This is a genomic window from Pseudoruegeria sp. HB172150 (genome assembly GCF_013184805.1).
Taxonomy (GTDB): Bacteria; Pseudomonadota; Alphaproteobacteria; order Rhodobacterales; family Rhodobacteraceae; genus Psychromarinibacter.
In genome coordinates this window covers 112,716-339,741 of sequence record NZ_JAATNG010000001.1, presented here as the reverse complement: position 1 = coordinate 339,741, position 227,026 = coordinate 112,716, and the positions used below count along the sequence as shown (strand labels likewise).

The following is a 227,026-nucleotide window of genomic DNA, read 5'->3' as shown; positions in this document are numbered from 1 at the left end:
AAGGTGCCGTATTACACCACCCTGGCCGGCTCCCACGCCGCTGCGCTGGCGATGAAGGCCCGCGAAGAGGGCGAGATCGGGGTCAGAGAGCTGCAGGGCTGATGGACACGCCGCGCGCCAGTTCGGATTTCGACGGGCTGGAACTCGGCTTCGACATTCCCGCACGCCCCGGCATGGCCGCCGCCGACATCCTTACCCCGGCGCTCGTCCTCGACCTCGACGCGCTGGAGCGTAACATCCGCAAGCTGGGCGATTTCATCCGAGCCCGCGGGTTACGCCACCTCGCGCATGCCAAGATGCATCGGTCCGTCGACGTTGCGCGCCTGCAGATGACATTGGGCGGCGCTTCCGGTGTCTGTTGCCAGAAGCTGGCCGAGGCAGAGGTCTTCGCCCGCGCCGGTATCCCCGAGATCGTGATCACCAATCAGGTTGTCGATCCCTTCAAGATCGACCGCCTCGCCCGCCTGCCCCAGACCGGCGCGCGGATCACTGTCTGCGTCGATGACGCCGCCAACGTTGATGTGCTGGCTGAGGCTGCCCAGCGCCATGGCACGCAGCTCAACTGCTACGTCGAACTCGACATCGGCATGCACCGCTGCGGCGTCGCCACCCCCGCCGAGGCTGTTGCTCTTGCCGCTGCCATCGACACGGCGCCGGGTCTGACATTCGGCGGTCTGCAGGCTTACCAGGGAGTCATGCAGCACTACCGCACGGCAAGCGAACGGCAGGCGGCGTTCGACACGGGGCTGGAACTGGTGAAGGACACACTAGCTGCTCTGACCAGAGCCGGCCTTCCGGCCGCGCAGGTTTCCGGCGGCGGCACCGGGAGTTACGAGCTGGAGGGGAACTCGGGCGTCTTCACGGAACTGCAATGCGGCTCCTACGCCTTCATGGACGCCGATTATGGGGCGGTGCTGGATGCGGACGGCAACCGATATGACGCCGGCAAGTGGGAGAACGCGCTGTTCCTCCTGACGCAGTCCGTCAGCACGCACGGCGATGGTCGCGCGGTCTGCGATGCCGGGCTGAAATCCCTGACCACAGATTCCGGCCTGCCGCTTGTGCACGACAGCCAAGGTGTCACCTATACCGGCGCGTCGGACGAACACGGCAAGCTCACCGACCCGGAGAACAGCCTGCGGACGGGAGATAAGCTCCGCCTGATCCCCGGCCACTGCGACCCGACGTGTAACCTGCATGACTGGTATGTGGGGGTCCGCGGCGGAGTGGTCGAAACGGTTTGGCCGGTGTCGGCGCGGGGACGGAGTTACTGACTCGCCTTCTGTGTGACGGTCGACGCTTCGGTCGAATGCACCGCCACGTACCCGCTTTAGACTCGGGCGATCACCCGCGCTACGACCTGCTTTAGCCAGTCATTTACCAGCGCCGTCTCGTCCGCCGACAGCTCCTGCGCCCGGCGATAGACTGGCGCGGCGCGGTCGTCGAGGATCGGGGCGTCCCAGCCGCCGGTTGTCTCGAAGAACCGGGTCACCCCGGCCTCTCCGAACTCGGCCAGGTAGCCTTGCACCACCACATCGAGATAGCTGAGCAGCACCGGATGGGTCTCGTCCGGCACGCCGTGCTTGCCATGCGGGATCGAGTACACCTGCACGTGGATGTCGCGGGTCACCGGATGGCCCACGTCGCCGGTTACATGCGACCGGTCATAGGCCCCTTCGCGCTCGTCCAGCGCGGCCCAGTCATCGTTCGGGACGTGGGCGATAAGCCCTTCTATCTCCACGCCTTCCGCCGGTTCAGCCGTCAGGAAGGCCACCGGCCGAAGCTGCGTGTGCCGCCACACCCGACGCCAGCCGCGCAGGATCGCGGGATGGGCGTCGGTGAAGTCGTGGGTGGCGCGGTTTACGAGGCTGCCGTAGCCGAAAAAGAATGGGTCTGACATGGCCCGCATCTGGCCCCCAACCGAACCGGGATACAACCCCTTGCCGCGTTGCGGCGCATCTACTACCGTATGCGACATCGGTTCAGGGAGAATCCGGCGAAAGCCGGTGCCGAAGGAGCAACCGCCCCGGTAAACTCTCAGGCGCAAGGGACCTGGCCGATAACGGACTCTGGAGAGACCCCGATTGGGGCGCCGAAGGGATAACGATCTCAGGCGAAAGGACAGAGGGGGCATCGCAAGGGCGGAATACCGTCCGGAACGGTGCCGGGCGCTTTTCCGGCTGGACACGAAAGGGGCGGCATGGCCGAGCTGAAGCGGACCTGTCTGTACGATTTCCACGTCTCGCACGGGGCCAAGATGGTGCCCTTCGCCGGTTACGAGATGCCGGTGCAATACCCGATGGGCGTGCTGAAGGAACACCTCCACTGCCGCGCGGAAGCCGGGCTGTTCGACGTCAGCCATATGGGTCAGGTGCTGCTGCGCCCGAAATCCGGTGACGGCGCCGATGCGGCCAAAGCACTGGAATCATTGGTTCCCGTCGCGCTGATGGAGCTGAAGGAGGGCCGCCAGCGCTATGCGCTGTTCACAAATGACGACGGCGGCATCCTCGACGACCTGATGGTGGCCAATCGCGGCGACCACCTGTTCCTCGTCGTCAATGCGGCCTGCAAGGCCGACGACATCGCGCACCTGAAGGCGCATCTTTCGGACACCTGCGAGATCGAGGAAATCAACGACCGCGCCCTGCTTGCCCTGCAGGGACCGGCGGCGGAGGAAGCCCTCGCCACGATCGTCCCGGGTGTAACCGAGATGAGCTTCATGGATGTCGAGGTGCTGGAAAGCGACTACGGCGATCTCTGGATTTCGCGCTCTGGCTATACCGGCGAGGACGGGTTCGAGATTTCCGTCGTCGAGGCCGAAGCGCTCGCGCTGGCCGCCGCGCTTGTGGATCAGGGTCCGGTGGAACTGATCGGCCTTGGCGCCCGCGATTCCCTGCGGCTGGAGGCCGGGCTCTGCCTTTACGGCAACGATATAGACACCACGACCACCCCCGTCGAAGGCGCGCTGGAATGGGCGATGCAGAAGGCCCGCCGTACTGGCGGCGCGCGCGAGGGCAGCTTCCCCGGCGCAGGGATCATCCTGAAACAGCTGGACTCCGGCGCATCGCGCCGCCGCGTCGGCCTTCTGCCGGAAGGTCGCGCGCCGATGCGGGCAGGGACGGAGCTCTACGCCGCCGAAACCGGCGGCGAGCCTATCGGACACGTCACTTCCGGCGCATACGGCCCGTCGATCGAGCGCCCGATGTCGATGGGCTACGTCGCTATTGAAAACGCCGAGGAAGGCGGCACGATCTATGGCGAGGTCCGGGGAAAACGGCTGCCCGCGATTGTCGCCCCGATGCCGTTCCGGCCCGCCACCTACAAAAGATAGACCAACAGGAGCACCGCATGAAATTCACCGAGGAACATGAATGGCTTCGCGTCGAGGATGACGTCGTCGTCGTCGGCATCACCGACCACGCCAGCGAGCAGCTGGGCGATGTCGTCTTTGTCGAGCTGCCAGAGGCCGGCACGACCGTGTCGAAGGACGACGAAGTGGCGGTGATCGAATCCGTCAAGGCCGCCTCCGACATCCTCGCGCCCATCGACGGCGAGGTGGTCGAGGTGAACGACGCCATCGTGGCCACGCCCAGCCTCGTGAACGAGGATCCGATGGGCGACGGCTGGTTCTTCAAGCTGAAGGTCGAGGACCTGTCCACGCTCGACGATTTCATGGACGAAGCCGAGTACAAGGACTTCATCGGTTGATCTCCGCCCTGCCGGACAGTTCCGCGGCCCCGCGGCGGGTCGACCGCGCCGCGCGCCTTGTCGCGGCGCAGCCGCCTGAGGTCTATGCCGCCTTCACCGATCCGAAGGCTCTGGTGCAATGGCTGCCGCCCGCCGGCGCGACGATGCAGGTCGACGCGTTCGAGCCGCGCCCGGGCGGCGCGCTGCGGCTGATCCTGACCTTTGCCGAAACCACGTCGGGACAGGGGAAGAGTTCGGACCGCACCGATGTAGTCAATGCGAAGTTCGTCGCCCTAGATCCGCCGTCGCAGATCGTCTGGGACATCGACTTTGACAGCGACCGCCCCGAATTCGCTGGAACCATGCGGATGACCTGGGACCTGCTGCCGGCGAATACCGGCACCGAGGTCCGGATCACTGCCGCCGATGTTCCGCCCGGCATCACCGCCGAGGCCCACCAGCAGGGCCTGACCTCTTCGCTCGCCAACCTCGCCCGCTTCGTCGAACGGCGCTGACCATTACCCGAGAGTACCGCACATGCCTTTCACGCCCACCGATTACAATCCGCACGATTTCGCCAACCGTCGCCATATCGGCCCTTCGCCGCAGGAAATGGCCGAGATGCTGAAGGTCGTCGGCGCCGACAGCCTCGACGCGCTGATCAATGAAACCGTGCCCGCTTCGATCCGGCAGAAGGCGCCGCTGGATTTCGGCGCGCCGAAGTCGGAACGCGAACTGATCTGGTTCATGCGTCAATGCGCCACGAAGAACCGTGTGTTCACCACGATGATCGGCCAAGGCTATCACGGCACCGTCACGCCGCCCGCGATCCAGCGCTACATTCTTGAAAACCCGGCCTGGTACACGGCATACACCCCCTATCAGCCCGAGATCTCGCAGGGGCGTCTGGAGGCGCTGCTGAACTTTCAGACCATGGTCTGCGACCTGACGGGACTGGATATCGCCAATGCCTCGCTGCTCGATGAATCCACCGCCGCCGCCGAGGCGATGGCGATGGCGCAGCGGGTGTCGAAATCCAAGGTCACCGGCTTCTTCGTCGACGAGAACTGCCACCCGCAGAACATCGCGGTGATGAAAACCCGCGCGCATCCGCTCGGCATCGAGGTGATCACCGGCGCACCCGAGGATATGCCGTCCGAAGGTATTTTCGGCGCGATCTTCCAGTATCCGGGCACCTACGGCCACCTGCGCGACTTCACCTCTCAGATGGAAACGCTTCACGCGCAGAAGGCGCTTGGCATTGTGATCGCCGATCCGCTGGCGCTGACCCTGCTCAAGGAACCGGGCGCGATGGGCGCCGACATCGCCGTCGGCTCCACCCAGCGGTTCGGCGTGCCGATGGGATATGGCGGCCCGCATGCCGCCTACATGGCCTGCCGCGACGACCACAAGCGCGCGATGCCCGGCCGTATTGTCGGCGTCTCCGTCGATGCGCGCGGCAACAAGGCCTACCGGCTGTCGCTGCAGACCCGCGAACAGCATATCCGCCGAGAGAAGGCCACGTCCAACGTCTGCACCGCGCAAGCGCTGCTGGCCGTCATGGCCTCGTTCTACGCGGTGTTTCATGGACCCATCGGCCTCAAGGCCATCGCCCAGCAGATCCACCGCAAGGCGCTGCGCGTGGCCCGCGGGCTGGAAGCGGCGGGATACACTGTCGAGCCCAAGGAGTTCTTCGACACGCTGACCGTCGAGGTCGGTGCGCTGCAGGGCGTGATCCTGCAATCCGCCCGGCACCAGCGCATCAACTTGCGCAAGGTCGGTACCACGAAGATCGGTATCGCGCTGGACGAGACTACACGGTTCGAGGATATCGACCGGCTGTGGGTCGCCTTCGGCATCGAACAGGGCGCGCCGCGCACCGGCGACTATCGCCTGCCGCAGAACCTCGTTCGCACGACCGAATACCTCACGCATCCGATCTTCCACCTGAACCGCGCCGAGACCGAGATGATGCGCTACATGCGCCGCCTCGCGGACCGCGACCTTGCGCTGGACCGCGCGATGATCCCACTCGGCTCCTGCACCATGAAGCTGAACGCGGCAGCCGAAATGATGCCGGTCACCTGGCCCGAATTCTCGAACATCCATCCCTACGCACCGCGCGAGCAGGCGGAGGGCTACCACCAGCTGCTGGACGATCTCTGCGAGAAGCTCTGCACGATCACCGGCTACGACTCGATGTCGATGCAGCCGAATTCCGGCGCGCAGGGCGAATATGCCGGCCTGATGACCATCGCGGCCTATCACCGCGCGAATGGCGAGGAACACCGCAACATCTGCCTGATCCCGACCTCGGCCCACGGCACCAACCCGGCCTCTGCCCAGATGGCGGGGATGAAGGTGGTGGTGGTGAAATCCGCCGAGAATGGCGATATCGACCTCGACGATTTCCGCGCCAAGGCCGAGGCCGCGGGCGAGAACCTGGCCGCCTGCATGATCACCTACCCGTCGACCCACGGGGTGTTCGAAGAGACGGTGCGCGAGGTCTGCGATATCACCCACAAGTTTGGCGGTCAGGTCTATCTCGACGGCGCCAACCTGAACGCGCTGGTTGGCCTGGCCAAGCCCGGCGAACTGGGCAGCGACGTCAGTCACCTGAACCTGCACAAGACCTTCTGCATTCCGCATGGCGGTGGCGGACCCGGCATGGGCCCGATCGGGGTGAAGGCGCATCTGGCGCCTTACCTGCCGGGCCACCCGTTCACAGGCGGGGAGGAAGGCCCCGTCTCTGCCGCGCCGTTCGGTTCTGCGATGATCCTGCCGATCAGCTGGGCCTATATCCTGATGATGGGCGGCGAGGGGCTGACGCAGGCCACCAAAGTCGCAATCCTGAATGCCAACTACATCGCCAAGCGGCTGGAAGGCGCCTATGACGTGCTGTTTAAGGGCCGCAACGCCCGCGTGGCGCATGAATGCATTCTAGACACCCGCGCCTTCGACAAATCCGCCGGGATCACCGTGGACGACATCGCCAAGCGGCTGGTCGACAACGGCTTTCACGCGCCCACGATGAGCTGGCCGGTGGCCGGCACCTTGATGGTGGAACCCACGGAATCCGAGACCAAGGCCGAGCTGGACCGTTTCTGCGATGCGATGCTTTCAATTCGGGACGAGATTGCTGCGGTGGAAAAGGGCGAGATCGACGCGAACAACAACCCGCTGAAACACGCCCCCCACACGGTCGAGGATCTGGTCGGCGACTGGGACCGACCCTACAGCCGGGAACAGGGCTGCTATCCGGCGGGCGCGTTCCGGGTCGACAAATACTGGCCGCCGGTCAACCGGGTCGACAACGTCTATGGCGACCGGCACTTGATCTGCACCTGCCCGCCGCTGGAGGCCTACGCCGAAGCAGCGGAGTAAATGCGGCTGGGGGCATTACGTCCCCTGCTCCACTGTCAGGCTGGCGTCGTCGAGATGCTCCTCCAGGATTTGCTCGATCCGGGCCCGCTTTTGCCCGCCACGCACCTGTTCCGTCTCTATCCGGTCCGCATGCAGCGTCCAGCGGCCGCCGCGCTGTTCTACGTTAAATTTGCGACGGACAAATACCATGCGCCGCTCGGCGGTGTATTCCGAGATCACCCAGACCTCAAAACTGTCGAAATCCGGCGCGGCCCCCTTTGCGTCCTCCTCGCGCACCGAACCGAACGCGCGCTGCAGGAGGTCGTCAAACCGGCCGATATCCAGATAGTCCCCGGCCGCAAGCGGCCCTTCGTTACGCTTCCAGCCCTGTTCGCCATTTGCCCCCAGCCCCTCGGAATGGGTGATCACCGTGCTCCAGCTTTCCTCACCTCGCCGCAGCAGCAGGATAACGCCCTCGATGAAGACGTACTCGGCGCTCATGTTCGAGATCAGACAGCGCGCGCCCATGCCGGCGCCAGCGCCCCGGCTTATCAGGATGTTCGCACTCAGCTGCCGGCGATAGCTGCGCCAGAACAGCTGCAGGTAGACGATCCAAATACCCACCATCGCAAAATTGACGGCGAGGTTGAGCACCTGGCCGTTCTGCTGGAACCACTGTAGCATCGGGACCCTTTCATCCGCACGGTGAACCACTTTCCCCGACGCATAACAGGCGGGTCAGGTTCCAATGTCCGGACGGGTCGTGACGTCAGCCCTTCCGGCGCAGGCTGTCAGCGGAAAAGGCGACGCCTCTCTCCGCCAGATACGCCGCAAACCGGTCGACTTTCAGCGTCATGTCACAGGTGCCCGGCTCGCTGTCCTGCGCGGGCGCATAAGCTTCGCGTAATGCAAGCTGCTCCTCGCCGCCAAGTTCTTCCCAGCGTCTCAGCGCCATCGCCGTACCTCCCATACCGCCTACCCTCGACCTATTCATCGCCGCGGCGCACGACAAGCGGTGCGGGTTCCCTCTCGGCATCGAACCCGCCCCACCCTTCGACAGACGCGTGTAGCCGCAGCAGATCGTGTTCGCGATCCAGCGCCGTTTCCGCCGCCGCCAGAGCGTATTGCGCCAGCACCCGTGCCGCATCGGCCAGTTCCGGGTCGCGCGACCGCGCCATCCGGCGCAGCGTCGACAGCAGCCGCGATGCGACCTCGACCATTCCGGCGCCGTCGCGCGCTATCATGGAAAACGCCTCTTCGATCAGTTCGCCTTCGGGCAGGCGCCGGACGCGGACGTTGTCGTATTCCGGGTCTTCGGCGACGATCTGGTCCGACGACGTTTCCGTCAGCAGCCGTTCCAGCCGCCCGATGACCTCGATTGCCGTGCCCGGATCGTTGACGCCGGGAGACAGCGCCCGCACGGCGATCTCCGCCAGGACAAACACACCGAACCGCGGGTCCTGGTCGAAGCTTCGCAGCGGCGAGAAGGTGAAGGCGGCCACGATCTTCTTCGCCGTCTCCTCTCCCGCGTGGTCGGTATAGGCGACCGGATCGCCTTCGCCCGCCCAGTCGCCCGGGATCGCCGACAGGTAGACCCGGCAATCGCGCGCCTCCGCAGCCTTCTGCACCGCGCCGACATCGATGTGACGCACGAAGCCCGCCAGCGGGGTCAGAACCGGTACCGCGCCTTTCGGTATCGTTTCTTTGTTCTCGTAGGTCTTCGCGCCCAGTCCCGGCCAGCGCCTGTGGTTTGTCAGGTTATCGCGAACGCGGTTCTCCAGCTGCCGCATTGTCTCGTCGATACTGCCCAGCCGCGACAGGTGCGAGATCCAGCGCAGCATCGCGACGACCACCAGCACGATCACCAGCGCCGTGACGGCAAACACGATGACGGAATCGCGGCCGCCGTAGAAGCCCGACCGGAACAGCACCAGCGCCACCAGCGCGAAGATGAATGCGCCCAGGAAGGTGGACAGGACCGACTGCGTAGTCGTGTCCTCCAGCAGCAGCCGGTGCGCGCGGGGCGTGACCTGCGAGGCGACCGACGTATGCGCGGTGACCATCACCGACAGCGAGAACGTTGTGACCGCCAGCATCGACGAGGCGAGGATGTTCAATACGGGCAGTACTGCCTCCGCCCCGAACCGTTCGGCCCACTCCTCGGGGATCAGGCCGTGAAACGCCCACGACGCGAAAGCCGCGATCACCGCAAGCGCGGCGATCAGCGACGTGCGGACCCATATCTTCCGCGACAATTGCAGCAGCCGCCACAGGCGTTGGGATAGCATGCACCGTCCTTCTTGTTACCTGCCGCAACATAGCGCGGTGACCCGCCGGACAAACAGCCATCGCAGCTCTTGTGCGATGCAGGCATGCGCCCCATGTATTCGGAAACGAGAATGTGAAAGGCGCACGCGATGCCCGGCTCCCTGAAGCTTACCTGCCATGACTGCGGTTCGGTGAACCGCGTGCCCGCCGAAAAACTTGGCGCCGGCCCCAAATGCGGCGTCTGCGGCGCGAAGCTGGCGGAAGGCAAGGTGCACGAAATGGATCTCGCCACGCTGGAGAAAAGCGTGAAGGCCGACGACCTGCCCTTGCTCGTCGATTTCTGGGCTCCTTGGTGCGGCCCCTGCCGGATGATGGCGCCGGAATTCGCCAAGGCGGCGCAGGCGCTGGCGCCCGACGTCCGGCTGGCCAAAATCGACACGCATTCGCATCCCGACGCCGCGATCCGCTACAACATTCAGGGCATTCCCGCACTGATCCTGTTCCGTAACGGGCGCGAGGTGGCGCGGCTGGCCGGCGCCCGCCCGGCGGCACAGATCGAGGCCTTTGCCCGGCAGAAATCACCTGCCTGACGAAGCGTCACGCGACCGGGTTTGACCCGCGTCAAGGCGGTGTCACTCGTGCGGTTGTAGGATTGCGACCGGAGATAAATCCGGATCGGAACTGCGGGAGGAACCGATGCTTGACCGTAACAAAGACCACAGCAAAGACGTCATCTTCTTCGAGAACCTGCGGCGCGGCGATGTCGCGCTGGTGGGCGGCAAGAACTCCAGCCTGGGCGAGATGGTCCAGACGCTGGGCGAACTGGGCGTCGACGTACCCCCGGGCTTCGCCACCACTGCTGAGGCGTTCCGCGGCTACATCACCCATAACAGTTTGAACGACTTGATCCGCGACAAGACCAACGCGCTGGCCGAGGGGCGTATCACGCTGCACGAAACAGGCGACACGATCCGCAAGGCGATCCGCGCCGGCGAATGGCCGGACCACCTGCGCGAGGCCATCGTCGCCGCCTACGAGGAGCTTTCCTCGCGCGCCGGGCAAAAGAACCTTTCGGTCGCCGTCCGATCCTCCGCCACCGCCGAGGACCTGCCGGATGCCAGTTTCGCCGGCCAGCAGGAAACCTACCTCAACGTCTCTGGCGAGGCGCAGCTGCTCGAGGCTTGCCGAAAGTGCTATGCCTCGCTCTTCACCGACCGGGCGATTTCCTACCGCAACGTGCAAGGCTTCGACCACATGGACGTGGCGCTGTCGATCGGTGTGCAGCAGATGGTGCGGTCCGACATCGGCGGATCGGGCGTGATGTTCTCGATCGACACCGAGTCTGGCTTTGACAAGGTGGTGCTGATCAACGCGGCCTGGGGTCTGGGCGAGAATGTCGTGCAGGGCGCGGTGACGCCCGACGAATTCCAGATTTACAAACCTTTCCTCGGCCGCGACGGCGTGAAACCGATCCTTGAGCGCAAGCTCGGCGCCAAGGAAAAGAAAATGATCTATTCCGGCGATCCGGCCAACCCGGTGCGCAACGTCCCGACCTCGAAGGCTGAACGCCAGTCCTTCGTGCTGACCGATGACGAGGCCATAGAACTGGCCCGTCAGGCCAACGAGATCGAAAAGCACTATGGCCTGCCGATGGATATGGAATGGGCCAAGGACGGTAAGACCGGCAAGCTTTACATCGTGCAGGCCCGGCCGGAGACGGTGCAGAGCCGCGTCGATGCCGGTGCGCTGAAGTCGTACAGGATCAAGTCGCATGGCGAGAAGCTGATTGCCGGCATCGCCGTTGGCGATGCAGTGGCGACGGGCATGATCTGCCTGATCGAGGACGTGAAGGACATCGACCGCTTCGTCGATGGCGCGATCCTCGTGACCTCGACGACCGACCCCGACTGGGTGCCGATCATGAAACGCGCCTCTGCCATCGTTACCGACCACGGCGGCCGCACCAGCCACGCCGCCATCGTCAGCCGGGAGCTTGGTGTGCCGGCAATCGTCGGCTGCGGCGACGCCACCCACGTCCTGCACGACCAGCAGGAGGTGACGGTCAGCTGCGCCGAGGGCGACGAGGGTTTCGTCTATGCCGGGACATCGGATTACGAGGTCGAGGATCTTGACCTGTCTCACGTGCCCGAGACGAAAACCAAGGTGATGCTGAACCTCGCCAACCCGGCCACTGCCGCCCGCTGGTGGCGCCTGCCGACCGATGGCGTGGGCCTTGCCCGGATGGAATTCGTGATCAACAACGCGATCAAGGTCCACCCGCTGGCGCTCTTGCACTACGACCAGCTGAAGGATGAGGAGGCGAAAGCGGAAATCGCCGTTCTGACCCGCGGCTACGAGGACAAGGCCGAATACTTCATCGACCACCTCGCCATGGGCCTTGGCCGTATCGCCGCCTTCTGCCATCCGAAGCCGGTGATCGTGCGGATGTCGGACTTCAAGACCAACGAGTACGCCGACCTGCTGGGCGGCAGGCAGTTCGAGCCGCACGAGGAAAACCCGATGATCGGCTGGCGCGGCGCGTCACGCTACTACGATCCGGGCTACCGCGACGGCTTTGCGCTGGAATGCCAGGCGATCCACCGCGTGCGCGAGGATATGGGGTTCGACAACGTCATCGTCATGATCCCGTTCTGCCGCACGCCCGAGGAAGCCGACCGCGTGCTGGAAGTGATGAAGGAGAACGGCCTCGAACGCGGAAAGAACGGCATGCAGGTCTACGTCATGTGCGAGATCCCCGCGAACGTGATCCTGGCAGAGGAATTCGCCAAGCGTTTCGACGGCTTCTCGATCGGATCGAACGACCTGACGCAGCTGACCCTCGGGATCGACCGAGACAGCGACCGGCTGGCACCGCTCTTCGACGAGCGTAGCCCGGCGGTGGTCTGGATGATCCAGAGCGTGATCGAGCGGGCCCACAAGGCCGGCTGCAAGGTCGGTCTCTGCGGTCAGGCGCCGTCGAACTACCCCGACTTCGCGAAGGTTTTGGTCGACGCCGGCATAGACTCGATGTCGGTCACGCCGGACAGCTACTTCGAAGTGAAACGCAACGTCGCCGAGGCTGAAAGCTGACGCATCCGGGGAGGGGCGGCACAAGCCGCCCCGCCGCGCGCGGGTCGCTTGACACTGCGCCTAAAAATACGCACATAGCGCGCCAGTGGGGCCGTAGCTCAGTTGGGAGAGCGCGTCGTTCGCAATGACGAGGTCGTCGGTTCGATCCCGATCGGCTCCACCATCAGATCATGTAACGTTATCGGCCTATTGAGGAGATCTCGTGTCGTCGCGCTCCCTTCATTGCGGTGCGCAGCCGCTGCAATCGAAGCACTGTTACGCACAGCGATCCAGAAGGCACAAACAACACCGTGCGGCGGGCATTGGTCCGGCCAGGCACATCGCACTGTTCGATTTGGCGTAGAAGTCCGAAGATGCAGGGTTCGCGGCTGGTCGTTGCATGCGCGGCGACACCGATGTGAGATGCCGGTGTGGTCGAGTGGCGGAGTACGTTAGGATCGACGCTTCAGACAGCAAGAAGCAATCCGGCGCGGAAGCCAGAAGACGCAGGTATTGCTCGTGCGTCAATTTTCCTTTGTCGGAAAGGACAGATACGCCTTTCGCGTAAGAAAACGTGCAATATCAATCGAGAACCGAGTTGCAATCGCTCTGAAAATTCAAGGCTGAATCACGCGGCTCGGACCATGTCCCAGGTTCTCCCGAATCAGGATCTCGATCCGGATCTGTTCCTGCGACGCAATCGGTTCCCGCCCGTCGCAGCGAGCACGCAGTACGCGGATGGCACTCCGCACGAGGTGCCCCGGATTCTGCGCGATGACGGCGTCCAGTCCCCCATTGCGCAGCATCTCTTCGTTGAAGCTGGTCCGCTCGTGCGCGATCACCTGTTGCGTCGACAGGTCGCTCGCCTCGGATATCGCCTGCAACGCGACGCGCGTTTCCGAACTCAGCACATAGACGCCGGAGATATCGGAAAAATTCGAGTAAAGGTTGCGAACGATCCGGTGCGTGCGCTCCAGGTCGCCATGCGTTTCCACAGAAGGCAGCGCTTCCAGCTCCGGATAGTCCCTGGTCAGGACGAGGTCGAACCCCTGCCTGCGCTCGACATTGTCGCGGGCTGTCATCGTATCGGCGATGACGAGTATGCGCCCTGGATGCCCCGTACAGAACTTGCCCATCAGCCGGCCCGCCGTCGCGCCAGCCGCGTTGTTGTCTACCCCGACAAAATCGACTGGCCTCGTTCCCGGCTGACCTGACACGAACTGCACCACCTTCACGCCGCGCTCCATTAGACGCTGCGTGGCGTCGCGGACCTGCGGAGCCTCGGGCGCCATGATCGCTATTCCGTCCGCCGTGTCTGGCCTAATGCTTGTCAGCTCTGATGCGATCTGGTGCGGATCGTCACTCAGCACGCGCCGGAAACGCACTTCGGTCAATTCACCGACGAAGGCAGTCCGGGCCTCCTCGATACGGGCGACAAGGGATTCCAGGAACTGGTCGCCCGCCGTCGGCAGCAGGAATTCGAACCTGTAGCGGCGCCCGCGGGCAAGGTTGGCGGCCGAAATGTTGCGCTCGAATCCTATTTCCACGATCGCGGCATTGACCGCTTCCACGGTTTCCTTCCGTACGCCCGCACGACGGTTCAACACCCGGTCGACCGTCGCAAGGCTGACGCCGGCTGCTTTGGCCAAGTCTTTGGTAGTAGGGCGCATTTCAGCTCCTTGGGGCGCGCAAATCGTGTCGGCGTGGTCTCTTTTCTCGGTTGTTTCGAGCTGGATTGCAACCAAATTGAGGTACGTACCTCAGAAAATAATTGCCATGAGGCACGTACCTCAGGTAGCTTTATTGCCACCAGCGAGTCGCGGCAGGGAGGCGGCGACCGAACATGGGGAGGAAATTCACATGAAGACGCGCATTGCACTTATGGCCGCGGCGGTTAGCGCCGTGATCTGCGGCGCACAGTCCGCCAGCGCCGACGACCTGACGCTGTGCTGGGCCGCCTGGGATCCGGCCAACGCCCTGGTCGAACTGTCCAAGGATTTCGAGGCCGAGTCGGGGCACACAATGTCCTTCGAATTCGTGCCATGGCCCAATTTCGCCGACCGGATGCTGAACGAACTCAATTCCGGCGGCCAGCTCTGCGACCTGATGATCGGTGACAGCCAGTGGATCGGCGGCTCCGCCGAAAGCGGTCATTACATCAAGCTGAATGACTTCTTCGAAGCCGAAGGCATCACGATGGACGATTTCATTCCGGCGACCGTCACCGGTTACTCGGAATGGCCCAAGGGAACGCCGAATTACTGGGCCCTGCCCGCCTTCGGCGACGTGGTCGGCTGGACCTACCGCAAGGACTGGTTCGAGATGCCGGAGCTGCAGGCCGAGTTCAAGGACACCTACGGCCGTGACCTCGCCGTGCCCGAGACTCTCGACGAATTGAAAGACATCGCCGAGTTCTTCCAGGGCCGCGAGATCGACGGCAAGACCGTCTACGGCGCCGCCATCTATACCGAGCGTGGATCCGAAGGGATCACCATGGGTGTGACCAACGCGCTTTACAACTACGGCCTGACCTACGGCACGCCCGACGAGCCCTACAAGCTGGAAGGTATCGTGAACGCGCCGGAGGTGGCCAAGGGCCTGGAGTTCTACAAGGCCCTTTACGACTGCTGCGTGCCCCCGGGTTCATCGGACTGGTACATGTCCGAGAACATCGACGCCTACAAATCCGGACAGGTCGCGCTGCAGATGAACTTTGCCTTCATCTGGCCGGGTGTCGAGGCCGATCCCAACGTGGGTGGCGGCAAATCTGGCTACTTCCCCAACCCGGCCGGTCCGGACGGGCATTTCGCCCAGCTCGGCGGACAGGGGATCTCCGTCGTCTCCTATTCCGACAGCCAGGACGCCGCGCTGGAATACATCAAGTGGTTCGCCCAGCCCGAGATTCAGGCTAAGTGGTGGGAGCTTGGCGGATACTCGGCGCTCAAGGCCGTGGTCGAGGACCCGGATTTCGCGACCAGCCAGCCCTATGCGCAGACCTTCCTCGACTCGATGGCAATCGTGAAGGATTTCTGGGCCGAGCCATCCTATGCCTCGCTGCTTCTGGCGATGCAGGACCGTGTGCATGACTACGTGATTGCCGGCAACGGCACCGCGCAGGAAGCGCTCGACGGCCTGGTCGAGGACTGGACCGAAGTCTTCGAGGACGATGGCAAGATGTAGAACGGGCGCGCCGGCAGTAGGCCGGCGCCCCTGATGCCGCGCGGAGCGGTCGCTCTCCCTGCCGCTCCGTGCCCACGAAAAACGATCCCAGGCGAGGCAACATGTCCAACAGTGCGATCGAGCGTGCCGCCGCGGCGACGCCGCCCAATATCGCCCGCAGGGTGAGAGGGCTGTCGGACCGGGCCATCGCCTGGATCTTCGTGGCGCCGTCCATCTTCCTGCTCCTGGCGGTTAACATCTTCCCGCTGATCTGGACGATCCGGCTGAGTTTCACAAACTACCGCGTCAATCGCCCGAATGCCGAAGTCGAGTGGGTTGGCCTGCGCAATTACCAGCGCATCCTGACCGACGAAGACATCTGGGAGACAATGCAGGCGACGGCGCATTTCCTGTTCTGGACCATTGCCCTGCAGGTCGTCATCGGTTTCGCGCTGGCCTGGCTGATCAACAAGAAATTCCGTGGCGACAATTTCTGGACCACGATCATCGTGCTGCCGATGATGTTGTCGCCCGCAGTGGTGGGGAATTTCTGGACGTTTCTCTACCAGCCGCAGATTGGCCTGTTCAATTACGTCGTCGGCTTCTTCTCCGGCACCGATCCGTCGAGTTTTTCGATGATCGGAGAGGTGTCGCTTGCACCCTGGGCCATCGTCATCGTCGATACCTGGATGTGGACGCCTTTCGTCATGCTGATCTGCCTGGCGGGACTTCGATCCATTCCCACCTCGATCTACGAGGCTGCGGAATGCGACCGCGCCTCGCCCTGGCGGCAGTTCTGGACGATTACCGTGCCGATGGTGTTGCCCTTCCTGATGCTGGCTGTGCTGTTCCGCGGCATCGAAAACTTCAAGATGTTCGACCTCGTGGTGCAGCTGACCGGCGGAGGGCCGGGATCGACCACCGAACTCACTTCGATCAACCTCAAGCGCGAAGCGTTCGAGAAGTGGCGGACGGGCTACGCCTCTGCTTACGCGATCATCCTGTTTGTCACGGTCTTCGGGCTCGCCTCGATCTACGTGAAGGCGCTGAACAAGGTGAAAGAGAGATGAGCGACTTCTCCGTCATCGCCGCGTCGAAGACGCAGAAATGGGTCGCCGGGATCCTGGTCGTCGCCTACGCGGTCATCACGCTGCTGCCGCTGCTATGGATCATTGCCACCGGCTTCAAGTCGCCCTCCGACGCTATAGCCTACCCTCCAAAGGTTCTGTTCGAGCCGACGCTGGAAGGCTACGTCAACCTGTTCACCACGCGCACGCGGCAGACGGCGGAATACCTCGCCGCGCACCCGCCGCAGACGTGGTACGAGGAAATCGTGCGAAAGTACGACATGGTGATTGCCGGGCCTTCGCGTTTCGGCGGGCGGTTCATGAACTCAGTGATCATCGGTTTCGTCTCGACATTCCTGTCGGTCTTTCTCGGCACGCTGGCGGCCTACGCCTTCTCACGCTTCCGCATCCCGCTGAAGGACGACCTGATGTTCTTCATCCTGTCGACGCGGATGATGCCGCCCATCGCGGTCGCGATCCCGATCTTCCTCATGTTCCGCGCCCTTGGCCTCAGCGATACTCATGCCGGGATGATCCTGCTTTATACCGCGGTGAACCTGTCACTGGCGGTTTGGCTGCTGAAAGGTTTCATCGACGAGATCCCGCGCGAATACGAAGAAGCGGCGCTGATCGACGGCTACACGCGGTTCCAGGCTTTCTACAAGGTGGTGCTTCCGCAGGCCGCGACCGGCATCGCCTCTACTGCGATCTTCTGCCTAATCTTCGCCTGGAACGAATATGCCTTTGCGGTGCTGCTGACCTCTGGCACCGCCCAGACCGCGCCCCCGTTCATCCCGACGATCATAGGCGTCGGCGGCCAGGACTGGCCGGCGGTTGCTGCCGGCGCCACGATCTTCCTGCTGCCGGTTGTCGTCTTCACCATCTTGCTGCGCAAGCACCTGCTGCGGGGCATCACCTTCGGAGCGGTCCGCAAATGAGCAACCCTGCCACAGATCCCGAAGAGACCCTCGCCGGCCGGTCTGCGCCGAGCGCCGACACCACTGGCGACCGGCCCGCCCGCCGCATTTTCGTGCGGAGGCCGTGGGAGATGGCGGCCTCGATCCTGATCGGCCTCGGCGTCTTCATGATGATGCAGCCGTTCTGGATGGCCGCTTTCACCTATTCCTTCATCGTCACGCTGACTGGGACCGTCATGTTCCTGATCGTCAGCCATTTTCCGGAGTAGGCCGTGGCTCAGATCCGGATTGACAATCTGCGCAAGGATTTCGGGGACTTCACTGCCGTGAAATCGTCGAGCTTCACCATCGAGGATGGTGAGTTCTTCATGCTCCTTGGCCCCTCTGGCTGCGGCAAGACCACGACGCTGAGGATGATGGCGGGGCTGGAGCTGCCGACCAGCGGCGAGATCTACATAGACGGAGAAGAGGTCGGCGGCCGGCGCGCCAGCCAGCGTGATATCGCCTTCGTGTTCCAGATGTTCGCGCTCTATCCGCACATGAATGTGCGCCGCAACATTGGCTACCCGCTTCGCAGCCAGGGCGCCTCCCGCGCGGACACCAGGCGCAAGGTCGAGGAAATCGCGCGCCTCCTCGGCATCACCGATATCCTCGACAGCCCCGTCGGCGGGCTTTCCGGGGGCGACCGCCAGCGCGTCGCGCTTGGCCGCGCAATCGTGCGCGAACCGAAGGCGTTCTTCATGGACGAACCCCTCGGCGCGCTCGACGCCGAGTTCCGTGAGCACATGGCGGAGGAACTGCGCGCGCTCCATGACCGGATGGGCGCGACCACCATCTATGTCACCCACGACCAGCTCGAAGCAATGCAGATGGGCGACAAGATCGTGGTGATGAACCACGGCATGGTTGAGCAGTTCGGCGTCCCTCAGGACCTGTACGATTGGCCCGCAACACTCTTTGTCGCTGGCTTTCTGGGCTCGCCGCCGATGAACGTCCTGTTCTTCAACGGCACCGTCGCCGAAGGAGCGGAAACGCTGACACTGGGCGGCCAGGAAATCGCCGTACCGGTCACGCGCGAAGGCGCGAAAGGTAACGTCGCTTTAGGTATTCGGCCGGAGCATGTCCATCTCGACACGGAAGCCGGCTATCGCGCCAAGGTCATCGCGACGGAATACCTGGGCACCACGCAGATCGTCACATTGCGCACCGAGCACGGCGACATCAAGGCGCGGATCCCTTCGCACCAGAAGGTAACTGAGGGCGAAACCACCGGCCTAAGGTTCGACGCGCGGAAGATCACCCTGTTCAACGCGGACACGTCTCAGGCTCTCCGTTCCGCCGGCAATGAGGGGGTGCTGAGCCTTGGCTGAGATCACGCTCCACAACATCACCAAGCGCTTCGGCGCGACAACCGCGCTGGACGATGTGTCGATGACTGTACCTGACGGCGCCTTCGTCGTCCTGCTCGGTCCAACCGGCGCGGGAAAGACAACCACACTCCGCCTGATCTCCGGCCTCGACCTGCCTGACAGTGGCGAGATCGCAATCGGAGGTCGCTCGGTAACCAACCTGTCCCCAGCGCAGCGCAATGTGGCGATGGTCTTCCAGCAATACTCGCTCTACCCGCACATGACGGTGCGCGAGAACCTTGCTTTCCCGCTGAAATCGCCACTGCTGAATACCGAGCCCGCCGAGATCGAACGCCGCGTCGGCAAGATCGCCGAGATGCTGCAGATCTCCCACAAGCTCGACAACAAGGCGACGGCCCTATCCGGTGGCGAGATGCAGCGCGTATCGATCGGCCGCGCGCTGGTGCGCGATCCGCAGGTCTTCCTGATGGACGAACCTTTAAGTTCGCTCGACGCAAAGCTGCGCGCGGACCTCCGCGTCGAACTGAAGGCAATCCAGTCCGACGCCCGGGCGACGTTTCTCTATGTCACCCACGATCAGATCGAGGCCATGACCATGGCGACCCATGTCGGTGTGCTCGAGAACGGACGTCTCGTCCAGTTTGGCACCCCGCGCGAAGTCTACGAAAAACCGGTCAGCATTTACGCCGCCGGCCGGCTGGGCCTGCCCCGCATCAACATCCTGCCCGCCGACATCTTCGGCGCTGCGCCGCCGGGCACCAAATGGATCGGCCTGCGGCCCGAACAGATCCGTCAGGGCGAGGGCTTTGAAAGCCAGGTAATCCGGGTCGAGCACCTGGGCGACCAGACCCGTCTTCATCTGCATTTTCGCAACCACGACTTGGTGACGGTGACCGATGCGCATACCGAACTGCGCGCCGGTCAGACACTCAAGATCCGCCCCGACAACCCGTATTACTTCGACGCCACGGGCGCCCGCGCCTTCTGAAGGAGATAACGATGACCCTATTCATGAACAGCAAGGAAGACATCGTTAACGAGGCCGTCGACGGGCTGATCGCATGTTCCGGCGGCCGCCTCGCCCGGCTGGACGGATACCCGCATATCCGCGCCGTGGTGCGCACCGACTGGGACCGCTCCAAGGTCGCGCTGGTCTCCGGTGGCGGGTCGGGCCACGAGCCGTCCCATGCGGGTTTCCTCGGACCCGGCATGCTGACCGCCGCGATCTGCGGTGATGTCTTCGCGTCGCCATCGGTCGACGCCGTCCTCGCCGGCATCCTCGCCGTGACCGGACCCGCCGGCTGCCTGCTGATCGTCAAGAACTACACCGGCGACCGCCTGAACTTCGGGCTGGCCGCGGAACGCGCTCGCGCCTTTGGCCTGAACGTCAACATGGTCATCGTCGACGACGACGTCGCGCTTCCCGACCTGCCGCAGGCGCGCGGCGTTGCCGGAACGCTCTTCGTCCATAAGATCGCCGGCGCTACCGCCGAAAGCGGTGCCGATCTCGCCACCGTCACCGCTGCCGCCGAAAAGGTCATCCGGCGCATCAAGTCTATTGGCATGTCGCTCGATACCTGCATGGTTCCCGGCGTGCCGAAAGAAGACCGCATCCCCCCCGGCAAGGCCGAGTTGGGCCTCGGCATCCATGGCGAGGCCGGCGTCGAACAGGTCGACTACATCAACGCGCGCGCCGCTGTGGCGATGGTCGCCGACAAGCTGTCGCGGCACATGCCTGTTGGCACGCCGCATGTCGCGCTTCTGAACAACCTCGGCGGCGCGTCGGTGCTGGAAATGCAGGTCCTCGCTTTCGAACTCGCTAATTCCGCCATCGCCGACCGGTTGAAATTCGTCGTCGGTCCCGCCGCGATGATGACCTCGCTTGAAATGCGCGGTTTTTCTGTCTCTGTCTTCCCCGCCGACAACGTGGAACTTAAGGCGCTGCAGGCTGACACTCCCGTCGCGGCCTGGCCGGGCGTGAACACGCTAACGCCGGTCGAAATCCGTGACCTTCCGGACGGCCTGCGCCCGATCAAGCCGTTGCCCTCGGACCATCCCGCCACGCGCGAGTTCCTGGTCCGCTGCTGCGAAACCCTGATTAAGGCCGAGGCCGACCTGAATGCGCTCGATGCCCGCACCGGCGACGGCGACACCGGCACAACACTCGCGACCGCTGCGCGGGCTCTCGTCCATGCAATGGACGAATTGCCCCTCGCCGACCACACCCAGCTCTACCGCGCCATCGGCCAGGAACTCAGCCAGACGATGGGCGGATCTTCCGGCGTGCTCCTCGCGATTTTCTTCGCGGCGGCGGGCGATGCCGCCTCCAGCGGGATGCCTCTGCGCGAGGCTCTGAGAGCCGGACTCGACAGGATGCAGGAAGTCGGCGGCGCCCAACTAGGCGACCGCACCATGGTTGATGCGCTACACCCCGCGCTCCAACAACTGGCAGACGGCGAAGTCGATGCCGCCGCGTCCGCTGCCCGCGAGGGCGCGAACCGCACCGCCGAGATGCTGCGCGCCAAGGCCGGACGTGCGGCCTATGTCAATCCGAACCAGCTTCGCGGCTACGTTGACCCCGGCGCAGAGGCCGTTGCGCGACTCTTCGAGGAAGTCTCACGATCCACGGCGCTAGCGGCGAACCAAGGGTAACGCGCGCGCCGCTGCTACCCCCGTTGTTGCCCGAACGCTGAATGCAACCGGTCGCTCCATCAACACGGAGCCAACGGTCCTTGCGAAGCAGTCAAGTGTGCGATCACGTGAGATATCACGAACAGAGGATGCTTCGAACGGTTACGGGAAATTTTGCCAAAGCGTTACTGTATCTGGAAGGAAGTGCTGAGCGCAGGAATGCGTCTCTGACGCTCATCGGGGCCAACGCAACGGAATGTGAATTCTTATGAGAACTGCAGTCTGCGCATTTTGCGGGCTTGTCAGGATCGAAAGTGTCTTGGAAAGACGCGCGCGCGTTCGCGCCGAGATCCAGAAATAGGCAAAGAGCACCTCACTCTTTCCGTTGAACTCAGCTGTAGAGTCGCCAGCAGTGCATTGCAGGTGGCGGGCCCCAATCACCAGCTTTCGTACCACGTGCTGATACGGTCGAGATTGCAGCAGATGAAATTTTGGGTGAAGTTTTTAAGATGAACAATAAGGAAGACAATGGAGTCTGTACCCGCTTCTCCTTAGAATGTGGACGAAAGATGCGAGGTGCATTGGATAGACTTAAATAGAGCATTAGCCAGCAAAAGCGCAGATCGTGGTGCCAGTTTCAATATCCGCCGGATGGCAGTTTGTATGCGCATTTTTGGTTCTCCGGATGGCCGGCGATTTGCTCGGGGCGGCGAACAGACTAGGTTTCTTGGAGGCGAAAAAATCAGCTAAACCCGGGGCGCTTTGGTTGATTCACTCGCTGCGTCGTAGCAGTAATACCGAGCGCTGATGCCTAGTATGACGAACATGGTGGTATGAATGAACGTGCGCTCTCCACGACAACGGGATATCCACTCGCGGTACACCACATTGTTAGGTCGGGGGGACACTAAGGCGGCCAAGGACAATCGCGAGGAGGTCCTCGCACGACGGTTTAATACCCATCGGATCGGCTTCGCGCGCAAGAACCTCGAACACGGGTTCTCGGCGAATCTGACCAGGCTTTTTCCGAACCTGATTGCAGTTGATGAACCCGAGATTGACGGGGATGCGCCGGTGCTCATGTATGGCGCGATTATGGACGATCTGTCTAAGTCCCACGACAGCACGAAAAACCTGATTCGGCATCTGCGACCGGACGACACTGTCCTGTTCTTCGAGATGGGTTTTCTGGCATCCACGACAAGCTGGTCCGAAGCTCTGGGATCGCGAAACAGGGACCAGGCATGTCTGGGCTACATCTTTGATGATCGCGCCCAATATTACATGTCGGACTACGAAACACGGCTGGATGAAAGGCTGAATGGCGACTTTGTCCTGACCGAAACCGAGCGTGCGCGTGCGGTTCGGCTGATGGAACGGATCGTCCAGACGCGCATTTCGAAGTACAACTCCCAGCCGATTTTCCGGCCGGGCATTGAACCGGGATACAAGCGTCGAGTCCTGGTGGTCGACCAGAACTACTCGGATGCGTCGACTTTCTACGGCAGGGCTTCGCCTCGCGAGTTCAGTGCCATGCTAGACGCGGCGATTGATGAGAACCCCGACGCTCTGATCATTGTAAAGACCCACCCGGATCTGAACTGGGTCAAGTCCACTCAACGGCGTGGCTACTTCGATGACATGAGTTCGCAGGGGCGAATCCAGATCCTGCGCGAAGGTGTCAATCCGTTCGAACTGTTCGACATGGTCGACAAAGTCTATGTCGGAACGAGCGGCATGGGGTTCGAGGCTCTGATGGCCGGAAAGGAGGTCGTGTGCTTCGGCGCGCCGTGGTATGCCGGTTGGGGACTGACCGATGATCGGGTGACAGTGCCCCATCGTTCGCGCAAGCGCGACCTTTCGGAGCTGTTTCACTCCTTTTTCATTTGGTACACAATCTATCATCTGCCCGAGGGCGAGGTGCCAGCTGAGATTGAGGATGTCCTCGATTTCATCGAGGCGAACCGACCGGTTCGCAACATCCCTGCTGCCGCTTCGACCGATCCGACGGTCTCGATCATAATTCCGGTTCACGGCGTCGAGCGTTACGTCGCCGAATGCCTCGGGTCGATCCAGCGGCAGCATTTCCAGGACTTCGAGGTCATCCTGATCGACGATGTGAGCCCGGACCGCTCGGCCGAAATCATCGAAGGGTTCTGCGAACGCGACCCGCGCATCCGCCTGGTGCGACGGACAGAGAATGCTGGACCCGGCTTCGTCCGCAATCAGGGGATCGAACAGGCACGGGGGCGCTACGTGCTGTTCATTGACCCTGACGATTACATGCCCGACCCGGGGCACCTGGAACGGGTCGTTGCGATGGCCGAGGCGGATGGCGCCGATATGGTTCGTTACCGCAAGGTGCACGAACAGGTCGAAGACGAGTCCGGTGTAGTCCGCGAAATGCGCCCCGACCGTACCGAACAGTTCTTTCCCAAGGAAATCCGTGCAACCTCGGTGGCGGCCTATCCGGAGATTGCCCATTCCCGGCATTTCTGGAACTGGATTTATCGTCGCGACTTCCTGAACCGCCACAATATCCGCTTTCTGACGACCTACCGCGAGGAGCGGGCGTTTCTGCTGCAGGCCTACATGGCCGATCCGGTGATTTCGGTCTGCGATAGCGACGGCGTCGTTTACCGGATACGAACGGATTCCGCCGTGCGCCGCGCCCAGACCATGTCGGATGTCGAGGATCAGCTTGAGAACTTCGACCAGGTGATCCGACAGCTGGCGCAAAGCGGCGCGCTGGAGGTGAGATCGCCGCACCGTTGGCTGGCGCAGTTCCAGGTCTCGCAGTTCTTACATTTCCTCTACTTCGGATTTGCGTGGCAAACCGCAGAGGCGGAAGGTGCCAGCAAGGCCTTCGTTGAGCAACTGGGAGCGACACTGGACCGCGCAGGCTTGGGTCCGCAGGACCTGATCCCCGATCCGTTCCAGCTGTCCAATGAGCATCTTCGCGCCGGGGCCTACGGGCTCTTGTTGGCTGCCACCCGGTCGCAGCGTATCGATCTGGTGCGGATCGCCCTGAAACTTGCACCGATTGCAGCCGAGGATCTGTACCGGGAGTACCTGACCGAGCCAGGCAATGATAAACGACGTTCCCTGCAGCAGGCACTGAACTTCTACGCGCGAAAGGATCGTGTGACCTCACCGCCGGATACGAAGGAGGTCGGTGGCAAACCGGACGGCCGTATCCGGCTTATAATTCACCTGGGCGCAACGAAGACCGGTAGTACCGTGCTGCAGCACCTGCTGGAAGACAATCGCCCGGCTCTGCTGCGAAAAGGAATCTGGTATCCCGAAGTCGGTGTGTACTGGCAGCCGGACCGGCCGCACAAACAGGCGGGCCATGCCGGCTTCATCAACGAAGTTGCGGAAGGCGAGACGAAACTCCATCGACACGTGCTGCACGGGTTGTCCTTGATGAAGGGCAAGGTCCACACGGTCATCCTGTCGTCGGAAGCGTTCTTCCTCCGGTCAGAGTCGGTCGGGCTGGTCCGGCATTTCAAGGGGTTCGATACCGAGGCTGTTGTCTACCTGCGACGGCAGGATGAATGGGCCAATTCGCAGTATGCGGAACTTGCCGCCGGCGGCGCTATCAGTTCGACCAACCTCTGCTTCTCCGAATGGCTGGAAACCTCCGAGACGCAGGGCTGGCTGGATTACAACTCGTTGATACGAACCTGGGAGAATGCGCTTCCGCCCAAGTCGTTCCATGTTCGGCGCTATGATCGAGCGCGCGATCGCACATGGGACATCATCGAAGATTTTTCGGAAACGACTGGCCTGCCTGAACTTGCGGAGTTTCCCGCTCCGTCGAAGGATAGAGTAAATGAATCCCGCCTTTCGGCCGCTCATGTCTCGCTGGTCCGGCAGTACAATTCAAGACGCTACAAGAACAAAAACTCATACTTGGCATTTGTCGAGGAAGTCACCGTCCGGCTGAACAAGTGGCGGCAAAAAAACGGCTTGCCGATGCCAGCGCCCTGGTTTTTGTCTGAGCAGACGGCCGAAGAGATCATGGCCACGGCGGCGAAGGGTAATGATCGAATTGCCCGGCAGTATTTCGGCTGTTCCGGCGCCGACCTCTTTCCGCCGCTCGGCGACCCGCCGGATGATTGCCCGATCCATCTCGCGGAATTCGACATCGCCGACGATGCCTACCGAAATCATCGCAATCAGGGCGCGGAACGCCAGACATTCGCAGAGAAGTACGAAATCGTGAATTATGGGCTGTTCGGTTGGCGCCGCTGGATACTGACGCCATTCGTGAGACCGCACGTTTTGAAACACGGAACGCGCAAGGATGTTGATGCATTCGACCGCGATCCAGCAGGCTTCATGCAGGCCCTGCGAAATCCTGACTACAAACGTTGGAGCGACCGCCTCTATCCAAAACGGTCGGTCCTGGGGCCGGGGAACGTCTTTGCACTCTGGATAAGACCGCTAAGCTGGTTCGCGGTGCAGTTGGGCGGACAGAAATATGCCAATGGCCTGAAAAACAATCCGGTGCTGTTTTTCCGTTTGCTTCGCAATCCCCTGTACCGGGCTGCCGGCAGGATCTTCTTTCCCATCGGCGAGGTTGTTGAACGCAAAAGTAAGTAGGTGTGTCGAATCGACTAGGTCAGTTCAAGGTGCTTGACCATGGCCTGCTTCGGACCTGCTGCGAAAGGACCAGGTACGGTAGCGCACCGAGGATCTGCTTTCCGGGGATGGCCCAAACTCTAAGAAATCTTCAATAGCTGAAACGATGACCGCAAATTTTGGTCGCGTTGTGTGCCTCCGGGTAGACCGCTGGCCGGGACCAACCGATTCACCGACATGCTGTCGGACCAGGTGATCCTCCGTGGTGTCCCGGGCCACCTCAGATGCGACAGCGGCACAGGGTTTGTGGCCATGGTAATGCGAGAATGGGTTAAGGTTGCCGGTAGAAACTTCGCTCACACCGAGCCGGGCAACCCTTCAGAGAACTGTAACTGCAGGGGCTTCAACGCGACATTCAGCGCCTCAATCTTAATTTACACGATTTTCTATCTTCTCGCCGAGGCGACGGTCAGATTCGAGCTTTGGCGTCGGCGCTGCAAAACAAGATGTCCGTACTCATTACTGTATTTGCGGCAGGCAGCTTCAGAGGTCTTGCAGTGGCCCGTTACGTCATTTGTACCCAATACGCCCCCAAAAAAGTTGTCAGTGGACCGCATGCGTATCGCTTTCATCTCGGCTCTGGAAACTACAGACACGAATTCTGGCCAAACTGCTCGCAGCAGTTGGCGAAGAGTGCTTCCTGACTTTGTGCAGTTCTGGAATGCTCTGAAAACCACTGCCCGTGGAATGATCGCAAACCGAGAAACCGCTGCCCCATCCACCCCGTCCTCCGCGGAATCTGATCGAATTTTTCGCCCAGCACACCGCTGCCCGGTTGATCGCCGCCCGCGATTGTACTTTGCTGTTTGTGCGGGTGCAGCATTCGCTGGTCCGTCCCGGTCCAACTCCCCGCTTCCCGACAGGAGACCTTTTGTATGACCGACAATGAATGGTGGCGCGGCTCGGTAACCTATCAGATCTATCCGCGCTCTTTCATGGACGGAAACGGCGATGGGGTCGGCGACATTCCCGGTATCATCGAGCGGCTCGACCACGTGGCGAGCCTCGGGGTTGACGCGATCTGGCTCAGCCCGATCTTCACCTCGCCTATGAAGGACATGGGCTATGACGTCGAGGACTACCGCGGAATCGACCCGGTCTTCGGCACTCTCGCCGATTTCGATGCGATGGTGGAAAAGGCGCATGACCTCGGCCTGAAGGTCATCATCGATCAGGTTCTGTCACATGCCTCAGACAAGCACCCGTTCTTCGAAGAATCGCGACAGTCGCGCAGCAACCCCAAGGCCGACTGGTTTGTCTGGGCCGATCCCAAACCAGACGGCTCTGTCCCCAACAACTGGCAGGCGATCTTCGGCGGCGTCGCCTGGGAATGGGACTCGCGCCGGCGCCAGTACTATTTCCACAACTTCCTGAAAGAGCAGCCGGATTTCAACTTTCACAATCCTGATGTGCAGGACTGGCACCTCGACAACATGCGCTTCTGGCTGGAGCGTGGGGTCGACGGCTTCCGCCTCGACACGGTGAACTACTATTTTCACGACGCCCGCCTGCCCGACGACGCCGCCGATCCGGTCAAGAAGGACGAACCGGCGCGCCGGCCCTATGACATGCAGTATCACCTGTTTTCAAAGAACCAGCCGGAGAACCTGGAATTCCTCGCCCGAATGCGCGCGCTGCTTGACGAATTCGACGCCCGCACAATGGTCGGCGAAGTCGGCGACGGCCACCACTCGATCGACCTGATGGGCGAGTATACCAGCGGCAAGCGCCTGCACATGGCTTATTCCTTCGAGTTCCTCGGCCCGAAATTCACGCCGGAATTCTTCCGCTCCCGTATCACTGATTTCTGGGAAGGCGCGCCGGAAGGCTGGCCCTGCTGGGCCTTCTCCAACCACGACGTACCGCGCCACGTCACGAGGTGGAAGAAACACGGCAAGGACAGCGCCAGCATCGCAAAGCTGGCGGCGGGCCTGCTACTCAGCTTCGAGGGCTCGGTCTGCATCTATCAGGGCGAGGAGCTGGGCCAGCTCGAATCCGAGCTGGAGTATAGCGAACTGACCGATCCCGAAGGCCTGACCTTCTGGCCGGAACTTAAGGGCCGAGACGGCTGCCGTACCCCGATGGTGTGGGAGAAATCGGCCTCCAACGCCGGCTTCTCCAAAGCCAACAAGACCTGGCTACCGGTGAAGCAGCCACAGCAGGCCCGCGCGGTGGACACACAAGGCGGCGACGACAGCGTGCTGGCCTTTTACCGTGGGATGCTGGCCCTGCGCCGCGAGACGCCGGAATTGCGCAGCGGCAGGATGGCCTTCCTAGACAGCACCGATCCGGTGCTCGCCTACACCCGGGGCGGCAATATCTGCTGCGTGTTCAACATGTCGAAGGAAGCAGTGGATTACGACCTGCCCGGCCCTTCTGAACTGCTACTGGCCGAGAATGCGAAGGTCAAAGGCAAGACCGTATCCCTCGGCCCGAACGGGTTGTGTTTCGCGCGGGTCTCTTAAGGCAGGTAAGCAGCGGGCATCGGAGAGTCCGCGCCGTGTCGCCGCGCGGCAATTTCCTGTACACTCAAGACGATTCCCTCCCGTCGCGCATAGTACTGGAGTCGGCCATGCATTTTCTGAAGAGATTTGTTCTGACGCTGAGCCTTGCCATCGCCGCCCCCGGCTTAGCAAAGGCACAATTCACCGGTCCCACGGCCACCGGCGCGCAGATGACTGTTCAGGCGGCGCAGTCCGCCCGCATCAGCTCTTATGTCACGCTCGAAGGCAACATCGTCTCGCACCTGCGCAGCGACTATTACCTGTTTCGCGACGCCAGCGGAGAAATACAGGTCGAGATCCCGCAGCGTACCTTCGGCGGGCAGGAAGTGTCGCCAGACACTCCCATCCGGATCGTCGGTGAAGTCGACCGCCGCATCGGCGGCCAGCGCTACATCTGGGTCAAATCCCTGCAGGTTTTATAGCGGGCTCGTTCAGTTCAGCTTTGGCGCCACCTGCAAAAGTGGCAGCACGTCGGCCATCTCCGGCCCCCGCGCCCGGCCGGTTACCGCCAGCCGCAGCGGCATGAACAGCTGCTTGCCTTTGCGCCCGGTTTTCTCCTTTACCGCTGCCGTCCATTCGCCCCAGGTCTCGGGCCCATAGGGCAGCGGCGGCAGCATCGCGAACGCTTCTGCGACAAACTCCCGGTCGCCCTCGTCCAGTTCCACCGACTGCGGCCCCTTGCGGAACAGTTCCCACCAGCCGGCCATATCCGACTTCACGGTGATGTTCTCACGGACCACGGCCCAGAACTGGGGCGCGATCTCGTCCGGCACACCCAGCCCGCGCACATCCTCGGCGACTGCCTCGTAAGGCAAAGCACTCAGATAGCGCGCCGTCAGCGGGAACAGGTCATTCTCGTCGAACTTCGTCGGGGCCGCGCCGAAGCGTGAGATGTCGAAGCCCTCGACCAGTTCACCGATGGACGAGCGCAACTCCACCGGGTCCGCCGACCCCAGCCGGGCCATCAGCGACAGCAATGCCATCGGTTCGACGCCCTGCGCGCGCAGATCGCGCAGCGACAGGGTGCCCAGCCGCTTCGAGAGTGCCTCGCCCTGCGGACCGGTCAGCAGCGAATGATGCGCGAATTCCGGGGGCGTCCCACCCAGAGCCTCGATGATCTGTATCTGTGTCGCGGTATTAGTCACGTGATCCGATCCGCGCACGATGTTGGTGACGCCCATGTCCATGTCGTCCACCACGGAGGCGAAAGTGTACAGCACCTGCCCGTCGCCACGGATCAGCACCGGGTCCGACACAGAGGCCGCGTCAATGGAGAGTTCTCCCAGAATAGCGTCGGTCCACTCGATCCGTTCCAGATCCAGCAGGAACCGCCAGTGCCCCGACCGCTCCGCGCGGAGCTTGGCCTTTTCCTCGTCCGACAGGGCCAGTGCTGCCCGGTCATAGACGGGCGGCTTGCCCATGTTGAGCTGCTTTTTCCGCTTCAGGTCCAATTCGGTTGGCGTCTCGAACGCCTCGTAAAGGCGCCCGTCGCCGCGCAGCTTGTCCGCCGCCTCGGAATATCGATCCAGCCGGTCGGATTGCTTCTCGATCCGGTCCCAGTTCAGACCCAACCATTCCATGTCTTCCAGGATCGCATCCGCATACTCCTGCTTCGACCGCTCCGGATCGGTGTCGTCGAGGCGCAGGATAAAGGTGCCGCCTGCCTTCCGCGCGATCAGGAAGTTGAACAGCGCGGCCCGCAGGTTGCCGACATGCAAATAACCGGTGGGCGAAGGGGCGAAACGGGTCGTGGTCATGACATGGGTCTCCTTCCGCGCTGCTCTGTCACAAGGGTCTGCGCTTGTCCACCGGCACCGTGCGGGCGCGGTTGACCCACCGGTGATCGCTGAGCCGCTTTCCTGCGGATGGAAAGCCTTCGCCTGCGGTAACGTTTCACAAACAGCGCCATGAAACAGCTTTTCGCCCCCGCTGCCGTGATGGCCTTACTCGCCACGGCGCCGATCGCCTGACCGGTCAGGCCCGGTGGATCTGATACCGCCTGCCCAGATCCGCCAGCCCCGCCTTGATCAGCTCCTTCAGCACATCCTCGTTGATGTCGACGAGCTTGTTCACATAAAGGCAGGATTTGCCGATCTTGTGCTTTCCCAGCCGCCCGAGGATCTCCCCGAAATCGGCATACCCCGGCATGATGTAGATAGAATGCGCCGCCTTGCGCGGCGAAAAGCCGGTCGCCAGGAACTCCCCGGAATGCCCGCTGTCGTAGGTATAAGCGTAGCGCCCGTAGCCCACCATCGTCGGCCCCCACATGACCGGTTCGAACCCGGTCACCTCGCGGAAGATCGCGTCCAGCCGGTGCGCGTCTTCGCGCTTGCGCGCCGGCTCCACCGCGTCGAGGAACGCGGCGACATCGGCGCCGGTCGGTTTCGTCTTGTTCTCTGCCATGGCCACCTCCCGTCGCTATCCTACCCGATTGCCACATATCGGTCTTCCCCTGCACCGCGCGCCGAGGCATACCGCCGCCATGACGCAGGATCCCTCCGACTGGACGGCCCCCGATCTCGAGGCCATCGAGACGCTCGCCCGCGCCGCGCTCGAGGCGCTGCCAGCACCCTTCGACAAGGCCGCGCGCGAGGTGGTGCTTCAGGTAGAGGATTTCGCCTCCGATGAGTTACTGGCGGATCTGGATCTTGACGACCCGTTCGAGCTGACCGGCCTTTACGACGGCATCCCGATGACCGAGAAATCCACCTTCGACCAGCCGCTTCAGCCGGACACCGTCTGGCTGTTCCGCCGTCCGATCCTCGACGAATGGGCGACCCGCGGCGACCAGCCGCTTGGCGCGCTGGTGGCGCATGTGGTGGTGCACGAGATGGCCCACCATTTCGGTTGGTCCGACGATGATATCGCCAGCATTGATCGCTGGTGGGAATGACGGGCCGCTGACGCTGGAAACCCTTGCGATTGCAAGCTAGGCAAGGGGAAAGCCAGGACAGGGACACCGCATGCGCACCGACATCGTGACCATCACCTTGAACCCGACGGTGGATTTCGCCACCTCCGCGCCGTCGGTCTATCCCGAGCACAAGCTGCGCTGCACCGAGCCGCATATCGATCCCGGCGGGGGCGGCATCAACGTGGCGCGGGCGGTGCGCAATCTCGGCGGCCAGGCGACTGCTTTGATCGCCATCGGCGGCGGCGCCGGCGCGCAGCTGCTGCAGCTCCTGGCGCTGGAAGGGGTGCCCACCGTCGCGTTCCAGGGCCCGGGCGAGTCCCGCCTCAGCTTCTCGGTCACCGACCAGGAGGAAAACGTCCAGTACCGGTTCGTCATGCCCGGCCCGATCTGGACCGAGGCGGACGTGCAGCGCGGGCTCAATTCCATCGACCAGTCGGCGGGCGAGGGGACGATGGTGGTGCTCTCCGGCAGTCAGCCGCCGGGCGTCGCCAAGGAATTCCCTTCGATCCTGTCGCAGCACGTGGCCGGGCGGGGCGCGCGGCTGATCGTCGATACCTCCGGCCCGGCGCTGTTCAACCTCGTCCAGCAGAGGAACGATGCCGTCCATGTCCTGCGGATGGACGATGCGGAGGCGGAGGAGCTGGCGGGCCGGGCGCTGACCAAGCGGGCCGATACGGCGGCCTTCGCGAAGGACCTGATCGACCGGGGCGTGGCGGCGAACGTGATCGTGGCGCGGGGGGCGGACGGGTCGGTCCTGTGCACCGCCGAGGGGGCGTGGCACGCGGCGCCGGGATCGCCGGTGGAGGTGGTCTCGAAGGTGGGGGCCGGGGACAGTTTCGTTGGGGCCTTCACCCTGGCTCTGGCACGGGAGGAAACGCTGCCGGAGTGCCTGAAATTCGGGGTCGCGGCGGCGGCGGCGGCGTGCATGACGCTGGGCACCCGGCTTTGTGAAATGCCGACGGTGGAGCGGATCCTGGAGGGGTGCCTGCTGGAGGAAATCTGAGGCGTCCCCATGGGGACGGGGGGTCAAGTCATTGATTTCAGGCATGTTAGCGCAAACGTCTGTGTGGGGACGGTGCGGCTTTAACGGCTTTGGGGGGGGCGGGCCTTGTCTGACTGGCTCGCGAATGTACCCGGCCTCAGGGCATGAAGCACGTCGGGCAATGCCGGCCCGACGGGGTGCGTTTGTGTGGCACGGCTGCGGCCCGAAAGCCCCGCTGCCCCGCCTAGTCCCTTCATCGCCAGCAGCGCCGCCCCGAACCGGGCAGAACATGCGCGCAGAGATCGCAACGGGCTCGCGCAGTGCCCTCGGAGCCTGGCGGGCGGTGCGTGCAGGCACGCCCCCCTAGGCCGCTACTTTACCGGCGCCGGTATCTCCTGCCCGGCCGTGCGGTTGAACGCATCCATCCCGACATGCAGCGTCCGGGCGCTTACAATCATCACCATCACACCCACGATGCAGGAACGCAGCCCTGCGAGTGCGAGGAGCGGATCGGTGAACAGCAGGGCCCAGATCGTCGGAAGCGCCTCTATGCAAGCCGCATCACCGGCACAATGAATCTCGCGCGAGACCTGGATCGCCCAGCCCTGGGCGATGGCGGAGGTTGCGAACATCGACACACCGACCAGAATGGTCACACCGTAACGCCAGCTTGACCCCGCCCCTGCGCGCCAGCCGTCGAACAGGGCGATCAGCCCGATCACCAGGATCGACGCAAGGAACCCGCGCGGCCCCTCGACCAGCAGCGCAAAGAAAGCCGCCTGCCAGAACTTTGCGACTACGGCAGCCAATCCATGTTCGATCGCCATCGCATACAGGTTGAACGCGACCAGCCCGATCGCGGCAAAGGCCGCGCAGGCCAGCCCGATCCACATCACCGGAACCATCCAGTTCGTCCAGTCTTCCCGGTAGAGGCTGGGCCACGTGTTCGACTTGACCCTCTGGTCGTGCAGAAGCAGCGCGAAGAGGATCGAGGGCACGTAGATCAGCAGCGCCGACAGCGCCGTCTGAACCGCGTTGGTGACGGTCCGCAGCATCCCCGAACCCGCCGACGGATCGAAGGCCGAATAGGCGATGCTCACGACAAAGGCGCTGACCACGGCCGTTATGGTCGCCCGGACCCAGACACTGTTGGTGATCCGGTGATCGGCCTCGCTGAACTCGATGTTGTGGAAGAACGCCGCCTGCACGGTCAGGGCTTCTTCTGCTTCGGTCTCCAGGTCGGTACGCACGCCCAGCACGCCATGCTCGACATAGAGCATCAGCAGCGCGCAGAGGTCCGAGGCAAGCTCGTCCGCATCCTTGGCATAGCGTTCCCACTCGGTCCGGTCGCGGGAGGGCGTTGCCGGGTCGTTCTCGTCCTGGGGCATGAAGGCGGACAGGCTGTCGAGGCTGTGTACCAGCCGCTCGATGGAATCCCCCAGCGATACCTCGTTCCTTGAAATCCGCGCCGGAGGCGGCGACTTGTGCGAGAACAGGTTCTGCCGGATGACCCAGGCGCGGAACGCGAAGATCTTGGTGATATCGCGGTCGAAATCGTCGGGGTCGTCCAGGATGCCATGCGCGCAGTCGGAGTAGTGGCGCATCCGTTCCCAGTCCCGATCCGAAATCAGGCAGCCCTGCTGCGCCTCGCCGAAGTCCAGCTTGCGGGCGTTCAGGATCTGCGCCCCGGCGATCAGCCGTGCCGGAATGCCGGAGACACGGTGCGACGCGACGCGCAGCAGTTCCTCGAATTTCTGAAGCGGGCGCACGGCGGGCGCCAGGCCGACCATCGCGAAGCTGACCGCGATGGGCGCCAGCATCACCTCGTTGACCAGGTTGGACTGGAATCCGAAGGCCTGCCCGATGGGCCCGATCATGAAGAAACTGCAGGCCACGTAGATCAGCAGCAGCATCGCCGTGTAAAAGGCCCGCGCCGACAGCGCGATGCGCCGGTTCCGCAGGTCCGACGGCTGCAGGAATTCCGCGATCCGTTTCAGTTCCTTGGATGGCTGGTAGGAAGGCCGTTCAAACTGATCCCGGGAAAATACCCAGATCGTGAAACCACCAAAAAACAACGCAATATAAAAATCACTCGCCATGAACTCATCCCCCATGAGTCCCTCCAGAAGTGCTACCGATCAACGTGGTTTACCCGCACTCGTCAAACACCGGGTTGCAGGGAACATGCTGCGCATCGGCAGCGAACTGACCCAGCCCCAGGAAAAGCAGCGAGAGCATCAGAATGGCAAAATAACGCATCGCGCGATCCTTCATGGAAAGCATTACAATTAAACAATTCGAAGATGATAACATACTTACCGGGAAATTCATAGCTCTAGCTCAACCTATGCGAACATGAGGGTATGCCGATCGGATAGGTCAGACGGGATGCCGGGCGGCGGCGGACCGACGAGGCGCGATGAAGTGGCGCGTTTTGGTACCAGAAAGCCCCCCCGACACCGTGCCTCTTGCGCCGTCATCTCCGGAAGTTTTGCCCAGGTGGGGGCGGGCCGGCGCTGCCCGGCGTGCCGCCGGGCGGGGCGCTTGGGGACGGCATACGCCGAACGGACGCATTAGGGTTCGCAGAGAGTTGGCGCCGCGTAGGCGCCACGCCTGACAGCAACCGTCAGCTGGGATCCCGCCAGCGGTTCACGATCGGGTAGCGCCGGTCCAGCCAGAAGGCCCGCTTGCTCAGACGCGCGCCGGGCGCGGACTGGAAGCGTTTGTATTCCGAGATGTAGATCAGGTTCTCGACCTTCTTGACCACCGCGTGGTCGTAGCCCATCGCCACCACCTCGGCGACGGAGGCTTCGTGGTCGATCAGCTGTTCGAGGATCACGTCCAGATCCTCGTAGGGCGGCAGCGAGTCCTCGTCCTTCTGGTCTGCGCGCAGTTCGGCAGAGGGCGGCTTGTCGATGACGCGGGGCGGAATGACCTCTTTTGCCGGGCCCATCATCCAGTCGCGGTGATTGGCGTTGCGCCAGCGGCAGGTCTCGAAGACCCGGGTTTTGTAGAGATCCTTCAGCGGATTGTACCCGCCGGCCATGTCGCCGTAGATCGTGGCGTAGCCCACCGCCACCTCGGACTTGTTGCCGGTGGTCAGGAGCATCTCGCCGAACTTGTTCGACAGCGCCATCAGCATCAGGCCCCGGAGGCGCGACTGGATGTTTTCTTCCGTCACGTCCGGTTTCAGCCCTTCGAAGAGCGGCGCGAGCGCCTCGGTCACCGCCGCGCGCGGCCCGGAGATCGGAACGTAGTCGTAGCGGCAGCCCAGAGCCTTTGCCACGGCTTCCGCATCCTCGAGCGAATGGTCGGAGGTGTACTCGGAAGGCAGCATCACGCAGCGCACGTTTTCCGGCCCGAGGGCGTCGGCGGCGATCACGGCGACGAGCGCGGAGTCGACGCCGCCCGACAGGCCCAGCAGCGCCTTCGAGAAGCCGGTCTTGCGGAAATAGTCGCGCACCGCCTCGACCATGGCGCGATAGTCCTGTTCCCAGACGTCGGGCTGCGGCGTCTCGCCCCCTGACAGGATGCGCCAGCCTTCGGGGGTGCGCTCCAGCTCGATGGTGCGGATCTCTTCGTCGAAGGCGGGCATGATGAAGGCAAGCTCGCCATGCGGGTTCAGGCCGAAGGTGGCGCCGTCGAAGATCTGGTCGTCCTGCCCGCCCACCATGTTCAGGTAGATCAGCGGCAGACCGGTTTCGACCACGCGCGAAACCATGTGGTTCAGGCGCGTTTCCAGCTTGCCGCGGTAATAGGGCGAGCCGTTCGGGACCAGCAGGAATTCGGCCCCGGTTTCGGCCAGGGTTTCGGCCACGTCCTCGTACCAGGCATCCTCGCAGATCGGGGTGCCGACACGGGTGTTGCCCACGGAATAGGGGCCGCCGAGGGGACCGGAATCGTAGATCCGCACCTCGTCGAACACGGTTTCGTTGGGCAGGTGGTGCTTCAGGACACGGCTGACGATGTTGCCGCCGGTGAGGACGTAATAGGCGTTGAAAAGCTCGCCATCCTCGTGATGCGGCCCGCCGATGCCGAGCGTCGGACCGTCGGCGCAGAGCGCGGCCAGCGAGTGGATCGCGTCGACTGCGTGGCGGCGGAAGGCGGGCTTCGCGACCAGATCCTGGGTGTTGTAACCGGTCACGAACATCTCGGGCAGCGCGACCATGTCTGCGCCCGCGGCCTTGCCGGCCTCCCACGCGGCGAATGCCGCGTCGGCATTGGCCTCGATCGCGCCGACCGTGGGGTTCAGTTGTGCCAGGGTCAGGCGAAACCTGTCGGCCATGTCTCTCTCCGTAACGTGACTTGCGTCTTAGCAGACTGCACGGCCATGGAAAGCCGAATGGGGCAAAAACCGTTGCCCGTCCCGGACCTTGGCTTTAGGTTTCCGCAAAAGCGATACAGGATTAACAGGGTCCGACCAGAGAGGGGGCGACGTGCAGACATCCCGGAGAATTGCGGCTTTGTCGGGCGTGGTTCTCGCCTGCCTTTCGGGCGCGGCACACGCGCAGGAAGACGGCGAGGTCCAGGTCAAGCAGTACGAGGATGGCGGCGTTTACGAGGGCACGTTCAAGGACGGCAAGCAGGACGGCACCGGCACCTACCGCCTGCCGAACGGCTACGAATACACCGGCGCCTGGGTCGAGGGCGAGATCCGCGGCCAGGGTGTCGCGCGCTTCCCCAACGGTTCGGTCTACGAAGGCAATTTCGAACAGGGCAAGCCCTCGGGCTTCGGCAAGATCACCTTCGCCGATGGCGGCACGTATGAGGGCGACTGGGTCGACGGCAAGATCAATGGCGAGGGCACCGCGGTCTACGCCAATGGCGTGAACTATACCGGCGGTTTCCAGGATGCGATGCATCACGGCCAGGGCAGGATGGAAAGCCCGAACGGCTATATCTACGAAGGTGCCTGGGTCAACGGCGTGAAGGAAGGGGAAGGCAAGATCACATATCCCGACGGCGCCGTCTATGAAGGCACGCTGGTGAACGGCCAGCGCTCGGGCACGGGCACGCTGACGATGCCGTCGGGGCTGGTCTATAACGGCGAATGGGCCGAGGGCCAGATCAACGGCACCGGCACCCTGACCCAGCCCAATGGCGACGTCTACGAGGGCGCATTCGTCAACGGCGAACGTCAGGGCCAGGGCAAGGTCACTTATGCGAATGGCGACGTCTACGAGGGTGCGTTCGAGAATGACCGCCGCCACGGCCAGGGATCTTTCTACGGCACGGACGGTTACGCCTATCTGGGCGAATGGGTCGCGGGCCGGATCGAGGGCGAGGGACAGGTCACCTATCCCGACGGGTCTATCTATGTCGGCGAGTTCCGCGACGATCTGGCCGAGGGTCAGGGCCGCATCATCTATCCCGACGGATCGTCTTATGAAGGCGAGTGGCGCGGCGGCGTGATCGACGGCCAGGGCAAGGCGGAATACGCCAACGGCCTGGTCTACGAGGGCGAGTTCAAGGATGCCAAGAACCACGGCCAGGGAACGATGACCTATGCCGACGGCTATACCTATACCGGCCAGTGGCAGGACGGCCAGCGCCACGGCGAGGGCACCGCGACCTATGCCGACGGCACCGTTTACGAAGGCGGGTTCGTCGAGGGCCAGCGCGACGGCACCGGCAAGATCGTGATCCCCGACAACCCCGAGACCGAGGAAGACGAGAGCTTTACTTACGAAGGCGAATGGGCGGACGGCGAGATCAACGGCGAGGGTATCGCCACTTATTTCAATGGCGACATCTACGAAGGCATGTTCGAGAATGGCCGCCGCCAGGGCGAGGGCACGATCCGCTACGCCTCGGGCCAGGTCGCCTCTGGCATGTGGTCCGAGGGGGTGCTGGACGAGACCACCGCCGAGATTTCCGGTGAAGGTGAGAGCACCTCGACCGAGTAGGCATTTCCCGCCCGGTCATCTACCACATTCCGGTCTGCCAGTTCTCGCAGCGCCGCGTGTCGAGCTTCACCTTCGACCCCGACTGGCCCGCACGCCCGATGCCGCCGCGGTACAAGTACGTCCGGATCGCGGGGGATGCGGAACTGGGGCGGGTTTAGGGATCACCGCTGTTTGAAAAAAATGAACAAGAGCATTTGAGCGGTCAGCAAACAGGTTAGCTTCGCCGTGCTCTCAACAAGATTAGAACTTGTGGCGGTCATTTTATTCAGAAATTCTTAGGCGGTGAAAACCTGTATTTAATTGCAATTCAATAAATCCTTCGAGGCCCTGAGCTTCAATCAGACCATGTTTCCCGTAGGCCCATCGACACAGCTGTTTCTCGTTGCCCTTGGATCCGGACTCTTTACTGGATTGGCGTTTCTGATGGGCCGTTGGTGGCGGCTCCCGTTGATCGTTCTGGCCGCTGCACTCCCAGTCGGGCTTTTGTGGTCGGATCCGCCGACCGGTCAATATGCCGGATTGGGCATCGTACTGGTCCTTGCCATATCCCTCGCCGTTTCCATTGCCGCGGCGATGTTGGCCAGCATCCCGAAATATCTCGGCGTTCCTCCGATGCTGCTTGCAGGACTCTTCGTCGCGACTGCCGGTGGTCTCTCGAGTGTCGCACTTTGGAAGCAGTACATCCCCGCCGATTGCATTGGAAAATCGATTCAGGTTCGTGTCGCCGGAGAAATCCTCGACTTGCCGCCAGAAATGGAACCCCTCCTTGCGAAAGAGACGATGGCGAAGTTCTTCGGCCGAGCTGAGAAAAAGGCAGACCACGCTCTGTTCTGCAGGATGAGCCAAAACGGCACGCGTCCCGTCGACGTGAATGTCGTCTCGATCACACCATCAAGCAACGAAGAGGCCATGACTTCCGCTTGCGCAACCAATGACGCGCCTACCTGGTGTGAGATGTACGCCGTGGAACCGTATCGGCACATAAGCAACGTCTTGATTGCGCCCGCGACCCGCTATCCCGTGCCTGAGTCGTACTGGAGAGGTGGCGGTTCGCTTGACATTGTCCGCCATGGAACCTTGGAACAGGGCTGGCTTTGTCTGATCGAAACCAATGGCCGCAAGACTGACTGCCGTGAATGGAGACCCTTTGGATCCGGTTCTCTCTTGACAGTCAGCACCGGGAACAGTGATCCGATCTTGAATGACATGCCGGTCGAGGAAGCTCTGGAAATGGTTCGCAAGGCTCGCAACACGTTCCTCGCTATGGTTCAGCAATAGCCTGTCAAGGAAGACTGTGTTGCGATCCAGGCGTTGAGGCCCGGGCATCGCAACCGAAGCTATCAGCGGCGCGCATCTGAAAGGTATTGCTAAACCCGCTCCCCCTTCGACAGCTTCGCCAGGACCGTCTCCGCCCCGTCCAGCACCGCCGCCTTCCGGTCCGCGTCCATTCTATCCCACGTGCGGTACATGTTCGCCATGCGGCCGTTGCCTTCGAACCGGGCGCGGTGGCGGTCAAGGAAATGCCAGTAGAGCAGGTTGAACGGGCATGCGCCGTCGCCGGTCTTCTGTTTCACATCGTAAGCACAGGATTTGCAGTAATCCGACATCCGGTCGATGTAAGCGCCTGAGGAGACGTACGGCTTGGACCCAAGGATGCCACCATCCGCGTATTGGCTCATCCCTACCGTGTTCGGCGCCTCGACCCATTCATAGGCGTCGGCGTAGACCTCGAGGTACCACTCGTGCACCTGCGTCGGGTTCACCCCGGAGAGCAGCGCGAAGTTGCCGGTGACCATCAGCCGCTGGATGTGATGAGCGTAGGCCTCGTCGCGGGTCTGCTCCACCGCTTTCGCCACACAATGCATGTCGGTCTCGGCGCTCCAGTAGAAATCCGGCAGGTTGCGCTGGTGGTTCAGGGCGTTGCGGCGCGGGTAATCGGGGCCCTCGCGGAAGTAGATGCCGCGCACGTATTCGCGCCAGCCGATGATCTGGCGGATGAAGCCCTCGGCGGCGTTGATCGGGACGTCGCCGGCACGCCACGCGTCTTCGGCGGCGCGGCAGATTTCCATCGGGTCGAGCAGTCCGGCGTTGAGGTAGACCGACAGGACCGAGTGGTAGAGGAACCGTTCGCCGATGAGCATCGCGTCCTGGTAGTCGCCGAAGCGCGGGAGCGCGTGTTGCACGAAATGTGCAAGTGCGCGGCGGACCTGTCCGCGGTCTGTGGCGAAGCGGAATGGGTACAACTTTCCGAAATTGTTGGGAAAGTGAATCTCAACCATAGATAGAACATCCTCCACCGTCCCGTCCGGTTGGAATTGCATCGGTCCGCCGTAATCCACGCCGTCGGGCGGCGGTTTGCGGTTTTCGGGGTCGAAGTTCCATTTGCCCCCTGCCGGATCGCCGCCGTCCATCAGCAGGCCGGTCTTCCGCCGCATCTCGCGATAGAAGTATTCCATGCGCAGCGCCTTGCGCCCGTCGGCCCAGCGGTCGAATTCCGCGTGGCTGCAGAGGAACCGGTCATCCTCGAACCGGCGGCATTTCACCGGGGCGGCGTCGGCGAAATCCTCCAGCAGGCGGATCAGCCGCCATTCGCCGGGCTCGGTGTAAATGATCTCGTCCGCCCCGGTCTCCGACAGACGCCGCATCAGTTCCCTGTCGATGGCCTGTGTGTTGTCTTCGTCGTCCAGCGTCGTGTAGGCGACGCGCCAGCCGTCGGCCTCCAGCGAGGCCGCGAATTTGCGCATGGCGGCGAAGCAGAAGGCGATCTTCTTGGGGTGGTGGCGAACATAGGTCGCTTCGCCCATGACTTCGGCCATGACGACGGTGTCCTGCGCCTTGTCGGCGTCCCTCAGCGCGGCGATGTCGGGGGAAAGCTGGTCGCCCAGTACCAGAACCAGCCGCGTCATCCGCCCTGCCCCGCAAAAGAAACGGGCATCCCGCACGTCAACCTGACCATCCGGCTCCCCTTACACTCGCACCGCTTGACCCAGCGGGACCTAGTGCCATCCTAACAACCGACGAGTCGCCCGGAGGCGCCGCCATGCGGATTTGCCTGTTCCTCGCCCTGATCGCCTGGCCTGCTTCGGCGCTGGACCTGAAGCTGTCCGGCTTCTACCACCTGAACCGGCCTGCCAGTCTGGAATACGACCCCGCCTTCTGCGGCCTCTGGATCGCCAACGAGGGGCCGGAGACGATCCTTGTCACGCTGGATGGCGTGGAACTGCGGCGCTGGCGCAGCGGGCTTTACCGGATCAAGGCGATCGCGCTTCATGGCGACGGGCTGATCGTGGCGGACGGCATGGGCCGGTATCAGCAGATGTCGAAGGACGGCGCCCCGAGGGGAGAGCCGTTCCGCCTGGGCGACCTGAATGCGGCGACCGAGGGGATGATCGTGCTGCCGAACGGGACGCTGGTGGTGGTGGAGGACGATCCGGCGCGGATCATCTGGGTGCGGATGGACGGTACCGTGGAAAAGATCATCCACGCCGATCTGCTCGAACCGCCGCTGACCGAACCGCAGGGCATCGCGCGCGATCCGCGCACCGGGCATCTGCTGATCGTGGACGACTGGGAGGGGACGAATTCGCTGTTCGAGTTCGACGCCTCCGGCACCTTGATCGGGACAGAACCGCTGATCGCCTATGGCTCCGACCCTGAAGGCATCGCGATCCGTGCGGGCGCGAACCTTCTTTTCCTGGCTTTCGACGGCGGCGCGCGGATTGCCGCGCTGGACTACACGCCCACCGTCGGGCTGGGGATGGAGCTTCCCGAGCCCGGCGCGGACTGCATGATTTCCTGAAGAGGCCGGGCGCTGTCTCCGGATCCCGGTTGACCGTTTGCGAGATTTTATATATCGCGTTATATAACAGTGAATAGGAATTCTAGTATGGTCGAGGATATCGTCCGTCAGAAGGGTTATCTGACCCTCGGCAGCCGCCTGCGCCGGATTGGCGAGCGGCTGCAGGCAGAAACCCAGAAAGTCATGGCAGACCATGACGTACCGGTGCAGGCGGGCCATTATCCGCTTCTCGCGGCGCTGGACGAGCAGGGGCCGCTTTCCGTCAACGAACTGGTCGAGGCGCTGGGCGTCAGCCAGCCGGGTGTGACCCGCAGCGTCGGGCAGCTGGCGAAGCAGGGCATCGTCAGTGTGCAGCGCGGCAAGACGGATCAGCGGACGCGTCTGGTCGGCCTGACGGACCGGGGCCGGGATATCGTCGCGCAGGGCCGGGAGTACATCTGGCCGCGGATCGAGTCCGGCGTCGCGGGTCTGATGGCCGGTCAGGACGGCCCGCTTCTGGAGCAGCTCGATCACCTAGAGGCCGCGCTGGACGAGGCATCGCTGCTGCAGCGCATCACGCGGACGGGCGGAAGTGGCGGCAATGGATGAGCATATCCTCGACCGGCCGGTCTGGAGCGCGCTGACGACCGTGCATGGCCGTTTCGCCACCGGCACCGGCAACGCGCGCCGATTCCGGAGTGACATCAGCCCGTTCGGTGCCGCCGGCGATGACAGCGAGCAGAGCCTTGCCGACCTCGGTGCGCTCGTGACCGCCGGCGGCCGCATGGTGACTCCGCAGGCCGAGGACATCGTCTGTCCGCCCGGCGCACGCATGGCGGCGAATATGCCCGCACAGCAGATGATCTATGAACGGCCGGAAGTGTCGGAAGTAGCGGCCCCGGCCGCCCGCAAGCTGAGCGCGGCGGACGCGCCGGCGATGCTGGAACTGGCCACGCTGACCAATCCCGGCCCCTTCGCGCTGCATGTCCACCTGCTTGGCGAATACTGGGGGATCGAGCAGGATGGACGCCTTGTCGCGATGGCGGGCGAGCGGCTGAAACAGCCCGGATTCACCGAACTCAGCGGGGTCTGCACCCACCCGGATTACCTGGGGCGCGGATATGCGCGGGAACTGTGCCTGACTGTCCTGAACCGGATCATGGGCCGGGGAGAACTCCCCTATCTTCACGTCTTCAGCAGCAATACGGGCGCGATCGCGCTATACGAAAAGCTGGGATTCCGTGTGCGCCGGACGATCCATGTCGGGATACTGGAACCGGCCTGACGGCGGTGTCACAGGCCGCGCTGGCCTGCAAGCGCACCGTCGGGCTCGGGATGGAGCTTCCCGAGCCCGGGGCGCGGACTGCAAGATTACCTGAGCCCGAAGGCTCAGGCGAAAGTGACCAGCTGCAGTCCTTTGCACTTGAGCAGCGGCGTCTTGTAGTCGGAGCCTTCCTCCGCTGCCTTTGAGCCGAGTTCGTCGGCAACGACGATGGTGATGGCCAGCTCGTCTGTATCGTCCAGCGCGCGTCGCAGACCCTCTGTCACTTCGACCCGCTTGAAAGCGGGTGTCAGCGGGCTCGACCGGCGAGTATCGAACCGCTGCGGCGCGCGCATGTGGCAGTGTCCGTCATCGCCGGTGCATTCGAGGTGACCAAAGATGGCGAACTGCCCGGCGCAGGCCGGATCGTCCGGGTTCAGGTTCTTGGGGTCCGGCCGTGGCGTGTTGAAATAGATCAGCCCGCTATAGCTTTGCCGGAACGTGTCGATCCCGTAGATTTCCAGATCCGCCCGCACGTAGCCGGGGCGGAGTTTGGGCTTGAATGCCTTGTATTCGTAAATCTCGATCATCGTTACTCTCCCTTAGCCCACGGGCACCGGGTCGACCGGCGGTATCTGTTCTGCCGTGTCGGCATATTCGTAGCCCAGCGCGCGCGTGTCGAGCACGTCGCGCACCGTCATCGCGAAGGGGTCGAGGACGATGTCGAGCAGGCTTCCGGTGATTGTGTTGATCCCGTTCCGGATCTGCCAGAGGTACCAGATCCGGTCGACCATCGCGTGGTGCGCGTAGAAAACGGGATCGTAGGCGGCGGTGGTCGTGTCGCCCATGTCGCCGCCGACCCAGCCGTGAACGTGATCGTGCATGTTCTGCACCCGGTCCGAGAAGGAGGACCAGTCGTTGTCGTTCAGCGCCGTCGCCACTTCGGTCTCGGTGGGCAGCCGCGCGGCCGGGTTCTGCCCTGGCCGCCGGCGGGTGAACCGGCGGATGTCGCCGGTCGGCAGGTCGATGTTCATCCGGTAGCGACGCAGCGGGCTTTCCTCGCCGCCGATATCGGTCGCCTCGTAGCCCTCTGGCACCTCGCGGATCGCAGTCCAGTCCCACCAGGGCTGCGCGACGCCGCCCTCCTCGACAAAATCGTTCAGGGCAAGGTCCAGATAATAAAGGTAGGCGCGGTGCCACGGCAGGAACAGCTGCGCGCGGTTGTCGGACCGGCGGCTGAACTGGTGGTGCCAGCAATACCAGAACGGCGCGCCATGGACGCCGGCGATGATGTTGTAGCCCCGGTTGTCGGAAATTCCCTGGATACGTCGCATCGCCACGGCGAAATCGATCATCTCCTGGCTGTCCGGCAAGTCGACCCGCAAGCGGTATCGCATGGATCCGGCCATGAGCCCTCCTCCCAAAATGCATTCATCAATAAGACGCGAGAGTATCACGAAAAATGCTATCGGGATAGTTGTGTAGCCGGGCGTCCGATTTTTTGGGTTTTCTTTTACCGCGATCCGCCTATAGTCCCGCGCCATGACGAGCCTGCGGCATATCCACGTTCCGACTGCGCCCCGCGCAGCGCTGCCGCTCGGCCTTCTCCTGCTCCTTAGCCGCCTCTGAGCGTGCCGTCCCGGCGCGACCGCTCAGAGGAACGCCACCGCGCCAAAAGACTTTCGGCTTAAGGACAACAGAAGAGACATCACAATGATTAGTACCGATTCCGACCGCGTGTTGATTTTCGACACGACGCTGCGCGACGGCGAGCAATCCCCCGGCGCGACCATGACCCATGAAGAGAAGCTGGAGATCGCCCAGCTTCTGGACGAGATGGGCGTCGACATCATCGAGGCGGGATTTCCCATCGCCTCGGAAGGCGATTTCGCCGCCGTATCCGAGATCGCCAAGCAGGCACAGAACGCCACGATCTGCGGGCTGGCGCGGGCGAATTTCAAGGATATCGACCGATGCTGGGAGGCGGTGAAACACGCCAGATCCCCGCGCATTCACACCTTCATCGGCACCTCGCCGCTGCACCGCGCCATCCCGAACCTGAACAAGGAGCAGATGGAAGAGCGGATCCACGAGACGGTGACCCATGCCCGCAACCTCTGCGACAACGTGCAGTGGTCGCCGATGGATGCGACGCGCACCGAGTGGGACTACCTCAAGCGCGTGGTCGAGATCGCGATCAAGGCGGGCGCCTCGACGATCAACATCCCCGACACGGTGGGCTACACCGCGCCGGTGGAATCCGCCGACCTGATCCGCCGCCTGATCGCAGAGGTGCCGGGCACGGAAGACGTGATCTTCGCCACCCACTGCCACAATGACCTGGGCATGGCGACGGCCAACTCGCTGGCCGCCGTGGCGGGCGGCGCGCGGCAGGTGGAATGCACCATCAACGGCCTCGGCGAGCGCGCCGGCAACACCGCGCTGGAAGAGATCGTGATGGCGCTGAAGGTGCGCCACGACATCATGCCGTGGTCGACCGGCGTCGATACGACGAAGATCATGAACATCTCGCGCCGGGTGGCGACGGTCTCGGGCTTTTCGGTCCAATACAACAAGGCCATCGTCGGCAAGAACGCCTTTGCCCATGAAAGCGGCATCCATCAGGACGGCATGCTGAAGAATGCCGAGACCTTCGAGATCATGCGCCCCTCCGATGTCGGCCTCTCCGAGACCAACATCGTCATGGGCAAGCATTCCGGCCGCGCCGCGCTGCGGTCGAAGCTGAAGAACCTGGGCTTCGACCTGGCGGATAACCAGCTGAACGACGTGTTCGTGCGGTTCAAGGCGCTCGCCGACCGCAAGAAGGAGGTGTTCGACGACGACCTGATCGCGCTGATGCGCGATACCGAGGTCGAGCATTCGAACGAGCGCATCCAGGTGAGGTTCCTCCGGGTGATCTGCGGCACCGAGGCTCCGCAGTCGGCCGACCTGACGCTGACCATCGACGGCGAGGACAAGCAGGTAACTGCCACCGGCGACGGCCCGGTCGACGCGACGTTCAACGCGGTGAAGAAGCTGTTCCCGCACGATGCGCATTTGCAGCTTTACCAGATCAACGCGGTGACCGAGGGTACCGACGCGCAGGCCACGGTGCATGTGCGGCTGGAACAGGATGGCCGTATCGCCACCGGTCAGGCCTCTGACACCGACACCGTGGTGGCCTCGGCCAAGGCCTATGTCACCGCGCTGAACCGCCTTCTGGTCCGGCTGGGCAAGACCGCCCCGGATGCCGACGTGAAAGCGGTCAGCTACAAGGACGCGGGCTGACCGACACTTGGGTTTCGGGCCGCTGAGGCGGCCCGACCCGTCGGGGGGCTTTGCCCCCCGCCCCCCCCAAAGTACTTGTGACCAGAAGATGTACGTGTTCATTCGGTTTGTACTCCCTGTTCCAACGGATTTGAAACCGGAAGAGGGCGGAAGTCTACGGACTATCCGGGATGGGCTGGCGAAGTCAGCAATTCAGATAGAATTTGGTGTGCGGATCATAGCCGAACTGTTATCTTTTTCCGCTCCGGACACCGAAGGCAGCTGTGCGACACAAAGCCAACACACGGCCGAAGTATCCGAAGTGCTAAAAACGGCCCAGAGCGGTCATTTGTTAGAATTCGGGATGTTACCCCGCAGCCCGTTGATGCGAACATTCGGGGCAACTGCGCAACCAAAGATCTCGGCGAGGTCGTTCGATTGGGCCCAAGTCGACCTATGTGTTTTGCAGGATGCTCTATCTTCGCGCTACTTGGCGGTTTAGCCAAAGTTTCGGGTGACAAACAAAGAAGGCGGATTCAAAACTCCCCTCATGCCTTTTTCAGAACAGCAACTCCTGGAGCTGCAAACCGCCATCACCGAGGTACTGAATGGGACCGCAGCCAATAACTGGGAGCGTGGATTCCTTGGCGACATGCAGACGAAGCTTGACCGATACGGCCGAAGAGCCAGGCTGAGTGAGAAGCAGTACCGCCTGCTGATGAAACTTACTGCTCCGTACCGGAGCGCGGACCGCCCTTCTCAAGCTAAGTCGGTTGGGAGCGAACGAAGACACGGCAGCCCGCGCAACAGGCGTCGCGCCCAAGGCGCGTGGCCCTGGTGGTCGGCCCTGCAGGTTGTGTTGTTCTCCGGCCTCGTGGTCGGCTACCTGGGGTTTCAGGCGGTGGAGCGCTTTCCGGAGTATCTCGGGCCTCTCGTCCCGATGACAGCGGCCAATGGCATTGCCGGCACGGTGACACATGTCCGGGACGGCGACACGATTGAGGTCTCCGGTGTCCCCATCCGGTTCGGCTCGCTGGATTGTGCGGAGCGTGGCACCGTCAGGGGCGATCGTGCGACAGCGAGGATGCGGGAGTTGGTCTCCGGGCTCCGCCTCGAGTGCTTCCTGAATGGCCGGTCGAGTTATGACCGCAAGATCGGAAGCTGCCGTCTTCCCGACGGGCGGGACCTGGCTGCAGTGATGATACGAGAAGGACATTGCGGCCGATACTGGTGACGTCTGTCTTCAGCTACCTGTTCACAGTGGACCTTTGCAGCACGTGGAACAAATGGCAGCCGAACCGGACGTTTTCGCTTGCTGCAGCTACAATCCGGACCCCACGCGTTTCGCCGTACGGCGCCAGTTCCCGTTCATACTGCCCATGTCGGGCAGGTTTGTCGTGTCCACTACCGGTGGCACGCCTATTTCGGATCGGATGTTACAGTATTTCGTGCGCTGCGACAGGGTGACGGCCAGTATTTCGCGCTGGAACGCGATCCCGTTGTGGCAATCATGTCTCCGGCCTGGGTTCAGGACGCTGCCACGTGTTCGGCGATGACCTTGGGCGCGCCGATGGCTTCGGTTGCCGCCCTCGTTGATCTTCACAGGGTTCTCGGAACGCTGAGGTTCCGGCGATGTTTTGTCGATGAGGAATCGACAAAGGAGGCCGAGCATGACCTTTCAACACCCCGCCAAGGCACAGCGACTTCCGCTGCCCTTTCAACCGTGTCCGATTGCCCGATTGACGGAGGAGGACCGGACGGTCGTTCTGTCGGCCCTGGTGCAACTCCTGCTGGCGGCCGCCGGGGCCGACCTGAAGGAGGCGGGCAATGAGTGTTGAGCACGGCGCCATTCTACCGCCCGCCCTTCTGCAGCGACGCGCGGTTGTTTATGTCCGCCAGTCGACCCAGACCCAGGTCATGGTCAATTTAGAGAGCCAGCGCAGGCAGTATAATCTGGTTGAGGCAGCACGTGGCTATGGCTTCGCATCCGTCGACGTCATCGATGACGATCTCGGCATTTCCGCCAGCGGATGCGCTGAGCGGCCTGGCTTTGAGCGGTTGGTGGCGTTGCTTTGTTCTGGGGCGGTCGGCGCGATTTTCTGTCTTGAGGTCTCGCGCTTGGCCCGCAATGGGCGCGATTGGCATCACGTGCTGGAGCTTTGCGGTCTCGTCGAGGCACGCGTCTGAAGGCAACCAAGCCCAGCTTGCGCGCAATGCCTATGGTCGATCGGGCGGGGTCAAATCCGGTCGGGGTGGAGGGGCCCTTTTGGCAGGCTTGGTGTCCTGCGCTAGGTGCAGTAGGCGTCTTCACGTCGTCTATACCGGACGAACACCGCGCCCCGTCTACCGATGCGACACACCCAATCTTCTTCTCGGCCAGAAGCGGTGCATGACCTTCGGGGGCGCCCGCGCCGAACGGTTGGTCACCGAAGCCTTGCTCGATGCGGTCGCGCCGCTCGCCATTGAAGCCGCAGTCGCGGCACAGGCGGCAATGAGCAAAGCAGCGCAAGAAAGGCGGAGGGTTCTTGAGATGGAACCCCAGCAGGCCAGATACGACGCTTCGCTGGCCGAACGACGTTACGCCTCCTGCGATCTGGAGAACCGGCTGATCACGTCAGAACTCGAGAAACGCTGGGAAGAGGCGCTCGGGCGCGTGCGGACGTTCGAACAGCGGCTGGAAGGAGATACCAGCTCCGAGGTCCCGGTCGTGGAACCAGACCGCTTGGAAGGCCTTGCGCGGGATCTAAAGGCGGCATGGGAGGCCCCGGAGACAACCATGCGCAGCCGCCAGCGTTTGGTTAGGACCCTGATTGAGGACATCATCGCCGATATCGATGAGGCGACCGGCGAGATCGTCCTTGTTATCCATTGGAAGGGGGGACGGCACACAGAACTCAGGACGAAGAAGCCCAAGACAGGCGAGCATGGCGCGAGGACGAGCGACGAAGCCCTCGGCGTCATTCGGGAGATGGCGGGCCGATGGTCGGATGAGGCAATCGCCGCCGGCCTGAACCGGATGGGCATGCGAACCGGGCAGGGGAAGACTTGGAACGCAAAACGCGTGTCCTCGATCCGCCGTGTCAACGGCATCCACGGCTATCTTTCCGCCGACAAGGATGGCCCGTATCGCACCATGACCGAGGCGGCAAAGGAACTCGGTGTGACCAACCACGTCATCCGAAGGCTGATCAAGGACGGGATCCTGCCCGCAAACCAGGTCGTCGAAGGCGCACCCTATCAAATTCGCGCCAAGGACCTGTACTCAGAGCCAATCTTCTCAGCGATCGAGCGGAAAGGTCGCCCGTGTCACGCTGACACCACACATCAGCTTTCAATGTTTCCAAGCACTTAAAGATGAGGTGCACAATGACCACCCGCTCGTCAGCGGTCGGATTGAGCGCTCGCAGATGTTGTTGTCCAGCTCGAGCTGGCTGTCTTCGAGATAGGCCTGCGCCTTTGGCATGCGATCGAGGGCGTAGCGAATGGCCTCGGCCAGTTTGGTTTTCCCCGAGATTTTGGGCAGTTGGATCTTCAGCCAGTCTTCCAGGTCGTCGAAGATCGGTTTGGCCTTGGCCTGTTGCAACGCGACGCGTTCCGCGGATGACCTGTAGCGCGCTTCCTTTTCGACGGCATAGAGCCTGGCGATGCGTTCGATCGTCTCCTTGGCGATGGTGGACCAGCATTTCGAGCCGAATCGCGCCTTGCGATGACCTGCAAGCTGATGCTCGAGCCTCTCGATCTTCAGCGCCCGCGTCTGCGCGCAGATCGACCGCTTCTCTTCATCCGACCAGAACCGCTTCTTCTGAACGTTCTTGCTCGCCATAGAGTGCCTCAGAATGTCCATCATCAAGAATGGACACTATCAGCCGCGGATTCCCAACATCAGAGTGGTCAGACCGGACGCATACTTACGAGATGCGATCGCTTCCTGTTGAAGTTGCCTCCAGGCGACACCACCACTTGAGCATCATTCATAGAATGAAGACACTTCGGCCATAATGCGTTCGATCACTGGAACCTCGTCCTCAAGCTGCCCCTCGAAACTTCCGGGGAAGCTGTCCGAGATGACGAGTTCGTCCTCGGACGCATGCTGCCCATAATGAAGAGTGACGTGCCATATCAAGGGTCCTTCAAACCGATCACCGTCGATCCGAACCTCGTCGTCGAAGGTCTCGATCGTGTCGACGTATGTGTTCGAAGAGAGCGCAGAAAGGTCCTGCCAGGCTTCGGTTTCCCTAAGTTCTGTGGCCTTCATGGCTGCAATGATCTTCTCTCGAAGAGCTTTCAATTGGTCCATCCCGTCACCCAATTATTGGGTCGCCGATGCCAATGCCGGCTACAAACCGCCATTTCAGGGTCTCGCACAGGCCTCCCAAGTCGGGATAGATGTGACTGTGGTCAATGCCCATTTTGAACAACCCCCGCCGGAATCGCGCCCGCATTGACGCGGGTATAACGAATTCATTCATTTTCGGCGGGTCCCAAGGCACGTTGGGTTGATTGTGCACCGAGAACAATCCGCGTTGGTTAATGATGCGGCTGGCAGATTTCGACGGCAACAGGTACATCACACGGTCGATGGAGAATGGATCTTCGTTCTTCTTCGGGTCGATGATGTCATCGTCGGGAATGCTATAGGCATGTACAACGGCATCCTCTCCCGTGGGAAAGCTCGCAACGGCAAAGAAGCAAGCGACCAAGGGATTGGTCGACCAATCCAGCAATCGAGTTGGCAAACCATGGTGCTGCGCAATGGCCAGCCAATCCCAATCCGATAGGGGACGTACAGCGACCATCGTGTCCGCCGATCGCTGGAACGCACGGAAAAGCCGTTCTTCATTCAATGGCGAATAGGTTTCGGCCTTACGTCCTACGCTCGGTACGAACAGGTGACTGGGTGATGCGCAACCGCGAAAAACCCATCGCGTGTGAGCCCGCGCATCAATGAATTCGATGAACTCGATCCATTTATCATGGGCCTCGCGAATAAGATCTTCCGCCAACTTACCGGTCTTGGTCGGAGGGTTGATGCGCGAAGTCACTTCTTCGGGCCAGCCTCTGAACTGCGGTGGTCTCATCGTTCCGGGCTTCTCATGACGAGATAGAGTGCTGTCGCGTAGTCGCGGGCCACCACTGCACCCGGGAAACAGTCTCGTGAAGAATCTGCCATGGCAGAAGGCCAGAAAACCACTTTTGGCTGAAGACCGGCTTTTGCTGCGGCTTCGAGTTCGAACTTCGAGCACCGTGATCCAATCAACAGTAGGTCGACGCATTCGTGGGCTCGGCAGTCGAGATCATCCAATCCAAATGTCACATGCCTGACGCTTCCGCCGAGATAGCTCAGCCATGAACGTGTCGTAAGGACAAGAGCTTGCAGTTCAAAGTCGCCTAGTCCCACGATGCGGATCTCTTCGCGACGAGCCGTGTTGGGCATTCGGCCGCTCACCTCAGTTACACTTGGGAGCGGGAGGCGAGGCCCCTCCACGAAATGGGCCGCGCAGCGAGCGGCATAGTGCGCCGCATCGACAGGGTCTCGTCCAAGTTCGCCCCAAGCATACGCGAATGCCGCTGCGGTGACGTCGCCAGAGCCGATCCTGAAGAAGCTCTCAGCCGCATAACTTGGGATGCGGACCGGCTGATCCCCCTGGAATACCATCAGACCGCCTAGGCCATCTTTTACCAAAACGATCTGCGGCGGTTGCGGCAGATCGCGGAGCGCAACGATTGCTGAAAGGAGAACATCCTCGTCGGGCATGTGGCGCCCTGGGTTGTCGCCCGAACTACCCTCGGCATAAGTCAAGCTTAAGAGTTCGCGGCCGGTCACAATCATCGCCAGGGAACCAGCCGTCGATCCATTATCATAGAACGACGCGGTCGGCGACTGTGGATCATAGACCACCCTGTCACCTTTGACGCAAGCGTCACATTCAAGCATGCCGAACCGCAACACCACCTTGTCTTCCACCATTAGGTCGGGATAGCGGGGCGACAGTTCCTCAGGCAGTGTATTCGGTTGAAAAGTATTCAGATACTCAAATGTCATTGGATGCTCGGACGCATGCAGTTGCGGGGCCACGCCGAAACTCGCTAAGCTCGTTTCGACATCTTCCATCCATTCGTCAGGGACGTATGCATGCAAGTGCACTGCATCAGACACGGAGCTCACGGCGATCGCGGCCCTCAGCCCGGAGCCGTAGATCTGGTCCCAAACCGGATACTTGCACCGTTCGGCATAAACACCGCCTGCAATTGAAATCATCGACGGAACACCTTGACCGAGCATCGGGAGAAGGACGCCGTCTCAACGATAGCAACATACGCTACGTCTTGTTCCAAGCAACGGATCAGCCGGGACAACCCCCTGAATGCGGCCAATGTACCAACGACGGCACCAGCAGTGGTTTCGCAAACCACACTTCTGATCCTGCCTTGGATGCGAAGGCTGATTACGAGTTTGTCTTCCTTGTTAAGCGCGGCGCTGACGCTGGATTGCACACCCACAAGATCAGTATGGAATGCGAGATCGCACCCATCTCCAACGACGGCAGGTGGTGCGGCGCCGCCCTTCGCCTTCTTGATCTGATCTGGTGCATACCCTCCCATCAGGTTACCTGCTCATTCGTTCTGTGATAGACGGTGTCGACGCATTCACGATGCTTGAGGCACCCACCACATTGACCGCATGCGAACTCGTGGACGTGGCAAGAGAACGTTAGCCCTATGAGATCGTACGGGAAAGCTGACTTGCGCAACAACGACGGCGTCGAAAGATTACATGCCGGTGCAGTGACGCGTACGCCGCCCTCCTGAAGAGACAGCACGCGATCCATGGCACGGAAGAAGGTTGCTTTGCCGTCAGCATGGCGATCGGTGGAGACAGATCCGACCATGATCTCCGTAATACCTTGGGGCATCAGCATCATGGCGGCAAGCGTGACGAGCATCTGGTTCCTGTATGGCCAGAACTCCATCGCCGCCGCACCCAGTGCCGCCGGGCGATCTACCATGGAACCTGAGCCAAGGGAGGACAGATCGACAGTAATGCGGCGATGCTCAAGTCCAATGGCGGTGCAAAGGGCTGATGATGCAGCGATCTCGCCCTTGGCGGCTATCTGACCGTAGTCAATTGTGACGCAGACCTCTGGACGCAGCCAGTGCGCCAGTGCCGCGGAATCCAGTCCACCGGACATCAGGAGGGCCTTCATCGGGCAGTCCCCCAGATCGCCTCGTAAATGGCGGTCGAGAAGTCCGATACGATCATGCAACCAGTGCCCTGGAGCATGGTGAGGCTTTCAGGACGCGGCGATTCCGCGAGCACCACGACGGGAATGCCGTGCCGATGCGCATGCCCGACCTCGAACAAAGTCCCGGCGTCTTCACCATCCAGCAACGCAAGCACGACTGAGCATTGCTCCAATCCATCAAGGTCGCGCTTAGCAATGTACTCTGCATCACCGTGGGGCCCCACGTCGTGGATAGGCGAAAAGACATTCGCACCAAGGGACATGAGGCACCTGCGAGCTTCTTCCACCATCCAGCGTTGGGCAAGGTTGAAGAATGGCGCTGCTAGATAGATCTTGCTTGCTGGATCAGGCGCTGGCATCGGCAGGCTAGATGTCAGTTGCGAAAGATCCACTTCCGTGTTTCTTGTCTCCACATAGCGTGAGACTGCACGGGATGCCGTGTCAGCCGCTGTCACTGGGTCGTCGTCCAACTCGCCCCAGCGCTGCGCGAAAACCGCGCTAAACACATCACCCGAGCCGATCTTGAAAACCGTATTTGCCGCATAGGCAGGAACGTTTGCGGTCAGACCATCGGCAACCACCATTGCTCCCCGCGGTCCTCGTTTAACCACGACGACGAAAGCTCCGGAGTGCTGCATCAGTCCTCGAGCACCTTCCTCTCCAGCGTCGCCCATCGCCAGATTCAACTCCACCTCATTGAGGACGATTGCCAGCGCTTCGGCCGTGGATCCGTTTTCCCGGAAGCGATGAACCTCGTTGGCGTTCTGGGGATCGAAGACTGCGCGCCCTGCGTTGACCAATGCATCTCCCTCTATGTAACCGAACCGAAGCACCGTGTTTCCGGCGACCCTCAAGGGCTCATAGCATGCTTCGGGTGCGCCGATGAGCTCTGCATGGGAAAGCGGGTGGAGATAGTGAAACGCAATGTCCTCTCTGATGGGCCGGAAATCGGCGGTGACGCCAAAGGCCGCCATCGAGTGCTTGGCGTCATCGACCCAGTCTTGACAGGCATAAGCGACGAGCCGTGTGCCAGGTGATAGCCGGGACACGGCGGCGGCGGCTCTACCTCCCGACCCGAAAATTCGCGACCATGTCGGCCGTACGCATTCCTCGCGGTAGACCCCACCCGCCACGATCATCAGTGCACACGTGTCCCGACCACATGGCATCCACCTGGTCGGATCTGCGTAACCCCCACTTGGTAATTCACGCCGTCCCTAAGGCATCTTATTAATTGCGCCAGATTTAGGAACGCTGACAAGGCGCCGACGATTTCCCCTTCAGAATCCACGCAGACGACAGTGGGGAACTGCCCCTCAGCCCTGAGTTCCACCACCAGCGAATCGCCTACCTTAATTCGCTCCAAGCGGGGCAGGCGAACGCCTTCGAGATCCACGTCGATATGCAGATCGCATGCGTCGTTGTTCGCCCCCCCAGAGGCTCGAGCTCCCTTATTGCCAGCCATAGACGACGAACTTTTCAGTGTTTTCTTGCTAGACATAGAATCACTCCCCCAATAATCATAAGCAAAGGGGCGCGCGAGGAAATGCTCAGCCGTATAAAATGCGCATTTCTCGCCAAATAATGGCGTCGAGGACTGACGCGCGGATCTGTAAGGCTTGGGCGAAGCAAAGGAACTTGCGCTCCAGCGCCTCGTAGTCGCGGGGTAGCCTGTATGTATCGGGAAAGAGGCCGATCATAGCCCCCGCGCGCAGAACGTGAACGTCGAGAATAGCCACTTCGTCGCTGCCGACATGGTTCCGGACGATCCACGACGCTGTCTTGGGACCGATGCCGGGTAACTCCATCATACGGTTTCGAAACGAGATCGGATCGTCGGTATTTGGCGGAGTATCACGAATAGACTTCAACGCGATGTGCAAACGCCCAGCCCGCTGCCTTGGATAGCGATACTTTTGTAGCCTGCCGTTCACTAGTAGCGGTTCGCTAAGCAACGCTTCGAATTCGACCACGCTCGGGACATCATCTGCCCGCAGAACTCCAGCTTCGTCCAGCTGATTCCAAGCAGCGCGATTTAGCTCCATCTTCACCCCGTAGCCGCCAAGCAAGCAGAATGCTAGATCCTCTGCCAAGGGCGTTCCCTTCGGGCTGACGTAGTCATCCACATTGTCGCCTTCGAGGTCAGCTATGGCCGCCAGGAATGCCGGCGTCGGAACCCATTCCCGACGACCATACTGCACGCCTGGGACCACCTCATCCTCGGGTCCGAAACGACGATGACACATGGCATTGTCCTCCATAATGCAAAGCATATATGCAATGCATATGTCGAACAAGGACGGCTCAATCATCGCGGCTCTGAAAGCGTGTCAGCGGAAGGACAAGTTGACGCAGGCCGAGTTGGCGACGGCCTTGGGAATCCACCAAGCCCATCTTTCTAAGGTTATGGCTGGCAAAGCGCCACTGTCGAGCAAGCTGAGGGCGCGGGCGGAGCGGCTACTCCAAAGCGGCGAGGCATCCAATGCTTTGATTGAAGATTTGGAGGTAGAACTGATTCAAGCCCTGCGATCATCCAAGGATTTCCGGGCCCTGATACGTGCTGCCATGCAATTGCACAGAACGCGGATTAGTGACACTGCTGGCAGTGATTAGCAAACACCCAGAACTCCTTTGTGTATCTGAACGACGCTTCGAATGACCGACATGATGACGCGAAACCGACGTCGCTCACAGTATGCGCAAACGATCGCTTTGGGCCGAGTATGTCAGAACGGACTAGAATTGTTGAGAGGATTAAGAACGTGGTAGAAATTGACCATGGCGTAGTCCATTGCTTTGACCTGGCCATCTTCTGCTAAGCCAAATGCACTTGGCTTTCGGTCATTCAGCCAACTCGGAAAGTTCCGGAGTTGGGTTTGATCGAGATAATTAACAGGTTGCAGCCTTTCCATAACCAAGAATTTTGCTGAATTCGAAATCGCCACTGCTCGTGCAAAATGACTTTGCAACTGCGGGTTTGTCTCGTTGCCTATGATGTCTTTGGCCATTTCCAGGACCGCGTGCCACACAGTCCACTCGACAAAATTACTGTAATGAAAGGGTTTGTGGCTTTCTTTGATCACTAGATCCGAAGCCCCTTTCACTCCGAAAACCTTACGTGTTGTACCAATGCCGACTTCATCGTTGAGGTCGATCAAATCTACGAGTACTTGGTCCTCAACTATACCTTCCGGAATTTGCATGATCTTTTTTACCTCCGCCGCTGTCCAGTTGTGACACAATACATGCTAAAAACGAATTTCATTAACGTCGGCTTTTGGAAAGCTGCAGCGCAGCGACGACACAGCCCTTGAACGTCTCTAATGGGCCGCAATTGCCTAGGTTGGTCGACTTGCCAAGATGGCAAAGGCCCTTCATACGAGCGTGGCGTGCTCCAGCATGTTCAATGGTGAGGCACAATCAGGACTTGTTTTGCCGGCGCCTGCGAAAACTTACTCTGTATTTCCACGGAACGGGGTTACTTCACGTAAAACCGCGTGGCTCGCAAACCCGTTTTGAAGGGCTATCACGAGCATGGCCTCTATAGAAAGATCAGAAATTGCCTGCCAAAGAAGGCCAAAGACCACCGGTGCCCCGAATAGTCCAATCTGGAAATCGATGGAACGAAAAACGCTCCGGAAAAGTACGCGGTAGCTAACCGATTTGCGCCCATCGTTCTGCATCGCAATCAAGCGGCGGTAAATCGCACCCAGAAGGACTCCCACGAGTGTTGCCACAAAGGCGATGACAGCGGTCAACACCGAACTAAAGGTCGCTTCTGGATCGACACCAAAGGCCCCACTCACGCTGGGATGGCTAGCACGGTCTACAAAGAAAAAGATGATCCCAAAAGAGGCGATTGCAGCTATGGCAAGGGTCAGGCGTTGGCTCAAGGTCATGTCCTTTCAATCCAATATATCAATCAAATAGGCTTTGGTTGCATTGCTAACCCAAAACAAGGCGCGTGTCGCGTCTATAGGGGTGATACGCAACTGTGCGAACGCAGGGTGAAAGATCGGGACAGTGTCATGGGGCGTGGAGAGCCAAACAGTATCTTGATCATACCATACCAGTGCCGCGTCTGGGTTCAGCACCATCAGCGATGGTCCTGTTGGATCGAGGTCGCGGCCGAAGGAGGCTTCACCGGTTTCGGCGATGAAATCCGCCATCAGTCGCTCACGCGATTGCGTCACCCAAGGCTGTCCACCACCCCCGGTATGCAGCTCCCAAACATAAGGAGTTTCTCCACCTGAGGCCCGCCCCGGAACAATCCATTCCTCGCCAGTCCACCGCGCTCCCTCAATATCGATCCAGCCGTTTTCCAGCGTGAACTCGCCATAAAATCGCATCGGTGGTTTATCCACGAGAAGCTCTGGCTCGTGCAGAGTCTCGGGAGTTCCGGCATCTAGGAGTACGAGTTCGCGTACCTTTTTATCCCCTGATGATGCTCGGACGCTGACGACGCGAAAGGTACGACTCTGTTGCAGAAAGACCGGAAAGATCAAGGCATCCTCGTTTGCGATCGGCAAGCCAAGCTCTATGTCCAACTGGTCAAAATAGGTTTGAGCCACTGTACTGATGGCCTCCCGTGTTGCCACATAGTTGGAACTGAAGCTCGGCAGTGCCCAGCCATCGTCCACAAAAGCGAGCCCATCGGTTTGAAATCGCTCGAATGGCTCGAAGAGCCGGAGTTGTGGCACTATGCCTACCTCACCAGCCAAACCAAGCGTACCTATTCCGGGGGCCAGTGCTTCGAGCTGCGTCTCGATCCAAGCGTTGTGACTTTCACCAATTCCTGCTGGTGTTTCTTCGGTTGCGATTAATTCAAATGTCGGGTCTTTCGGCATCTCGGGCAGATGCATACGGTAGATCTTGCTCAAGCCATCATCTTCTTGCGTGTGGATCAAATTGCGTACCGCAAGAAGAACTCGTCCTTCGTGAGCAGCAACGCGCGCAATCGGCCCAGGAGCTTGGATCTCTAAAAAACGCCGCTCTGCTGCCTTCAGTTGGCGACGGGTTTCTTCAACTAAGACGGGCGATTGCCCAAGGACTACCGAGTCAGGCGCAAGCGAAACCCCATCTAGCGCCAGTAGGACTCGAGCTAAAAAGCTGGGATGGGCTGCATCCTGATAAAACGGACTGTATGAACCTGAAGAAAATTGCATCATGAGAGTCATGGCTTTCATCGCCCCGATCAAATCGCCCGCAGCCCGCTCCGCACCGACCAGATCATTAAAATCAAGGCCAAAGAAAAAGAGCGCGTTCTGCTCAACCAGCACGTCGGGCATATCTGGATCAGAGTATGCACGGGCTAGGGTGTCGAGCGCATAGGCATCAGCTGCCACCTCTCGATCCACTTTGATGGGTTTCTGCGACAACCAATTTGAGGAGAAGAAGGCTGAAGCGTTGTCACCCGCAGAATGATGTCCGAGTTCATGGGCGATCACGAAACTGAGGCTTGTATTCCAGAACCCGAAATCCGCTTCCGAGAAAGCAGCGGTGGGACCATCCGTGCCAATAAACGGTAAATCAACCGGGTCAAGAAGGTAGCTGTCAATAAAGACTGCCTTCAGTTCGGGATCGTAAATTGCGTTGGCGCGCCCAGTTTTGGTGATCTCCGCAAATCGTGCATCGCTAACTACGACATCTAACCGGTCGAGGGCAATTTCTTGTGACATATGAGCCGTTTCGCCAAGATCGGAGTTGCGGACGATCCAAGCTACTTGGTCACGCAGACGCGTGAACCGCGAGGGATCGACCTCGACTTGGGTCAAGACTTCATTGACGGCGTTCAGACGTCGCGTTTGCGGTGCCTCGGAAAGGATCAAGAACCCTAGAAGAATGAGGGCCGCCAGTCCAAGTACCATCTGTGGCCAACTAAAATCTTGCATCATGTCCACCTCACAAGAGCTATGATTCCATGTGGTGTATCCAGATACAATAGTGTCGGCACTCGAATAAGTCAGCCTAGGCACCGCCAACACCAGCGCAGACATTTGGTATTTTCCACAAAGATCACTTTAGGTGCTCCTATTTTCCTAGACACCTACCCCGTTCAAATTCTGCTGACGGGCTTCAAAGCCAATGATCGACCGAATGTCGATGTTAGTATGCTTTCACTTTGGATTGTAGAACATCTCGATGTACTCAAAGATGTCTAGCCTGGGCACATTGCGGGTTGGGTATGTTCGCCGTCGGATATGCTCTTGCATCAGGAGTTGGAAGAAGCTCTCGGAGACAGCATTGTCATGGCATTTCCAGCGTCGGCTCTTGCCGGGTTCTAGTTCAAGCTGGAGCAGGAAGGATTGCCACTCGCGGCTGGTGAACTGCGAACCGTGATCGGAATCCACCATGACAGTTCTGTCGGGCTGTCGCCGGCAGACGCCATCAGCAAGAATTGAAGGGTCAGATCCGTCTTCATGCACGATTGCGCCGGTCTGCTGACCACGCGGCGAGAGAACAGGTCGAGGACGGCGCACAGGTACAACCAGCCCTCGTAGTTCTTGAAACAGGTGATGTCGGTGACCCAGAACTGAACGGGTGTTGATGCATCGAACCGTTGTTCCAGCCAGTTCTCAGCCAGCACTGAGGGCTTGCTGTCGTATCGGCCAGCGCGGTGACGAAAGCCGACTTGCGCGGCGATCCCAGCCAAAAATACCGAGTGCGCAACGCGCTCCTCCGTGACATGCGTCAGCTCGCGCGTCAAACAGCAGTCTTCGGCCTCGTGGTCCGCGCGTGGCTTCGGCATCCAATCGCAGAACGGGTATAGCCACTTGTAGAGAGAATACGTGCTGACACCCAAACGATGGGAAACCTCCCGCACCGGATAGCCGCGCACGGCGACCTGATGCACCGTATTTCGCCTGAAACCATTGCTATAGTTGTATGCCCCATGTCCGCCTCCTCAGATTAAAGTAAGGAGTAAAGTGTCTACAAATGCGGGAGTGCTTCCTGCTGCCCGAATACTGATCCGCCCGCCGGCCATATTTTAAACTCTGTTGACAATACAGAGTGATTGTGGTATGATGGTAGTATTAATTGAAGTGTGGAGAATTTTGGGATGCGTACTTTAGCTCTACTCATCGGCATAACATTGAGTTTTGTATCGGGCTTTCCGAGCCATGCAGACGTTTTGAATGCCGAAGTTCCTCAAGCCTGCGACCGAAAATTATCGGAGACTCGCCCTGTTGTAACGCGTGTTGCGAGCATGGAATTCGGCCAATCGACGGGATCGTGCGGAGGAACACTCACGACCACGGACGGAAAAGAATGCAAATGTCCCAGAGGTGGACGACCAGTTGTACGTGGTTTGCAATGTGGGTGTGACTACAGCGGATGCAGTTAGTGAACATAGATGGCAAAAAAGAAACTGTCGACGCGGAGCGCTCACTGGGAATGAACTATTTTGAATATTTTGGTCCTCCTCTGTGATTGGAAAGAGGGAGGACCCCAAGATAAGCAAGTGACACAGGCCCGATGGGGTCATATCATGCTGCGCCAGCAAAAACCGCGTCTGCATGGCCCGACTGCCCCGCAGAACTTCGGTTCGATAGAGTAATGGTTTCGGGCCTGCAGTTGACGGCAGCAATCAGTGGCAACGTCGTGGCATTCCGAGTTCTGGGTCAACGGAAGCCAATGACCATGCGTGGGGACTAGGTGCCACAAATGCGTGGTACCCAGCCAGAGATGCTTAAATAGAGGCGAGTGTTCTTCGGCGAAATGGGCAAACGACATTGCCAATTTCCATACCGCAGTCTCGTAAAGGGCCACGTCTGATCAGGTAATTGGGGAAACTTTCCCCATTTTCGAATCCAGGTGTTTGGTGAGTGGCCTCATCCACTGAGGACAGCCTTGTTCGTTCAAGTGATGTGGCCCATCGCGCTGTATTCGCCATTGAGAATGGCCGCTTTACAAAACTCCTAAATACTTACGACTCCGTTTCGTGCTAATCCAAGCAACAAAAAATGCATCGGATGCACGGCTGCTTGGCGTGCTCTGTCATTCGTCTCACTTCAGAGGTAGATTGAAATATGTATTATGCCCTCCCCTCATTTGTCTGCGTTAGAAGGGCATAGATCCAATCTCCAGGGTGCCGGAATTTGTACCCACTAACTTGGAAAGGTGCTTACACTTGGAAACCCCGCATAACTCCATGACTAACAATTAAGGCCCTTCGTGCCCATTTGGGGGACCGTTCGGTCACTCGAAGCTTCAGTCCGCGACGCCCTATCCATAGCTGTCAATCGGCAACTGTTTCGGCCTACCTCCATGAAGGTGGTTCTCCCTGAAGTTGGCTTTCGACGTTGTGGCCTAGATTTCGCGGGCAAAGACGGAAGGTTTCTTACCCAGCAAACTGAGTATCTGTTCGACACAAGAAGGGAAATCATTAGCGATGCAAAGCATGGTCACCCTCGCCGCAAGGGATCGGATCAAGCTCTCTTGTGTAGCAGCTATTTCAGGATGGCGTTGCAGCATCACCTGCCAGTCGTCATCGCGAATGACCCGCCTGCGCGAGCGCAGGACAGCAGCACGCAACGCATAGGCCAAGTCGGGTTCGCAATGCGGTCCTAGCGCGCCCGGTGCGGTCAGCAGCACTGTCTGCGTGACGCAGCATCCGGGGTAGGGGCCGCCGGGACATTCTGGCGCCTGCCAGCGCATGGCGCCCTTCGGCAATCCTAGGTCCGACGGCGGCAGGGACATGCCCAGATCGTCCACTGGCCACTTCATTAGGACAGCCCGTGTGCCACCGTGCACCGACCCATCCACCCCAATCAGCGCCAGATCGCCTGCCAGACCGGCAAAGCCCCACGATGCCAGCGCAAGAGCCAGACGCGTTTTGCCCGCGTTGTAATCCCCAAGGATCAGCAGAGCCTCGGTGCCCCGTGCCACCACGGCCCCATGCAGCATGAGCATGCCATGGTGCAGGGCCTCCACCGTCAGGGCAGCGTTCACCGCGCGGCGCAGGGCGCAGTGCGCGCCGGGGGCGGGCCGCGCAACTGTGATTTGTCCCAACCGAATGTCCGTGTCGGCACCTGTGGAGCCAGTTACAGGGCCAAAACTCAACCCCGGCACGCGCTGGTGCAACTCCCGCCGCTCCGCAGCGCTTAGCGCAGGGCCGCGGATGACTCCAATCAGATCTCCGACTGCAATCCCTGTCGCATTGTTGCCCATCGCGCCAACCTACTTCGTGACCGAGACCAGCATGGAGTCGACCTCGTCCAATTGCGCAAGCATCCGGCTCACGCTGACATGTCTCTCCGCCCAGAACACATCGAGATCATCCTGAAGCAGCGCGGGCGCGAGGTAGTGTTGCTTGATTCCGTAAAGGCTCTTGAGCAGTTGGATCAGCGCCACGCGCCCGCAAAACAGAATGTCCTCACGAGCGAGACCATCACCGGCGTCGAGATAGCCTTCGATGACGGCCTGTGCTTGCTTGAGCCAATCATCACTGGTTGCGATCAGGTCGGGGTTGAAGGCGATGCGCCCAAGCTCCCATGAGACCAGGAACGGTTCGGGTGGTCGGAAGTCGAGCACAGCGCAAACACGGTCTCCCTCAAACAACAGATTGAGCGTTGTGTAGTCCCCGTGGACCACCTGCGAGGACAATGCCGGGAGGCTCTTCATAATCCTGGGCAGCTGGCGCAGTTGTACCCGCCGCTCCACGAGCGCCCGGGCCGCAGTAATATCGAAAACAGTGCCGCCGGTCTGGTGAACCTCTGCCTGCAAGGCGTTTTCAATGCTGTCAATCTGGGCCCGCACACTCGCCTCGCTGGTAGCGAGAAAACGGTGCGTCTTGTTGGCGGTAGCGAGGCTGTTGGAATAGCCGCGCAGAGCGGTGTGCAGACGTCCAAGTACATAGCCAATTTCGTGCAGCGCCGCCGAGCCTAGAGCTTTCGTGCGCACCTCGCCTTCGATCCAGTGCCACACCGAAATGGCGTTGCCTGCGTCCTGCGCCACGTAGCACCCGGACGCAAAGCGAACCGGATGGGCTGTGGCGATCCCGGTTTGCCGCGCACGCTCACTCAACGCGATGGCTGCGTTCTCCGCGGCGAGATCCGCCCCCGGGAGATAGCTTTTCACAAAAAATCGCCCCATGTTGGTCTCGACGCGGTAGTTTACGGTACCCTGCCCACGGGGGATCCGCGCAATCGTGAGCGGGGCCATCCTGCCTGCATTGCTCAGCAAGGAGAGTACCGCCGCTTCCGCAGCCGCATGGGGTGTGTCGTTCGTCCTGGTTGTGCTCATCGGGCTATCAGTTTAGGCAAGCTGTAATGCCCCAAGGCTGCTCTGCCAATGCGCGCACGCCCTCGCATAGGCTTGGGCGACGCATGCGGCCGAGCGGTCGGGCCCAGTGAATTCGAAACCTACCGGAACAGCTGTGTTGTGGCCGTTTCGACCGAAAAGCGTTTGCGCAATCATGTCGGTGGCGTCCCGGTCGAGCCCGTCACCTGTGTCGCAAAGATGAACCATGCCCACGTGATCGCGCATCGCAGCAAGGCTGGCAGCAACGGGAACGGAGCCATGGCACGAAATCGCCTGCGCGATCTGATCGCTGTCGGCCAAAAGCCGCAAGCTCGGCCAGTCTGCGCAAAGGGTCCAAGGCGCGGCTATCGCAGGATGAAACCAAGTCGGGTCATGAAGCTCCAACAACAGCGTGTGTGCAGGCCAGAGCGCGGTCAGTTCCCGCAATCCAACAAACTCTTCAGGCCGTGGCACATAACGTCCCAACAGCCTGATCAAACAGTCCGGCACGTCACAGATCAATGCGTCGAGCGCAGTGATGCTATCCCACGCACGCTCATGACATCTGTCAGCAACAACATCTCCCAGATCGACATCGCTCGCAATCATCCGCAGTGGCGCCACAGCGTGGAGACGGCGCAGCAGCGCGCGACTCTCTGTGACCGGACGTTCGAGCAAGGCAAAGCCACGCCTGCCAGCCCGCAGGTCCAGTGAGGGCACCGCATTAGCAAGCAGAAACCGCTCGAGCGCGCGGGCCGTGACCGGCCAAAGCCCGATGCTGTAGAAACCTAGCTCCTGCAGCGATGCTGTGGGGAGGGGCGGATGTTTCATGCCTCGTTCCACTCAAGGCATAGGAAGGGGGGCAAATTCTCCCGCGCTAGGATCGCACGGTAATGCGTGGGGGCCTCTTTGCCGGGCAGGACGCAGCACCATGCCTCCAGCAGATCGTGCCATCCCTGCACGAGGTGCCACGCCAAAACCGTGTCAAACATTGCCCTATAGTCCGATGGCGCCGGGCCGAGTTCGTGTAGTCCAAAGACACGCAGCCCGCGTCGGTGCAACTCCAGCGCGCTCACGCAGTAATCGTTGGCCGGTGTGCCCAGCAACCCAAGCCAACCGCCCTTCGCCGTAGCCTCCATCGCGCGGTCGGGGGCGCCTGTGCAATCGATCACGCACGGGGCCGGGGTTATATCGCCCGGCGCCACAAGCTCGACCGCCCCGAGATCGCACAGCACGCTATCGGCCCGTGCTGTCACTACGGTAACCCGGCGTAGCCCACGCCGCATCAATTCAAAGACACAGCCCACAGCGACCGGGCCAGACCCGAGCACGGTGGCATGGCCATCCCCGGCCTCACGACCAGCATCGAACCCCACCTGCTGCAGCGTGACCGCCGCCATCAGCTGAAAACGCGCGGCGGCAATCTGGGGCAGACGCACACCTTCCGGCACGCTCAGTCTTCGGGGTCGGTTGGTCAGAAAGGTTGCGCCATGGGGCACGGGGTCAAGGCTGACGCGTCCGTCGGGACAACGCACGAGCGTCATGTAGCCCGGGGCGTGCGGGCCGGTGTCGCGCACGGTCTCCAGAGAGCGCCGCTCGGTCCCCGGGCTGATGATGCTGGCAATCGCGCGGCAGGTCGTCGGCCCATTTGGCAGGTCGAGCACCGTAACCTCGCCGTTTTCAACAACCACGCGGCCCTGACTGTCACCCTGCGTTATCACGATTCAACTCCCAGCAGTGCGGGCAGGCGGCCAACCGCATCGGTAATGCCGAAGCTGTGGCGCAGCCTTGGTTGCGGTGTCGGTGCAACCCAGATCGCGGCCAATCCTGCGCGCGCCGCGCCCAGCACATCACGCCGAAAGGAGTCCCCCACAAAGAGCGTAGGCGCTCCACGCGTAGCCTCTCGGACCGCCTTGAAAAACGCGGGCTCCGGCTTGGCACAGCCGATCGCGGAGGAGACGACGATACCAGAAAAGAACGACTCAACTTCCAACCTGTCGAGCGCCTGACGCCGTGCGCTTTCGCTCCGCCGCGTGTTGCTAGCCAGAACCAGCCGGTAGCCTGCTGCGTGCAGTGCACGCAGGGCCTGGGCCGCACCGGGCAACAGGCACTCCGACTGCTGCATCCGCCAGGCTCGCGCGAGGCAGGTTGCAATCTGAGCCTCAGTCATGCAGCCCCGACCTGCCGCCTCTGCGATTACTCGCGCCAAAGGCGTATCGCTGCGCCGGTCGCGATAGGCATCTTTGGCCTGGGCCATGCCACGTCCCAGCTTCGCACCAAAACCTGCCGGCAGTTTCCCGTGCATCTCACGCCTGCAGATTTCAGTGATCAGCTCGGGCTGTGGCGCAGGCGTTGGGCGGACCAGAGTGCCTCCAAAGTCGAAGGCGATGCTACGCACATCCAAGATCGCGGGCCTATCGAACAAGGTGTTGCCAAAGGGTATCGAAATGCTCCGTCATTTCGAAAGGCATCTGCATCTGGCTTACCTCGGCGTGAATCTCGATGGCCGGAGCTGGGGCTTCGCACGGCCTACCGCGGTAAAACCCGACCAAGTCGGTGAAATGGCGTCGGTCGCGCCCGTGCGACAGATCTTCTGCACATAGACCGCTTTTTGCCCAGGGCGACATAACCGGCATGCCTGCATGTGCCGAAAGCCTCGCGATGCGCAGTGGCGCTTTGCACATTGGCACATAGTCAATCCCCAGAAGTGGTGCGATTTCGTCATGATCAAAGGCGAACCGGTCGCCACGCAGATGGCCATGGCTTAGCGCCAGCCCACGCCTAAGCCGTGGCTCAATGGCCGCCGTGCGAGCCTCACCAAGGGTTTGTTCCAAAACCTTGCGCCGCACGGCAAGACGGCCAGGCCAGCCGACAACCTCACTATCGCCGTCGGGCGCCGGACGAATCAGCACCATGTCATCCGCAAAGAATCCGCCTGCACGCTGCGCGGCAAGGTAGGACAGCGTCGACTTTCCCGCGCCACGTTGCCCGATGCCGACAACTATCCGAGCGCCCGCCGGAAAGGCACAGGCATGTAACGGCTGCCAGCCCGTATGCACCAGATAGGCGGCATGGATATTGCGTACCATCCTACTCAGCCAGCGGCTGCCCGGCGTGTCCTCACACAATAGGATTTGACGGCGATGCATGTCCACATGCATGAAAGCGCGCGCCCTCGCCCTCTCGTCATCGAGCCAGACCACGCACTCTTCTGCGCTTAGTTTTTCGAACGTCCAACAGAACGGTTCCGACGCGCCAGGCCGGAACACGCCCAGCGACCGGTGCGCGTCGGGCCATTGCGTGTCGAGTGGGCCGAGGTTGCTTTCAATAACCCACTCCACTGCGGTATCCTGTGCAAGCCGTGTGAATGGGGGCGGCAGATCAAGGGCTGCAGTGTCAAGCGGACGGGTACCGCTTTCGATCCGGATAGCCGGCGCCTGCACACCCTCGAGCCCGACCAGCCATGTGGAGCGTCCAGAGTTGTTGGCCCCCCGCCCCGCGCGGCGGGACGCTGGCGCTACTGATGCGGCAGGTGACATCACGGACATCTATTCCGCGCTCCAGCGCGCCACGTGGCCCGGCTCAGGTAGATCAGTAGCCGCTCCAGCACGCAGCTTTGCTGCTATCTCGGAGATCCGTTGCAGCGATCGAATATCGAGCGGCGACATAGCGTCAGTTCCTGCCAGCCTGTTGATCGCGATCTTGAGTGCGTTGTGCATCGGTGAATCCGCAAAGACATCGTCGCAGATCATCGCACCGTCGCGAGTCACGACGATGCGGTGATGGTTGCGTGGCAATTGCCAGCCGTCCTGCGTCGTGACTGGATCGAGATAGAGCGTGGCTGAAACCGTGCCGCGCCGCAGCATGCAGACTCGCTCGCGCGTATCGGCGCTACGCAATCCCTTGCGCCAGGGCTCGCTTGCATCGGCAGCACCCGGTGGCGGCCCAAGGCGTGTGGTCTCGGAGGCGCGCAGTATGTCGGAGCTGAGCGAGATCCGCATGTCCTTTGCACCGCGCTGCAACAGGGTTGTTTCGTGTACAGCAGAATTGATGAGCCTCGGATGCTGCTTCACCGAGAATTCCGACCGTGCCAGCCCCTGCGCACAGTAGCTGTCGAAATCCGCGCTCAGAACTCGTTCAAGAATCGTCAGCATGTGCAGCCATTCATATCCCAGCACACCATAGGAATGATCCACAAAGCGCCCAGTCTCTATCTCGTCGCCACGGTCCTTGTGAAAGCGGATTTCGATCTGATCGGCCCCAGCCTCGCCAAACTGTGCGGCGGCGATCTCGCAGAACCGGTCAATCACGCTGGAATGGCGATACTGATCGACAATGACAATGCGTGCCTGCGGATGTGATGCGAGCAAGTTCTGGAACAGTCCGATCTCATTGGCCTGACAGGCGGGTTTCTCTAGCAAGATACGCGCTCCCGGGGCCACCTGAAGGATTTGGCTCACCGCATTGAGATGCTCGTGGGTCGGGCAGCTGACCGTCCAGATCCTAACCATATCTCCAAGGCTAGCCATCAATTCGGGGATATTGTCGACCTGGTAGGTGTCGGGCAGGTTCTGGAACCGGGGATCGACGATACAGACGTTGGCACCGTATTCTTTAAGGATGCGAGCATGCAGCCGTCCCGCGACGCCATAGCCCACCACGGCCACATTCGCGCCATGCAGTGCCGGGACGAATGCGTCCTGGGTTCGCGCTTCGGGCTCTGTGTTGCCAGGCCGCGACAGATATCGGTCGTAGTATGCCTCGAACAGTCCCGAGCGTGTGATGACGTCATTAACCGGCACGGTGTGCACGCCCGGTCCGATGGCCTCAAAACTGCGGCAAAGCTCCGCCGTTGCCAGCAAGGCGCCCGCCTTGAAGATGTCGTAGCATTCGTTGGGAATGCTGAACCCTTCGAAAAGGTTAAGCGAGCGACCATCACCCAGCAGTGTGACCTTGCGCGTCTCGTCAAGTTGGAAGCGCAGACCAGTGAAGGGCAGCTCGCGCGCGCTGCGCATGTAGGTCTCCTGGCGTAGGACACTGAAATCACGCGTCGCAAAAGGCGCTAGGAACACTCCATCGGGCAGCACATCGAGATCCGCGTCGCTCAGCGCCATTTCCCCGGATGCACCGCAGATCAGAAAAGTCTCGCGATCGAGCAGCGCGGTCCTGGCATTGCGATAGGTGCTGTAGCCAGCTTCGGCCGCAATGATCAAGCGCAGTATGTCGGGATCGACAATGCTTACATGCGCACCGGCATCGCGCAGACGCTGTGCCAGCCTCTCACCCAGTACCCCGTAGCCCAGCAGAAGCACTGCGCGCCCACGCAGCTTGTAACCGGGCAGCATCTCGCGAATGCGCTTCATGCAGGCATCAGCAATCTCATGATAGCCCAGTTGATGCTTTAGATTGGATTGCGCCATGTTGAAAACCGGCAGGTCGAGCTGTCCGAGCGCAGCGATTCGCTTGAGCCCCGCCACCGTCAGCTCCACCGCTGCATCGATGTGCAGCCCGGCATCCCCGCGCCTGGCGAACCACGCGATCAGCCCGCCATCGTCGATTACCATTACACGGCGGCCCTTGGCACGCGCCCGACTAATGAACGTTTCAATCCGGGCCTCGGCCTGCGCCAGCAGCGCCGGGTCGCCGCCGGTGCCGTCAATCACGGAATTGTCCAGTACGCCGGTCTCGACTCCCTGCCGTTCGATGGTGGCCTGCACGCGGTGCCGGTTCTGTGTGCGATCCCCCTTGGCCAGCACCAAAAGCTGATCCGGCGGCAGGTCACAGCGCAGCAGTGTCAGCGCCAGTCCGAGCGTGTCCTCGAGGAAATGGTCGCGAAAAATGATCGACCATCCTTCGAACGCGCCACGGAGGCCCGCAGCGAACTGACGTAAAAGAGGTAGCGAACGAAGGATCTCGTTCAACTCGTCGGCGCTATAGCATTCGAGCTGGCGTGATAGTTGAGAGACAAATTGTTCCGCACGCCTGTCCAGCGCCTCGCGCTGGCCCGACACGATGATTTCGCAGTAGCGCACCTCCTTTGCAAGATGGCGCTGCATCATTCGTGCGGGCAGGGGCGTCTCGCGCCAGGCCAGAGCTAATGGCGTTTCCATATCCAAATGAAGTTCCGCCCGCGCCGGCCCAGTTTGCCGCAGGTCGAGGTCAAGCGAGGCCGCGACGGTGCTCAGTATCGGCATCACCATGCGGGGATCTACGTTGCCGCGCAGGGAAAACCACTCTGCATCGCCAATGGAAGGTTGCATGTCGTGCTCCTGCATCAAAAAAAAGTTGTTGCACTCGCCGGAGTGGCGGACAGGTCGGGGGCACAGTAGGCCGCCATGAAGTGGCGCATCACGCCGTCAACAGCCCAATCGCGGACATGCCTGCAATCGGGGTGAAACATCTCAGGTCGATTGGGACCATTAAAATACTCATAACTCGGGAAATAGTGGCAGTGCGCATCGCCCAGCCCCTCGAGGCATTCGTGCAATCCGCTGAGCAGCCGCGCCTTTGACAGCGCGTTTGACACGCGAGCATCATAGGGTCGCAAGCTCGTCTTTAGTGGCACGGGCGAGACCGTAAAGAGGATTGGCGTCCCAGTTGGTTTGGACGCGCGAATCGTGGCGATGATTCCACTTATCAGCGCGATCACCTCCAATGTGGGCAGCACACGGCCCTGAAACTGGTGCGGTCCCACCAGATCACGTACGGGCACGCGGTTGATGATTGACCAGTCCGTTCCGACCAGCTCTTCGCAAATCTCTGCCAGCCCAAGGGTCACGATAAAAACGTTGGCACGGGCAAAGCGCGCTCGGTTGCGTGCCTCGATCTCTGCCTGCATTGCCCGGATCGCGGTCACGTCCGGCGACCAGACCTTGTTGCGGTAGGGATCCACGTAGCGCCGCTGGCCGCGACGCTCGACCGTCCAAAGATGGCCGTCGAACCGTTCTCCAGAGGAAAGCAGCACCTCGCGCAGAATCGTCCCAGGGTTGTAGTGAAGGCCAAGAGCATCGCTAAATTCGCATTCCACCCCCCGCGCCGAAAGGTACGTGGCAACGCGGCGGGCGAAACAGCTTCCGATCGTGAAAACGCGGCTCTGGCGGGTAATGACAGGGCGCGCATCGGGCAGTTCCCAATCGGTCTCATGATCTGCGATCCACTCGCGCCCGGTAAACTCCACAAGCCGGTCGCGTTGCGCACCCGTTTCCGAGGAATCGTATTGTATCGGTCGTGCGTCACTCACTGCTTCACAACCTCTTTTGCGCGAAACAGAGGCACGACCTAAGATCACCAAAGTAAATGCACATGGCGCAGAACTTCCCGTAATTTCGGCACAGCAGTTACGTGCTGGACGTAATACCTATCATCAAATCCAGCTTTCGCAAGTGAAGTTGAGTGCGAAATAAAAATTTCTTCTAATGCGGGAAATTTAAGTTGAAAAAGGAGATCAATGTGACCAGTCTACCCGCTACCGGTTGTGGCGGCTACGGTCGTCGACGTCGGTTCACATGTCTAACAGAGGAGTCTCAGACATGACCAACGACACCAAGAAGACCCCAGAACAGCCCGCAATTCGCGAGCTGACCAAGGAGGAAATGCTGATGGTTTCCGGTGGCCGCGGCCAATCGGAAAGCGGCGGCGGCGGCGGTGGCTGGTCGTAGTAAGCGACCTGGTGCTCCCCCGGCCACGGCCGGGGAGCATTCCAGAGTGAATCGGCATTTTCCATCGGCCGGGGGTGTCCACCGCGGGCAAAAATTTGGTTTGTGCCCGCTAATCTCGGTGAGTGGTACGCAATGCAAGACGCTGAAAAAAATGAAACATTCCAGGGGGGTCAGGCGCACCACCTGTTTCGACAAGCCGCCCTCGTGGCCGTGAATGAAGCGACATTCCTTCAGCGGGCGCGCCGTATTCGAACCATGTCAGGCGCGTTTATCTTTGGTTTCACTGCGTTGGTCTTTGGCTCGCTCAGCATCCTCTTTCTGATGCCGATTGAACAGCGGGAGCTGGTGGAGGGACACTTGTCCATGCGCGATGGTGTAGTGGCATTCGGCGTCTCACCCGAGATCGCACGCTATGTCGAACAGCACAGCGATGTGACGGTCTATCCTGACACCTCGTTGCTTGGCGCTATGCGACATCAGCATCTCTTCGCCAGAGTGGAAATGGTTGATTGGAGTGGTGGGGAACCACAATTAATTTTGAATATCTCGGAAGATAAAATTTGGAATCACAAAAATTTAGAGAAAAATGTTAAAATATTGGTGCCGAGAAGATACTTTAGAATTTTGGACATCTTGGTCGGATCTGTGCCATGAATGCTTTTTGGGGAGATATTCTTCAGGAAGATCGCGCAGACTGTGGAATTGCCAGCCTGGCCATCATCTCGGCGCTCCATGGGAATGAGATCGACCTTGCCGTTTTGAAGGCGCGTTTCCCTACGCCCACCGACGGCACAACCCTTCTTGATCTATTCATGATCTCTCAAGAACTCGGGCTGAGCGGACGTGCGGTGCGAGTGGATCTCGACGATCTGGCAAAGCTGAAACTGCCAGCGATACTGCATTTCGGGATGTATCATTTCGTTGTCTTGACACACGTAAAAGGAGATCGCTTCTACCTGCGTGACCCGGCAGTGGGCCGCTGCATGCTTGGACGCGCCGAGATGTCGGCTCGGTTTACAGGGGTTGCGCTCGAGTTCGACGCGCGCGTGTATAACCCGGATTTGGGTCGCCTCGACAAGCTTTCGCTGCTGACGATTTTGTCCTCGATCCCGGGGGCGTGGAAACAGATGGCACTGATCGCTTTGGTCGCTCTTGGGGCACAGTTAGGTTTATTCCTGTTTCCGCTTTTTACTAAATTTCTAATGGAGTTCGTGCTCTGGCCTCACAATGCATCAATGTTGCTTCCCGGTCTCGGTGTGGCGGCTCTGGCAGTTGCTTGTGTGGCGGTTTTCAAATCCATGAAACGTGCACTCACTGACCGGCTTATCGGCGATGTCGACTACGTGCTCGCGCGCTATCTCAACCGGCTGATCTTGCGCCTGGATTTCCGTTTCTTTCAGCGCAAGTCCACAGGCATGATCACGCAATACTTCGCCGCTCTGCGCGCTGTTCGAGGGCTGGTGTCGGACGGTTGCATCGACGCGGTAGTCGAGCTCTCTACGCTGTCGGTGCTGGTAGTCCTCTGCTTCGTATTGAACCCTATGGTAGGAATAGGGCTTCTGGTTTGGGTAGCGCTTTACATGGTGAGCCTGCTGGCACTCCTGCGACGCAGGCAGCGCCCTCTGCGGCAATCTCTGCTGGTCAACGCTGCAGAAGGTACAACGCTGCGTGAGAACTTGCGCAATATACAACTCATCAAAACCAGCGGGCTGGAAACGGTGCGCGACCTGATCTGGCAGATCAGCTACGAACGTGTGTCTGGCAGCACGGCGGCGTTGCGCAGACTGGACGGTGCAGCGGATACGCTGGGCGAGGTGCTGTTGTCTTTGACACGATTTTCCATGGTTGGCTTGGGCTGCATCGCTTACCTACAGGGCGCAGTCACCATGAGCGGGTTCTTTGGGCTGACCTTCTATTTGTTGCTTGTTACTGTCATGTTGTCGGGCTTTACGCAAAAGGTTGGGCGATTGTGGGATATCGGGCTCTACCTGCGCGATCTCAGCACGCTGGCGCTCGAGCCGCAGGACCCACTTTCGGATTTTGGCGATGCACGCCGGGCGCAGTCAGCCTACTCGGCGCCGCGTCAGGCGTCGCCCAGCGATGCCGTTCTGTGCCTGAACGACGTAGGGTTTCGGTTCGGGGCCGATTTACCACGCATCCTCAAACGGGTGGAACTAAGGCTCTTTCCGTCGGAAATCGTTGTGATCACCGGTCCCTCGGGCATTGGTAAAAGCACGTTGCTTAAACTGATTCTGGGCCTCTACACCGCCGAGCGTGGCACAATCCACTGGCATTCCCAGCCCCTGCAGAACTATTCGCGCCGAACCCTCTCGCGCTGTGTCAGCACCGTGATGCAGGAAGACCAACTGTTCAGCGGCACCCTGCTGCAAAACATCACCGGCTTCGCCTCTCATCCCGATGTGCAACGTGTCCGCGAGGTCTGCGACCAGGCCTGTGCCACCGGCTTCATCAGTAAGACACGTGGTGGCCTTTACACGCCAGTGTCCAGCAATGGCGATATCTTGTCAGCGGGTGAGCGTCAGCGGCTTTATTTGGCCCGGGCCCTCTTTCAGGGCGCCGGCGTACTGGTACTAGACGAGTTCACTGGCAATCTCGACGAGGCCACCGAGGAAACGATTTTCGCCAACCTCCGCGCCATGAACAAGACCATCCTGATGACCGCCCATCGCACCACAACCATCGCGCAGGCCGATCGGCACTACCGCCTCGACCCCAACCTGCGTTCGCTTGTTCAGGATAGCTGCTGATGCTCCCAATCTGCCCACCATATCCGATCTCGCTCGACACAGTTTTGGGGTGCGGCGTATTCCGCTATTTCCCACCGATGGAAGCGCTCGACAACAATGGCCGTCCGCTGCTCGAAGGGCGCTCGCTGCGCTGGTCACTGCCCCCCGAGAACTACCGAACCTGCCGCTATCCCGGGCAGAGACACGGCCATTCGCGGCCGATGAACGTTGGCGCGCTTCAACAGTTCATGGCCAGTCGCAGGGCTGTTCTGGCCTATCTGGACTCGTTGTCGCAGGCGGTCGCTGCACGTCTTGGGCTGACGGACCCGCTGCACCTGACTTTGCGTGTCAGCCATGCAGCCTATCATGCTCCTAAGCTCTGCTTGCTTGCGTGTTCTGGACCACAAGCACCCAACAGCGTGATGGCCATCGCGGCCAAGTTGGGCCATGGCGTCTACGAAGGCTGTCTCGGCGTGTTAATGCGCGCTGCGTTTGCGTGCTCCGAGGCCACGCCCGCCGCCATCGCCGATCACGCCGAGGCAGTGGGTCAGCTGATCGGCCGCAAGGAGGTTTGCGCCGGGCCGCGACACCTAATGATAGAAGTGATCGGCGCGATGCAGTCGGGCCTGGATACCGCGCAGCGGTCAGATGTCGAGGATCACAGGGCTAGTGTAATACTTGCACAGCATCTCTGGCGGGCAGAGACGCTTGCTCATGGCAATGCATACGCCGCACTGGCACTGCGGGCTCGGACCGAGCAGATCACCGGTTTCAATGCCTTGCTGCGGCACGCGCGCGTCACCTTTCCGAACGCACTGGAAATCGTACAGGCGGTGACTGAAAACCGCGCACCGCGAGATGGGTTCCTGCGCGCCTACACTGAACATATAGGCCGCGATGGGGAAGATCTTGTATCCTGTTCGGCGGCGCTCGACATGGCTCACCGTGTCCTGAGGCTCACACCGGACAACCCGGTGCTCGAGGTTGTGGGGGGATCGCTTCGGCGCATGTCGCTTGCAGCTTTTGCCCAGCTCGACGACGCCATCGTGGCCTCAGCATTAGCCCCCTCGGATGTGACAGCTATGTCGCCTGCTTTACTCGACATGTTCTTCGGGCCACACCTGACTTCGAACCTAGCCACACCGCTGTGCCAACGCGCGATTGCCACATGACGCTGGCACCCGAGACCGAGCAAGCGCTGGCAGATTTCCTGCGCAACAGATTCGGCACCGCGCTTCTGGTCGGCGCGCTCACCGGCTCGCACGCCAATGGCTGGGCCACGCCACGTTCTGACTACGACCTGATTGCCATCGTCGCTCCCGACCCCACCGGACAATCACCGGACCGGCGCTACGAAGCCGAGGTGTTCCAGGGCGTTCCCGTCGAAACCCTTGTTGTCACGCTGCAAGAGGCGCAACGCATCTGTGCTTTGCGTGCGGCACCAAGCTTCAGGTTCACCAAGAGCGAGGACATCTTGAGAATGGAGAAGTTTGCTTCCGCCCACGTTCTGATCGGCGCACCGCTCTGGTCCGACCTGCTGGCCATGTGCAGCCCGCGCGACTACGCGGCCAAACTGGCGGATCGTCACTGGCGCATCGCAGCCAAGTTTTTTGATGATATGTGTGGGGCACTGGACCAGGAAGAGACGGATCTGGCGGTCGATGCCTGCCGCGCGATGCTGCGCGAAGAGGTTGAGGCTCTGCTCTGCCACACCGGTGACACCAACGGGCGGCGCAAGTGGATGGCGCGCCGCATTGCTGCCGCGGTGGGGATTTCGACGGAAATCAAGGCCGATTTCCGTCGCTTCCACTTCCTCTACGATCTCGGGGGCGAGGCCGAACTTCTGCCATGGGTGCAGCGCGCGATCAGTTTTCATCACACACTTCAGTCCGCAGTGCTCTGGCGGCCGGACATGGGTGGGACAACCGGAGGAACGGCAAGGCCTTCTGGCTTGTTTCCCTCGGGCCCACTCTTTGTCTGGCAGATCGACGAGCATTGGGCCGTGAAATCCATCACGCGCGAACTTGTGCTCCCGCAACAGCATGTGGCGCTGCTTTTGCCGGTGATGGCCGGGCAGAGTGCCGAGCCGAGTGCGGAGGAAAGCTTGGTAGAGGCCCTCATCAACGCAGGTCTTTTAACCCGCGGTGAAGGTGGTGTTGAGGTGGCTTGACCGGAAGGCACCAACACAATCGGGGAAGTTATCAGCATTGGGAACGCTGCCTGACCCAAACGAAAAGAGGTGACTGTTAAGTAAGTTCTTCAGTGGTCTCAATTGTGCGAACGCCAAATTTCACGGCACAGATCGACAGAATCTCACGCTCGCCCCATTTCCGGGTCGTTAACTGTGTATCGGCATGCAATCTTACCCCTTTCTGGAGTGCGCCCTTGTGAGTGGACCAGTCGGACAAGTTGAATTGCCTCCTTGCCTCCTTGCCGGCTTGCCGGCTTGCAAAGCAAGAACGCCAATGTCCCGACGCCACCTCAGTCAGCGTACGGAATTCAAGCGCCAGGAAGTAGCCTAGCATTATGGCGGCGAGACGCCGCAGCACTCGGTCGCCACCACGACCTATCACGCACTCGGATCCGCATTTGGATCGAGAAGATGGTGCCCGGTGCCTTCGACAACGACTTGGCCGCAGCCGAGCTGATGGCTGAGTAGTAAGCCCGAATCGCAGCGTTCGAACAGTTGGATGGGCGCAAGGGACTTGAGATCGAGTTTCCAAAAGCGGCTCAGCGCTCGGGATGCTCACCGAGAAGCGGGTCAACATTGGGGACTGCCGACTGTGCGAGCTCTCAATCCGGCAGGGATGCGATCTGTTGGGTATCGCAAGGTCCAGCCACTATTCCGATCCCGGTCCGAAGTCCGGTGACACAAAATCATCGCAGAAATCCGGGCCAACATCGACTAGTTCGAGGGTGGAGGTTTCTGCAGCGTCGGTGTAGAGTTCCGCTGCCGGGGGTTGGTCAAATTTTTTTTGATCCTGCCCACCCGCAGGGGTGCACTCCAATATGGGTTTGCGATTGCATGCCAATTGGCACTTGCCTTCCGCAAGTGCCTAGAGACGTGGGCGGAGTACAACGTTCATGGGGCTAAATCTGTTGATAGTATTTTGGCGGTTTGGATGGTAGGTTTTTGTTTGGTGTGCCAGTCTTTCATTCAATTACAAATAGTTATTAGAATGATGGCGGAGGCAATGGACGCCTCCCAGTCCTTTGCCAATCGGCGGCAGCGGCCGAGCCAGGCGAAGGTGCGCTCGACCACCCAGCGGCGCGCGATGACGACAAAGCCGGTTACGCCGGGAGGGCGCTTGACGATTTCGATTGTCGGGCCGCCGACGTCGTTCAACGCCTCCCGAAACGTGTCTCCGGAATAGCCTCCGTCGGCGAAGAGATGGGCCAGGGTCGGATGGTTTCCGATCGCCTGCGCGATAACGCCCGGTGCGCCGTCGCGGTCCTGAACATCGGCGCCGTGCGGCACCAGCCCCAGCAGGTTGCCGTCGGTGTCGGTCACGATGTGACGCTTGCGACCCTTTGTTTTCTTGCCCGCGTCGTAGCCGCGCGGGCCACCGCTCTCGGTGGTCTTCACAGACTGGCTGTCAATGATACCGGCGGTTGACGCGGGGTCGCGACCGGCCAGCATGCGCGACACGTCGACCAGAGCGTCGTTCAGAATGTCGAGCAGGCCGCTGTCGCGCATCCGGTAGAGATAGTGCTGAACCGTCGTGAAGGGCGGGAAGTCTTTGGGCAGCATCGCCCTCTGGCATCCGGTCGCCGCGATGTACTGGATCGCATCCCACACCACGCGCATGCTGGTACGGCGCGGACGCCCCAGCCTGGACCTGGGCGGCATGAACGGCGCGACCAATGCCACTCCTCATCGGTACTGTCGCTTGCATAGCGCTGGCCGCGTCGGTCATAGTCGAGGCGAGTGATTTCAGTCCAGGGCATTGATCTCTCCGGGTTTCGCAACACAGGAGAATCACAACTGGCTGAAATCATTCGACTTAGTTTTCGGTCAAGCTCTAAGGCGGCATGGAAATGAGCGAGAAGCATCGGCTGAAGGGGCTGGGATTGGAAAATGCCCGACATCGCAGGGCAGTCTCCGACCTGCTGTTCGATCAGGCCAAACACCGCAGGCATCTGCTTTCCGTTCTGAACTGATTTTCTATCACGGCCAAAAAAAGATCACAGCCGTCGGCAGAAACGTATGTGGTTCGGCCCGCTCTACGGTACGGAGCAGTTCGGCTTTGCCCGTCGCGGACGTTGACCTGCAAAGCAATAAGGATGTTTCCTGGTGGCATGTCCGTAGCGAGCAAGTCCTGCCCTGTGGTGACACGACGGCAAGGCATAGTCCTTGACGTTTTGGCATTCGTTCATCCCTGCGCGGGCAAGCAATTCGTGAAAGGAACTATTGAAGCCGGGGAGACTCCGCTGGAAGCTGCCCGGCGTGAGCTGCGAGAGGAAAGCGGCTTGATAGAGTTGTCGACGCCCGTTGCGCTGAGTGTAGCAGCAATCGGATCCGATCGACAGCCTTGGCACTTCTATCAGTGGATCAAGATCGGGCTTCCCGACTCGTGGTCGCACCAAACCGAAGACGATGGGGGCCATGTCTTCACATTTTTCTGGCAGCCACTAGACGGTCTGCTTGCCGACGATTGGCACCCCATGTTCCACGAAGCATTCGATTTTATGCGGCAATATCTGTATGCGCGCTGAAAGGCTGCTACCTTCGCACCACAGCAGTTGTCGGTGTCCCGGACAGAGAAAACCAGCCCATTGCCGCCGCTAGCATCATCTCGTAGTTCCGACTAATGACAACATGGCGTCCCGCACCCCGTATCCGTTTCAAAGCTCTTGGGCTCCACTGGCGTGGCGGACGGCTTCTGGCTGCCGAAGTTCTGGATGACGCTGGACGGGTGAAGGGCGTCCGCCCCCTCGGCGGCTCGGTCGATTTCGGTGAGACTGCCGAGTCCGCAGTTATTCGGGAGTTCCGCGAAGAACTCGGTGTCACAGCAACAATCCTCGACGCCCCCTTCTTCATGGAAAACATCTACACCCATGAAGGCAGCCAGGGACACGAACTTCTGGCGATCTTCAATGTTGCCTTTTCGGACGATGTCTTTGCTGACGCATCCCGCATCGAGTTTCATGAGGATGATGGCACCAGGTGCTTTGCAGAATGGTTCTCGCTCGACACACTGGACCTGCCAAAGCATCCAAGGCTCTTTCCTGAAGGGCTGAAGGCACGTCTTCTGCAATCACTTTAATCGTCTGCTTGTTCGCACGGAAGCCGTCAGTGAGCCACGCAGATAGGCTCAGGGATGAGCAAAGGCAAAATTTTGGTGTGAGATAGTCGAACGGTTGTTTCTGTGGGGAATGCGCCACGAAGGTTGAGGTCATTACCAGAAAATCAGGCGTTTACGCTCACCAATCAGTTATGACCAAATTGGCCCTTGTCTCCGGATCACATTCTCGATGGTAAAGAAGCTGCCCCTGGTAGTAGCGGGAGTTACCGTCCGCATGCGGATCGGGATCACATCCGTCTCTCTGAGCCATTCGCGCGTATGAAACTGCAAACGGGACTGATAGAAAAATGCTGAAATCCCATTGGTGCAGCAATTCCTCCCTATGGAGGAATATGCCGTCCAGCACCAATAGTGCCGTTGGCGGGGCCGATTTCCAGACCCGCTTCGCATCGTCGATCTCATGATCGAAAAGTGAGGCAAGTACCTTTAAGTGCCCATTTCGGAACGGGTCCAGGAGGCTCTCTCGCAGGCCGTCATAATCGTACGAGTCTAGGTAGAAGCCTTGAGGGCTGTTTCGTCCACGAGCGTAGCGAACGTTTGCGGGATTGTGAAAGCCATCGACTGATGCCCGGGTGACGGGACGCCCTAATTTCTCGAGGTGATTGGCGAGCACATCGGCGAACGTGGTTTTTCCAGCGCCGTCTACTCCATCGACGGCAACAATTGCTCGATCCCTTAAAGCGACAAGACGACGAGCGGCATGTTCAGCCAACTGCAGATTCATTCAGCCAACCCAGTCCGGATCTGTTCCCGTTGGTAGAAGCGGAGTAATTCGAGGCTGGAGGCAGAACAACCTTTTACTCTGCTCAAGCGAACAATGGCCACGTCACGCATTCAGGTCGAACCACATGGTACCACAGATGGGTCAGATACGGCGTCGAAACAGTGCTAATCACCGATGACAAAGACATTCTGTATTGGCACAATCTCCGCCGCTGAAAGGCGCATGGGACATATCCATTTTCCAAGCAAACTTACATAAATAAAGATTTATCCTGGCATCAAGATGTCTGATAATTGAATTAATTCCTGATTTATCCGCCTGATTATGAAATTTATTGAGTTTAGATTAATTAAAATTGACCGAATCGGATCTAAATGGCATCCTGTTTCTCTCTTTAATACTTATTTTGTGACTAATTCAGGGGGGAATATGTACTATCTTGAAGCGAGCGCTTTGCGCATTGGCCCTGTCATCGAAATCACGATCTCGGGCATGCTGCCGAACTCGTGCTGGGAAGCCCGCGTCTCGGATTTCTATCCCGGAGGTAATATCGTCTACGCGATTGATCCGGGGGCTGCGCAAGTTTTTATCGCCGAAGAGCTTAAATCTGGTTCAGGATTTTGCACCTTGAGTCTGGTTCCCTGGGTGCGAACAGTTTCAGTCCCGGACCAGGGCCACAAGAAAGTCCAGATCTTCGTCAACGGCAAACAAGAGCGTGAAGTCGAGGTTACTGGAAAGGGCGATATCAACGCATCAAAAGGTGATATCGACCAATTTCGGGTAATTTCACTGACCGGTGGCTTACCGGAACATGTGGGATGCTCCGTTATTCCCGCCGATGCCTTCTTCCCCTCCATCTATACGTCTGTTTTCGGGCCCGACACGTTTGCAAGCTGTCAGGCCTGGATGGCGAAAAACTGTACCGCGCCGAGCAAGTAGCATCGCTGAAGTCAATAGAGTGGTGTTCTGCGTCAAAACTGATCTGTTTTGACGCAGAAGATCTGGTTGGCCATCCGCATGACTGGGATTTCTGCGCAAATCGCCCGCCCGAACCGGCAAGAGGTATGATCTATCGCTTTGGGCAAGCCAGATCCGACCCTGGCAGGCCGATTGATGCGGGTGTCCAGTTCCACAAATCTGAGAATATGTTCTACCGGTCACCTAAGCGGCGGACGGCACAATTCTTCAGCCAAGGCAATCCATACGACACCGCTCCGGCGGAAACCCGGCACGACCATCATGTCGCACCCACCGAATGCTGCACGACCTCGCCTGCAGCCTCGGTGCTGACAACAGCTCAGCCATGTTCAGCCTCCATTGCCGGTGCGAGCTTCATGTCCCTGATCGCGGCCTTCAGGTGTTCCAGGCCGGGCTGGTCGTGGCCCGCGAACAGCAGGGCGAGACGGGTCACGTTCTCCACGTTACGCAGCCCGCCTTTGAGGCGCGCAATGGCATAGAGAAGATCGATGGCCTGCTCGGTCCCGAACGCCGTACCCTCTGCCATGCATGCAACATCCGCCCGGCTGGCATGACGGATTACCACGGGACGGATCATCCGGCTCTGCAGCTGTGGGGCACGTATCATGATCTTTTGCAGATTGAGGTCACCGCATAATACCAGGTCGAAGCCGCCGGCCTCGGCCAGCGCCCGTGTCCACTCCGCGCCTTGTGGTTCCAGGTACTGCGCCTCGTCCAGGATCACGACGCGCCCCCGGCCGATGAATGCGGCAAGCGTTTCCCGCATGGCGAACAGGCTCATGCCATTGGCCTTTTCGCGAAAGGCGCTCAGGAGTGGCGTGGCGACGCCGGTCGGCTTCCCCTCGCCGGCGGCGACGCTGTGATAGATCGCATCCTGCCCTTCACGTGCGCAGAACTGTTGAAGCGTGCGGGTCTTTCCGACACCCGGCGCGCCCGCAATCATGGTCAGCGCCGGGTGGGGCGTCGATCTCACCAGGTCGAGCGACCGCATGATGTCGCGGCAGGTCTCGGTGGATGCGAAGTCATCCGGGCGTCGTGGCCGGTATTCCGCACTGGCAATTCGAAGATGGTCTGGCAACTTGCTCTCCTGTCAAGGCTGCGGGCTCCGGCTCGGCATTGCATGCATTGAGGCGGGGTGTCGTTCCTCATGCCGTTTCGCCCCGGTCCGCCCGCTGTTGGGCAAGCCGGGCATCCATGTTCCGCAGAAACTCATTCATCCGCTCCTGCGGGATCTCCTGTCCGGATGTCCCTGGACGGTCGCTCAACGGGGACGTGAAGTGTCCGCTGATGACCGTCCTGTCCGGTACGAACTCCGGTTCACCGACGTCGCCCAGCCGTGCCAGGGCAGCCTCGAAAGCGGCCTTGTCGAGATAGTTGTTCGCGGCGTCTGCAGCCGCGACCGCCGAGCGCGCGGCCTTGCGGTTGCGAGCCGCGTCCCGAATGCCGTCCACGCTGCAGTACTCGCCGGGCCGGACAGCCTCGATGCCCTCGCAGATCAGATTGCCGCCCGCGTCGAAGGCGATGGCCGGTGCGCTGAAATCGTCGGGATCGCGCCCCAGCAGGATTTGTCGCCCGGTCCCATGGTGCCGAAGCAAGGCGTCCTGTGTGGTATATGAGCCGTAGACCCATCCGTTCTTGCGCACCTGGCCGTTCCGGTCGACCGAGACCGGCTGATAGATCAGACCGGCAAAATAGAGCTGGCGCGCCGTGGGTGTCCGCCCGGTGCGTGTCGCAAAGCCGTCGTGGAACACCCCTTCATAGGACCGGCCGCGCGCGCCTTGCGCTGTTCGGCCCGTCTCCCGGTTGTGCCGTCCGAACTCGCGCTGCAGCACAAACCGCAGCTTCGCGATCGGGACAGGCAGGATGGTAGCGTTCGGGATTGCGCCCGGTGCGTGCCCTGCATGTGCACCTTTGAACTCCGGCCGGTCGTCAATGACACGCGACAGCGTGGCAAAGGTCCGCTCCGCCAGCTTGGCCTGTGCGTTCTTCGGAAGCGCGAACGTCAACTCGATACCCATGATCTTGCAGATGCCGAGCGGCTGGGCGCCTTCCGGCATCTTGCCGCCGTTCCGGAAGCGGAACACGTTGCCGCCCGCCACCAGATGGCCTGCGAAGGCGGAGCCGTTGTCGGTATAGAGCATGTCGAAAATCCCGAACTTCTCGCACACCCGCTTGATCAGCCGTACCGTTGCGGCAGCGTTCTCGCTGGGAGCCAGCTCCCAATCCAGGACAAAGCCCGATGCAACGTCCAGAAGGATCAGAACCACAGGCCGAACCGCGCGCCCGTCGCCAAAGTCCGTCCAGAGGTCCAGCATCCGTCCGTCCAGCGAGACGACGTCCAGAACATTCAGGCTGGTCTTGTCCCGGATCGCCGGTATTGTCAGCCGGTCCACGGCCGCGCGCCTGCCTTGCCGCGCGGCAAGCCGTTCCGCTGCGGACAGCCCCTGCCAGCGCCGGTAGACCGTCGACCAGGACGGCCAGTTCCAGCCTTCGGCCTTCGCCACGTCCCGCACATCGCGCCACGCCTGCTTCAACGGGAACTCCGGCGCAGCGTCGCGGACGGTCGTGAGGAAAAACCGCCAGGCCTCCTCCGAAACCTCTGCCCGGTTCTGGCCGCCTGTATACTCATCCAGCAGGGCGGGCGCGTAGTTGATCGGGTCCACGCCTTTGACGGCCGTCAACAGGGCCTTCAAACGGGGCTTTGAATGCCCCTTTTCGCCAAACCGCTCGTGCACCAGGTGAAGCCGCTCCGCCCAGCACACACGCGGCCCCAGCGCAACCAGCATCCGTGCGACCGCCGCCTTGCCTTCCGCGCGTTCCCGTCGAGACGGAGACGCCTGCAAGAACGCCTCGTGCGCTGCGTCGTCATAGCTGCCAGGGTCGAGCCTCAGCTCATCGAGTTGACGGCGGAGATAGGCGAGGCGCTCTTGAGCGGGGAGGTCGAAGATAAAGATGTAAGCTGTTTTGCGGCCGTCTGTGGGATCGGATTGGAGCGGAACCAAGTTGGCGCTTAACCATCGTGCCGCAGCAGTTCTGTGATCTGGAATTCTGCCTAAACCCAGTACACTGCGTAGCTTCACTAGTGTCGTCATTCGATTCCTGCCGCCGACTTGATCTTTTCGACCAAAGCCGACGCTTTGGGGCCGTTCCAGTTCCCGAGGATTGCCGAGCGCGCATTTGGCATCGCTACTTCGTTTTCTTGACACCATGAATGGAGTAAGCCGCCTTGTGCGACGAATGCCGAGCGGATCTTCTTGTAAAGAAGTGCGCGGTTAGGATAGCTAGGCATGGACATCGCCAATGAGCTCAATAGGGCATCTTATACATCTTATTAACTACTAGTAATCCCAAAAGGATGCGTCAACGTTTAATTCGACAGGAACGGCTATTGATGGACGACGATGTGGCGCAAAGACTTCGAAGACTGCAGGCCGAAGCTGGCTTGACCGTCCAGCAGATGGCGGAACGCTGCGATCTTTCGAAGGCATCGCTCGGAAATTACATGCGGGTAAAGAATCCGCAGCGGCCGGGTTTCGACGCTGTAATCGCGATTGCAAACGGGATGGGAGTCTCCACAGATTGGCTTGCGGGGCTTACTTCTGATCGAACCCCACCCACCGCTTCCAAGCATGATGAAGCGCTCTTAGTCTATACGGCGGTTCACTCGCTATTAAGTCGCTTGGCCGAGCAGCAAGAAGAAAGCAAGGAACCGATATTCTCCGGCAAGGAAGTGGCTGGAAAGCCAATTTGGCACCATAGTGTTAAGACGATGCTGGACTATCTGGAGATGCGCGAAATCCCAACGGCCGGAGACGCCAAAGACAGCAGGGATGGCGTGGATGAGCTAGTTCAGCTCTTGGTCGTTGACCGACAAGAGAAATCCACCGGTCCCTAACTGCGCACTAAGCGCGAATTGGCGCACGGAAAAATTGGCCAATAGCTGAATTCATTGGCCTATTTCGTTGAACTTTCTCGTGGCAAACGGCAGTTCGAGCACTAACACCCCAATGCGGTATCAAACCCGGTGAAATCGATTATTTGTAAGCAGTTGATCTTTCGAGCAGAAATTTCCAGAGTGGGGTCAAACCAGATGAAACGCGTCAGAAGAAGCAGGGGATCGTCCTGGCTGGCGCGCCCGTCCGTTTCCCGGCGGAATGTCGCGGATTTCACCGGACGGCCCCCCTTTCCCTCGCCCGGCGCGGTCAATATAAGGCCGTGTGGTGCCGGGATGTGAGTCTCTGGCGCCCGGGGAAGCTTGACCCAATGCGAAGGTAAGCAATGTCTTTTCTTTCCGGCCTGTTCTCTGCGGACATGGCCATCGACCTCGGCACAGCCAACACTCTGGTCTACGTGAAGGGCCGGGGCGTGATCCTCAACGAACCCTCGGTGGTGGCCTACCACGTCAAAGACGGGCGCAAGCAGGTGCTCGCCGTCGGCGAGGACGCCAAGCTGATGCTTGGCCGGACCCCCGGCAGTATCGAGGCGATCCGGCCGATGCGCGAAGGCGTGATCGCGGATTTCGACGTGGCCGAGGAAATGATCAAGCATTTCATCCGGAAGGTTCACCGCCGGACCACGTTCTCGAAGCCGAAGATCATCGTCTGCGTGCCGCATGGCGCGACCCCGGTTGAAAAGCGGGCGATCCGCCAGTCGGTTCTGTCGGCGGGCGCGCGCCGCGCCGGGCTGATCGCGGAACCCATCGCGGCGGCGATCGGAGCGGGGATGCCGATCACCGATCCCACCGGATCCATGGTCGTCGACATCGGTGGCGGTACGACGGAAGTCGCGGTGCTGTCGCTGGGCGACATCGTCTATGCCCGCTCTGTCCGCGTCGGCGGCGACCGGATGGACGAGGCGATCATCAACTACCTGCGCCGCCAGCAGAACCTGCTGATCGGCGAATCGACCGCCGAGCGCATCAAGACCTCCATCGGCACCGCGCGGATGCCCGATGACGGCCGTGGCGCCAGCATGCAGATTCGCGGCCGCGACCTGCTGAACGGCGTGCCGAAGGAAACCGAAGTCAGCCAGGCGCAGGTGGCCGAGGCGCTGTCGGAACCGGTGCAGGCGATCTGCGAGGCGGTGATGACCGCTCTTGAAGCCACCCCGCCGGACCTTGCGGCGGATATCGTCGACCGGGGCGTGATGCTGACCGGCGGCGGCGCGCTGCTGGGCGAGCTTGACCTTGCGCTCAGGGAACAGACGGGTCTGGCGATTTCGGTGGCGGACGAGTCACTGAATTGTGTGGCCCTCGGCACGGGCAAGGCGCTGGAGTATGAAAAACAACTCCGGCATGTGATAGACTACGAAAGCTGAAATTCGGTCCGGCGGACCCGGCGGCGCGGACGGGACGGCCCGAAGGGGCTGACGCGCAGCGGCGGAGCGCCCGGAGGCGGAGGCAGACGTGGCACGGAATGGCGGAAACAGCGACGAATTCGTCCGCCCGGTCAGGCGTATCCTGATCGGACTGCTCGTCGTCGTGCTGTTCGGCATGTTCCTGATGTGGCGTATCGACAGCCCCCGCATGGAACGCTTCCGAGCGCAGGTGGTGGACAAGGTGGTGCCCAGCTTCGACTGGATGCTGCTGCCGGTCAGCCAGATGGCCGGGATGGTCGAGAACTTCCAGTCCTACACCCGCATCTACGAGCAGAACCAGGAGCTGCGGCGCGAACTGCAGCAGATGAAGGCCTGGAAGGAAGCGGCACTGCAGCTGGAACAGCAGAACGCCAAGCTTCTTGACCTGAACAACGTGCGCCTCGACCCGAAGCTGACCTTCGTGACCGGCGTCGTGCTGGCGGACAGCGGATCGCCCTTCCGCCAGTCGGTGCTGCTGAACATCGGCCAGCGCGACGGCATCGTCGACGGCTGGGCCGCAACCGACGGGCTGGGCCTTGTCGGACGGATCAGCGGCGTGGGCAACACCACCAGCCGGGTGATCCTGCTGACCGATTCCAACAGCCGGGTGCCGGTGTCGATCCAGCCGTCGGGGCAGAAGGCGATCCTGTCCGGCGACAACGGCGCGCTGCCGCCGCTCGATTTCATCGAAGACCCGGACCAGGTGCGCCCAGGCGACCGCATCGTCAGTTCCGGCGACGGCGGCGTGTTCCCGGCGGGCATCCTTGTCGGCACCGTGGTGCAGGGGTCGGACCGGCGTCTTCGGGTGCGGCTGGCCGCGGATTACGAACGGCTCGATTTCCTGCGCGTGCTGCGCGCCCATGCCAAGGACCCGGTGCAGGACCCCGGAAGCCTGGTTCTGCCACAGGCGGACTCGGCCGGCATCTTCGAGGAGGCCGCCGATGGATAGGGGCCGCCTGACCGCGAACCAGTGGCTTTACGGGATCGCCTACCTGAGCCTGAGCCTGGCGATCATCCTGATGCACATCCTGCCGACCGATCTGGGACCACGCGGCTATCCGGGGCCGGACCTTCTGCTCTGCATTACCTGCGCCTGGGTACTGCGGCGGCCACACTACGTCCCGACCCTGCTGATCGCGGCGGTGTTCCTGCTGACCGACATCCTCTACATGCGGCCGCCCGGGCTCTGGACCGGACTGGTGGTGCTGTCGGTGGAATACCTGCGCGCCCGCGAGGGAGCGCTGCGCGAACAGCCCCTGATGGTGGAAATCGGCGTCGTCGCCGCGGTGATGGCCTTCATCAACCTGTCCAATTTCCTGGTGCTGCTGATCCTGGGTGTGCCCCAGGCACAGTTCGGCCTGATGCTGCTGCAACTGATCGCCACGGTCATCACCTATCCGATCATCGTTATCGTCGCACGGGTCCTGTTCCGCGTACAGAAGATGAGCTCTGCCGAATTCGACGCGGTGCGGCGGGCGCAATGAAGCGGACCCCGAAGGATACCGCGGAAAGCGCCCGTATCGTCAGCCGCCGCGGACTGATCCTTGGCGCGGGCATGGCCGGGTTCGGTGCGATCCTCGCGGCGCGGATGCGCTACATGCAGGTCGAGCAGGCCGACCAGTTCCGCCTTCTGGCCGACGAGAACCGCATCAACATCCGCCTGATCGCGCCTTCGCGCGGCGTGATTTTCGACCGTCGAGGCACGATCCTTGCCGACAACGAACAGAACTACCGCGTCGTTCTGGTCAAGGAAGATGCCGGCGACGTCGACGAGGTGCTGGCCCGGCTGCAGCGGATCATCCACCTGCCCGAGGAAGACCTTGAACGCGCCCGCGCCGAGATCGACCGCCGCTCGCCCTTCGTGCCGGTCACGATCGCCGACCGGCTGACCTACGAGGCCTTCGCCAAGGTCGCGGTGAACGCCCCCGCCCTGCCCGGTGTCTCGCCGGAGGTCGGACAAAGCCGCATATACCCGATGGATCAGGATTTCGCGCATATCGTCGGCTATGTCGGCCCGGTCAGCGATTACGACCTGACCGAGGGCTACCTGGCCGAGGATGAGGACCCGCTGCTGCAGATCCCCAAGTTTCAGGTCGGCAAGACCGGGGTCGAGGCCAAGCTGGAACACGATCTGCGCGGTCAGGCCGGCACCCGGCGGATCGAGGTGAACGCACAGGGCCGCGTCATGCGCGAACTGGGCCGGATCGACGGCAAACCCGGCGGCGACGTGCAGCTGACCATCGACGGCGCGCTGCAGAACTACACGCAGGTGCGGCTTGAGGATGAAAGCGCCTCTGCCGTTGTGATGGATGTCCAGACCGGCGACATCCTCGCACTCGGCTCCGCGCCCTCCTTCGATCCGAACAAGTTCGTCCGCGGCATCAGCGTCGCGGATTACAGCGCGCTCCTGAACAACGATCACCGCCCGCTGGCCAACAAATCGGTGCAGGGCACCTATCCGCCCGGCTCCACCTTCAAGATGATCACGGCGCTCGCAGCGCTGGAGGCGGGCGTGCTCGACCCCGGCGAAAGCATCTATTGCGGTGGCTTCAAACAGCTTGGCGACCGCCGGTTCCACTGCTGGCGCAGCTGGGGCCACGGCAAGCTGACCCTGACCGGCGCGCTGGAGCAATCCTGCGACGTGTTCTTCTACGAGATCGCAGAGCGGGTGGGCATCGAAAATATATCCGACATGGCCCGCCGGCTGGGGCTGGGCACACGGCACGAACTGCCGCTGTCGGCGGTCGCGTCCGGTCTGGCGCCGACCAAGGCGTGGAAGATCGAGAACCGCGGCGCCGACTGGCTGATCGGCGACACGCTGAACGCCGGGATCGGCCAGGGCTTCGTGCTCGCCTCGCCGCTGCAATTGGCGCTGATGACAGCGCGCATCGCCTCGGGCAAGGCGGTCGAGCCACGGCTGATCGGCTCGCTCGACCCGGCCGAGGACCGGCCCGAGATCCCGCCGCTCGATGTCGATCCGCGCCACCTTGCCCTGGTGCGCGACGGCATGAGCCAGGTCGTCAACGCCCAGACCGGCACCGCCCGCGCCAGCCGCGTGGTGATCGACGAGATGCGCATGGCCGGCAAGACCGGCACCAGCCAGGTCCGCAACATCACCGCCGCCGAACGCGCCGCCGGCGTCACCTCGAACGAAGACCTGCCGTGGAACCGTCGCGACCACGCGCTGTTCGTCAGCTACGCGCCCATCGCCGCGCCGCGCTTTGCCTGCGCGGTGGTGGTCGAGCATGGCGGCGGCGGCTCTGCCGTGGCGGCACCGATCGCCCGCGACATCATCCTTCAGGCGCTTTACCAGGGCACGCCGCCGCTCGACGCCTACCCGACCAGCCAGCACGGCACGATCCGGTCGCGGCAGGAAAAGCTTATCCTGCGCGATCCGTCGACCTTCTCGGACGGAAGGAACCGCGCGTGAGCTATCTCGAGTACAACGTCAAGCGGGTCCCCACCGGCCTGTCCAAGGTGCTGTTCCTGAACTGGCCGCTTCTGGTGCTGGTCACTGCGGCGGCGGGGATCGGGTTCCTGATGCTCTACTCGGTCGCCGGCGGCTCGATGACCCCCTGGGTGGAGCCGCAGCTCAAGCGTTTCGGCCTGGGGCTGGTATTGATGATCGGCGTCGCGATGGTGCCGATCTGGTTCTGGCGCAACATGTCGGCGCTGGCCTACGCGGTCTCAGTCCTGCTGCTGATCTTCGTGGAATTCTTCGGCGCCACCGGCATGGGCGCGCAGCGCTGGATCGATCTGGGCTTCATGCGACTGCAGCCGTCGGAGCTGACCAAGATCACCGTGGTGATGCTGCTGGCCGCCTATTACGACTGGCTCGACATCCGCAAGGTGTCGCGCCCGCTGTGGGTGCTGATCCCGGTCGTCCTGATCCTGCTGCCCACCTACCTGGTGCTGACCCAGCCCGACCTCGGCACCGCGATCCTGCTGGTCGCGGGCGGTGCCTTCGTGATGTTCATCGCCGGTGTTCACTGGCTGTATTTCGCGGCGGTTCTGGCTGCCGGCGGCGGCATGATCACCGCCGTGTTCTGGTCGCGCGGCACAGACTGGCAGCTGCTGAAGGATTACCAGTACCGCCGGATCGACACCTTCCTGAACCCGGAGACCGACCCGCTGGGCGCCGGGTACCACATCACCCAGTCGAAGATCGCGCTGGGGTCCGGCGGCTGGGCCGGACGCGGTTTCATGCAGGGCACGCAGTCACGGCTGAACTTCCTGCCCGAGAAGCACACCGACTTCATCTTCACGACGCTGGCCGAGGAATTCGGCTTTGTCGGCGGCATCTCGCTTCTGGTGATCTACGGGCTGATCATCCTTTTCTGCATCGCTTCGGCGGTGAACAACCAGAACCGCTTCGGCGCGATCCTGACGCTGGGCATCGCCGCAACCTTCTTCCTGTTCTTCGCAGTGAACATGTCGATGGTGATGGGCCTTGCCCCCGTCGTCGGCGTGCCGCTGCCGCTGGTCAGCTACGGCGGCTCCGCCATGCTGGTCCTCATGGTCGCCTTCGGGCTGACCCAGTCCGCACATATCCACAGGCCCAGAAACCGCACATGACCCTGAAGATCCTCTATGCCGGCGGCGACAACCGCTGGCCCGACTACGCGCGCCCGCTGCCCGCCGCCATCGAAGCCGCCGGCCTCGACGCCGAGATCGCCGACGACTTCGCCCCCGGGGATGTCGATTACATCGTCTACGCGCCGAACAACGACCTCACCGATTTCTCGCCTTACACGAAGGCGAAGGCGGTTCTCGGCCTCTGGGCCGGGGTCGAGCAGATCGTGACCAACAAGACACTGACCCAGCCGCTGACCCGCATGGTCGACAGCGGCCTGACGGAGGGGATGGTGGAATGGGTCACCGGCCACGTGCTGCGCCACCACCTCGGGATGGACGCGCATATCGTGAACCCGGATCACGAATGGCGCTTCTCGCCGCCGCCGCTGGCCCGCCACCGCCCGGTGACGATCCTCGGGCTGGGCGAACTGGGCACCGCCTGCGCGCAGGCGCTGGCGGCGCTGAACTTCCCCGTCACCGGCTGGAGCCGCAGCCAGAAACGGATCGATGGCATCACCTGCCTTGCCGGCGAGGACGGGCTGGCCGAGGCGCTCTCCACCGCGCAGATCCTCGTTCTGCTTCTGCCGCAGACGCCCGCGACCGAAAACCTGTTGAACGCCACGCGCCTCGCCGAGCTACCCGAGGGCGCCGTGATCCTGAACCCCGGGCGCGGCCCGCTGATCGACGACGACGCCCTGCTCGCGGGCCTCGACAGCGGCCATATCGGTCACGCGACGCTCGACACGTTCCGCGTCGAGCCGCTGCCGCAGGACCATCGCTACTGGTCTCACCCGCGCGTCACGGTCACCCCGCATATCGCCAGCGAGACCCGCGCCGAAACGGCCTCGGAAGTCATTGCCGAGAATATCCGCCGCAGCGAAGCGGGCGAGCCGCTGCTGTTCCGCGTCGACCGGACTGCGGGTTACTGACGATCGCTTTTGAACGGATGCAAGATCCGCCCCTTCCTCTGGTAGTAAATATCCCGGGGGTGTCGCCGCAGGCGACGGGGGCAGAGCCCCCGACCGCACGAAGTGCCAGAAAGATTGCGCCGCAGACGCGCCGTCAGATAAGCCCTTCGGCCTTGAACAGAGCCTTCATGTCGGCCTCCGGGCGCGGGCCCATATGGCCGATCACCTCCGCCGCCGCGATGCAGCCCATGCGGCCGCAGGTGGCGAGGTCGGCGCCGGTCACGTAGCCGTAGAGAAACCCGGCGGCGAACTGGTCGCCGGCGCCGGTGGCGTCCACGGGGGTGACGTAGTTCACCGGCACCACCGCCTCTTCGTCGCCCTTCACCAGCACCACGTCATGGCCGGAGCGGGTGCAGACGATCAGCCCGGAATCGGCCGCCGCCTGTTCCAGCGCGCTGCCCAGATCGTCGGTCTCGTAAAGCGAGGTCCATTCCTGCTGGTTGCCGATCACGAAATCCAGCTCCTTCACCAGCCGGCGGAAATCGCGGCGGTGCCGGTCGACGCAGAACGGATCCGACAGCGCGATGCCAGCCTGCCCGCCACCGTCGCGGCACAGCTTGGCGGCGCGCTCGAAGGCGTCCTTGCCCTTCGGCTTGTCGTAGAGATATCCCTCCAGAAACAACAGCTTCGCACGTCCCGCCACATCGTCGGAAACGTCCTCGGGGCCCAGTTCGGACGAGATCCCCAGATAGGTGTTCATCGACCGTTCGCCGTCGGGCGACACGAAGATCATCGACCGCGAGGTCGGCAGCTCGCCATCCGGCACCGGCGCATTGACGAAGGCGGTCCCGTCCTGCTCCATCTCGTCGGCATAGAACCGGCCCAGCGCATCGTCGTGGACCCGGCCGATGAAGGCCGTCGACAGGCCCAGGCTGCCCAGCCCGGCCAGCGTGTTCGCCACTGATCCGCCGGGGGCCTGCACGCGCTCTTTCATGCTGCCGTACAGCATCTCGCCGCGCTCGCGCTCGACCAGTTGCATGATCCCCTTCTGGATCCCCATCAACTCCAGGAAACTGTCATCGGCCTGCGCCAGAACGTCGACGACGGCATTGCCAATGCCGACGACCTCATAGGATTTCGTCATATGGTTTTCTCCTCGTAGGGACAAAGGTCTTCAATCGGGCACCCGCCGCATTTTGGCTTACGGGCGGTGCAGATGTAACGGCCGTGCAGGATCAGCCAGTGATGCGCGTGGCGCTGGTATTCGGCGGGGACGTTGTCCTCGATGGCGCGCTCCACCGCGTCGACATCCTTGCCCGGTGCGATGCCGGTGCGGTTGCCGACCCGGAAGATATGGGTATCCACCGCCTGCGCCGGATGGCCCCACCACATGTTCAGGACCACGTTCGCGGTCTTCCGGCCCACCCCCGGCAGCGACTGCAGCGCCGCGCGGGACGACGGCACCTGCCCGCCGTATTCATCGACAAGGATCCGCGACAGCTTGATGACGTTCTTCGCCTTGTTACGGTAGAGCCCGATCGACTTGATGTATTCGGTCAGCCCGGCCTCGCCCAGCGCCAGCATCTTTTCCGGCGTGTCGGCAATTTTGAACAGCTCTACCGTCGCCCTGTTCACCCCGGCATCCGTCGCCTGCGCCGACAGCGCCACAGCCACGACCAGAGTATAGGCGTTCACATGGTTCAGCTCGCCCTTCGGTTCGGGCTCCGCCTCGTGAAAGCGGCGAAAGATTTCGCACAGGGTCTTGTAGTCGAGCTGCTTGGCCATGCTCCCCTTTGGCATGGGCGTTTCGGGACCTGCAAGCTCTTGCGCCCTCTGTTTCCCGATCGCGCAGGAAACGGGTCGCAGATGGGTTCTTTGCGCCATATTTTGGGGCATAAAGAGAGAGCATGACCATGACCGATCAAAGCCCCGAAACCGGATACCATTTCGCCGTGATGCGCCGCGCGATCGACCTGATCGACGCCCGCGGCAACGAACCGATGTCGCTGGAGGATCTGGCGGCTGAAATGAACATGAGCCCGGCGCATTTCCAGCGCCTGTTCAGCCGCTGGGTCGGCGTGTCGCCGAAGCGTTATCAGCAATACCTGACGCTTGAGCATGCCCGCGACATGCTGCGGTCGAACTTCACCACGCTGGAAACCAGCCACGAGCTGGGCCTGTCGGGCTCCGGCCGCCTGCACGACCTGTTCCTCAGGTGGGAGGCGATGAGCCCCGGCGACTATGCCCGCCACGGCGAGGGGCTGGAGATCTTCTGGGGCTGGTTCGAAAGCCCGTTCGGCCCGGCGCTGGTGATGGGCACCGAAAAGGGCCTCTGCGGTATCGGCTTTGCCGCCGAAACAGGCGAGGAGGCGGCGATGGAGGATCTGCTTGGCCGCTGGCCGCGCGCAACCTTCACCGAGGACCCGATGTTCCTGCGCCCGTGGGTCCTGAACGCCTTCGGCGTACAGGATGCGGGCGAGCCGACGCCGCTTTACCTCATCGGCGCGCCGTTCCAGATCAAGGTCTGGGAGGCGCTGCTGAGCATCCCCTCGGGCCAGGTCACGACCTATTCCGAGATCGCGCAGGCCATCGGCAATCCGAAGGCGGTGCGCGCCGTGGGCACCGCCGTGGGCCGCAACCCGATCAGCTGGCTGATCCCCTGCCACCGGGCGCTGCGCAAAAGCGGCGCGCTGGCGGGTTACCATTGGGGCATCCCGGTCAAGCGCGCGATTCTCGCCTACGAATCCGCGCGGGCCGAAGCATGAAGGAAATGTGATTACCACGGCAAGGATCCGCCGAATCCGGCGGGTCTTTCCGCTGGACGGGACAGCCTTGGGCTATATCCTGTGGCCCCTGGGAGTTTGAAACAGAAGGCAGTCCCCATGAATTTTCGTGTGACCCTCATGACGGCGAGCGCCGGGCTATTGGCCCTGACCGCCTGTACCGATCCGTCCGTCAACACCGGCAACCCGCGGCAGCGCACCGGCGAAGGCGCGGCCATCGGCGGCGTGCTGGGCGCCCTGGCGGGCGTCGCCACGGGCGGCGATGCCGGCGAGCGCGCGCGCGGCGCCCTGATCGGCGGCGCCCTTGGCGCCGGCGCGGGTGCGCTGATCGGAGCCGATCTCGACCGGCAGGCCGCCGAGCTGCGCGCCGAACTGGACAGCCGGATTCAGGTCATCAACAACGGCGACCACCTTGTGGTGAGGATGCCGCAGGACATCCTGTTCGACATCGACAGCGCCATCGTCAGCACCGCGCTCTATCCCGACATGCGCGACCTGGCGAACAACCTGAACCGCTATCCGCAGTCGCGGGTCCACGTGATCGGCCATACCGACAATACCGGCTCCGCCGCCCACAACCAGGACCTGTCCGAGCGCCGGGCGCAGTCGGTCGCGAACATCCTGATCACCAACGGCGTCGCCACCAACCGCGTCGTGCCCTCGGGCCGGGGCGAGAACCAGCCGATCGCGTCGAACCTGACGCCGGAAGGCCGCGCCCAGAACCGCCGCGTGGATATCCTGATCTACCCGAACCAGTAACCTCGGGCGAGATTTGCCGGCCTGTATGGCAGGCAGTTCAGGCGAAAGAAGCCGAAAAAGCCAGCGCCCTCGCGGACAGCCGCGAGGGCGCTTTCTTCTCGACCGACCACAAATCCGGGCACCGACGAGACTTGGCAGGGCAATACAACCGGCGGACATGAGCAATCTACCTCGGCTAAGTCCTTGTTCGCTCTGATCTGTGTGGTTGCGGCAATCAGATCGCCGGCGCGGTGGGCCAGCCCGACAATGCACGGCGGCATCGCCGCTGTTTGCCTGAGCGATAAAACAATAAATCGTTGATATGGTAGGAATGCATGGCACCTTGAGCCGGAATTGACTGCTACCGATTTTCGAGGGCCGTTCGATGTACAGATTTCTTCATTCCGTTGCGGCGATGTCCCTGGTCGCCGGGTTAGCCGCCTGCCAGACAACAACCTCCGAACCGCCCACACCGCAAAGCGCCCTTTCCTATCCCGCACTGGTTGCGGATACGCGGGTCTTCTTCCTCGAGACCGCCGTCGCCAGCATGATCATTGATCGCTGTCCCGACGAAAGGCTGCAATGGGCGGCGGGCACGCGACTGGCGGCCATTCATGGTTTCAGCCGGTCGAACCAGCAAAAGGGCTATGCCAAGGCCCAGACAGACCGCGCATATAACGAGGTTCTGGCCGCCAGGCCGACCGGTGAAGAGGTGCTTAGCGCGCTGCGGGCCAGGGTAGATAAGCCCACGGATGGAGCCTCAGCCTGCGCCGCCGCAAGGAAAGAGATTGCCGCCGGAACGCGCATCGGATCCATGTTGCGCTTTGGCTGACCGGCTGCGCCGTTGAAGACTTCGCGGGCATCCTGATGCACCTGCTGGTTCGATAAGACCGTCAACTCTGACGCAGACACTCTGTGGTTGAATTGTTTCGAATCAGGTCATCTGCAATTCTGGCCGTATTCCAAAGCAGCCAAGAGTAGATGTCATGCCGTTTCCCGTTCGCGCCCTGCTTGCCTCGGTCTCTGTTGTATTAGCCTTTTTGCCCGCACATGCGCAGGATCAGACACCAGTACTGTTCACCAACATAAACGTCTTCGACGGCGTCAATGAAACCTTGCTCGAAAACGCCAATGTCCTGGTCAGCGGCAACCTGATCTCCGAGGTCTCGACCGAGCCGCTCGCCGTGGCCGGCGGCACCGTGATCGACGGCGGCGGGCGCACCATGATCCCCGGGCTGATCGACGCGCACTGGCATACCTCTTATTGCTGCGCATCGCAGAACACCGTTGTCACCGGCGATATTCTGGAGATCGCCATCCGTGGCGCAATAGGGTCCGAGGCGACGCTTATGCGAGGTTTCACAACCGTCAGGGACGTGGGCGGCAATCCATTTGCGACGAAGAAGATGATCGACGCTGGCGAGATACCCGGCCCGCGGATCTTGCCCTCCGGCCCCCCGATCAGCCAGACGGGCGGCCATTTTGACTACGGCGCTTATCAGGACGTCCCGTCAAACCCGGGCGACTCCCTTTGGTACTGGAACCGCGTTGGTCTGATGCTCATCGCCGATGGAGTGCCCGACATTACGCTGCGCACCCGCGAGGTGATGCGAATGGGCGCGTCGCAGATCAAGATTTCCGGCGGTGGCGGCGTCTCGTCGGTCTATGACCCGCTCGACGTAAGCCAGTACACGATGGAAGAGCTGAAAGCCTTCGTCGAGGTGGCGGAAAGTTACAACACCTATGTCGCTTCCCACATCTTCACCGACACCGCAGCCCAGATGGCCGTCGAAGCCGGAGTGAAGTCGATCGAGCACGGCAACCTGCTTGGCAGAGAGACGCTCGAGATGATGAAGGAGCACGACGTCTGGCTGTCGGTTCAGCCGATCTTGAATGACGAGGACGCGTTCTCGTTCAATGACCCCTTCAGCACGGCGAAATTCATAGCCGTGACCGACGGCACCACGAAGTCCATCGAAATGGCGAAGGAAATCGGCGTCAAGGTCGCGTTCGGCACCGATATGCTGTTCGATGCGAAACTGGCCGAGAAGCAAGGGAAATTCCTTGCCAAGATGGCGACGTGGTACACGCCCTACGAGGTGCTGAAAATGGCGACCTCGACAAATGCCGAACTGCTGGAACTCGCCGGTCCGCGCCATCCGTACCAGGAAGGCCCGCTCGGCGTCATCGAGCCCGGCGCCTATGCCGACCTGATCCTCGTCGATGGCAACCCGCTGGAGGATATCGACCTGGTCGCGGATCCGGCCGCGAACTTCGACCTGATCATGAAGGACGGTGAGATCTTCAAGAACGAAATCGAATAGCCGGCACCGACAGCACTGCGCGGTGCATGCCTGCCACTGTCGACAGGCAGGCATGCGCTTCTAGCTTTTCGCGGGTTCCGCCACAAACCGCCGGGAAAAGAAGGCCATTCGACCCATCGCGGCGACGATCTCTGCCTTCGCATCCGCTCAAATCCATAAGCTGCCCGGTCAGGTGCCAGCTCCATTGCACTGCGGCACACAGATAAGCGAAGGTAATCCGTCGCGACAGAAACCTGCCAAAGGACTGATCTCAAACGACTTCCCCCGGTTGTCATCGGATAACAATCCGCCTGTCATCGCCTATCACCCCGCTGTCATTGCCTGTCTTTCGGGAAGCCGGCCCAATCGGGTCATCGGCTTCAGCGCCACCGCAAACCCGCAACCGAAAGACCCGCACGATGACCTTCTGCACCGCACACCGCCCGCACCGCGTTCCTCTCGAAACGCCCAAGCCGGACCCCGCCCCGCAGCAGGAGCGGCGCCTCAACCGCCCCGAAACGCCGCGCATCGCGCCGGACCAGATCTTTTCCGACTGGGCGAGCATCTAGCCTCCGTCCCTGGCTCGCCCCGGTCCGGGCAGGGTGCCGACACGTCGTTCCCTTCATCCAAGGCACCCTGTCCGGATCCAGTTTTTCAGTACCGATTCATAGTTTCAGGAAACCCGGCCCTTCCCCTTGGGCCGGGTTTATTCATGCCGCGCGCTGACGCATAGTCCGCCGCATGTACAGGCTCTATACATGCCGCGCCACGGCCGGCTTCGCCCCACAGATGGTGCTTGAAGAAGCACGGCTTCCGCACGAGATCGTCGAGGTCGACATTCTCACGGGTGCGCAGCGCAGCCCGGAATTCCTGCGCATCAACCCGGCCGGGCGCGTGCCCGCCCTGCGCCTGCCAGACGGCCAGATCCTGACCGAAGCCTCCGCGATCTGCCTTTACCTCGCCGATGCCCATGACCTGACGGATGTCGCGCCGGCGGCGGACGATCCCGACCGCGCCCTGTTCCTGCGGTCCCTGATCTTCCTCGCAACCTCGGTCCAGGATCACTTCAAGCGGTACTTCTACCCGCAGCGCTATACGACCGATCCCATCGGCATCCCCGGCATCCGGACGCGCGGCCTGGAGATGGTCGACGAAGCCTTCGCCACGGTCGAGGCGCAGCTTGCCGGCGGCGGCCCCTATCACCTTGGCCCCCGCAGCTCCGCCGCCGATCTCTACCTGCTGATGATCACCACATGGCACCCGGCACAGGATGAGCTTTACGACCGGTTTCCCGCCATCGCCCACTGTTGCGGGCTGGTCGCGGAGCGGCCTGTCATCCGCGACGCGCTTTCCCGGCAGGGAGAGGTCCGCGCCGCGGGCTGACCCACGCTTACACCATCCCGTAGTCCGGCAGCGTGATGTCGTCCTTCAGGCTGTTGCCGATCAGCAGGTCGGCGACCGGCGGGATCACCATCATCCGGGTCGCGACCCGCCGCAGCCAGACACCAAACGCCGTCTCGGGCGCGAAGGAGGACGCGAACCCCCGCGCCGCTTTCTGCTTTTCCTCAAGGAACGGCCGCAGCCGCTGTTCATAGACGGCCAGTGCCGGTTCTACCTGCCCGCCCGAGCGGTGCAGTTCCCCCGCCAGAACATAGGCCTCGGTCATCGCCAGCCCGGTGCCTTCGCCCGCCAGCAGCGACGCGCAGGCCGCCGCGTCGCCCAGCAGAACCTTCCGCCCCCGCGACCACTCGGGCACCTCGGTCTGGCTGACCCGGTCGAAATAGACCTCGCCCGCCTTGTCCAGTTCCGCCAGGATCGCCTGCGCCTCCCACCCGGCGCCGCCGAACACATCGTGAAGCACCGCGCGCCGGGCGGCATCGTCCTGCGGCTCCTCTCCCGGAAGATGCGAGGTGGAGAAGACCAGCATGAACAGCGTCCGGTTGTCCCGCATCGAGAATCGCGACAGGCTGATCCCGGGCTCCGCATGGCTGACGTAGATGTTTTCGTCGCGCTGCGGATAGCCCGTGGACTGCCACGCCGCGACGTAGAAGCCGAGCTGCCGCTCGTAATCCTGTTGCGGCCCCCAGCCCAGCTCGCGCACCCGCGAATGCAGCCCGTCCGCGCCGACCAGCAGGTCGAATTCCCGCGACCCGCCGCTTTCCAAAGTCACGCCGACCCGTGTGCCATCCTCTTCGATCGCAGAGACGGTATCGCCGAACAGCGTCTCGGCCGATCCCTCGACGGAGCGATAGATCACCTCCGCCAGATCGCCGCGCGCGATGCTGGTGAAGCGGTCATGCGTCATACGCCGGAAAACATCCGCACCGAACCCGCCGCCGCGGCTGCCGTCGTCGCGGACCAACCGCACCTCTTCCACCTGGTAACCCCGCTCGCGGATCGGTCCGATCAGCCCCATCCGCTCTGCCACGTCATAGCCGGTGCCCCAGAAGTCGATGACATAGCCGCCCGTGCGGAACGTCGGTGCCTTTTCGATCAGCGTGGGTTCATGTCCGCACCGCAGCAGGAAATGCGCCAGCGTGGGTCCGGCCACACCAGCCCCGGAAATTCCGATCTTCATTGTCTCGCTCCTTGATGGCTTTTCCGGCCTGTCCGAATCTGTGTACCAGGCGGTACACACCTCTGGTACCTAACACCGCCGCCGCTATAGTCAATCCATGAGCCGAGACCGATTTTCCCGCCTGAACGCCGAAACCCGCGCGCTTCTTCTGCGCTGTGCGACCGAGGAATTTGCCGAAAAGGGTTACGACGCGGCCTCGCTGAATCGGATCCTCGAACGCGCGGAAATGGGGAAAAGCTCGTTCTATTACTACTTCGAGAACAAGGCCGACCTGTTCGAGACACTGCTCGAGGTCACCCTCGCCGATCTGTTCGAGCGCGCCGGATCCTTCGACCTCGACAGCCTCGACAGTGCTGGCTTCTGGTCGGGATGCGAGGCTTTCTACGCCCGCTGCATCGCCGCCGTCAGCCACGCGCCGCAGGCCCTGAAACTCGGCTCGATCTTCTACCAGACCCGCGCCGCAGGCGTGCATTCCGAGGCCATCGAACCGATGATCACCCAGGCCCGCGACTGGGTCGCCGGTTTCGTTGTGCGTGGCCAGGCCCTCGGAGTGATCCGCGCCGACCTGCCAGAGCCGCTGCTGATCGACATCATGATGGGCGTCGGCGAGGCGCTGGACCGCTGGTTCGTCGCGAACTGGGACGGCATGGACGATGCGGCGCGCAACCGCATGGCCGCCGAGCATATCGGCCTGTTCCGCCGCCTGCTCGAACCCTGACCGCACGGGTGCCAGCGCTGCCCGCATGCGGCAATTCGCGCAGAGGTATCGCAGCGCAGCCTCGTTGAAACCGCTTCCGGAACAGACACATAGAAATCGTAAGGCGGGCACATGCCCGCCTCCCCGGCGTCGGGACGGCACGCGCCGCCCCTTCTGGAGCGCTGCGCTCCCCGGCCCGGATGACCTGACAGGAGATCACCATGAGCAACGAATTCGAAGGCAAATCCGCCATCGTCACCGGCGCAGCGTCGGGTATCGGCGCGGCCATCGCCCGCGAACTGGCGGCGGGCGGCGCAAAGGTGCTGGTCGCCGACCTGCACGAGGGCCCGGCCGAAGACATGTGCAAGGAGATCCGCGACGCCGGCGGCACCGCCGAGCCCTTCGCCGTTGATGTCAGCAAGCCTGAACAGGTGGAGGCTATGGTTGCAAAGGCCGTCGACCTCTGGGGCGGCCTCGACATGGCCGTCAACAACGCCGGCATCGGCGGCCCCGCCGCCCCGGTCGGGGAATACCCGCTGGACGGCTGGCATCAGGTGATCGGCGTCAACCTGAACGGCGTCTTCTACGGCTGCCGCTACGAGATCGCGGCGATGGAGAAATCCGGCGGCGGCGCCATCGTCAACATCGCCTCGATCCTCGGTTCGGTCGGCTTCGCCCAGTCCTCGGCCTATGTCACCGCCAAGCACGGCGTCGTTGGCCTGACCAAGAACGCCGCGTTGGAATACAGCGCCAAGGGCATTCGCGTGAACGCTGTCGGCCCAGCGTTCATCAAGACCCCGCTGATCGACAGCGCGATGACCGATGAGCAGCAGCAGGGCCTGGCCGGGATGCACCCCATCGGACGTCTGGGCCAGCCCGAGGAAGTGGCCGCGCTGGTCTGCTTCCTGCTGTCGGACCGCGCGTCCTTCATCACCGGCAGTTATCACCTCGTCGACGGCGCCTACACGGCGCAATAGGCACCCAAGGCAAACTTCCGGCTATCGCACCGCAAAAGAAAAAACCCGGCCGCAGGGCCGGGTTTCACCTGTCCGTAGGCGCCGGAGCCGCTCAGTGCAGCTTGGCTTCCACGGTCGCGATCGAGTCGTCGATCAGCTTGTTGGCGGCGGCGGCGGTCATCTCCTTGGCGATCACCTCCCTGGCCGCGGCAATGGCGACATTTACCGCCTGATCGCGCACTTCCTTCACAGCCTTGGCCTGAGCCGAGGCGATCTGCTCCTCGGCGCCCTGCAGACGGCGGGCCATGGAAACCTCCAGGTCCTGCTTCGCCTGCTCGGCGGCCTGACGGGCTTCTTCCTTGGCGTGCTCGACGATGCGCACCGACTGCTCGGCCACTTCCTTCTGCCGACGCTCGTAAGAGGCCAGCACGGTCTGCGCTTCTTCACGCAGCGCCTTGGCTTCGTCCAGCTCGGCCCGGATCCCCGCCGACCGCTTGTCCAGCATGCGGCCCAGGATCCCCGGAACGCCCAGGAAAACCAGCGCGCCGATGAAGATCAGGAACGCGATCAGAACGACGAAGTTGGTGTTCCGCAGCGAAACGAAGGGGCCGGTCGCGGCCAGCACCGGGCTGGCGGCCACCAGGGCAAACAGCGTTACAAGATAGCGCATCGCTCAGGCCCTCTTCATCTGTTCGGAAACCGCCGCATCGACGGTCGCGGCATCGGCTTTCGTACCCAGCGCGGCGACGATCTCGGCCGCGGCTTCCTTGGCCACCGACTCGACGCTTGCCAGAGCGTTGGCGCGGATTTCTCCGATCGCCTTCTCCGATTCCGCCACCTTCGCGGCGATCTCGGCATCGGCCTTGGCATTCGCCTCGTCCAGCTCGGCCTGCATCTCGGCCTTCGCCTCGTTGATGATCGCCTGAGCTTCCGAGCGGGCATCCGCCAGCGCCTGGTTATAGGCGGCTTCGGCTTCCTGCGCCTTCAGCTTCAACTCTTCGGCGGCAGCGACATCGTTGGTCACCGACCCGGCGCGTTCGGCCAGAACCGACGCGATGCGGGGCAGCGCGATACGGCTGATGATCAGGTAGAGCGCCACCAGCGCGACCAGCAGCCAGAAGATCTGGTTCGGCCAGCTGTTGAAGTCGAGCTGCGGCATGCCGACGGCCTCGCCTCCGCCATGCGCGGCGGATTCGACACCATGCGCGCCCTCGACGGCGTGCGCCGCGCCTTCGACCGCATGCTCCGCACCTTCGGTGCCGTGGGTCGCCGCCTCGTCCGTCGCCTGGGCGAGGATGATGGCGCCGTTCGTATCAGTTGCCATGTCGTCCTCCAGACACCTCGTCTACAACGGACGGCCCCCGGGGCCGCCCGCGCGTAAGGAGTGTTAAGAGGCTATCAGACGGCGAACATCAGCAGAAGCGCGACGAGGAACGAGAAGATCCCCAGGGCTTCCGCAAAGGCGATGCCGATGAACATGGTCGCGGTCTGGCCGCCAGCGGCGGACGGGTTGCGCAGGGCGCCGGACAGGAAGTTGCCGACAACGTTGCCCACACCGACGGCAGCGCCGCCCATGCCGACCGAAGCCAGACCTGCGCCGATGAAGGCACCCATTTGTGCGATATCGCCTTCCATGATCGTTTCTCCTTACGTTGGAATTGGCTGAATTGGTGTTCGTTTGCGGGTGGGTGCGTGCAACGGCACGCACCGCCTAGTGCGAGGGATGCAGCGCGTCCTTGAGGTACACGCAGGTGAGGATCGTGAAGACATAGGCCTGGATGAAGGCCACCAGCACTTCGAGCGCATAGATGGTAGAGATCGCCAGCACCGATAGCGGCGTCACCAGCACACCCAGACCCGACAGCAGGATCAGCGGCGCGAAGGCGGCGAAAACCTTGATGACGGCATGGCCGGCCATCATGTTGCCCATGAGGCGAATGGAGTGGCTGACCGGGCGGACGAAGTAGGAAATCACCTCGATCAGCGCCAGGATCGGCCGCAGCGGCAGCGGCGCGGACGACACCCAGAACAGGCTGAGGAATTTCGCGCCGTGAAGCACGAAGCCGGTAATCGTGACCGTCAGGAACACCGCCAGTGCCAGCACCACCGTCACCGCCAGGTGCGACGTCGTCGTAAAGGCCAGCGGCAGCAGGCCGAGGAAGTTCGACATCACGATGAACATGAAAAGCGTGAAAATGTAGGGGAAGAACCGCACCGCGTCCTTGCCGGCCACGTCCTCGACCATCTTGTAGATGAAGCCGTAGGACAGCTCGGCGACGGACTGGATCTTTGTCGGGATGATTGCGCGGCCGCGTGTGCCCGCGACCAGCAGCAGGCTGACCGCCACGACCGTCAGGAACAGCCACAGCGTCACGTTGGTGATCGTGTACCAGTAAACCGGATCGCCGACCTCGCCAAAGAGCGGCTTCACGATGAACTGGTCCATCGGGTGGAAAGCAAGGCCTTCGCTATGTTCTTTCGTCGCCACGATCCTGGTCCCCGTCTTCCTCGGGCGCCGCGCGCCCCGCGTCCTTTTCCTGTGCCGCGCGGGCCGAGCGCATCATCGTCTGCACCCCGGCCGCGAAGCCCAACAAGGTGAATAGCACCAGCAGGATCGGGAGGGTGCCGAACAGCCAATCCAGCCCGTACCCGATGCCGAAACCGATCACGATTCCGGCCACCAGCTCTATCACCATCCGCCAGGCGAGTTCCGCCCCGCCCGCGGCATGTCCCTCGACCGACGGCGCCGGTTCCTTTTCCTTTTTCAGGGCAGCGATCCGTTCGTCCAGCCGCTCGAGGCGCGCCTTGTCTTCTGGATCGACCATGAAACCGGACCCCCGATCAGTCGGGCGGACACTAGGTAGCGGGCGGGAATGAGTCAATCCCGCTTGTTCTCGATCAATACGCTGATATTAAACAGTATTTTTTCACCTCCCACACCGGGAAACCGCCCCTGCATGGCATTTCCCGCCATTCCCCATATTCAACCGAATGGTTGACCAAACCCGCGCCGCTTGCCAAAGCCATTCCATGCAGCCGAGCCTCGACACCGTCTTTGCCGCCCTTGCCGACCCGACCCGGCGCGCCATCCTGCAGATGCTGCTGGAGGACGACATGGCCGTGACCGATGTCGCCGACCCGTTCGAGATGTCGCTGGCCGCGATCTCCAAGCACCTCACCATCCTCACCCGCGCCGGCCTGATCAGCCAGGAAAAGCGCGGCCGGGTGAAATGGTGCAAGCTGGAACCCGACGCCCTGAAATCCGCGTCGGTCTGGATGCAGGGCTTCGGCCAGTTCGAGCCGGTCAACCTCGACGCCTTCGAGGCATTCCTGGAACGGGAACTCGGCACACCGGCGAACGACTGAAGGATTCATTGCCTTCGGGTTGTCCGCCTATGCCCGGAAGCAGCCTTCCCGGCTTGCCGCGCCCGCAACACATCCGCGTCCGCCGCGCCTTGCCCGTTCCGGCCTCGCCGCCTAATGTCCGCCGGCACTCAGTCCGCCCGCCTGTTCCTTCATGCTTCCACGCCCGAAACGATCCTACGTGCTTTGCACCGCACCGCGCAGCGGCAGCACCCTGCTCTGCGGGATGCTCGAGGCGACAAACGCCGCGGGACGCCCGAACTCGCACTTCCACACGCCGTCGCTGGACCGGTGGCTGGAGGTCTACGACCTGAATCCGGCATCCTTCACCACCTCGCGGGATGCTGTCCGGGCGGTCTTCGAGGCGGCCCTCGCGCGCGGCATGGGCGAAACGGACATCTTCGGATTGCGTATGCAGCGTGGCAGCTTCGACTTCTTCCTGCAGCAGCTTGGCCTGCTCGTCCCGGGCCGGATGAGCGATGCCGGGCGGATAGAGAAGGCCTTCGGCCCGACGCTTTTCATTCACCTGTCCCGACAGGACCGCCTCGACCAGGCGATCTCGCGCGTCAGGGCGGAGCAGAGCGGGTTGTGGCACCGCCGTTCGGACGGCACGGAACTGGAACGCCTGGCGCCCGGGCAGGAGCCGCGATACGATCCGGACAGCATCGCCTTCCACATGAAAGACCTGGCTGCGCTCGACGAAGCCTGGGAGGAATGGTTCAGGCAGGAGGCGCTAGAGCCTTTGCGCATCCGCTACGACGATCTGTCCGAGACCCCGCGAAAGGTCCTCGCCCAGGTCCTGTCCGCGCTGGATCTGGACCCGGTGCTGGCTCAATCGGTCGAGATACCCACCGCAAAGCTCGCTGACGCACAGAGCCGCCAGTGGCGCGAGCGGTTCGAAGCGGAGCACCCGGTCAGCAAAGATTAGCGGAACCACTGGCGCTTCTCGCCAACTCCGCCCCGCTTCTTCTGGCAAAAAATATCCCGGGGGAGTCGCCGCAGGCGACGGGGGCAGCGCCCCCCTACACGCACGAAGTGCCAGAAAGCTTGCGCCGCAGGCGCTCAATCAGACTGCGGCTGACCGGTCACGAACACTTCCAGTCCCGCGCCGCGTCCTTCAGGAAGGACGTGAACGCCTGCACCTTCATCGTCCGGTGCAGGTCCACATGGGTGACCAGCCACAGCGGCGAAGACCACTCTTCCCGCGTCGGCCAGACCTCCACCAGACCCGCGCCGCGGTTCATGTCGCAGAGCGGCAGATAGCCGATCCCGGCCCCCTGCTTCACCGCCAGTTCCACCGCCGTCTGCTCGGACGAGCGGAACACGATCTGCTCCGGCTCCACCCGCTCCGCCAGCCACCGGTCGAACGGCGCGCGCGGCGGCTCGTCGCGGGCGACGAACGCATGCCCGGCAAGATCCTCGTCATCCTTCGGCAGTCCGTGCCTGTCGACATAGCTCTGCGCTGCAAAATAAGTGCCGCGCAGCCGCCCGAAGGGCTGCACCACGTTGTCGGGCTCTTCCGGCGGGGATCCGGCGCGGATCGCCACATGCGCCTCGCCGTATTCCAGCCGGAACACCCGCTCGCCGGTCAGAAGCCGCACGATCACCCCGGGATGCTCTTCGCGGAAGGCGACCAGCGTCGGCAGGATCAGCGGCGCGACACCGCTCAAAGTGGTGACGATCAGTTCCCCGGTCACCTCCTCGCCCCGCCCGCGGATGCGTCCCGCCAGCAGGGTGAACTGCTCGTCCGTCGCCTGCGCCACCTGCAGCAGGTCGCGCCCTGCTTCGGTCGGCGTGTAGCCTCGCGCGTGCCGCTGGAACAGCTTCACGCCCAGCCGCTGCTCCAGCGCGTCGATATGCCGGATGACCGTCGCATGATGAACCCCCAGCGCCGAGGCGGCGCCGCTGACCGTGCCAAGTCGCGCCACCTGATAGGCGGTGCGGATCTCGTCCCAGTTCTCCATCGAGGTTCCTTGTGCGCGTTCCAACATGTCGGGCGACCTTTCGGCACTTCTGTTCAGATTTGCTATATCTAACAATCAGGATTTGCGATTTCCACAAGATTGCCCTCGGGGTTATGGAAATAGACCGAACGGACCGGTCCAACCGCCCCGTCACGCACGCCCTCGGCCATGATGCCCCCTAAGGTTTCAGCCACTCCATCATGAAGAAATAGGGCGCCTGATCATAGCGGTCCCGCTTCGTCTCGCTGGTATCGCCGATTGCGCGCGGCTCTTCGAAGGCGGTCAGCCGCAATCCCTGCTCCAGGAATGCGCCCATATAAGCCGCCATCGGCCGGTGCCAGTTGCGGATGCGGATGCCGCGCCACTCGTACCAGCCGTCGAATTCCTCTAGGTAGCGGTTCATCTGGATCAGCCGCCCGCCGCTCTCATGCTTGTCGAAGGCCGTCGCGGCGGTGTTGAACGGCTGCAGGTTGGCGACCAGCACACGCCCGCCCGGCCGCAGCACCCGCGCCGCCTCGGCCACCGCGCCGCGCATGTCGTCGATGTCGATGAGCGTCAGGTAGAAGACCGCAAGGTCGAACGCGCCGTCGTCGAAGGGCAGCGCCTCGGCCCGTCCCTTCACGTATTCCCCCTCCGGATCGCGCCGGATTGCCTCGTCCAGCAGCCCCTGCGCAGGCTCCAGCCCCACCGCCGCGATCCCCTGCCCCCGCAGCCAGCGGCAAAACCGGCCTTCGCCGCAGCCGATATCCAGCGCACGGCCGGGCGCCGCCGCCAGCACCCGCGCCCGCATCGGCCCGTCCAGCACATATTGCCGGCTGAAATCGCCAAGCTCTCCCTGATCGGCGATCCAGGCCGCCGCCGACGCTTCCCAGCCGTTGTCCATCACCGCCCCCGAAAAAATCTTGGCGCCGCGGGAACCATTCCGTCGCCGCCTGCGTTGTGCCTCCGGTCCGCTCCGGCCAGCGGCGCCTTTCTATACAAGCGCAGCCGGAGTCGGCAACGTTCGGAGCAGGCGGAGCGCTCATTTCATGACGGACCTGATCGCGGGTCACGAGGCATTCGTGGCGCTGGCTCTCTTGGGCCTGATCTTCGCTGCCTTCGTGGCCGAACTCTATCCGCCTGAGGTCACGGCCACCGCGGGTGCGGCTCTGTTCATACTGCTGGGCCTGGTACCCGCCGGCGACGTGGCCGACGCTTTCTCCAACGCCGCGCCGCTGACCATTGCGGCGATGTTCGTCATCTCCGGCGCGCTGGTCCGAACCGGCCTGCTCGACGCGCTGGCGCAACTCATCGTGTCGCGGGCAGAAGATTATCCGATCCAGACGCTGGCCCTGTTCTTCGGCGCCACAATGGTGGCCTCCGCCTTCGTCAACAACACGCCGGTGGTACTGATCCTGATCCCGGTAGTGATCCGGCTGGCGCAGGCGCGCGGCACTGCATCGACCAAACTGCTGATCCCGCTCTCCTATACCGCCATACTCGGGGGCACCTGCACCTTGGTCGGCACCTCCACCAACCTGCTGGTGGATGGTGTCGCGCGGGATGCCGGAATGCAGCCCTTCGGCATCTTCGAGATCGCACCCGTGGGCCTTGTGACTGCCGCCGTCGGCATGGGTTTCCTGCTGCTGTTCGGGCGCCACCTGCTGCCAGAGCGTGGCGATACCGGCCAGATGGACGACCGCATCGCCGGCTCGCCCTTTCTGACCGAGGTGACGATCCTCGAGGACTCGCCTTTCGCCCGTCACCCGCTGGCAGAGGCGGGGCCGCTCAACCGCCGCGGCATCCGCATCACCGGCCTGCGCCGCGGGTCCGAGATGTTGCGCGGCGCGCTGCAAGAGGAATCGCTGCAGACGGGCGATGTGCTCATTGTGCTGACCAACATGGCCGAACTGCTGACCCTGCACGAAACGCGCGGCCTGCGCACCGGTCTGCGCCGCAGCCCGCCAAACCAGGCGCGCCGCGCAGACGACACCAGGATGGTGCAGGTCGAGGCCATCGTGACCCCGGCGCGCGCCGCCGTCGGCGCGCGCCTGGCCGAACTGGGCCTCGGCTCGCGCTATGGCGTGCGGGTCCTCGGCGTCCACCGTCCGCACCATATCGCCGGGGCCGACCTGTCTTCGGTCCGCCTGCGCGCCGCCGACCGGCTGCTGATGGAGGGCCCGCCGGAAAGCTTCGACCGGCTTGCCCAGCGCGGCGACCTCGTCGCGATCACCCGCGCCTCGGGCCGGGCCTACCGCCGCCGGCAGGCGCCGCTGGCGCTCCTGGCCCTGATCCTCGTCGTCGCGCTTTCCGCCTTCGGCATCACCGACATCCTGATCGCCGCGCTGCTGGCCGTGGCCGCGATGCTGGTCCTGCGCTGCATAGACAATGACGAGGCATGGGATTCCATCGACGCCGGTATCCTCGTTCTGGTCTTCGCCATGCTGATCGTCGGCAAGGGGCTGGAACTCTCCGGCGCGGTGGAACTCGTCGTTGGCGCCATCGCGCCAATACTCGAAACCCTGCCTCCGGTCCTGGTCCTTGCCGCCGTCTACGCCACCGCTTCGCTGCTGACCGAAACAGTGACCAACAACGCCGTCGCCGTAGTCCTGACTCCGGTGGTGATTGCCCTGGCGGATCGGCTCGGCTTCGATGCCCGCGCACTTGTCGTGGCGGTAATGCTGGGCGCCAGCGCCTCCTTCGCCACGCCCATCGGCTATCAGACCAACACGCTGGTCTACGGCGCGGGCAATTACCGCTTCGCCGACTTCCTGCGCGTCGGCGTACCGATGAACATCATCGCCGGCGCCGCGGCTGTGCTTGCGATATCCTTCTTCTTCCCGCTGCAGCCGTGACCTGCGCCCGGCTGCGGCCCCGACTCTGCCCTTGACTCTCTCCCCCGTCCCCGCGTAATCCGCGCGCAATCTCCGGAAGTGCCAGCGCTTCCGGTCCCCGTGCATTGCGGGGATCGCCCCCCGCCAGCGAGTTTCGCCCGCGGGGGCGCTTGGCGCATCCCGGGTCGCTCCCTACCTCTGGGGGGCAATCGAAACCGACACGAAGGCCACGCGATGTTCGAGAACCTGTCAGACCGCCTGTCCGGCGTCTTCGACCGCCTCACCAAGCAGGGAGCGCTCAGCGAGGACGACGTCAAGACCGCGCTGCGCGAGGTCCGCGTGGCGCTGCTCGAGGCCGACGTGTCGCTTCCCGTGGCGCGCGACTTCGTCAAGGCGATCCAGGACAAGGCCACCGGCCAGGCGGTGACGAAGTCGGTCACGCCCGGCCAGCAGGTCGTCAAGATCGTCCATGACGAGCTGGTCCACGTGCTGTCTGGCGACAATCAGGACCCCGGCGAGCTGAAGATCGACAACCCGCCCGCGCCGATCCTCATGGTCGGTCTGCAGGGCTCGGGCAAGACCACCACCACCGCCAAGCTCGCCAAGCGCCTGACCGAGAAGAACGGCAAGCGCGTCCTGATGGCCTCGCTCGACACCAACCGCCCCGCCGCCATGGAGCAGCTGGCGATCCTCGGCCAGCAGATCGGCGTTGACACCCTGCCCATCGTCAAGGGCGAGAGCGCGCAGCAGATCGCAAAGCGGGCGAAACAGCAGGCCACCCTCGGCGGCTACGACGTCTACATGCTAGATACCGCCGGGCGCCTCCATATCGATGCGGAACTGATCCAGCAGGCCGCCGACGTCCGCGACATCACCAAACCGCGCGAAACCCTCCTCGTCGTTGACGGCCTCACCGGTCAGGACGCGGTGAACGTCGCCGAGGCCTTCGACCGCGACATCGGCATCACCGGCGTGGCGCTTACCCGGATGGACGGCGACGGCCGCGGCGGCGCCGCCCTCTCGATGCGCGCCGTCACCGGCAAGCCGATCAAGTTCGTCGGCCTCGGCGAAAAGATGGACGCGATCGAGGAATTCCACCCCGAACGCATCGCCGGCCGCATCCTAGGCATGGGCGACATCGTCAGCCTCGTCGAAAAGGCGCAGGCCACCATCGAGCAGGAGCAGGCCGAGCGCATGATGCGCCGGTTCCAGAAGGGTCAGTTCAACATGAACGACCTGAAGATGCAGCTCGAGCAGATGATGAAGATGGGCGGCATGGAAGGCATCATGGGAATGATGCCCGGCATGAAGAAGATGAAGGGCCAGATGGACGAGGCCGGCATGGACGACACCGTCATCCGCCGCCAGATCGCCCTGATCCAGTCGATGACGAAGAAGGAACGCGCCAACCCAAAGATCCTGCAGGCCTCCCGCAAGAAGCGGATCGCCTCGGGCGCCGGTCTCGAAGTGTCGGAGCTGAACCGCCTGCTCAAGATGCAGCGGCAGATGTCCGACATGATGAAGAAGATGGGTAAGATGAAGGGCGGCGCGCTGAAACAGGCCATGCGCGGCATGTTCGGCAAGGGCATGCCGTCCGAGGCGGAAATGCAGGCCGCGGCGCAGCAGATGGGCGGCGGCGGCGGTATGCCCGGCGGACTGCCCAAGGGCTTCCCCGGCATGCCCGGCGGCGGCGCGGGCGGCATGCAGCTGCCCCCCGGTCTCTCCGGCTTAGGCAAGAAGAAATAGGCCCATGACTCCGCTTCGCCTCCAAACCGCATCTGCCGTCCCCGCGCAGCAAGTCGCGCGTCCCGACACCGCCCGGTGACCGGCGCGGCCGTGCATATCCCCACGCTGACGACAGAGCGTCTGATCCTCCGTGCTCCGTGCATCGGGGACCTGGAAGCCTATGCCCGTTTCCGCATGGACGCAGAGCGCACGGTCTTTCTCGGCGCCCCCTTCACCAAGACAGAGGCATTCGAACAGCTCGGCGAACTGATCGGCCACTGGCAGCTGCGCGGCTACGGCCGCTTCATGGTCACCGACCGCGAAACCGGCACGCCCCTTGGCGTCGTCGGTCCGTTCTACCCCTCGTCCTGGCCAGAGCCGGAAATCGCATGGTCCCTCTTTGCCGAGGGTGAAGGCCGCGGCATCGCTTACGAGGCGGCGCTCGCCTCCCGCGCATGGGCTTACGAGACGCTCGGCTGGACCACCGCGATCAGCCTGATCGCCGAAAACAACACCCGCTCGCAGAACCTCGCCCGGCGCCTCGGCGCACGGCCGGAAAGCGTTTACGAGCACCCGGATTACGGCCCGATGCCGGTCTGGCGCCATCCCTCGCCCGAGGAGCTGGCCGCATGACCGTGTCCCTCACCGGCACCACCCGGCTGGAAACCGAGCGCCTGATCCTCCGCGCGCCGGAGCCGATCGACTACCCGGTATGGGAGGCATTCTTCCTCACCGACCGCGCGACGTTCATCGGCGGCGGACCGGAGCATGACAAGGGCCGCGCCTGGCGCGCCTTCTGCAGCCTGATGGGCCACTGGCTGATGAACGGCTGCGGCGTCTTCGCGATGATCGACCGCGACAGCGGTGCCGTGCTGGGCAGCTGCGGACCGTGGTTCCCCTCGCTCTGGCCCGAGCGCGAGATCGGCTGGACGGTCTGGGACCCGGCGGCCGAAGGCAAGGGCTACATGGCCGAGGCCGCGACAGCGATCATCGCCCATGTCTTCAACGATCTGCGCTGGGACACTGCGGTCAGCTACATCGACCCGAAGAACACGCGCTCCATGGCGCTGGCGGAACGCTTAGGTGCGACCGTCGATGCGAATGCCGTGTCGCCGTTTGACGACGGCACCCTGGTCTACCGCCACCCGGCCCCCGATGCCGAGGGCGGCATGGAGGCCTACGCGTGACCGCCCCCGTGATTCATACCCAGCGCCTGACCCTGCGCCCGCATATCGCGGCGGATTTCGCGGACTACGCCGCGTTCCTCGCCAGCGACCGCGCCAGCTTCATGGGCGGCCCCCATGACACCGACGTGGCCTGGGGCTGGTTCACATCGGACATCGCGCAATGGTCTCTGTTCGGCTTTGGCGGGCTGGCGATCACCGATCGTTTCACCGGCGAGGTGTTCGGCCAGATCTCGATCATCAAGCCGCCGCGCTGGATCGAGCCGGAAATCGGCTGGCTGCTCTACGACGCCGCCGAGGGCAAAAGCATCGCCTATGAGGCCGCGGTCGCCCTCTGCAACCATGGCTTCGCGGAATTGGGCCTGTCGACGCTGGTCAGCTATATCGACCCCGGCAACACCCGCTCCCGCACGCTGGCGGAACGGCTCGGCGGCGTCCTCGACCCCGACGTGGCACGGCCCGATCCGGAAGACGTGGTGTACCGCTACCCGGCACCGGAGGCACGTCAATGACCGGTCCCGTCCTCCAGACAGAGCGCCTGACGCTTCGCCGCCCCGGCGCTTCGGACGAAAAGGCGATGCTCGGTTTCCTGATGTCGCCGCGCGCCGAATTTTACGGCGGCCCGATGGATCTGGCCAACGCATGGCGCAAGTTCGCGACCTATGTCGGACAATGGGACCTGCGCGGCTATGGCATGTTCGCCGTCGTCCTCACCGACACCGGCGAAACCATCGGCATGGCCGGCCCGTTCCACCCGGGCGAGTTCGACGAGCCAGAGATGAGCTGGCTCCTGAGCGATGCCGCGCATGAGGGCAAGGGTTACGCCCGCGAGGCAAGCGCGGCTGTGCTGCATCACCTGTTCCACGATCTCGGGTGGCAGGGCGTGATCAGCTACATCGACCCGGCCAACGCCCCGTCCCTTGCCCTGGCCGAACGGCTGGGCGCGCGCCGCGATCCGTCAGCCGTCTCACCGCTGCCGGGCTGCGACACCTATCGCCACATGGCGCCGGAATTGGTCCAATGATCGCTTTTTGCCAGCACCTCGCCCGGACCAGCATGTCACGGACCATCCCAGTACGGGCCGCGCACGCCCCATACACCCGTTTCCCCGAGCACGGAGACCGCCCATGACCGACGTCGTCGCCCGCGCCGCCGAACTTCTTGCGCAGCACCGCGCCAGCATCGACCGGCTGGACGCGATCCTCGTCTACACGCTGGCCGAACGGTTCAAGCACACGCAGGAAGTCGGCCTTCTCAAGGCCGAACACGACCTTCCGCCCTCGGACCCGGCGCGCGAGGATCAGCAGATCGCGCGGCTCGAGGCGCTGTCGAAAGAGGCCGGGCTCGACCCGGAATTCGCCAAGGCTTTCCTCTCTTTCATCATAGAGGAAGTCATCCGTCACCACAGGAAACACCAATCGTAAGGGGCGATCCGAAATCGCCCGACCCACGCCATTCAAAGGAGAAAATCAAATGGCTATGAAGATCCGACTGGCCCGCGGCGGCTCCAAGAAGCGCCCGCATTACTCGATCGTCGCCGCCGACTCGCGGATGCCCCGCGACGGCCGCTTCATCGAGAAACTGGGCACCTACAACCCGCTGCTGCCGAAGGACTCGGAAGACCGCGTGAAGATGGACATGGAGCGTGTCGAGTACTGGCTCGGCAAGGGCGCCCAGCCCACCGACCGCATCGCCCGCATGCTGGAAGCCGCAGGCGTCCGCGACAAGGCAGAGCGCAACAACCCGAACAAGGCGAAACCCGGCAAGAAAGCCGAAGAGCGCGCTGAAGAAAAAGCCGCCAAGGCCGCCGCTGCGTCCGAAGCCGCTGCCGCTCCCGCCGAAGAGCCGGTCGAGGAAGTCGCGGCCGAGGAATCGGCGGAGTAATCCGCCAACCCTCCGATGGCACAGAGCTTTTTCATCGGCGTCGTGCATGAGCGCCAGGCCGCGATGGCCCGCAAAGCGGGCATCGTCGCCTTCAGCCATGGCCGCGAAGCGCCGGTGAAAAGCCTCTCTGTCGGCGACGCGGTGATCCTCTACGCGCCGAAGACCGACTTCGACGGCAAACCCGTGCAAGCCTTCATCGCCCACGCAACGGTCACCGGCGAAGAGGCAGAGCAGCGCGAGTTCGCGCCGGGCATGATCGCCTGGTGCCGCGCCGCGCGGTTCGACGACGTGAACACCGTCCCGGTGCGGCCGCTGCTGGATGACCTCGGCTTCATCCGCAACAAGCAGCACTGGGGCATGGCCTTCCGACAGGGGAAATTCGCGATCCCCGACCCGGATTATCGCCTGATTGCCAGCGCGATGGGTCTCACCGCATGAACGACGACCGCATCTGCGTCGGCGCCTTCGCCGGGTCCTTCGGGGTCAAGGGAGAGGTGCGGCTGAAAAGCTTCTGCGCCGATCCCGAGGCGATCGCCGATTACGGCCCGCTCTGGTCCGAGGACGGCAAACGCCAGTTCGCCCTGAACCTGACCCAGTCGATCAAGTCCGGCTTCGCCGCCCGCGTCGACGGCATCGCGACCAAGGAACAGGCGGACACCCTGCGCGGCGTCCGCCTTTATGCCGACCGTGACGCTCTGCCCGATCTGCCGGATGACGAATACTACCACGCCGACCTGATCGGCCTCGAAGTCCGCGACACCGGCGGCGCGCTCCTCGGCACGGTCAAGGCCGTCCTGAACCACGGCGCCACCGACCTGCTGGAGGTAACGGGCGCCGGCCTGAAAGAGCCGGTCCTGCTGCCCTTCACCCTCGCGATAGTACCGACCGTCGATCTCTCCGCCGGCCGCATCGTCGCCGACCCGCCCGAGGGCCTGTTCCCCGAACAGTGATCCATACCGGAACGCGCCGCACCCTTTCGGCGTTGTCCTTCCGAAAACGGCGCCAGTTCGGATGGCCGGAACGGAAAGGACGGACAAATGATCGAATGGATTCTGATACTTCTCGTCGTCGCGGCCATCGCGGCGCTACTGGGCTTCGGCCGCATCTCCGGCCTCGCCCTTTCTGGCGCGAAGATACTGGTCTTCGTGGTGCTGATCCTGTTCCTGCTGGTACTGTTCGGCATCATCGGTCTGGCGGCCTGACCCGCACCTGAGATCCGGGGCGGGCTGGACTGCATCGCGTTTTCCGCTATGGAACGCTGCATGACCCGCCCCAGCAAATCCCATGGACGCCTGTCCATCGGCGCAAGCCTCAAACCGCGCGAACCGATGACCGACCGGCCCGAACTGGCCGGCGCCTGGACCGCGAAGGTCATTACCCTGTTCCCCGATACCTTCCCCGGCGTGCTGGGCGCATCCCTGACCGGCAAGGCGCTTGAAAAGGGCCTGTGGCGGCTGGAACCCATCGACCTTCGGCCCTTCGGCGAAGGGAAACACCGCAACGTCGACGACACGCCCGCAGGCGGCGGCGCTGGCATGGTCCTGCGTGCCGACGTGATGGGGGCAGCTCTCGACCACGCGGCAAAAGGCACCCCGCCCGACCGCGCCGAATGGCCGATCATCTACCTTTCCCCGCGCGGCAAACCCTTCGACCAGGCCACCGCCCGGCGACTGTCGCAAACGAAGGGTGCCACCCTGATCTGCGGCCGGTTCGAGGGGCTCGACCAGCGTGTCATCGACGCCTACGGGATCGAGGAAATCTCGCTGGGCGACTTCGTCCTGACCGGCGGCGAAATCGCAGCGCAGGCGCTGCTTGACGCCACCGTCCGGCTGATGCCGAACGTGCTGGGCAACGAGACGTCGACCGAGGAAGAAAGCTTTTCCGAGGGCCTGCTCGAGCACCCGCAATACACCCGTCCCGCCGAGTGGCGCGGCCACGAGATTCCGCCGGTCCTGCTCTCCGGCAACCATGGCGAGGTCGAGAAATGGCGCCGCAGCCAGTCTGAATCCCTCACCCGGGAACGACGCCCCGACCTCTGGGCGGCTCATCAGGGCAAACCAACCTGATCCCCCGCATTTTCTGGCCGAGAACATCCCGGAATGGACCCGGCGTGCGTCATCGGTGCAAGCGCGTTTGATGACGGGTAGAGCCCCCAGCAATGATGGGCTGGCGTGCATCGCGGCCCCACATTTTAGCCGCCCGGCCCCCTTGCCAACCGCCCCCGTTTTCCCTTAAAAGCCCCCAACCTGCCGGGCTGCGCCCGAGTCAGGTGTTTTTGCTGTTCGCCGATGGGATTGCGCACAGGGGTTTCTTCGCCCCGTCAAAGCCGGTCCCGCGGGCAGCAGATCAAGGAACGACGACCTGAACCTCCGGCGGGCGCTGCGGCGAACCCGATAGAAGACCAGGAGCTCTGAGGCGGCATCAACCTTCCCGGGCAAACCGGGGGCAGAATAGGAGTGGATCAGATGGACCTGATCGCTGAACTGGAAGCCGAGCAGATCAAGGAGCTCGGCAAGGACATCCCGGACTTCAAGGCCGGCGATACTATCCGCGTCGGTTACAAGGTGACCGAGGGCACCCGCACCCGGGTGCAGAACTACGAAGGCGTCTGCATTTCCCGCAAGAACGGCAACGGCATCGCCGGCTCGTTCACGGTACGCAAGATCTCCTTCGGCGAAGGCGTGGAACGGGTGTTCCCGCTCTTCTCGACCAACATCGATTCGATCACCGTGGTGCGCCGCGGCAAGGTCCGCCGCGCCAAGCTGTACTACCTGCGCTCGCGCCGCGGAAAATCGGCCCGTATCGCTGAAGATACCCACTACAAGCCGCTCGAAAACACCGGCGCGTAAGGAGACGGACGATGAAAAAAGATACCCATCCCGACTACCACATCATCGACGTCAAGCTGGTTGACGGCACCGTCGTGCAGATGAAAACCACCTGGGGCAACGAAGGCGACAGCCTGTCTCTGGACGTCGACCCTTCCGTGCACCCGGCCTGGACCGGCGGCGGCACCCGCCTGATGGATACCGGCGGCCGCGTGTCGAAGTTCAAGAAGAAATACGAAGGCCTGGGCTTCTAAGCCTGCACCAGACCGAACACGAAGCGCCGCCCCTCGGGGCGGCGTTTTGAGTCTTGTCCCCGGACAAAGCCAGAAAACACAGCCAAAGCACACCACAATATTTGTGGGGAAAACTCCGCAGCAATGCTTCCATTGTGTGTCCCCTCAACATATAGTGGCCCAAACGAGGCAGATACAGTCCCTAAGGGACGGGTGAGGGACAGGCCATGGCGCATATCATCGTCGTGGGAAATGAAAAGGGCGGAGCCGGCAAGTCCACCGTGTCGATGCACGTGGCGACGTCGCTTGCGCGCCTCGGCCACAAGGTCGGCGTGATCGACCTGGACCTTCGCCAGAAGACCCTGACCCGCTACCTCGAAAACCGGCTGACCTACATGGAACGCCACGGGCTCGACCTGCCCGTACCCGAATTCCGCGACCTGCCCGACGTGGAAAAGGGCGACCTCGCCGCGGGCGAAAACATCTACGACCGCCGCCTGTCCATGGCCGTCTCGGGACTGGAACGCATCTGCGACTTCATCCTGATCGACTGCCCCGGCTCGCACACCCGTCTCAGCCAGGTGGCGCATTCGCTGGCCGACACGCTGATCACGCCGCTGAACGACTCCTTCCTCGACTTCGATCTTCTCGCCAAGACCGACGGCGAAACGCACGAGATCATGGGCCCCTCCGTCTATTCCGAAATGGTGTGGAGCGCGCGGCAGCTGCGCAGCCAGGCCGGGCTGACCGCCATCGACTGGGTCGTCGTCCGCAACCGCGTCGGCCCGCAGCGCATGGTCAACAAGGAACTGATGATCGCGGCGCTGAACAAGCTGGCGCGCCGTCTGGGCTTCCGCGTCGCCCCCGGCTTTACCGAGCGTGTGACCTTCCGCGAACTGTTCCCGCGCGGCCTGACGCTGCTCGACCTCAAGGATGTCGGCGTAAAGCAGTTCAACATCTCGATGGTCGCGGCACGGCAGGAACTGCGCGACCTGATGACGGCGCTGAAGCTGCCGGGCGTCACGGTCGACTTCTGAGCCTGCGGTCCCGGATACAATCCGGGCCGGAACCCTCCTGATCTGCCAGACCCCGCCGCCTACCCCAGCCGGATCGCCACGTTCTTCGTCTGAACGTAGTTCCACAGCGCCTCACGACCCTTCTCACGGCCGTAACCGGACTTGCCGTAACCGCCGAACGGCGTCTCGATCCCGCCCGCAAACCACTCGTTGACAAAGACCTGCCCCGCGCGGAGCTTGCCCGCCGCCCGGCCCGCCCGGTCCAGATCGCGCGTGAACACGCCCGCGACCAGCCCGTATTGCGTGCCGTTGGCGATGCGGATCGCATCCGCCTCGTCGCCATAGCGCATCAGCGACACGACCGGGCCGAACACCTCTTCCTGCGCAATCTGCATGTCCGGCGTCACACCGGTCATCAGCGTCGGTTCCATGAACGACCCCGGCAGGTTCAGCGCCCGGCCACCCGTCGCGGCGCTGGCGCCGTCCGCCTCCGCCTGCGCGACCATACCCACGGCGCGGTCGCGCTGCTTCACGCTGATCATCGGGCCCATGTTCGCTCCGAACTCGGTCCGCTCGATACCCGGCCCGACCGACAGCGATTTCGCCAGCGAAACGATCCGGTCGGCGATCTCGTCATGCACCTTGGGGTGCGCCACGATCCGTGACATCGCCGAACAGACCTGCCCTGCATTGATGAAGATCCCCTTACGGACCGAGGCTTCGAACGCATCCAGATCCGCATCCTCGTGCACGATCGCCGCCGATTTCCCGCCAAGCTCCAGCACGCAAGGAATGACGCTGTTCGCCGCCGCCGCCGCGATCCGCTGACCCGTGGCGACGGAACCGGTAAAGACGATCTGGTCGATATCCGGGTGCCCGGCCAGCGCCGCGCCCGCTTCGCCACCCAGCCCGGTCAGGACGTTCAGCGCTCCTTTGGGCAGCCCCACCGCTTCGCCCGCGCGGGCGAAGTAGCTGGACGACAGCGGCGTCATCTCCGACGACTTCACGACACAGGTGTTGCCGGTGGCGATCCCGCAGGCGATGGAGCGCGCGGCGATCTCAAGCGGAAAGTTCCACGGGATGATCTGGGCCGAGACGCCATAGGGCTCGGGCACCGTGTAGTCGATGTATCCCGCACCCAGCGGGATCGACTTGCCCTCGACCGTCGAGGCCTGGTTGCCGAAATACTCGAAATACTTCGCGGCGTTCTCGACCTCACCTTTCGCTTCCCAGAACGGCTTGCCCTGTTCCCGCGTCAGCACGGTCGCGATCTCGTCGGCATGGTCACGGAACCACACCGCCATGCCCTGCACCAGCCGCCCGCGCTCCAGTGGCCGCATGTCGGTCAGCACACCGCTTTCGTGGCATCGTTTCGCCGCCTGCACCGCGCGGTCGACGTCCGTGGCATCCGCCAGCGCCTGCTCTGCCAGAACCTCGCCGCTGCCCGGATCGTCCACTGTAAGCCGCCCGGCGCCGCCATCGGTCCAGCTCCCGTCGATGTAGTTCTGCCAGTAGGGCGCGATCTCGGTCATGGCATGCCTCCGCTTTCCGCCGAGTCCTAGTCCAGCTTCGCCGCCGGCACTAGGCGCGGTTTGAACCGGTTGGGCGTGGAAGGGCTTGCCAATGTCCTAACCCCAACTCATATTGTCGACAATCAATGGGAGAATCCATGGCTCACGTCATTCATGATCGCCGCGAACCGCAGGGACAGGAGCGGTTTTCGAAAGAGCACGACTTCGACGCCGAATGGGTTGAGCAGTTCGACGATGTGCCGCAACTGTTCGAGGATCTGCGCAGCCGCTGCCCGGTGGCGCATTCCAACGATCTTGGCGGGTTCTGGCTCTTGACCCGGTACGACGACGTGGCCGAGGCGATGGGCAATTCCGCAAAATTCTCCACGGCGGTCCAGAACGTCGTGCCCCGCGTCGCCACGACGGGTCGCCGCCCGCCGCTGCACCTCGATCCGCCGGAACACACGCCCTACCGCCGCGCCATCGCGCCCCTGTTTCGGCAGGAACGTATTGACCACTGGCGGCCCATCGTGCGCGACATCGCCGACCGCCTCTTCGCGCCGCTGCCCGCGATGAAAGAGGCGGATATCTGCCTCGACTTCTCCTATCACCTGCCGATTCACGTGCTGGCGGAATTCTTCCAGATACCCGAGCAGGACGCGCAGCAGATCCGTTCCATCGGCAAGGAGTTCAACCACGCCCTGCAGACCAAGGACCTCAAGGGGTTGGAGGCGACCAGCCAGTTCCTTTACCGCATGGCACAGGGCATCATCGACGACCGCAAGGTGAATCCGCGCGACCCGCGCGAGGATCCGACCTCTGCCCTGCTTGCCGCGCGTGACCAGGGAGAGCCATTGCCCGAACACCTGATCCTCGGCACGATCCGGCAGTTGCTGGTGGTGGGCATCATCGCGCCGACGACCTTCCTCGGATCGGTCGCCGTTCACTTCTCCCGCCACCCCGAGCATTTCCGCCTGATGCAGGATCAGCCCGAGCTGATCCCCGACATCGCCGAAGAGCTTCTGCGCCTCTATACGCCGTACCGCGGCTTTGCCCGGACGCCGGTGGAAGATGTCGAGATCGGCGGTCGGACAATCCGGGCGGACGAGCCCATCGCCATTGCCTTCACCGCGGCGAACCGGGATCCGGAAGCCTTTGAAGATCCGAATGAATTCCGGCTCGACCGCAAGAATGCGCCGCCGCACCTCGCCTTTGGCCGCGGCCCGCACCAGTGCGCCGGCGCTTCGCTGGCAAGGCTGATGCTGACCGCCTCGCTGGAGACCTTCGCAAAGCATTGCAACGGGTTCGAGGTGATCGGCCCGACTCCGATGACCAACTGGCCGGAATATGGGCCGTACAGCGTGCCGGTCCGCTTCCTGTAGCTACTGGAAATCCTCGTCCGGCAGCTCCGCGATATGCTGGTTGCCGCGCCGCACATGCGCGCGCATCGCGGCCTCTGCCGCGTCGGGCATGCCGGTCAGGATCGCCGTCGTGATCGCGTGGTGGTGCCGGTTCGAACGCGGCATCGATTCGGCCGCCGCCCCCGGAGGAAGCTGCAGGCGCATCAGCGGCACGCGGGCACGGTCCAGGAAATCGAGGATCAGCTCGTTCCCGGCGAATTGCGCGATCAGCGCGTGGTAGGACCGGTTTTCCCGGTTGAACTCTTCCACATCGTCCGCCGCCACCGCGCGGTCCATCCGCGCCTGGCAGTCCGACAGCGCGGCCTGCTCCTCCGCTGTCAGTTCCCGTTCCGCGGCCAGCCGCGCCGCCAGCCCTTCCAGAACTTCGCGGGTGCGGCCGATCGACAGCATCTCCTCACGGGTAAACCGCCGTACCATCACACCGCGATTGGCGACGAAGGCCAGCAAGCCCTCGCCCACCAGCGTCCGGAACGCCTCGCGCACACGCCCGCGCCCGACGCCGAATTCCTCGGCCAGCTCCATCTCGATCAGCCGCTGGCCCGGCGCGTAGCCGCCCGACAGCACGCGATCCTTCAGCGCCTGCGCGATGACTTCCGACGAGGGCGACCGCCCCGCCGCCGCCGTGGTTTCCTGATCTTCCGGCACAGCGCCTCCTTCCCAAGTGCGGCACAGGATACCGACTCCACCCCAAACGCGCGAGAGTCAAGATTGTTGACAATCTGACCCAAGATCGAGAGATTACCTCAGGACAAAGGGCGTAACAGCCGACAGGGAGGAAATCATGATTCACACCACACGGGCGGCATTGCTGTCAGCCGCCGCGGCGACGTGCCTGGCACTGCCCGCGCTCGCCGCCGACGGCGAGCTCGTCATCGCCACCCCGACGCTTTCGGACCAGACGATGACACCCTGGTCCGGCTCGGGCCAGCGCAAGACCTATCTGGATCTCGTCTACGAATACCTCGTCTACCTCGACCCCGAGGGGAACACCGAGCCCGGCCTCGCCGAAAGCTGGGAAATGTCGAACGAGGGCAAGACCTGGACCTTCCACCTCCGCGAAGGCGTGCCGTTCTCCGACGAAAGCTGCGGCGACGTCACCGCCGAAGACGTGAAATACTCCATCGAACGCCTCGTCGCCGAAGACAGCCGCGCCGGCCCCGCCTCGACCATGCGGCGGATCATCGACACCATCGACACGCCCGATGACCTCACCGTCGTCGTCAACCTCAAGGCGCCCGACTTCCTGCTCGACAAGGGCTACTTCGGCGAGGCGCAGCAGCTCGGCATCGTCTGCAAAAGCTACATCGAAGGCCTCGCCGCGGGCGCCGACACCGCCGCCCCGGTCGGCACCGGCCCCTATGTGCTCGACCACAGCACCGACGGCTCCGAAGTGGTGCTGACCCTGCGCGACATCGACCACTGGCGGGTCTCGCCCGATTGGGAAACCGTCGCCATCCGCATCGTGCCCGAGGAAGCCACCCGCGTCGCCATGCTGCAGGCGGGCGAGGCCGACATCGCGCCGGTCAGCTTCGACTCCATCGCCGGCCTCAAGGACGCCGGCCTGCGCATCGTCTCCGCCGAAAAGACATGGTCCCCCGTCATCCGCCTCGGCGGCACCGTCCAGACGGACGAGGCGCGGTTCAACAAGGAAAACCCGTGGTCCGACGTGCGCGTCCGGCAGGCGATGAACTACGCCATCGACAAGCAGGCGATCATCGACGAGCTCTTCGCGGGCGAGGGCACCGTCGCCAACGGCGACACCCCCGTCGCCGCGTGGGACTCGGTACAGCCCTATCCCTACGACCCGGACAAGGCGCGCGAACTGCTGGCCGAGGCCGGATACCCCGACGGCTTTGACATGACACTGAAGACCTTCGCCACCACCCCCGGCGCCGAACTGCCGCTGATGGCCGAAGCCGCCGCGCTCTACTGGGCAGACGTCGGCATCAACGCGACGATCGAGCCGGGCGACTGGCCGTCGATCCGCACCGAATGGACATCCGGCAAGGCGCTCGACTTCGCGATGACCCACCGCGGCTTCCCATTCCCGAACCCGGAAAACGGGGTCGAGGCGGGCTTCTCGACGCAGTCGCTCTTCGCCTCCTTCACCTCGGACGATCTCGAGGCGCTGATGGCGGAACTGGCGGCGGAAACCGATCCGGCGGCGCGGACCGAGAAGCTCACCGAAATCGGCCAGTACATCCGTGATCAGGCCGGCGCCGTGTTCATGGTGCTCGCCAACGAACCCTGGGCCGTCGGCCCGGATGTCGGCGAATGGGTCATCGACACCGCATACGTGTATAACTTCGATACGGTCGGAAAGGCCGAGTAAACCCAATCGGCGGGGCCCGCGCGGCCCCGCCGGCAAGGCAGGGAGACTACGGCCGATGCTTCGGCAGATTACCGGCCGGCTTATCGAGGCGTTCGCCGCGCTGTTGCTGATGAGCCTCGTCATTTTTCTACTGAGCCGCGTCACCGGGGATCCGGTGGCGCTCTTGCTCAGTGACAGCGCCACCGAGGCCGACAGGCAGATGCTGATCGAGCAGCTGCACCTCGATCAGCCGATGTGGCGGCAATACCTGTCCTTCGTCGGCAACGCGCTGCAGGGTGATTTCGGACAATCGGTGAACGCCGGGCGGCAGGACGCGCTGGACTTGGTGATGAGCCGCCTGCCCGCGTCGATCTCGCTGGCCGCCGTCGCACTCGCCTTCACGCTGGTCGTCGGTATCGCGATGGGCGTCGTCGCCGCAGTCACCCGCGGCTCGTGGATCGACGTGCTGGTCCGCGTCATCGCCCTGTTGGGGCAGTCGGTGCCAAGCTTCTGGCTGGGCATCGTGCTGATCTACATCGTTTCGGTGAAATGGGGGCTGCTGCCGACCTCGGGCTACGGAACCTGGCAGCACTACATCCTGCCGGCCCTGACCTTGGGCACCTTCACCCTCGCCGCCGTCACCCGCCTGGTCCGCGCCTCGATGCTGGACGCGCTCGGGTCGGAATACGTCAAGCTCGCCCGTGTAAAGGGCGTGTCCGAAGCGACGGTGATTTTCAAACACGCCCTGTCGAACAGCCTGATCCCGGTCGTCACGTTCATGGGCGCGTTCTTTGCCACCATGATCACCGGCGCCGTCGTCGTCGAAACCGTTTTCGCGTGGCCCGGCATCGGGCGGCTGGCCTACGAATCCATCGTCTCCCGCGACTTCCCGGTGATCCAGACCGTCGTGCTGGTCATCACCGCGATGTTCATCCTCGCCAATTTCGCGGTGGACATGCTCTACCTCGCCATCGACCCGCGGATGAGGGACGCGGGCTGATGCAGAAGTATTCCTTCTACGCGGCCATCGGCCTTCTGATCCTCTTCGTGCTGACCGCGCTCGTCGGCCCCTACCTGATAGAGCATGATCCCCTGCGCGGCTCGCTCCGTGCCCGGCTCGACCCGCCGTTCTGGATCGAAGGGGGCTCGATAGAGCATATCCTCGGCACCGACCGGCTTGGCCGCGACATGCTGGCCCGGCTGGTGCAGGGCGCCCGCATCTCGCTCGCCGTCTGCGTCGTCGTCATCGGCATCGCGGGCAGCATCGGCACGGCCATCGGCACGTTTTCCGGTTATGTCGGCGGCTGGGTCGACCGGCTGCTGATGCGCATCGTCGACCTCGCCCTGTCGCTGCCGGTGATCCTTCTGGCATTGCTGATCGGCGCGATCTCCGGGCCCAGCTTTGCCAATATCGTCATCGTCATCTCGCTGGTGCTCTGGTCGCAATACGCCCGCATGTCGCGTGGCGAGGCGCTGCGGGTGAAGAACGAGGATTACGTCGCCCTCGCCCGGACATCGGGCCTCGGCCACGGGATGATCATCTTCCGCCACATCCTCCCGAACATCGCGCCGTCACTGATCGTCGTCGCGACCCTGCAGGTCGGCGTGGTCATCGTGCTGGAGGCATCGCTCAGCTTCCTCGGCGTCGGCGTGCCGCCCCCCAACCCGTCCTGGGGTTCGATGGTCGCCGATGGCCGCGGGCTTGTCGTCACGGCGTGGTGGATCAGCCTGTTCCCCGGCATCGCGATTCTGCTGGTCGTCATGGCCGTGAACATCGTCGGCGATGCCCTGACCGACCGGATCAACCCGGCCCTCCGGGGGAGGACCGCATGAGCCTGCTTTCCGTCCGCAACCTGACCGTCCGCCTTGGCCGCGAGGCCGACGCGCCCGCGATCCTCGATAACATTTCGCTGGACGTCGACCCCGGCGAAACCGTGGGCCTTGTTGGCGAAAGCGGATCGGGCAAGTCCACGCTGGGCATGTCCGTGTTGCGGCTGACACCGCCGAACCTCGCCGCCGGAACGACCGGAGAGATCTTCTGGCGTGGCGAGGATATCCTGAAGATGCCGGCGAAATCGCTGCACAAGCTGCGCGGCGGCGAGATCTCGATGATCCTGCAGGATCCGATGGCCTCGCTGAACCCCGTGTTCTCCGTCGGCTCGCAGCTGAAGGAAGCACTTCGGCGCGCGGGCAAGCCCGATCTCGCGAAAGCCGCCGAGGCGGCGCTGGCAGAGGTCAACATTCCCTCTCCCGCCGAACGCCTGCGCGCCTACCCGCACCAGATGTCTGGCGGCATGCGGCAGCGTGTCGTCTCCGCCATCGGGCTGGCACAGGACCCCGCCCTGATCATCTGCGACGAGCCCACCACCGCACTGGACGCGACGATCCAGTATCAGTTCCTCGACCTCCTGCGCGAACTGCAGCGGGCACATCACATGGCGATGCTCTTCGTCACCCACGACTTCGGCGTCGTCGCCCGGATCTGCGACCGCGTCGCCGTCATGTACGCCGGCCGCATTGTCGAAACCGGCCCGGTGCGCGAGATTTTCCGCAACCCGCAGCACCCCTACACCCGCGCCCTCCTCGCCGCCGTCCCTTCGACTTCCCACGCGCTCGACCGCCTGCCGATGATCGAGGGCGCCCCGCCCTCCGTCGGCGCCCGCCCCGAGGGCTGCGCCTTTCACCCGCGCTGCCCGCTCGCCATCGACAAATGCCGCATGCAGCCCGCGACCGAAACGCTGCGCCCCGGCCACACCGTCGCCTGCTGGCGCGCGCGGGAGGAAGTGGCATGACCGCGATCCTCTCCGCCCACGGCCTCGGCCGCGCCTTCCGCGTCAGAAAGGGCCACCTCCACGCCCTGACCGACGTGAACCTCGACTGCGAGCCGGGCAGATCGCTCGGCGTCGTCGGCGAATCCGGCTGCGGCAAGACCACCCTGAACCGCCTGCTCCTGCTGCTCGACGCGCCCACCACCGGCGAGGTCCGGTTCAAGGGCAAGTCGCTGGCCACGCTCACCGCCCCCGAACGCAAGGCCTACCGCAAATCCGTCCAGCCGGTCTTCCAGAACCCCTATTCCTCCCTCAACCCCCGCCTCCGCGTCCGCCGCATCATCCGCGAACCCCTCGCCGCCGCCACCGACATGTCCCGGCGAGAGATCGACGCCCGCGTCGACGAGGTGCTGGAAGCGGTCGGCCTCAGCGCCAGAGACGGAGACCGCGTCCCCGCCGAATTCTCCGGCGGTCAGCGCCAGCGCATCGCCATCGCCCGCGCCCTCGCCTCGAAGCCCGAACTCATGCTCCTCGACGAACCCGTCTCGTCGCAGGACATCTCCATCCGCGCCCAGATCCTCAACGTCCTGAAGGACCTGCGCGCCGAATACGGCCTCGCCACGCTCTTCGTCTCCCACGACCTCGCCACCGTCCGTTTCATGTGCGACGAGGTGATCGTGATCTACCTCGGCCGCGTCGTCGAACGCGGCCCCGCCGCCAAGATCTGCACCGCCCCCGACCATCCCTACACCCGCGCCCTCCTCGCCGCCGCCCTGCCCGCCGACCCCGACGCACCCCCTGCCGACGTTCCCCCGCGCGGCGAACTGCCGTCGCCGATGAACCCGCCCTCCGGCTGCCCGTACCACACCCGCTGCCCCTTCTCTCGTGACGTCTGCGCCACCGCCCGCCCGCCGCTTGAACCCACCGGCGACGGCGCCGTCGCCTGCCACATGACCCACGCGGAGGACTGGTAGATGCTGCGCTTCACCGCCGTCGGCGACGTCGCCCCGGACCGCGACGACCCCGCCACCATCTTCACCCATGTCCGCGACCGGCTGACCAAAGCCGACATCGGCTACTGCCAGCTCGAGGTGAACCTGACCACCCGCGGCCAGCGCCTGCCGCAGGCCCGTCACACCATGCGCGGCAAGCCCGAAATCGCCGACGCCCTTGTCGCCACGGGGCTGGAAGTCGTCAGCTTCGCCGGCAACCACACGATGGACTGGGGCGCCGAGGGCATGCTCGACACCCTCGCCAATCTCGACCGAGCCGGCGCCATGCGGATGGGCGCGGGCGCCAATATCGAAGAAGCCCGCAAGCCGGTCATCGTCGAGCGCAACGGCGTCACCCTCGGCTTCCTCGCCGTGAATTCGATCCTGCCCCAGAACTACTGGGCCGAGGAAAACAAGCCCGGCTGCGCCCCGATGCGCGGCCACACCGTCTATGAACAGATCGAGCACGATCAGCCCGGCACACCCGCCCGCATCCACACCTTCCCGCATCGCGAGGATCTCGCCGCGCTCACCGCTTCCGTCGCGGCCCTGCGCGCAAAGGTCGACGCCGTCATCGTCTCGCACCATGCCGGCATCCATTTCGTCCCCGCCGTCGTCCCCGATTACCAGCGCGACGTCGCCCGCGCGGTGATCGACGCGGGCGCAGACATGGTGCTGGGCTGCCACGCGCATATCCTGAAGGGGATGGAGTTCTACAGGGGCCGCCCCATAGTCCACAGCCTCGCCAATTTCGCGCTGGACCTGAAGATGGACGAGGCGCACGCCAAATCGAAAGGCTTCCGCGAGATCCAGAAGCTGAACCCCGACTGGATCCCGGACTTCACCTCGAACTACAACTTCCCGCCCGACAGCGCGATGTCGATCACGGTCGAGGCGTCCTTCGACAAGAGCGGCCTCGTCGACTTTGCGCTGGTCCCGGTCTGGATCGACCGCAGCGCAGACCCCCGTTTCGTCGCGCCCGACGATCCCAGGTTCGACAAGATCCTGACCTACCTGCGCGACATAACCGAAGAAGCCCGTTTCGCCACCGACTACACCGCCGATGGCGACCTGATCCGGCCCAGCGCGCGATGCTGACGCGCAGGCTTGCGGAAACGGCGGCCGCCATCCGCTACGCCGACCTTCCCGCCAAAGCACAGCACGCCGCCCGCATCTGCCTCGCCGACGGCCTGTCCACGATGGCTGCCGCCACCGCGCTCGAACCCCGCGCCACGCTGTTTTCCGACCATGCCCGCACACCCGGCCCCTGCACGCTCCTTGCGGGCGGCACATCGACACCGGCGGGCGCTGCCCTGGGAAACGGCGCCCTCGCCCATGCCATCGACTTCGAGGATACGTTCGAGCCTGCCGGCCTGCACCCGAACGCCGCGCTGATCCCCACGGTCCTCGCCCTCGCCGAGGCCGAGAACAGAACCCTCGCCGACATCCTCGCCGCCATGGCCATCGGCTGCGACATCGCCTGTCGTTTCGGCCTGTCGCTTGCCTCCGACCCGGCCACGCGCGGCTGGTACCACCCGCCCATGATCGGCGCGATTGCGGCAGGCTTCGGCGCGGCACATCTGCTGCACCTGACGCCGGAACAGACGGTCGATGCGGTCTCACTGACCCTGTGCCAGTTCATGCTGACCGACGAGCTGAAACGCTCCCCCGCCTCCGACCTGCGCGCCGTCCGCGACGGTTTCGCCGCCCGCGCCGCCGTCGAGGGCGCGCTGCTGGCGCGGATGGGCGTGAAGGGAGTCCTCGAACCGCTGGAAGGCAGATCCGGCCTCGCCGCGATCCTCGCAGGCGACCCGCCCGACAAATCCGCCTTCGAAGACTTCGGCCAGACCTTCGCAGGCGAAACCGTCAGCCTGAAGCAATGGCCCTGCTGCCGGGGGACTCACGAGGCTATCGCCTTTGCCCTCGACCTGCGCATTCAAGGCGTCGGGCCAGACAACATCACGGCCGCCGCTTTCACCCTGCACCCGCCGAACGACATGCTATTCAACCCGCTGGAAGAACGGCAGAAACCGACGACGCCCATCGGCGCGCGCTTCTCAATACCCTTCTGTTTCGCCTGCGCCCTGATCCACGGCGCGCCGGGATTGTCCAGCTTTGCCCCTGCCGCTCTCAGCGACGCAAATGTCCTTGCGCTTGCAGTCCGCATCACCATGGCCGGCTGCGCCCCGGGAAACACCCAATCCGCCCGCCTGACGATGAGCGATGGCGCCAAAACAGACCATATCCTACCCGATCCGCCCGCCGTTATCGCGTCCGCCACCGATTTCAGGGCGATGTCCGGCAAATGGCTCGACTGCCTCTTGCACGCCCTGCCAAAGATCGTGGCAACGGGTTTGCTCGACAAGCTGGCAACGGCACCGGGCGAAACGCCGGCTGCGGTTCTGCTCGACCCGTTCCGGCGAATCTCGGTCCCAAACGCCGAAAATTAATAGAATATTCCGCCCCGCCGGCGATCTTCGCGGCATACGGCTCCTCCCGGCCGCCCGCAAAATAGGCGCACAAAACGCACAATCACCGGGCACATGCGCGTCTAATCCGCAATCTGTTGTACCGCCCCGGCAAAACGTGGAAAGTCGGGGACGAACAAGCAGGGCGTGACCGACTCCATGGCGATCAAGGCAAGTATCTATCACCTCACTCATTACAAGTACGATCGCCCGGTCAATCTTGGCCCGCAGATCATCCGCCTGCGCCCCGCGCCGCATTCGCGCACCCCTGTCCTGTCGCATTCGCTGAAAGTCACTCCGGCGAACCACTTCGTGAATCACCAGCAGGATGCCTATGGCAACTGGCAGGCGCGTTTTGTCTTTCCCGAGCCGGTTCGCGAGCTGAAGATCGAGGTCGACCTGACCGCCGATATGTCGGTCTACAACCCGTTCGACTTTTTCGTCGAGGAGGCCGCCGAGCACTGGCCCTTCACCTATGACGAGGCGATCCGCGGCGACCTGTCGATCTACCTGAAGCCGGAACCCGCGACGCCGAAACTGCAGGCCCTGCTCGACAGCCTCGACAAGTCGCAACAGCGCACGGTCGACATGATCGTCGGGCTGAACGCGCGACTGAACAAGGAAATCGGCTACGTCATCCGGATGGAACCTGGCGTGCAGACGCCGGAGGAAACGCTGGAGATCGGCAAGGGCTCCTGCCGTGACACCTCGTGGCTTCTGGTCAACATCCTGCGCCATCTGGGCATCGCCGCCCGTTTCGTTTCGGGCTACCTGATCCAGCTGAAACCCGATCTTGTGTCGCTTGACGGTCCGGCCGGGACCGACCACGATTTCACCGACCTTCACGCATGGTGCGAAGCTTACCTGCCGGGCGCCGGCTGGATCGGCGTCGACCCGACCTCCGGCCTTCTGACCGGCGAAAGCCACATACCGCTGGCCGCCACGCCGCATTACCGCAATGCCGCGCCGATCACCGGCATGGCGAGCTTTGCCGAGGTCGAATTCGGCTTCGACATGCAGGTCGACCGCGTGGCGGAACACCCGCGCATCACCAAGCCGTTCTCGGACACCTCCTGGGATGCGCTCGATGCGCTCGGCCAGCAGGTCGACCGCGCGCTCTACGACGCCGACATGCGCCTGACGATGGGCGGCGAACCCACCTTCGTCTCCATCGACGATTTCGAGTCAGACGAGTGGAACACCGCCGCCGTCGGCCCGCAGAAACGCGGCCTCGCCGACACCCTGATCCGCCGCCTGCGCGACCGCTTCGCCCCCGGCGGCTTCCTGCATTACGGGCAGGGCAAATGGTACCCCGGCGAAACCCTGCCGCGCTGGACCTTCAGCCTCTACTGGCGCAAGGACGGCAAGCCGATCTGGAAGAACGCCGCCCTGATCGCCACGGAGAAAAAGCAGGACACCGCCACCACCGACAACGCCGACAGGTTCCTCTCCGGCTTCGCCGACCGCCTTGGCGTCGACCCCGACCACGTGCAGCCCACCTACGAGGACCCCGCCGAATGGATCCTCAAGGAAGGCGACCTGCCGCCGAACGTCACGCCGGAAGACAGCAAGCTGAAAGACCCCGAGGCACGCGCCCGCATCGCCCGCGTCTTCTCGCGCGGGCTCGAGAATCCGGCCGGTTATGCCCTGCCGCTGCAGCGCTGGCAGTCAAAGGCGCAGCCTTCCACCCGCTGGCGCTCGCAACACTGGAAAACCCGCCGCGGCCACCTCTTCCTCGTCCCCGGCGACAGCCCCGTCGGCTTCCGCCTGCCGCTGGGCTCGCTCCCCTTCATCCCGCCCTCGGCCTATCCCTACACATACCCCGCCGACCCCTCCGTCATCGAAGGCGACCTCCCCGACGTCCACGCAGACCTCGCCGAACGCCGCCGCCTCGTGGTGGAGGAACTGACCCGCATCGCCGAGGAAGAAGCGCAGCAGATGGAGGACATGCTCCCCGAGGTGTCCGGTGACCGCACCCAGCCGGTCAGCGCCGCCCGCGACGCCGGCCGCCGCCAGAAGATCATGGAACAGGGCGTCGACCCCGAAGATGGCCAGGTCCGCACCGCCATCGCCATCGAACCCCGCGACGGCCGCCTCTGCCTGTTCATGCCGCCCGTGGAAACCATCGAGGATTACCTCGAACTCCTCGCCGCGGCCGAAGACACCGCCGAGGAACTCGGCCTCCCGATCCATATCGAAGGCTACTCGCCGCCCCACGACCCGCGCATGAACGTCATCCGTGTCGCCCCCGACCCCGGCGTGATCGAGGTGAACATCCACCCCGCCACCTCGTGGGAGGACTGCAAGGAGATCACCGAGGGCGTCTATGAAGAGGCGCGGCAATCCCGCCTCGGCGCCGACAAGTTCATGATCGACGGCAAGCACACCGGCACCGGCGGCGGCAACCACGTCGTCGTCGGCGGCGGCACCACCCACGACTCGCCGTTCCTGCGCCGCCCCGACCTGATGCGCTCGCTCGTCCTGTTCTGGCAGCGGCACCCCTCGCTCAGCTACCTGTTCTCCGGCCTGTTCATCGGCCCGACCAGCCAGGCGCCCCGCATCGACGAGGCCCGGCACGACGCCCTTTACGAGCTGGAAATCGCGCTGTCGCAGATCCCGCATCCGGGCCAGGGCGTGCAGCCGATGCCGTGGCTGACCGACCGGCTCCTGCGCAACATGCTGACCGATGTCACCGGCAACACCCACCGGGCCGAAATCTGCATCGACAAGCTCTATTCCCCGGACGGCCCCACCGGCCGCCTCGGCCTCGTGGAATTCCGCGGCTTCGAGATGCCGCCGAACCCGCGCATGTCGCTCGCCCAGCAGCTTCTGGTGCGCGCCATCCTCGTGCGGCTCTGGAACGCGCCGCTCGGCGGCAGTTTCACCCGCTGGGGCACCACGCTGCACGACCGTTTCATGCTGCCGCATTTCGTCTGGCAGGACTTTCTCGACGTGCTGTCGGACCTGAAACAGAACGGCTTCGACTTCCGCGAGGAATGGTACAAGGCGCAGGCCGAGTTCCGCTTCCCCTTCTGCGGAGAGGTCGAGGTGGACGGCGTCACCCTGGAACTCCGGCAGGCGCTGGAGCCCTGGCACGTGCTGGGAGAGACCGGCGCCATCGGCGGCACGGTGCGCTACACCGACAGCTCGACCGAACGCCTGCAGGTGAAACTCGAGGCCGCCGATACCGACCGCTACATCGTCACCTGCAACCAGCGGCGCGTGCCGCTGCAGAAAACCGACACCAGCGGCGTGAAGGTCGGCGGCGTCCGCTTCAAGGCCTGGCAGCCGTCAGAGGCGATGCACCCGGTCGTCCCGGTCCATGCGCCGCTGACGCTCGACATCTACGACCAGTGGACGGGCCGCGCCATCGGCGGCTGCACCTATCACGTCGCGCACCCGGGCGGCCGCAACTACGAGACCTTCCCGGTCAATGCCAACGAGGCAGAGGCGCGCCGCCTCACCCGCTTCGAACCCTTCGGCCACACGCCGAAATCCTACACGCCGGAACCGGAACTGACGCATCCCGAATTCCCGATGACGCTGGATCTCCGGCGTCCGCCCGGAGTCTGACATGGCGGACACGGCAAGAACGGCGGAGGACGGTCTCGCGGAGCTTTTGCGCGATTACCGCAAGATCCCCGGCGTCGCGGACGAACTGCTTGACGGCGAAGGAGAGCTGCGCCCGGTCTGGACAAGTTTCCTGACCGAACTGGCCGCTCTGTCGCCAGAGGAACTGGCGCTGGCCCAGACCCGTGGCAGCCAGTACCTGCACGATGCCGGCGTGTTCTTTCGCCACTATGGCCCCGATGACAGCGCGGAACGCGAATGGCCGCTCAGCCACCTGCCGCTTCTGATCGACACGCGGGAATGGCAGCAGATAGAGGCCGGGCTTGTCGAGCGTGCCGACCTGCTGGAACGGGTAATGGCCGATTTCTACGGCTCCGGGAACCTCGTGACGCAGGGCGTGGTGCCGCCGGAACTGCTCGCCGGAAACCCGGAATGGCTGCGGCCGATGGTTGGCGTCAGGCCACGCTCCGGCCATTTCCTGCATTTCCTCGCCTTCGACATCGGCCGTGGCCCCGACAACAAATGGTGGGTGCTCTGCGACCGGACACAGGCACCCTCCGGTGCCGGGTTCGCGCTTGAAACGCGGATGGCCACGGCGCGCAGTTTTGCCGGCATCATGAGCCGGTCGAACGTCACCCGCCTGGCCCGTTTCTTCCGCCAGTTCCGCGACGCGCTGCTGGATCTGCGCGGCAAGGATGGCAGCCGCGTGTCGATCCTGACGCCGGGTCCGTTGAACGACACCTATTTCGAACATGCCTATATCGCCCGTTACCTCGGCTTCCTGCTGGTGCAGGGCGAGGATCTGGTTGTCCATAACGGACGCCTGATGGTTCACACGGTCGGCGGGCCACAACCGGTTTCGGTTCTCTGGCGGCGGCTCGATTCCGGCTGGATGGACCCGCTGGAACTGGAGGAGACCTCACAGATCGGCACGCCCGGCCTGCTGGGCGCGCTGCGCGCCGGTACCGTCGACATGGTCAATGCCGTCGGCTCCGGTGCGTTGGAGATCCGCGCGCTGATGGCCTTCATGCCGCGCATTGCCGAGCATCTGAACGGTAACCCGTTGTCGATGCCGAATATCGCCACCTGGTGGTGTGGCGGACCGGCGGCGCGCGACTACGTCAAGGCCAATCTCGACCGCATGACCGTCGATCAGGCGATGGCCACCGGCCTGCCCTTCGAGCACGGCGCAAAGGTTGTCATCGGCGGCAAGACGGCGGATGGCGCCGATGTGAACCCCGCCTGGATCGATCAGGAAGCGGGCACGCTCGCCGCGCAGGAAATCGTTTCGCTTTCCACCGCACCCGCGCTGGAGGATGGCCGACTCGTCGCCCGCCCGATGTCTCTTCGCGTCTTTCTCGCCCGTACGCCGGACGGCTGGCAGGTGATGCCGGGCGGCTTTGCCCGGATCGGCAATTCCGACGAATCCGCCGATATTGCCATGCAGCAGGGCGGCGCCGTCAGCGACGTCTGGGTGGTGTCCGACAAGCCGCCGACCGCCGAAACCCTCCTCAAGCAGCAGGCGCCCGACCAGTCGCGCCGCCAGATGGTGGCGCTGCCTTCACGCGCCGCGGACAACCTGTTCTGGCTAGGGCGCTACACCGAACGGGCTGAGCAGAAGATCCGCATGCTGCGCGGCTACCACCTGCGTCTGGCCGAAACCGGCCGCGCCGACCTGCCGCTTTCGGAGTATCTTGCCGAGTATCTCGACATCCTCGGCATGGACGCGGCGGAACCGCTGCCGGATGCGATGCTCGAGGATGTCCGCGCCGCGATACGATCCGCCGGGCGCATCCGCGACCGGTTCTCGGTGGATGGCTGGAACGCGCTGGCCGACCTGCAGCGTACGATGGAACGCATGGCGCCGCGCCTGACGGCCGGCGACGATGCCGCCCGCGCGATGAGCGTCTACCTGCGCAAGATCTCCGGATTTACCGGCCTCGTGCACGAGAACATGTACCGCTTTACCGGCTGGCGTTTCCTGTCGCTCGGCCGCGCGATGGAACGCGCCTGGGCGACGGCAAACTTCGTCACTTCCTTCACCGCGCCCGATGCGCCCGAGGGCAGCTATGACCTCGCCATCGAGGCCGGCGACTCGATCATGACCCATCGCCGCCGCTTCGTCGCGGCGACCGGGCGCGAGACGGTCATCGACCTTCTGCTGCTCGACGGGATGAACCCGCGTTCGGTGCTCTACCAGCTTCGCGCAATCCACGAACACCTCGACACGGTCGGCCCGCCCGAGCACGGGCCGCGGATGACGCCGATCCTGCGCCACGTGCTGCGGCTGGAAACCGACCTTGCCACCGCAACCGCGGCCGATTTCGATCACGACGCGATGATCGAGATCGCGAACCGCAGCGCAGAGCTGTCCGGCCTCCTCGCGCAATCCTATCTGCGGTGACGGAATGCTCTACGACGTCAGCCTGACCATCACCTATGAATACGACACCGCCGCCGATGCCGGCCGCCACGTCCTGCGCATCGTCCCCGCCGACCTGCCCGGCGAACAGCGCGTCATCGCCTCCAGCCTGTCGATCAAGCCCGAGCCGACAGAGCGCATCACCCGCCGCGACTTCTTCGACAACGCCTGCGTCGAGATCGCCTATGACGCGCCGCTCACCGAAACCGAATTCCGCGTCACCGCCCGCGTCGAGCGGTTCGAGCCGGTGCCGGTCTTCGACGTCTCCCCCTCGCTCGAGGGCCTCTACCAGGAACTCGCCAACCTCGGCGCCATCGACAACACCGCCCCGCACCATTTCCGCTTCTCCTCCGAACGCGTCGGCCACCATCCCGAGATCGTCGCCTGGGCGCGCGAGACCACCGCCGGCGCCCGCACCGCCTATGCCGCGGCGCAGGCGATCTGCGATGCCGTCCACCGCGACCTGACCTTCGACCCCGAGGCGACGATGGTCGACACCGCCGTCGACGAGGCGTGGAAGCTGAAACGCGGCGTCTGCCAGGACTTCACCCACATCTCCATCGCCGCCCTGCGCGGCCTCGGCATCCCCGCCGGCTACGTCTCCGGCTACCTCCGCACGATCCCGCCCGAGGGCGAGCCGAAGCTCGAGGGCGCCGACGCCATGCACGCCTGGGTCCGCGCCTGGTGCGGGTCCGACATGGGCTGGATGGAATTCGACCCCACCAACGCCATGCCCGCCGGGCTGGACCACATCGTGGTGGCGCGCGGGCGCGACTACTTCGACCTCGCCCCGGTCAAGGGCGCGATGCGCACCGCCGGATCGCAAAAGACGAAACAGGCGGTCGACGTCGAAGAGGTCGGCTGACGGCGCATCGCGCCCGGCTGGCCCAGCCCCACAACCGTCCCGGAACCGCGCCCGGGCCGCCAATTTCCTTGTCTTGGCAAACAGCTACCCCGATACTTCCCCGAGTGGTGGCCGTCGCGGCGATTCCGCGGCGGGATATTGATGACGCGATTTCCGAACCGTTTCTTCATTCCGGGGGCAAAATGACTTTCTTCCTACGTATCTTCACGGCCTGGCTTTGCCTTGCCGCGGCCCTTCCCGTGCAGGCACAGGCGCTGACGCCCGAAGAGTCCCGCGCCCATGCCCGCGCCGCGATCGAGCTGTTCCTCGGACGCGGCGACCGCATCGCCGGCATTGCCGAGGCGATGCGCGGTCTGCCCCCGAATCCGACAGCCGAGGATATGGAACGCTATCCCGAGGCCGCGAACGCCCTGTGGCGGGCCTATGCAAGCAAGGGCTTCAAGCTGAACGCGCGGGTTCCGGCCTTTGCACAGCTCAACCGGGATGGCAGCCGAATGCTGCTGCTGTACCAGGTCAATTCCGACATGCCGCTGGATCAGCGCCCTCCGACCTATCTGCTCGACACCGCGACAGGGCTGCCGGTGGGCGAGCCGGTCCCGGCGTCCGAGACGGGAGAGATCGGCTTTATCACCAGCGTCGGCCACACCGGCTTTTCACCGGATGGCAGCACCGCCTACATCGCGGCCCGCGATGGCGTGCTGTTCCTCGACGCCCGGACCGGTGCGCGCCTGTACCGGCTGCCGTCTGCCGGCATCAGTGCACCGCAGCCGTACGGCTTTTCGCATGATGGTCGCTACTTCGTGACCTACGAGCGGTCGATACTCGAAGGGACCGCCGCCACCGTCTACGACACCGCCACCTGGCAGCAGGTCGCGCAATTTCCTCTCGGCGGCAAGCGGTTCACGATGAAACTGGGCGAGGGCATGGTCGAAGTGGAAGGTTCGGGCGATGCCGAGGTCGTCGGCCTCATGGGCTGGAACGGGCACGGCGCCCTCCTCGGTCAGACCGGCTCGACCGATCCTTCGCAACCGGCCAGCCTCATCGAGATCGCGCTCGACGGCACACGCCGTGTCATCGCCGCCGATGTGATGCAGGAACCGTTCAGCCTGTTTGCGTCGCCCGACAGGCGCATCCTCGCGCTCCGGGGGTCGGACCGGATGGTGGTTATGAAGGACGACGGCCAGGTATTGTTCGAAAGCGCCTTCCACGGCGAGGACATCGGTGCCTTTGTCCGGAACGGAACTGCCATCTCGATCGCTCTCCTGAACCGCTTCAGCAGTGCGCCGGATCTGGAACTGTCGGTTGTCGACCTCACCGGGGCCGCACTGGAACCGCAGGTCTCCGATTTCGTGCCGTTCAACAACCTGCTCTATTCTGCACAGGGGGAAATGCTCGGCTTTGTCGGCAGTGGCGGATATGAAGGGCTGGACGTACCAAACGGACCGGAACTCTACCGCGCGGCTTTCGCCCTGCTTTCTGCAGAGCAGCAGCGTGAACTGGCGGACGCCGGAACACGCCCGGCGCCGCCGCCAGAGCTTGTGCAGGAAACACCTCAATTGCTGGCAGAAGCGGAAATGGCGCTTCAGGCAGGGGATCGCATTGGCGCGATCCGGGCTCTGCTGGATCATTTTCCGCCCGATCCGGGCCCGGAAGACCTCGACCCGGGAACCTATGCATATCAGCTTCTCTGGCGCGTCGCGGCGTCTCGCAATTCGCAGATCGAGGAACTTCACATGGGAGCGACGAACGTGGTCGATCCGACGGGCACACGTCGCGTCGCGCTTTACAGCCCTGATCACGAGACCATCAAAGGGGCGCTCTACGATGCGAATACCGGCGAACTGATCAGCGAACTCGTCATACCGGACGCGATAGCGAGCGACGGCGGCTACAGCATCTGGGGAACCTATGTTTCCCCCACCGGCGACATGCTCGCTGTCGGAAATTTCGGTCGCGTGCATTTCTACGACGGCCGCACCGGCGCACTTCTTCGCTCGGTCTATGTTCCGGCTGGCGAGAAAGGCAGCTCCGCCAGCTATGCGGGATTTTCGCAGGATGGCGAGAAATTCGCTCTCCGCTACCGCAACACTCTGCACATCGTAAGCCCGTCAACCGGCGCGATCGCCACCACCGCGATGCCCGACAGAGGGTTCGAACTGATCGGATGGATGCCGGACGGCGGCCTTGCCCTGTTCGAACATCCATTGCATTGGCGCGAGGCAGGCTATCTTGCGCGCATCTACAGTTTTCGCGACGGTCACTTCAGCGAACTTTTCACGGTAAGGGAAGAGCCGGAGGGCCTGGCCACAACACCCGGTGCGGTCGAAATCTCGGAGCAAGGCACGGCATTCGCCTTTTTCGAGAGCAGCACCGAACGGTTCGTGATCTACACGCCGGACGGAAAAAGAACCTATTCCGGTAAATCGATCCACGGCGACTTGCACTTCGTCAGGGACGGCCAGGCTTTCGCCCACCGGGTGAACCGTCCGCAGCCGGGAAACCTGTTGAACGTCGTCGCGATCGACGGGTCGGAGCTTGAGGCAATTCCCCAGGACTTCCCCCTGTTCGAGCAAAGCATGTTCGATCAGAGCGGCGTGCTGCTCGATGGAGCGCCCACGCCCCTGTCAGCCATCCGCTATCGTGGGGAAGACGTTCCGCAGGGGCGCGCCCTGTTCGACTATGTTCGCGACGAACTTTTGCCGATGCTTGGCGGTACGGTCGAGAACGCGCCAGTCGATCCGATGAAAGAGGCGCAGCATTTGCCGGCAGACTGATGGTCGCGGCAAGAACCGACGTGTTGATCGGTACCCCGAGTATCGGTGCCGGACCTGGCCCACGCACCTCAGGTTTCTGTCCGGGTGGCTGTGGCAGAACACAGACAGACCGGTCACCGGCTTCTTGTCCGTTCAACCGGAAGGGTTGATTGCTCGCCATCTATCGGCAAGGGTTAATGCACAGCCCAATCGGAATAACACGACCGAGGAGACAGGCAGATGGCCCAGGACGACGATCCAAGAACGACCGTTAGCTTCTACTCCAACGTGGACCCCGAGGCGCTTCAGGAAGCGGTGCGGCAGGGCAAGCGGTGGTTCACGGGCCTCGGTGTGGTGCTGCTCATCCTCGGGATCATCGCCCTGATCTTCCCGCTGGCGGTGGGAATTACCCTGAAGGTCCTGTTCGGATGGATCCTCATTGTCGCCGGCGCGATCAACCTTTGGCACGCCTTCCAGACCCGGACCTGGGGTTCGACGATTTGGAACGCGATCATCGCGCTGATTTCTCTGGCCGCCGGCGTCTACCTCGCCTTTTTCCCGATGACCGGCCTGATCGCGATCACCTTCGTTCTCGGCCTGACATTCGCCGCGCAGGGCGTGTTCGAATGCATCATGGCCTTCCAGAACCGCAAGACCCGTGGCTGGGGCTGGCTGCTGGCATCGGGCCTCGCATCCGTGGTGATCGGGCTGCTGCTCCTCCTCGGTCTGCCGGGCACGGCGCAATGGGCGATCGGCGTTCTGGTCGGCATTCATTTCGTGACGTCGGGCCTGTCGCTGATCCTTCTGGCCAGGGCAGTCTGACCCGGCCCAAACGATCCGTTCAATCGCCGCGTCCCCACACGGACGTTTGCGCTAACATGCCTGAAATCAATAACTTGACCCCCCGTCCCCATGGGGACGCCTTGGCGACCGCCCTTTCCGAAGCCTACCCAGGCCCCCGATTTTCAGCTAGTCTGCCGGCCATAGTTTTCCCAGTTCGGAGCCCTTCGCGATGACCCGTTCCCTCGCCGCCCTTTTCCTCCTCCTCGCCACCCCCGCCCTCGCCCAGGACGGCCCCTCCTTCGACTGCGCCGCCGCCCAGAGCGAGGCCGAGAAGCTCATCTGCGAGGACCCCGACCTCGCCGCCCTCGACCGCCTCGTCGCCGACCGCTACGCCGCCGCGATCGAGGTCACCCAGGGTCTCGACGCCGGCGCCGAAGAAGCCGAGGCCGACCTCCGCGCCTACCAGCGCGGCTGGATCTCCGGCCGCGACGAATGCTGGAAGGCCGACGACCCCCGCGCCTGCGTCGAGCAGAGCTACCTCCGCCGCGAGGGCGAGCTGGTCGCCCAATACCTGCTGGAAGAACCCACCGGCACCACCTTCTGGCAATGCAACGGCAACCCCGCCGACGAGCTGGTCACCATGTATTTCGACACCACTCTCCCCAGCATCCGCTTCGAGCGCGGCGACAGCATCGACACCGGCTCCCTGTCCCGCACCGCCTCCGGCTCCCGCTACGACGGCAGCTTCGGCCGGTACATCTGGATCAAGGGCGACGAGGCGACATACAGAGAGCCCGATCCAGACGGCACCGAAATGACCTGCATCGCCGCCGGCTGACCGCCGCTTCTCCCGCGAGCCACGCGACTGATCGCGTTCGGCGCTGAGTACGTGGCAAGAAAATTAATCCGACTAAATTACTCGGATTGACAAATCCGACTGAATCACTCACCTTAAATCCACCAACTTTCTAGCCACCCCAAGTCTGCAAGCGGGGGAGCCCGGGCCAGAAACGGAGCTAAGGGATGCAGAGTGCGAACAGAACCGCGCAGCGGGAACCGATGGATGAGACATCGGGTCCGACACTTCGCGACGAGATCTTGAGCATCCTGGCTGATGGCCGACTGCCGTTGACCCGCAACGTGGAATGGCTTTTCGACCACTACGAACGGCGCACGGAGGCACCGGCATGACTGCATCGCTGAACACGGACTACAATATCGCAAACGCACAACCGATCCATCGTGCGGAAGAGCTGACCGACGGTGGCCGCGAGGCCAAGATCGTGCTGGGCGACCAGTGTTACACGCTGCGGATCACGCGCGCGGGCAAACTGATCCTCACAAAATGAGCATCGAACAGCCGCGGCCCCAGCGTGGCGGTGCGCCAGTTGGCTTCATCACCGAACTGGACCCGGTCGGAGCGGGCGCGGTCCTGTATCTGCGGCTGTGGAACGACGGACCGGACGCGCAGGCACAGGTGCATCGCGATTTCGCGGCGCATCTGGGGCCGCGCGACGGCGCAAGTGCCGTTACCGCGCTGGAAGCGATTTGCGATATCTGCCACCGGCATGGTCGCAGGCCATTAATGCGGCACGGAGTCAGCTGCCGCTGCCTCGGCGGTGACGAAAGCTGCTTTGCGACTTTCATCGGCGTTGCGGGTGACGGCGACCGCGAGGACGCGATGCTGATCGCTGCCACGATGATCCGGGCCGATATGGCCCCCTCCCTCGTCGGCCTGGCGGAAACGCTGGGACTGGCCTTGAAGCGCATGACACTGGCGGCCCTCAGGGCTGGACCGGTGCCCGCACATCCTCAAACACTACACTAACCCAAGGACCTCTAGCCAAATGCGACACCTGAAATACGCCGCGAGCGCCACGGCCCTCACCCTCGGCCTTGCTTCCACGGGCCTTGCCCAAGACGTTTCCAAGGATGCCATCCTCGAGAATTACGCCGACATCGCGGCCGCCGAATATGGCGACAGCCTGGCCACCGCCAAGGCGCTGCAGGCCGCCGTCGAAACGCTGATCGCCGAACCCTCGGCGGACACGCTGCAGGCGGCCAAAGAAGCGTGGCTTTCCGCCCGCGTCCCCTACCAGCAGACTGAAGTCTTCCGCTTTGGAAACGCAATCGTCGACGACTGGGAAGGCAAGGTGAACGCCTGGCCGCTGGACGAGGGTCTGATCGACTATGTCGATTCGTCCTACGGCGGACCGACCGACGAGAACGAATTCGCGGCGCTGAACGTAATCGCAAACCCGACTTTCACCCTGTCGGGCGAGGAGGTCGACGCGACCGAAATCACACCGGAACTGATCTCGGACACGCTGCACGAAGCCGACGGGATCGAGGCGAACGTGGCTTCGGGCTATCACGCCATCGAGTTCCTTCTCTGGGGTCAGGATCTGTATGGCCATGAGGCAGGCAATGGCGACCGGGCCTACACCGATTATCTCCAAGGCGACGACTGCACCGGCGGAAACTGCGACCGCCGCGCCGCTTACCTCAAAGCCGCGACTGACCTGCTGGTCTCGGACCTCGAGTGGATCGTCACACAATGGGAAGACGGCGGCGAAGCGCGTACTTCGCTGACCGCGAATCCGGATGCCGGCATCTCTGCGATGCTGACCGGCATGGGGTCTCTCTCCTACGGCGAACAGGCCGGAGAACGAATGCGCCTAGGCCTGATGCTGAATGACCCGGAAGAAGAGCACGACTGCTTCTCGGACAACACCCATAACAGCCATTACTACGACGGGTTGGGAATTCAGAATGTCTATCTCGGCGAGTACAAGTCTGTGGACGGCACCGAGATTTCCGGTCCGTCGCTGAGTGACCTCGTCGCGGCGACCGACCCGGACCTGGACGCCGAGTTGAAGTTGAAGCTGGCTGAAACGATGCGTGCTCTTGCCCAGATCAAGGCCAGCGCGGAAGCCGGTTTCGCTTATGACCAGATGCTGGAGCGCGGAAATGTCGCGGGCGAAATGCTGGTCATGGGTGGTGTCAACGGCCTGATCGCACAGACCAAGACCATCGAGCGGGTTGTATCCGCCCTCGGACTGGATCAAATCGAGTTCGAAGGCTCCGACTCTCTCGATAACCCGTCTGCCGTGTTCCAGTAAAAGGTGCGATGCGGCGCGGGGCTCCGGTCGCGCGCCGCATGCACCTGAAGGAACGCATAGGGAGACGCAATGAGACGCATTCTGCCGATCGTTGCACTGATTGGGCCCGCAGCCGCGCTGGCGGGCCCGCTCGACGAGCCGCACCTTGCCATCGTGCCGCGTACTGCCGAAGAGGCTACCCGGATCGAGGCGGTCACGAAACCCGCTACCGATTTCAGCGCCCCAACTCAGTTCGAGGAGATGTCCGCCGGCGCAGCCACGGTGCGGGCACGCAGCAACGCCGATGCGTTTTCGCAGCCGTCCGGAAACATCAGCTTCGAGGGTGAACTGGAGTTCAAGGTAGGAAACGGCCTTTTCAAGAAGATCTGGGTGTCGGCACCGTCCTCGACACAGGCCTCCGACGGTCTTGGTCCGCTCTACAACGCGCGGTCCTGCCAGCGTTGCCATCTGAAGGATGGGCGCGGGCATCCACCGGAGGGCCCAGAAGATAGCGCGGTCTCGATGTTTCTTCGGGTGTCGATACCGGGAAGCGATGCGGATGCAATCGAGGAGATCGAGGGCTACATCGCTTCGCTTCCTGACCCGAACTACGGCACCCAGTTACAGGACTTTGCTTTGCCGGGCATGGCGCCGGAATACCGGTTGCAGATCGACTACGAGGAATTCAACGTCGAACTGTCCGGCGGCGAAACCGCCGCGCTGCGCGAACCGACCTATACTGCCGCCGATCTCGGCTATGGCCCGCTGCACCCCGATGCGATGCTGTCGCCACGCGTAGCACCACAAATGCTGGGGATGGGACTTCTGGAGGCAATTCCAGCCGCCGACATCCTTGCCGGTGAAGACCCCGAAGACGCTGATGGCGATGGTGTCTCGGGCCGGGCACAAATCGTCTGGTCTCAGGAATTCGACATGCCGATGCTGGGGCGGTTCGGCTGGAAGGCGGGCAACCCGACGGTCAAGGAACAGAGCGCGGCGGCCTTTGCCGGCGATATCGGTATCTCGAACCCACTACACACTGCCGGCTCCGGCGAGTGTACCGACCTGCAGGCTGATTGCATGGCTGCGATCCACGGCGATGGCGACGACCGGGTTTTCGAGATCGACCAGCAGGGGTTGGACCTTGTGACTTTCTACTCGCGCAACCTCGGCGTGCCTGCTCGACGCAATGTGGACGACCCCGAGGTTCTGGCGGGCAAACGGATCTTCTACGAAACCGGCTGCATCTCCTGCCATAGACCGTCCTTTGTGACACACCGGCTGGAAGACAATGCGGAACAGAGTTTTCAATTGATCTGGCCCTATTCCGACATGCTGCTGCACGACATGGGCGACGGGCTTGCCGATCAACGCCCCGAGGCGCGCGCGGACGGGTACGAATGGCGCACACCGCCGCTCTGGGGCATCGGGCTGACCGAACAGGTTTCTGGACACACATATTTCCTGCATGATGGGCGTGCGCGGTCGCAGCTAGAGGCGATCCTCTGGCACGGCGGCGAGGCGCAGGAACAGCGCGACGCCGTGGTCGACATGCCGCCAGAAGACCGTGCGGCACTGATCCGTTTTCTGGAGAGCCTGTGATGCGTTTGATTGCGGCCTGTTTTGCCCTGGTTTTCACCGCTGTGCCGACCTTCGCCTATGACATTGACCGGATAATCGACGAGCATGTTTTGCCCGGTTTCGGACGACTGGCGGCGAATGCCGAAGTGCTGGACCAACGCGCGCAGGAGGATTGTTCTGCCACCAGCCCGGGCCTGCGCGAAGCCTACAACGACGCATTCGATTCCTGGGTCCGGATCAGTCACCTGCGCTTCGGTCCGACGGAAACCGGCGACCGTGCCTTTGCGCTGGCGTTCTGGCCGGATACGAAAGGGTTCACGCCGCGCGAGCTTACCACGTTGATCGAAGCCCGGGACCCTGCCGCCGACAGCGAAGAAGACTTTTCCCATGTCTCCATCGCAGGTCGCGGGTTCTATGCATTGGAATTCCTGCTCTACGACCCGCAGTTCATGGACGCGGAGCCGGAGGAATACCGCTGCAAGCTGCTGCAGGCTGTAGCGCGCGACATCTCCGCGACCGCTCAGGCGATCCTGGACGATTGGCAGAACGGCTATGCCGATCTCCTACGCAATGCAGGAGAAAACGACATCTATCGCAGCGAGGAAGAGGCGGTACGGGCCTTCTTCGGCTCGGTCGTTTCTGGGCTGCAGTTCACCTCCGACACTAGGCTTGGGCGGCCGCTGGGCAGCTTCGAACGCCCGCGCCCGAACCGCGCAGAAGCAAGGCGGTCCAATCGGTCGGCGCGCAACGTGCTGCTGTCACTGGAAGGCACGCGGGATCTCGTACGCCTGCTGGCCGATGGCGCACCGAACGTGGAAGCCGAGTTGGATACGGCCTATGACCGCGCGCTGGACCGTCTTGCCGGCCTGGAGGACCCGACCTTCGCCGGGGTCGGGGACGTGCAGGGACGCTTTGAAGTCGAAATCCTGCAGCAGAACATCGACCGGATCCGCGAACTGCTCGGCGCCTCACTGGCGCCGATTCTGGGCGTCGGCGCCGGTTTCAACGCACTGGACGGAGACTGACATGTCCACTCGCCGCGGATTTCTCGCCGGGCTCGTCGCGACGGGCCTGATCCCGAAACCTTCCTGGGCGGACGCTGGCGCACCGTCCTACCTCGCCGCCGGGATGCTGCCCTCGGGCGATTACAACCTCTTCGGCTTAACGGAGACAGGCGCCGAGATCTTTCGCCTGCCGCTGCCCGGCCGCGGCCATGCAGCCGCCGCGCATCCGCACCGGCCGGAGGCTGTGGCCTTCGCCCGCCGCCCGGGCACATTCGCGATCGTCATCGACTGTGCGAAGGGCGAGATCGAGGCGACACTGGAAAGCCCGGAAGGTCGCCACTTCATGGGGCACGGAACATTCTCACCTGACGGTACGCGCCTCTTCACGCCGGAGAATGCCTATAACGAGACAAGTGGCGTGATCGGCATCTGGGATGCCGAACATGGCTATGCCCGGATCGGCGAATTCGTCTCGGGCGGTGTCGGGCCACATGATATCTGCCTGTTACCGGGTACTGATATCTTCGCCATAGCCAATGGCGGGATCGAGACGCACCCGGATTCAGGCCGTACCAAGCTGAACATTCCGATCATGCGACCGAACCTGTCTTACGCGACGCTGCAGGGCGAGTTGCTGGAGACGGTCGAACTGCCGCGCGAGTATCACAAGAACTCGCTCCGTCACCTTTCGGTGCGTGACGACGGGCTGATCGCCTTCGCGATGCAATGGGAAGGCGACGTTAACGACAACCCGCCACTCGCCGGGTTGCACCGGATGGGCGGAGAGATGGTGCTGGCCGAGGCTCCGGCTGACGTTCACCAGCGGATGCGGGCCTATGCGGGCAGCGTGGCCTTTTCAGAGAGCGGCGACAGCTTTGCCATAACCTCGCCCCGAGGTGGCGAGATGCAGGTTTTTGACTCCGAGACGGCTGAATTCCTTAGTGCCGTCGACAGCGACGATATCTGCGGCCTGAGCAGCGGAGAAGGCGGGTTCACCTATACGACCGGTAAGGGCATCTTCGGATGTGTCGGTGGCGACTCGCCTCGTTCGCCGAGCCGGCATGAGGTCGCTTTCGACAACCACCTGGTACGAATTCCATCTCCGGACGCCGCTTGACTACAACCGACATGGGCATCTCACTATTAAAACATGTCAACTAGGTTGTGGCGCGACCGGCACGGCGTTACGTTTCGTAAGCCTGTGACGAAATTGCGGATTTGAGTTTTCGTAAGAATCTGACAATCATAGCGGCTATAAACAACCAAATAACCTCAACATACGAGGACGAGGGCAAGGCATGAAAAAGATGGTCGTTCTGGCGGCTTTGGCCGTCTGCTGTTCCGGTACCGCATATGCAGGCATGATTGAGAGCGCCTGTTTGAAATCCGGACGTCCCGGCGCATCCCGGGCACTCTGCGGATGCATCCAGTCAGTGGCGAACCGCACCCTGTCGGCAAATGATCAGCGGCTGGCGGCAACGTTCTTCCAGGATCCTCATCAGGCGCAGGTGATCCGGCAGTCGGACCGCACCGCGCATGAGGTGTTCTGGCAGCGCTACAAGGTCTTCGGCGCAACGGCGCAGAACTACTGCGGCTGAGGCCGAAACCTGAGAATTCGAAGAGGCCCGGGCAGCTATGGCCGGGCCTTTGCTTCAGCGCTGCAGTTCAGCCAACAGCCCTTCCACACCGGCTTCGATCAGGTCCAGCGCTTCCTCGAAATCGCCGGTGTAATAAGGGTCCGGCACCGTGTCGCGGTCGGTCTCGGGGGCATATTCCATCAGCATGCGCAGGTCTGCTTTCGCATCCATCGGGCACAGCGCCGACAGCTTATCATAATTCGATCCGTCCATCGCAAGCACGTGGTCGAAGCGGTCGAAATCGCCACGCCTGACCTGTCGCGCACGCTGGTTGGCGATGTCGTAGCCGCGAGCAGCGGCAGCGGTGATTGCTGGCGGATAGGGCGGATCGCCGGTGTGCCAGTCGCCGGTCGCGGCTGAGTCCACCTCCGCCTCCAGCCCCTCGCGTTCCGCCATCGCGCGGAACACCCCCTCGGCCATGGGCGAGCGGCAGATGTTGCCAAGACAGACGAAAAGGACCCGTGTCACCATGCGCCGCAGAAGACGGTGCCGCGATGTCGGCGTCAAGCGTTGCGCCGCGGCGCCACGTTTGCCAACAAGGGTGTGGCAGCGGGAGCGTCGCATGGACAGTATCGTCATCCTCACCGGCGCCGGGATCTCGGCGGAAAGCGGGCTGGGTACGTTCCGGGACGTGGACGGTCTGTGGACCAAATACGACCTGAACGACGTCGCGACGCCCGAAGGCTTTGCCCGGAACCCGGCACTGGTCCATGATTTCTACAACGCCCGCCGCGACAACTGCCGCGCGGCGGCGCCGAATGCCGCACATGTCGCCCTGGCGCGGCTGGAGCGCGATTTCCCGGGCAAGGTTCTGATCGTCACGCAGAATGTCGACGACCTGCATGAGCGGGCCGGCAGCCGCGCGGTCTGGCACATGCACGGTGAGTTGCTCCGCGCACTGTGCGCCGCCTGCGGCCACCGCTGGGCCGCGCCGGACCGCATGGCGCCGACCGATCACTGCCCGGCCTGCACAGCACGGGCTACTCGGCCGGATGTCGTCTGGTTCGGCGAGATTCCATACAGGATGGACGAGATATTCGAGGAACTAGCGGCCTGCGACCTGTTCGTTTCCATCGGCACCAGCGGCGAGGTCTACCCGGCCGCTGGTTTCGTCGAACTGGCGGCCGAAGCAGGCGTCGACACGCTGGAACTGAACCTTGACGCGTCGTTTCGGGCGCGTGCGTTCCGCGAGCAGCGCGAGGGTCCGGCCACCGAAATCGTGCCAGCCTGGGTCGAGGAGATTTTGACCTAAGCCTCTGGCAAAGCGGCCATAACCTCGACCTCCACTACGAATTCCGGCCGCGTGAAGCCCGATACGATCACCAGGGTAGACGCAGGCAGATGGTCGACATCGGCCAGCCACGTATCCCGCGCCTTCATGTATCCCGCCATGTGTTCCCGGCCCGTCACGTAGGCGTTGATCCGAAGCACCTGCTCGCGGCTCGTGCCCGCCTCGGCAAGGATCGCATCGATGTTGCCGAAGCAGAGCAGCGCCTGCGCCTCCGCGCCGTCGGGAACGGTTCCGTCCGTGGCAAGCCCCAGCTGCCCCGAGGTCACGACAATACCCGCCGTGGCGTCCGCCGAAACGCCATGGGCATAGCGTGCGAACGGCGGTGCGATGGATGTGGGAACAAGGCTTTTGATCATGGTCTGATCCTCCGGTTTCGACATGTCTCTCAGCCTCGCGAACCGACGCCAAGAGCGCGCAGACGGCCGAAGATTAAATCGCCCATTTCGCAGACAGAAACTGTACGCTTGCCTAATTATTGGTCACAACGTAGTGCCGATCACGGCACTGACCGGACGGCCCCTGTTCCTTGCTGCGGGGCTCTCCAATGCTCTTCCGAAATCCACTTGGAGGGAAAGATGAAAGCGACTCACCTTCTTGCGACGGCCGCCGCTGTCGTCACCGCGGGGACCGCCAGCGCCCAGGACATGCCCGAGGTCGTGTTCGGCACCAACTGGCTGGCCCAGGCTGAACATGGCGGCTTCTACCAGGCCGTGGCTGACGGCACTTACGAGGAGTGCGGCCTTAAAGTTTCTATCGTTCAGGGCGGTCCGCAGGTGAACAACCGTGCGCTGATGCTTGCAGGGCGGATCGATTACCACATGGGTGGCGACCTGCTGCAGGCGTTCAACGCGGTGAAGGAAGGCGTGCCGGTGGTTTCAGTCGCCGCGATTTTCCAGAAGCATCCTCAGGTGATCCTGGCGCATCCTGGCAAGGCCGCGAGTTTCGAGGGCCTGAAAGACCTGACGCTGCTGATCGGCGACAACGGCTATCAGTCCTATTACCAGTGGATGATCGCCGAATACGGATTCACCCCGGAACAGCGCGAACCCTATACCTTCAACCCCGCGCCGTTCCTCGCGGACGACTCGATGGGAATGCAGGGCTACCTGTCATCGGAACCATATCTCGTTGAAAAGGAAGGTGGTTTCACACCCGACGTTTTCCTGATCGCTGACGCGGGCTACTCCACTTATGCCACCACCATCGAGACGATGGCCGACACCATCTCGGGGAAGCCTGAAGAGGTGAAGTGTTTCGTCGATGGATCGATCAAGGGCTGGTACAACTACCTCTACGGCGATCATTCGGCGGCGGACGAGATGATCATGGCCGACAACCCCGAGATGACTCAGGACAAGATCGATTACGCCATTGAAAAGATGCTGTCCGAGGGCATCGTGGATTCCGGCGACGCCGAGTCCATGGGGATCGGCGCGATGACTGAAGAGAAGGTCAAGGACTTCTTCGACAAGATGGTCACTGCCGGCGTTATCGAAGGCGATATCGACTGGGCTTCCGCGTTCACGACCGAATTCGTGAACGAAGGCGTCGGGATGGACCTGAAGTAACGATACAGCCAAGATCGGGCGGGGGTCTCGTATCCCCGCCCCATTGAGCGGAGAGGCTTATGGCCATTACGCGAAAACCGCTGGGCGAACGTCCGGCGCTGCTTCAGATGAGCCATATCGAAAAGACCTTCGGCGGCGAAGTCGTCGCACTGAAGGACATGAACCTGACGGTAAACGAGGGTGACTTCATCTCGCTGCTCGGCCCGTCCGGGTGCGGCAAGTCCACCGCGCTCCGGCTGGTCGCCGGGCTGATGCGGCCCACCGCGGGCCGGATCGAATGGACCGGTGGGCAGGGTCTGGGCGACCTTGGTGTCGTCTTCCAGGAACCCACGCTGATGCCATGGGCGCGGGTGGCGGAAAATGTCTGGCTGCCCTTCCGCCTGCGCGGCAAGTCCTACAGCGAGGTGAAGGACGACGTGCTGGAGGCATTGCGGCTGGTCGGGCTGGAGAAGTTCCAGCGTGCCTTTCCGCGCGAGTTGTCGGGTGGGATGAAGATGCGCGTTTCCATCGCACGTGCGCTGGTGACCAAGCCGCGGCTGATCCTGATGGACGAACCCTTCGCCGCCCTCGACGAGATCACCCGTCAGAAACTGAACAACGACCTTCTGGCGTTGCGAGAATCCATCGGCTGCACGGTAATCTTCGTGACCCACTCGGTCTTCGAATCCGTCTTCCTGTCCGACCGCATCGTCGTGATGGCCGCGCGCCCCGGCCGCGTGATCCGCGAGCTGGAGGTCGACGCGCCCTACCCGCGCAGCGAGGCATTCCGCACATCGAACGAATACGCCGCGCATGCCCGAAAGGCGCAGGAAGCACTTCACCAAGCCATCGCGGAGGCCGCATGAGTATCGCCGAACCCGCCACTTCCGCGCCTCTGATCGACGCCGAAGAAGAGGCGCGCGCCCGCAACGAGCGGCTGATGAAGATCGCGCGCTGGATGCTGCCATCGCTGGTGCTGGTCGTCGCGATCCTTGCCTGGCACTTCTACGTCACGATCTGGGAAGTGCCGCACTACATCCTCCCCGGTCCTACTGTCGTCGCGCAGAAAATGGTCGAGGACTGGCCGATCCTGTGGCCGGCCATGCTGATTACTGGCCGGCTGACGTTGCTGGCCCTGATCATGGCGGTCTGTGGCGGCGTTTTCCTGGCTGTGCTGTTCACCCAGTCCAAATGGGCGGAACTGTCGTTCTTCCCCTATGCCGTGATCCTGCAGGTCACGCCGGTCGTAGCCATCGCGCCGCTTCTGCAGATCTATGTCGAGAACGCTTTTGTCGCGGCCCTGCTCTGCGCCTGGATCGTGGCCTTCTTTCCGATCCTGTCAAACACGACCATCGGGCTGAAATCGTCGGACCATAATCTGGAAGACCTGTTCACCATCTACGGCGCCAACCGCTGGCAGCGCCTGCGCTATCTCGCGGCCCCATCGGCGCTGCCGTTCTTCCTTGGCGGGTTGAAGATCGCCGGCGGCCTCGCTCTGATCGGCGCTGTGGTTGCGGAATTCGTGATCGGCCGCGCCGGCACAGGTCTGGGCCTCGCCTCGACCCTGCTCGAAGCCTCCTATCGCTTCAACTTCGGCCGGCTCTATGCCGCGCTTATCCTGATCTCCCTGATGGGCGTCGTGATCTTCGCGGCGATGAGCCTGATCAGCTATCTCGCGCTGCACAAGTGGCATGAGAGCGCGCTCAAACGGGAAGGCTAGATGGATTTCCGCAAGCTCCCCGAGGGCCGCTTCACTCTGCGCGACGTGACCGTGCCGGCCTGCCTGCTGGGTCAGGCGGGCGACCTCATGCGCACCGATATCGGCATAGACGGCGGATGGATCGCCGCGCCGGGCGGAGACGATGTCGAGATGAAGGGGGCGATGGTCCTGCCCTGCTTCACCGACATGCACACGCATCTGGACAAGGGCCACATCTGGCCGCGCGCCTGGAACCCCGACGGCACCTTCATGGGCGCTCTGACGACTGTGCGGCGCGATCACGCCAAATGGTCGGCCGAGGACGTCCGCGCCCGAATGGAGTTCGGGCTGCGCAGCGCCTATGCCCACGGCACGTCCCGCATCCGGACACATCTGGATTCCGGCGACGACCAGTATGCGATCAGCTTTCCGGTCTTCGCCGAACTGCGCGACACATGGGCCGGAAAGGTGGAATTGCAGGGCTCAAGCCTGATCAGCTGCGATCGCTTCGGAACGGACGGAGAGTTCCTCGCCATCGCCGATACCGTCGAGGGATTCGGCGGCGTGCTAGGGCTGGTTACTTACCCTGTTCCGGGGCTTCACGAGATCCTGCGCGGTTTCTTCGAAATGGCAGGGGAACGTGGCCTCTCCGCCGATTTCCACGTCGACGAAACCATGGACCCGGCTTCCGAGACACTGCGCACCATCGCCATCGCGGCCAAGGAAACCGGCTTCGACAAGGCCGTCGTGGTGGGCCATTGCTGCTCGCTCTCGACGCAGAACGAACCCCGCGCGCTCGACACGCTGGATCTGGTAGCCCGCGCCGGGCTGAACGTGGTCAGCCTGCCGATGTGCAACCTCTACCTGCAGGACCGGCGTTTTGGCCGCACGCCCCGCTATCGTGGTGTGACTCTGGTTCACGAGATGAAGGCACGCGGCATTCCGGTCAGCTTCGCCAGCGACAACACGCGCGATCCGTTTTACGCTTACGGCGACCTCGACATGCTGGAGGTCATGCGGCAGGCGACTCGGATCGCGCATCTGGACCATTCGCGGGCCGACTGGGTGGAAAGCTGCGTGACCACCCCGGCGGAAAGTTGCGGCTGGGGCGCGCCGTCCCTTGCCGAAGGCGCCCCCGCCGATCTTGTGATCTTCCGCGCCCGAGAGTGGACAGAACTCTTCGCCCGCCCGCAATCCGACCGCATCGTGCTGCGGGAAGGCCGTGCCATCGACCGCACCCTGCCCGACTACGCCGAACTCGACGAACTGCTTGGAGTGTCATGAGTATGGACATCGCCGCCGCCAAGGCCGCCCTTTCTCACCTGGATATCGAGGAGAAGGACACCAACATCCGCGCCTCTTCGCGCGACTTCTTCTGGTATTCCCCGGTGCTGAAGGCGCGGCTCGATCACGTGGTCGCCGATTTCGTCGTGCGTCCGCGCAATGAGTCCGAGGTGATCGAGATCCTGAAGGTCTGTTACACCCATGACGTGCCTGTAACCACGCGCGGTGCGGGCACCGGCAACTACGGGCAGGCAATGCCGCTGGCCGGCGGTTGCGTCATGCACCTTCGACACATGACGGCTGTGAAGGAAATCGCCCCAGGCCGGGTGATCTGCGAACCTGGCATCCTGCTGAAGGACCTCGACGTCGCCTGCAAGGAAGCCTCTGGACAGGAACTTCGCATGTTCTCCTCAACGTGGGCCACGGCCACGATAGGCGGCTTCATTGCCGGCGGGTCGGGTGGCGTCGGGTCGGTCCACTGGGGTTCACTCCGCGATCTCGGCAACATCATCCGCCTGCGCGTTGTGACCATGGAAGCGGAACCGCGCATCCTGGAATTCACCGGCGAAGAGCTGGCGCGCGTCTCGCATGCCTATGGCACTAACGGGATCATCACCGAGTTGGAGATGCCGCTGGCACCGGCGTATGACTGGACCGGCCTTTTCGTCGCCTTCGACGATTTCGCCGAAGCCATGGCATTCGCCGACGACATCGCCAACGAGGACGGCATCCTGCTCAAGATCGCCTCAGTCTACGAGGCGCCCATCGCGCATGACTATTTCCAGCGGGTGAAGCCATACGTGGAATCCGGCACGAACCTTGTCGGCCTGATGGTCGCGCCACAGTCCATGGACGGTTTCCTGACCTTCCTCGGCCGGAGGCCGGAGGCGAAACTGATCTACCGCTCCGACGATCACGACTGGGCGCGCGATCCCGGGCCGATCTTCGAATACGGCTGGAACCACACGACCCTGCGTGCTCTGAAGGTCGATCCGTCAATCACCTACCTTCAGGTCCGCTACGCTTTCCCGAAACACCGTGAGCTGATCGAGAAGATGCGCGCGGATTTCTCGCCCGAAGTCCTGCAGCACCTGGAAGCAATCCGGATGAACGGCAAGATCGCCTTCGCCGGCCTGTCGATGGTCAAATTCACGACCGAGGAACGCCTGGACGAGATCATCCGGTTGCACGAGGAAGCTGGCGCGCTGATTTTCAACCCGCACCGATACACGCTGGAGGAAGGCGGGCGGCAGCACACCGACGACACCCAGCTGTCCTTCAAACGTGAGGCCGATCCCAAGGGCCTGCTGAATCCCGGCAAGATGATCTCCTGGGACGACCCGGACTGGAGCTACGACCGGATGTATGCCTATCCGAAGCTCAAGGCCGCCGGATGACGCGCGCGCTCGTCCTTTATGCTCATCCCTGCCCAGAAAGCTTCAACGCCGCCGTGCACAGCGCGGTAGTCGAAGCACTGACCGCCCGCGGCTGGGACGTGGACGATTGCGACCTGAACACCGAGGGCTTCATCCCGGTCCTGACCGAACTGGAACGGCGTGGGTATCATGACGAGCCGGACAATATCGGGCCGGTGAAGGAGTATGTCGAGCGCCTCCGCGCCGCAGAGGCACTCGTCATGGTTTTCCCGGTCTGGAATTTCGGCTACCCGGCGATCCTCAAGGGCTTCCTCGACCGAGTTTTCCTGCCCGGCGTCAGCTTCAAATTGCAGGATGGCGGCGTCCGTCCCGGCCTGACCAACATCAAGCGCCTCGCCGCCTGCACGACCTACGGCGGTACCCGAATGCGCGCCATGCTGAACGGCGATCCACCGCGGAAATGCGTCACCCGCGCAGTGTGGTATGCCTGCGGAATGCCCAAGAAACGGTACATCGCGTTATACGACATGAACAACAATCAGGAACCGCAGTTGAAGGCTCACCTGGAACGGGTGACGCGGGAAATGGAGGCGCTCTGATGAAGGCGCTGGTCGTCTACAGTCACCCCCGCCGTGGCAGCTTCAACGAAGCGGTCCGCGACAAGGTGCTGGAGCGGCTCGCCGCCGCCGGGGCGGAAACGAGGTTGATCGACCTCTATGACGAAGGCTTCGACCCGCGTCTTACCGCACGCGAACTGGAAATCTACGAGGATACTGACGAGAACCGGAAGGGCATCGAGGCGCACCTCGATGCCCTGACATGGTGTGACACGCTCATTTTCGTCTACCCGACCTGGTGGTACGGATTGCCTGCGATGCTGAAGGGCTGGCTCGACCGCGTCATGGTTCCCGGCGTCGCATTCGAGATGCCTGCCGCGGAAGGCGAGGACATCAAACCCGGCCTTCTCAACATCACGCGCCTCGCCGTCTTCACGACCTGTGGTGCAAGCTGGTGGCTGACCCGTTTCATCGGCGCACCCGGCCGCCGCACCATCCTGCGCGGCGTGCGACTGCTTTGTGCAAAGCGTTGCCGCACTGCCTTTGCCGCGCATTACCTGATGGATTCTTCGACGCCCGAGAGCCGGGCGAAACACCTTGCCCGCGTCGAAAAGCGGCTGGTCCGCTTCATCGGCGCCGTGGCGAAACCTCGGGAGGCCCCCGCATGATCCCCATCCTCGACTGGACAGACTACGAAACCGACCCGGATGCCTTCACCTCGGCTCTCGGCGCCGCCTGCCGCGACACAGGTTTTTTTCTACTGTCGGGCCACCCGGTGCCGGACCAACTGGTCTCCGACGTGTTCACCGCCGCCGATACTTTCTTCTCACTCCCGCCCTCGGAAAAAGCGCCGCTCTCGATCACGAAGAACCCGCATAATCGCGGTTGGTCGGCGCAGGGCAGCGAGAACCTTGACGACACATCTGACCAGGTCGATCAGAAGGAGGCCTACAACGTCGGCCTCGATCTTGCCGAAGACGATCCGCGCGTTGTAGCGGGTGAGCCGTTTCGCGGCGTGAATGTATGGCCCGACCTGCCGGGGTTCCGTGACACGATGCTGACCTATTACGATGCCGCCCTGGCTCTCGGCGTGGCGCTGCAGCAGCCAATCGCCACCGATCTCGGCCTGCCGAAGGACTTCTTTGCCCAGCATTTCGACCAGTCCCTCGCCACCCTGCGCGTCCTGACCTATCCGGCCGCGACTGGCGCCGAAGGCGAAATTGGTGCCGGCGCGCATACCGACTACGGCTCTGTCACGCTGCTGATGACCGACGGCGAACCGGGGCTGCAGGTGAAACCGCGCGGTGGCGACTGGACTGACGTGCCACATGTACCGGGTGCTTTCGTGGTCAACATCGGCGACCTGCTGATGCGGTGGTCCAACGACATATACGTCTCGACCCCGCACCGGGTGCTGCCGCCGAAGCGCCGCCGCCGTTCCATCGCCTTCTTCCTCGATCCGAACCCCGACAGCGTGATCCGCGCGATACCGGGCTCGGGCGAGGCGAAGTATCCCCCGGTCACCGGCGCTGATTACCTGCGCTACCGGCTCGATGCGACCTATAAGCCGGAGCCGGTGGAGTGAGCCGCAGGCTGGACTGGGCAGAACGGCGGGCGCCCGAGTTTGCCTCGGTCCACCCGATGACCTCTATCGCGATCCTGCCCACCGCCGCCATCGAACAGCACGGGCCCCACCTGCCGGTCGGGACCGACACGATGATCGCCGAGGGGATGCTGGCCGAGTTCCGGAAGAGCTGCCCTGACGATCTGGATGTGGCGATCCTTCCGGTGCAGGCGGTGGGCAAGTCGAACGAGCATCTGTGGGCAAAGGGGACGCTGACGCTGACCGCCCCGACGGCGCTGGCGGCGTGGACCGAGATCGGGATGAGCGTGGCGCGGGCGGGTTATCGGAAGATCGTCATCGTGAACTCGCACGGGGGAAACCTGGATCTGGTGTCGATCCTGAGCCGGGAGCTTCGGGTGGAAGCCGGGATGCTGGCGGTGAAGTGCCAGTGGGGCGGTTTCGGGCATCCGGAGGGGATGTATTCGGAACATGAGCGGGCCTATGGCATCCATGGTGGGGACGTGGAGACCTCGCTGATGCTGGCGTTCCGGCCGGACTGCGTAGAAATGGGTCAGGCAAAGGATTTCCGGTCGGCCGCCGAGACGGACCCGATATCGCCTATCGGGGGGATCAGCCGGGGGTGGATCGCGGCGGATCTGAACCCGGAAGGCACCGTGGGAGATGCCTCTAAGGCCACGGCCGACAAAGGGCGGGCCACAGCGGCGCACCAGGTCGAGGGGTTCATAGGGCTGCTTCGAAAGGTGAGGGATATGGCGTTGCCGGAGGTGGAAGCGCGGCCGTTTGGATAGGGATTGAGGGTGTTCGCACGCGGACACCATGTAAGTATCTAATTTCATTCAGGAAAAGTGTGAACACGGATTTCACTTTTGAGCTGCAGCTCAATTAGGCGGATTTCGTGAGCCTAGAGGGAATCGCAAGTCCCCGGCAACTGCCACCAGGTGCGCACATGTTTCCCGAGCCGATGGCATAATGCGCTGGGCCTCCAGTCCGAGCGGATCGCAAACGGCCCCTAAGGTCCACCCATACAAGTAACCTGCCGCCCGAACCTTGCGATTTGATGTGCCTCAAGTCGCGCGTTAACAATTTGAACCAGACATGCTCCGACTTGCACCTTAACGCGGGGCCGGCCTTCCGGACCCGGGAAACATTGGGCGGCATCTGACGCTGCCCGGCACGAGGTATCGCATGACGATCGCCTTCACCGCGAAGGGCCTGACCAAGACTTATGGCGAGGGGCGTTCCGCGGTCCACGCGTTGCGGGGAGTCGATCTGGAGATCCCGCAGGGCGAGATCGTGGTGATGCTTGGCGCTTCAGGCAGCGGCAAGTCGACACTGCTGAACATCCTCGGCGGGCTGGACCATGCCAGCACCGGCACCGTTCATTTCCGCGATATCTGCCTGACCGACCTCGATGATTCCGGGCTGACCCGCTACCGGCGGGAACATGTCGGCTTCGTGTTCCAGTTCTACAACCTGATGCCCAGCCTGACCGCACGGGAGAATGTCGAACTGGTAACCGAGATCGCCGATAACCCGATGCGGCCCGAGGAAGCGCTGGAGCTTGTCGGCCTGAAGGAGCGCGTGGATCACTTTCCCTCGCAGCTTTCCGGCGGAGAGCAGCAGCGTGTCGCCATCGCGCGGGCCATCGCGAAACAGCCCGAGGTCCTGTTCTGCGATGAACCTACCGGCGCGCTAGACAGCGCCACGGGCCGCGCCGTGCTGCGCGTGCTGAACGAGGTGAACCAGCGGCTGGGTGCGACCGTGCTGATGGTGACCCACGCCGCGAACATCGCGGGCATGGCGCACAAGGTGATCCGGCTGGCCGACGGCCAGATCCGCGAGGTGGAGCAGAACGAGACCCGGCTGTCGCCCGAGGAGGTCGTCTGGTGAAACCGCTCGACCGCAAGCTTCTGCGTGACCTCAATCATATTCGCGGGCAGGTCATCGCCATTGCGGCTGTGATTGCGGTGGGCGTGCTGCTGCAGGTTATGATGTCCGGGCTTGTCACGTCCCTGACCGAGACGCGACGCGCCTATTACGAGCGAAACCGGCTGGCCAATGTCTTCGCCTCCCTGACCCGTGCGCCGGATTCGCAACTGGCGATCCTGGCCGAGATTCCCGGCGTCGCGCGGGTCGAGGGACGCGTCCGCGGTGCGGCTCTGGTCAACCTGCCGGACGAGGCGGTACCGATCCAGGCAAGAGCGACCTCGCTGGAAGAGCGGGGCGAGCAGCTGTTGAACCAGGTCTACCTGACAGAGGGCCGGATGCCCGGGCAGGCGTCGCGCGACGAGATCCTGCTGTTGGCCGGCTTTGCGGCGGCGCACGATATTGCACCGGGTGACACGCTGAACGTCACCATGAACGGCGCGCGGCGCACGCTTCGGATCACAGGCCTGGCGCAGTCGCCGGAGCTGCTTTACGCCGCCGCACCCGGCCAGATGGTGCCGGATCCGGCCCGGTTCGCGGTGATCTGGATGCAGCGCACCTCACTTGCCGCCGCCTACGACATGTCGGGCGCCTTCAACGAAGTGCTTTTCGCGCTGGGGCGGGGCGCGTCGGAACCGGAGGTGATCGACCGGATCGACTCGGTACTGGACAGATGGGGCGGCACCGGAGCCTACGGGCGCGACGACCTTGTGTCGGACCGCTTCGTGCAGGAGGAAATTGCCGGCCTCGAGACCATGGCGCGTTCGGTCCCGCCGCTGTTCCTCGCGGTGGCTGCCTTCCTGCTTTACATCGTGGTCAGCCGCATCGTGCAGTCGGAACGGGAAGAGATCGGGCTACTGAAAGCGTTCGGCTATACCAATGGCGAAGTTGGCTCGCATTACTTCAAGATGGTCCTGATCGTGGCCACGGCGGGCGCCGCGGTGGGCTGCATCCTGGGCATCCTGTCCGGGCGCGCGATGATCCCGGTCTATACGAAATTCTACAATTTCCCGTTCCTTGTTTTCCGGCCGGACCCGACCTCTTTCGTGATCGGCGTGGGCGCCAGTATCGCCGCCGCCTCGGCCGGCGGGCTTTTCGTTCTGCGCCGCGTCTTCGCGCTGGACCCGGCAGAGGCGATGCGGCCCCCTGCCCCTGCCGATTACAGCCGCACGGTCACATTCGACGGACCGGTCGGCCGCATGCTGGACCAGCCGAGCCGGATGATCTTGCGCGGTGTGGCGCGGCGGCCGTGGCGCGTGGCGGCGCTGATCGCCGGGGTCGCAGGAGGCATGGCGCTGTCCGCCGGGATGACCACGATCTACGGGTCTTTCGACACCATGCAGGATCTGAGTTTCACCGTCATCGACCGGTCCGACGCGACCGTCGTCTTCAACACGCCACTGTCCGAAAAGGCGGCGCTGGAACTGGCGCGCGTTCCGGGCGTGCTGCGGGTGGAACCGACGCGCGATGTCTCCGCCATCCTGCGCAACGGACTGAAGACACAGCGCGGCGCGGTCAGCGGGATGATCGCCGACACTGAGCTGTCGCGCGCTATCGACAAGGACCTGCGGCCGATCCCCCTGCCCGAACGCGGCATCGTGCTGAGCCAGTCGCTGGCGGATATACTTGAGATCGAGCCGGGCGAAATGCTGACCATTGAGGTGCGCGAAGGCCGGCGGCCTGTGCTGGAAGTGCCGGTCGTGCGGGTTGCGCGCAGCCTGATCGGCACGCCTGCCTACATGCAGCTGGATGCGCTGAACCGCGAGATGAAGGAACCGCTGCGGATCACCAGCGCGCGGCTGATGGTCGACCCCGCGCGGGCCGACGAGATCTATGCCACGCTCAGCGACATGCCGACTGTCGCCGGTGTGACCGTGGCCGAGGATCTGCAGGCGTCGCTGCAGCGGCTGATGGACGAGGGCGCCGGATCGGCACGGTACATCATGGGCGTGGTCGCCTTCGTGATCACCTTCGGCATCGTCTATAACGCGGCCCGTATCGCGCAAACGGAGCTGAACCGCGATCTGGCCTCGCTTCGAGTGATGGGGTTTTCCAAGGGCGAGGCCGCCTTTGTCCTCCTGGGCGAACTGGGACTGATCATGCTGGTCGCGGTGCCTTTGGGTTCGGTCCTGGGCTATGGCCTGTCGATCCTGATCGCAAAGGGCTTCTCCTCTGAAATCTACCAGATTCCGACCGGGTTCGACCCTTGGAGCCATGGCTTTGCCGCCTCGTTCACGCTGGCGGCGGCTATGGTCTCGGGCTGGCTGGTGAAACGGGACCTCGACCGGACCGCGTTGATAGACGTCTTGAAATCAAGGGAATAGCAGCATGGCGCGCAAGAAACTCTCTCGTCCCATCCTGACGATCGGCGCCGCCATTCTGGTAGTCGCCGCCCTGACCGCCGCGTTCTGGCCGCGCGCCACGATGGTGGATATCGGTGAGGTGAGCCGGGGCGAGATGATGCTGACCATCGACGAGGAGGGGCGGACGCGGGTGCGGGACGCTTTCGTCGTGTCGACGCCGGTGGACGGCAGGCTTCTGCGGGTAGAGGTGCGCCCGGGCGACGCGGTGACCGAGAACGCGTCGGTCGTGGCGCAAATGCGCCCGGCGAACCCGTCGGCGCTGGACGCGCGGACGCGCGGACAGGCGATGGCGGCGGTGGAAGCCGCAGAAGCGGCGCTGCGCGTGGCAGAGGCCAACCTCGAAGCGGCGCGTGCCGATCTGGACGTGGCGAACTCTGACGTGGAACGCGCGCGGCGGCTGGCGGAGAGCGGAACCGTGAGCCAGGCGGCGCTGGACCGGGCGGAAGGTCAGGCGCGGGCGGCGGAGGCGGGGCTGCATACGGCGGAGGCGGCGATTGCGCAGCGCCGTGCGGAGCTGCAGAGCGCGCAGGCGCAGCTGATCGGCTTCGACGACCGCGGTTTACTGGATGCGCTGGAGGCGCAGCTGGGCGACGTGATGCCGATCTATTCGCCGACCGACGGGGTGATCCTGCGCGTGATCAACGAGGACGAGACGACGTTGCCGGCAGGATCCCCGATCCTAGAGGTCGGCGACGTGCGCGACAATCTGGAAGTGGTTGTGGAGCTGATCTCCTCCGACGCGGTGCAGGTCAGCGTCGGCGACGACGTGATCATCGAGAGCTGGGGTGGGCCCGGATCACTGGCGGGCACGGTGACGCGGGTGGAGCCGTTCGGGCAAACCAAGACCTCGGCGCTGGGGGTGGAGGAACAGCGGGTGACGGTAGTCGTCCGCATCTCCAGCCCGCCGGAGCGGCGCGAGGGGCTGGGGCACGGTTTTCGGGTGGAGACGCGGATCGTGATCTGGCAGTCGGAGGACGCGGTGATCGTGCCGTCCAGCGCGCTGTTCCGGGACGGCGACGGCTGGGCGGTGTTCGTTGTTCGCGACGAGCGGGCGGAGACGCAGGCGGTCGAAATCGGCCGCGACAACGGGTTGCTGGCAGAGGTGCTGGGCGGGCTGGAACCGGGCGAACAGGTTGTGCAATTCCCGTCGGCCACCCTCACCGCCGGCACGCGGGTAGCGCAGCGGGTGGTCGAATAGTCGGGCGTTATTCGACCGGGTAGTACCCGAACCGCGAAAACCGCGCCTCGGCGGCGAGGCCGGAGATGTCGAAGGCCATCATGCCGACGAAGGCGCCAGTGAAGGAGCCGTGCTCACCCCGCCCGCCCTCGTCCGAGATCACGGCGGCGTTCAGTTCCGGCCCCAGCGGCTGCCAGTTGCCGCCGCCCTGCCGGTAGAAGAACCTCTGCGTCGCGCCATCAACCTCGACCCGCAGGTCCACGGGGCCGGGCTGTAGCGGCTCCGGTTCGCCGATCATCTCGATGCCGCCGTCGGGGTAATTGCCGGGGCAGGACGTGATGACCAGCACGCGGCCAAATTCGGCATCGTCCGTGACGAGCAGAGAATGGAACTTGAAGCGGTTGTAGTAGGTCGTAAGGCCGGCATTCGCCTGATAGGTGGCCGGTTCGAATTCCACCGTCGTTTCAGCGGCATAGCGCAGATGCTCCTGCCGACGGGCGACAAGGGACTGCTCGAACCAGCTGCCGGGGCTTTCGCGCGCGATGAGCGTCAGCGCGCCGTCGCCGATGCGGAATATGCGGTCGGTCTCGGGCGTGCGTAACCACTGGAACTCGGGCGGCAGCGCACGGCCGGAGAAATCGGTGTCCGAGGACCGAGGCGGCTCCGGCTCGGCATCGGTCAGCCCTGGTAGTTCTTCGCGCGGCAGCATGCCGCCGTCTTCCAGCCACAGCCAGTCGTCGCGCCAGAGGACCCGCTCGATCCCGGTTTCACGCCCGCGCGGGCAGTAGCGGCCGGTTCCGTCCGGGCCGGAGATTGGCCGGCCCATCAGGAAGGTGTGATAGCCCTGCCCGTCCGGCGTTTCGACATACTGCCCGTGACCGGTTCGCTGGATCGGATGCTCCGGCGCATGCATTGTAGAGATCAGGTGCTTCTGCGGATGCGTTTCGTACGGTCCCCAAATGTCGCGGGAGCGCGCCATCGTCACCGCGTGGTCGTAACCGGTGCCGCCCTCTGCCACGGTCAGGTAGTACCAGCCGCCCCGCTTGAAGATATGCGGCCCCTCGGTCAACCCGCGGTCGGTGCCATCGTAGATTTTCCTGATCTGGCCACTGAGGCCGGTTTCCGGCGACCATTCCTGAAGCAGGATACCGTCGAAGCTGGCATGTTTCGGATTGCCACCAGTACCCTTGCCACGGTGGTTCCACTGAAGGACCATGAAGTATTTCTTGCCGTCTTCGTCATGGAACAGCGACGGGTCAAAGCCGGTGTTCTTGATGAACCAAGGATCGGTCCATTCACCGTCGATCGTCTCGCATGTGGTGATGTAGTTCGGCGCGTCCTTGAATGAGCCGTCGTAGCGTTTGACGTCCGTGTAGACGAGCCAGAACTTTCCGTCCGCATGGCTGAGACAGGGTGCCCAGATACCGCAGCTGTCGGGATTTCCGCGCATGTCGAGCAGCGCAGCTCGGTTCAGTGGGCGCGAAACGAGCGTCCAGTTCACGAGGTCGCGGGAATGGTGGATCTGGACGCCGGGATACCATTCGAAGGTGGAGGTGGCGATGTAGTAATCTTCTCCAACCCGGCATATGGATGGATCGGGATTGAAGCCGGGTAGAATGGGATTGCGGATCATCGCGGCGCCTTTACTTCAATCGATGTTGAGATATCTGCGAAAGCAGTCACAGGTCACCGCTCTGCCGCACCCTTGGACGTCTCGGACGACTTGGCCCACAGGTTGATCTTCTCTTCGTCGGCATATTCGTCAATCCGCGCCAGTTCGTCGGTTTTGAACTCCAGGTTACCGATTGCGCCGACGCAATCCTCCACCTGGCTCGGTTTCGACGCCCCAATCAGAGCTGTGGTGATGCCGCCTTCGCGAAGAACCCAAGCGATTGCCATCTGCGCCAGCGTCTGGCCGCGTGCCTCTGCAATATCGTTGAGTTTGCGGATGTTCTCGATGGCATGCTCCGACAGCATGTTCGGGTTCAGCGATTTGCCCTGCGTGGCACGGGAACCTTCGGGGATGCCGTTCAGGTATTTCGCCGTCAGCATGCCCTGTGCCAGCGGCGTGAACGCGATGGACCCGACGCCGAGTTCGGCCAGCGTCTCTTTCAGGCCGTCGCGCTCCACCCAGCGGTTCAGCATGTTGTAGCTCGGCTGGTGGATCAGGCAGGGCGTACCGAGATCCTTGAGGATCGCCACTGCCTCGCGCGTGCGATCGGAGTTGTAGGACGATATCCCTGCATAGAGCGCCTTGCCCGACCGCACGATGCTGTCGAGCGCGCCCATCGTTTCTTCCAGCGGCGTTTCGGGATCGAAGCGGTGGGAATAAAAGATGTCGACATAGTCGACACCAAGACGCTTTAGCGACTGGTCGCAGGAGGCGATTAGGTACTTGCGCGATCCCCATTCGCCGTAAGGGCCGGGCCACATGCCGTAGCCCGCCTTAGAAGAGATGATGAGTTCGTCGCGGTAGCCCGCGAAATCGGTCCTCAGGATATCGCCAAAGGCTGTTTCGGCGCTGCCCGGAGGCGGGCCGTAGTTGTTGGCGAGGTCGAAATGGGTGATGCCGAGGTCAAAGGCGGTCCGGCAGATCGCGCGCTTGGCGTCGTGCGCGGTGTCACCGCCGAAATTGTGCCAGAGGCCCAGCGATATGGCGGGCAGCTGCAGCCCGGACTGGCCGCAGCGCCGGTAGATCATTCGCTCGTAGCGGTCTTCTGCCGGGGAATAGGTCATTCGTCCACCATCAGAGCGGCTGCGTCGGCGGGCGTCATTGGCGCGGGCCGTTCGCAGGTGGTGTCAAGCTCGATCCAGCGGCCGTGTTCGCCGGCGGTCAGGATCGAGGTCATGACGTCCACCGCGTGCACCGCGAGCTCCAGCGAACAGCGGTGTGGGCGGCCTTCCTGGATCGCCTGCGCCATGTCGGCAAGACCGGCGGTGCGGTAGTTGGCTAGTCCGCCGAGCTTCGGGTGCTCCTGATTGGTGCGGCCGAACGGATGGTCCCAGGCTTTCAGATCGGTGATTTCGCCGTCGCGACCGGCATGCCCGACATTGCCGCCAAAGAAGTTCGGGTCGGGCAGGAACAGCGAGCCCTCGGTGCCGTAGAGCTCCATCGGGCCGTGGCGGTGCGCCCAGATATCCCAGCTGGCCGAGAAGGTGATCGTTGCGCCGTTGTCGAACTCCAGCAGCGCATGGATGTTGGTCGGGGTCTTCACCGGGATCTCCTCGCCCTGGCGCGGTCCTTCGGTGAGGATCGTGCGGGTCGGCGTGGCGGAAGTGGCGAGCGAGGCAACGCGGTTCACCGGACCCAGCAACTGGATCAGGTTGGTGATGTAGTAGGGGCCGACATCGAGGACCGGGCCGGCGCCGGGCAGGAAGAAGAAATCGGGGTTTGGGTGCCAGTGCTCCATTCCGTGGCTCATGACATGGGCGGACCCGGCGGTGACTTGGCCGATCAGCCCTTCGTCGATGCGGGCACGGGCCAGCTGGTGCGAGCCGCCGAGGAACGTGTCGGGCGCGGAGCCGACGCGCAGGCCGGTCTCTTCGGCGATATCCGAAAGCTCCTCGCCGCCCTCGAGCGACAGCACCAACGGCTTTTCGGAATAGACATGCTTGCCCGCAAGAAGCGCCTGTTTCGAGACGGGGAAGTGCGCCTCGGGGATGGTCAGGTTTACGACGACACCGATGTCGTCGCGCGCCAGCAGATCCTCGACCGACAGCGCTTCGGTGTTGAATTCCTCCGCGCGTGCCTTGCAGGCTCCCATGTTCAGGTCGGCCACGGCGCGCACCTCCAGTGCCTTGAACAGCGGAGCGAGCCGGAGGTAGGCCGTAGAGATATTGCCGCAGCCGATGATGCCTACGCCGAGTTTGTCCATGTTGTCAGGTCCTTAATAGCTTTGCGCCGAGGCGATGGAGCGCCGGGCGAAACGTGCGTGGTCGGATGGATTGTCGTGTTCCATCACAAAATACCGGCACGGGGTCGAGCGCAAGGCGGTCATGATGCCGGCCCAGTCCATGGTGCCATGACCGACATCGGCCCAGCCGTCCTCGTCGGTGCACTCGCCTTCGGGGGCGATGTCCTTCACGTGGGCGGCAAAGATACGGTCGCGGTACTTCTCGAGCCATTGCAGCGGGTCCTGCCCGCCCTTGACGCACCATGCGACGTCGAATTCCCAGGCGAGATCGCCGCCACCGAGGATCAGGTCGAGCGGCATGTCGTCGCCGCCAGTATCAACGAATTCGAAGGCGTGGTTGTGCCATCCATAGGTCAGACCCGCGTCCTGGATCGGCTTGCCCGCCTCGGCCAGCGTGTTGCCCAGGGCGGCCCAGCCCTTGGCGTCCTGCTTGCGCTGATCGGGGCCGACGGCGGGGACGAAGACGGCCTTAAGACCCAGCGTTTTCGCAATCTCAAGCACCCGGTCCGGCGTGTCGCGCACCATCTCGAGGCTGAAATGGCCGGTGGGCATGGTCAGCCCGTTGGCGTCGAGGTCAGCTTTCAGCTGGTTCAGATCACCGGGGTTCGCATAAAGCCCGCCGTAGCCTTCGACCTGCTTGTAGCCCGCATTCGCCACCATCTTCAGCGTGTCCGACAGAGGCGGGAAGTTGCGCGAGGAATAGAGCTGGTAGGAGAAATCGGTCATCTGGTCGTTCCTTGTGCCACCCCGGAGGGCCTGTTTCTTTCGTACTGCTGGCGGTTTGCCGTTTTGTGTCAGAGACGCGCTTCGCTGCTCTTGTCGAACAGCGAGCTACGGGAAGTATCGAAGCCAATCTTCATCTGGTCGCCACTGGCAACCTTGTGCTGGCCGTCGAGATTGAAGTGGAATGGCTGCCCGGCAACGGTGGTCCAGACAAGCGTATCGGCACCCATCGGCTCGAATAACTCGACCGTGACATCGGCATTGTAGGGCATCGCCTGGGCCTGATCGCCCGTCGCGACATGCTCCGGCCGGATACCCATCCATGCCGGACCGGGAGCCGCGCCGTTGGCGAACTTGTAGCCCTGCATCGGCACCGTCTCGCCATCCATGGCAAAGCCTTCCGCAGTTAGGTCCCCGTTCAGGAAATTCATCGACGGCGAGCCGATGAACTCGGCCACGTACTTCGTCTTGGGACGGTTGTAGATCTCGTCGGGCGAGCCGAGCTGCTGGATCTTGCCCGCCCGCATGATCGCGATCCGGTCGGCCAGTGTCATTGCCTCGATCTGATCGTGGGTGACGTAGATCATCGTGTTCTTCAGCTTGTGGTGCAGCCGCTTGATCTCCACCCGCAGGTCCGCGCGCAGCTTGGCGTCGAGGTTAGACAAAGGCTCGTCGAACAGGAAGACGTCCACGTCGCGCACCAACGCCCGGCCGATCGCCACCCGCTGCCGTTGACCGCCCGACAGTGCCGCTGGCTTGCGGTCCAGCAGCGGCTGGATCTGCAGGATCTCCGCCGCACGGGCGACGCGTTCCTCGATCTCGACCTTCGGCACCTTCGCGTTCTTCAGCCCGAAGGACAGGTTCCCCTTCACGGACATCTGCGGGTAGAGCGCGTATGACTGGAACACCATGCCGATGCCGCGGTGGCTGGGTTCTTCCCAGGTCACGTTGCGATCCTTGATCCAGATCTGGCCGCCGGTCACTTCCAGCAGCCCGGCGATGCAGTTCAGCAGCGTGGACTTGCCGCAGCCGGACGCGCCCAGCAGGACAAGGAACTCGCCTTCCGGGATCTCCAGATTCAGATTCTTCAGGACTTCGACGGCGCCGAAGGACAGGTCGAGATTTTTGATTTCAACGGAATTAGCAGTCATGTCTCAGCCTTTGACGGCGCCCGCGGCGATGCCGCGCACGAAAAGTTTGCCGGATACGAAGTAGATGGTCAGCGGCACGAGCCCGGTCAGGATCGTGGCCGCCATGTTGACGTTGTATTCTTTCACGCCCTGCACCGAGTTGACGATGTTGTTGAGCTGAACCGTCATCGGGTAGGTGTCTGGCTTGGTGTAGACCACGCCGAAAAGGAAGTCGTTCCAGATCCCGGTGACCTGAATGATCATCGCAACCACGAAGATCGGCAGCGACATCGGCAGCATGATCTGGAAATAGATCCCCCAGAACCGCGCACCGTCGACGCGGGCGGCCTTGAAAAGCTCTTCCGGCAGCGAGGTGAAGTAGTTGCGGAACAAGAGCGTCAGGATCGGCATGCCGAAGATCGTATGCACGATGACGAGGCCCCAGAGCGTGCCGTAAAGCCCGATTTCCCGAAGGATGATCACGATCGGGTACAGCATCACCTGATAGGGGATGAAGGCCCCGAAGATCAGGATGGTGAAGAAGGTGTCGGCTCCCTTGAACCGCCAGTTCGCGAGCGCATAGCCGTTCACGGATGCGATCAGGATCGAGATGATTACCGATGGCACTGTGATCTGGACAGAGTTCCAGAAGCCGCGGCTTAGACCGTCGCAGTTGAGGCCCGTACAGGCCTGCGACCACGCTTTGACCCACGGCTCGAAGGTAATTTCAACCGGCGGCGAGAAGATGTTGCCAAGCCGGATCTCGGGCATCCCCTTCAGCGATGTCACGATCATGACGTAGAGCGGCAGCGCGTAATAGAACGCCACGACGATCAGCGTGCCGTAGATGAAGATATTGGCGCGGGAGAAGCGCTTGCGCGGTTTCGGGCCCTGCGGGCCTTCGAGTTGCCGCGACACGGCGTCGAAACCGGCCGCTGTCTGGGACATAACTGCCGGATTAGCCACGGTTCTTGCTCCCGAATTCCAGATAGGCCCAGGGGATGACGACGATGGCGACAGCCAGCAGCATCATGGTCGACGCCGCAAAGCCCTGGCCAAGGTTCTGACCCTGGAACATGTAGTCGTATACGTATTTCGCCGGGACTTCGGACGAGATGCCCGGCCCGCCCGATGTCTGCGCCACGACAAGGTCGTAGAGCCGCACGATGCCCGACGCGATGATGACCAGCGTGGTGATGAAGACCGGCCGCATCATCGGAATGACGATGAAGAGGTAGGTCTTCCACGCCGGGATGCCGTCGACGCGGGCGGCCTTCCAGATCTCCTGATCGATGCCGCGCAGACCGGCGAGCATCAGCACCATGACAAGGCCGGTGCCCTGCCACAGCCCAGCGATCAGAATGCCGAAGATGACGATGTCGGCATTGTTCAGCGGATCGAATGTGAAGCTTTCCCAGCCCAGACCGCGAATGATGCTCTGCACCCCGAAATCCGGATTGAGGATCCACTGCCAGACCAGACCGGTGACGATGAAGGATAGCGCGAAGGGATAAAGGATGATGGTGCGGAACGTGTTCTCGAACCGGATCTTCTGATCCATCAGGGCGGCGAGGGTGAAACCGATAATGAAGGACAGGATCAGAGAGCAGATCCCGTAGATCATCAGGTTCTCGATCGAGACGATCCAGCGGTTTGTGCTCCATAACCGTTCGTATTGATCGAGACCGACGAATTGCGCACGTGGCAGAAGCTTGGAGTTGGTGAAGGAATAGACCACCGTCCAGATCGTTCCGCCAAGGAAGACGGCGACCGCGACGACCGCCATAGGAATGGCTGCGATCTTGGCGGTAAGGTTCAGCACCAGCACGCGCTCGACAAGCCCCGGCCTGTTCGCCTGTAGGGTGTCGGTGCCTGCAATCACAAGCGCGGCGCCGACAAGTGCGGCGGCGACGCCCCAAAAGAGCCCATGATCCGAACAGAACTCGACAATGATGCCACCGAATTTGCCCAGCGGGTCGAAGATGGGTTCGGCGCTCTCGCCCAAAATGGCCATCAACAGCAGGAATGCCGCCAGCAGCCACCAGCCGTACGCATTGCGCCGCAGGCGGTTGCTGCCGACCACTACGGGCCCGGAGCGGGTGGAATACATGCCTGCAAGCGACAGGACGGCAAAGGCCAGACAGGCCCAAGGCAACAGGAACGCAACCCATGCGCCTGTCGGTCCGGCCAGTTCGAAAAGCAGGTTCAGGCCAAGCTGCATCGCCAGCCATATAAGCGCAGCACTGACGATCCCAGTTACAAAGCCACGTTCGCTACGCGCGCGCCGATCATCGGGCGTTGCACCCGCTCCGACGACGGATTCGGCGATTTCCGCCATTACTCGTTCTCCCCTCGAGCGGCCCTCCCCGGCCGCTTTCCCGTCAGGCTCCTCGCTGATGCAAAGCTGCCCCCAGCGCGGACCGGCGTGGAAATCCGCCGGCTCTGGGAGCCGGCGGTATCTTCAGGATGCGATCAGTCCGCGTTCGCGACGATGTCGACGAAGCGCGCCTGCGCGTCCTCCGGCGTGATCGAGGGATCGTTGAAGAATTCCACGAACAGGTCGTTGAGTTGGTTGTTCGTGTCCTCGGTGTTCAGGATCGTGGTCGAAGGCAAGGTATTGCCGGCGGCCAGGATCTCGAGACCCTTCTTCATGCAGTCGTTCGCCGCTGCGAGGTCGATATCGCCCCGGATCGGCAGCGAGCCCTTCTTGAGGTTGAAGGCCACCTGCGTTTCGGGCGCCAGCAGCGTCGCCGCCAGAACGTCCTGCGCCGCGGTGATCTCTTCATCGTCAACGACCGGGAAGTAGAAAGCGTCACCGGCGGTGTCGATCAGTTCGTTGATGCCCAGACCCGGCAGACAGGAATAATCCTCGCCTGCGACCTGTCCGGCCACCTGGAACTCACCCTGTGCCCAGTCGCCCATCACCTGACCGCCGGCGGCGCCGGTGATAACCATGTTGGTCGCCTGGTTCCAGTCCTGCACGTTCGAGCCTTGCGACATTTCACGCGCATCGGCGGCGGCCTTGAAAACGCGCGCCAGTTCCTCGCCAGCGGCGAGTTCGGCGTCGTTCTCACCATAGACCTGCACCAGCACGTCCGGACCGGCCAGGCCGACCATCAGTACGTTGAACAGGCCCGAAGCCTGCCAGGGCTGACCGCCCAGTGCCAGCGGCACGACACCTGCTTCGCGCAGGGCCGGAGCGGCCGCGACGTATTCGTCCCAGTTGGTCGGAACGTCGACGCCCGCCTTCTCGAACGCATCGTGGCTGAGCCACAGCCATTGCCAAGAGTGGATGTTCACCGGCGCGCAATAGATCTTGCCATCGACGGTGCACGCATCCATCAGCGAGGGTGGATTGACGATGTCCTTCCAGCCTTCCGCCTCGGCCACGTCGGTGAGATCGCGCAGCAGGCCCGCCTCGATCAACTCCTCGGCTTGCCGCCCATGGTTGAACTGGAACGCCCCCATCGGGTCACCGCCGATGATCCGGCTGACGATGATCGGACGGGCGGTGCCACCAGAACCGGCGATCGCGCCGTCGACCCAGTGGTTGTCTGTTGCATCGAATGCCCTGGCGAGTTCGGCGACGGCGGCTGCTTCGCCGCCCGATGTCCACCAGTGCATGACTTCAAGGTCCGTTGCATGCGCCGCGCCCGCGGTCGTCAGGGCCGTCGCAGTCAACAAAGTAGCCAGTTTTCTCATTGAGTCCTCCCTTTGGCTAAATCGTTTACGGAGAGCCTATAACGTTTTAGATTTGCGTTTCAAGCGCTAACATGCCAGATAATCCGAACGCCGCCGACGGCGGATAATACAAGGATCCGGCTTGTATCGCGTGGAAAAAACCGTGCAGGATGAACCGGTTGATGGGATGAAATGGCCGCGAGCGACAGGAAAAAACCCACGCTCAAGACGATATCAGAGCTGAGCGGATTGGCGGTACCCACTGTCAGCCGGGCACTTCATGACGCCCCGGATATCGGTGCCGCAACCAAAGCGCGAATCCGTCAGATCGCGCGAGAGATCGGCTACGTTCCGAACCGCGCCGGCGTGCGCCTGAAGACCGGCAAGACCAACGTCATCTCGCTGATCCTGTCGACCGAGCACGAAATCCTGAACCACACCGCGCGGATGATCTCGGCCATCGCCGGCGCGCTGCGCAGCACGCGCTACCACCTGATCGTCACACCCTACTTCCCGACCGAGGATCCGATGATCCCGGTGCGCTACGTGGTCGAGAACGCGACCGCCGATGCGATGATCCTGAACCAGATCCAGCCGCAGGACCCGAGGCTCCGGTATCTGATCGACGAAGGCTTTCCCTTTGCCGCCCACGGCCGGTCCGAGTGGCGCGAGCAGCATTCGTATTTCGACTATGACAACCGCGCTTTCGCCAAGCTGGCTGTGGAACGGCTGGCGGCGCGGGGGCGACGGCACGTCATGGTGATCGCCCCGCCGCTGGCGCAGAACTACTCGCAGGACATCAAGGCAGGCATGGAAGAAGCCGCGCACGCGGCCGGCATTACTGCGCGGTTCAACATGGACGCGACTTCGGATGACAGCCCCGAGACGATCGCCGCCGCGACGATGGGTTACCTGACACGCCATCCGGACGTGGACGGAATGCTTTGCGCCTCGACCACCGCCGCGATGTCTGTCGTCGCCGCGCTGGAAGCGGAAGGCCGGGTCGTCGGCGGCAATGTCGATGTCGCCGCCAAGGAATCGGTGAACTTCCTGACCCAGTTCCGCCCGTCGATCCTCGCGGTGTCCGAAGATGTACGGCGGGCCGGAGACTTCCTCGCCCGCGCCGCGATCCGCGCCATAGAGGAACCCGACGAACCGCCGATGCAGGGGCTTGAGGTGCCGAATGCCGCCTCGTTCCGCACCGGGCTCGACATACTGAAACCCGCGTCATGACGGAGGAGACATGGCCAGCACGATGAAGGGGCCAGGACTGTTCCTGGCCCAGTTCGCAGGCGACGAAGCGCCGTACAATTCGCTTGCAGGGATCGCGGGCTGGGCGGCCTCGCTCGGCTACAAGGCAGTGCAGATCCCTACCTTCGACGACCGGCTGTTCGACCTCGACAAGGCCGCCGGAAGCCAGACCTATTGCGACGAGGTGCTGGGCATCTGTTCGGATGCCGGCGTAGCGGTCAGCGAGCTGTCGACCCACCTGCAGGGGCAACTGGTGGCCGTCCATCCGGCCTACGACCTGGCGTTCGACGCCTTCGCGCCCGAGTCCGTGCACAAGAACCCGAAAGCGCGGCAGGAATGGGCCGTGGACCAGATGAAGAAGGCGGCCAAGGCGGCGCGCAACATGGGACTGGATACGACCGTGTCCTTCACCGGTTCGCTGGCTTTCCCCTATCTCTACCCCTGGCCGCAGCGCCCGCCCGGCCTGATCGAAGAGGCTTTCGCCGAGCTTGGCCGCCGATGGAAGGAAATCCTCGATGTCTACGAGGATCAGGGCGTGGATGTAGGCTACGAAATCCACCCGGGCGAGGACGTGTTCGATGGCGCGACCTACGAGATGTTCGTGGAGGCGACGGGAAACCATGACCGGGCGCTGATCAACTACGACCCCTCGCACTTCCTGCTGCAGCAGCTGGACTACCTGTCCTTCATCGACCTCTACCACGACCGGATCTGCGCCTTCCACGTGAAGGATGCGGAGTTCAATCCGGACGGGCGGCAGGGCGTCTATTCGGGCTATCAGGGCTGGACCGAACGCGCCGGACGGTTCCGATCGCTAGGCGACGGGCAGGTGGATTTCTCGGGCATCTTCTCGAAACTCTGTCAGTACGATTACGACAGCTGGGCGGTGCTGGAATGGGAATGCTGCCTGATATCCCCCGAACAGGGCGCGGCGGAAGGCGCGCCGTTCATCAACGCCCATATCATCGAGGCGACCGGCAAGGCCTTTGACGATTTCGCCGGTGGCGAGACCGATCAGGCGAAGATCCGGTCGATGCTGGGGCTGTGAGGGGGGCGCCTGACTTCGCCCGCCGCAGACTGCGAATCCGAAGTGACAAAGGTACCCGTCTTCGTTCGGGCACCTTCCTCATGCTCGCGGCCTCAACACGCCGGATCATGGCCACAGCGGACCAAACCCGGGCAGCAAGCGCGTCGGCCCTTCGTCTCAACCCGCGACAGGCCGGCGTCGTCGATTGATCAGGTCTGGATCCGGCGTCGCCGTAGACGTGTGGCCGTAGCACAGAGGCCAAGCGCACCGATCAGCAGAAATGCCGATGCTGGCAATGGCACTGGCGCGAGCGCATTTGGCACCGATTTCGCAAAGGCCGTCGCGCCCTCGCTTCCCTCGACCCGCCAGCCCGAGAGATAGCCTTCCTCGAAATCCCCGTTCGAAAGAAGGTCCAGGCGCCTGCCGTCCTGCAGGAAGGCGACGTTGTCCAGACGTATCGTCGCGCCGTCCTGACCCGTCAGCAGGAATCTCAGATCGACAGTTTCGCCCCTTTGGAGGTCGCCGAAGAATGGCTGCGGGCTGATACCTGCGAACCGGTAGATCCCGTCCGACGGCACGCTTTCGGAACGCAGGGTGCCAAGTGACATATCGCCGATCAGGACTTCCAGCATTCCCATTCCGGTCAGGAAATCCACGTCGAACTCCAGGTCGAAGGCCGATGTCGGGAAAGCGCCCTGCAGGGCCGAGGCGACCGAAAGGCTTCCGCCTTTCGGCAGGCTCATCTGGATATCAAGATCGGATAGGTAGTCGGCGAAAGACTGCGCCCGCAGTATGTGCTGTGTTCCGTCGGCCAATTCGGCCCAAAGCGTGATGATGCCATCGTCGTTCAGCGCCTCTGCCTTCTGCAGGCCCACGGAAACGACGGTTTGTCCAAAGAGCACGTCTCCCGGACCGATGACGCGGTTGTTTGCGGCATCGTCCCCGGTGAAAATGCCGGAGCCCTGGATATCGAGATCGGCGCCGAAGACGATCTCCTGGTATTTGTTCACAGAGACTTCTCGGAACGCATCGAAGGGACCGATTTCCGTAGCGACCTCGTCAAACTCAGTCGGCGAAATCCTTTGCAGCACCACCGCCTCACCGGTGGAAGATCTGCGTCCCGTTACAACAGCGGCGGTCATCGGGCCATTCGTGGCCAGCGTTTCAAGCGCAACATCGCTGAAATCGTAATAGCCGCTGCCGGAGTAGAGGATCTGGTTGAACGACGTACCATCGATGGTCGAAATTACGCCGTCGGCGTTCTCGACGATGAAGTAAACCTGCCCCGTATTGGCCTGATGCATGTTTGGCGTGGCTTTCGGCCCGGATTTCAGCGGATAGACATCGCCGCCCCGCCCGGCTGCGATGCTGCCGCTTTCTAGAGTGCCCGGAGGCCCCTGCAGCTTGTAGAAGGCGACCCTTCCGTCCAGTTTCGGCTCACCCTGGTTGGTGGTCTGGTAGTTGCTGACCGGGCAGCCTGTCCGGCAGGTGATGTTTTCGACGCTGACGAATTCGGTGTCCTTGTCGCCCTCCCTGACAATGCGGGTGATCAGGCCGGCCGAATCCACCCGGTAGACGCCGTAAAGGCCGTCACTGTCCGTCGCGGTAAAGGAAATGTACTCGCCGTCGTCGCTGATGACCGGGTTCGTCTCGAAGTCGATATCGAGATTGACGCTCGCTTCGTCAGCCGCGATGCGGTCTGTTCCATCGGCCGCAACGACACGGATGCGTTCGCGAACAATGCCTCCGTCAAGATAGCGCTCGGACAGCACAACTTCGCCCGTATCGGCGATCGACGGGCGCCGGTTCAGCGGCATATTACCACCCGGCGCCGTGGACGGAGCGGACGCGACGGACTCGAAAAGATAGAGAGGCACGGCCGTGGCGAGCGATGGGACGGTCACAACCGTAGCAAGTATCCCGCAAAGCAAGTATCGCATTGGAAAATCCCTAAATGTGAAGCAATAAAGTCATTAAATTGCGTGCACTATACCACGTTCATTCGGAAAATTCCATCCAGCCAATCGGCGGCTGCGTGTAACCGTCAGTTGAATGGCGGATCGCCCGGCAGAGCTTCCCTACCCAGCCGACTGGGCACTTCGTACGGCGAGGTCGACCCGCATTGGCACACATGAAAATGGGCCCGGCATCCGCGATGCCGGGCCCATATCTGTCTGGTCTAGGAACGACCTGCCGAAGCGCGTTACGCGTTCGCGCGGCGGCGCTGGCGGCGGCGGTTGTTCGATTTCGGCTTCTGCGGCGCATTGGCGGCTGTGCGGGGCTTCTGACCTTCCTGCCGACGGCCTTGTTGACCTTCCTGCCGACGCGCCTGCTGGCCCTCATTCCGGCGGCCCTGCTGACCTTCCTGACGGCGACCCTGCTGGCCACCGCCACTACCGCCGCGGCGGCGGCGATTGCGCTGCGGCTTGCCGGAGCGTTCGCCGGCCTCTGCCGTCGGGCGGGTGCCACCGGCGACCGGAATCTCGATCTTCATCAGCTTCTCGATCTGCTTCAGCTGATCGACCTCGTCCGCGGCGCAGAACGCAATGGCCTCGCCTTCGCGTCCGGCGCGCGCCGTGCGACCGATGCGGTGGACGTAGTTGTCGGGCACTTCCGGCAGGTCGTAGTTGACCACATAGGCCACGCCGGGAATGTCGATGCCGCGCGCGGCCACGTCGGTGGCGACCAGCACGGTGATGTCACCGTCGCGGAACGCCTTGATTGCGCGGTCGCGCTGTCCCTGGCTTTTGTTGCCGTGGATCGAAGCGGCGTTGAAGCCGTCGTCGACCAGCCCCTTCATCAGCTTCTCAGCTCCGTGCTTGGTGCGAGAGAAGACCAGCGTCAGCGCGTCCATGTCGCGCGACAGGATCTCGCGCAGCTTGGCCGGTTTCGCGGGCTTGTCGACGAAATGCACCGACTGGGTGATCTTGTCGGCGGCCTTGCCCGGGGGCGAGACCTGCACCCGGCGCGGGTTGGTCAAGTAGGCGCGGCTGAGCTCTTCCATCTGTTTCGGCATGGTGGCCGAGAACAACATGGTCTGCCGAGGAGTGCCGAGGCGCGGCGCGATCTTGCGCAGCGCATGAATGAAGCCGAGGTCCAGCATCTGGTCGGCCTCGTCCAGCACTAGCTGGCGGGTCTGCGACAGGTCCACCGCGCCGCGCTCCATCAGGTCGATGAGGCGGCCGGGCGTGGCGACGAGGATGTCGGTGCCGCGCGACAGGAAGTTGATCTGCTTGCCGATGGACTGACCGCCGACCACGGTCGAGACACGCAATTTCGTGCCCACGGTCAGGCCGCGCAGGCTTTCTGCAATCTGGTTCACCAGTTCGCGGGTCGGCGCGAGGATCAGCGCCTTGACGGTCTTGGGCGCGGGCCGGCCGGGCTGCGCCAGCAGGGCATCGATCAGCGGCAGGCCGAAGGCCAGCGTCTTGCCGGTGCCGGTCTGGGCAAGACCCAGGACGTCATGGCCTTCCAGCGCCAGCGGAATCGCCTGGTTCTGGATCGGGGTAGGTTCTTTGAATCCGACGCGCTTGATGGCGTCGTTAAGGGCCGGCGCAAGGCCGAGCATGTCGAAGTCGAACAAAAGGTTTCCTTTTCGGACCCGTTCCGCGGGATGCGGACGGAGAATGGACAAGGCGATGCGAAGCGCACCGCCGGGCGAGGGTTAAGCGCGGCCTCTGGATGAACGGGCGAACCCCGTGCCATCCGGCCGTCGCGGTAAGAACCCTGCGTGAATGGGAACTGGATATCGTGGTGCGCTGATGGCCCTTGTCAGGGCGCGGCATGCTCACGCGGCAGCGCAGCGTCGAGAGGCACATGTGGCATCGCGGCGGCTTTGTCAAGCTCCGCACGGCGGCCTAGGCGTCCTCGTCCTCCGGCTCGGACGCGGGCGGTTTGTACGCTATGAAGAACTCGTAGGCACATAGAATGCCCAGCCCGATGAACAGCGAGGCCCAGAAACCGTTACCGTTAACGCCTTCGAAAGCGCCCCACGCAAGGCAGAATAGGGTCACGGCAATCCGCACCCAGAGCGGGCGATAAAACGGGTGCGAGGTGTCGATCAGTTTTCTCATCCGGGCAAGCGCTCGAACATCACGGGGATCGCATCCGTGATCGAGTTGGCGATGATGGAACTGTCGCGCGCGGCGTCGAAGACAGCCTGCAGCGTTGTCTCGTCCGCACCGGAAAGCCGGGCGCACACGCGGGCACGTGCCACCCGCGGCGGCGTTCCCGCCAGTTCCACCTCGGCGTCCAGCGCTTCTATCGCGATCTGCAGTCCGGATTCGTGGGCCGCGAAGTTCAGTTCGTTCCAGAAGCATCCGCCAAGCGCGGCTGCCATCAGTTCGCCGCCCTCGAACCCGAGGCCCCTGCCCCCGGCAACACCTTCTGGCCGGTCGGCGACTACAGATCGCCCGCCTGCCATTCCCAGGCCAGCGGCGGTCCCCGAAACGGTGCGAAAACTCATCCCGATATGTCGCGTCATGCGGCCTCCTCCCCTGGCAGCGGCGCGCCTAGATGATACTGGCTCAACCGCGATTCCGGCAAGCACCGCGCTCAGAGCCGGCCCGCCGGCGGCGCGAAGGCGTCGGGACCCAGCAGCGACACAACCTCCGCCGCCAGAAGACCGGTCAGCGGCGGGATCACCGCCACGGCCAGCATCCGCAGCAGGGTGAACCGCCATCCCATCATCGGCAACTCGTAAGCGATGACCCGGTGCATGGCAAAGACCGACCACCCCGCGATCAGCGCCATGATCTGCGGCGCCCCGGCGCCGGAGCCCCAGAGGAACACGGCGATCGGAAACGAGGTCATAGGCCCGCCGGGCATGATGCCACCGAGAATCGACGCGATCAGGATCCCGGTGAGGCCGCTCGACGCGCCGATCTGCCGCCCGATAAGCTCTGCCGGGATGATCTGCGACAGGAACGAAGCGGCGAGCAGTGCAACGATCAGGCGCGGCGCGATGTTGAGCGCAGAGGTGACCGCAAAGCCGCCGGACTGGCGCAGCGCAATCATGCCGCCACGCCTGTAGGCCACAATGCCCAGCCAGATCAGCAGCAGCGGCAGAAAGAGGCGCACGGCAATCTTCAAGCGCGCGCGCCTTCCGGCCCGTCCTCACCCGGCGGGCCGGGATTGAGGGATGTATTGCGTGCAATGACCCGTGCGAGATACCCGGCAAGCACTGGCATCGGCAGGCTGATCAGCAGTCGCACAAGGCTGAATTCTGCGCCCATCAGCGGGATCTCCCACACGATCAGGCGGTGAACCCCAATAAGTGCCCAGCCGGTGATGTAAGCGACCACCGCACCAAGATCGGCGCCTGCCTTCCACAGCGCGATTACCAGCGGAAATGACGCGAACGGCCCCGAAGGTGTCAGCGCCCCGGCAACCGACCCCAATACCAGTCCACGCCAGCCGGTGGAGCCGCCAAAGAAACGCCGTATCTTGTCCTGCATGCCGATCGCCTGGATCAGCCCGCCGATCATCAGGCCGGCCAGAAGCTGCGGCGCGACGAACAGAGCCAGACCGAGGGCGTTACGAACCGCATCCAGCGTCACTTCGGCACCTTTCAGGTGGTAGCATGCGGCACCTGCCACCAGCGCGATGATCAAGAAGACGAGGAAGGTTTTGTCGAACGGCTTTCCCATCAGGCGGCCCAACCGTTCCCAGTTACTGACACGCGAGCACCCCGGCCCGGAGCGTCATGCATACAAGTCAGCGATTTGAGGATCATCGGCAGTCTCCGGCCGCAAAGGCCACGGCCCCTCATAACGTGATCCGCCGAACAAGTTAAACAGCTAACCTGCATTCAGACTGTCGGTCGCGCCGCATCCTTCAACCGCCTCTGGACCTGCCTGAACTTGAAGCGACGCGCACAGCCCCGGTCGACCCACGACGGACCAGCCGCACGCCAACCTGCCGGATCCTTGCCGTTTCGGCGGGATGGGCGATCCGGTCGACCAGAGCATCCAGCGTGGCCTGCGACAGATCCTCGGGTCGCTGCTCGATGGTCGTCAGGTCATAGCTGGCCCACGAAGCTTCTGCGATATCGTCGCTGCCCACCACCGCAAGATCGCCTGGGATGGTCACCCCTGCGGCGCGCAGCCCGTCCATGAAGCCCAGCGCGAGAAAATCGTTGGCACAATGGACACCGTCCGCCTGCAGGCCATGCTCCAGGAACGCCTGCGCAGCCTCCTGCCCGCCGGCATAATTCTGGCGCGCGCCTGTCACGTCGCCCACGAAGTCCAATCCGAGGTCAAGCAAACGGTCGAGAAAAACGGCCTTCCGGCTGCCGATGGTGAAGGATGGCCGCCGCTGCCCGGCCCATGCCACCCGCTTGCACCCCGCTTCGGCCAGCGCATCGGCCGCCAGCCGTCCGGCGCTTTCGAAATCTTCCACCACACGGGCGACATTGCTGTCGACCGGCGCCTTGTTGACCAGCACCAGCGGTACGCCGTGCTGCATGCACTGTGCCGCTATGTCCCCCGGTGGCGTGTCCGACGTAACGATAGTCCCCGACACGGCGTAGTGCAGCATCATGTCGATCAGCTGCCCGGGATTGTCGCCTTCGCTCCAGGGCAGCAGCACGGGCCGATAGCCAAGGTTGACCAGCCCGCGCGAAAGAAGATCCACCAGCCGTGCGCGGAACGAATGATCCATATCCGAGACGACCATCGCGACGAGTTCCGTGCGCTGGCGGATCAGCCCGCGCGCCAGGAAATTCACCCGGTACCCCAGGTCCTCGGCCGCCGCGAGCACCTTGGCCCGGGTCTCGGGCGAAACGCTGGCGCCCTCGGTGAACGTCCGGCTGACGGCCGACCGTGATACGCCGGCACGTTTCGCCACGTCGATGGCGGTGGGCAGGCGCGAGGTCTTCATGCCCGCGCCTTCAGCGCGGCGAGCAGCAGGTCGGCGCGGTCGAGGTTGATCATTTCCGGCTGCCACTGTGCGATCCGCCGGAAAACGGCCGGGTCGTCGCCGAAATACTGCAGCATCGGCCGGATCCCATGCGCGCGGCAGAGCGGCGCCTGCACCTCCCAGGTGTCGACCTGAATCTCACAGATCTGCGGCGACAGGGAACTGCACATGTCCTCGAACCCGTCATGGTGTTCGATATTGGACTTGATGTTGGCGGCTGGCTCCAGCCGCCGCATCTCGCGCAGCAGCTCCGCATCGGGGGACCAGAAGAAGCAATCCTGCAGAAAGCCCCGCTCCCGTACGAAATCGAGCAACGCTGCGGCGGGCACGGACTTGTTCTCGATATACATCTTTCGGCCCAAAGACTGGCACAGCGCAATGGCCTCGCCGAGGCTCGGCACCCGCTCACCAACCCAGTGGGGCGCTTTCCACGTGCCTGCGTCCAGCGCACGGATCTCGGCAAACGTCATGTTCGCAACCGCGCCGGTTCCATCCGAGGTCCGGTCGACGCTGGCATCGTGGATCACTACGATTTCGCCGTCGCGGGTCTGCCGGACATCCAGCTCCAGCCAGTCGCAGCCCATGTCATAGGTCAGCCGCGCCGCCGCCATCGTGTTTTCCGGCGCGATGTGGTTGATGCCGCGATGGCAGACAACCTCGATCCGCCGCTCAGGCAGTACATGGAACCCGCCGAGACGCTCCGGATTGTCGGTGCAGATGCCAAGCACCGGCAGCTTCACTAGATCCGCCAGAACTTCAGCCCGCTCCTCGTGCCAGATAGCGATTCCCAGGCTGCGTCTTTGCGCTTCTGCGATCAGCTCGGGCGTAACCAGATCCTGCGGGCGGTCGCCGCCATGTTCCCAGCACAGGTGGATGATGTCGGCGCCGGTCGCATCCGCGCGCAGGAACGGGTCCTCCCCCAGACGGACAAGAACGGTCACCGGCCACGGGCAGCCGCCTTCCACCAGCGCCCGCGCCTCCGCATCGTCGAATGCGCCAAGGGCAGCGGGTTCGAAACCGTCGCTCTCCAGCACCGCGACCGACGGCGGCCCGGCCCCGCGCGCCTTCAGGTCGAGATAAAGCGCCTGATCTCGCTCGCCGGCCAGACGGACGATCTGCGCCAGAGTCGGCAGGTCGGGGCAATTCTCCGCAAGCGCAGACAATGTGAGATTGGCGATCCTGACCGACCTGCCGTCAACAGCCGTCACAATCGGATCATGCGAAACGACAGGTCGCCCATCCGCCGTCAGCCAGATATCCACCTCCCACATGTCGGACCCGAGGTCGGCGGCGAAAACAAATGCGTCGCGCGTCCCCTCCTTTGCATGGGCGGACGCACCGCGATGCGCGATGCACAGCGGTCGGCCATCCGGACGCGCGGGCCAGGGATGCCGAAGTGTCGAACGCATCAAAGGCGCGTACCGGCAGCGTCGAAGGCCAGCAGGTGCTCGGCATCCACCGGCCAGCTGACCGTGTCGCCGATGCCGACATCCTGCCGCGCCGGCTGTATCGAGCGCAGGACCACGCCCGGTGCCGTTTCCACATCGAACAGCGTTTCGCGGCCCTGCGGCTCCACGAAAGTCACCTTTCCGCTCGCCACCGCGGCGCCGGACGTGCCGAAATGCTCCGGCCGGACGCCCAGCGTCAGCGACTGTCCCGAAGACAGGCCACGAAGCCGTTGCGGCAGCGGCAGGCTCAGCCCCTGCTCCATCGTGAACCCGCACTCGCCGGTCACATGACCATCGAGAAACACGATGGGCGGATTGCCCAGAAACCCGGCGACGAACCGGCTGACCGGCGAACGGTACATCTCGGTCGGCGGCGCGATCTGCAGGATCTCTCCCTTGTTCATGATCGCCACGCGATCACACATCGACATCGCCTCGACCTGATCGTGGGTCACGAGGATCGCGGTGATCCCGGTTTCGCGCTGGATGCGGCGGATCTCGGATCGCATCTCCAGTCGCAGCTTGGCATCGAGGTTTGCCAGCGGTTCGTCCAGGAGCAGCACGTCCGGGCGCCGCACCAGCGCACGGGCCAGTGCCACGCGCTGCTGCTGGCCGCCGGACAGTTGCGCGGGCTTGCGGGCCAGCAGTTCCTCGATATGAATTAGCTCGGCGATCTCGCGCACCGGCCTGACCGTATCCGCCTTGCGCATGCGGTTCTTTCCGACGGTCAGCGGAAAGGCGATGTTCTCCTGCACCGACATATGCGGATAGAGCGCGTAGTTCTGGAAAACCACGCCGACATTCCGCCGCTGCGACGGCAGGTTCGACATGTCACGCTCGCCGAACAGGATACGCCCGCCATCGGCGCGGTAGATCCCGGCGATGGCGAACAGCGTCGTGGACTTGCCGCAGCCCGATGGACCGAGCAGCGCCAGCATCTCGCCATCCTCCACTTGCAGGTTCATGTCCTCGATGACCGGCACGCCGTCGAAGGCCTTTGTGAAATTCTCAAGCTGTAGTCGCATCAGCCTTTCGTGCCTCCGCCGAAGATGTTCATGAGCCGGTTCTGGAAGATCAGGTAAAGGAGGATCACCGGCAGGGTGTAGAACAGGCCCACCGACTTGAAGAGGTTGAAGTCATAGCCAAGCTGGTCGCCCGCGATCAGTTCGTTGAGAAAGACCGACAGCACCTGGATATCGGAACTGGGCGCAAGGATGCGTGGCAGCACGTATTCGCCCCATCCGTCGAGGAACGCGAACACGCCCAGCGCCACCAGCCCCGGCCTCACCTGCGGCAGGATCAGCCGCCACCACACGGTGAACCGCCCGGCACCATCCTGAACGCCCGCCATCTCGATCTCCCAGGGAACGGCGTCGTAGAACCCCTTCATGATCCAGATCCCGAAGGGCAGCATCAGTGATCCCTTCACCAGGATCACGCCGATCATCGTGTCGTAGAGTCCGGTGAGGTTCAGCACGAAGAACACGCCGATGATCAGCGTCACCGCGGGAAAACCGTGCATAACAAGGATCCCGGCGAGGAAAAAACGCCGGAACGGCAAATGCAGGCGCGAGATCGCGTAAGCCGCGGTGGTCGAGACCGACAGCACGATCGCCATCATCGAGCAGGCCAGAACCAGACTGTTGAATGACGCCGCCCAGACGTTGCCGACCTCCGTGGGATCGAACAGGAACCGCCAGTGGCGCAGCGTGAACCGGTCCGGCCATAACTCTCCCGGCGGGGCATCGGTGAAGGTGTCGAGCACCAGGAACCCGTACATCACCATCAGCGGCAGGCTGACGAGCACGATGACCAGAAGCAGCGGCAGCATCGAGAAGTTGCGTGTCATTAGCAGCCCTCAGAATTCGATCCGCGGTTTCGACACGAGCTCGCCGAACCGGAACAGCAGCAGGTATAGGATGGACAGTGTCAGCCCGACGATCACGAGGACCAGCGCCATGGCGGCGCCCAACCCGTATTCGAGGTTGCCGGAATAATTCGACAGCGCGGTGCGGAACGCCTCCAGCGCCCAGACCGTCGTCGTCTTGCCCGGGCCGCCATTGGTGGTCAGCCATATCTGCTCATAGGCGGACAGGAGCGACAGGGTCTGGTAGGCGGTCACGAACAGGATCGGCCAGCGCAGCTGCGGCAGGATGATCCGCCGGACCTGCTGCCAGCGGGTGGCTCCGTCCACCTCGGAAGCCCAGAGCTGCTGTACCGGGATCGCCCGTAGCGCACCCGAGAACAGGATCAGTCCGAAGGATGCGCCGATGAATCCGTTCACCATGATCATGGTGATCCACGCGGTAACGACGGAGCCCTTCATGTAGTTGAAGGACGGTAAACCCACCTGTTCGGCCAGCACGGGCAGGAAGCCGCCTTCCCACGTGAACCACTTCCACATGATCGCATACAGGACCACCGGCGTGATCCTTGGGAGCAGCCAAAGCGTGCTGAACACGCTGTTGACCGGTTTCGGCATGTAGAACAGCACGATGGCCAGGAACAGGCCGAGGCTCAGGTTGAAGAACCCGAGCGTCGCGCTGACAAAGAGAAAGGTGTTCGCGACCAGGCGTGCCGTTTCCCGCTGTGTCGCAAGGGTGTGGAAATTCTCGGTCGTCCAGACGGCACCGGTATAGGACGACGCGACGATACGGTCGCGGGTCTCTTCGCTGACATTCGGAGCGACCTCGGCCAGAGTGGCGGACAGCTCTTCGCTGGTGTCGAAGCGCTGGTTCAGGACGCTTTGACCGAAATGCTCCGCCGCGAGCTTCAGTTCGCGCGGGCTACGCGGGGCGTCGGGCAAACCGCGCAGGGCGCGCTCGAACTCGCGCGCAGCGGTGTAGGTCTCGCCATTCAGCCGGTCGGCGATGTTCTTTAAAAAACGGCCATCCACCCCGCCCGCTTCCGCCGCCTCAAGCCCGGCGTCATCAACCGTGTAGGTCTCCACCGACACCGCCTCGGCGACCTCGTCGGAAAGCCCGGCATCCGCCAGCTCGCGCAGCAGGTTCGGCGTGACCACGTACTGCCCCTTGCCGATGCCCGTCGAGGTGGACATGTCGGTAAATGCAAAGACGGCTGTCAGCACCGCAGGCGCCAGAAAGAAACAGGTCAGCAGGATCAACGCCGGCGCCAGCAGCAGCGCGCCGAACAGGCTGATGCGCGGTCGCGCGGCGGCTATCTGGCGATGGGGGCGGTCGGTCGAGGGATGGCGCGCCGCGCGCGCCACCCCTCCTGTCGCCTCAGCGGACGATGACATTGTCGCCAAGCGCCTGCGTGACCTTGGCTTCGACGTCAGCCACCGCATCCTCGACCGAGCTGACGCCGGTCCACGACGCTTCCAGCCCGTCGAACATCGCGGTCCAGTAGATGCCGAAATCGGCATTGTTCGGGATCGCGTTCGTATGCGGCGCCAGGCGCTCGGACGCGGCGGTCAGCCAGCGGTCCTCGGCATAAAGCGGCACGGTGGTTTCGGCCTCGGCGATCCCCAGATGCGCCGATTTCACCGCGTGCAACGCGTTGATGCGCGGCTCGGAGGCGATGGCGATCAGTTCCGCCGCGATGGCGGCCTCGTCCTCGGACGCCGCCGAGGTGACAAGGTAGACCAGCGGGTGCGTGATCGAGTTCGCGCGGCCGCCTTCGCCACCCGACGGGATCAACGAATACTGCACGGTGTCGAAGAAGTTCTCGAGGCCGAACTGGGTGGTCCACTGGGCATAGTGCCAGGTACCGCCGTGCCAGGCGCCGTAGTTGCCGGCTGCGGCGTTCTGGTGCCACATGTCCCATTCCGAACCGAGCCAGGTCGCCGGGACAACGCCCATGTCGACGGCATCGACAAAGAACTGGTACATGCCGGTCAGCGCCGCGGTGTCGACCACCAGCTTGCCGCTTTCCGGATCGACCATTTCGCCACCGAAGGACTGGTAGAACTGCCAGTAGTCGGGGCCGTTGGAAACACGGGGCGCAAAGCCCATCTCGTCGCCGACGACGCCTTCATCCTGCATCGCCTTGGCGGCTTCGAGCATGTCGTAAAGGGTGAATTCGCCACTCTCGACACGCGACGGCAGGGTCTCGATCTCGTCCTCGGACCAGCCAATGGCTTTCAGCGCCGGGATCGACCAGTAAAAGACGCGTGCCTCGGCATCCTGCGGGATGCCCCAGACCTGCCCGTTATAGGACGCGACGTCGATCAGGTTCGGATAGATCGCGTTCAGCGGCCAAACGTCGAAGTAGACGTAATCCTCGATCGGACGGATCAGGCCCGCTTCGGACCACGGCCCGATATCCTCGTGGCCGGATACCACGATGTCGGGCGCGTTTTCCGCTTCCGAGGCCAGGGTGAAGGCCTGTTTGAAATCGTCCCAGCCGGACCAGGCCTGGCTTTCGACTGTGATGGACAGGTCCTCGCCGCGGACAGCAGCTTCGCGTTCAAGGATATCGGCGGCCATCGAGATGGCTTCGTACCGGTAGTCGGAGTTCTCGTTGGTGCCTCCGGCCCAGACGGTGATGGTGTAGTCCTCGGCGGTCGCGGTGAAGGCGACGGTGGAAAGAAGGGCCGCGGTCAGGCAGCCGCGCGTGAGCGTTTTGGATATGGTCATGACGGTTCCCGCTGATCGGTTTCATGCATCGGCTTGGCGTGTTGCACACGTGTGCAAGCCCAATCTGCGCGATTCCTGTGACAGCCAACCTTCACGCATGTGTCGGTTTTCTGACAACGCCCGATCAGCCCCCGTCGTTGGGCCTGGAAATGGCCGGACCGGCCCGCTTCAGTCGACGTCAGCGATGCACTGTCAGGTCGGATTCGCCAAAGACCAGTTCGACGCTGAACATCGGCCAGCAGCCGCGATTTACCTCTATCGGCCGCCCCGAAAGGTCGTGGTTCAGGCTGCGCGACCGGATCAGCGGTGCGCCGGGAGAGATCTGCAGTAGCCCCGCCTCGCGCGCATCGGCGAAATCGCCGAATATCCGCGTCTCCAATCGCGTATATGTGTCGATGCCATGCGCCGCATACGCGCCCAGGATCGTGCCGGTCTCGTTGTAGCGGTCCTCGAACTCCGGAAAGACATCCACCGGGAATTCCTTGAGCGACAGGTAGACCGGCGCCTGACCCGCCGACTTCAACTGCGACAGCTCGATTGTTCGTGCCCGGCTGCCCAGTGCAAAGGCTTCCCGAGCGGCTGCGCTGGCAACGCGCCGGCGCAGCGAGACGGTGCGCGTTTCCAGCGCATCGCCGGCGACCGGATCGTTAAAGGCTTCGTGCGGATGCACGACATAGCGGACGGAAATCGAGCGGACGAACACGCCAACACCTTTGCGGGCCTGCAGCCGCCCCTCGCGCTGGTGCCGGTCGAGCGCCCGGCGCAAGGTGATCCGGGTGACTCCGAACATGCCCGCCAACTCTTCTTCGCCCGGCAGCCGCTCTCCCTCGGCCAGAACGCCCGACTGCATCGCTTGCGCAAGCCGGTCGTAGATCTGCAGCCAGATCGGGCGTTCCCGCTTGTCGCTGAAACTTTCGGCAGCGATCCGCGTCAGCGTGCTTTTTTTATCCACGGTGGCCCTCCTTCCGAAGACTCCTGCGTCAGGCGGGCAGCGGAAACAAGCCGCATCCGCCGCCCGGCAGCGATTGTCACAGACATGCAGAGCCTCTGTCACGAATCCGTCGCCGGGCCGGGCTAAGCCGGATTCAGGCGCTGCTGTGTATACAGCAGACGCCCATCCTCAATCGTGAAATGGAGCCGTCCCATGCCTTCCAATGCCCTCACGCGCCGCGAAGTCGTCGCCGGCGCGGCCGGCCTTTCCGCCGCCGCGCTGCTGCCCGCCCGCGCCCTTGCCAATGATACCACCGTTACCATTTCCAGCCCCTGGGGCGCCGACAGGCCGTTCCAGCAGGTCGTCGATGCCTTCAACGCCAAGGGAACCGGCGTACAGGTCGTCAACCGTCTCGACGGCGATTATCAGGAAATGGCGACGAAGGCGCTCGCCTCCATCGCCGCCGGCCGTCCTCCCGAAATGATGATCACGGGCTGGAAGTTCGGGTATTTTGCCTCGCGCACCCTGGGCGCCCGTGACTTCAACGAGATCGACGCCGCCAAGGCCGAAGCAATCATCAGCCAGTTCAAGCCGCAGGTGCACGATCTGGTCAATATCGACGGCAAGCTGATCGGCCTGCCCTGGGCGATGTCGACCCCGGTCACCTGGATCAATATGGACCTGTGGCGCGAAGCCGGGCTCGACGAGGACATCCCGATGGATGTCAGCCATGAATGGCTGATGGAAAAGGCGGCGGCCATAGAGGAAGCTCTGGGCGGCGGCAGCCACCCGACCTACCGCTCAGCCCTCGACCTGTCGAACAACGAGTGGACCTCGCAGGCCTACATCCAGAATGCCGGCGGTTACATCATCCATGGCGACGACGTCGTCTGCGACTCGCCCGAAGCCGTTGCCGGCATGGCCGCCTTTGCCGAGCCTGTTCAACCCGGCCTCTGGAAGAACCTCGACTACCGCGCTCAGGCGCAGGCCCAGATCGGCGGCGCCATCGCCATCGTCTGCACCTCGTCCGCGCGCTCCTCGTCGCTGCTCGACGCCGGATACGAATTCAAGGACGTGATGTTCCCGTCGCTCGGCGGCACGCGGAACATGAACTCCGGCGGCAACTTCCTCGCCATCTATGCCCGCGACGAGGAACTGGCGCAGGCGTCCATGACCTTCCTTGAATTCTGCGCCTCGAAGGAAGGTCAGGAGATCTGGTCGAAGGTCGGCTACCTCAACACCTCGGTTCACGACATCGCGCCGCTGCCGCTGCAGGATGCCGGCTATGCCCAGCTTGCCGAAGGCCTGACGGCCGAGACGATCTGGCCCGGCGAACGCGGTCTGGAAGGCCAGGATGTCTGGCGCCAGTGGGTCGCGCGGGTGCTGGAAGGTGAAGTGCCGGCCGAGGAAGGCATGATCCGCGCCAAAGCCGAACTGACACCGCTGATCGGCTGAGACAAGGCGCCCGATGACGCGAAAATTCGCCTTTGCGCTGGCTCCGTGGATCTTCACCGGGCCAGCGCTTCTCTTCGCCGTGGTCTTCCTCTACCTGCCGGTCGTGTTTTCGGTCGGTCTGTCGGTGACCGACTGGAACTTCATCCGCCCCGAAGCGAACTTCGTCGGCCTCGAAAACTACCGCAGGATCTTCGCCGATCCGAATTTCCGCGACGCGCTGATCAACACGCTGATCTACTGCGTGGTGCTGATCCCGGCACAGATCCTCGTGCCGCTCGGTCTGGCCGTGCTGCTGATCCGGGTGCGGCAGGGCACCGTCGCCAACGGCTACAAGATCGCCCTCTTCCTGCCGACGATCCTCGCCTACTCCACCGCCGGCATCGCATGGCTCTGGCTGTTCGACCCGCTCAACGGCTTTTTCAACACCGCCCTCGGCTGGGTCGGCCTGCCGCCGCAACGCTGGCACACCGACCCCGACCTCGCACTGTGGTGCGTGACCATCGTGGCATTCTGGAAGAACTTCGGCCTCAACATGCTTCTGTTCCTCGCCGCTCTCGTTAGCATCCCCAAACCGATCCTCGAGGCCGCCGCCCTCGACGGCGCCCGCCCCTTCTGGCGCTTCCTGACCATCGAACTGCCGCTGATCTCGCCCACTTTCTTCTTCGTCGCCGTGACCACGACGATGGGCGTTCTCGACGACATCGTCGGCGCCATCGATGTGCTGACCGGTGGCGGGCCCTACGGCCAGTCCTCCAACATCCTGCATTACATGTACCAGCGCGGCCTGCAGTTCTTCCAGTTCGGCCAGGCAAGCGCCGCCGCCGTCCTGATCATCCTGCTGATCCTCGCGGTGACCTGGCTGCAATTCCGCATGTTCGAGCATCGGGTCCACTATGAAAGCTGATCGCCGCACGTTCTGGATGGTCCACGCGGTTCTGGTCCTGGCGGCGGTGCTGTCGGTCTTTCCGCTGTTCTGGATGACCACCACCGCCTTCACCCCCAACGAACTGGTGCTGCGCAAGACGTTCCGCTTCTGGCCCGACGAGCCGTCGCTCGCCAATTTCCGCACAGCCTTCGCCGGCTATCCGGTGGCCGCGTGGCTGTGGAACTCGATCCTCATCGCCACGCTGGTCACCGTCGGCAAGCTTGCCATCGCCGTGCCCGCCGGGTTTGCCTTTGCCCATCTGCGGTTTCGCGGCCGCGAGGCCGCCTTCTGGACGATCGTCGCCACCATGACCTTTCCCACCATTATCGGCATCGTCCCGCTTTATGTCGGCATCTCGATGGTCGGCTGGTTCGACACCCGCGCCGGGGTCATCGTGCCCTCCATCGCCTATATCGGCTTCTACGTCTTCTTCATGCGGCAGAGCTTCCGCACCCTTCCGCGCGAGATGTTCGAGGCGGCGCGCATGGACGCCGCCGGCCCGTTCCGCCAGCTCTTGCAGATCGCGATACCAAACGTGCTGCCCTCCATCGCCTCGCTGTCCGTCATCAGCTTCATGGGGGCGTGGAACATCTACCTGTGGGCGCTGCTCGTGCTCGACAGTCCCGAGAAGCGGACGCTGGCCGTGGGCCTCAAGGCCTTCACCTCGATCGACGACCATCAGCCCATGTGGGGTCCGATGATGGCCGTGGCGCTGCTGTCCGCGCTGCCGGTCCTGCTGATCTTCGCCTTCGCGCAACGTTTCGTGATGGCGGCCTTCACCGGACGGGTCGGCGAGTGAGGGTCGCGATCCTCGGAAACCTCAATCTCGACCTCGTGTTTCAGGTCGCAAGGTTGCCGGAGCCGCACGAAAAGATGGGCGCGGAAAGCGTCACCATCGATGGCGGCGGCGCCCCGGCCAACGTCGCCTGGTGGCTGGCCCGGCTGGGCCACGAGGTCGAGTACTTCGCCGTCGCCGGAGACGATCCGCTGTCCGGCGTCACGGTCGACAGCCTGGCAAGGGCCGGAGTCGGCACCGGCGGCATCCGCCGCTGCCCGGAGATCGGACCGACCCTCGCGGTTATCCTCGCGAACGGGTCCGACAAGCGGATGATCGGCGCCCGTGCAGGGTGCGCCGACCGGGCCGCTGAGGCGTGGAAAACGCTGGTGGCGGAGACCGATTTCTCCAGCTTCGACCGCCTGCACACCATGGCGCGGGCGCATCCGCTGCTCTTCACCCCGAACCGCCGTGCGGACCTCGCCGGCATCCCCGTCTCCGCCGATCTGAACGGCCAATACAGCGCCGATGTCGCCGCCGATTTCGACCTCTGCATTTCCAACCATGACGAGTTGGCCAGGTACACCGGCCGCCGGGACATGCCCGCGATGATCGCGGCGGATCTCGCCGGCAAACCGCATCACGTGGTCATCACCAGCGGCGCCGAAGAGGTCGCCGCCTACCGCCCCGCCGGGACCACCCGCGTCGTCCCGCCGCCGGTAGAAGCCGTCGACCGCAGCGGCGCCGGCGACGCCTTCTGCGCCGGATATCTGCACGCCGCCTGGCAGGGCCTGACCCCGGAAGATGCGATCCACACTGGGCTCCGCCTCGCGGCCGCCGCCATGTCCGGCCCAGGCTGCCGCCCGGACACAGATGCGAGTGCCGCCGCGGTTGCGGCAGTTCGGGCGGAAACAAGTTGAAATTGCTGCCCTGGGAACCACGCGCCTGGCTCCATTGGTCGTTTAGCAACAAGGACTTCCAAAAGGTGCGTCGCCCAACGTACCCCCAAAAAATGTAGGGCATCCTGGCATGGCGGTCCCACCAAAAGCATCACCTACGAAACAGCGAAACGGACGGCAGAAAATCGTGAAACCAATAAAGCCGCACAGCGAACGGCTTGGCGCAGAACGGACAACGCAATCCATCAGGTTGATGTTGCCGCATTATCATGACCCGTCCGATGACTTGGGGCGCCGTGAAGCCCGTTTGCATCGTTGCGCATCGCGAATTACCGGCTGAATGGCGCGGTTTACTCTGAACGCGTTTCCCACTGACAACGACCGTCAGAAAGCCCGGCGGTCGACAGTCCATGATATGCCCCTTGCAGCGGCTGCATTTCGTTCTGGGCCGCTTGGGTCAGTTTTGCCTTAATGATCTAAATTTTCGTCGGCTCATAGCCGATCATCCCCGATTGGAATTTGATCTCTGCCGCAGCAAACAGCCAAAGGGAGAACGCCTTTGGGCGGCATGCTGACGCTTAGCACGCGCCAATTTGACGCGACGCATCGACACCGGCGGCACTTTCGCTCTCGAAGAGAGTGGGTAATGTCGACGTTGGGATCACATTGAGGTGGATGTCCAGTCCAAGCCCAATGGCCCGCCAGTGTCGGGCGGTTTGGATTTTTCCTGACAGAGTTGTAACGCAAACTCGATTGTTAAACGCGCTGAGCCGGGTCTTCATTGTTTGTGCTGACGTTGCGTTGGTGAAAACCGACGGCGACACCTGATAACCGGCCCGACCATCCAAGCAAGGATCCTTTGTGAACCGGGAGCACAGCGTTACCAGGCAAGCCGACAAGAAACGAATAGGGAGTGAGATAAATGCAAGGAATCTGCTGGGCAGATCGGAGGAGGTCCGCATTTTCGGTAGCCGCATTGATCGGTGCGATGCTGGCGCCGCTGACGGCGCAGGCTGCCGAAGACTGGGACGCCATTCTGGAGGCCGCGAAGGCTGAAGGGCCGGTCGTTGTCTACACGACGCTGAACCCGCAGAACTGGGAGGTGATCCTGGGCGGCTTCAACGAGGTCTATCCGGATATCGAGGTCACGCCCAAGCGCACCGGATCCAACGCCGAGACTTTCGAACGCTGGCGCGCGGAAAAGGCGTCGGGCACGCGGACAGCCGACGTGCTGATGGCCACCGGCCCGGATCAGTGGTTGGCGATGGGCGGTCAGGGCGATCTGATCTCGTTTGAGCCGAGCGATGCGGAAATGCTGCCGCCATTCGCGATCAAGCCCGAAGGCTATTTCACCTTGTCCATCGACCCGCAGCCGATGATCTTCAACAAGCTGCTTCTGTCCGAAGAACAGCAGCCGACCGGCCTGAAGGATCTCGTCGCGAAGATCGAGCAGTATCCCGAGGTGTTCGAAGGCAAGATCGGATCCTACAACCCGATGGTCTCTCCCTTCTCTTACTCGGTCTACACGGGCCTGATGCAGCATCATGGCGACGAGTTCTGGCCGCTGATCGACAAGCTCGCGCCGAACCTGCGCTTCGAGCAGACCGCCGGGGTGATGACCGACAAGGTTCAGACCGGCGAATACGTTGCCGCCTTCATGCTGCCGCGGGCGCTTCTGCCCAGCAAGCTGGAAGGCGCACAGGCGCGGGTTCTCGGGATCACGTTCCTCGACGACGGCACCGTCGTTCTGTCGCGGGACATGGGCGTTGTCGAAGGCGGCAGCAGCCCGAACGGCGGCAAGCTGCTGGTCAATTACCTGATGACCGAAGCCGGTCAGAAGGTGGTCGGCGAAGCCGGGCTGACGCCGTATTACCCGGGGATCGAGGCGGATGTTCAGTTCCACTACAATACGATCGCGCCGGAAGGGATCGATCCGGAGATGGGCGTCGCCTACTTCGACTATTCCCCGGAAGTGGACGCGGCGATGGATGACTGGCGCGCACGCTTTCTGGAAGCAACCGAAAAGTAGCGCCTGACTGCAGGTCCTGCCCGGATGGCCCGGCTTCCGATGGAAGCCGGGCTTTCCATTTTGGGGTCAGGGTTCGGGCCGGGTTTCCGGAAGACCGAAGAGCCGCGCGGCGTTCAGGCCGAGGATGTTGCGCTTGGCCTGCTCGCTGACGAACGGGAGATTGAAGATCGATCCCGGCGTGTCGAAGTCGAAGTGCGGCCAATCCGACGAGTAGAGCAGCTGGGTCTCGGCATTGATCATCTTCATCGTCAGTTCGAGGGCTTCGAGATTGCCGCGTTCCATCGGCTGCGAGCTGTACCAGCAGTTTTCGCGCATGTAGTCGCTGGGCATCCGCTTGAGCAGCGGCGCCTCGGACTGGCGCATCATGTACTGGTCGTCCAGCCGCTGCATCAGGAACGGGATCCAGGCGAGCCCGCTTTCCACCCAGATGCTCTTCAGCGCCGGAAACCGTTCGGGGATACCCTGCAGGATCCAGTTGGTCATGTGGACCATGTTGCACCAGACGAAGCTGAGCGAATGCATCCCGAGGAAGGTCGGGATCGTCTTCAGCGACGGGTCGGTCCAGTGATAGGCGGCGTGAAAGGCGATCGGCTTGCCGGTTTCCTCGATCAGCCGGTAGAGCGGCATGTAGGCGTTCTCGTGAACGCCGGCGTGACGGATGGAGGTCACGCAGAAGCCGATGACACCGGGCTTGTCCGCGAACTTCTCGGCGGTGCGGTAGGCGGCATCCGGTGAGTTGAACGGCAGATAGATCAGCGTCTTAAGGCGGCTGTCCTGCGGGATCAGGTATTCGGTAAGCCAGCGGTTGTAGGCATCGCCCAGCTGCACTTCCATATGCGCCTGGGGATGCGTGCCCAAGAGCAGCATGGAGACCGGAAATAGGATCGTGTAGTCGACGGACATCGCCTCCATCGCGCGCCGGGCGAGGACCACGTCGCGGTGCACGGTTTCGCCCGAGACATCCTCGCGCCGGTCGGCCTGGTGCAGTATGCGGCCGCCCACATCCTGATAGCGCATGCCGAAATTCGCGTTCAGCCCGTAGGGCGGCGCGCCGACCCTTTCATTGTGGTAGTTCATCGCCTGCTCGCGCACGACGGGATCTTCGATGAACTGGACGATCTCGTTCCAGGACACGCTTTCCTGATGGTGCGAGTCCATGTCGAAGATCAGCCAGTCGTCGAACTTGCGCCGGACCGCGTCGCGTTTTGCATGGGCAAGGATGTCCCGCGTGTCGGTCCTGACCGTGATCTTCTCCAGCGGGCGGGTGATCCTCTGCTCTGTCACGGCGCCTTATCCTCACGGGCGGGCGCGAAAGGCTCGTCGTAATAGGTTTCCGGCTGCCGCCGCGCCCACAGCGCGAATTCCATCGGTCCAAGATGCAGGGCCCGCAACAGCTCGGTGCACGCCGTCAGCGCCTCTGTCGGGGTGACGACCTCGTCGTAGTCGCCCTTCAGCGGGCGGAAGGTACGCGCCTCGCCGTCGCACTTCTTGGCATAGAGCCTGACCGCGGCCGTCATCAGGGCCGTCACGGCGGCATCGGTGACAAGATCTGCCTCTTCCCGCGTCACTGCGGCCTCGCTGAGTTCCCAGATTTCCTCTGCCAGCCAGTTTATGGGCTCGTACGGGTTGTTGCCCGTCTTGCCCGCCGCAGCGGCCAGCGACAGGGCCGCGTCAGACCTCGACATAGACGTCCTCCCCCTCGACGGTGACCGGAACGCCGCGCAGCCGCAGTTCGCCATTCGCTGCATTGCGCCCGGTCCGAAGATCGAATTCCAGCCCGTGCCACGGGCAGACGATGTGCCTGTCGGTCTCGTCGAACTGGCGCCCGAAGCTGCGGCGCTCGGCATCCAGAGGTTCGACGACGCGGCGGAACAGCCTGCCCTGGCAGACCGGGCCGCCCTGATGCGGGCAGATGTTCATCCAGCCGACGATGCCGTCCCCGACGGCGAACAGCCCGACCTCTTTCTCGCCTATGGCAACGACGATGTGCCCTTCTGCGCGTATCTCGTCCGCCTGCCCGACATGCACCTTCATGCGCAACCCGCCTTTCGGGACCAAGGTACAGGCCGCGGCTTTTCCGGTACAAATCAGTAAATCTTCCGGAGATGTGAGCTTTTTTCGGGTGGCCCGCGCCGCTATCAGCGGCAGTTTGTGGCCTGTGGACGGGAAGGGAAGACTTGGATGGGCGTGCGCTCGGGAGCGGATCTGATAGCGGAAATCCTGATCTCCGAGGGGGTCAGCCATGTCTTCGGCAATCCCGGGACGACGGAGCTGCCGCTGCTGGAAGCGATAGAGCGGGCCGGTGCGCTGACCTATGTCCTGTGCCTGCAGGAGGCCGCGGCGCTGTCCATGGCGGGCGGTCATGCGCTGGCAGCACGGGGCCTGTCGGTGGCCCTGCTGCACGCCGCGCCGGGCCTTGGGAATGCGATGGGGATGCTGTACGACGCCGCGAAGGCCGGCGCGCCGATGCTGGTCATCTGTGGCCAGCACGATCAGGAATTCTGTACGACCGAACCGGTGCTGTGGGGCGAATTGCCCGCCATGGCGGCCCCGCTGGTGAAATGGCAGGCCGAGATCCGCAGCGCCGTCACGATCCCCCGGATCCTGCGCCGAGCCGCGAAGGTTGCGATGACCGTGCCGACGGGCCCGGTCTTTGTGTCGGTGCCGCAGGACGTCATGAAGACGCTGACGAATGTGCCCGCCGGTGTCCCGAACCGTGTTCTCACCCAGACTGCGCCGCCGGACGCCGAGATCGACGCGCTGGCGGCCCGGATCGCCCGGTCGGAGGCGCCCGTGATCATCGCAGGCGATGCCGTGGAACAGTCCTCTGCGCAGGAGCAGCTGGCAGAGTTCGCGGAACTTGTTGGCGCGCCTGTCTATACCGAGAACATTGCCAACACGACGCCTTTACCGCCCCGGCATCCGCTGGCACGCGGCGCCATCGGCCGGCTCGCCCCCGGCGTGCGGAAGAATCTGGAGCGCCACGACCTGCTGATCTCGGTCGGTGCGGACCTGATGACCCTGTCCCTTCCTCACGAGACCGACCCGGTGCCGGAGGACATTGCGATCGTCCATATCGACACCGACCCGTGGGAGCTGGGTAAGACCTACACGACCGAAACGTCGCTTCTGGCGGATCCCGCTCTGGTGCTTACGGCCCTCAGCCGGCGCCTCGCATCCGACGCCGGCCTTGCGTCCGGTGCGGCCCGGCGCATGGAGACGGAACGGGAGACCGCCCGAGAAGCGCGCGCCGCGCTGGAGGCGGAGGCGATGTCGGCGGATCGTAGTCTGGTCGACGCGCTGGCGCTGTATTACCGGCTGAGCGACCGCCTGCCGGACGGGACGATCATCGTCGAAGAGGCGATCTCGCTCGCGCGTGGCATCCGGGAGTTCCTGGTCGGGCCGCAGCCGGCCAGCTTTTTCGGTCTGCGCGGTGGCGGCATCGGCTGGGGTCTTTCCGCGGCCATCGGCATCAGGTCCGCGCAGCCGCAACGCCCGGTGCTGGCCCTGATCGGCGACGGCAGCGCGCATTACAACATTCAGGCTCTTTGGACTGCGGCGCATGAGAAGCTGGCGGTCACCTTCGTCATCCTGAACAACAACGGGTACCGCATTCTTGACGAGCGGTCGGGGCGTCAGGGCTCGCTGATCGCCGTGACGGCGATCCGCGAGCCAAGGGTGGATTTCGTCGCTATTGCACGCGGATACGGGCTGAATGCGGAACGGGTGGAGACGCTGGACGGCGCGGCCGATGTGATTATCGGCGCGCTGGACCGGACGGAAAGCACGCTTATCGAGGTCGCGGTGCGCAGAAGCTACTGATCGTCCGAACGGTAGGGTATGGCTTCCTTGGTGAGGCGCGCGATCTCTCTGGCGGAGCGGGTTTCGGACTCTTCGATGATGTGGCCGAGAAGACCCGCGGACCGCGAGACGACCGCCATGCCGCGCGCGATGTTGGCGGGAACGCCGATCTCCAGCAGCAGCGCGCCGATGGCGCCCGTCGCATTGATGGTGATGTGGCGTCCTGCCTGCGCATCGACCTCCGTCGCGAGAACACGCAGCATTCCGATGTATTTCCCGGCCACGCCACAGTCCTCGGCGAGCGTCAGCAATGGCTCGGTCCGGGGATCGTCCGGCTTGTGAAACCCGTGCCCGAAGCCCGGAACCGGTTTTTTCACCGCGCGATGCTCTGCCACGACCCGTTTGCAGTAATCCGACGGGTCGCCGCCCTCGGCCACGCCCGCCTCGAGCAGTGCGGCGCAGCCTTCCATCGTGCCGGCAAAGACCTCGCCCACGGTCATCAGCCCGCCTGCGATGGCAACCTGTACCTGACCCGGAACACTGTCGGCCAGCAGCCGCGTGACAAGGGCGCCCGGCGTGAAACCGTGTTCGGCGAGTGTGACGAGGCAGGCGTCCAGCACGCGTGTCTGCGCGGCATCCGGCATCCGCCCGGTCGTCAGGAAATAGGTCAGCTCGGTAAAGCTGACCTTGCCGATCAGGTCGCCGACCAGATCCTTGCCCCGGATCGTGACCGAGGTTGCATCGGCCGTCGCAATTTTCGTCGTCGCCATCGGTCCTGTTTGCCCTAGCCTCGGAAGACGAAGCAATCGTCGGCGGAGAACCCGACGCGTACAGGGCCCCGCAGATCGTTGGCGCGGCTTTCGAACCGGATCGCCTGTCCGCCGAGATCCGCGTGATAGAGCGATCTTGCACCGAGAAAATCGGAGTCCTTGATCTCTATGTCGAGGACATTGTCCCGGTCGTCGCCAGGGGCGAGCACGCGGATTTTCTCTGGCCTGACAGCCATGGTCACCGGCCCGCCGGCATCGATGGCCTGCGGCTTCTGAACGCGGATCGTCCGGTCCCCGACCACCAGCCGTGCATCGCCGCCCGCGATTTCCAGAACACCCTTGATCAGGTTGCTCGAACCGACGAAGTCCGCAACGAACGGGTCGCCGGGTCGGGCGTAGACCTCTTCGGGCGTGCCGAACTGCACCAGCCGTCCCTCGGACATGACCGCGACCCGGTCGCTCATGGTCAGCGCCTCGGACTGGTCGTGCGTGACGAAGATGGTCGTCACGGCGAAATGCCGCTGAAGCCGGCGCAGCCATGTCCGCGCACGCTCCCGCAGTTTGGCATCGACGTTGGACAGCGGTTCGTCCAGCAAAAGGACAACCGGCTCGTAGACCAGCGTCCGCGCCAGCGCGATGCGCTGCTGCTGCCCGCCGGACAGTTCGTGCGGATAGCGATCCACATAGTCCGACATCTCGACCAGCGAGAGGTATTCCTCCACCAGTTCGCCCCGCCTTTTCTTCGGAACCTTCCGGATTTCCAGCGGCAGGGAAATGTTGCCGCGAACCGTCATGTGCGGCCAAAGCGCATAGCTTTGCAGGACGAGGCCAAGTTCGCGGTCCTCCGCGGGGACGAAGGTGCCGTTGTCGCCGTCGGCAACCACGCGACCGCCCACCATGATCCTGCCGGATGTCGGCTGATCCAGCCCGGCGATCAGGCCCAGCGTCGTGGACTTGCCGCAGCCCGAAGGTCCGAGAAGCGATACGAACTCTCCTTCCCGCACGTCGAGGCTGAGGTCCTTGAGGGCCGCGAAGCCGCCGAAGTGACGGGAGACATTCTTGAGACTCAGGTCAGCCATAAAGGGACACTCCTGCGATGCGGCGCATGCCGAGGATAAAGAGGGCGGTGATGGCAAGCTGGATGGTCGCGAGAGCAGAGGCCGGACCCGTCTCGCCGCTGAGGAACATTTGCAGCAGGGTCGTGCCCAGGACTTCGCTGCCCGGCGCGACCAGGAAGACGCCGGTCGCGTAGTCCTTGAAGAAATGGATGAACAGGATCGCGTAGCTGGACAGCATGGCGGGGACCATGAGCGGCAGCACGATGCGCCGTATGGTCGTCCACCAGCTTGCCCCGATGGCGCGTCCGCTTTTGTCGAGCTGCTTGTCGATCTTGATGATCGCCGTGGCCATGGCGCCGTAACCGAGGGGAATGTAGCGCATCGTGAAGGCGATCATCAGAAGAAAGATCGTCTCGCGCAGCCAGCCGAGGGGCTGGACGATCACGGTCACATAGAAGATCCCGATGCCGGCGATCATGCCCGGGACCGCGCGTGGCAGCAGGCTGATGATATCGAGGAACCGCCGGAACGGGAATGTCGAGCGATGCACGACGACGGCCAGCAACGCCACGATAGCGACGGCGAAGGCACCGCCGACAACCCCGATGATGATCGAGTTCGTCATCGATCGCACGTAGACGGGCGTGCTCAGCACCAGCCGGAAATTGTCCAGCGTCAGGACTTCGCGGATCGGGATCAGTGGCGTCAGGAAGCTGGAGAAGGCATAGGTCACGAGCCCGGCCAGCGGCAGGACGACGAGGATGGCAAGGTAGAGCAATAGCGCGGCAAGCGCCACGAAGCGCCAGTTGCCCAGCCTCATCGTCCGCGGTCGGGTCGCCTTGCCGGCAATGGTGACGAAGCGTTCCGGTTTTCGCAGCAGGACGCGCTGGCTAGACACCAGCACGACCACCAGCAGGACCAGGAAGCAGGCGGCCGCCGCGACCAGACCATAGTCGGGGCTCGAGACCGAGATCGCCCGCGTATAGATGTAGGACATGAACATCTCGATGTCCGCCGGACGGCCGAACACCAGCGGGATCGAGACCGCTTCCAGCAGCATGACGAGGTTCAGGATGCTGCTCATGATCAGCGCGGGACGCAGCAGCGGCACGGTGATCCGCCAGAACACGGTCAGCGGCCGCATCCCTGCCGCCCGCGCGGCATCCTCCAGCGTCGGGTCGGAGGACCGCAGCGCGGTCAGGCAGTAGAGATAGGTGATCGGCACCTGGCAGACGCCCGCGACCACGGACATTCCGACGATCGAATACAGGTTCCAGGGCACGTCGCCGAAGGCGAGCTTGAAGGTCATCGTCACATAGCCCGCCGGACCATAGACGATGGACCAGCCGGTGGTGATGACGAGGTGCGAGATGAAGATCGGCCAGATCATCAGGCCGGAGACGAGGCCCTTCATCGGCATGTCCGTCCGCCCGATCAGAATGGCGGCGACTGCACCGACCACGCAGGAGAACGTCGTACCGATAGCGGCAAAGATCATAGAGTTGAGGACCGAGCGCAGGAACTCCGTGTCCTCCATCAGCCGGGCGAAGTTGCCGAAGGTCGGCTGGATATCATCCAGATAGAGCGCCCGGTCCGCCACGGCCTGAACGAGCAGCGGCACCACAGGCGCCAGAACGAGGAAGCAGACGACAATCGCCACGGCCCACTGGATCGCGCGCTCACCCTGCCAGAACGGGCGCTGTCCCGGACTGCTACCAGTCCGCAGCTTCACCGACTCCATCGACGAAGTGTCCATCTTTCCTCCGCTTTTCGGGTCTGATTTCTTTCCCAGACCTCGCCGGTTTGCCCCGGCTATCCACGTGTGAGTGGTCCGACTATTCAGCCAATCGTCAAGCTACTCTGCCGCCTTGGCCGGCGTTCCGGTACCGACTGCACCAACGGCCACGAGCTCTTTGATCTTCTCTGGTGAATAATCGAGCACCCCGGAGAGGACCTCCTCGGTGTTCCCGCCGTGACGCGGCGGGTAGCCAAGTTGCGGCTGGCCGGAAAACTTGAAGGGATTGCCGAGGAATTTCACGTGGGACCCGGTCGCCGGGTTGGGCACATCGTCCACCATCCTGCGCGCCTGCGCAACGGGATGCGACACGGCCTCGGCCACGTTCTGCACCAGCGCCGCCGGAACGCGTGCCTCGAAGAACATCTTCACCCAGTCTTCCGCCGGCTTCTTGCTGAAGATATCGGCGAGGATTTCTATCAGCGCGTCGGCGTTCCGCAGCCGGTCTGGCCGCTTGCCGAACTCGGCGCTTTCCGGAAGGTCGGGTCGGCCGATCAGTTCGCAGAACTTCTTCCAGAACGCGTCGCCCGTCGGCGACACCGCAAGGTAACGCCCGTCCGCGCAGCGGTAGACCTCGCTTGGGGTCAGCACCGGGTTGCGCGACCCCCTCGCGACCGGAATGGTTCCCGACGCGAAGTAGTTCTGCGCCTGCCATGTCAGCAGGGAAACCTGACAGTCGTAAAGCGAGATCTGAACCTTGGCGCCCTGCCCCTCGCGCGCGGCCCGCGCAAGCGCCGCCGTCAGACCGAGAGCAAGATAAAGGCCGCCAGACAGATCGCCGATCTGATAGCCGACCCGCACCGGCGAACCGTCCTCCTCGCCCGTGATGCTCATGACGCCGCCCATCGCCTGAACGATCAGGTCATAAGCGGGCGCGCGGGAGTAATCGCCCTGATCGTGAAGACCGATAAGCTCTGCCACGCAGATCTTCGGGTTGATCTCCGACAGGCTCTCGTAGTCGATGCCCAGCCGTTTCGGGACGTCGGGCGCAAAACCGTAGACCACGGCATCGCAGCTGCGCACGAGGTCACGAAACACCTCCATCCCTTCAGGCGACTTGAGATCGAGCGCGATCCCCCGTTTCCCCCGGTTGACGGACAGGTAATAGGCGGAGTCGTTCTCGATGAAGTGCGGCGGGACGCTGCGGGAGAAATCGCCACTCAGAGTTTCTACCTTGATCACGTCGGCGCCAAGCTGTGCCAGGAGCTGACCGGCGAACGGCCCGCCCAGAACCCACGTAAGATCAAGTATTCGAAACGAATTTAGCAAGTACGTCCCTCCCGGAAGCTTCGCATTCTTGTCGCCGCTTCGGTTTCGCTGGGGAACTTGAAGGACGGAATTTTCACAACCTTGACCTAGATCATTTACAGACCGCAACCGACTTTCACTGACATCGGCTTGAGATTTCTTGACAGGATATCGTGCCCTTGAACGACCCTTGCCAAGCCGCTCAAAGAAAGTGGCTGCCGCCGTCGACAACCAGCGTCTGACCGGTCGTGAATCCCGATCTTTGCGAGGCGAGAAACAGGGCCGCGCCGACGATATCCTCGGCCTCGGCACTGCGCCCCAGGGCCCTCTGATCGACGCGATGTCCGGCAGCGTCGGGGAACAGGTCCAGGCTGGCGTCGGTCAGCGTGAAGCCCGGTGCAATTGCATTGACTCGCACACCGCTATTGCCCATCTCGCGCGCGAGAGCACGGGTCATCGCAAGGACGGCCCCTTTCGAGGCGACATAGTGCAGCCAGTTTTGCGAACCGGTCATGGCGACGGTCGACGCCACATTGACCACCGCGCCCCGTGCGTCACGCAGTGGTTGGGAAAGCGCGCGGGTTGCAAGCCACACGCCCTTCACGTTCACAGCCAGCACGCGATCCCACTCTGCCGGGTCGATTTCCTCGAAGGGCGCACGCCGCAGACCGCCATAGATCGCGGCGTTGTTCACCAGCACCGAGACCTCGCCGAAGCGGGTCAGTGCCGCGTCGCGAAGACGGTCAAGGGATTGCGGATCCGTTGTGTCGACCGTGACGGCGATGGCCTGGCCGCCCGATTGTTCGACCTTGATCGCCGTCTCATCCGCGGACGCCCCGACGATGTCCGCGGCAACGACGTAAGCGCCCGCCTGCGCGAACCCCAGTGCGAAAGCGCGGCCCAGCCCGCTTCCCGCGCCGGTGACGACAACCGTCCTTCCCTCCAGCCCGAGCCCCGCTGCATCGCCCGCCAAACCTGCTTCCGTCATCAACTTACCCTCCCTCTGAACGCTTCCAGCCCGACCCACAGCGGGCCGGTTTCCTGGTCAGCCTACGAAGCCGCCAGCACATTCAGGCTGAGAGAAATTCTCACAGGCATCTTCCTCAATTTCGATTGCAATCGGAACGAGCCGGAACCGAGTATTCGCCGGCACACTGGCAATTGGATGATGAAAGATGACACGACCAAGCGAAGTCAAACCGAGAGAGGGTGAACAGCCCGCCGCATTGTACAAGGATTGGGTAATCGGCTCGGAATTTCCCGAGCTGAGGTTCACCATCACGCCCGACATCGTGGAAGAATACATGTCGGTGGTCAGTGCGGAAGCATCCAACTACGTCATCGACGGCCGTCAGGCTGCGCCGCCGAACGTCGTGGCCGTCTATCTGATGGCGGTCATGTACCGGAAGTACCCGCCGCAGCAGGGTGGCATCATGATCGGTAACACGTTCAAGTTCTTCCATCCGATCTGGGCGGACGAAACCACAGAGGTGGTCGGCACCGGGCGCCTCACCGACAAGTACGAGAAGAAGGGCCGCAAATACATCTGCTATCAGGTCGATTTCCATCGCGCCGACGGACAGCAGCTGACCTCCATTCTCCACACCTCGGCATTCCCGGACTAGGAACAACAACCATGATCGAAAGAACCATTCCGCAGACGCAAGAGATGTTCGACAACTACGGCAAGTTGAACGGCGACAACGACATTCTGCACTACGACGATGCCTACGCGAAGGAACGCGGCTTTCGCGGCACGCTGGGTCACGGCCTGATGTATACCGGCTATGTGGCCGATCTCGCCGCCAGGAAGTATGGCACGGACTGGCACTATCGCGGTGAACTGACGGTGAAGTTCGTCCGCCCTGTCTGCCCGGGCGACAACCTTGTTGTCAGTCTGGACGAAGACGGCACCGCCAAGTGCGAGTCGCAGTTCGACACAACGCTTGTCGGCAGCGCCAAGCTTCGCACGGACGACTGACCTGAGTTAAGAAACCGGAATGACGGCCCGCGCCATCGGCGCGGGCTGTCTTCGTTTCGGCCCTATGCCTCACTCTCGGCAAAGGCAGACAGGACAAGCGACCGCGCCATGGAGTTGCTTTCTTCGCCCTGGACACTCAGCCAGTCGACAAAGGCCGCCGTGGCCCGCTCGTTGACGCCCAGAGGCGTGGCATGAAACCCGTAGTCGAACCCCTGCACAAGCGACGACTGGACCGGGACGACCAGCCGGGATGCCGCAAGGTCGTCGGCAACCAGCGGCAGCGGCACAAGCGCGACGCCCAAACCCTCCATCGCGGCCTGAAGGCCAAGGAACATCTCCTCGAAATGGACGAAACGCGCGTCGGCGGGTTTGTTGAGGCCGGCCGACCTGAACCATTCGATCCATCTGCCCGGGTTTGTCGCGGCCTCGATCAGGGGGAACTTGACGATATCCAGGGGCGACCTCAGCGTTTCCTTCTCCAGCAATTCAGGCGCGCAGACCGCCACGAGTTCGCCAGTCAGAAATGTCTTCGGCTTGAATTCGACGCGATGGGACCCGAACCGCCGGATCAGTACATCGGCGGACCGCCCGCCGGCCGGCAGGCTGGTTCCAGTCGTGATCCTGACATCGATGTTGCGGTGCCGACGCATGAACACGGACATGCGCGGAATCAACCATTTGATCGTGAATGTGGGTGGCGCATTGACCGCGACGACATACTTGGGGCTGCCCTGTTCGATCTCGCTCATCGCGGTCATGATACGCTCGAACGCAGGCGCGATGCCTTCGAACAGCCGTTGCCCGTCCTCGGTAAGGCTCATCGGGTAACCGCGTACGAACAGCCTCAGCCCGAGTGTCGCTTCCAGTATGGAGATCTGGCGGCTGACGGCGCCGTGCGTCACCCCGAGTTCTGTCGCCGCCGCGCTGAAGTTGAGCTGCCGCGCCGCGACCTCGAAGCTTCTTAGCGCGTTGAGTGGCAACTGGCGCTTGTGCATGTTTTCCTCCCATCCCGGTCGTGGCCGATTGCATCATTCGCCAAGCACCGGAGCCCCCTGCCTCGATCCTCTTCGAAGCCGCTTCTCCGGGAACCGGATCGGCACCAATCGGACGCCGGAAATCCGGTCGTCCGAATGTAAGAAGGGGCCGCGCGTCCCAAGAAAAACTCACAGAAAAGCTACGGTCAATTTGCACTTTATGCAAATCCAAACTGAAAATAGGCCCGCAGTTTCCGGGGACTGCGGCGGATCCCGACGGTTATCCGTCGTTTCGTTCACACCAGATAATCGCACACTCCCGTTGCCATCCGCGCCGCCGGGTCCGCCCGGTCCACGCCGGTGTGGCTTTCCTCGTAAGCCTTATAACCCCACGGCGCGATCGCGACTGTCAGCATGGCCGTCGAAACAGAAGTCCGGCCGCGGGCCTGTCGATCCCCGAGGGTGAGTTTCACGCGGTGACCTGGAAGCTTTACTCACAAGTCTCCCCGCTGCGACAGTCGTAGGCTCGGCGTCGCAACCGGATGGGAACGAGCCTTGGGACCACACAGCACGCATGCGACCTCCGCGCGGCAGCGACGTCTTCGCGCACCACGCCCGTGTCCCCGTCGGGCCGGAAAAAGGCTCCCTACGTGACCGCGGGCCCCGGTTCATCCTCCTCGCCCTTCCGCGTCCGCACGTTCCGGTCGCTCTGGATCGCGTCGGTGATGTCGCATTTCGGCACGCAGGTGCAGATGGTCGGCGCCGCGTGGCTGATGGTGTCGCTCACCTCATCCGAAGGCATGGTCGCCCTGGTGCAAGCCGCCGTCTGGCTTCCGCAGACGGTCTTCTCGCTGTTCGCGGGGGTGGTCGCCGACAATTTCGACCGCCGCAAGGTCATGCTGACGGCGCAGTGCACCATGTTCGCCGTCTCGGTCGCCCTGACCGTTCTGGCCTTTGCGGGCGTCCTGTCCCCCTGGTCGCTGCTTGGCTTCACCTTCCTGATCGGCTGCGGCGGCGCGCTGAATGCCCCGTCATGGCAGGCCTCCGTCGGCGATATCGTCCCGCGAGACGACATTCCCCAGGCCGTCACCCTCAACGCCATGGGCTACAACGGGATGCGCAGCCTGGGCCCGGCATTGGGCGGGCTCATCGTCGCCACGGCCGGCGCCGCCTGGGCCTTCGCGGTGAACGCCGCCAGCTTCATTGGCATCATCTTCGCATTGAAGGCCTGGAACCCGCCTGCGACCGAACGCCCGCTACCGCGCGAGAGCTTCGCGGGCGCGATATCCGGGGGCCTGCGATACACCAGCATGTCGCCCGACCTGCAGCGCCTGATCTTCCGCGCGCTGCTGTTCGGATCGTCGGCGATCGTCACCCCCGCGCTTCTGCCCGTCCTTGTGCGGGATACTCTGGAAGGCACCGCCAATACTTTCGGTCTGATGCTTGCCTTCTTCGGTGCAGGCGCGGTCGTGGCCGCGGCGATAAACCGGCCCCTGCGCCGGCGCTTCGAAAACGAGGGTGTCGCCCGGCTGGGATTCATCGGCTCGGCCATCGGAACCCTGACACTGGCGCTCTCGGCAAGCCCCTGGATCTGCGCGCCGGCCCTGCTGCTGTCGGGGTGCGGCTGGGTGCTGGTGCTGTCCATCCTGAATTCCTCGACACAGCTCTTCTCGCCCCGGTGGGTCGTCGGCCGCGTGATGTCGATCTATCAGGCGGGCGCATTCGGCGGCATGGCCCTGGGAAGCCTGCTCTGGGGCTGGGCCGCCGAAACCGCCGGACTGACGGCGACCTTCCTCGCGGCGGCGCTGGTGCTGGCCCTCGGGGCACTGATCGGGCTGTGGAAACCGCTGCCGTCGGTCAGTACGGCCAACCTCGAACCTCTGAACCGTTTCCGGACGCCCGAAGCCAAACTCGGCCTGACCTACAAGGCCGGCCCGATCATGGTGGTCGTCGAATACCTGATCGATACCGGGGACACCGAGGCGTTTCTGCAGCTCATGGCCCGGCGCCGGCGCATCCGGATCCGCGACGGAGCAAAACAGTGGGTCCTGCTGCGCGACATCGAACGCCCCGAACAATGGAGCGAGTCCTATCACGTCGCGACATGGGGCGATTACATCCGCCACAATCAGCGACGGACAGCCGCCGACGCGGAGGTCTTCGACAACCTTCGCCTGCTCCATCGCGGGCCGGGCACCCCCGTCGTCCGCCGCCTGATCGAAAGACAATGGGTGTCGTCGAAGGAGGCAGATACGGCCTACCCGGTCCGATCCAGCTAACTCGGGTCAATCACCCGGCCTCCATGCGTGGAAATTCCCTACCATCTGGATGAACGCACCCATCAGTTCCGACCGAACGCAACAAACTGTGCCAGATCCGGCACGAGCAGAAACTCTACGGCTTGCGCGGTTTCTCAATACCTCTGCCGGGACGGAAAAAGCGCACGAAGGACCTTCCGCAAAATCCGGGATGAAGCGCACTTGTGACGCTCACATCAGTCACTTCAAAAAAGGCTGCCGCGGCGAACCGTTTTTGAATGGGGATGCACCGAGTTCAAGTTCCTGGCGATCACCTGACGCTATACCTTGGAAAAGGTGACACGATATGCACGCGCGGCGGGTCAACAGACTCTCCCAAAAACCGCCCCGAAGCGCATGACGTCGAAACGAAAACATAAAAATGTGTCGCACATTCGAAGGCACGTTAACGGGTGTGACAGCGTTTCCATCCGGGTGGCTGACTTCTTGGACTGGAAGCTTGTGGTGCCCGGGGGCGGAATCGAACCACCGACACGAGGATTTTCAATCCACTGCTCTACCCCTGAGCTACCCGGGCACGGGTGAGCGGCATCCGCTCGGGTCGGCGCTGTTTATAGCTGCTTTCCGGCACTGTCCAGTGGCATCGCGGGATTTTTCACGGCCGCGCCGCCGCGTCGTTTCAGCGCCAGTCCAGCGGCGCGCGCTCGCGCTTGCGCTGCAGTTCGAAATGGCCAAGCGGCGTCCAGCCGGCAAGCATGGTTTCCACCGGATCGGCCCGGAACGCGGCCTTCAGCGCGGTTTCCACCTGACGGCGGTCGCGTTTCGGCAGCGGCGCGAAATCCACCGTGATCTGGCCGCCAAGACCGCGGCAGCGCAGGGCCCGCGGCAGGGCGCGGATCAGCGCGAGATTGGCCTTCAATCCCGCCGCGGCAGAGGTATCGCCACCGGTGTTCACATCCACCGCCACCAGCGCGCGGGTCGCTTCGACATAGGCGATGGCGCCGCCCGACAGCGGCAGCCGCGGCGACAGCGCCGCCTCGATCAGGTCGTCGATGCTGTGGTCGGCAAACGCGGTAGGACCGTCCGCCAGAAGCTCTGGTTCCGGCCAGTCGCGCAGGGCTGTCTGGTGGGCGTCGGGCCCGTCGAGCAGCAGCTCGGGCTCCCGGCCCTCCGCATCGCCCAGGATGGCCTGCGACAGATCCGTCATCGTGCGGATGTCGCCGGCCACGACATCGTCGGGCATCCCCGCCGCTTCGGACCGCAGGATCAGCCCCGTTCCTTCAGGCACCATGCCGACGGCCAGCGCCTCCAGCGCGGCGCGTTCTTCGGGGTCCTTGATCTGGCGCGAGACGTTCACGCCCGGAGCATCGGGCGTCACGATGGCGAACCGGCTCTTGAACAGCAGCCGCGTCGCCACCGGCACCGCCTTGCCCGGCTCGGCATAGGTCCCGATCTGCACCAGCAGCGATTGCCCGGGCCGCAAGCCCTTGGACTGGCGCAGGAACCCACGCTGGCCGCCGGACAGTTTCACCGTCACGCCGCCCTGCCCCTTCATCGGCCGGTCGGCGATGGCGCGGTAGATGGCGCCGGGGCGCGGCGTGTCGTCGGGCGGATCGATCAACAGGTCGTCGAGCTGCCCGTCGACCAGCCGCGCCGCGGCGCCCCGTCCGCGCCATTCGCCAAGGGCGATCACGCTGCCTTTCATCCCTGCCCCCAGACCGGCCAGCCGGCCGCCTGCAACAGCTGCGCGGTCTCGAAAACCGGCAGGCCGACAATGGCTGTGTAGGAGCCCTGGATCCACGGGATGAATGCGCCCGCCGGCCCCTGGATGGCATAGGCGCCCGCCTTGCCTTCCCAGTCGCCGGTCGCGAGGTAACCGTTCACCTCGGTATCCGACAGCCGCTTCATCCGCACCTGCGCCACAACGTCCCGCTCCCAGATCCGCGCACCGCGCTTCACCGCCACCGCGGTGATCACGCGATGCCGCCGTCCGGACATAGCATACAGGAATTCCGCCGCCTCGCCCGCATCCGCGGGCTTGCCCAGGATGCGGCGGCCCAGCGCCACCGTCGTATCGGCGCAGAGTATCACATCCTCCGGCCCGCCCTCGACCGCCTCCGCCTTCGCGGCGGTGATCCTCCGGCAATAGTCGCGCGGCAACTCTCCGGGCAATGGCGTCTCGTCCACATCCGGCGGCGTCACCGCGTCAGGTACGATGCCCAGCTGCCCCAGCAGCTCCCGCCGCCGCGGGCTGCCCGATCCCAGGATCAGCCGCATCGCAGGCATTGGAAGCTGAAAGGCGAGTCCGCCCGCTTCCTCCGGCTGAAAACATCCCGGGGGGCCGCAACGAGTACGCCATCGGCACAAACACGATGGACGGCGGGTGCAAAGCCCCCCGCCGCGCCGGACCGCACAACGGTCCGAACCATCCGCCGCAGCATCACGCCGGTCTACTTGAACCGATAGTTGATACGGCCCTTGGTCAGGTCGTAGGGCGTCATCTCGACCTGCACCTTGTCGCCGGCAAGCACCCGGATCCGGTTCTTGCGCATCTTTCCTGCCGTATGTGCGATGATCTCATGGCCGTTTTCCAGCTCGACCCTGAACGTCGCATTCGGCAGGAGTTCCTTCACGACGCCGGGAAATTCGAGCAGTTCTTCCTTGGCCATGGTCACTCCATATTCACGCCCGCCCCATGCGGGCGCCGCTTAAATGCGCTCTTTCGCGGCGATATTCAAGTTCTCAGGCGCTTGCTCAGCCAAACTTGACGTTTTTTGACGGGGCGTCCTGCAGCGCCCAGTCGGCGTGGTTAAAGACCCGCCCCTCGGCGCGGACACGGGCCACGGCAGAGATATCGACATCCGCATAGACCCAGCCCGGCACGTTCAGGTCCCCCTGCGCGATCACCCCGGTATCGGGAAAGCCCAGATCCGGCGGGCCATAGACCGCCGCCGCGCCGGTACTCGTATCTAGCACCTCGCACCACTCCACCGCCCCGACCGTCGGCGAATGCACGGCGACGCACTGATTCTCCAGCGCCCGCGCCATCGCGCCGATCCTCACGCGCGAATAACCCGACAGCCGCTCGGTCTGCGACGGCACCAGCAGGATCTCGGCACCCGCATCGACCAGCGCCCGCCCCAGAAGGGGAAACTCGCTGTCATAGCAGATCAGGATGCCGATCCGCCCCAGCGGCGTGTCGAACAGCGTCAGCGGATCGCCCGGCCGCACGTCCCAGATCTCGCGCTCGTAGCGCGTCATGATCTGCTTGTCCTGATAGCCCAGCATGCCTTCGGGCCCAAAGAACCGCGCCCGGTTGACCGGCCGCTCGCCCGTCATCACCGGGCCGCTCCCGGCCAGGATATGCACGCCATGCTCCGCCGCCAGCCTCGCATGCAGCTCGTCGGCCTGCGGGATCAGGTCCGAGACCGCCCGCGCCGAAGCTTCAAGGTCCATCCCCACGCCCTCGCCCGCCAGCGACACCAGCTCCATCGCGCCATACTCGGGGAAAACCAGCAGATCGGCCCCTGCCCCGACCGCCTCCGTCACCCAGGCGGTCAGCTTCTTCTCGTAATCGGCCCATTCGCCGAACCAGTCCGCCGGGTAGGCCGCCGTCGCAATCTTCATAAGTCTCGCATCCACATCTGCAGCGGCTTCTCGGTCTCTGCCGCGTCGCCCACATCCTTCCACGAAAACCGGGCGATGGCACCCTGTATCGGTGCGTAACCCCGCTTGTGCCAGAACCCGTCGAGCGGACGGTAGTCCGCGGGCCGCATCGGGTGATCGCCGGGCCGCACCACGCCGCAGAACACGCTGTACCGTCGCCCCAGCGCCCGCGCATGCGCCTCACGCGCATCGAAAAAGGCGTGCCCGATCCCCTGCCCGCGCCAGCCGGGCAGCAGCACGCTTTCCGCGCAATAGAAGATGTCGGTCAATGTCAGGCCGCGTGCCGCGAAGGGCTCGGCGAACTGGTCCGCGTGATCCTCCATCGGCGTACCGGTCGCGGCGCCGACCAGCCGCGCGCCGTCGAACGCCCCAACCAGGATCGCATCCGCGCTGTCGGCATAGCTCGCCATGTATCGCTTTTCGTAGGCCAGATCGCCGTCGTAAAGATAGGGCCAGGCCCGGAACACCTCGATCCGCAGCCGCGCGAGATCGTCCAGCACGCTATCGACCGCTACTCCCGTGAGTGTCTTTATTTCAATCGGCATTGAAATACGATCTCACTCGCCCTCCGCCTTCCCCGGTCCGAAGCGTTCCTGCATCCGCTTCAGGATCTGGTCGCGCGTCTGCCGGTAGGACACCAGCTTTTCCTCGCGCTTCGTGCCCAGTCCCGTCGGGTCCATGATCGGCCAGTATTCCACGTCCTGATGGTAAAGCCGGGTCATCTCCAGCGCCAGCCGCTGACTGGCCGGCGACAGCGCGACGATCAGGTCGAAGCTCGACAGGTCGTCACCCCACTCCTTCATTTCCTCGAAACTGCGCGACCGGTGGCGCGACAGTTCCACGCCCAGCTCCTGGCATACGGCGACAGCGAAACCATCGATCTCCAGGTCGTTTCGGACCCCGGCTGACTGTACGTAGCAGTCCTGCCCGTAAAGCTTCTTCATCAGCCCCTCGGCCATCGGCGACCGCACGGCGTTGTGGTCGCAGCAGAACAACACCGAGGAGGGGAGCCGGGTCATCGCGCGTTCACCCGCCCCAGTGCAGCACGCAGATCAGGGTGAACAGCCGCCGCGCCGTGTCGATGTCGACGTCGGCCTTGCCCTCCAGCCGCTCCTGAAGGATGCGCGCGCCCTCGTTGTGGATGCCGCGGCGGGCCATGTCGATGGCCTCGATCTGGCTTGGCGGCAGGCGCTTGACCGCGTCGAAATAGCTTTCGCAGATCTGGAAATAATCCTTCACCGCCTGCCGGAAAGGACCCAGCGACAGATGAAATTCGGCAACCTGCCCCTTGTTGCCCTTCAGGTCGAAGACCAGACGCCGCTCGCGGATGCACAGCTCCAGATCATAGGGCGGCGGCGGCACCTCGCGCCCGTCGCGATCCGGCAGGCGAAAGGAATTGTCCTCCAGCAGGTCGAAGATCGCGACCTTGCGTTCCTGCTCGATCTCCGGCGTCGGCGCCGGCAGCCCGCTGTCATCGATGGTGACGGAGCGGAGGTCCATGGTGGCGTCGGTCATCCCTCTGCCCCCTCGTTCAGCCGTTCCAGCCGCGCCCGCACGCTCAGGCCGTGCGCTTCCAGCGATTCCGATTGCGCCAGTGTCTCGGCCGCCGGGCCGATGGCGCGCAGGGCTTCGGGCGTCATCCGCGCCAGCGTCGTACGCTTGACGAAATCCATTACCGAAAGGCCGGAAGAGAACCGCGCCGACCGCGCCGTCGGCAGCACGTGGTTCGGCCCGCCGACATAGTCGCCGATGGCTTCCGGCGTCCATTGCCCGAGAAAGATCGCGCCCGCGTGGCGAATCCGCTGCGACAGAGCTTCGGGATCCTCGACGCACAGTTCCAGATGCTCGGGCGCCACCCGGTCAGACAGCGCCGCCGCTTCCTCCAGATCGCGCGTCACGATGACCGCGCCGAAATCGCGCCAGGACGCGGCCGCGATCTCGCGCCGCTCCAGCACCTGCAGCCGCTTTTCCACCGCCGCCGCAACAGCCTGCCCGAACCCGGCGTCGTCGGTGACAAGGATCGCCTGCGCACTTTCGTCATGTTCGGCCTGGCTGAGCATGTCGATGGCGATCCAGTCCGGGTCGTTGTGCCGGTCCGCGATGACCAGAATTTCGGACGGCCCCGCAATCATGTCGATGCCGACCTTGCCGAAGACCCGCCGCTTCGCCGCTGCGACAAAGGCATTGCCCGGCCCGGTGATCTTGTCGACCGGCGCGATGGTTTCTGTCCCATAGGCCAGAGCCGCGATCGCCTGCGCGCCGCCGATCCGGTAGACCTCTTCGACGCCCGACAGTTTCGCCGCCAGCAGCACCAGCGGATTGACCGCGCCACGCGGTGTCGGCGCACACATCGCCAGCCGTTCCACCCCGGCCACCTGCGCCGGGATCGCGTTCATCAGCATCGACGACGGGTAAGAGGCCAGCCCCCCCGGCACGTAAAGCCCGGCCGCAGACACCGGCGTCCAGCGCCAGCCAAGCGTCGCGCCGGCCGCATCGGTCCAGCTTGCATCCTCTGGCATCTGCCGCGCGTGATAGGCCCGGATCCGGTCGGCGGCCAGTTCCAGCGCCTCGCGCTCCGCCGCAGGCACCTTCGCGCATTCCGCCTCGATCTCTTCCGCCGAGAACGCCAGCGTTTCAGGCGTAAGCTCCAGCCGGTCGAACTTCGCCGTCAGCTCGATGACCGCCGCGTCGCCCCGGGCCCGCACATCCTCGATGATCGCGCGCACGGTCTCGTCCACGTCGGGCGCGTCCTCGCGTTTCGTCGACAGGAAGGCGGCGAAACGGTCTTCGAAATCGGGCTCTGTGGTCGACAGGACTATCGGCATCGGCAGCACTCCTCGCCGAACTCCAATAGCGGCGGGGGAAATGCATCACAAGCTTGCGCCTGGAATGGACGGGCGTTTCCGCTGCGGTGAGGCCGGGGGGCGCTGCCCCCCGGACCCCCCGGGATATTTTCAACCAGAAGAAAAAGCGGAATGTCCGCAATCAGACGTTTGCGCTAACATGCCTGAAATCAATGACTTGACCCCCCGTCCCCATGGGGACGCCCCTAATCCGGGTGCCCCGGCGCGTGTCCCGAGACTGCCCTGTAGGGCCGGGTCACGTCCCGCAGGGTGACCTCCAGCGCCTCCACCTCCAGCGCGATGCCCCCGTCCCCGGCCAGCACCAGCTCCAGCCGCCCGGCCCCGTCCTCACCCGGCTCGAAGCCGATGGAGAGGAGCGACAGAATCAGGTCCCGATCGCCGCGGTCGATGCCCTGGCTCGACACCTTCAGCACGTCATCCACGACCAGCACCGAGCGCACCCGCTCATACTCGCCGCGCCGCTCCGCCGCCGCCTTGTCCTCCCACCGGAACCGGTTGAGCAGCAGCGCAAAGCGCCGCTCCTTCGCCAGCCACCGCATCTCGCCCGCCGGGAAGACCGCGTCCTGGACCAGGGCCGAGATCACCTGCAACCCCTCCGCCTCGCGCGCGACCAGGTGCAGTGGCGCCTCGTCGGCATCTTCGAAGCGGGCGTCCTGGCTCATTCGCCGGAGATCCTCTCGATCTCGGCGCCGACACCCATGAGTTTTTTCTCCAGCTGCTCATAGCCACGGTCGAGGTGATAGACCCGCGCCACCCGTGTCTCGCCCTCGGCAGCCATCGCCGCCAGGATCAGCGAGACTGAAGCGCGCAGATCTGTCGCCATCACCGGCGCGCCCTTGAGCTTCTTCACGCCGGTCACGGTCGCGGTGCCGCCATGAACCTCGATATCCGCGCCCATCCTCACCAGCTCCGGCGCATGCATGAACCGGTTCTCGAAGATCGTCTCGTGAAGCTCGCTGACACCCTCGGCGGTGCACATCAGCGCCATCATCTGCGCCTGCAGGTCGGTCGGAAAACCGGGGAAGACTGCGGTGGTCACGTCGACCGCCTTCACTCGCCCGTTCTTGCGCGACACCTTCACGCCGCGATTGGTCTGCTCTACCGCGACGCCGGCCTCATCCAGCTTTTCGACGAAGGCGCCCAGCAGGTCGAGCCGCCCGCCGATACATTCCACCTCGCCGCCGGCAATCGCGGGGGCCAGCATGTAAGTGCCCAGTTCGATCCGGTCGGCTACCACCTCATGGGTGGCCCCATGCAACCGGTCCACACCCTGAATTTCGATCCGCTCGGTGCCCTCGCCCTGGATCTGCGCGCCCATCTGGCGCAGGCATTTCACGAGGTCCACGATCTCCGGCTCACGCGCCGCGTTGGTCAGCACAGTCGTGCCGCGCGCCAGCGCCGCCGCCATAACGATGTTCTCCGTCGCGCCCACCGAAGCGAAGCGCAGCGCTATCTCCGCGCCCTTCAGCCCCTTCGGCGCCTTTGCCAACAGATAGCCATCCTTCAGCTCGATCTCGGCGCCCAGCGCCTCGAGCCCGTGAATATGCAGGTCCATCGGCCGCGCGCCGATCGCGCAGCCGCCGGGCAGCGACACCTCTGCGTGACCCATCCGCGCCAGCAGCGGCCCGAGCACCAGGTTCGACGCGCGCATCTTCCGGACGATGTCGTAGTCCGCCCAGGTGCTGGTCAGGTCGTGGCTCGACATCGCCAGAACGCCGCCGTCCTGCAGGCTGACCACCTCCGCGCCCAGCGAGCGCAGCAGCGTCGACATAGTCTTAATGTCCGACAGCCGCGGCGCGTTGGTCAGCGTCAGTGGCTCCTCCGACAGGAGCGTCGCCGGCATCAGTGTCAGGCAGGCGTTCTTCGCCCCTGCGATCGGTATTTCACCGGAAAGGGCACCATTGCCCCGGACCAGAATTGAATCCATCTTTGCCTCACTCCTCGGGTTTCTTGCCGCGTGCTTTCGCCTGCGCCTTGCGCCGCGCGATATTGGCCTTCAGCGCCGCCTTCAACCGGTCTTCGCGGTTTTGGCCGCCCTTGGGCCGCGGTGTCTGCCCCGTTTTCTTGCCCATGCAGCCTTGTGTACCGCACGTCCCGGGAACCGTCCAGATTGCGCTTGCGCCCTCGGCGGATTGCGTCTAATCAGCCGCGCACGAAACGGGCTGCCGTAGCTCAGGGGTAGAGCACTCCCTTGGTAAGGGAGAGGTCGAGAGTTCAAATCTCTCCGGCAGCACCATCGTCACTCGCACTGAAAATCCGTTGACGCAGCAATCCGCCGGCAATTCGGATCGGCAGTAGGAAACTGATCGCGGTGAGCCACCTATAAGCGATGATGCATCTCCGCGAGACCACACTCTATTTGCCCGTGACTTACGACGTACGGACCTAAATGCGCGCGGTGGCGTAGGTCGAGGGATGGAACAGCTCGTCAACGGACACACGGCGCCGGGACAGTCCCTGCCGGTGATGGTGGTCAAGGAACGTGTCCAGCACCTTGCGGTTGTCGTCGACACCATAGGACCAGAAATCGGCACCCATAAGCCGGCGCGCCCGGTGCAGCTGATCTTCGACAAAGGGCAGCGTCACCTTTGTGGCCGACGTGTCGGACAGCCGCGACAGGCATTCCGCCTTGGACGCCTCGAATGCCTTCTGGACAGTCGCTGGCAGCCACGGATTGGTATCAACGAGTTCGCGGCGAATGCCGACGAGGTGCATGATCGGAAAGATCCCGGTCCGCCGATAATAGTCCTGCGCCTCCTTCAACGGATCGTCGAACAGCCAGCGCACCGGCCCGTCCGCACCGAAGGTGGACGGCATCCGGGGGCCGACCAGAGCGTCGATCTCGCCGTCCGCCAGCATCTGCGCAAGCGTCCTGTCAGCCGGCGCGTCAGTAATCCGGATATCCGGTGGCAGGTCGAGGCTGATCTTTTCGGGACGCCCGCCCAGATCTTCGAACGCACCGCGAACCCAGTCGATTTCGCCGGGACGCACGCCGTAGTCATCCTCCAGCAGCGCCCGAGCCCAGACATTGGCCGTCAGCTGATACTCTCCGAGCCCCACCCGGCGGCCACGCAGATCTTCGGGCCTGCTAATGCCCCTGGTCGCGTTGATATAGAGAGAGGTGTGCCGAAATGCCCGCGAGGGAAAGACGGGGATCGGCACGTAGGGGCAATCGCTGTTCGCGATCTTGACCACCGTCGAGCTCATTGAAAGCTCGCAAATATCGAAGTCCCGGGTGCGAAAGGCGCGGAAAAAAATCTCCTCGGGAGACAGCCGGAGAAAAACCGGGTCTACACCATCGATCCTGACGTCGCCGTCGATCAGCGGCCGCGTACGGTCGTAGTCGCCTACCGCCACCGAAAGATGCAGATTGCCCATGATACCCCTCCTATGCCCGGTCCGTCCCGGCCAATCATGCCGGTCCGAGGACGGTTTTGTCGACCACTGACCCGCCGACGCGTCAGACGAACTGAACCGCCACCGCGCCCAGCGGCCCGAAATCGGCGTGCAACGTGTCGCCCTTCGCCGCCCAGACGGGGCGCGTGAAGGACCCCGACAGCATGAGCTGGCCGGGTTCCAGCGTGGTGCCGAAGGGGCCGAGCTTGTTGGCCAGCCACGCGATGGCCATGGCCGGATGGCCCAGTACCCCGGCAGCGATGCCAGTCTCTTCAATCTCGGAATTGCGGTAGAAGACGGCGCCGACCCAGCGCAGGTCCACGTCCTCGGGCCGGACCGGGCGCCCGCCCAGCACGATGCCGGCGGCGGCGCCGTTGTCGGCCACGGTGTCGAAGATCCTACGCGGCTCGGTCACCCTTGCGTCGATGATCTCGATCGACGGCACGACCCATTCGGTTGCGCGCATGACGTCTACGAGGCCGACGCCGGGGCCGGTGAGCGGTTCTTTCAGGATGAAGGTCAGTTCCGGCTCGACCCTGGGCACGCAGAAGCTTTCGAACGGCACCTTCGCGCCGTCGGACAGCACGAGGTCGTCGAAGAGATAGCCGTAATCGGGTTCGTCAATTTTCGAGGCCGCCTGCATCGCCTTGGAGGTAAGGCCGATCTTGTGGCCGACGATCATTTGGCCTTCGGCCACGCGGGCCTCGGCGACCATGGACGAGATCGCGTAGCTGTCCTCGATCTCGATGTCGGGAAACATCTCGGACGGGCGCTTGCCCTGGACCTTGGTGCGGTGGCTTTCGAGAAGCGAGGCGACGGCCTCGCGGCGCTGTGTGTCGGTTAGCATGGGGTCCTCTTGGTATTCGTGTCATTGGCTGGGACAATGGGTGTTGTCATGGCCCGGCTCCGTCGTCCGCGCCGCGCGGCCGTCGCAGTGTTGCCAGAGCCGCGGCAAGCGCCCCGATGGCGAAGCCGGCCGCGGCGATGGCGGCGGGCCAGATCAGCGACAGGTCCAGGGCGGGCAGAACCTCGCCATAGCCGTGCGAGAGCAGCCCCTCTTTCAGCGAAGACCAGGCGATCGCGCCCAGCACGACGACGGCGACGAGCCGCCACGCCTGATCGGCCAGACGACGCCAGGCGCGCGGCATCCAGGCCGAGAGCGGTTCGACGCGGACATGCAGGTCGTTCCACTCGCATTCCGCGACCGCCAGCGCCACCGCCAGCACGACCGACAGGCCGACGATATCGATGGCCCCGCGCATAAGGGTGACGCCGGCGATGCGGCCCGCCACGTCGAGCATGGTGACCAGCGTCGCCGCGAGGAGCCCGACGGAGCCCAGAAGCGCGATGGCGGCGAAGGAGCGGGACAGCGGTCGCATGGCGTCACCTCATGGTCGCGGGAAGGAAAAGGGCGATATCCGGAACGGCCAGAAGCGCCAGCGCCACGGCGACGATGGCGACCACGAAGGGCAGCACGCCGACGAAGACGTCCCTGAGGCGCAGTTCCGGGATCTGGGAGACCAGGACGAAGATATTCATACCCACTGGCGGCGTGATGAGGCCAAGCTCGATCAGGAGCACCATGACGATGCCGAACCAGACCGGATCGTAGCCGATGGCGGTCACGATGGGGAACAGGATGGGTACGGTGAGGAACATGATGCCGAGCCCCTCCATGATGCAGCCGAGCAGTGCGATCAGGGCCATGATGATCAGCATCACAACCGGGGCCGGCAGGCCCAGCCCGCTGACTGCGCCGGCCGCCTGCACGGGGACGCGCGACGCTTCCATGAAGAACTGGAAAAAGGCCGTGCCGATGATGATGAGGTAGATCACTGCGGAGGTGCGTGCGGTCTCGAACAGTGCGTCGCGCAGGCGGCGCAGCGTGAGCTTGCCGATCACCGCCGCGATGACGATGGCCGCGCCGGCGCCCACCGCCGCGCCTTCGGTCGGGGTGAAGAGCCCGCCGTAGATCCCGCCCAGCAGCACGCCGAAAAGTGCCAGCACCGGCACCAGTGCCAATAGCCGGCCCATGTCGCTTTTGCCGCCCTCGTCATCGCCGCCGCGGCCCGCGTCGCCGGGTCGGAGCCGCGCCCAGACGGCGACCGTCAGCGCGAAACCCGCGACGAGGAGAAGGCCGGGTACCAGCCCGGCCACGAAGAGCGCGCCGATAGAGGTTTCCGTCAGATAGCCGTAGATGATCAACATCGTCGAGGGCGGGATCATGATGCCGAGCGTGCCGCCCGCGGCGATGGTGCCGCAGACGAGTCGCGGATGATATCGGCGGGACAGCATTTCGGGCGCCGCCATCCGTGCCATGGTTGAGGTCATGGCGAGCGACGACCCCGACGCCGCAGAGAGGGCACCGGAGGTCAGGACCGTCGCCACCGCCAGCCCACCCCGCCGGCGCCCGACCAGCGCGTTGAACGCATCGAACAGTGCTGTCGACAGGCCGGAGCTGGCGGCGACGTTGCCCATCAGGATGAACAGCGGCAGCGTCGAAAGCGCGTAGTTTTCCAGTATCTCGCGTGGGACCGTACCGGTCAGATAGAGAACCGTCTGGTGATCGCGCAGGAGCCAGACGCCCCCCAGCCCGGTCACGGCCGTCGCCAGCGCGATCGGCGCACGCAGGGCGAGGAGCAGGATCAGGACGCCGAACCCGGCCAATCCCAGTGCGAATGGGCTCATTCCGTCCTCGCCCGCCGCGTGCCGATCAGTTCGTCATCGAGATTTGGCGTTCATATTCGGCCATGAACGCGTCGTAGAACTCATGCGCGGGGAAGCCCTTGCCTTCGAGCTCTTCGAGATAGGCGTCGACGACCGGCTGGGTCGCGGCACGCCAATCGGCGCGCTCCTCCTCGGTCAGTTCGCGGAAGATGTGGCCTTCGCTCGTGGCGATCTCCTTGCCGCGCACGTCGGAGCGGGTGAACGCCTCGGCGAATTCTCCGATCATCTCAGGCGTGGAATAGCTATCGAGCAGCGCCTTGATGTCGTCGGGCAGCGAGTCGTACTTGCCCTGGTTCATCATCAGGAACAACGGCGCGGCGGTGATGTCGGTTTTCAGATGATAGTTCGACACTTCACCCACGTTGAATGCAACGAGGATGCCCATCGCGCCGATGGCCCCGTCGAGCACGCCCTTCTGCATCGCTTCGTAGATGCCGGGTGCAGGCAACAGCACGCCTTCCGCTCCCAGTTCGGCCAGCGCCGCGACCATCGACGGGCCGCCGGCGCGGACTTTCAACCCGGCCATGTCCGGAATGTTCTCGACCGGGGTGTTGAAATGCGTTTGCTGCATCGCGGTCAGCCAGATCGCGATCGGCTTGACGCCCTCGAAGTCCATGTAGTCCGCGTAGGTGGTCCAGAACGCCTTGGATGCGGCGATGCTGTCCTCGTAGAGGAACGGCAATTCGAGGATCTCCACCATCGGAAAACGGCCGGGGGTGTAGCCGAAGAGCCCGTGCGAGATGTCGACGATTCCGCGTTGCGCCTGTTCGTATTGCCGCTGCGAGTTGCCATAGGCAGAGCCGCCGAAATAGGTCTCGAACTTGACGCGGCCGCCGGATTTCTCTTCGATCTCCCCGATCACGCGGTCTACGGTGAGCTTGTGATTGGGGCTTTGCGAGGTCGAGAAAGCGCTGATCGTGAGCGTGATCTCCTCTTGCGCCCAGGCCGCGCCCGACAGCGCAAGCGCGCCAATGAGTGATAATCCAGTCAATCTGCCGAGCATGATATCCTCCCTTGTCGGCTGAGTGGCCCGGCCGGCTCTGCGGTCGGTTCCGGGCTGGTGACCCCTTTGTCAGAGGTCGATGTAGACGTTCTTGACCTGTGTGAACGACAACAGCTCCTCGAAGCATTCCTCGCGGTTGTTGCCGGATTGCTTGGTGCCGCCGAAGGGCGCGGGAAAGAAATGCGCCGCGGCGTTGTTGACCCATGTGTAGCCGGCCTCGATCCGGCTGATGGCACGGTGGGCCGTCGCAAGATCGCGGGTGAAGACCCCGCCGGCGAGCCCGTATTCCACGGCGTTCACTTGCGCGAACATCTCGTCCTCGTCGCGCCATTTGAGCACGGACAGGACCGGGCCGAAGATCTCTTCCTGCGCGATGCGCATGTCGGCGGTCACCTCGGCGAACACAGTCGGCTCGATGTACCAGCCGTCGGCGAGCTGCGGATCGTCGGGGCGCTTGCCGCCGGCTACGAGGCGGGCGCCCTCGGACTTGCCGATCTCGATATAGGACAGGATCTTGTCGTATTGCTCTTTCGAGACGATGGCGCCCATCGTCGTTTCGGGGTCGGTGGGGATGCCGGGGCGAAACGCCTTCACGCTCTCGGCGACCCGGTCGAGCACCGCGTCGTGGATATCCTCGTGCAGAAACAGCCGCGTGGTCGAGGAACAGGCCTGTCCGCACCAGGTGAAGGCCATGCCCTTGACCGCCCCCGCCGCCGCGCGGTCGAGGTCGGCATCCGGGTAGACGACGAGTGCGTTCTTGCCGCCGAGTTCGAGGCTGACATCCTTCAGCCGGTCCGACGCGCCCCGGGAAATGGCGCGGCCGGTCGGAATTGATCCGATCAGCGTGATCTTGGGGATCAGTGGGTGTGCCACCAGCGCCTCGCCGCATTCCTTTCCGCCGGTCAGGACGTTGAACACGCCGGGCGGGAAAACGCCGTCGATAAGCTCGGCAAAGCGCAGTGCCGAAAGCGGCGCCTGCGGCGGCGGCTTCATGATGACGGTGTTGCCTGCGGCGACGGGTGCGGCGAAGCGGCTGGCGATGAACATGATCGGGTGGTTGTAGGCCACGATGCGGGCGCAGACGCCGTAGGGTTCGCGGATGGTCATGTTCACGATGCCGTCGCCCATCGGGATCGTGGCGCCACGGGTCTCGTAGACGAGCCCGGCGAAATATTCGGTCAGTTCGGCGGCGATGTCGACGTCGCGCATCAGCGCCTTGACCGGGTTGCCGCAATCGATGGCGTCGATCAGGGCGAGTTCTTCCCTGTTCTGACGCAAGATCTCGGCCACCTGCCGCAGCGCGTCGCCACGCACCGAAGGCTTGAGCCAGCGCCAGGACTGGAACGCCTGGTGCGCGGCCTCGGCCGCGGCAGCGACGTCCGATTGGTTCGCCTCGGCCACTTGCCCCAGGTCGGCGCCGGTGGCGGGGCTGGTGACAGACGTGTAGCCGCCGGCGGGTTCGTGCCACGCGCCGCCGTAATAGAGGCCGCGGTTCTCGGGAAGGTTGGGAACGGTTGTCATATTCCGGCTTTGTTCGTTCATCGTCTCACTCCGCGCGGGCGATCAGCGGGCGCAATGCGTCGACCAGGCCTTCGGGATTGGTGCGCGCAAGGTCGTGGGTGCCGGCGATCTCCAAGACCTCGGCGCGTGAATTGGCCTGGCGCACCTTGTCCATGGTTTCCGGTGCGAACAGGTCGGACTCGGCGGCCCTGATTACCGTCAGCGGCTGGGTCAAGTTGGACAGGAGGGCCCAGAAATCCGTCTTTTCCGGCGCGCGCTGTCCGGTTTCCAGCACGGCCTTGAACTTGTCGCGGTGGTAGAGGTCGCGTTTCAGCCGGTACCCGCCATCGACGGGCTGAAGGAACATCTCGTAGCGCTTGCGCAGGTCCGCGCCTGCCTGTGCCGGGTCGAGCCCGTCATAGCGCATCGCGGCCTCGACGCCGTCGAACAGGTCCGGCTGTCCGCCGATGGATTGCGCCACACGTTTGCGGCCCAGCGGTGCCAGATCGGGCGCGAAGTCGATCAGGGCGAGCGCGGCGACCCGGTCCGGCCAGGTCGCGGTGGCATAGAGGCAGACGCGGCCGCCGAAGGAGTGGCCGGCCAGGATCGCCCTGTCCCAGCCCTCCTGATCCATGATCGCCATGATGTCGGCCGCCGCGGCGGGGGGAGCGTATTTGTGATACGGGCTCCAGCCGGATTCGCCGAAGCCCCGCATATCCATCGCCGCGACCGGACGTTCGGAGGCGAGCGCCTCGGCGATTTCGATCCAGTCCCACGAGAAGAAGGACAGGCCGTGCGCGATGATGACCGGCAATCCGCCGCCTCCGCCGAACAGGCGGTAGTGGATGTCGGTATCGCCGGAGCTTACGCGCCGCGTTTCGTGGGCCGGTCGCGCCGTCGTCATGAAGCCGACGCCGAGATCACGCCCATGCCGGTGATCCATTCCGGAATGATGTGGTAATAGTCGACCTTTGCCTTCACCGGCGCCAGTTCCCGCGCCGCTGCCATCGCCGCGACCCAGGTGCGCACCTCATGCGCGCCGAAGCCGGCGACCTGATCGACCTCGGCATCGGTTATCGCGTCCAGGCGGTCGGTGTCGAAGCTGGTGATCGCATCGAGGAACCCCTCGTCCCAGTCGGCGTTCGGCGGCAGGCACGGCCCCTTGCGCTTGACCATGTCACGCGCCGCCTGAACGACCCGCGCCTCGCGCGCCTCCAGTTCGTCTTGCGTCGGCACGCTGCGCTCGATGAGCCGCCGCGCCACCGAGGCCGGAGAACGCTCCAGCCGCGGGGTCGGCGGATCGTGGGACAGGCCACCTGAGCCGATGATGGTGAACTTCATCTCTCTCTGCCCGGCAAGGAACCGCCCCACCTCGGCCCCGAACAGGCGCGAGCGGCGGAACGACGGGCGTGGATCGGCGGCACAGTTAATGAAGATCGGTAGCACGTCGTAACGCGCGAGCGCGCCAGTCAGTTGGATCAGTGGCACCGTCAACCCGTGATCCACCTTCATGTCATGGGAAATGGCGGTGTCGAAGTCATGCCGGTGCATGTGCCGCGCGCAATCCATTGCAAGTTGCCGTGGTACCCGCAGCGGGCCGCCGGGGATCCCCCAATCCTTGGTACCGACGGCGGCGGTGCCGATGCACCAGCTTGGCATCAGGTCGTAGAAAAAGCCGTTGAAGTGGTCCGGGCAGAAGGCGACCACCAGATCCGGGCCGAATTCCTGCAACGTGTTTGCGGCCTGATCGACAGTCTCGAAAAACCGCCGTTGCTCGCCCTCTTCGCTTTCCTCGATATCCGTCAACATTAACGGACTGTGCGAGGCGCAGATCAGTTGGACGCTCATCGTCTCTCCTCCTGTTCAGACGCTTACGTCTTCCATCGTGCTCTCGGCGAAGACCTCTTCCAGCGCCAGCCGGCGAGTGGCGAGCCCCTGTTCGTGCGAATAGCGCATCATCGCTTCGAGCGTTTTTCGGTTCGGTTCGATCCCGTAGGACCAGAAGTCGCGCCCCATCACCCGGACGGTGTGTTCGTATTCCGCGGCAACCCAAGGCAGCCCGATCTTCAGCGCCGTGACCTCGCCGAGATCCTGTTCCGCGATCGCCTTGGCACCGGCAAAGGCCTTGCAGAGCGACGCGGGCAGCCAGGGGTGCCGTTCGACCAGCGACTTGCGGATGCCGACCGCGTGCATGATCGGAAAGATCCCGGTGCGGCGGTAATATTCGGCCTCGTCCTGACGGTAATCGGGAAACAGCCGCCGGACGCGGCCGGAGCCGTCGAGGAAGCTGGAGGGCGCACGCGCGGATATTACGGCGTCGAGCGCGCCGTCGCCAAGCATCTGTGACAGGGTCGCCTGCGCCGGCGCGGCTTCGATGGGAAAGCCATTGGGCAGGTTCAGCGGGAATTTGTCGCGGCGGCCCGGCTGTTCGAGCCCGCCCTGGACCCAGGACATGTCATCCGCCACGATGCCGAAGTCGTCCTTCAGCATCCCGCGCGACCAGAGCGCCGCCGACATCTGGTATTCCGGCACGCCCACGCGCTTGCCGCGAAGGTCCTCCGGCGTGTCGATGCCCGAGTCGCGCGAGACGTAGATGGCCGAGTGCCGGAACATCCGCGACAGGAACACGGGCAGCGCCATGTAATCCGTCAGCCCGCGCGAACAGGCGATCAGGAACGGGCTCATCCCGATCTCGGT

The 227,026-nt window shown here is 63.3% G+C and carries 219 protein-coding genes, 3 tRNA genes, 1 pseudogene and 1 riboswitch (2 of these 224 only partly in view); of the genes and pseudogenes, 120 read left to right on the top strand and 103 right to left on the bottom strand.

Going from position 1 to position 227,026, the window contains the following annotated elements; genetic code table 11:
- Positions 1-102 carry the end of a carbamoyl-phosphate synthase large subunit gene (carB, locus tag HCO70_RS01630; RefSeq protein WP_172292456.1) on the top strand. 3,240 nt of this gene lie to the left of the window's left edge, so only the last 102 of its 3,342 coding nucleotides appear in the window; the start codon falls outside the window, past its left edge; its stop codon occupies positions 100-102.
- A complete protein-coding gene (locus HCO70_RS01625; protein WP_172292454.1) occupies positions 102-1,274 on the top strand; it encodes a DSD1 family PLP-dependent enzyme in 1,173 nt (390 codons plus the stop codon). Before carB ends, HCO70_RS01625 begins: the two co-directional genes overlap by 1 nt.
- A gap of 56 nt (positions 1,275-1,330) precedes the next feature.
- Here HCO70_RS01625 and HCO70_RS01620 read toward each other — a convergent pair whose 3' ends face one another.
- Positions 1,331-1,900: a gamma-glutamylcyclotransferase family protein gene (locus HCO70_RS01620; protein ID WP_172292452.1), complete on the bottom strand. Its 570-nt coding sequence runs from the start codon at positions 1,898-1,900 to the stop codon at positions 1,331-1,333.
- Positions 1,901-1,974: 74 nt separating this feature from the next.
- A riboswitch (glycine riboswitch) is annotated at positions 1,975-2,064 on the top strand.
- Positions 2,065-2,200: 136 nt separating this feature from the next.
- On the opposite strand from HCO70_RS01620, the gene gcvT reads away from it, so the two are divergent.
- Genes gcvT through gcvP form a run of 4 tightly spaced genes read left to right on the top strand, consistent with a single transcriptional unit; the run spans position 2,201 to position 7,071 of the window.
- Complete coding sequence (gene gcvT / locus HCO70_RS01615) at positions 2,201-3,331, top strand: glycine cleavage system aminomethyltransferase GcvT (protein ID WP_172292450.1); 1,131 nt, start codon at positions 2,201-2,203, stop codon at positions 3,329-3,331.
- Positions 3,332-3,348: 17 nt separating this feature from the next.
- Positions 3,349-3,708 carry a glycine cleavage system protein GcvH gene (gcvH, locus tag HCO70_RS01610; protein WP_172292448.1) on the top strand — a complete coding sequence of 120 codons (360 nt, stop codon included), beginning with the start codon at positions 3,349-3,351 and terminating at the stop codon, positions 3,706-3,708.
- Positions 3,705-4,202, top strand: coding sequence for an SRPBCC domain-containing protein (locus HCO70_RS01605; protein ID WP_216665225.1), 498 nt, complete (start codon positions 3,705-3,707; stop codon positions 4,200-4,202). Before gcvH ends, HCO70_RS01605 begins: the two co-directional genes overlap by 4 nt.
- Positions 4,203-4,224: 22 nt before the next feature.
- Positions 4,225-7,071, top strand: a complete 2,847-nt coding sequence (gcvP, locus tag HCO70_RS01600; RefSeq protein WP_172292446.1) for an aminomethyl-transferring glycine dehydrogenase — start codon at positions 4,225-4,227, stop codon at positions 7,069-7,071.
- Positions 7,072-7,086: 15 nt separating this feature from the next.
- Here the strand turns inward: gcvP and HCO70_RS01595 are convergent, their stop codons facing one another.
- The 3 genes from HCO70_RS01595 to HCO70_RS01585 form a co-directional block, all read right to left on the bottom strand.
- Positions 7,087-7,734 (bottom strand): hypothetical protein, encoded by a 648-nt coding sequence (locus HCO70_RS01595; protein ID WP_172292444.1) that lies wholly within the window; start codon positions 7,732-7,734, stop codon positions 7,087-7,089.
- Positions 7,735-7,819: 85 nt separating this feature from the next.
- Positions 7,820-8,005, bottom strand: a complete 186-nt coding sequence (locus HCO70_RS01590; RefSeq protein ID WP_172292442.1) for a hypothetical protein — start codon at positions 8,003-8,005, stop codon at positions 7,820-7,822.
- 31 nt (positions 8,006-8,036) lie between these two features.
- Positions 8,037-9,338: a DUF2254 domain-containing protein gene (locus HCO70_RS01585; protein WP_172292440.1), complete on the bottom strand. Its 1,302-nt coding sequence runs from the start codon at positions 9,336-9,338 to the stop codon at positions 8,037-8,039.
- A gap of 129 nt (positions 9,339-9,467) precedes the next feature.
- Here HCO70_RS01585 and trxC point away from each other — a divergent pair, with 129 nt between their 5' ends.
- From trxC to HCO70_RS01570, 3 genes are all read left to right on the top strand, one after another.
- Complete coding sequence (trxC, locus tag HCO70_RS01580) at positions 9,468-9,908, top strand: thioredoxin TrxC (RefSeq protein WP_172292438.1); 441 nt, start codon at positions 9,468-9,470, stop codon at positions 9,906-9,908.
- Positions 9,909-10,014: 106 nt separating this feature from the next.
- Positions 10,015-12,408 (top strand): phosphoenolpyruvate synthase, encoded by a 2,394-nt coding sequence (gene ppsA / locus HCO70_RS01575; RefSeq protein WP_172292436.1) that lies wholly within the window; start codon positions 10,015-10,017, stop codon positions 12,406-12,408.
- 87 nt (positions 12,409-12,495) lie between these two features.
- Positions 12,496-12,571 (top strand) — tRNA-Ala (locus HCO70_RS01570).
- A 433-nt stretch (positions 12,572-13,004) separates the two neighbouring features.
- On the opposite strand, the gene HCO70_RS01565 is transcribed toward HCO70_RS01570, so the two are convergent.
- Positions 13,005-14,036: a LacI family DNA-binding transcriptional regulator gene (locus HCO70_RS01565; protein ID WP_216665224.1), complete on the bottom strand. Its 1,032-nt coding sequence runs from the start codon at positions 14,034-14,036 to the stop codon at positions 13,005-13,007.
- 211 nt (positions 14,037-14,247) lie between these two features.
- Between HCO70_RS01565 and HCO70_RS01560 the strand changes: the two genes are divergently transcribed.
- The 10 genes from HCO70_RS01560 to HCO70_RS01515 all read left to right on the top strand — a co-directional run bounded on the left by HCO70_RS01560 (position 14,248) and on the right by HCO70_RS01515 (position 29,104).
- The gene (locus HCO70_RS01560) at positions 14,248-15,567 is read left to right on the top strand and encodes an ABC transporter substrate-binding protein (RefSeq protein ID WP_172292432.1); all 1,320 of its coding nucleotides are present in this window, start codon (positions 14,248-14,250) and stop codon (positions 15,565-15,567) included.
- A 101-nt stretch (positions 15,568-15,668) separates the two neighbouring features.
- Positions 15,669-16,616, top strand: coding sequence for a carbohydrate ABC transporter permease (locus tag HCO70_RS01555; protein ID WP_172292429.1), 948 nt, complete (start codon positions 15,669-15,671; stop codon positions 16,614-16,616).
- Positions 16,613-17,551 carry a carbohydrate ABC transporter permease gene (locus HCO70_RS01550; RefSeq protein ID WP_172292427.1) on the top strand — a complete coding sequence of 313 codons (939 nt, stop codon included), beginning with the start codon at positions 16,613-16,615 and terminating at the stop codon, positions 17,549-17,551. The genes HCO70_RS01555 and HCO70_RS01550 overlap by 4 nt, the downstream gene beginning before the upstream one ends.
- Positions 17,548-17,799, top strand: a complete 252-nt coding sequence (locus HCO70_RS01545; protein ID WP_172291855.1) for a hypothetical protein — start codon at positions 17,548-17,550, stop codon at positions 17,797-17,799. Before HCO70_RS01550 ends, HCO70_RS01545 begins: the two co-directional genes overlap by 4 nt.
- A gap of 3 nt (positions 17,800-17,802) precedes the next feature.
- Positions 17,803-18,900, top strand: coding sequence for an ABC transporter ATP-binding protein (locus HCO70_RS01540; RefSeq protein WP_172292425.1), 1,098 nt, complete (start codon positions 17,803-17,805; stop codon positions 18,898-18,900).
- Complete coding sequence (locus HCO70_RS01535; RefSeq protein ID WP_172292423.1) at positions 18,893-19,888, top strand: ABC transporter ATP-binding protein; 996 nt, start codon at positions 18,893-18,895, stop codon at positions 19,886-19,888. The genes HCO70_RS01540 and HCO70_RS01535 overlap by 8 nt, the downstream gene beginning before the upstream one ends.
- 11 nt (positions 19,889-19,899) lie before the next feature.
- Positions 19,900-21,552 (top strand): dihydroxyacetone kinase subunit DhaK, encoded by a 1,653-nt coding sequence (locus HCO70_RS01530; RefSeq protein WP_172292421.1) that lies wholly within the window; start codon positions 19,900-19,902, stop codon positions 21,550-21,552.
- 816 nt (positions 21,553-22,368) lie between these two features.
- The gene (locus HCO70_RS01525) at positions 22,369-26,139 is read left to right on the top strand and encodes a glycosyltransferase (RefSeq protein ID WP_172292419.1); all 3,771 of its coding nucleotides are present in this window, start codon (positions 22,369-22,371) and stop codon (positions 26,137-26,139) included.
- Between the two features lie 914 nt (positions 26,140-27,053).
- A complete protein-coding gene (locus HCO70_RS01520) occupies positions 27,054-28,643 on the top strand; it encodes an alpha-amylase family glycosyl hydrolase (RefSeq protein WP_172292417.1) in 1,590 nt (529 codons plus the stop codon).
- A gap of 107 nt (positions 28,644-28,750) precedes the next feature.
- Positions 28,751-29,104 carry a NirD/YgiW/YdeI family stress tolerance protein gene (locus HCO70_RS01515; protein ID WP_216665223.1) on the top strand — a complete coding sequence of 118 codons (354 nt, stop codon included), beginning with the start codon at positions 28,751-28,753 and terminating at the stop codon, positions 29,102-29,104.
- A gap of 9 nt (positions 29,105-29,113) precedes the next feature.
- On the opposite strand, the gene gltX is transcribed toward HCO70_RS01515, so the two are convergent.
- On the bottom strand, positions 29,114-30,439 hold the full coding sequence (gene gltX, locus HCO70_RS01510; protein ID WP_172292415.1) for a glutamate--tRNA ligase: 1,326 nt from the start codon (positions 30,437-30,439) through the stop codon (positions 29,114-29,116).
- A 217-nt stretch (positions 30,440-30,656) separates the two neighbouring features.
- Positions 30,657-31,085: a DUF1801 domain-containing protein gene (locus tag HCO70_RS01505; protein WP_172292413.1), complete on the bottom strand. Its 429-nt coding sequence runs from the start codon at positions 31,083-31,085 to the stop codon at positions 30,657-30,659.
- 79 nt (positions 31,086-31,164) lie between these two features.
- Here HCO70_RS01505 and HCO70_RS01500 point away from each other — a divergent pair, with 79 nt between their 5' ends.
- Together HCO70_RS01500 and HCO70_RS01495 are read left to right on the top strand one after the other, a co-directional pair.
- On the top strand, positions 31,165-31,575 hold the full coding sequence (locus HCO70_RS01500) for a metallopeptidase family protein (RefSeq protein ID WP_172292411.1): 411 nt from the start codon (positions 31,165-31,167) through the stop codon (positions 31,573-31,575).
- 70 nt (positions 31,576-31,645) lie between these two features.
- Positions 31,646-32,599: a 1-phosphofructokinase family hexose kinase gene (locus HCO70_RS01495; protein WP_172292409.1), complete on the top strand. Its 954-nt coding sequence runs from the start codon at positions 31,646-31,648 to the stop codon at positions 32,597-32,599.
- 350 nt (positions 32,600-32,949) lie between these two features.
- Here the strand turns inward: HCO70_RS01495 and HCO70_RS01490 are convergent, their stop codons facing one another.
- Positions 32,950-34,677 carry a hypothetical protein gene (locus HCO70_RS01490; RefSeq protein ID WP_172292407.1) on the bottom strand — a complete coding sequence of 576 codons (1,728 nt, stop codon included), beginning with the start codon at positions 34,675-34,677 and terminating at the stop codon, positions 32,950-32,952.
- 527 nt (positions 34,678-35,204) lie between these two features.
- Entirely contained in the window at positions 35,205-36,863 is a 1,659-nt protein-coding gene (locus tag HCO70_RS01485) for an NAD+ synthase (RefSeq protein ID WP_172292405.1), read from the bottom strand.
- A gap of 151 nt (positions 36,864-37,014) precedes the next feature.
- On the opposite strand from HCO70_RS01485, the gene HCO70_RS01480 reads away from it, so the two are divergent.
- Together HCO70_RS01480 and HCO70_RS01470 are read left to right on the top strand one after the other, a co-directional pair.
- Entirely contained in the window at positions 37,015-38,484 is a 1,470-nt protein-coding gene (locus HCO70_RS01480) for a 2-isopropylmalate synthase (RefSeq protein ID WP_172292403.1), read from the top strand.
- Positions 38,485-38,784: 300 nt separating this feature from the next.
- Positions 38,785-39,762, top strand: coding sequence for a hypothetical protein (locus HCO70_RS01470; RefSeq protein WP_172292400.1), 978 nt, complete (start codon positions 38,785-38,787; stop codon positions 39,760-39,762).
- An 89-nt stretch (positions 39,763-39,851) separates the two neighbouring features.
- Here HCO70_RS01470 and HCO70_RS01465 read toward each other — a convergent pair whose 3' ends face one another.
- Positions 39,852-41,390: a cryptochrome/photolyase family protein gene (locus HCO70_RS01465; RefSeq protein WP_172292398.1), complete on the bottom strand. Its 1,539-nt coding sequence runs from the start codon at positions 41,388-41,390 to the stop codon at positions 39,852-39,854.
- A gap of 134 nt (positions 41,391-41,524) precedes the next feature.
- Here HCO70_RS01465 and HCO70_RS01460 point away from each other — a divergent pair, with 134 nt between their 5' ends.
- The 3 genes from HCO70_RS01460 to HCO70_RS01450 all read left to right on the top strand — a co-directional run bounded on the left by HCO70_RS01460 (position 41,525) and on the right by HCO70_RS01450 (position 43,547).
- Positions 41,525-42,283: a hypothetical protein gene (locus tag HCO70_RS01460; RefSeq protein WP_172292396.1), complete on the top strand. Its 759-nt coding sequence runs from the start codon at positions 41,525-41,527 to the stop codon at positions 42,281-42,283.
- Between the two features lie 87 nt (positions 42,284-42,370).
- Positions 42,371-42,871, top strand: coding sequence for a MarR family winged helix-turn-helix transcriptional regulator (locus HCO70_RS01455; protein WP_172292394.1), 501 nt, complete (start codon positions 42,371-42,373; stop codon positions 42,869-42,871).
- Complete coding sequence (locus HCO70_RS01450; protein WP_172292392.1) at positions 42,864-43,547, top strand: GNAT family N-acetyltransferase; 684 nt, start codon at positions 42,864-42,866, stop codon at positions 43,545-43,547. The genes HCO70_RS01455 and HCO70_RS01450 overlap by 8 nt, the downstream gene beginning before the upstream one ends.
- Positions 43,548-43,651: 104 nt before the next feature.
- Here the strand turns inward: HCO70_RS01450 and HCO70_RS01445 are convergent, their stop codons facing one another.
- Both HCO70_RS01445 and HCO70_RS01440 read right to left on the bottom strand, forming a co-directional pair.
- Positions 43,652-44,113 carry a hypothetical protein gene (locus tag HCO70_RS01445; protein ID WP_172292390.1) on the bottom strand — a complete coding sequence of 154 codons (462 nt, stop codon included), beginning with the start codon at positions 44,111-44,113 and terminating at the stop codon, positions 43,652-43,654.
- Positions 44,114-44,125: 12 nt separating this feature from the next.
- Positions 44,126-44,932 carry a tyrosinase family protein gene (locus tag HCO70_RS01440; RefSeq protein WP_172292388.1) on the bottom strand — a complete coding sequence of 269 codons (807 nt, stop codon included), beginning with the start codon at positions 44,930-44,932 and terminating at the stop codon, positions 44,126-44,128.
- 304 nt (positions 44,933-45,236) lie between these two features.
- Here HCO70_RS01440 and HCO70_RS01435 point away from each other — a divergent pair, with 304 nt between their 5' ends.
- From HCO70_RS01435 to HCO70_RS24715, 5 genes are all read left to right on the top strand, one after another.
- Positions 45,237-46,811 carry a 2-isopropylmalate synthase gene (locus tag HCO70_RS01435; RefSeq protein WP_172292386.1) on the top strand — a complete coding sequence of 525 codons (1,575 nt, stop codon included), beginning with the start codon at positions 45,237-45,239 and terminating at the stop codon, positions 46,809-46,811.
- 529 nt (positions 46,812-47,340) lie between these two features.
- Positions 47,341-48,024, top strand: a complete 684-nt coding sequence (locus HCO70_RS24570; protein ID WP_216665222.1) for a thermonuclease family protein — start codon at positions 47,341-47,343, stop codon at positions 48,022-48,024.
- 436 nt (positions 48,025-48,460) lie between these two features.
- Positions 48,461-48,628, top strand: coding sequence for a hypothetical protein (locus HCO70_RS01425; protein WP_172292382.1), 168 nt, complete (start codon positions 48,461-48,463; stop codon positions 48,626-48,628).
- Positions 48,618-48,977 carry a recombinase family protein gene (locus tag HCO70_RS24720; RefSeq protein WP_253913083.1) on the top strand — a complete coding sequence of 120 codons (360 nt, stop codon included), beginning with the start codon at positions 48,618-48,620 and terminating at the stop codon, positions 48,975-48,977. Before HCO70_RS01425 ends, HCO70_RS24720 begins: the two co-directional genes overlap by 11 nt.
- 202 nt (positions 48,978-49,179) lie before the next feature.
- Entirely contained in the window at positions 49,180-50,142 is a 963-nt protein-coding gene (locus HCO70_RS24715) for a hypothetical protein (RefSeq protein WP_253913082.1), read from the top strand.
- On the opposite strand, the gene HCO70_RS24710 is transcribed toward HCO70_RS24715, so the two are convergent.
- From HCO70_RS24710 to HCO70_RS01380, 7 genes are all read right to left on the bottom strand, one after another.
- The gene (locus tag HCO70_RS24710; protein WP_253913081.1) at positions 50,122-50,613 is read right to left on the bottom strand and encodes an IS66 family transposase; all 492 of its coding nucleotides are present in this window, start codon (positions 50,611-50,613) and stop codon (positions 50,122-50,124) included. The genes HCO70_RS24715 and HCO70_RS24710 overlap by 21 nt on opposite strands.
- Positions 50,614-50,757: 144 nt before the next feature.
- On the bottom strand, positions 50,758-51,087 hold the full coding sequence (locus HCO70_RS01405; protein WP_256372946.1) for a hypothetical protein: 330 nt from the start codon (positions 51,085-51,087) through the stop codon (positions 50,758-50,760).
- Positions 51,088-51,091: 4 nt separating this feature from the next.
- Complete coding sequence (locus tag HCO70_RS01400) at positions 51,092-51,868, bottom strand: FRG domain-containing protein (protein WP_172292378.1); 777 nt, start codon at positions 51,866-51,868, stop codon at positions 51,092-51,094.
- Positions 51,865-52,902, bottom strand: a complete 1,038-nt coding sequence (locus HCO70_RS01395) for a PfkB family carbohydrate kinase (protein WP_216665220.1) — start codon at positions 52,900-52,902, stop codon at positions 51,865-51,867. The genes HCO70_RS01400 and HCO70_RS01395 overlap by 4 nt, the downstream gene beginning before the upstream one ends.
- Before the next feature lie 490 nt (positions 52,903-53,392).
- On the bottom strand, positions 53,393-53,995 hold the full coding sequence (locus HCO70_RS01390) for a 7-cyano-7-deazaguanine synthase (protein WP_172292374.1): 603 nt from the start codon (positions 53,993-53,995) through the stop codon (positions 53,393-53,395).
- A complete protein-coding gene (locus HCO70_RS01385; protein ID WP_216665219.1) occupies positions 53,992-55,008 on the bottom strand; it encodes a PfkB family carbohydrate kinase in 1,017 nt (338 codons plus the stop codon). The genes HCO70_RS01390 and HCO70_RS01385 overlap by 4 nt, the downstream gene beginning before the upstream one ends.
- A gap of 576 nt (positions 55,009-55,584) precedes the next feature.
- Positions 55,585-56,295 (bottom strand): hypothetical protein, encoded by a 711-nt coding sequence (locus tag HCO70_RS01380; protein ID WP_172292370.1) that lies wholly within the window; start codon positions 56,293-56,295, stop codon positions 55,585-55,587.
- A gap of 25 nt (positions 56,296-56,320) precedes the next feature.
- Between HCO70_RS01380 and HCO70_RS01375 the strand changes: the two genes are divergently transcribed.
- Positions 56,321-56,647 carry a helix-turn-helix domain-containing protein gene (locus HCO70_RS01375; protein WP_216665218.1) on the top strand — a complete coding sequence of 109 codons (327 nt, stop codon included), beginning with the start codon at positions 56,321-56,323 and terminating at the stop codon, positions 56,645-56,647.
- A 113-nt stretch (positions 56,648-56,760) separates the two neighbouring features.
- Here HCO70_RS01375 and HCO70_RS01370 read toward each other — a convergent pair whose 3' ends face one another.
- The 12 genes and pseudogenes from HCO70_RS01370 to HCO70_RS01315 all read right to left on the bottom strand — a co-directional run bounded on the left by HCO70_RS01370 (position 56,761) and on the right by HCO70_RS01315 (position 71,516).
- Entirely contained in the window at positions 56,761-57,192 is a 432-nt protein-coding gene (locus HCO70_RS01370; protein ID WP_216665217.1) for a hypothetical protein, read from the bottom strand.
- A 294-nt stretch (positions 57,193-57,486) separates the two neighbouring features.
- On the bottom strand, positions 57,487-57,927 hold the full coding sequence (locus HCO70_RS01365; protein WP_172292364.1) for a hypothetical protein: 441 nt from the start codon (positions 57,925-57,927) through the stop codon (positions 57,487-57,489).
- A 12-nt stretch (positions 57,928-57,939) separates the two neighbouring features.
- Positions 57,940-60,030 (bottom strand): hypothetical protein, encoded by a 2,091-nt coding sequence (locus HCO70_RS01360; RefSeq protein WP_172292362.1) that lies wholly within the window; start codon positions 60,028-60,030, stop codon positions 57,940-57,942.
- Between the two features lie 42 nt (positions 60,031-60,072).
- Positions 60,073-60,887 (bottom strand): annotated as a pseudogene (locus HCO70_RS01355) (IS3 family transposase).
- Between the two features lie 1,457 nt (positions 60,888-62,344).
- On the bottom strand, positions 62,345-63,205 hold the full coding sequence (locus HCO70_RS01350; RefSeq protein WP_172292360.1) for a hypothetical protein: 861 nt from the start codon (positions 63,203-63,205) through the stop codon (positions 62,345-62,347).
- Positions 63,206-63,214: 9 nt separating this feature from the next.
- Positions 63,215-64,279, bottom strand: a complete 1,065-nt coding sequence (locus tag HCO70_RS01345; RefSeq protein WP_172292358.1) for a phosphotransferase enzyme family protein — start codon at positions 64,277-64,279, stop codon at positions 63,215-63,217.
- Between the two features lie 12 nt (positions 64,280-64,291).
- The gene (locus HCO70_RS01340) at positions 64,292-65,107 is read right to left on the bottom strand and encodes a hypothetical protein (protein ID WP_172292356.1); all 816 of its coding nucleotides are present in this window, start codon (positions 65,105-65,107) and stop codon (positions 64,292-64,294) included.
- Positions 65,104-65,997: a hypothetical protein gene (locus HCO70_RS01335; protein ID WP_172292354.1), complete on the bottom strand. Its 894-nt coding sequence runs from the start codon at positions 65,995-65,997 to the stop codon at positions 65,104-65,106. Before HCO70_RS01335 ends, HCO70_RS01340 begins: the two co-directional genes overlap by 4 nt.
- Entirely contained in the window at positions 65,994-66,701 is a 708-nt protein-coding gene (locus HCO70_RS01330) for an HAD family hydrolase (RefSeq protein WP_216665216.1), read from the bottom strand. The genes HCO70_RS01335 and HCO70_RS01330 overlap by 4 nt, the downstream gene beginning before the upstream one ends.
- On the bottom strand, positions 66,691-67,617 hold the full coding sequence (locus HCO70_RS01325; RefSeq protein ID WP_172292350.1) for a hypothetical protein: 927 nt from the start codon (positions 67,615-67,617) through the stop codon (positions 66,691-66,693). The genes HCO70_RS01330 and HCO70_RS01325 overlap by 11 nt, the downstream gene beginning before the upstream one ends.
- Positions 67,618-67,824: 207 nt before the next feature.
- On the bottom strand, positions 67,825-70,536 hold the full coding sequence (locus HCO70_RS01320) for a Gfo/Idh/MocA family oxidoreductase (RefSeq protein ID WP_172292348.1): 2,712 nt from the start codon (positions 70,534-70,536) through the stop codon (positions 67,825-67,827).
- Positions 70,537-70,550: 14 nt separating this feature from the next.
- Positions 70,551-71,516, bottom strand: a complete 966-nt coding sequence (locus HCO70_RS01315) for a GSCFA domain-containing protein (RefSeq protein WP_172292346.1) — start codon at positions 71,514-71,516, stop codon at positions 70,551-70,553.
- A 289-nt stretch (positions 71,517-71,805) separates the two neighbouring features.
- On the opposite strand from HCO70_RS01315, the gene HCO70_RS24960 reads away from it, so the two are divergent.
- The 5 genes from HCO70_RS24960 (at position 71,806) to HCO70_RS01295 (ending at position 76,851) form a co-directional block, all read left to right on the top strand.
- The gene (locus tag HCO70_RS24960; RefSeq protein WP_256372945.1) at positions 71,806-71,934 is read left to right on the top strand and encodes a hypothetical protein; all 129 of its coding nucleotides are present in this window, start codon (positions 71,806-71,808) and stop codon (positions 71,932-71,934) included.
- Between the two features lie 132 nt (positions 71,935-72,066).
- Positions 72,067-72,588 carry a hypothetical protein gene (locus HCO70_RS01310; RefSeq protein ID WP_172292344.1) on the top strand — a complete coding sequence of 174 codons (522 nt, stop codon included), beginning with the start codon at positions 72,067-72,069 and terminating at the stop codon, positions 72,586-72,588.
- A complete protein-coding gene (locus HCO70_RS01305; RefSeq protein WP_172292342.1) occupies positions 72,585-74,702 on the top strand; it encodes a peptidase domain-containing ABC transporter in 2,118 nt (705 codons plus the stop codon). Before HCO70_RS01310 ends, HCO70_RS01305 begins: the two co-directional genes overlap by 4 nt.
- Positions 74,703-74,779: 77 nt before the next feature.
- Positions 74,780-75,853, top strand: coding sequence for a hypothetical protein (locus HCO70_RS01300; RefSeq protein ID WP_216665215.1), 1,074 nt, complete (start codon positions 74,780-74,782; stop codon positions 75,851-75,853).
- The gene (locus HCO70_RS01295; RefSeq protein ID WP_172292338.1) at positions 75,850-76,851 is read left to right on the top strand and encodes a nucleotidyltransferase domain-containing protein; all 1,002 of its coding nucleotides are present in this window, start codon (positions 75,850-75,852) and stop codon (positions 76,849-76,851) included. The genes HCO70_RS01300 and HCO70_RS01295 overlap by 4 nt, the downstream gene beginning before the upstream one ends.
- 987 nt (positions 76,852-77,838) lie before the next feature.
- Here the strand turns inward: HCO70_RS01295 and HCO70_RS01290 are convergent.
- A protein-coding gene (locus HCO70_RS01290; RefSeq protein ID WP_253913079.1) for an IS5 family transposase occupies positions 77,839-78,629 on the bottom strand; the annotation gives its coding sequence in 2 pieces (ribosomal slippage) (positions 77,839-78,548 and positions 78,548-78,629; 792 coding nt in all).
- Positions 78,630-78,719: 90 nt separating this feature from the next.
- Between HCO70_RS01290 and HCO70_RS24955 the strand changes: the two genes are divergently transcribed.
- The 3 genes from HCO70_RS24955 to HCO70_RS01280 all read left to right on the top strand — a co-directional run bounded on the left by HCO70_RS24955 (position 78,720) and on the right by HCO70_RS01280 (position 79,948).
- Entirely contained in the window at positions 78,720-78,842 is a 123-nt protein-coding gene (locus tag HCO70_RS24955; protein WP_256372944.1) for a hypothetical protein, read from the top strand.
- Positions 78,843-78,980: 138 nt separating this feature from the next.
- Complete coding sequence (locus HCO70_RS01285) at positions 78,981-79,397, top strand: NUDIX domain-containing protein (protein WP_172292336.1); 417 nt, start codon at positions 78,981-78,983, stop codon at positions 79,395-79,397.
- A 95-nt stretch (positions 79,398-79,492) separates the two neighbouring features.
- Positions 79,493-79,948, top strand: a complete 456-nt coding sequence (locus HCO70_RS01280; RefSeq protein ID WP_172292334.1) for an NUDIX hydrolase — start codon at positions 79,493-79,495, stop codon at positions 79,946-79,948.
- 157 nt (positions 79,949-80,105) lie between these two features.
- On the opposite strand, the gene HCO70_RS01275 is transcribed toward HCO70_RS01280, so the two are convergent.
- Positions 80,106-80,711 (bottom strand): uridine kinase, encoded by a 606-nt coding sequence (locus tag HCO70_RS01275; protein ID WP_172292332.1) that lies wholly within the window; start codon positions 80,709-80,711, stop codon positions 80,106-80,108.
- Positions 80,712-81,140: 429 nt separating this feature from the next.
- Here HCO70_RS01275 and HCO70_RS01270 point away from each other — a divergent pair, with 429 nt between their 5' ends.
- Positions 81,141-81,650, top strand: coding sequence for a hypothetical protein (locus HCO70_RS01270; RefSeq protein WP_172292330.1), 510 nt, complete (start codon positions 81,141-81,143; stop codon positions 81,648-81,650).
- A 358-nt stretch (positions 81,651-82,008) separates the two neighbouring features.
- Here HCO70_RS01270 and HCO70_RS01265 read toward each other — a convergent pair whose 3' ends face one another.
- From HCO70_RS01265 to HCO70_RS01255, 3 genes are all read right to left on the bottom strand, one after another.
- Positions 82,009-82,680 (bottom strand): AAA family ATPase, encoded by a 672-nt coding sequence (locus HCO70_RS01265; RefSeq protein ID WP_216665214.1) that lies wholly within the window; start codon positions 82,678-82,680, stop codon positions 82,009-82,011.
- Between the two features lie 154 nt (positions 82,681-82,834).
- Positions 82,835-84,691 (bottom strand): transposase domain-containing protein, encoded by a 1,857-nt coding sequence (locus tag HCO70_RS01260; protein ID WP_172292326.1) that lies wholly within the window; start codon positions 84,689-84,691, stop codon positions 82,835-82,837.
- An 86-nt stretch (positions 84,692-84,777) separates the two neighbouring features.
- Positions 84,778-84,978, bottom strand: a complete 201-nt coding sequence (locus HCO70_RS01255) for a hypothetical protein (protein WP_172292324.1) — start codon at positions 84,976-84,978, stop codon at positions 84,778-84,780.
- A 102-nt stretch (positions 84,979-85,080) separates the two neighbouring features.
- On the opposite strand from HCO70_RS01255, the gene HCO70_RS01250 reads away from it, so the two are divergent.
- Positions 85,081-85,584, top strand: a complete 504-nt coding sequence (locus HCO70_RS01250) for a helix-turn-helix domain-containing protein (protein ID WP_172292322.1) — start codon at positions 85,081-85,083, stop codon at positions 85,582-85,584.
- A 101-nt stretch (positions 85,585-85,685) separates the two neighbouring features.
- Here HCO70_RS01250 and HCO70_RS24565 read toward each other — a convergent pair whose 3' ends face one another.
- A complete protein-coding gene (locus HCO70_RS24565) occupies positions 85,686-85,859 on the bottom strand; it encodes a hypothetical protein (protein ID WP_216665213.1) in 174 nt (57 codons plus the stop codon).
- Between the two features lie 108 nt (positions 85,860-85,967).
- Between HCO70_RS24565 and HCO70_RS01245 the strand changes: the two genes are divergently transcribed.
- The 6 genes from HCO70_RS01245 (at position 85,968) to HCO70_RS01220 (ending at position 92,548) form a co-directional block, all read left to right on the top strand.
- Positions 85,968-87,005, top strand: a complete 1,038-nt coding sequence (locus tag HCO70_RS01245) for a rod shape-determining protein (RefSeq protein WP_172292320.1) — start codon at positions 85,968-85,970, stop codon at positions 87,003-87,005.
- Positions 87,006-87,093: 88 nt separating this feature from the next.
- Complete coding sequence (mreC, locus tag HCO70_RS01240) at positions 87,094-87,993, top strand: rod shape-determining protein MreC (protein WP_172292318.1); 900 nt, start codon at positions 87,094-87,096, stop codon at positions 87,991-87,993.
- Positions 87,986-88,528 carry a rod shape-determining protein MreD gene (locus HCO70_RS01235; RefSeq protein ID WP_172292316.1) on the top strand — a complete coding sequence of 181 codons (543 nt, stop codon included), beginning with the start codon at positions 87,986-87,988 and terminating at the stop codon, positions 88,526-88,528. The genes mreC and HCO70_RS01235 overlap by 8 nt, the downstream gene beginning before the upstream one ends.
- Positions 88,525-90,474, top strand: coding sequence for a penicillin-binding protein 2 (mrdA, locus tag HCO70_RS01230; protein ID WP_172292314.1), 1,950 nt, complete (start codon positions 88,525-88,527; stop codon positions 90,472-90,474). Before HCO70_RS01235 ends, mrdA begins: the two co-directional genes overlap by 4 nt.
- Positions 90,471-91,619 (top strand): rod shape-determining protein RodA, encoded by a 1,149-nt coding sequence (gene rodA, locus HCO70_RS01225; RefSeq protein ID WP_172292312.1) that lies wholly within the window; start codon positions 90,471-90,473, stop codon positions 91,617-91,619. Before mrdA ends, rodA begins: the two co-directional genes overlap by 4 nt.
- Positions 91,616-92,548 (top strand): glyoxylate/hydroxypyruvate reductase A, encoded by a 933-nt coding sequence (locus tag HCO70_RS01220; RefSeq protein WP_172292310.1) that lies wholly within the window; start codon positions 91,616-91,618, stop codon positions 92,546-92,548. Before rodA ends, HCO70_RS01220 begins: the two co-directional genes overlap by 4 nt.
- Positions 92,549-92,681: 133 nt before the next feature.
- Here the strand turns inward: HCO70_RS01220 and HCO70_RS01215 are convergent, their stop codons facing one another.
- Positions 92,682-93,671, bottom strand: coding sequence for an adenosine kinase (locus HCO70_RS01215; RefSeq protein WP_172292308.1), 990 nt, complete (start codon positions 93,669-93,671; stop codon positions 92,682-92,684).
- On the bottom strand, positions 93,668-94,312 hold the full coding sequence (gene nth, locus HCO70_RS01210; RefSeq protein WP_172296052.1) for an endonuclease III: 645 nt from the start codon (positions 94,310-94,312) through the stop codon (positions 93,668-93,670). Before nth ends, HCO70_RS01215 begins: the two co-directional genes overlap by 4 nt.
- Positions 94,313-94,434: 122 nt before the next feature.
- Between nth and HCO70_RS01205 the strand changes: the two genes are divergently transcribed.
- The 6 genes from HCO70_RS01205 (at position 94,435) to HCO70_RS01180 (ending at position 99,734) form a co-directional block, all read left to right on the top strand.
- Positions 94,435-95,292: a methylated-DNA--[protein]-cysteine S-methyltransferase gene (locus tag HCO70_RS01205; protein WP_371742132.1), complete on the top strand. Its 858-nt coding sequence runs from the start codon at positions 94,435-94,437 to the stop codon at positions 95,290-95,292.
- Positions 95,293-95,409: 117 nt separating this feature from the next.
- A complete protein-coding gene (locus HCO70_RS01200) occupies positions 95,410-96,069 on the top strand; it encodes an OmpA family protein (protein ID WP_172292306.1) in 660 nt (219 codons plus the stop codon).
- A 364-nt stretch (positions 96,070-96,433) separates the two neighbouring features.
- The gene (locus tag HCO70_RS01195; RefSeq protein ID WP_172292304.1) at positions 96,434-96,880 is read left to right on the top strand and encodes a DUF5333 family protein; all 447 of its coding nucleotides are present in this window, start codon (positions 96,434-96,436) and stop codon (positions 96,878-96,880) included.
- A gap of 154 nt (positions 96,881-97,034) precedes the next feature.
- The gene (locus HCO70_RS01190; protein ID WP_172292302.1) at positions 97,035-98,372 is read left to right on the top strand and encodes an amidohydrolase family protein; all 1,338 of its coding nucleotides are present in this window, start codon (positions 97,035-97,037) and stop codon (positions 98,370-98,372) included.
- A 398-nt stretch (positions 98,373-98,770) separates the two neighbouring features.
- The gene (locus tag HCO70_RS01185) at positions 98,771-98,920 is read left to right on the top strand and encodes a hypothetical protein (RefSeq protein ID WP_172292300.1); all 150 of its coding nucleotides are present in this window, start codon (positions 98,771-98,773) and stop codon (positions 98,918-98,920) included.
- Between the two features lie 172 nt (positions 98,921-99,092).
- Entirely contained in the window at positions 99,093-99,734 is a 642-nt protein-coding gene (locus tag HCO70_RS01180; protein WP_172292298.1) for a glutathione S-transferase family protein, read from the top strand.
- Positions 99,735-99,741: 7 nt separating this feature from the next.
- Here the strand turns inward: HCO70_RS01180 and HCO70_RS01175 are convergent, their stop codons facing one another.
- Entirely contained in the window at positions 99,742-100,929 is a 1,188-nt protein-coding gene (locus HCO70_RS01175; protein WP_172292296.1) for an FAD-binding domain, read from the bottom strand.
- A gap of 97 nt (positions 100,930-101,026) precedes the next feature.
- On the opposite strand from HCO70_RS01175, the gene HCO70_RS01170 reads away from it, so the two are divergent.
- Positions 101,027-101,647, top strand: a complete 621-nt coding sequence (locus HCO70_RS01170; RefSeq protein WP_172292294.1) for a TetR/AcrR family transcriptional regulator — start codon at positions 101,027-101,029, stop codon at positions 101,645-101,647.
- 200 nt (positions 101,648-101,847) lie between these two features.
- Entirely contained in the window at positions 101,848-102,603 is a 756-nt protein-coding gene (locus HCO70_RS01165; RefSeq protein WP_172292292.1) for an SDR family NAD(P)-dependent oxidoreductase, read from the top strand.
- 91 nt (positions 102,604-102,694) lie between these two features.
- On the opposite strand, the gene HCO70_RS01160 is transcribed toward HCO70_RS01165, so the two are convergent.
- From HCO70_RS01160 to HCO70_RS01140, 5 genes are all read right to left on the bottom strand, one after another.
- Positions 102,695-103,252, bottom strand: a complete 558-nt coding sequence (locus HCO70_RS01160; RefSeq protein WP_172292290.1) for a F0F1 ATP synthase subunit B — start codon at positions 103,250-103,252, stop codon at positions 102,695-102,697.
- Positions 103,253-103,255: 3 nt separating this feature from the next.
- A complete protein-coding gene (locus HCO70_RS01155) occupies positions 103,256-103,906 on the bottom strand; it encodes a F0F1 ATP synthase subunit B' (protein WP_172292288.1) in 651 nt (216 codons plus the stop codon).
- A gap of 74 nt (positions 103,907-103,980) precedes the next feature.
- Positions 103,981-104,217, bottom strand: coding sequence for a F0F1 ATP synthase subunit C (locus HCO70_RS01150; RefSeq protein WP_172292286.1), 237 nt, complete (start codon positions 104,215-104,217; stop codon positions 103,981-103,983).
- 76 nt (positions 104,218-104,293) lie between these two features.
- Positions 104,294-105,070: a F0F1 ATP synthase subunit A gene (locus tag HCO70_RS01145; protein WP_172292284.1), complete on the bottom strand. Its 777-nt coding sequence runs from the start codon at positions 105,068-105,070 to the stop codon at positions 104,294-104,296.
- Positions 105,051-105,407, bottom strand: a complete 357-nt coding sequence (locus HCO70_RS01140; RefSeq protein ID WP_172292283.1) for an AtpZ/AtpI family protein — start codon at positions 105,405-105,407, stop codon at positions 105,051-105,053. The genes HCO70_RS01145 and HCO70_RS01140 overlap by 20 nt, the downstream gene beginning before the upstream one ends.
- Positions 105,408-105,612: 205 nt before the next feature.
- Between HCO70_RS01140 and HCO70_RS01135 the strand changes: the two genes are divergently transcribed.
- Both HCO70_RS01135 and HCO70_RS01130 read left to right on the top strand, forming a co-directional pair.
- Positions 105,613-105,948 carry a metalloregulator ArsR/SmtB family transcription factor gene (locus HCO70_RS01135; protein WP_172292281.1) on the top strand — a complete coding sequence of 112 codons (336 nt, stop codon included), beginning with the start codon at positions 105,613-105,615 and terminating at the stop codon, positions 105,946-105,948.
- A gap of 151 nt (positions 105,949-106,099) precedes the next feature.
- On the top strand, positions 106,100-106,873 hold the full coding sequence (locus tag HCO70_RS01130; protein ID WP_172292279.1) for a Stf0 family sulfotransferase: 774 nt from the start codon (positions 106,100-106,102) through the stop codon (positions 106,871-106,873).
- Positions 106,874-107,030: 157 nt separating this feature from the next.
- Here HCO70_RS01130 and HCO70_RS01125 read toward each other — a convergent pair whose 3' ends face one another.
- The gene (locus HCO70_RS01125; protein ID WP_172296048.1) at positions 107,031-107,909 is read right to left on the bottom strand and encodes a LysR family transcriptional regulator; all 879 of its coding nucleotides are present in this window, start codon (positions 107,907-107,909) and stop codon (positions 107,031-107,033) included.
- 178 nt (positions 107,910-108,087) lie between these two features.
- Positions 108,088-108,792: a class I SAM-dependent methyltransferase gene (locus HCO70_RS01120; protein ID WP_172292277.1), complete on the bottom strand. Its 705-nt coding sequence runs from the start codon at positions 108,790-108,792 to the stop codon at positions 108,088-108,090.
- Between the two features lie 145 nt (positions 108,793-108,937).
- Between HCO70_RS01120 and HCO70_RS01115 the strand changes: the two genes are divergently transcribed.
- The 15 genes from HCO70_RS01115 (at position 108,938) to HCO70_RS01045 (ending at position 119,613) form a co-directional block, all read left to right on the top strand.
- Complete coding sequence (locus HCO70_RS01115; protein ID WP_172292275.1) at positions 108,938-110,743, top strand: SLC13 family permease; 1,806 nt, start codon at positions 108,938-108,940, stop codon at positions 110,741-110,743.
- Between the two features lie 213 nt (positions 110,744-110,956).
- Positions 110,957-112,468, top strand: coding sequence for a signal recognition particle protein (gene ffh / locus HCO70_RS01110; protein ID WP_172292273.1), 1,512 nt, complete (start codon positions 110,957-110,959; stop codon positions 112,466-112,468).
- A 75-nt stretch (positions 112,469-112,543) separates the two neighbouring features.
- Positions 112,544-113,080 (top strand): GNAT family N-acetyltransferase, encoded by a 537-nt coding sequence (locus HCO70_RS01105; RefSeq protein WP_371742130.1) that lies wholly within the window; start codon positions 112,544-112,546, stop codon positions 113,078-113,080.
- On the top strand, positions 113,077-113,634 hold the full coding sequence (locus HCO70_RS01100) for a GNAT family N-acetyltransferase (RefSeq protein ID WP_172292271.1): 558 nt from the start codon (positions 113,077-113,079) through the stop codon (positions 113,632-113,634). Before HCO70_RS01105 ends, HCO70_RS01100 begins: the two co-directional genes overlap by 4 nt.
- Positions 113,631-114,143 carry a GNAT family N-acetyltransferase gene (locus HCO70_RS01095; protein ID WP_172292269.1) on the top strand — a complete coding sequence of 171 codons (513 nt, stop codon included), beginning with the start codon at positions 113,631-113,633 and terminating at the stop codon, positions 114,141-114,143. Before HCO70_RS01100 ends, HCO70_RS01095 begins: the two co-directional genes overlap by 4 nt.
- A complete protein-coding gene (locus HCO70_RS01090; protein ID WP_172292267.1) occupies positions 114,140-114,655 on the top strand; it encodes a GNAT family N-acetyltransferase in 516 nt (171 codons plus the stop codon). The genes HCO70_RS01095 and HCO70_RS01090 overlap by 4 nt, the downstream gene beginning before the upstream one ends.
- 103 nt (positions 114,656-114,758) lie before the next feature.
- Entirely contained in the window at positions 114,759-115,055 is a 297-nt protein-coding gene (locus HCO70_RS01085; RefSeq protein ID WP_172292265.1) for a chorismate mutase, read from the top strand.
- Between the two features lie 49 nt (positions 115,056-115,104).
- A complete protein-coding gene (gene rpsP, locus HCO70_RS01080) occupies positions 115,105-115,515 on the top strand; it encodes a 30S ribosomal protein S16 (protein WP_172292263.1) in 411 nt (136 codons plus the stop codon).
- A gap of 15 nt (positions 115,516-115,530) precedes the next feature.
- On the top strand, positions 115,531-115,953 hold the full coding sequence (locus HCO70_RS01075; protein WP_172292261.1) for an EVE domain-containing protein: 423 nt from the start codon (positions 115,531-115,533) through the stop codon (positions 115,951-115,953).
- Entirely contained in the window at positions 115,950-116,465 is a 516-nt protein-coding gene (rimM, locus tag HCO70_RS01070) for a ribosome maturation factor RimM (protein ID WP_172292259.1), read from the top strand. The genes HCO70_RS01075 and rimM overlap by 4 nt, the downstream gene beginning before the upstream one ends.
- A gap of 87 nt (positions 116,466-116,552) precedes the next feature.
- Positions 116,553-116,717 (top strand): DUF1328 family protein, encoded by a 165-nt coding sequence (locus tag HCO70_RS01065; protein WP_172292257.1) that lies wholly within the window; start codon positions 116,553-116,555, stop codon positions 116,715-116,717.
- A 60-nt stretch (positions 116,718-116,777) separates the two neighbouring features.
- Positions 116,778-117,581 (top strand): tRNA (guanosine(37)-N1)-methyltransferase TrmD, encoded by an 804-nt coding sequence (gene trmD, locus HCO70_RS01060; protein WP_172292255.1) that lies wholly within the window; start codon positions 116,778-116,780, stop codon positions 117,579-117,581.
- A gap of 399 nt (positions 117,582-117,980) precedes the next feature.
- On the top strand, positions 117,981-118,364 hold the full coding sequence (gene rplS, locus HCO70_RS01055; RefSeq protein ID WP_172292253.1) for a 50S ribosomal protein L19: 384 nt from the start codon (positions 117,981-117,983) through the stop codon (positions 118,362-118,364).
- An 11-nt stretch (positions 118,365-118,375) separates the two neighbouring features.
- Positions 118,376-118,597, top strand: coding sequence for a 50S ribosomal protein L31 (gene rpmE, locus HCO70_RS01050; RefSeq protein ID WP_172292251.1), 222 nt, complete (start codon positions 118,376-118,378; stop codon positions 118,595-118,597).
- Between the two features lie 206 nt (positions 118,598-118,803).
- A complete protein-coding gene (locus HCO70_RS01045; RefSeq protein WP_172292249.1) occupies positions 118,804-119,613 on the top strand; it encodes a division plane positioning ATPase MipZ in 810 nt (269 codons plus the stop codon).
- Between the two features lie 59 nt (positions 119,614-119,672).
- On the opposite strand, the gene HCO70_RS01040 is transcribed toward HCO70_RS01045, so the two are convergent.
- On the bottom strand, positions 119,673-121,124 hold the full coding sequence (locus tag HCO70_RS01040) for an aldehyde dehydrogenase family protein (protein WP_172292247.1): 1,452 nt from the start codon (positions 121,122-121,124) through the stop codon (positions 119,673-119,675).
- Between the two features lie 137 nt (positions 121,125-121,261).
- Between HCO70_RS01040 and HCO70_RS01035 the strand changes: the two genes are divergently transcribed.
- Positions 121,262-122,485, top strand: coding sequence for a cytochrome P450 (locus tag HCO70_RS01035; protein ID WP_172292245.1), 1,224 nt, complete (start codon positions 121,262-121,264; stop codon positions 122,483-122,485).
- Here HCO70_RS01035 and HCO70_RS01030 read toward each other — a convergent pair whose 3' ends face one another.
- Complete coding sequence (locus HCO70_RS01030) at positions 122,486-123,169, bottom strand: GntR family transcriptional regulator (RefSeq protein WP_172292243.1); 684 nt, start codon at positions 123,167-123,169, stop codon at positions 122,486-122,488. It lies immediately after the preceding gene.
- Positions 123,170-123,305: 136 nt separating this feature from the next.
- Here HCO70_RS01030 and HCO70_RS01025 point away from each other — a divergent pair, with 136 nt between their 5' ends.
- The 21 genes from HCO70_RS01025 to HCO70_RS00930 all read left to right on the top strand — a co-directional run bounded on the left by HCO70_RS01025 (position 123,306) and on the right by HCO70_RS00930 (position 148,740).
- Positions 123,306-124,856 (top strand): ABC transporter substrate-binding protein, encoded by a 1,551-nt coding sequence (locus tag HCO70_RS01025; RefSeq protein ID WP_172292241.1) that lies wholly within the window; start codon positions 123,306-123,308, stop codon positions 124,854-124,856.
- Positions 124,857-124,911: 55 nt separating this feature from the next.
- The gene (locus HCO70_RS01020) at positions 124,912-125,835 is read left to right on the top strand and encodes an ABC transporter permease (RefSeq protein WP_172292239.1); all 924 of its coding nucleotides are present in this window, start codon (positions 124,912-124,914) and stop codon (positions 125,833-125,835) included.
- Positions 125,835-126,668, top strand: a complete 834-nt coding sequence (locus HCO70_RS01015) for an ABC transporter permease (RefSeq protein ID WP_172292237.1) — start codon at positions 125,835-125,837, stop codon at positions 126,666-126,668. The genes HCO70_RS01020 and HCO70_RS01015 overlap by 1 nt, the downstream gene beginning before the upstream one ends.
- The gene (locus HCO70_RS01010; RefSeq protein WP_172292235.1) at positions 126,665-127,627 is read left to right on the top strand and encodes an ABC transporter ATP-binding protein; all 963 of its coding nucleotides are present in this window, start codon (positions 126,665-126,667) and stop codon (positions 127,625-127,627) included. Before HCO70_RS01015 ends, HCO70_RS01010 begins: the two co-directional genes overlap by 4 nt.
- Positions 127,624-128,577, top strand: a complete 954-nt coding sequence (locus HCO70_RS01005) for an oligopeptide/dipeptide ABC transporter ATP-binding protein (RefSeq protein WP_172292233.1) — start codon at positions 127,624-127,626, stop codon at positions 128,575-128,577. Before HCO70_RS01010 ends, HCO70_RS01005 begins: the two co-directional genes overlap by 4 nt.
- Positions 128,578-129,693 (top strand): CapA family protein, encoded by a 1,116-nt coding sequence (locus tag HCO70_RS01000; RefSeq protein ID WP_172292231.1) that lies wholly within the window; start codon positions 128,578-128,580, stop codon positions 129,691-129,693.
- Positions 129,687-131,045, top strand: coding sequence for an MmgE/PrpD family protein (locus HCO70_RS00995; RefSeq protein WP_172292229.1), 1,359 nt, complete (start codon positions 129,687-129,689; stop codon positions 131,043-131,045). Before HCO70_RS01000 ends, HCO70_RS00995 begins: the two co-directional genes overlap by 7 nt.
- Before the next feature lie 177 nt (positions 131,046-131,222).
- Complete coding sequence (locus HCO70_RS00990) at positions 131,223-134,636, top strand: DUF2126 domain-containing protein (protein ID WP_172296044.1); 3,414 nt, start codon at positions 131,223-131,225, stop codon at positions 134,634-134,636.
- Position 134,637: 1 nt separating this feature from the next.
- The gene (locus HCO70_RS00985) at positions 134,638-137,037 is read left to right on the top strand and encodes a circularly permuted type 2 ATP-grasp protein (protein ID WP_172292227.1); all 2,400 of its coding nucleotides are present in this window, start codon (positions 134,638-134,640) and stop codon (positions 137,035-137,037) included.
- A gap of 4 nt (positions 137,038-137,041) precedes the next feature.
- Entirely contained in the window at positions 137,042-137,920 is an 879-nt protein-coding gene (locus tag HCO70_RS00980; protein WP_172292225.1) for a transglutaminase family protein, read from the top strand.
- A gap of 182 nt (positions 137,921-138,102) precedes the next feature.
- Positions 138,103-140,694, top strand: coding sequence for a hypothetical protein (locus HCO70_RS00975; RefSeq protein WP_172292223.1), 2,592 nt, complete (start codon positions 138,103-138,105; stop codon positions 140,692-140,694).
- Between the two features lie 219 nt (positions 140,695-140,913).
- On the top strand, positions 140,914-141,495 hold the full coding sequence (locus tag HCO70_RS00970) for an HdeD family acid-resistance protein (protein ID WP_172292221.1): 582 nt from the start codon (positions 140,914-140,916) through the stop codon (positions 141,493-141,495).
- Positions 141,496-141,685: 190 nt separating this feature from the next.
- Positions 141,686-142,294, top strand: a complete 609-nt coding sequence (locus tag HCO70_RS00965) for an MliC family protein (RefSeq protein WP_172292219.1) — start codon at positions 141,686-141,688, stop codon at positions 142,292-142,294.
- Positions 142,295-142,515: 221 nt separating this feature from the next.
- Complete coding sequence (locus HCO70_RS24950) at positions 142,516-142,647, top strand: hypothetical protein (protein WP_256372943.1); 132 nt, start codon at positions 142,516-142,518, stop codon at positions 142,645-142,647.
- Positions 142,644-142,805 carry a hemin uptake protein HemP gene (hemP, locus tag HCO70_RS00960; protein WP_172292217.1) on the top strand — a complete coding sequence of 54 codons (162 nt, stop codon included), beginning with the start codon at positions 142,644-142,646 and terminating at the stop codon, positions 142,803-142,805. The genes HCO70_RS24950 and hemP overlap by 4 nt, the downstream gene beginning before the upstream one ends.
- On the top strand, positions 142,802-143,284 hold the full coding sequence (locus HCO70_RS00955) for a hypothetical protein (protein WP_172292215.1): 483 nt from the start codon (positions 142,802-142,804) through the stop codon (positions 143,282-143,284). The genes hemP and HCO70_RS00955 overlap by 4 nt, the downstream gene beginning before the upstream one ends.
- A gap of 19 nt (positions 143,285-143,303) precedes the next feature.
- Complete coding sequence (locus HCO70_RS00950; RefSeq protein ID WP_172292213.1) at positions 143,304-144,578, top strand: imelysin family protein; 1,275 nt, start codon at positions 143,304-143,306, stop codon at positions 144,576-144,578.
- Positions 144,579-144,647: 69 nt separating this feature from the next.
- Positions 144,648-146,159, top strand: coding sequence for a di-heme oxidoredictase family protein (locus HCO70_RS00945; RefSeq protein ID WP_172292211.1), 1,512 nt, complete (start codon positions 144,648-144,650; stop codon positions 146,157-146,159).
- Complete coding sequence (locus HCO70_RS00940; protein WP_172292209.1) at positions 146,159-147,163, top strand: imelysin family protein; 1,005 nt, start codon at positions 146,159-146,161, stop codon at positions 147,161-147,163. The genes HCO70_RS00945 and HCO70_RS00940 overlap by 1 nt, the downstream gene beginning before the upstream one ends.
- A gap of 1 nt (position 147,164) precedes the next feature.
- The gene (locus HCO70_RS00935) at positions 147,165-148,259 is read left to right on the top strand and encodes a DUF1513 domain-containing protein (protein WP_172292207.1); all 1,095 of its coding nucleotides are present in this window, start codon (positions 147,165-147,167) and stop codon (positions 148,257-148,259) included.
- 181 nt (positions 148,260-148,440) lie between these two features.
- Entirely contained in the window at positions 148,441-148,740 is a 300-nt protein-coding gene (locus HCO70_RS00930) for a hypothetical protein (RefSeq protein WP_172292205.1), read from the top strand.
- Between the two features lie 54 nt (positions 148,741-148,794).
- On the opposite strand, the gene HCO70_RS00925 is transcribed toward HCO70_RS00930, so the two are convergent.
- Complete coding sequence (locus HCO70_RS00925) at positions 148,795-149,250, bottom strand: low molecular weight protein-tyrosine-phosphatase (RefSeq protein ID WP_172296042.1); 456 nt, start codon at positions 149,248-149,250, stop codon at positions 148,795-148,797.
- Positions 149,251-149,341: 91 nt separating this feature from the next.
- On the opposite strand from HCO70_RS00925, the gene HCO70_RS00920 reads away from it, so the two are divergent.
- Positions 149,342-150,031 carry an NAD-dependent deacylase gene (locus HCO70_RS00920; protein ID WP_172292203.1) on the top strand — a complete coding sequence of 230 codons (690 nt, stop codon included), beginning with the start codon at positions 149,342-149,344 and terminating at the stop codon, positions 150,029-150,031.
- Here HCO70_RS00920 and HCO70_RS00915 read toward each other — a convergent pair.
- Positions 150,028-150,426 (bottom strand): RidA family protein, encoded by a 399-nt coding sequence (locus HCO70_RS00915; RefSeq protein ID WP_172292201.1) that lies wholly within the window; start codon positions 150,424-150,426, stop codon positions 150,028-150,030. The two genes, HCO70_RS00920 and HCO70_RS00915, sit on opposite strands and share 4 nt — an antisense overlap.
- Before the next feature lie 219 nt (positions 150,427-150,645).
- Between HCO70_RS00915 and HCO70_RS00910 the strand changes: the two genes are divergently transcribed.
- From HCO70_RS00910 to HCO70_RS00855, 12 genes are all read left to right on the top strand, one after another.
- The gene (locus HCO70_RS00910; RefSeq protein ID WP_172292199.1) at positions 150,646-151,638 is read left to right on the top strand and encodes an ABC transporter substrate-binding protein; all 993 of its coding nucleotides are present in this window, start codon (positions 150,646-150,648) and stop codon (positions 151,636-151,638) included.
- Positions 151,639-151,697: 59 nt separating this feature from the next.
- Positions 151,698-152,483 carry an ABC transporter ATP-binding protein gene (locus HCO70_RS00905; protein WP_253913078.1) on the top strand — a complete coding sequence of 262 codons (786 nt, stop codon included), beginning with the start codon at positions 151,698-151,700 and terminating at the stop codon, positions 152,481-152,483.
- Positions 152,480-153,337 carry an ABC transporter permease gene (locus tag HCO70_RS00900; RefSeq protein ID WP_172292197.1) on the top strand — a complete coding sequence of 286 codons (858 nt, stop codon included), beginning with the start codon at positions 152,480-152,482 and terminating at the stop codon, positions 153,335-153,337. The genes HCO70_RS00905 and HCO70_RS00900 overlap by 4 nt, the downstream gene beginning before the upstream one ends.
- The gene (locus tag HCO70_RS00895) at positions 153,338-154,600 is read left to right on the top strand and encodes a cytosine deaminase (protein WP_172292195.1); all 1,263 of its coding nucleotides are present in this window, start codon (positions 153,338-153,340) and stop codon (positions 154,598-154,600) included.
- On the top strand, positions 154,597-155,997 hold the full coding sequence (locus tag HCO70_RS00890; protein WP_172292193.1) for an FAD-binding oxidoreductase: 1,401 nt from the start codon (positions 154,597-154,599) through the stop codon (positions 155,995-155,997). Before HCO70_RS00895 ends, HCO70_RS00890 begins: the two co-directional genes overlap by 4 nt.
- Complete coding sequence (locus tag HCO70_RS00885; RefSeq protein ID WP_172292191.1) at positions 155,994-156,575, top strand: NAD(P)H-dependent oxidoreductase; 582 nt, start codon at positions 155,994-155,996, stop codon at positions 156,573-156,575. Before HCO70_RS00890 ends, HCO70_RS00885 begins: the two co-directional genes overlap by 4 nt.
- Positions 156,575-157,201 carry an NAD(P)H-dependent oxidoreductase gene (locus HCO70_RS00880; protein ID WP_172292189.1) on the top strand — a complete coding sequence of 209 codons (627 nt, stop codon included), beginning with the start codon at positions 156,575-156,577 and terminating at the stop codon, positions 157,199-157,201. The genes HCO70_RS00885 and HCO70_RS00880 overlap by 1 nt, the downstream gene beginning before the upstream one ends.
- Entirely contained in the window at positions 157,198-158,118 is a 921-nt protein-coding gene (locus HCO70_RS00875) for an isopenicillin N synthase family oxygenase (RefSeq protein WP_172292187.1), read from the top strand. The genes HCO70_RS00880 and HCO70_RS00875 overlap by 4 nt, the downstream gene beginning before the upstream one ends.
- Positions 158,115-158,906: a creatininase family protein gene (locus HCO70_RS00870; protein ID WP_172292185.1), complete on the top strand. Its 792-nt coding sequence runs from the start codon at positions 158,115-158,117 to the stop codon at positions 158,904-158,906. The genes HCO70_RS00875 and HCO70_RS00870 overlap by 4 nt, the downstream gene beginning before the upstream one ends.
- Positions 158,907-159,303: 397 nt before the next feature.
- A complete protein-coding gene (locus HCO70_RS00865; RefSeq protein ID WP_172292183.1) occupies positions 159,304-160,008 on the top strand; it encodes an ABC transporter ATP-binding protein in 705 nt (234 codons plus the stop codon).
- On the top strand, positions 160,005-162,368 hold the full coding sequence (locus HCO70_RS00860; RefSeq protein ID WP_371742129.1) for an ABC transporter permease: 2,364 nt from the start codon (positions 160,005-160,007) through the stop codon (positions 162,366-162,368). Before HCO70_RS00865 ends, HCO70_RS00860 begins: the two co-directional genes overlap by 4 nt.
- 4 nt (positions 162,369-162,372) lie before the next feature.
- Positions 162,373-163,605, top strand: a complete 1,233-nt coding sequence (locus HCO70_RS00855; protein WP_172292181.1) for an efflux RND transporter periplasmic adaptor subunit — start codon at positions 162,373-162,375, stop codon at positions 163,603-163,605.
- 7 nt (positions 163,606-163,612) lie between these two features.
- On the opposite strand, the gene HCO70_RS00850 is transcribed toward HCO70_RS00855, so the two are convergent.
- The 8 genes from HCO70_RS00850 to HCO70_RS00815 all read right to left on the bottom strand — a co-directional run bounded on the left by HCO70_RS00850 (position 163,613) and on the right by HCO70_RS00815 (position 173,053).
- Positions 163,613-165,217 (bottom strand): glycoside hydrolase family 43 protein, encoded by a 1,605-nt coding sequence (locus tag HCO70_RS00850; protein WP_172292179.1) that lies wholly within the window; start codon positions 165,215-165,217, stop codon positions 163,613-163,615.
- A gap of 53 nt (positions 165,218-165,270) precedes the next feature.
- Positions 165,271-166,320 carry an L-glyceraldehyde 3-phosphate reductase gene (gene mgrA / locus HCO70_RS00845; RefSeq protein WP_172292177.1) on the bottom strand — a complete coding sequence of 350 codons (1,050 nt, stop codon included), beginning with the start codon at positions 166,318-166,320 and terminating at the stop codon, positions 165,271-165,273.
- Entirely contained in the window at positions 166,317-167,459 is a 1,143-nt protein-coding gene (locus HCO70_RS00840; protein WP_172292175.1) for a Gfo/Idh/MocA family protein, read from the bottom strand. Before HCO70_RS00840 ends, mgrA begins: the two co-directional genes overlap by 4 nt.
- A gap of 12 nt (positions 167,460-167,471) precedes the next feature.
- Entirely contained in the window at positions 167,472-168,224 is a 753-nt protein-coding gene (locus HCO70_RS00835) for a sugar phosphate isomerase/epimerase (RefSeq protein WP_172292173.1), read from the bottom strand.
- A gap of 68 nt (positions 168,225-168,292) precedes the next feature.
- A complete protein-coding gene (locus HCO70_RS00830; protein ID WP_172292171.1) occupies positions 168,293-169,372 on the bottom strand; it encodes an ABC transporter ATP-binding protein in 1,080 nt (359 codons plus the stop codon).
- Between the two features lie 3 nt (positions 169,373-169,375).
- The gene (locus HCO70_RS00825) at positions 169,376-170,299 is read right to left on the bottom strand and encodes a carbohydrate ABC transporter permease (protein ID WP_216665212.1); all 924 of its coding nucleotides are present in this window, start codon (positions 170,297-170,299) and stop codon (positions 169,376-169,378) included.
- 10 nt (positions 170,300-170,309) lie between these two features.
- Positions 170,310-171,137 (bottom strand): carbohydrate ABC transporter permease, encoded by an 828-nt coding sequence (locus tag HCO70_RS00820; RefSeq protein WP_172296036.1) that lies wholly within the window; start codon positions 171,135-171,137, stop codon positions 170,310-170,312.
- A gap of 686 nt (positions 171,138-171,823) precedes the next feature.
- Positions 171,824-173,053 carry an ABC transporter substrate-binding protein gene (locus HCO70_RS00815; RefSeq protein WP_172292167.1) on the bottom strand — a complete coding sequence of 410 codons (1,230 nt, stop codon included), beginning with the start codon at positions 173,051-173,053 and terminating at the stop codon, positions 171,824-171,826.
- A 171-nt stretch (positions 173,054-173,224) separates the two neighbouring features.
- On the opposite strand from HCO70_RS00815, the gene HCO70_RS00810 reads away from it, so the two are divergent.
- Both HCO70_RS00810 and HCO70_RS00805 read left to right on the top strand, forming a co-directional pair.
- Positions 173,225-174,265 (top strand): LacI family transcriptional regulator, encoded by a 1,041-nt coding sequence (locus HCO70_RS00810; RefSeq protein WP_172292165.1) that lies wholly within the window; start codon positions 173,225-173,227, stop codon positions 174,263-174,265.
- Positions 174,266-174,275: 10 nt separating this feature from the next.
- Positions 174,276-175,331, top strand: coding sequence for a sugar phosphate isomerase/epimerase (locus HCO70_RS00805; RefSeq protein WP_172292163.1), 1,056 nt, complete (start codon positions 174,276-174,278; stop codon positions 175,329-175,331).
- Between the two features lie 188 nt (positions 175,332-175,519).
- On the opposite strand, the gene HCO70_RS00800 is transcribed toward HCO70_RS00805, so the two are convergent.
- The 13 genes from HCO70_RS00800 to HCO70_RS00740 all read right to left on the bottom strand — a co-directional run bounded on the left by HCO70_RS00800 (position 175,520) and on the right by HCO70_RS00740 (position 189,226).
- Complete coding sequence (locus HCO70_RS00800; protein WP_216665211.1) at positions 175,520-177,214, bottom strand: hypothetical protein; 1,695 nt, start codon at positions 177,212-177,214, stop codon at positions 175,520-175,522.
- 299 nt (positions 177,215-177,513) lie between these two features.
- Entirely contained in the window at positions 177,514-178,893 is a 1,380-nt protein-coding gene (locus HCO70_RS00795) for a DEAD/DEAH box helicase (protein WP_172292159.1), read from the bottom strand.
- Between the two features lie 274 nt (positions 178,894-179,167).
- Positions 179,168-179,383, bottom strand: coding sequence for a DUF3329 domain-containing protein (locus HCO70_RS00790; RefSeq protein ID WP_172292157.1), 216 nt, complete (start codon positions 179,381-179,383; stop codon positions 179,168-179,170).
- Positions 179,380-179,793 carry an OsmC family protein gene (locus HCO70_RS00785; RefSeq protein ID WP_172292155.1) on the bottom strand — a complete coding sequence of 138 codons (414 nt, stop codon included), beginning with the start codon at positions 179,791-179,793 and terminating at the stop codon, positions 179,380-179,382. Before HCO70_RS00785 ends, HCO70_RS00790 begins: the two co-directional genes overlap by 4 nt.
- A gap of 71 nt (positions 179,794-179,864) precedes the next feature.
- Positions 179,865-180,401 (bottom strand): permease, encoded by a 537-nt coding sequence (locus tag HCO70_RS00780; protein WP_216665210.1) that lies wholly within the window; start codon positions 180,399-180,401, stop codon positions 179,865-179,867.
- Positions 180,398-180,958 carry a permease gene (locus HCO70_RS00775; protein ID WP_172292153.1) on the bottom strand — a complete coding sequence of 187 codons (561 nt, stop codon included), beginning with the start codon at positions 180,956-180,958 and terminating at the stop codon, positions 180,398-180,400. Before HCO70_RS00775 ends, HCO70_RS00780 begins: the two co-directional genes overlap by 4 nt.
- A 187-nt stretch (positions 180,959-181,145) precedes the next feature.
- The gene (locus tag HCO70_RS00770) at positions 181,146-182,189 is read right to left on the bottom strand and encodes a LacI family DNA-binding transcriptional regulator (protein WP_172292151.1); all 1,044 of its coding nucleotides are present in this window, start codon (positions 182,187-182,189) and stop codon (positions 181,146-181,148) included.
- A complete protein-coding gene (locus HCO70_RS00765; RefSeq protein ID WP_172292149.1) occupies positions 182,186-183,637 on the bottom strand; it encodes a glycerophosphodiester phosphodiesterase family protein in 1,452 nt (483 codons plus the stop codon). Before HCO70_RS00765 ends, HCO70_RS00770 begins: the two co-directional genes overlap by 4 nt.
- A complete protein-coding gene (locus tag HCO70_RS00760; RefSeq protein WP_172292147.1) occupies positions 183,637-184,701 on the bottom strand; it encodes an ABC transporter ATP-binding protein in 1,065 nt (354 codons plus the stop codon). The genes HCO70_RS00765 and HCO70_RS00760 overlap by 1 nt, the downstream gene beginning before the upstream one ends.
- Positions 184,701-185,525 carry a carbohydrate ABC transporter permease gene (locus tag HCO70_RS00755; protein WP_172292145.1) on the bottom strand — a complete coding sequence of 275 codons (825 nt, stop codon included), beginning with the start codon at positions 185,523-185,525 and terminating at the stop codon, positions 184,701-184,703. Before HCO70_RS00755 ends, HCO70_RS00760 begins: the two co-directional genes overlap by 1 nt.
- A gap of 9 nt (positions 185,526-185,534) precedes the next feature.
- Complete coding sequence (locus HCO70_RS00750; protein WP_172292143.1) at positions 185,535-186,935, bottom strand: carbohydrate ABC transporter permease; 1,401 nt, start codon at positions 186,933-186,935, stop codon at positions 185,535-185,537.
- Positions 186,919-188,274 (bottom strand): ABC transporter substrate-binding protein, encoded by a 1,356-nt coding sequence (locus tag HCO70_RS00745; RefSeq protein WP_172292141.1) that lies wholly within the window; start codon positions 188,272-188,274, stop codon positions 186,919-186,921. The genes HCO70_RS00750 and HCO70_RS00745 overlap by 17 nt, the downstream gene beginning before the upstream one ends.
- Before the next feature lie 178 nt (positions 188,275-188,452).
- On the bottom strand, positions 188,453-189,226 hold the full coding sequence (locus HCO70_RS00740; RefSeq protein ID WP_172292139.1) for a GntR family transcriptional regulator: 774 nt from the start codon (positions 189,224-189,226) through the stop codon (positions 188,453-188,455).
- Positions 189,227-189,418: 192 nt separating this feature from the next.
- On the opposite strand from HCO70_RS00740, the gene HCO70_RS00735 reads away from it, so the two are divergent.
- From HCO70_RS00735 to HCO70_RS00715, 5 genes are all read left to right on the top strand, one after another.
- Positions 189,419-190,660, top strand: coding sequence for an extracellular solute-binding protein (locus HCO70_RS00735; RefSeq protein ID WP_172292137.1), 1,242 nt, complete (start codon positions 189,419-189,421; stop codon positions 190,658-190,660).
- Between the two features lie 13 nt (positions 190,661-190,673).
- Complete coding sequence (locus HCO70_RS00730; RefSeq protein ID WP_172292135.1) at positions 190,674-191,564, top strand: carbohydrate ABC transporter permease; 891 nt, start codon at positions 190,674-190,676, stop codon at positions 191,562-191,564.
- A complete protein-coding gene (locus tag HCO70_RS00725; RefSeq protein ID WP_172292133.1) occupies positions 191,554-192,384 on the top strand; it encodes a carbohydrate ABC transporter permease in 831 nt (276 codons plus the stop codon). The genes HCO70_RS00730 and HCO70_RS00725 overlap by 11 nt, the downstream gene beginning before the upstream one ends.
- Positions 192,381-193,280 carry a carbohydrate kinase family protein gene (locus tag HCO70_RS00720; RefSeq protein ID WP_172292131.1) on the top strand — a complete coding sequence of 300 codons (900 nt, stop codon included), beginning with the start codon at positions 192,381-192,383 and terminating at the stop codon, positions 193,278-193,280. Before HCO70_RS00725 ends, HCO70_RS00720 begins: the two co-directional genes overlap by 4 nt.
- Before the next feature lie 955 nt (positions 193,281-194,235).
- Entirely contained in the window at positions 194,236-195,288 is a 1,053-nt protein-coding gene (locus tag HCO70_RS00715; protein ID WP_172292129.1) for an ABC transporter substrate-binding protein, read from the top strand.
- Between the two features lie 66 nt (positions 195,289-195,354).
- Here the strand turns inward: HCO70_RS00715 and HCO70_RS00710 are convergent, their stop codons facing one another.
- The 3 genes from HCO70_RS00710 to HCO70_RS00700 are packed head-to-tail and all read right to left on the bottom strand — an operon-like array spanning position 195,355 to position 197,322.
- The gene (locus tag HCO70_RS00710; RefSeq protein ID WP_172292127.1) at positions 195,355-196,572 is read right to left on the bottom strand and encodes an amidohydrolase family protein; all 1,218 of its coding nucleotides are present in this window, start codon (positions 196,570-196,572) and stop codon (positions 195,355-195,357) included.
- The gene (locus HCO70_RS00705; RefSeq protein WP_172292125.1) at positions 196,569-196,973 is read right to left on the bottom strand and encodes a hypothetical protein; all 405 of its coding nucleotides are present in this window, start codon (positions 196,971-196,973) and stop codon (positions 196,569-196,571) included. Before HCO70_RS00705 ends, HCO70_RS00710 begins: the two co-directional genes overlap by 4 nt.
- Complete coding sequence (locus tag HCO70_RS00700; RefSeq protein ID WP_172292123.1) at positions 196,960-197,322, bottom strand: Rieske 2Fe-2S domain-containing protein; 363 nt, start codon at positions 197,320-197,322, stop codon at positions 196,960-196,962. Before HCO70_RS00700 ends, HCO70_RS00705 begins: the two co-directional genes overlap by 14 nt.
- Positions 197,323-197,469: 147 nt before the next feature.
- On the opposite strand from HCO70_RS00700, the gene HCO70_RS00695 reads away from it, so the two are divergent.
- Positions 197,470-199,110 (top strand): thiamine pyrophosphate-binding protein, encoded by a 1,641-nt coding sequence (locus HCO70_RS00695; RefSeq protein WP_172292121.1) that lies wholly within the window; start codon positions 197,470-197,472, stop codon positions 199,108-199,110.
- Here the strand turns inward: HCO70_RS00695 and HCO70_RS00690 are convergent.
- From HCO70_RS00690 to HCO70_RS00670, 5 genes are all read right to left on the bottom strand, one after another.
- Positions 199,104-199,859 carry a citryl-CoA lyase gene (locus HCO70_RS00690; RefSeq protein WP_172292119.1) on the bottom strand — a complete coding sequence of 252 codons (756 nt, stop codon included), beginning with the start codon at positions 199,857-199,859 and terminating at the stop codon, positions 199,104-199,106. The two genes, HCO70_RS00695 and HCO70_RS00690, sit on opposite strands and share 7 nt — an antisense overlap.
- A gap of 14 nt (positions 199,860-199,873) precedes the next feature.
- Complete coding sequence (locus HCO70_RS00685; protein WP_172292117.1) at positions 199,874-200,938, bottom strand: ABC transporter ATP-binding protein; 1,065 nt, start codon at positions 200,936-200,938, stop codon at positions 199,874-199,876.
- On the bottom strand, positions 200,931-202,673 hold the full coding sequence (locus HCO70_RS00680; RefSeq protein ID WP_172292115.1) for an iron ABC transporter permease: 1,743 nt from the start codon (positions 202,671-202,673) through the stop codon (positions 200,931-200,933). Before HCO70_RS00680 ends, HCO70_RS00685 begins: the two co-directional genes overlap by 8 nt.
- A gap of 99 nt (positions 202,674-202,772) precedes the next feature.
- Positions 202,773-203,981 carry a CaiB/BaiF CoA-transferase family protein gene (locus HCO70_RS00675; RefSeq protein ID WP_172292113.1) on the bottom strand — a complete coding sequence of 403 codons (1,209 nt, stop codon included), beginning with the start codon at positions 203,979-203,981 and terminating at the stop codon, positions 202,773-202,775.
- Positions 203,982-204,162: 181 nt separating this feature from the next.
- A complete protein-coding gene (locus HCO70_RS00670; RefSeq protein WP_172292111.1) occupies positions 204,163-204,948 on the bottom strand; it encodes an SDR family NAD(P)-dependent oxidoreductase in 786 nt (261 codons plus the stop codon).
- Between the two features lie 187 nt (positions 204,949-205,135).
- Here HCO70_RS00670 and HCO70_RS00665 point away from each other — a divergent pair, with 187 nt between their 5' ends.
- Entirely contained in the window at positions 205,136-205,585 is a 450-nt protein-coding gene (locus HCO70_RS00665) for a hypothetical protein (RefSeq protein WP_172292109.1), read from the top strand.
- Positions 205,586-205,596: 11 nt separating this feature from the next.
- Positions 205,597-205,941 (top strand): MaoC family dehydratase, encoded by a 345-nt coding sequence (locus HCO70_RS00660; RefSeq protein ID WP_216665209.1) that lies wholly within the window; start codon positions 205,597-205,599, stop codon positions 205,939-205,941.
- A gap of 62 nt (positions 205,942-206,003) precedes the next feature.
- Here the strand turns inward: HCO70_RS00660 and HCO70_RS00655 are convergent, their stop codons facing one another.
- Positions 206,004-206,936, bottom strand: a complete 933-nt coding sequence (locus HCO70_RS00655; RefSeq protein ID WP_172292107.1) for a LysR substrate-binding domain-containing protein — start codon at positions 206,934-206,936, stop codon at positions 206,004-206,006.
- Between the two features lie 275 nt (positions 206,937-207,211).
- Positions 207,212-207,388: a hypothetical protein gene (locus HCO70_RS00650; protein WP_172292105.1), complete on the bottom strand. Its 177-nt coding sequence runs from the start codon at positions 207,386-207,388 to the stop codon at positions 207,212-207,214.
- 177 nt (positions 207,389-207,565) lie between these two features.
- On the opposite strand from HCO70_RS00650, the gene HCO70_RS00645 reads away from it, so the two are divergent.
- Positions 207,566-209,194, top strand: a complete 1,629-nt coding sequence (locus HCO70_RS00645) for an MFS transporter (protein WP_371742128.1) — start codon at positions 207,566-207,568, stop codon at positions 209,192-209,194.
- 481 nt (positions 209,195-209,675) lie between these two features.
- Here the strand turns inward: HCO70_RS00645 and HCO70_RS00640 are convergent.
- The 12 genes from HCO70_RS00640 to HCO70_RS00585 all read right to left on the bottom strand — a co-directional run bounded on the left by HCO70_RS00640 (position 209,676) and on the right by HCO70_RS00585 (position 217,775).
- Positions 209,676-209,750 (bottom strand) — tRNA-Phe (locus HCO70_RS00640).
- Between the two features lie 102 nt (positions 209,751-209,852).
- Positions 209,853-210,878, bottom strand: a complete 1,026-nt coding sequence (locus HCO70_RS00635; protein ID WP_172292101.1) for a ribonuclease E/G — start codon at positions 210,876-210,878, stop codon at positions 209,853-209,855.
- The gene (locus HCO70_RS00630; protein WP_172296030.1) at positions 210,875-211,450 is read right to left on the bottom strand and encodes a nucleoside triphosphate pyrophosphatase; all 576 of its coding nucleotides are present in this window, start codon (positions 211,448-211,450) and stop codon (positions 210,875-210,877) included. Before HCO70_RS00630 ends, HCO70_RS00635 begins: the two co-directional genes overlap by 4 nt.
- Before the next feature lie 173 nt (positions 211,451-211,623).
- Positions 211,624-211,842 carry a translation initiation factor IF-1 gene (gene infA / locus HCO70_RS00625; RefSeq protein ID WP_007205486.1) on the bottom strand — a complete coding sequence of 73 codons (219 nt, stop codon included), beginning with the start codon at positions 211,840-211,842 and terminating at the stop codon, positions 211,624-211,626.
- Positions 211,843-211,927: 85 nt separating this feature from the next.
- On the bottom strand, positions 211,928-212,800 hold the full coding sequence (locus tag HCO70_RS00620; protein ID WP_172292099.1) for a carbon-nitrogen hydrolase family protein: 873 nt from the start codon (positions 212,798-212,800) through the stop codon (positions 211,928-211,930).
- The gene (locus HCO70_RS00615; protein ID WP_172292097.1) at positions 212,797-213,384 is read right to left on the bottom strand and encodes a GNAT family N-acetyltransferase; all 588 of its coding nucleotides are present in this window, start codon (positions 213,382-213,384) and stop codon (positions 212,797-212,799) included. The genes HCO70_RS00620 and HCO70_RS00615 overlap by 4 nt, the downstream gene beginning before the upstream one ends.
- A 12-nt stretch (positions 213,385-213,396) precedes the next feature.
- A complete protein-coding gene (locus HCO70_RS00610) occupies positions 213,397-213,858 on the bottom strand; it encodes a low molecular weight phosphatase family protein (RefSeq protein WP_172292095.1) in 462 nt (153 codons plus the stop codon).
- Between the two features lie 7 nt (positions 213,859-213,865).
- Positions 213,866-214,354, bottom strand: a complete 489-nt coding sequence (locus tag HCO70_RS00605) for a UPF0262 family protein (RefSeq protein ID WP_253913077.1) — start codon at positions 214,352-214,354, stop codon at positions 213,866-213,868.
- A complete protein-coding gene (gene hisD / locus HCO70_RS00600) occupies positions 214,351-215,664 on the bottom strand; it encodes a histidinol dehydrogenase (RefSeq protein WP_172292093.1) in 1,314 nt (437 codons plus the stop codon). The genes HCO70_RS00605 and hisD overlap by 4 nt, the downstream gene beginning before the upstream one ends.
- Before the next feature lie 224 nt (positions 215,665-215,888).
- On the bottom strand, positions 215,889-216,365 hold the full coding sequence (locus HCO70_RS00595) for a DUF2948 family protein (RefSeq protein WP_172292091.1): 477 nt from the start codon (positions 216,363-216,365) through the stop codon (positions 215,889-215,891).
- Positions 216,362-217,630, bottom strand: coding sequence for a UDP-N-acetylglucosamine 1-carboxyvinyltransferase (gene murA, locus HCO70_RS00590; RefSeq protein WP_172292089.1), 1,269 nt, complete (start codon positions 217,628-217,630; stop codon positions 216,362-216,364). Before murA ends, HCO70_RS00595 begins: the two co-directional genes overlap by 4 nt.
- A gap of 7 nt (positions 217,631-217,637) precedes the next feature.
- On the bottom strand, positions 217,638-217,775 hold the full coding sequence (locus tag HCO70_RS00585; RefSeq protein ID WP_172292087.1) for a hypothetical protein: 138 nt from the start codon (positions 217,773-217,775) through the stop codon (positions 217,638-217,640).
- An 89-nt stretch (positions 217,776-217,864) separates the two neighbouring features.
- Between HCO70_RS00585 and HCO70_RS00580 the strand changes: the two genes are divergently transcribed.
- Positions 217,865-217,939: transfer RNA gene (locus HCO70_RS00580), tRNA-Thr, on the top strand.
- A gap of 149 nt (positions 217,940-218,088) precedes the next feature.
- Here the strand turns inward: HCO70_RS00580 and HCO70_RS00575 are convergent.
- From HCO70_RS00575 to HCO70_RS00535, 9 genes are all read right to left on the bottom strand, one after another.
- Positions 218,089-219,081: an ABC transporter substrate-binding protein gene (locus tag HCO70_RS00575; RefSeq protein WP_172292085.1), complete on the bottom strand. Its 993-nt coding sequence runs from the start codon at positions 219,079-219,081 to the stop codon at positions 218,089-218,091.
- Positions 219,082-219,163: 82 nt separating this feature from the next.
- Complete coding sequence (hpaH, locus tag HCO70_RS00570) at positions 219,164-219,946, bottom strand: 2-oxo-hept-4-ene-1,7-dioate hydratase (protein WP_172292083.1); 783 nt, start codon at positions 219,944-219,946, stop codon at positions 219,164-219,166.
- 46 nt (positions 219,947-219,992) lie between these two features.
- Positions 219,993-220,478: a TRAP transporter small permease gene (locus HCO70_RS00565; RefSeq protein ID WP_172292081.1), complete on the bottom strand. Its 486-nt coding sequence runs from the start codon at positions 220,476-220,478 to the stop codon at positions 219,993-219,995.
- 4 nt (positions 220,479-220,482) lie between these two features.
- Positions 220,483-221,787 carry a TRAP transporter large permease gene (locus tag HCO70_RS00560; RefSeq protein ID WP_172292079.1) on the bottom strand — a complete coding sequence of 435 codons (1,305 nt, stop codon included), beginning with the start codon at positions 221,785-221,787 and terminating at the stop codon, positions 220,483-220,485.
- A gap of 25 nt (positions 221,788-221,812) precedes the next feature.
- Positions 221,813-222,829, bottom strand: a complete 1,017-nt coding sequence (locus HCO70_RS00555; RefSeq protein WP_172292077.1) for a TRAP transporter substrate-binding protein — start codon at positions 222,827-222,829, stop codon at positions 221,813-221,815.
- 69 nt (positions 222,830-222,898) lie between these two features.
- A complete protein-coding gene (locus HCO70_RS00550) occupies positions 222,899-224,371 on the bottom strand; it encodes an aldehyde dehydrogenase family protein (RefSeq protein WP_253913076.1) in 1,473 nt (490 codons plus the stop codon).
- A 4-nt stretch (positions 224,372-224,375) separates the two neighbouring features.
- The gene (locus HCO70_RS00545) at positions 224,376-225,272 is read right to left on the bottom strand and encodes an alpha/beta fold hydrolase (RefSeq protein WP_216665208.1); all 897 of its coding nucleotides are present in this window, start codon (positions 225,270-225,272) and stop codon (positions 224,376-224,378) included.
- Positions 225,230-226,177, bottom strand: coding sequence for a 3-carboxyethylcatechol 2,3-dioxygenase (locus HCO70_RS00540; RefSeq protein WP_172292073.1), 948 nt, complete (start codon positions 226,175-226,177; stop codon positions 225,230-225,232). The genes HCO70_RS00545 and HCO70_RS00540 overlap by 43 nt, the downstream gene beginning before the upstream one ends.
- A 15-nt stretch (positions 226,178-226,192) precedes the next feature.
- On the bottom strand, positions 226,193-227,026 hold the 3' portion of the coding sequence (locus tag HCO70_RS00535; protein WP_172292071.1) for an ABC transporter substrate-binding protein. The gene runs 159 nt beyond the window's last position; the window shows 834 of its 993 coding nt (coding positions 160-993); its start codon lies beyond the right edge, outside the window — the gene reads right to left on this strand; its stop codon occupies positions 226,193-226,195.

Excerpts from the sequence above, each read along its gene's own strand:
- HCO70_RS00835 (WP_172292173.1), bottom strand. The coding sequence starts at position 168,224 with ATGACCGATTTCTCCTACCAGCTCTATTCCTCGCGCAACTTCCCGCCT.
- HCO70_RS00730 (WP_172292135.1), top strand. The coding sequence starts at position 190,674 with ATGACGCGAAAATTCGCCTTTGCGCTGGCTCCGTGGATCTTCACCGGG.
- HCO70_RS01530 (WP_172292421.1), top strand. The coding sequence starts at position 19,900 with ATGACCCTATTCATGAACAGCAAGGAAGACATCGTTAACGAGGCCGTC.
- HCO70_RS00925 (WP_172296042.1), bottom strand. The coding sequence starts at position 149,250 with ATGGTGACACGGGTCCTTTTCGTCTGTCTTGGCAACATCTGCCGCTCG.
- HCO70_RS00975 (WP_172292223.1), top strand. The coding sequence starts at position 138,103 with ATGACTTTCTTCCTACGTATCTTCACGGCCTGGCTTTGCCTTGCCGCG.
- HCO70_RS00935 (WP_172292207.1), top strand. The coding sequence starts at position 147,165 with ATGTCCACTCGCCGCGGATTTCTCGCCGGGCTCGTCGCGACGGGCCTG.
- HCO70_RS00820 (WP_172296036.1), bottom strand. The coding sequence starts at position 171,137 with ATGGCGGTCGTCGCGGTCGCCGTCTTCCTTGGCGGAACGATCTGGACG.
- HCO70_RS00785 (WP_172292155.1), bottom strand. The coding sequence starts at position 179,793 with ATGACGCGACATATCGGGATGAGTTTTCGCACCGTTTCGGGGACCGCC.
- HCO70_RS00775 (WP_172292153.1), bottom strand. The coding sequence starts at position 180,958 with ATGGGAAAGCCGTTCGACAAAACCTTCCTCGTCTTCTTGATCATCGCG.
- HCO70_RS01120 (WP_172292277.1), bottom strand. The coding sequence starts at position 108,792 with ATGGACAACGGCTGGGAAGCGTCGGCGGCGGCCTGGATCGCCGATCAG.
- HCO70_RS24960 (WP_256372945.1), top strand. The coding sequence starts at position 71,806 with ATGACCAACGACACCAAGAAGACCCCAGAACAGCCCGCAATTCGCGAG.
- HCO70_RS01515 (WP_216665223.1), top strand. The coding sequence starts at position 28,751 with ATGCATTTTCTGAAGAGATTTGTTCTGACGCTGAGCCTTGCCATCGCC.
- HCO70_RS01545 (WP_172291855.1), top strand. The coding sequence starts at position 17,548 with ATGAGCAACCCTGCCACAGATCCCGAAGAGACCCTCGCCGGCCGGTCT.
- HCO70_RS00810 (WP_172292165.1), top strand. The coding sequence starts at position 173,225 with ATGGCCGCGAGCGACAGGAAAAAACCCACGCTCAAGACGATATCAGAG.
- HCO70_RS00940 (WP_172292209.1), top strand. The coding sequence starts at position 146,159 with ATGCGTTTGATTGCGGCCTGTTTTGCCCTGGTTTTCACCGCTGTGCCG.
- HCO70_RS01015 (WP_172292237.1), top strand. The coding sequence starts at position 125,835 with ATGCAGAAGTATTCCTTCTACGCGGCCATCGGCCTTCTGATCCTCTTC.
- HCO70_RS00725 (WP_172292133.1), top strand. The coding sequence starts at position 191,554 with ATGAAAGCTGATCGCCGCACGTTCTGGATGGTCCACGCGGTTCTGGTC.
- HCO70_RS24955 (WP_256372944.1), top strand. The coding sequence starts at position 78,720 with ATGAGCGAGAAGCATCGGCTGAAGGGGCTGGGATTGGAAAATGCCCGA.
- HCO70_RS00685 (WP_172292117.1), bottom strand. The coding sequence starts at position 200,938 with ATGGCTGACCTGAGTCTCAAGAATGTCTCCCGTCACTTCGGCGGCTTC.
- gcvT (WP_172292450.1), top strand. The coding sequence starts at position 2,201 with ATGGCCGAGCTGAAGCGGACCTGTCTGTACGATTTCCACGTCTCGCAC.
- HCO70_RS01220 (WP_172292310.1), top strand. The coding sequence starts at position 91,616 with ATGACCCTGAAGATCCTCTATGCCGGCGGCGACAACCGCTGGCCCGAC.
- HCO70_RS01005 (WP_172292233.1), top strand. The coding sequence starts at position 127,624 with ATGACCGCGATCCTCTCCGCCCACGGCCTCGGCCGCGCCTTCCGCGTC.
- HCO70_RS00660 (WP_216665209.1), top strand. The coding sequence starts at position 205,597 with ATGATCGAAAGAACCATTCCGCAGACGCAAGAGATGTTCGACAACTAC.
- HCO70_RS00655 (WP_172292107.1), bottom strand. The coding sequence starts at position 206,936 with ATGCACAAGCGCCAGTTGCCACTCAACGCGCTAAGAAGCTTCGAGGTC.
- HCO70_RS01505 (WP_172292413.1), bottom strand. The coding sequence starts at position 31,085 with ATGGCAGAGAACAAGACGAAACCGACCGGCGCCGATGTCGCCGCGTTC.
- HCO70_RS00855 (WP_172292181.1), top strand. The coding sequence starts at position 162,373 with ATGGCGCGCAAGAAACTCTCTCGTCCCATCCTGACGATCGGCGCCGCC.
- HCO70_RS01485 (WP_172292405.1), bottom strand. The coding sequence starts at position 36,863 with ATGGCCGACAGGTTTCGCCTGACCCTGGCACAACTGAACCCCACGGTC.
- HCO70_RS01590 (WP_172292442.1), bottom strand. The coding sequence starts at position 8,005 with ATGGCGCTGAGACGCTGGGAAGAACTTGGCGGCGAGGAGCAGCTTGCA.
- HCO70_RS00950 (WP_172292213.1), top strand. The coding sequence starts at position 143,304 with ATGCGACACCTGAAATACGCCGCGAGCGCCACGGCCCTCACCCTCGGC.
- HCO70_RS01500 (WP_172292411.1), top strand. The coding sequence starts at position 31,165 with ATGACGCAGGATCCCTCCGACTGGACGGCCCCCGATCTCGAGGCCATC.
- hemP (WP_172292217.1), top strand. The coding sequence starts at position 142,644 with ATGACTGCATCGCTGAACACGGACTACAATATCGCAAACGCACAACCG.
- rplS (WP_172292253.1), top strand. The coding sequence starts at position 117,981 with ATGGACCTGATCGCTGAACTGGAAGCCGAGCAGATCAAGGAGCTCGGC.
- HCO70_RS01595 (WP_172292444.1), bottom strand. The coding sequence starts at position 7,734 with ATGCTACAGTGGTTCCAGCAGAACGGCCAGGTGCTCAACCTCGCCGTC.
- HCO70_RS01040 (WP_172292247.1), bottom strand. The coding sequence starts at position 121,124 with ATGACCGAGATCGCGCCCTACTGGCAGAACTACATCGACGGGAGCTGG.
- HCO70_RS00890 (WP_172292193.1), top strand. The coding sequence starts at position 154,597 with ATGAGTATGGACATCGCCGCCGCCAAGGCCGCCCTTTCTCACCTGGAT.
- HCO70_RS01550 (WP_172292427.1), top strand. The coding sequence starts at position 16,613 with ATGAGCGACTTCTCCGTCATCGCCGCGTCGAAGACGCAGAAATGGGTC.
- HCO70_RS01115 (WP_172292275.1), top strand. The coding sequence starts at position 108,938 with ATGACGGACCTGATCGCGGGTCACGAGGCATTCGTGGCGCTGGCTCTC.
- HCO70_RS00850 (WP_172292179.1), bottom strand. The coding sequence starts at position 165,217 with ATGATCCGCAATCCCATTCTACCCGGCTTCAATCCCGATCCATCCATA.
- HCO70_RS00670 (WP_172292111.1), bottom strand. The coding sequence starts at position 204,948 with ATGACGGAAGCAGGTTTGGCGGGCGATGCAGCGGGGCTCGGGCTGGAG.
- HCO70_RS00765 (WP_172292149.1), bottom strand. The coding sequence starts at position 183,637 with ATGCGTTCGACACTTCGGCATCCCTGGCCCGCGCGTCCGGATGGCCGA.
- HCO70_RS01445 (WP_172292390.1), bottom strand. The coding sequence starts at position 44,113 with ATGATCGAGATTTACGAATACAAGGCATTCAAGCCCAAACTCCGCCCC.
- HCO70_RS00745 (WP_172292141.1), bottom strand. The coding sequence starts at position 188,274 with ATGACCATATCCAAAACGCTCACGCGCGGCTGCCTGACCGCGGCCCTT.
- gltX (WP_172292415.1), bottom strand. The coding sequence starts at position 30,439 with ATGACCACGACCCGTTTCGCCCCTTCGCCCACCGGTTATTTGCATGTC.
- HCO70_RS01250 (WP_172292322.1), top strand. The coding sequence starts at position 85,081 with ATGGACGACGATGTGGCGCAAAGACTTCGAAGACTGCAGGCCGAAGCT.
- HCO70_RS01390 (WP_172292374.1), bottom strand. The coding sequence starts at position 53,995 with ATGAAGGCCCTCCTGATGTCCGGTGGACTGGATTCCGCGGCACTGGCG.
- HCO70_RS00555 (WP_172292077.1), bottom strand. The coding sequence starts at position 222,829 with ATGCTCGGCAGATTGACTGGATTATCACTCATTGGCGCGCTTGCGCTG.
- HCO70_RS24950 (WP_256372943.1), top strand. The coding sequence starts at position 142,516 with ATGGATGAGACATCGGGTCCGACACTTCGCGACGAGATCTTGAGCATC.
- HCO70_RS00690 (WP_172292119.1), bottom strand. The coding sequence starts at position 199,859 with ATGGCGACGACGAAAATTGCGACGGCCGATGCAACCTCGGTCACGATC.
- HCO70_RS01490 (WP_172292407.1), bottom strand. The coding sequence starts at position 34,677 with ATGGCGAGTGATTTTTATATTGCGTTGTTTTTTGGTGGTTTCACGATC.
- HCO70_RS01400 (WP_172292378.1), bottom strand. The coding sequence starts at position 51,868 with ATGAGACCACCGCAGTTCAGAGGCTGGCCCGAAGAAGTGACTTCGCGC.
- HCO70_RS01395 (WP_216665220.1), bottom strand. The coding sequence starts at position 52,902 with ATGGAAGATGTCGAAACGAGCTTAGCGAGTTTCGGCGTGGCCCCGCAA.
- HCO70_RS00920 (WP_172292203.1), top strand. The coding sequence starts at position 149,342 with ATGGACAGTATCGTCATCCTCACCGGCGCCGGGATCTCGGCGGAAAGC.
- gcvH (WP_172292448.1), top strand. The coding sequence starts at position 3,349 with ATGAAATTCACCGAGGAACATGAATGGCTTCGCGTCGAGGATGACGTC.
- HCO70_RS00985 (WP_172292227.1), top strand. The coding sequence starts at position 134,638 with ATGGCGGACACGGCAAGAACGGCGGAGGACGGTCTCGCGGAGCTTTTG.
- HCO70_RS00545 (WP_216665208.1), bottom strand. The coding sequence starts at position 225,272 with ATGGATCACCGGCATGGGCGTGATCTCGGCGTCGGCTTCATGACGACG.
- HCO70_RS00705 (WP_172292125.1), bottom strand. The coding sequence starts at position 196,973 with ATGTCGAGGTCTGACGCGGCCCTGTCGCTGGCCGCTGCGGCGGGCAAG.
- HCO70_RS01460 (WP_172292396.1), top strand. The coding sequence starts at position 41,525 with ATGCGGATTTGCCTGTTCCTCGCCCTGATCGCCTGGCCTGCTTCGGCG.
- HCO70_RS00910 (WP_172292199.1), top strand. The coding sequence starts at position 150,646 with ATGAAAGCGACTCACCTTCTTGCGACGGCCGCCGCTGTCGTCACCGCG.
- HCO70_RS01360 (WP_172292362.1), bottom strand. The coding sequence starts at position 60,030 with ATGTCTGCGCTGGTGTTGGCGGTGCCTAGGCTGACTTATTCGAGTGCC.
- HCO70_RS01555 (WP_172292429.1), top strand. The coding sequence starts at position 15,669 with ATGTCCAACAGTGCGATCGAGCGTGCCGCCGCGGCGACGCCGCCCAAT.
- HCO70_RS00615 (WP_172292097.1), bottom strand. The coding sequence starts at position 213,384 with ATGCCGATTGAAATAAAGACACTCACGGGAGTAGCGGTCGATAGCGTG.
- HCO70_RS01295 (WP_172292338.1), top strand. The coding sequence starts at position 75,850 with ATGACGCTGGCACCCGAGACCGAGCAAGCGCTGGCAGATTTCCTGCGC.
- rpmE (WP_172292251.1), top strand. The coding sequence starts at position 118,376 with ATGAAAAAAGATACCCATCCCGACTACCACATCATCGACGTCAAGCTG.
- ffh (WP_172292273.1), top strand. The coding sequence starts at position 110,957 with ATGTTCGAGAACCTGTCAGACCGCCTGTCCGGCGTCTTCGACCGCCTC.
- HCO70_RS00760 (WP_172292147.1), bottom strand. The coding sequence starts at position 184,701 with ATGCGACTACAGCTTGAGAATTTCACAAAGGCCTTCGACGGCGTGCCG.
- HCO70_RS01525 (WP_172292419.1), top strand. The coding sequence starts at position 22,369 with ATGAACGTGCGCTCTCCACGACAACGGGATATCCACTCGCGGTACACC.
- HCO70_RS00945 (WP_172292211.1), top strand. The coding sequence starts at position 144,648 with ATGAGACGCATTCTGCCGATCGTTGCACTGATTGGGCCCGCAGCCGCG.
- HCO70_RS00880 (WP_172292189.1), top strand. The coding sequence starts at position 156,575 with ATGAAGGCGCTGGTCGTCTACAGTCACCCCCGCCGTGGCAGCTTCAAC.
- HCO70_RS00755 (WP_172292145.1), bottom strand. The coding sequence starts at position 185,525 with ATGACACGCAACTTCTCGATGCTGCCGCTGCTTCTGGTCATCGTGCTC.
- HCO70_RS00825 (WP_216665212.1), bottom strand. The coding sequence starts at position 170,299 with ATGTCCCAGACAGCGGCCGGTTTCGACGCCGTGTCGCGGCAACTCGAA.
- HCO70_RS00695 (WP_172292121.1), top strand. The coding sequence starts at position 197,470 with ATGGGCGTGCGCTCGGGAGCGGATCTGATAGCGGAAATCCTGATCTCC.
- HCO70_RS01130 (WP_172292279.1), top strand. The coding sequence starts at position 106,100 with ATGCTTCCACGCCCGAAACGATCCTACGTGCTTTGCACCGCACCGCGC.
- HCO70_RS00830 (WP_172292171.1), bottom strand. The coding sequence starts at position 169,372 with ATGACTGCTAATTCCGTTGAAATCAAAAATCTCGACCTGTCCTTCGGC.
- gcvP (WP_172292446.1), top strand. The coding sequence starts at position 4,225 with ATGCCTTTCACGCCCACCGATTACAATCCGCACGATTTCGCCAACCGT.
- HCO70_RS01160 (WP_172292290.1), bottom strand. The coding sequence starts at position 103,252 with ATGCGCTATCTTGTAACGCTGTTTGCCCTGGTGGCCGCCAGCCCGGTG.
- HCO70_RS01125 (WP_172296048.1), bottom strand. The coding sequence starts at position 107,909 with ATGGAGAACTGGGACGAGATCCGCACCGCCTATCAGGTGGCGCGACTT.
- HCO70_RS01000 (WP_172292231.1), top strand. The coding sequence starts at position 128,578 with ATGCTGCGCTTCACCGCCGTCGGCGACGTCGCCCCGGACCGCGACGAC.
- HCO70_RS00840 (WP_172292175.1), bottom strand. The coding sequence starts at position 167,459 with ATGGACAAACTCGGCGTAGGCATCATCGGCTGCGGCAATATCTCTACG.
- HCO70_RS00620 (WP_172292099.1), bottom strand. The coding sequence starts at position 212,800 with ATGAAGATTGCGACGGCGGCCTACCCGGCGGACTGGTTCGGCGAATGG.
- HCO70_RS24715 (WP_253913082.1), top strand. The coding sequence starts at position 49,180 with ATGACCTTCGGGGGCGCCCGCGCCGAACGGTTGGTCACCGAAGCCTTG.
- HCO70_RS01270 (WP_172292330.1), top strand. The coding sequence starts at position 81,141 with ATGTACTATCTTGAAGCGAGCGCTTTGCGCATTGGCCCTGTCATCGAA.
- hpaH (WP_172292083.1), bottom strand. The coding sequence starts at position 219,946 with ATGCTAACCGACACACAGCGCCGCGAGGCCGTCGCCTCGCTTCTCGAA.
- HCO70_RS01450 (WP_172292392.1), top strand. The coding sequence starts at position 42,864 with ATGGATGAGCATATCCTCGACCGGCCGGTCTGGAGCGCGCTGACGACC.
- HCO70_RS01275 (WP_172292332.1), bottom strand. The coding sequence starts at position 80,711 with ATGAATCTGCAGTTGGCTGAACATGCCGCTCGTCGTCTTGTCGCTTTA.
- HCO70_RS01385 (WP_216665219.1), bottom strand. The coding sequence starts at position 55,008 with ATGGCGGCCTTTGGCGTCACCGCCGATTTCCGGCCCATCAGAGAGGAC.
- HCO70_RS00900 (WP_172292197.1), top strand. The coding sequence starts at position 152,480 with ATGAGTATCGCCGAACCCGCCACTTCCGCGCCTCTGATCGACGCCGAA.
- HCO70_RS24710 (WP_253913081.1), bottom strand. The coding sequence starts at position 50,613 with ATGGCGAGCAAGAACGTTCAGAAGAAGCGGTTCTGGTCGGATGAAGAG.
- HCO70_RS00805 (WP_172292163.1), top strand. The coding sequence starts at position 174,276 with ATGGCCAGCACGATGAAGGGGCCAGGACTGTTCCTGGCCCAGTTCGCA.
- HCO70_RS00575 (WP_172292085.1), bottom strand. The coding sequence starts at position 219,081 with ATGGGCAATCTGCATCTTTCGGTGGCGGTAGGCGACTACGACCGTACG.
- trxC (WP_172292438.1), top strand. The coding sequence starts at position 9,468 with ATGCCCGGCTCCCTGAAGCTTACCTGCCATGACTGCGGTTCGGTGAAC.
- HCO70_RS01010 (WP_172292235.1), top strand. The coding sequence starts at position 126,665 with ATGAGCCTGCTTTCCGTCCGCAACCTGACCGTCCGCCTTGGCCGCGAG.
- HCO70_RS00595 (WP_172292091.1), bottom strand. The coding sequence starts at position 216,365 with ATGAGCCAGGACGCCCGCTTCGAAGATGCCGACGAGGCGCCACTGCAC.
- HCO70_RS00700 (WP_172292123.1), bottom strand. The coding sequence starts at position 197,322 with ATGAAGGTGCATGTCGGGCAGGCGGACGAGATACGCGCAGAAGGGCAC.
- HCO70_RS01455 (WP_172292394.1), top strand. The coding sequence starts at position 42,371 with ATGGTCGAGGATATCGTCCGTCAGAAGGGTTATCTGACCCTCGGCAGC.
- rimM (WP_172292259.1), top strand. The coding sequence starts at position 115,950 with ATGAACGACGACCGCATCTGCGTCGGCGCCTTCGCCGGGTCCTTCGGG.
- HCO70_RS01350 (WP_172292360.1), bottom strand. The coding sequence starts at position 63,205 with ATGGGCAACAATGCGACAGGGATTGCAGTCGGAGATCTGATTGGAGTC.
- HCO70_RS01405 (WP_256372946.1), bottom strand. The coding sequence starts at position 51,087 with ATGGACCAATTGAAAGCTCTTCGAGAGAAGATCATTGCAGCCATGAAG.
- HCO70_RS01280 (WP_172292334.1), top strand. The coding sequence starts at position 79,493 with ATGACAACATGGCGTCCCGCACCCCGTATCCGTTTCAAAGCTCTTGGG.
- HCO70_RS00990 (WP_172296044.1), top strand. The coding sequence starts at position 131,223 with ATGGCGATCAAGGCAAGTATCTATCACCTCACTCATTACAAGTACGAT.
- HCO70_RS01045 (WP_172292249.1), top strand. The coding sequence starts at position 118,804 with ATGGCGCATATCATCGTCGTGGGAAATGAAAAGGGCGGAGCCGGCAAG.
- nth (WP_172296052.1), bottom strand. The coding sequence starts at position 94,312 with ATGGCCAAGCAGCTCGACTACAAGACCCTGTGCGAAATCTTTCGCCGC.
- HCO70_RS01245 (WP_172292320.1), top strand. The coding sequence starts at position 85,968 with ATGTCTTTTCTTTCCGGCCTGTTCTCTGCGGACATGGCCATCGACCTC.
- HCO70_RS00550 (WP_253913076.1), bottom strand. The coding sequence starts at position 224,371 with ATGAACGAACAAAGCCGGAATATGACAACCGTTCCCAACCTTCCCGAG.
- HCO70_RS01560 (WP_172292432.1), top strand. The coding sequence starts at position 14,248 with ATGAAGACGCGCATTGCACTTATGGCCGCGGCGGTTAGCGCCGTGATC.
- HCO70_RS00995 (WP_172292229.1), top strand. The coding sequence starts at position 129,687 with ATGCTGACGCGCAGGCTTGCGGAAACGGCGGCCGCCATCCGCTACGCC.
- HCO70_RS00965 (WP_172292219.1), top strand. The coding sequence starts at position 141,686 with ATGACCCGTTCCCTCGCCGCCCTTTTCCTCCTCCTCGCCACCCCCGCC.
- HCO70_RS24570 (WP_216665222.1), top strand. The coding sequence starts at position 47,341 with ATGCCTTTTTCAGAACAGCAACTCCTGGAGCTGCAAACCGCCATCACC.
- HCO70_RS01255 (WP_172292324.1), bottom strand. The coding sequence starts at position 84,978 with ATGCCTAGCTATCCTAACCGCGCACTTCTTTACAAGAAGATCCGCTCG.
- HCO70_RS00770 (WP_172292151.1), bottom strand. The coding sequence starts at position 182,189 with ATGAAGACCTCGCGCCTGCCCACCGCCATCGACGTGGCGAAACGTGCC.
- HCO70_RS01305 (WP_172292342.1), top strand. The coding sequence starts at position 72,585 with ATGAATGCTTTTTGGGGAGATATTCTTCAGGAAGATCGCGCAGACTGT.
- HCO70_RS01100 (WP_172292271.1), top strand. The coding sequence starts at position 113,077 with ATGACCGTGTCCCTCACCGGCACCACCCGGCTGGAAACCGAGCGCCTG.
- HCO70_RS01135 (WP_172292281.1), top strand. The coding sequence starts at position 105,613 with ATGCAGCCGAGCCTCGACACCGTCTTTGCCGCCCTTGCCGACCCGACC.
- HCO70_RS00915 (WP_172292201.1), bottom strand. The coding sequence starts at position 150,426 with ATGATCAAAAGCCTTGTTCCCACATCCATCGCACCGCCGTTCGCACGC.
- HCO70_RS01375 (WP_216665218.1), top strand. The coding sequence starts at position 56,321 with ATGTCGAACAAGGACGGCTCAATCATCGCGGCTCTGAAAGCGTGTCAG.
- HCO70_RS00970 (WP_172292221.1), top strand. The coding sequence starts at position 140,914 with ATGGCCCAGGACGACGATCCAAGAACGACCGTTAGCTTCTACTCCAAC.
- HCO70_RS01425 (WP_172292382.1), top strand. The coding sequence starts at position 48,461 with ATGACCTTTCAACACCCCGCCAAGGCACAGCGACTTCCGCTGCCCTTT.
- rpsP (WP_172292263.1), top strand. The coding sequence starts at position 115,105 with ATGGCTATGAAGATCCGACTGGCCCGCGGCGGCTCCAAGAAGCGCCCG.
- HCO70_RS00540 (WP_172292073.1), bottom strand. The coding sequence starts at position 226,177 with ATGAGCGTCCAACTGATCTGCGCCTCGCACAGTCCGTTAATGTTGACG.
- HCO70_RS00905 (WP_253913078.1), top strand. The coding sequence starts at position 151,698 with ATGGCCATTACGCGAAAACCGCTGGGCGAACGTCCGGCGCTGCTTCAG.
- HCO70_RS01150 (WP_172292286.1), bottom strand. The coding sequence starts at position 104,217 with ATGGAAGGCGATATCGCACAAATGGGTGCCTTCATCGGCGCAGGTCTG.
- HCO70_RS00630 (WP_172296030.1), bottom strand. The coding sequence starts at position 211,450 with ATGCGGCTGATCCTGGGATCGGGCAGCCCGCGGCGGCGGGAGCTGCTG.
- HCO70_RS01170 (WP_172292294.1), top strand. The coding sequence starts at position 101,027 with ATGAGCCGAGACCGATTTTCCCGCCTGAACGCCGAAACCCGCGCGCTT.
- HCO70_RS00955 (WP_172292215.1), top strand. The coding sequence starts at position 142,802 with ATGAGCATCGAACAGCCGCGGCCCCAGCGTGGCGGTGCGCCAGTTGGC.
- HCO70_RS01090 (WP_172292267.1), top strand. The coding sequence starts at position 114,140 with ATGACCGGTCCCGTCCTCCAGACAGAGCGCCTGACGCTTCGCCGCCCC.
- infA (WP_007205486.1), bottom strand. The coding sequence starts at position 211,842 with ATGGCCAAGGAAGAACTGCTCGAATTTCCCGGCGTCGTGAAGGAACTC.
- trmD (WP_172292255.1), top strand. The coding sequence starts at position 116,778 with ATGACCCGCCCCAGCAAATCCCATGGACGCCTGTCCATCGGCGCAAGC.
- HCO70_RS00750 (WP_172292143.1), bottom strand. The coding sequence starts at position 186,935 with ATGTCATCGTCCGCTGAGGCGACAGGAGGGGTGGCGCGCGCGGCGCGC.
- HCO70_RS01235 (WP_172292316.1), top strand. The coding sequence starts at position 87,986 with ATGGATAGGGGCCGCCTGACCGCGAACCAGTGGCTTTACGGGATCGCC.
- HCO70_RS01140 (WP_172292283.1), bottom strand. The coding sequence starts at position 105,407 with ATGGTCGATCCAGAAGACAAGGCGCGCCTCGAGCGGCTGGACGAACGG.
- HCO70_RS00875 (WP_172292187.1), top strand. The coding sequence starts at position 157,198 with ATGATCCCCATCCTCGACTGGACAGACTACGAAACCGACCCGGATGCC.
- HCO70_RS01620 (WP_172292452.1), bottom strand. The coding sequence starts at position 1,900 with ATGTCAGACCCATTCTTTTTCGGCTACGGCAGCCTCGTAAACCGCGCC.
- HCO70_RS00815 (WP_172292167.1), bottom strand. The coding sequence starts at position 173,053 with ATGAGAAAACTGGCTACTTTGTTGACTGCGACGGCCCTGACGACCGCG.
- HCO70_RS00565 (WP_172292081.1), bottom strand. The coding sequence starts at position 220,478 with ATGCGACCGCTGTCCCGCTCCTTCGCCGCCATCGCGCTTCTGGGCTCC.
- HCO70_RS00790 (WP_172292157.1), bottom strand. The coding sequence starts at position 179,383 with ATGAGAAAACTGATCGACACCTCGCACCCGTTTTATCGCCCGCTCTGG.
- HCO70_RS00865 (WP_172292183.1), top strand. The coding sequence starts at position 159,304 with ATGACGATCGCCTTCACCGCGAAGGGCCTGACCAAGACTTATGGCGAG.
- HCO70_RS01495 (WP_172292409.1), top strand. The coding sequence starts at position 31,646 with ATGCGCACCGACATCGTGACCATCACCTTGAACCCGACGGTGGATTTC.
- HCO70_RS00735 (WP_172292137.1), top strand. The coding sequence starts at position 189,419 with ATGCCTTCCAATGCCCTCACGCGCCGCGAAGTCGTCGCCGGCGCGGCC.
- HCO70_RS01165 (WP_172292292.1), top strand. The coding sequence starts at position 101,848 with ATGAGCAACGAATTCGAAGGCAAATCCGCCATCGTCACCGGCGCAGCG.
- HCO70_RS01205 (WP_371742132.1), top strand. The coding sequence starts at position 94,435 with ATGACCATGACCGATCAAAGCCCCGAAACCGGATACCATTTCGCCGTG.
- HCO70_RS00930 (WP_172292205.1), top strand. The coding sequence starts at position 148,441 with ATGAAAAAGATGGTCGTTCTGGCGGCTTTGGCCGTCTGCTGTTCCGGT.
- HCO70_RS01320 (WP_172292348.1), bottom strand. The coding sequence starts at position 70,536 with ATGCAACCTTCCATTGGCGATGCAGAGTGGTTTTCCCTGCGCGGCAAC.
- HCO70_RS01085 (WP_172292265.1), top strand. The coding sequence starts at position 114,759 with ATGACCGACGTCGTCGCCCGCGCCGCCGAACTTCTTGCGCAGCACCGC.
- HCO70_RS01195 (WP_172292304.1), top strand. The coding sequence starts at position 96,434 with ATGTACAGATTTCTTCATTCCGTTGCGGCGATGTCCCTGGTCGCCGGG.
- HCO70_RS01075 (WP_172292261.1), top strand. The coding sequence starts at position 115,531 with ATGGCACAGAGCTTTTTCATCGGCGTCGTGCATGAGCGCCAGGCCGCG.
- HCO70_RS00585 (WP_172292087.1), bottom strand. The coding sequence starts at position 217,775 with ATGGGCAAGAAAACGGGGCAGACACCGCGGCCCAAGGGCGGCCAAAAC.
- murA (WP_172292089.1), bottom strand. The coding sequence starts at position 217,630 with ATGGATTCAATTCTGGTCCGGGGCAATGGTGCCCTTTCCGGTGAAATA.
- HCO70_RS00560 (WP_172292079.1), bottom strand. The coding sequence starts at position 221,787 with ATGAGCCCATTCGCACTGGGATTGGCCGGGTTCGGCGTCCTGATCCTG.
- HCO70_RS01285 (WP_172292336.1), top strand. The coding sequence starts at position 78,981 with ATGTCCGTAGCGAGCAAGTCCTGCCCTGTGGTGACACGACGGCAAGGC.
- HCO70_RS01215 (WP_172292308.1), bottom strand. The coding sequence starts at position 93,671 with ATGACGAAATCCTATGAGGTCGTCGGCATTGGCAATGCCGTCGTCGAC.
- HCO70_RS01440 (WP_172292388.1), bottom strand. The coding sequence starts at position 44,932 with ATGGCCGGATCCATGCGATACCGCTTGCGGGTCGACTTGCCGGACAGC.
- HCO70_RS01265 (WP_216665214.1), bottom strand. The coding sequence starts at position 82,680 with ATGCGGTCGCTCGACCTGGTGAGATCGACGCCCCACCCGGCGCTGACC.
- HCO70_RS01435 (WP_172292386.1), top strand. The coding sequence starts at position 45,237 with ATGATTAGTACCGATTCCGACCGCGTGTTGATTTTCGACACGACGCTG.
- HCO70_RS01380 (WP_172292370.1), bottom strand. The coding sequence starts at position 56,295 with ATGGAGGACAATGCCATGTGTCATCGTCGTTTCGGACCCGAGGATGAG.
- HCO70_RS00605 (WP_253913077.1), bottom strand. The coding sequence starts at position 214,354 with ATGACCGACGCCACCATGGACCTCCGCTCCGTCACCATCGATGACAGC.
- HCO70_RS00610 (WP_172292095.1), bottom strand. The coding sequence starts at position 213,858 with ATGACCCGGCTCCCCTCCTCGGTGTTGTTCTGCTGCGACCACAACGCC.
- HCO70_RS01020 (WP_172292239.1), top strand. The coding sequence starts at position 124,912 with ATGCTTCGGCAGATTACCGGCCGGCTTATCGAGGCGTTCGCCGCGCTG.
- HCO70_RS00635 (WP_172292101.1), bottom strand. The coding sequence starts at position 210,878 with ATGAAAGGCAGCGTGATCGCCCTTGGCGAATGGCGCGGACGGGGCGCC.
- HCO70_RS01340 (WP_172292356.1), bottom strand. The coding sequence starts at position 65,107 with ATGAAACATCCGCCCCTCCCCACAGCATCGCTGCAGGAGCTAGGTTTC.
- HCO70_RS01025 (WP_172292241.1), top strand. The coding sequence starts at position 123,306 with ATGATTCACACCACACGGGCGGCATTGCTGTCAGCCGCCGCGGCGACG.
- HCO70_RS01155 (WP_172292288.1), bottom strand. The coding sequence starts at position 103,906 with ATGGCAACTGATACGAACGGCGCCATCATCCTCGCCCAGGCGACGGAC.
- HCO70_RS00895 (WP_172292195.1), top strand. The coding sequence starts at position 153,338 with ATGGATTTCCGCAAGCTCCCCGAGGGCCGCTTCACTCTGCGCGACGTG.
- HCO70_RS01625 (WP_172292454.1), top strand. The coding sequence starts at position 102 with ATGGACACGCCGCGCGCCAGTTCGGATTTCGACGGGCTGGAACTCGGC.
- HCO70_RS01200 (WP_172292306.1), top strand. The coding sequence starts at position 95,410 with ATGAATTTTCGTGTGACCCTCATGACGGCGAGCGCCGGGCTATTGGCC.
- HCO70_RS01175 (WP_172292296.1), bottom strand. The coding sequence starts at position 100,929 with ATGAAGATCGGAATTTCCGGGGCTGGTGTGGCCGGACCCACGCTGGCG.
- HCO70_RS01300 (WP_216665215.1), top strand. The coding sequence starts at position 74,780 with ATGGAAGCGCTCGACAACAATGGCCGTCCGCTGCTCGAAGGGCGCTCG.
- mrdA (WP_172292314.1), top strand. The coding sequence starts at position 88,525 with ATGAAGCGGACCCCGAAGGATACCGCGGAAAGCGCCCGTATCGTCAGC.
- HCO70_RS24720 (WP_253913083.1), top strand. The coding sequence starts at position 48,618 with ATGAGTGTTGAGCACGGCGCCATTCTACCGCCCGCCCTTCTGCAGCGA.
- HCO70_RS00665 (WP_172292109.1), top strand. The coding sequence starts at position 205,136 with ATGACACGACCAAGCGAAGTCAAACCGAGAGAGGGTGAACAGCCCGCC.
- HCO70_RS01465 (WP_172292398.1), bottom strand. The coding sequence starts at position 41,390 with ATGACGCGGCTGGTTCTGGTACTGGGCGACCAGCTTTCCCCCGACATC.
- mgrA (WP_172292177.1), bottom strand. The coding sequence starts at position 166,320 with ATGACCTATTCCCCGGCAGAAGACCGCTACGAGCGAATGATCTACCGG.
- HCO70_RS00885 (WP_172292191.1), top strand. The coding sequence starts at position 155,994 with ATGACGCGCGCGCTCGTCCTTTATGCTCATCCCTGCCCAGAAAGCTTC.
- ppsA (WP_172292436.1), top strand. The coding sequence starts at position 10,015 with ATGCTTGACCGTAACAAAGACCACAGCAAAGACGTCATCTTCTTCGAG.
- HCO70_RS01310 (WP_172292344.1), top strand. The coding sequence starts at position 72,067 with ATGCAAGACGCTGAAAAAAATGAAACATTCCAGGGGGGTCAGGCGCAC.
- HCO70_RS01185 (WP_172292300.1), top strand. The coding sequence starts at position 98,771 with ATGACCTTCTGCACCGCACACCGCCCGCACCGCGTTCCTCTCGAAACG.
- hisD (WP_172292093.1), bottom strand. The coding sequence starts at position 215,664 with ATGCCGATAGTCCTGTCGACCACAGAGCCCGATTTCGAAGACCGTTTC.
- HCO70_RS01180 (WP_172292298.1), top strand. The coding sequence starts at position 99,093 with ATGTACAGGCTCTATACATGCCGCGCCACGGCCGGCTTCGCCCCACAG.
- HCO70_RS01065 (WP_172292257.1), top strand. The coding sequence starts at position 116,553 with ATGATCGAATGGATTCTGATACTTCTCGTCGTCGCGGCCATCGCGGCG.
- HCO70_RS01035 (WP_172292245.1), top strand. The coding sequence starts at position 121,262 with ATGGCTCACGTCATTCATGATCGCCGCGAACCGCAGGGACAGGAGCGG.
- HCO70_RS00680 (WP_172292115.1), bottom strand. The coding sequence starts at position 202,673 with ATGGACACTTCGTCGATGGAGTCGGTGAAGCTGCGGACTGGTAGCAGT.
- HCO70_RS01585 (WP_172292440.1), bottom strand. The coding sequence starts at position 9,338 with ATGCTATCCCAACGCCTGTGGCGGCTGCTGCAATTGTCGCGGAAGATA.
- HCO70_RS00980 (WP_172292225.1), top strand. The coding sequence starts at position 137,042 with ATGCTCTACGACGTCAGCCTGACCATCACCTATGAATACGACACCGCC.
- HCO70_RS01520 (WP_172292417.1), top strand. The coding sequence starts at position 27,054 with ATGACCGACAATGAATGGTGGCGCGGCTCGGTAACCTATCAGATCTAT.
- HCO70_RS01190 (WP_172292302.1), top strand. The coding sequence starts at position 97,035 with ATGCCGTTTCCCGTTCGCGCCCTGCTTGCCTCGGTCTCTGTTGTATTA.
- HCO70_RS01345 (WP_172292358.1), bottom strand. The coding sequence starts at position 64,279 with ATGAGCACAACCAGGACGAACGACACACCCCATGCGGCTGCGGAAGCG.